This is a genomic window from Erwinia sp. SLM-02, from assembly GCF_037450285.1.
In the GTDB taxonomy this organism is placed as follows: domain Bacteria; phylum Pseudomonadota; class Gammaproteobacteria; order Enterobacterales; family Enterobacteriaceae; genus Erwinia.
Map to the genome: position 1 here is coordinate 57,672 of NZ_JAQISN010000004.1, position 230,686 is coordinate 288,357.

General features: G+C 56.7%; 195 protein-coding genes, 1 tRNA gene and 2 pseudogenes (2 of these 198 only partly in view). 108 read left to right on the forward strand and 90 right to left on the reverse strand.

Annotated elements, in window-relative coordinates; genetic code table 11:
• The 6 genes in view from PGH32_RS19570 to PGH32_RS19595 are tightly spaced (at most 46 nt apart) and all read left to right on the forward strand, a layout consistent with a single transcriptional unit that may run on beyond the window.
• Positions 1 to 392 carry the 3' end of an ABC transporter ATP-binding protein gene (locus tag PGH32_RS19570; RefSeq protein WP_337894891.1) on the forward strand. The gene continues 496 nt to the left of window position 1, outside the view, so the window shows 392 of its 888 coding nt (coding positions 497–888); its start codon lies off the left edge, out of view; it ends in the stop codon at positions 390 to 392.
• A complete protein-coding gene (locus PGH32_RS19575; protein ID WP_337894892.1) occupies positions 389 to 1,282 on the forward strand; it encodes a branched-chain amino acid ABC transporter permease in 894 nt (297 codons plus the stop codon). The genes PGH32_RS19570 and PGH32_RS19575 overlap by 4 nt, the downstream gene beginning before the upstream one ends.
• Positions 1,283 to 1,284: 2 nt before the next feature.
• Positions 1,285 to 2,322: a branched-chain amino acid ABC transporter permease gene (locus PGH32_RS19580; RefSeq protein ID WP_337894893.1), complete on the forward strand. Its 1,038-nt coding sequence runs from the start codon at positions 1,285 to 1,287 to the stop codon at positions 2,320 to 2,322.
• The gene (locus tag PGH32_RS19585) at positions 2,315 to 3,067 is read left to right on the forward strand and encodes an ABC transporter ATP-binding protein (protein ID WP_314423898.1); all 753 of its coding nucleotides are present in this window, start codon (positions 2,315 to 2,317) and stop codon (positions 3,065 to 3,067) included. Before PGH32_RS19580 ends, PGH32_RS19585 begins: the two co-directional genes overlap by 8 nt.
• Before the next feature lie 21 nt (positions 3,068 to 3,088).
• Positions 3,089 to 4,366, forward strand: coding sequence for an SfnB family sulfur acquisition oxidoreductase (locus PGH32_RS19590; protein WP_337894894.1), 1,278 nt, complete (start codon positions 3,089 to 3,091; stop codon positions 4,364 to 4,366).
• A 46-nt stretch (positions 4,367 to 4,412) separates the two neighbouring features.
• Positions 4,413 to 5,741, forward strand: coding sequence for an ABC transporter substrate-binding protein (locus PGH32_RS19595; RefSeq protein WP_314423902.1), 1,329 nt, complete (start codon positions 4,413 to 4,415; stop codon positions 5,739 to 5,741).
• A 76-nt stretch (positions 5,742 to 5,817) separates the two neighbouring features.
• Here the strand turns inward: PGH32_RS19595 and mnmE are convergent, their stop codons facing one another.
• From mnmE to rpmH, 5 genes and pseudogenes are all read right to left on the reverse strand, one after another.
• Positions 5,818 to 7,182: a tRNA uridine-5-carboxymethylaminomethyl(34) synthesis GTPase MnmE gene (mnmE, locus tag PGH32_RS19600; RefSeq protein ID WP_337894895.1), complete on the reverse strand. Its 1,365-nt coding sequence runs from the start codon at positions 7,180 to 7,182 to the stop codon at positions 5,818 to 5,820.
• Positions 7,183 to 7,298: 116 nt separating this feature from the next.
• The gene (gene yidC / locus PGH32_RS19605; protein ID WP_314423907.1) at positions 7,299 to 8,942 is read right to left on the reverse strand and encodes a membrane protein insertase YidC; all 1,644 of its coding nucleotides are present in this window, start codon (positions 8,940 to 8,942) and stop codon (positions 7,299 to 7,301) included.
• A gap of 2 nt (positions 8,943 to 8,944) precedes the next feature.
• Positions 8,945 to 9,203, reverse strand: a pseudogene (gene yidD, locus PGH32_RS19610) (membrane protein insertion efficiency factor YidD).
• The gene (rnpA, locus tag PGH32_RS19615) at positions 9,167 to 9,526 is read right to left on the reverse strand and encodes a ribonuclease P protein component (protein ID WP_105595320.1); all 360 of its coding nucleotides are present in this window, start codon (positions 9,524 to 9,526) and stop codon (positions 9,167 to 9,169) included. The pseudogene yidD and the gene rnpA overlap by 37 nt, the downstream one beginning before the upstream one ends.
• Before the next feature lie 17 nt (positions 9,527 to 9,543).
• On the reverse strand, positions 9,544 to 9,684 hold the full coding sequence (gene rpmH / locus PGH32_RS19620) for a 50S ribosomal protein L34 (protein WP_003023858.1): 141 nt from the start codon (positions 9,682 to 9,684) through the stop codon (positions 9,544 to 9,546).
• Between the two features lie 638 nt (positions 9,685 to 10,322).
• On the opposite strand from rpmH, the gene dnaA reads away from it, so the two are divergent.
• From dnaA to PGH32_RS19650, 6 genes are all read left to right on the forward strand, one after another.
• On the forward strand, positions 10,323 to 11,714 hold the full coding sequence (dnaA, locus tag PGH32_RS19625; RefSeq protein ID WP_314423933.1) for a chromosomal replication initiator protein DnaA: 1,392 nt from the start codon (positions 10,323 to 10,325) through the stop codon (positions 11,712 to 11,714).
• 2 nt (positions 11,715 to 11,716) lie between these two features.
• Positions 11,717 to 12,817 carry a DNA polymerase III subunit beta gene (dnaN, locus tag PGH32_RS19630; protein ID WP_105595322.1) on the forward strand — a complete coding sequence of 367 codons (1,101 nt, stop codon included), beginning with the start codon at positions 11,717 to 11,719 and terminating at the stop codon, positions 12,815 to 12,817.
• Positions 12,818 to 12,987: 170 nt separating this feature from the next.
• Positions 12,988 to 14,073 (forward strand): DNA replication/repair protein RecF, encoded by a 1,086-nt coding sequence (gene recF, locus PGH32_RS19635; RefSeq protein WP_314423936.1) that lies wholly within the window; start codon positions 12,988 to 12,990, stop codon positions 14,071 to 14,073.
• Between the two features lie 17 nt (positions 14,074 to 14,090).
• Positions 14,091 to 16,499: a DNA topoisomerase (ATP-hydrolyzing) subunit B gene (gyrB, locus tag PGH32_RS19640; protein ID WP_314423939.1), complete on the forward strand. Its 2,409-nt coding sequence runs from the start codon at positions 14,091 to 14,093 to the stop codon at positions 16,497 to 16,499.
• Between the two features lie 172 nt (positions 16,500 to 16,671).
• On the forward strand, positions 16,672 to 17,481 hold the full coding sequence (yidA, locus tag PGH32_RS19645) for a sugar-phosphatase (protein WP_314423942.1): 810 nt from the start codon (positions 16,672 to 16,674) through the stop codon (positions 17,479 to 17,481).
• 12 nt (positions 17,482 to 17,493) lie between these two features.
• Positions 17,494 to 18,759, forward strand: a complete 1,266-nt coding sequence (locus tag PGH32_RS19650; RefSeq protein ID WP_337894896.1) for a DUF3748 domain-containing protein — start codon at positions 17,494 to 17,496, stop codon at positions 18,757 to 18,759.
• Here the strand turns inward: PGH32_RS19650 and PGH32_RS19655 are convergent.
• The gene (locus PGH32_RS19655; RefSeq protein WP_337895026.1) at positions 18,740 to 19,099 is read right to left on the reverse strand and encodes a YceK/YidQ family lipoprotein; all 360 of its coding nucleotides are present in this window, start codon (positions 19,097 to 19,099) and stop codon (positions 18,740 to 18,742) included. The two genes, PGH32_RS19650 and PGH32_RS19655, sit on opposite strands and share 20 nt — an antisense overlap.
• Before the next feature lie 300 nt (positions 19,100 to 19,399).
• Between PGH32_RS19655 and ibpA the strand changes: the two genes are divergently transcribed.
• Positions 19,400 to 19,819 (forward strand): small heat shock chaperone IbpA, encoded by a 420-nt coding sequence (gene ibpA, locus PGH32_RS19660; protein WP_314423946.1) that lies wholly within the window; start codon positions 19,400 to 19,402, stop codon positions 19,817 to 19,819.
• Between the two features lie 38 nt (positions 19,820 to 19,857).
• Here ibpA and PGH32_RS19665 read toward each other — a convergent pair whose 3' ends face one another.
• Positions 19,858 to 21,108 (reverse strand): valine--pyruvate transaminase, encoded by a 1,251-nt coding sequence (locus PGH32_RS19665; protein WP_337894897.1) that lies wholly within the window; start codon positions 21,106 to 21,108, stop codon positions 19,858 to 19,860.
• Between the two features lie 364 nt (positions 21,109 to 21,472).
• Between PGH32_RS19665 and PGH32_RS19670 the strand changes: the two genes are divergently transcribed.
• Positions 21,473 to 22,681, forward strand: coding sequence for an aldose 1-epimerase family protein (locus PGH32_RS19670; protein ID WP_337894898.1), 1,209 nt, complete (start codon positions 21,473 to 21,475; stop codon positions 22,679 to 22,681).
• 649 nt (positions 22,682 to 23,330) lie between these two features.
• Here PGH32_RS19670 and mgtA read toward each other — a convergent pair.
• Positions 23,331 to 26,042, reverse strand: a complete 2,712-nt coding sequence (mgtA, locus tag PGH32_RS19675; RefSeq protein ID WP_337895027.1) for a magnesium-translocating P-type ATPase — start codon at positions 26,040 to 26,042, stop codon at positions 23,331 to 23,333.
• 572 nt (positions 26,043 to 26,614) lie between these two features.
• Positions 26,615 to 28,144, reverse strand: a complete 1,530-nt coding sequence (locus PGH32_RS19680; RefSeq protein ID WP_337894899.1) for a T6SS phospholipase effector Tle1-like catalytic domain-containing protein — start codon at positions 28,142 to 28,144, stop codon at positions 26,615 to 26,617.
• A 412-nt stretch (positions 28,145 to 28,556) separates the two neighbouring features.
• Here PGH32_RS19680 and PGH32_RS19685 point away from each other — a divergent pair, with 412 nt between their 5' ends.
• Complete coding sequence (locus PGH32_RS19685; protein WP_314423957.1) at positions 28,557 to 29,882, forward strand: MFS transporter; 1,326 nt, start codon at positions 28,557 to 28,559, stop codon at positions 29,880 to 29,882.
• Between the two features lie 140 nt (positions 29,883 to 30,022).
• Here PGH32_RS19685 and PGH32_RS19690 read toward each other — a convergent pair whose 3' ends face one another.
• Positions 30,023 to 32,080: an AsmA family protein gene (locus PGH32_RS19690; protein ID WP_337894900.1), complete on the reverse strand. Its 2,058-nt coding sequence runs from the start codon at positions 32,078 to 32,080 to the stop codon at positions 30,023 to 30,025.
• Positions 32,081 to 32,275: 195 nt separating this feature from the next.
• Between PGH32_RS19690 and PGH32_RS19695 the strand changes: the two genes are divergently transcribed.
• Entirely contained in the window at positions 32,276 to 33,208 is a 933-nt protein-coding gene (locus tag PGH32_RS19695; RefSeq protein WP_337894901.1) for a sugar kinase, read from the forward strand.
• Between the two features lie 125 nt (positions 33,209 to 33,333).
• Here the strand turns inward: PGH32_RS19695 and PGH32_RS19700 are convergent, their stop codons facing one another.
• The 17 genes from PGH32_RS19700 to eptB form a co-directional block, all read right to left on the reverse strand.
• The gene (locus PGH32_RS19700; protein ID WP_337894902.1) at positions 33,334 to 34,635 is read right to left on the reverse strand and encodes an alginate lyase family protein; all 1,302 of its coding nucleotides are present in this window, start codon (positions 34,633 to 34,635) and stop codon (positions 33,334 to 33,336) included.
• Positions 34,619 to 36,109, reverse strand: coding sequence for a M16 family metallopeptidase (locus tag PGH32_RS19705; RefSeq protein ID WP_314423967.1), 1,491 nt, complete (start codon positions 36,107 to 36,109; stop codon positions 34,619 to 34,621). The genes PGH32_RS19700 and PGH32_RS19705 overlap by 17 nt, the downstream gene beginning before the upstream one ends.
• A 256-nt stretch (positions 36,110 to 36,365) precedes the next feature.
• On the reverse strand, positions 36,366 to 37,652 hold the full coding sequence (locus tag PGH32_RS19710; protein ID WP_314423969.1) for a dicarboxylate/amino acid:cation symporter: 1,287 nt from the start codon (positions 37,650 to 37,652) through the stop codon (positions 36,366 to 36,368).
• Between the two features lie 169 nt (positions 37,653 to 37,821).
• A complete protein-coding gene (hmsP, locus tag PGH32_RS19715) occupies positions 37,822 to 39,825 on the reverse strand; it encodes a biofilm formation regulator HmsP (protein ID WP_314423972.1) in 2,004 nt (667 codons plus the stop codon).
• A 175-nt stretch (positions 39,826 to 40,000) separates the two neighbouring features.
• On the reverse strand, positions 40,001 to 41,008 hold the full coding sequence (locus PGH32_RS19720; RefSeq protein WP_314423975.1) for a glycosyl hydrolase family 8: 1,008 nt from the start codon (positions 41,006 to 41,008) through the stop codon (positions 40,001 to 40,003).
• Positions 41,009 to 41,016: 8 nt separating this feature from the next.
• Positions 41,017 to 41,481, reverse strand: a complete 465-nt coding sequence (bcsD, locus tag PGH32_RS19725) for a cellulose biosynthesis protein BcsD (RefSeq protein ID WP_314423977.1) — start codon at positions 41,479 to 41,481, stop codon at positions 41,017 to 41,019.
• A gap of 2 nt (positions 41,482 to 41,483) precedes the next feature.
• The gene (locus PGH32_RS19730; protein ID WP_337895028.1) at positions 41,484 to 45,527 is read right to left on the reverse strand and encodes a cellulose biosynthesis protein BcsC; all 4,044 of its coding nucleotides are present in this window, start codon (positions 45,525 to 45,527) and stop codon (positions 41,484 to 41,486) included.
• On the reverse strand, positions 45,527 to 48,022 hold the full coding sequence (gene bcsB / locus PGH32_RS19735) for a cellulose biosynthesis cyclic di-GMP-binding regulatory protein BcsB (RefSeq protein ID WP_314423981.1): 2,496 nt from the start codon (positions 48,020 to 48,022) through the stop codon (positions 45,527 to 45,529). Before bcsB ends, PGH32_RS19730 begins: the two co-directional genes overlap by 1 nt.
• Positions 48,019 to 50,118, reverse strand: coding sequence for a UDP-forming cellulose synthase catalytic subunit (bcsA, locus tag PGH32_RS19740; protein ID WP_314423986.1), 2,100 nt, complete (start codon positions 50,116 to 50,118; stop codon positions 48,019 to 48,021). The genes bcsB and bcsA overlap by 4 nt, the downstream gene beginning before the upstream one ends.
• A gap of 88 nt (positions 50,119 to 50,206) precedes the next feature.
• Positions 50,207 to 51,004: a cellulose biosynthesis protein BcsQ gene (gene bcsQ, locus PGH32_RS19745; RefSeq protein ID WP_314423989.1), complete on the reverse strand. Its 798-nt coding sequence runs from the start codon at positions 51,002 to 51,004 to the stop codon at positions 50,207 to 50,209.
• Positions 50,995 to 52,020, reverse strand: a complete 1,026-nt coding sequence (gene bcsO, locus PGH32_RS19750) for a cellulose biosynthesis protein BcsO (RefSeq protein ID WP_337894903.1) — start codon at positions 52,018 to 52,020, stop codon at positions 50,995 to 50,997. The genes bcsQ and bcsO overlap by 10 nt, the downstream gene beginning before the upstream one ends.
• Before the next feature lie 425 nt (positions 52,021 to 52,445).
• Positions 52,446 to 53,450 (reverse strand): dipeptide ABC transporter ATP-binding subunit DppF, encoded by a 1,005-nt coding sequence (gene dppF / locus PGH32_RS19755; protein WP_337894904.1) that lies wholly within the window; start codon positions 53,448 to 53,450, stop codon positions 52,446 to 52,448.
• Complete coding sequence (gene dppD / locus PGH32_RS19760; RefSeq protein ID WP_337894905.1) at positions 53,440 to 54,426, reverse strand: dipeptide ABC transporter ATP-binding protein; 987 nt, start codon at positions 54,424 to 54,426, stop codon at positions 53,440 to 53,442. Before dppD ends, dppF begins: the two co-directional genes overlap by 11 nt.
• 8 nt (positions 54,427 to 54,434) lie before the next feature.
• The gene (gene dppC / locus PGH32_RS19765; protein ID WP_314424000.1) at positions 54,435 to 55,337 is read right to left on the reverse strand and encodes a dipeptide ABC transporter permease DppC; all 903 of its coding nucleotides are present in this window, start codon (positions 55,335 to 55,337) and stop codon (positions 54,435 to 54,437) included.
• A 9-nt stretch (positions 55,338 to 55,346) separates the two neighbouring features.
• On the reverse strand, positions 55,347 to 56,366 hold the full coding sequence (dppB, locus tag PGH32_RS19770) for a dipeptide ABC transporter permease DppB (protein WP_314424002.1): 1,020 nt from the start codon (positions 56,364 to 56,366) through the stop codon (positions 55,347 to 55,349).
• Between the two features lie 195 nt (positions 56,367 to 56,561).
• The gene (dppA, locus tag PGH32_RS19775; RefSeq protein WP_337894906.1) at positions 56,562 to 58,172 is read right to left on the reverse strand and encodes a dipeptide ABC transporter periplasmic-binding protein DppA; all 1,611 of its coding nucleotides are present in this window, start codon (positions 58,170 to 58,172) and stop codon (positions 56,562 to 56,564) included.
• A 1,400-nt stretch (positions 58,173 to 59,572) separates the two neighbouring features.
• A complete protein-coding gene (gene eptB / locus PGH32_RS19780) occupies positions 59,573 to 61,273 on the reverse strand; it encodes a kdo(2)-lipid A phosphoethanolamine 7''-transferase (RefSeq protein ID WP_337894907.1) in 1,701 nt (566 codons plus the stop codon).
• A gap of 255 nt (positions 61,274 to 61,528) precedes the next feature.
• On the opposite strand from eptB, the gene PGH32_RS19785 reads away from it, so the two are divergent.
• Entirely contained in the window at positions 61,529 to 62,110 is a 582-nt protein-coding gene (locus PGH32_RS19785; protein ID WP_314424009.1) for an HD domain-containing protein, read from the forward strand.
• A gap of 134 nt (positions 62,111 to 62,244) precedes the next feature.
• Entirely contained in the window at positions 62,245 to 62,853 is a 609-nt protein-coding gene (locus PGH32_RS19790) for a hypothetical protein (RefSeq protein WP_314424011.1), read from the forward strand.
• A gap of 117 nt (positions 62,854 to 62,970) precedes the next feature.
• Here PGH32_RS19790 and PGH32_RS19795 read toward each other — a convergent pair whose 3' ends face one another.
• Complete coding sequence (locus PGH32_RS19795) at positions 62,971 to 63,405, reverse strand: CaiF/GrlA family transcriptional regulator (protein ID WP_337894908.1); 435 nt, start codon at positions 63,403 to 63,405, stop codon at positions 62,971 to 62,973.
• Between the two features lie 182 nt (positions 63,406 to 63,587).
• A complete protein-coding gene (locus tag PGH32_RS19800; protein ID WP_337894909.1) occupies positions 63,588 to 66,782 on the reverse strand; it encodes an autotransporter outer membrane beta-barrel domain-containing protein in 3,195 nt (1,064 codons plus the stop codon).
• An 898-nt stretch (positions 66,783 to 67,680) separates the two neighbouring features.
• Between PGH32_RS19800 and PGH32_RS19805 the strand changes: the two genes are divergently transcribed.
• Together PGH32_RS19805 and PGH32_RS19810 are read left to right on the forward strand one after the other, a co-directional pair.
• Positions 67,681 to 68,661, forward strand: coding sequence for a metallophosphoesterase (locus PGH32_RS19805; RefSeq protein WP_337894910.1), 981 nt, complete (start codon positions 67,681 to 67,683; stop codon positions 68,659 to 68,661).
• Between the two features lie 56 nt (positions 68,662 to 68,717).
• Complete coding sequence (locus PGH32_RS19810; protein ID WP_443112811.1) at positions 68,718 to 70,154, forward strand: DNA cytosine methyltransferase; 1,437 nt, start codon at positions 68,718 to 68,720, stop codon at positions 70,152 to 70,154.
• Positions 70,155 to 70,221: 67 nt separating this feature from the next.
• Here the strand turns inward: PGH32_RS19810 and PGH32_RS19815 are convergent, their stop codons facing one another.
• Entirely contained in the window at positions 70,222 to 71,496 is a 1,275-nt protein-coding gene (locus tag PGH32_RS19815) for a flavin-containing monooxygenase (RefSeq protein WP_337894911.1), read from the reverse strand.
• A 326-nt stretch (positions 71,497 to 71,822) separates the two neighbouring features.
• Between PGH32_RS19815 and PGH32_RS19820 the strand changes: the two genes are divergently transcribed.
• Genes PGH32_RS19820 through argE form a run of 4 tightly spaced genes read left to right on the forward strand, consistent with a single transcriptional unit; the run spans position 71,823 to position 75,530 of the window.
• Positions 71,823 to 73,232 carry a purine-cytosine permease family protein gene (locus PGH32_RS19820; RefSeq protein ID WP_337894912.1) on the forward strand — a complete coding sequence of 470 codons (1,410 nt, stop codon included), beginning with the start codon at positions 71,823 to 71,825 and terminating at the stop codon, positions 73,230 to 73,232.
• 57 nt (positions 73,233 to 73,289) lie between these two features.
• Positions 73,290 to 73,718, forward strand: a complete 429-nt coding sequence (locus PGH32_RS19825) for a RidA family protein (protein WP_314424025.1) — start codon at positions 73,290 to 73,292, stop codon at positions 73,716 to 73,718.
• Complete coding sequence (locus PGH32_RS19830; RefSeq protein WP_337894913.1) at positions 73,715 to 74,389, forward strand: DUF1028 domain-containing protein; 675 nt, start codon at positions 73,715 to 73,717, stop codon at positions 74,387 to 74,389. The genes PGH32_RS19825 and PGH32_RS19830 overlap by 4 nt, the downstream gene beginning before the upstream one ends.
• The gene (gene argE, locus PGH32_RS19835; RefSeq protein ID WP_314424031.1) at positions 74,382 to 75,530 is read left to right on the forward strand and encodes an acetylornithine deacetylase; all 1,149 of its coding nucleotides are present in this window, start codon (positions 74,382 to 74,384) and stop codon (positions 75,528 to 75,530) included. The genes PGH32_RS19830 and argE overlap by 8 nt, the downstream gene beginning before the upstream one ends.
• Before the next feature lie 18 nt (positions 75,531 to 75,548).
• Here the strand turns inward: argE and PGH32_RS19840 are convergent, their stop codons facing one another.
• Positions 75,549 to 76,457 carry a LysR family transcriptional regulator gene (locus PGH32_RS19840; RefSeq protein ID WP_337894914.1) on the reverse strand — a complete coding sequence of 303 codons (909 nt, stop codon included), beginning with the start codon at positions 76,455 to 76,457 and terminating at the stop codon, positions 75,549 to 75,551.
• Positions 76,458 to 76,682: 225 nt separating this feature from the next.
• On the opposite strand from PGH32_RS19840, the gene PGH32_RS19845 reads away from it, so the two are divergent.
• Complete coding sequence (locus PGH32_RS19845) at positions 76,683 to 77,873, forward strand: MFS transporter (RefSeq protein WP_337894915.1); 1,191 nt, start codon at positions 76,683 to 76,685, stop codon at positions 77,871 to 77,873.
• Positions 77,874 to 77,975: 102 nt separating this feature from the next.
• Here the strand turns inward: PGH32_RS19845 and PGH32_RS19850 are convergent, their stop codons facing one another.
• The 6 genes and pseudogenes from PGH32_RS19850 to PGH32_RS19875 form a co-directional block, all read right to left on the reverse strand.
• A complete protein-coding gene (locus PGH32_RS19850; RefSeq protein ID WP_443112812.1) occupies positions 77,976 to 79,427 on the reverse strand; it encodes a DASS family sodium-coupled anion symporter in 1,452 nt (483 codons plus the stop codon).
• Positions 79,428 to 79,581: 154 nt separating this feature from the next.
• Positions 79,582 to 80,922, reverse strand: coding sequence for an MFS transporter (locus PGH32_RS19855; protein ID WP_314424040.1), 1,341 nt, complete (start codon positions 80,920 to 80,922; stop codon positions 79,582 to 79,584).
• 564 nt (positions 80,923 to 81,486) lie between these two features.
• Positions 81,487 to 83,001, reverse strand: a complete 1,515-nt coding sequence (locus PGH32_RS19860) for an anti-phage dCTP deaminase (RefSeq protein ID WP_337894916.1) — start codon at positions 82,999 to 83,001, stop codon at positions 81,487 to 81,489.
• Positions 83,002 to 83,093: 92 nt separating this feature from the next.
• Positions 83,094 to 83,270: a hypothetical protein gene (locus PGH32_RS19865; RefSeq protein WP_337894917.1), complete on the reverse strand. Its 177-nt coding sequence runs from the start codon at positions 83,268 to 83,270 to the stop codon at positions 83,094 to 83,096.
• Positions 83,271 to 83,481: 211 nt separating this feature from the next.
• Positions 83,482 to 83,667, reverse strand: a pseudogene (locus tag PGH32_RS19870) (Arm DNA-binding domain-containing protein); the annotation flags it as partial.
• 204 nt (positions 83,668 to 83,871) lie between these two features.
• Positions 83,872 to 83,966: transfer RNA gene (locus PGH32_RS19875), tRNA-Sec, on the reverse strand.
• A gap of 178 nt (positions 83,967 to 84,144) precedes the next feature.
• Here PGH32_RS19875 and PGH32_RS19880 point away from each other — a divergent pair.
• Positions 84,145 to 84,687 carry an isochorismatase family protein gene (locus tag PGH32_RS19880; RefSeq protein ID WP_337894918.1) on the forward strand — a complete coding sequence of 181 codons (543 nt, stop codon included), beginning with the start codon at positions 84,145 to 84,147 and terminating at the stop codon, positions 84,685 to 84,687.
• 1 nt (position 84,688) lies between these two features.
• Complete coding sequence (locus PGH32_RS19885) at positions 84,689 to 85,612, forward strand: GlxA family transcriptional regulator (RefSeq protein WP_314424050.1); 924 nt, start codon at positions 84,689 to 84,691, stop codon at positions 85,610 to 85,612.
• Here the strand turns inward: PGH32_RS19885 and PGH32_RS19890 are convergent.
• The gene (locus PGH32_RS19890) at positions 85,609 to 86,604 is read right to left on the reverse strand and encodes an acyltransferase (RefSeq protein ID WP_337895031.1); all 996 of its coding nucleotides are present in this window, start codon (positions 86,602 to 86,604) and stop codon (positions 85,609 to 85,611) included. The two genes, PGH32_RS19885 and PGH32_RS19890, sit on opposite strands and share 4 nt — an antisense overlap.
• A 244-nt stretch (positions 86,605 to 86,848) precedes the next feature.
• On the opposite strand from PGH32_RS19890, the gene glyQ reads away from it, so the two are divergent.
• The 3 genes from glyQ (at position 86,849) to PGH32_RS19905 (ending at position 91,036) form a co-directional block, all read left to right on the forward strand.
• Positions 86,849 to 87,775, forward strand: coding sequence for a glycine--tRNA ligase subunit alpha (gene glyQ / locus PGH32_RS19895; RefSeq protein ID WP_314424053.1), 927 nt, complete (start codon positions 86,849 to 86,851; stop codon positions 87,773 to 87,775).
• A gap of 9 nt (positions 87,776 to 87,784) precedes the next feature.
• The gene (gene glyS, locus PGH32_RS19900; protein WP_337894919.1) at positions 87,785 to 89,854 is read left to right on the forward strand and encodes a glycine--tRNA ligase subunit beta; all 2,070 of its coding nucleotides are present in this window, start codon (positions 87,785 to 87,787) and stop codon (positions 89,852 to 89,854) included.
• 135 nt (positions 89,855 to 89,989) lie between these two features.
• Positions 89,990 to 91,036: an NAD(P)-dependent alcohol dehydrogenase gene (locus tag PGH32_RS19905; protein WP_337894920.1), complete on the forward strand. Its 1,047-nt coding sequence runs from the start codon at positions 89,990 to 89,992 to the stop codon at positions 91,034 to 91,036.
• Positions 91,037 to 91,085: 49 nt separating this feature from the next.
• Here the strand turns inward: PGH32_RS19905 and PGH32_RS19910 are convergent, their stop codons facing one another.
• Positions 91,086 to 91,382 carry an HTH-type transcriptional regulator gene (locus PGH32_RS19910; protein ID WP_314424061.1) on the reverse strand — a complete coding sequence of 99 codons (297 nt, stop codon included), beginning with the start codon at positions 91,380 to 91,382 and terminating at the stop codon, positions 91,086 to 91,088.
• Positions 91,383 to 91,819: 437 nt separating this feature from the next.
• Here PGH32_RS19910 and PGH32_RS19915 point away from each other — a divergent pair, with 437 nt between their 5' ends.
• The 15 genes from PGH32_RS19915 (at position 91,820) to PGH32_RS19985 (ending at position 108,317) form a co-directional block, all read left to right on the forward strand.
• On the forward strand, positions 91,820 to 92,536 hold the full coding sequence (locus PGH32_RS19915; RefSeq protein WP_314424064.1) for a DUF3053 domain-containing protein: 717 nt from the start codon (positions 91,820 to 91,822) through the stop codon (positions 92,534 to 92,536).
• Positions 92,537 to 93,098: 562 nt separating this feature from the next.
• Positions 93,099 to 95,027, forward strand: coding sequence for a PTS mannitol transporter subunit IICBA (locus PGH32_RS19920; protein WP_314424067.1), 1,929 nt, complete (start codon positions 93,099 to 93,101; stop codon positions 95,025 to 95,027).
• Between the two features lie 88 nt (positions 95,028 to 95,115).
• Complete coding sequence (mtlD, locus tag PGH32_RS19925; RefSeq protein ID WP_314424070.1) at positions 95,116 to 96,264, forward strand: mannitol-1-phosphate 5-dehydrogenase; 1,149 nt, start codon at positions 95,116 to 95,118, stop codon at positions 96,262 to 96,264.
• An 80-nt stretch (positions 96,265 to 96,344) separates the two neighbouring features.
• Entirely contained in the window at positions 96,345 to 96,893 is a 549-nt protein-coding gene (mtlR, locus tag PGH32_RS19930) for a mannitol operon repressor MtlR (RefSeq protein WP_314424236.1), read from the forward strand.
• Positions 96,894 to 96,965: 72 nt separating this feature from the next.
• Entirely contained in the window at positions 96,966 to 97,328 is a 363-nt protein-coding gene (locus tag PGH32_RS19935; protein WP_314424073.1) for a YibL family ribosome-associated protein, read from the forward strand.
• Between the two features lie 500 nt (positions 97,329 to 97,828).
• Complete coding sequence (locus tag PGH32_RS19940; protein ID WP_314424076.1) at positions 97,829 to 98,368, forward strand: fimbrial protein; 540 nt, start codon at positions 97,829 to 97,831, stop codon at positions 98,366 to 98,368.
• An 80-nt stretch (positions 98,369 to 98,448) separates the two neighbouring features.
• Positions 98,449 to 98,982: a fimbrial protein gene (locus PGH32_RS19945; RefSeq protein WP_337894921.1), complete on the forward strand. Its 534-nt coding sequence runs from the start codon at positions 98,449 to 98,451 to the stop codon at positions 98,980 to 98,982.
• A 170-nt stretch (positions 98,983 to 99,152) separates the two neighbouring features.
• Entirely contained in the window at positions 99,153 to 101,624 is a 2,472-nt protein-coding gene (locus tag PGH32_RS19950; RefSeq protein ID WP_443112816.1) for an outer membrane usher protein, read from the forward strand.
• 13 nt (positions 101,625 to 101,637) lie between these two features.
• Positions 101,638 to 102,372, forward strand: coding sequence for a fimbria/pilus periplasmic chaperone (locus PGH32_RS19955; protein ID WP_314424082.1), 735 nt, complete (start codon positions 101,638 to 101,640; stop codon positions 102,370 to 102,372).
• A 38-nt stretch (positions 102,373 to 102,410) separates the two neighbouring features.
• Positions 102,411 to 103,052, forward strand: coding sequence for a fimbrial protein (locus PGH32_RS19960; RefSeq protein ID WP_337894922.1), 642 nt, complete (start codon positions 102,411 to 102,413; stop codon positions 103,050 to 103,052).
• Positions 103,053 to 103,074: 22 nt separating this feature from the next.
• A complete protein-coding gene (locus PGH32_RS19965; RefSeq protein ID WP_314424090.1) occupies positions 103,075 to 103,593 on the forward strand; it encodes a fimbrial protein in 519 nt (172 codons plus the stop codon).
• Complete coding sequence (locus PGH32_RS19970; RefSeq protein WP_314424093.1) at positions 103,590 to 104,192, forward strand: fimbrial protein; 603 nt, start codon at positions 103,590 to 103,592, stop codon at positions 104,190 to 104,192. Before PGH32_RS19965 ends, PGH32_RS19970 begins: the two co-directional genes overlap by 4 nt.
• A gap of 404 nt (positions 104,193 to 104,596) precedes the next feature.
• Positions 104,597 to 105,226: a helix-turn-helix transcriptional regulator gene (locus PGH32_RS19975; RefSeq protein WP_337894923.1), complete on the forward strand. Its 630-nt coding sequence runs from the start codon at positions 104,597 to 104,599 to the stop codon at positions 105,224 to 105,226.
• 11 nt (positions 105,227 to 105,237) lie between these two features.
• Positions 105,238 to 105,750 carry a hypothetical protein gene (locus tag PGH32_RS19980; RefSeq protein WP_337894924.1) on the forward strand — a complete coding sequence of 171 codons (513 nt, stop codon included), beginning with the start codon at positions 105,238 to 105,240 and terminating at the stop codon, positions 105,748 to 105,750.
• On the forward strand, positions 105,747 to 108,317 hold the full coding sequence (locus tag PGH32_RS19985; protein ID WP_337894925.1) for an FKBP-type peptidyl-prolyl cis-trans isomerase N-terminal domain-containing protein: 2,571 nt from the start codon (positions 105,747 to 105,749) through the stop codon (positions 108,315 to 108,317). The genes PGH32_RS19980 and PGH32_RS19985 overlap by 4 nt, the downstream gene beginning before the upstream one ends.
• A gap of 72 nt (positions 108,318 to 108,389) precedes the next feature.
• Here PGH32_RS19985 and PGH32_RS19990 read toward each other — a convergent pair whose 3' ends face one another.
• Positions 108,390 to 108,650: a FaeA/PapI family transcriptional regulator gene (locus PGH32_RS19990; protein WP_314424105.1), complete on the reverse strand. Its 261-nt coding sequence runs from the start codon at positions 108,648 to 108,650 to the stop codon at positions 108,390 to 108,392.
• Positions 108,651 to 109,014: 364 nt separating this feature from the next.
• Between PGH32_RS19990 and PGH32_RS19995 the strand changes: the two genes are divergently transcribed.
• Together PGH32_RS19995 and PGH32_RS20000 are read left to right on the forward strand one after the other, a co-directional pair.
• Positions 109,015 to 109,845 carry a winged helix-turn-helix domain-containing protein gene (locus PGH32_RS19995; protein ID WP_337894926.1) on the forward strand — a complete coding sequence of 277 codons (831 nt, stop codon included), beginning with the start codon at positions 109,015 to 109,017 and terminating at the stop codon, positions 109,843 to 109,845.
• Entirely contained in the window at positions 109,842 to 110,372 is a 531-nt protein-coding gene (locus tag PGH32_RS20000) for a hypothetical protein (protein ID WP_337894927.1), read from the forward strand. Before PGH32_RS19995 ends, PGH32_RS20000 begins: the two co-directional genes overlap by 4 nt.
• Before the next feature lie 17 nt (positions 110,373 to 110,389).
• Here PGH32_RS20000 and PGH32_RS20005 read toward each other — a convergent pair whose 3' ends face one another.
• From PGH32_RS20005 to PGH32_RS20020, 4 genes are all read right to left on the reverse strand, one after another.
• The gene (locus PGH32_RS20005) at positions 110,390 to 111,391 is read right to left on the reverse strand and encodes an ABC transporter permease (RefSeq protein ID WP_337894928.1); all 1,002 of its coding nucleotides are present in this window, start codon (positions 111,389 to 111,391) and stop codon (positions 110,390 to 110,392) included.
• A complete protein-coding gene (locus tag PGH32_RS20010) occupies positions 111,388 to 112,893 on the reverse strand; it encodes a sugar ABC transporter ATP-binding protein (protein WP_337894929.1) in 1,506 nt (501 codons plus the stop codon). Before PGH32_RS20010 ends, PGH32_RS20005 begins: the two co-directional genes overlap by 4 nt.
• Before the next feature lie 353 nt (positions 112,894 to 113,246).
• Entirely contained in the window at positions 113,247 to 113,864 is a 618-nt protein-coding gene (gene sodA / locus PGH32_RS20015; protein ID WP_337894930.1) for a superoxide dismutase [Mn], read from the reverse strand.
• A 243-nt stretch (positions 113,865 to 114,107) separates the two neighbouring features.
• Complete coding sequence (locus tag PGH32_RS20020; protein WP_337894931.1) at positions 114,108 to 115,448, reverse strand: aspartate aminotransferase family protein; 1,341 nt, start codon at positions 115,446 to 115,448, stop codon at positions 114,108 to 114,110.
• Between the two features lie 182 nt (positions 115,449 to 115,630).
• Between PGH32_RS20020 and PGH32_RS20025 the strand changes: the two genes are divergently transcribed.
• Entirely contained in the window at positions 115,631 to 116,407 is a 777-nt protein-coding gene (locus tag PGH32_RS20025; RefSeq protein ID WP_314424124.1) for a DeoR/GlpR family DNA-binding transcription regulator, read from the forward strand.
• Here the strand turns inward: PGH32_RS20025 and fdhD are convergent.
• On the reverse strand, positions 116,404 to 117,183 hold the full coding sequence (gene fdhD, locus PGH32_RS20030) for a formate dehydrogenase accessory sulfurtransferase FdhD (RefSeq protein WP_337895032.1): 780 nt from the start codon (positions 117,181 to 117,183) through the stop codon (positions 116,404 to 116,406). The two genes, PGH32_RS20025 and fdhD, sit on opposite strands and share 4 nt — an antisense overlap.
• Before the next feature lie 186 nt (positions 117,184 to 117,369).
• Between fdhD and fdnG the strand changes: the two genes are divergently transcribed.
• The 16 genes from fdnG to ghrB all read left to right on the forward strand — a co-directional run bounded on the left by fdnG (position 117,370) and on the right by ghrB (position 137,843).
• Positions 117,370 to 120,417 (forward strand): formate dehydrogenase-N subunit alpha, encoded by a 3,048-nt coding sequence (gene fdnG / locus PGH32_RS20035; protein WP_314424127.1) that lies wholly within the window; start codon positions 117,370 to 117,372, stop codon positions 120,415 to 120,417.
• A gap of 3 nt (positions 120,418 to 120,420) precedes the next feature.
• A complete protein-coding gene (gene fdxH / locus PGH32_RS20040; protein WP_314424130.1) occupies positions 120,421 to 121,305 on the forward strand; it encodes a formate dehydrogenase subunit beta in 885 nt (294 codons plus the stop codon).
• Positions 121,302 to 121,952, forward strand: a complete 651-nt coding sequence (fdoI, locus tag PGH32_RS20045; RefSeq protein ID WP_314424133.1) for a formate dehydrogenase cytochrome b556 subunit — start codon at positions 121,302 to 121,304, stop codon at positions 121,950 to 121,952. Before fdxH ends, fdoI begins: the two co-directional genes overlap by 4 nt.
• Complete coding sequence (fdhE, locus tag PGH32_RS20050; protein WP_314424136.1) at positions 121,952 to 122,878, forward strand: formate dehydrogenase accessory protein FdhE; 927 nt, start codon at positions 121,952 to 121,954, stop codon at positions 122,876 to 122,878. The genes fdoI and fdhE overlap by 1 nt, the downstream gene beginning before the upstream one ends.
• 46 nt (positions 122,879 to 122,924) lie before the next feature.
• On the forward strand, positions 122,925 to 124,316 hold the full coding sequence (selA, locus tag PGH32_RS20055) for an L-seryl-tRNA(Sec) selenium transferase (protein ID WP_337894932.1): 1,392 nt from the start codon (positions 122,925 to 122,927) through the stop codon (positions 124,314 to 124,316).
• Entirely contained in the window at positions 124,313 to 126,151 is a 1,839-nt protein-coding gene (gene selB, locus PGH32_RS20060; RefSeq protein WP_337894933.1) for a selenocysteine-specific translation elongation factor, read from the forward strand. Before selA ends, selB begins: the two co-directional genes overlap by 4 nt.
• A gap of 152 nt (positions 126,152 to 126,303) precedes the next feature.
• Positions 126,304 to 127,479: a NapC/NirT family cytochrome c gene (locus PGH32_RS20065; protein WP_337894934.1), complete on the forward strand. Its 1,176-nt coding sequence runs from the start codon at positions 126,304 to 126,306 to the stop codon at positions 127,477 to 127,479.
• The gene (gene torA / locus PGH32_RS20070) at positions 127,469 to 129,943 is read left to right on the forward strand and encodes a trimethylamine-N-oxide reductase TorA (protein ID WP_337894935.1); all 2,475 of its coding nucleotides are present in this window, start codon (positions 127,469 to 127,471) and stop codon (positions 129,941 to 129,943) included. Before PGH32_RS20065 ends, torA begins: the two co-directional genes overlap by 11 nt.
• A gap of 44 nt (positions 129,944 to 129,987) precedes the next feature.
• Positions 129,988 to 130,551, forward strand: coding sequence for a DNA-3-methyladenine glycosylase I (locus PGH32_RS20075; protein ID WP_314424151.1), 564 nt, complete (start codon positions 129,988 to 129,990; stop codon positions 130,549 to 130,551).
• A gap of 110 nt (positions 130,552 to 130,661) precedes the next feature.
• Positions 130,662 to 131,324 carry an OmpA family lipoprotein gene (locus tag PGH32_RS20080; protein ID WP_314424154.1) on the forward strand — a complete coding sequence of 221 codons (663 nt, stop codon included), beginning with the start codon at positions 130,662 to 130,664 and terminating at the stop codon, positions 131,322 to 131,324.
• A 128-nt stretch (positions 131,325 to 131,452) separates the two neighbouring features.
• The gene (locus PGH32_RS20085; protein ID WP_337894936.1) at positions 131,453 to 132,439 is read left to right on the forward strand and encodes a LacI family DNA-binding transcriptional regulator; all 987 of its coding nucleotides are present in this window, start codon (positions 131,453 to 131,455) and stop codon (positions 132,437 to 132,439) included.
• A gap of 59 nt (positions 132,440 to 132,498) precedes the next feature.
• On the forward strand, positions 132,499 to 133,527 hold the full coding sequence (locus PGH32_RS20090) for a LacI family DNA-binding transcriptional regulator (RefSeq protein WP_314424159.1): 1,029 nt from the start codon (positions 132,499 to 132,501) through the stop codon (positions 133,525 to 133,527).
• Positions 133,528 to 133,726: 199 nt separating this feature from the next.
• Positions 133,727 to 134,476: a sugar phosphate isomerase/epimerase family protein gene (locus PGH32_RS20095; protein WP_337894937.1), complete on the forward strand. Its 750-nt coding sequence runs from the start codon at positions 133,727 to 133,729 to the stop codon at positions 134,474 to 134,476.
• A gap of 3 nt (positions 134,477 to 134,479) precedes the next feature.
• Complete coding sequence (locus tag PGH32_RS20100; protein ID WP_337894938.1) at positions 134,480 to 135,433, forward strand: sugar kinase; 954 nt, start codon at positions 134,480 to 134,482, stop codon at positions 135,431 to 135,433.
• Between the two features lie 83 nt (positions 135,434 to 135,516).
• On the forward strand, positions 135,517 to 136,809 hold the full coding sequence (locus PGH32_RS20105; protein ID WP_314424167.1) for an MFS transporter: 1,293 nt from the start codon (positions 135,517 to 135,519) through the stop codon (positions 136,807 to 136,809).
• A 53-nt stretch (positions 136,810 to 136,862) separates the two neighbouring features.
• A complete protein-coding gene (ghrB, locus tag PGH32_RS20110) occupies positions 136,863 to 137,843 on the forward strand; it encodes a glyoxylate/hydroxypyruvate reductase GhrB (protein WP_337894939.1) in 981 nt (326 codons plus the stop codon).
• A gap of 930 nt (positions 137,844 to 138,773) precedes the next feature.
• Here the strand turns inward: ghrB and PGH32_RS20115 are convergent.
• Together PGH32_RS20115 and PGH32_RS20120 are read right to left on the reverse strand one after the other, a co-directional pair.
• Positions 138,774 to 139,016, reverse strand: coding sequence for a DUF1158 family protein (locus PGH32_RS20115; RefSeq protein WP_314424171.1), 243 nt, complete (start codon positions 139,014 to 139,016; stop codon positions 138,774 to 138,776).
• 61 nt (positions 139,017 to 139,077) lie between these two features.
• Positions 139,078 to 139,965 (reverse strand): LysR family transcriptional regulator, encoded by an 888-nt coding sequence (locus PGH32_RS20120; RefSeq protein WP_314424174.1) that lies wholly within the window; start codon positions 139,963 to 139,965, stop codon positions 139,078 to 139,080.
• A gap of 100 nt (positions 139,966 to 140,065) precedes the next feature.
• On the opposite strand from PGH32_RS20120, the gene PGH32_RS20125 reads away from it, so the two are divergent.
• The 3 genes from PGH32_RS20125 (at position 140,066) to PGH32_RS20135 (ending at position 142,349) form a co-directional block, all read left to right on the forward strand.
• Positions 140,066 to 140,662 (forward strand): short chain dehydrogenase, encoded by a 597-nt coding sequence (locus tag PGH32_RS20125; protein ID WP_314424177.1) that lies wholly within the window; start codon positions 140,066 to 140,068, stop codon positions 140,660 to 140,662.
• Between the two features lie 314 nt (positions 140,663 to 140,976).
• Positions 140,977 to 141,543, forward strand: coding sequence for a manganese efflux pump MntP (mntP, locus tag PGH32_RS20130; RefSeq protein ID WP_314424180.1), 567 nt, complete (start codon positions 140,977 to 140,979; stop codon positions 141,541 to 141,543).
• Positions 141,544 to 141,578: 35 nt separating this feature from the next.
• The gene (locus PGH32_RS20135; RefSeq protein WP_314424182.1) at positions 141,579 to 142,349 is read left to right on the forward strand and encodes a helix-turn-helix transcriptional regulator; all 771 of its coding nucleotides are present in this window, start codon (positions 141,579 to 141,581) and stop codon (positions 142,347 to 142,349) included.
• Here the strand turns inward: PGH32_RS20135 and PGH32_RS20140 are convergent.
• On the reverse strand, positions 142,339 to 142,971 hold the full coding sequence (locus PGH32_RS20140; protein WP_314424185.1) for a LysE family translocator: 633 nt from the start codon (positions 142,969 to 142,971) through the stop codon (positions 142,339 to 142,341). The genes PGH32_RS20135 and PGH32_RS20140 overlap by 11 nt on opposite strands.
• A gap of 256 nt (positions 142,972 to 143,227) precedes the next feature.
• Between PGH32_RS20140 and azuC the strand changes: the two genes are divergently transcribed.
• Together azuC and PGH32_RS20145 are read left to right on the forward strand one after the other, a co-directional pair.
• A complete protein-coding gene (gene azuC, locus PGH32_RS24740) occupies positions 143,228 to 143,305 on the forward strand; it encodes a stress response protein AzuC (RefSeq protein WP_370347978.1) in 78 nt (25 codons plus the stop codon).
• Between the two features lie 302 nt (positions 143,306 to 143,607).
• Positions 143,608 to 144,135, forward strand: coding sequence for a cysteine hydrolase family protein (locus tag PGH32_RS20145; RefSeq protein ID WP_314424187.1), 528 nt, complete (start codon positions 143,608 to 143,610; stop codon positions 144,133 to 144,135).
• A 98-nt stretch (positions 144,136 to 144,233) separates the two neighbouring features.
• On the opposite strand, the gene PGH32_RS20150 is transcribed toward PGH32_RS20145, so the two are convergent.
• The 4 genes from PGH32_RS20150 to PGH32_RS20165 form a co-directional block, all read right to left on the reverse strand.
• Complete coding sequence (locus tag PGH32_RS20150) at positions 144,234 to 145,406, reverse strand: Gfo/Idh/MocA family protein (RefSeq protein WP_314424190.1); 1,173 nt, start codon at positions 145,404 to 145,406, stop codon at positions 144,234 to 144,236.
• Positions 145,407 to 145,420: 14 nt separating this feature from the next.
• Positions 145,421 to 146,341, reverse strand: a complete 921-nt coding sequence (locus tag PGH32_RS20155; RefSeq protein WP_314424193.1) for a TIM barrel protein — start codon at positions 146,339 to 146,341, stop codon at positions 145,421 to 145,423.
• Between the two features lie 16 nt (positions 146,342 to 146,357).
• Positions 146,358 to 147,788 (reverse strand): sugar porter family MFS transporter, encoded by a 1,431-nt coding sequence (locus PGH32_RS20160; RefSeq protein WP_314424196.1) that lies wholly within the window; start codon positions 147,786 to 147,788, stop codon positions 146,358 to 146,360.
• Between the two features lie 201 nt (positions 147,789 to 147,989).
• The gene (locus PGH32_RS20165) at positions 147,990 to 149,042 is read right to left on the reverse strand and encodes a LacI family DNA-binding transcriptional regulator (RefSeq protein WP_443112813.1); all 1,053 of its coding nucleotides are present in this window, start codon (positions 149,040 to 149,042) and stop codon (positions 147,990 to 147,992) included.
• Between the two features lie 265 nt (positions 149,043 to 149,307).
• Here PGH32_RS20165 and PGH32_RS20170 point away from each other — a divergent pair, with 265 nt between their 5' ends.
• Together PGH32_RS20170 and PGH32_RS20175 are read left to right on the forward strand one after the other, a co-directional pair.
• The gene (locus PGH32_RS20170; protein WP_314424201.1) at positions 149,308 to 149,922 is read left to right on the forward strand and encodes a TetR/AcrR family transcriptional regulator; all 615 of its coding nucleotides are present in this window, start codon (positions 149,308 to 149,310) and stop codon (positions 149,920 to 149,922) included.
• The gene (locus tag PGH32_RS20175) at positions 149,919 to 150,809 is read left to right on the forward strand and encodes a helix-turn-helix domain-containing protein (RefSeq protein WP_314424203.1); all 891 of its coding nucleotides are present in this window, start codon (positions 149,919 to 149,921) and stop codon (positions 150,807 to 150,809) included. Before PGH32_RS20170 ends, PGH32_RS20175 begins: the two co-directional genes overlap by 4 nt.
• Positions 150,810 to 150,848: 39 nt before the next feature.
• Here the strand turns inward: PGH32_RS20175 and PGH32_RS20180 are convergent, their stop codons facing one another.
• Together PGH32_RS20180 and PGH32_RS20185 are read right to left on the reverse strand one after the other, a co-directional pair.
• Positions 150,849 to 151,058 (reverse strand): YdgH/BhsA/McbA-like domain containing protein, encoded by a 210-nt coding sequence (locus PGH32_RS20180; protein ID WP_123334382.1) that lies wholly within the window; start codon positions 151,056 to 151,058, stop codon positions 150,849 to 150,851.
• 165 nt (positions 151,059 to 151,223) lie between these two features.
• The gene (locus PGH32_RS20185) at positions 151,224 to 151,499 is read right to left on the reverse strand and encodes a metal/formaldehyde-sensitive transcriptional repressor (RefSeq protein WP_337894940.1); all 276 of its coding nucleotides are present in this window, start codon (positions 151,497 to 151,499) and stop codon (positions 151,224 to 151,226) included.
• 89 nt (positions 151,500 to 151,588) lie between these two features.
• On the opposite strand from PGH32_RS20185, the gene PGH32_RS20190 reads away from it, so the two are divergent.
• Positions 151,589 to 152,677: a nickel/cobalt efflux transporter gene (locus PGH32_RS20190; protein ID WP_337894941.1), complete on the forward strand. Its 1,089-nt coding sequence runs from the start codon at positions 151,589 to 151,591 to the stop codon at positions 152,675 to 152,677.
• A gap of 62 nt (positions 152,678 to 152,739) precedes the next feature.
• Here the strand turns inward: PGH32_RS20190 and PGH32_RS20195 are convergent, their stop codons facing one another.
• The 3 genes from PGH32_RS20195 to PGH32_RS20205 all read right to left on the reverse strand — a co-directional run bounded on the left by PGH32_RS20195 (position 152,740) and on the right by PGH32_RS20205 (position 155,729).
• Positions 152,740 to 152,949: a YdgH/BhsA/McbA-like domain containing protein gene (locus PGH32_RS20195; RefSeq protein WP_123334382.1), complete on the reverse strand. Its 210-nt coding sequence runs from the start codon at positions 152,947 to 152,949 to the stop codon at positions 152,740 to 152,742.
• Positions 152,950 to 153,230: 281 nt separating this feature from the next.
• Entirely contained in the window at positions 153,231 to 154,454 is a 1,224-nt protein-coding gene (locus PGH32_RS20200) for an MFS transporter (RefSeq protein WP_370347975.1), read from the reverse strand.
• 369 nt (positions 154,455 to 154,823) lie between these two features.
• Entirely contained in the window at positions 154,824 to 155,729 is a 906-nt protein-coding gene (locus PGH32_RS20205) for a GntR family transcriptional regulator (protein ID WP_314426960.1), read from the reverse strand.
• Positions 155,730 to 155,864: 135 nt separating this feature from the next.
• Between PGH32_RS20205 and PGH32_RS20210 the strand changes: the two genes are divergently transcribed.
• Entirely contained in the window at positions 155,865 to 156,887 is a 1,023-nt protein-coding gene (locus PGH32_RS20210) for a zinc-binding alcohol dehydrogenase family protein (RefSeq protein WP_337894942.1), read from the forward strand.
• 11 nt (positions 156,888 to 156,898) lie between these two features.
• Here PGH32_RS20210 and PGH32_RS20215 read toward each other — a convergent pair whose 3' ends face one another.
• A complete protein-coding gene (locus PGH32_RS20215; protein WP_337894943.1) occupies positions 156,899 to 157,819 on the reverse strand; it encodes a nucleoside hydrolase in 921 nt (306 codons plus the stop codon).
• 55 nt (positions 157,820 to 157,874) lie between these two features.
• Positions 157,875 to 158,270: a polyketide cyclase gene (locus tag PGH32_RS20220; RefSeq protein WP_337894944.1), complete on the reverse strand. Its 396-nt coding sequence runs from the start codon at positions 158,268 to 158,270 to the stop codon at positions 157,875 to 157,877.
• Positions 158,271 to 158,524: 254 nt separating this feature from the next.
• Here PGH32_RS20220 and PGH32_RS20225 point away from each other — a divergent pair, with 254 nt between their 5' ends.
• The 6 genes from PGH32_RS20225 to kdpD all read left to right on the forward strand — a co-directional run bounded on the left by PGH32_RS20225 (position 158,525) and on the right by kdpD (position 166,676).
• Complete coding sequence (locus PGH32_RS20225) at positions 158,525 to 159,439, forward strand: DMT family transporter (protein ID WP_337894945.1); 915 nt, start codon at positions 158,525 to 158,527, stop codon at positions 159,437 to 159,439.
• A 112-nt stretch (positions 159,440 to 159,551) separates the two neighbouring features.
• Positions 159,552 to 159,641 (forward strand): K(+)-transporting ATPase subunit F, encoded by a 90-nt coding sequence (kdpF, locus tag PGH32_RS20230; RefSeq protein WP_314426975.1) that lies wholly within the window; start codon positions 159,552 to 159,554, stop codon positions 159,639 to 159,641.
• Positions 159,641 to 161,326, forward strand: a complete 1,686-nt coding sequence (gene kdpA / locus PGH32_RS20235) for a potassium-transporting ATPase subunit KdpA (RefSeq protein WP_337894946.1) — start codon at positions 159,641 to 159,643, stop codon at positions 161,324 to 161,326. The genes kdpF and kdpA overlap by 1 nt, the downstream gene beginning before the upstream one ends.
• Positions 161,327 to 161,344: 18 nt before the next feature.
• Positions 161,345 to 163,393 carry a potassium-transporting ATPase subunit KdpB gene (kdpB, locus tag PGH32_RS20240; RefSeq protein WP_337894947.1) on the forward strand — a complete coding sequence of 683 codons (2,049 nt, stop codon included), beginning with the start codon at positions 161,345 to 161,347 and terminating at the stop codon, positions 163,391 to 163,393.
• Between the two features lie 11 nt (positions 163,394 to 163,404).
• Entirely contained in the window at positions 163,405 to 163,971 is a 567-nt protein-coding gene (gene kdpC, locus PGH32_RS20245) for a potassium-transporting ATPase subunit KdpC (protein WP_337894948.1), read from the forward strand.
• A 14-nt stretch (positions 163,972 to 163,985) separates the two neighbouring features.
• Positions 163,986 to 166,676, forward strand: a complete 2,691-nt coding sequence (gene kdpD, locus PGH32_RS20250) for a two-component system sensor histidine kinase KdpD (protein WP_314426985.1) — start codon at positions 163,986 to 163,988, stop codon at positions 166,674 to 166,676.
• Positions 166,677 to 166,749: 73 nt separating this feature from the next.
• Here the strand turns inward: kdpD and PGH32_RS20255 are convergent, their stop codons facing one another.
• Complete coding sequence (locus PGH32_RS20255) at positions 166,750 to 166,965, reverse strand: YdgH/BhsA/McbA-like domain containing protein (protein ID WP_123334356.1); 216 nt, start codon at positions 166,963 to 166,965, stop codon at positions 166,750 to 166,752.
• A 334-nt stretch (positions 166,966 to 167,299) separates the two neighbouring features.
• Positions 167,300 to 167,695 carry a VOC family protein gene (locus PGH32_RS20260; RefSeq protein ID WP_314426989.1) on the reverse strand — a complete coding sequence of 132 codons (396 nt, stop codon included), beginning with the start codon at positions 167,693 to 167,695 and terminating at the stop codon, positions 167,300 to 167,302.
• Positions 167,696 to 168,107: 412 nt separating this feature from the next.
• Here PGH32_RS20260 and dinQ point away from each other — a divergent pair, with 412 nt between their 5' ends.
• A complete protein-coding gene (gene dinQ / locus PGH32_RS24745; RefSeq protein WP_425320524.1) occupies positions 168,108 to 168,191 on the forward strand; it encodes a damage-inducible type I toxin DinQ in 84 nt (27 codons plus the stop codon).
• A 62-nt stretch (positions 168,192 to 168,253) separates the two neighbouring features.
• Here dinQ and PGH32_RS20265 read toward each other — a convergent pair whose 3' ends face one another.
• The 4 genes from PGH32_RS20265 to PGH32_RS20280 form a co-directional block, all read right to left on the reverse strand.
• Entirely contained in the window at positions 168,254 to 168,859 is a 606-nt protein-coding gene (locus PGH32_RS20265) for an alpha/beta hydrolase (RefSeq protein ID WP_337894949.1), read from the reverse strand.
• A gap of 20 nt (positions 168,860 to 168,879) precedes the next feature.
• A complete protein-coding gene (locus tag PGH32_RS20270) occupies positions 168,880 to 169,839 on the reverse strand; it encodes a glutathione S-transferase family protein (protein WP_314426995.1) in 960 nt (319 codons plus the stop codon).
• Positions 169,840 to 169,849: 10 nt separating this feature from the next.
• A complete protein-coding gene (locus tag PGH32_RS20275; RefSeq protein ID WP_123334348.1) occupies positions 169,850 to 170,266 on the reverse strand; it encodes a DoxX family protein in 417 nt (138 codons plus the stop codon).
• 112 nt (positions 170,267 to 170,378) lie between these two features.
• Positions 170,379 to 171,287, reverse strand: coding sequence for a LysR family transcriptional regulator (locus PGH32_RS20280; RefSeq protein ID WP_314427000.1), 909 nt, complete (start codon positions 171,285 to 171,287; stop codon positions 170,379 to 170,381).
• 225 nt (positions 171,288 to 171,512) lie between these two features.
• Between PGH32_RS20280 and PGH32_RS20285 the strand changes: the two genes are divergently transcribed.
• Positions 171,513 to 173,345: an ABC transporter ATP-binding protein gene (locus PGH32_RS20285; RefSeq protein ID WP_314427003.1), complete on the forward strand. Its 1,833-nt coding sequence runs from the start codon at positions 171,513 to 171,515 to the stop codon at positions 173,343 to 173,345.
• Positions 173,346 to 173,347: 2 nt separating this feature from the next.
• Here the strand turns inward: PGH32_RS20285 and PGH32_RS20290 are convergent, their stop codons facing one another.
• Entirely contained in the window at positions 173,348 to 174,475 is a 1,128-nt protein-coding gene (locus tag PGH32_RS20290; protein WP_337894950.1) for a GNAT family N-acetyltransferase, read from the reverse strand.
• 203 nt (positions 174,476 to 174,678) lie between these two features.
• Here PGH32_RS20290 and PGH32_RS20295 point away from each other — a divergent pair, with 203 nt between their 5' ends.
• Positions 174,679 to 175,584, forward strand: a complete 906-nt coding sequence (locus PGH32_RS20295) for a siderophore-interacting protein (protein ID WP_337894951.1) — start codon at positions 174,679 to 174,681, stop codon at positions 175,582 to 175,584.
• A gap of 8 nt (positions 175,585 to 175,592) precedes the next feature.
• On the opposite strand, the gene PGH32_RS20300 is transcribed toward PGH32_RS20295, so the two are convergent.
• Positions 175,593 to 176,495: a LysR family transcriptional regulator gene (locus PGH32_RS20300; RefSeq protein WP_314427012.1), complete on the reverse strand. Its 903-nt coding sequence runs from the start codon at positions 176,493 to 176,495 to the stop codon at positions 175,593 to 175,595.
• Positions 176,496 to 176,711: 216 nt separating this feature from the next.
• On the opposite strand from PGH32_RS20300, the gene PGH32_RS20305 reads away from it, so the two are divergent.
• Positions 176,712 to 177,044, forward strand: a complete 333-nt coding sequence (locus tag PGH32_RS20305; protein WP_314427015.1) for a helix-turn-helix domain-containing protein — start codon at positions 176,712 to 176,714, stop codon at positions 177,042 to 177,044.
• Between the two features lie 158 nt (positions 177,045 to 177,202).
• Positions 177,203 to 177,712: a TIGR00645 family protein gene (locus PGH32_RS20310; RefSeq protein ID WP_105593574.1), complete on the forward strand. Its 510-nt coding sequence runs from the start codon at positions 177,203 to 177,205 to the stop codon at positions 177,710 to 177,712.
• A gap of 35 nt (positions 177,713 to 177,747) precedes the next feature.
• Here the strand turns inward: PGH32_RS20310 and PGH32_RS20315 are convergent, their stop codons facing one another.
• Entirely contained in the window at positions 177,748 to 179,736 is a 1,989-nt protein-coding gene (locus PGH32_RS20315; protein WP_337894952.1) for a sigma-54-dependent Fis family transcriptional regulator, read from the reverse strand.
• Between the two features lie 187 nt (positions 179,737 to 179,923).
• Here PGH32_RS20315 and PGH32_RS20320 point away from each other — a divergent pair, with 187 nt between their 5' ends.
• The 6 genes from PGH32_RS20320 (at position 179,924) to PGH32_RS20345 (ending at position 184,807) form a co-directional block, all read left to right on the forward strand.
• Positions 179,924 to 180,937 (forward strand): Gfo/Idh/MocA family oxidoreductase, encoded by a 1,014-nt coding sequence (locus PGH32_RS20320; protein ID WP_314427021.1) that lies wholly within the window; start codon positions 179,924 to 179,926, stop codon positions 180,935 to 180,937.
• A gap of 11 nt (positions 180,938 to 180,948) precedes the next feature.
• Complete coding sequence (locus tag PGH32_RS20325) at positions 180,949 to 181,725, forward strand: TIM barrel protein (RefSeq protein WP_337894953.1); 777 nt, start codon at positions 180,949 to 180,951, stop codon at positions 181,723 to 181,725.
• Between the two features lie 110 nt (positions 181,726 to 181,835).
• Entirely contained in the window at positions 181,836 to 182,759 is a 924-nt protein-coding gene (locus tag PGH32_RS20330; protein WP_314427025.1) for a substrate-binding domain-containing protein, read from the forward strand.
• Positions 182,760 to 183,094: 335 nt separating this feature from the next.
• The gene (locus PGH32_RS20335) at positions 183,095 to 183,991 is read left to right on the forward strand and encodes an alpha/beta hydrolase (protein WP_337894954.1); all 897 of its coding nucleotides are present in this window, start codon (positions 183,095 to 183,097) and stop codon (positions 183,989 to 183,991) included.
• A gap of 193 nt (positions 183,992 to 184,184) precedes the next feature.
• Positions 184,185 to 184,502 (forward strand): CopG family ribbon-helix-helix protein, encoded by a 318-nt coding sequence (locus tag PGH32_RS20340; protein WP_337894955.1) that lies wholly within the window; start codon positions 184,185 to 184,187, stop codon positions 184,500 to 184,502.
• Complete coding sequence (locus tag PGH32_RS20345) at positions 184,502 to 184,807, forward strand: type II toxin-antitoxin system RelE/ParE family toxin (RefSeq protein ID WP_337894956.1); 306 nt, start codon at positions 184,502 to 184,504, stop codon at positions 184,805 to 184,807. Before PGH32_RS20340 ends, PGH32_RS20345 begins: the two co-directional genes overlap by 1 nt.
• A gap of 115 nt (positions 184,808 to 184,922) precedes the next feature.
• On the opposite strand, the gene PGH32_RS20350 is transcribed toward PGH32_RS20345, so the two are convergent.
• A complete protein-coding gene (locus PGH32_RS20350) occupies positions 184,923 to 185,741 on the reverse strand; it encodes an alpha/beta fold hydrolase (protein ID WP_337894957.1) in 819 nt (272 codons plus the stop codon).
• A 304-nt stretch (positions 185,742 to 186,045) separates the two neighbouring features.
• Here PGH32_RS20350 and PGH32_RS20355 point away from each other — a divergent pair, with 304 nt between their 5' ends.
• Genes PGH32_RS20355 through PGH32_RS20365 form a run of 3 tightly spaced genes read left to right on the forward strand, consistent with a single transcriptional unit; the run spans position 186,046 to position 188,735 of the window.
• Positions 186,046 to 186,687, forward strand: coding sequence for a hydrolase (locus PGH32_RS20355; protein ID WP_105593567.1), 642 nt, complete (start codon positions 186,046 to 186,048; stop codon positions 186,685 to 186,687).
• A 54-nt stretch (positions 186,688 to 186,741) separates the two neighbouring features.
• A complete protein-coding gene (locus PGH32_RS20360; RefSeq protein ID WP_337894958.1) occupies positions 186,742 to 187,158 on the forward strand; it encodes a DoxX family protein in 417 nt (138 codons plus the stop codon).
• Positions 187,155 to 188,735, forward strand: a complete 1,581-nt coding sequence (locus PGH32_RS20365) for an MFS transporter (protein ID WP_337894959.1) — start codon at positions 187,155 to 187,157, stop codon at positions 188,733 to 188,735. The genes PGH32_RS20360 and PGH32_RS20365 overlap by 4 nt, the downstream gene beginning before the upstream one ends.
• On the opposite strand, the gene PGH32_RS20370 is transcribed toward PGH32_RS20365, so the two are convergent.
• On the reverse strand, positions 188,729 to 189,766 hold the full coding sequence (locus tag PGH32_RS20370; RefSeq protein WP_314427037.1) for a LacI family DNA-binding transcriptional regulator: 1,038 nt from the start codon (positions 189,764 to 189,766) through the stop codon (positions 188,729 to 188,731). The two genes, PGH32_RS20365 and PGH32_RS20370, sit on opposite strands and share 7 nt — an antisense overlap.
• Positions 189,767 to 190,213: 447 nt before the next feature.
• Here PGH32_RS20370 and PGH32_RS20375 point away from each other — a divergent pair, with 447 nt between their 5' ends.
• The 4 genes from PGH32_RS20375 to PGH32_RS20390 all read left to right on the forward strand — a co-directional run bounded on the left by PGH32_RS20375 (position 190,214) and on the right by PGH32_RS20390 (position 195,124).
• Entirely contained in the window at positions 190,214 to 192,586 is a 2,373-nt protein-coding gene (locus PGH32_RS20375; protein WP_337894960.1) for a membrane-bound PQQ-dependent dehydrogenase, glucose/quinate/shikimate family, read from the forward strand.
• A gap of 484 nt (positions 192,587 to 193,070) precedes the next feature.
• Positions 193,071 to 193,742, forward strand: coding sequence for a hypothetical protein (locus PGH32_RS20380; RefSeq protein ID WP_337894961.1), 672 nt, complete (start codon positions 193,071 to 193,073; stop codon positions 193,740 to 193,742).
• The gene (locus PGH32_RS20385) at positions 193,729 to 194,433 is read left to right on the forward strand and encodes a hypothetical protein (RefSeq protein ID WP_337894962.1); all 705 of its coding nucleotides are present in this window, start codon (positions 193,729 to 193,731) and stop codon (positions 194,431 to 194,433) included. The genes PGH32_RS20380 and PGH32_RS20385 overlap by 14 nt, the downstream gene beginning before the upstream one ends.
• On the forward strand, positions 194,426 to 195,124 hold the full coding sequence (locus PGH32_RS20390; protein ID WP_337894963.1) for a hypothetical protein: 699 nt from the start codon (positions 194,426 to 194,428) through the stop codon (positions 195,122 to 195,124). The genes PGH32_RS20385 and PGH32_RS20390 overlap by 8 nt, the downstream gene beginning before the upstream one ends.
• Here PGH32_RS20390 and PGH32_RS20395 read toward each other — a convergent pair.
• The 3 genes from PGH32_RS20395 to PGH32_RS20405 are packed head-to-tail and all read right to left on the reverse strand — an operon-like array spanning position 195,121 to position 198,253.
• Positions 195,121 to 196,989, reverse strand: a complete 1,869-nt coding sequence (locus tag PGH32_RS20395) for an amidohydrolase (RefSeq protein ID WP_314427051.1) — start codon at positions 196,987 to 196,989, stop codon at positions 195,121 to 195,123. The genes PGH32_RS20390 and PGH32_RS20395 overlap by 4 nt on opposite strands.
• Entirely contained in the window at positions 196,982 to 197,566 is a 585-nt protein-coding gene (locus PGH32_RS20400) for an antibiotic biosynthesis monooxygenase (RefSeq protein WP_314427053.1), read from the reverse strand. The genes PGH32_RS20395 and PGH32_RS20400 overlap by 8 nt, the downstream gene beginning before the upstream one ends.
• A gap of 45 nt (positions 197,567 to 197,611) precedes the next feature.
• Positions 197,612 to 198,253 (reverse strand): hydrolase, encoded by a 642-nt coding sequence (locus PGH32_RS20405; protein ID WP_105595705.1) that lies wholly within the window; start codon positions 198,251 to 198,253, stop codon positions 197,612 to 197,614.
• Between the two features lie 131 nt (positions 198,254 to 198,384).
• Between PGH32_RS20405 and PGH32_RS20410 the strand changes: the two genes are divergently transcribed.
• Positions 198,385 to 199,293 (forward strand): LysR family transcriptional regulator, encoded by a 909-nt coding sequence (locus PGH32_RS20410; protein ID WP_123334301.1) that lies wholly within the window; start codon positions 198,385 to 198,387, stop codon positions 199,291 to 199,293.
• Positions 199,294 to 199,377: 84 nt separating this feature from the next.
• Here the strand turns inward: PGH32_RS20410 and PGH32_RS20415 are convergent, their stop codons facing one another.
• From PGH32_RS20415 to PGH32_RS20450, 8 genes are all read right to left on the reverse strand, one after another.
• Positions 199,378 to 201,825 carry a hypothetical protein gene (locus PGH32_RS20415; RefSeq protein ID WP_337894964.1) on the reverse strand — a complete coding sequence of 816 codons (2,448 nt, stop codon included), beginning with the start codon at positions 201,823 to 201,825 and terminating at the stop codon, positions 199,378 to 199,380.
• 206 nt (positions 201,826 to 202,031) lie between these two features.
• Positions 202,032 to 203,519: an FGGY-family carbohydrate kinase gene (locus PGH32_RS20420; protein ID WP_337894965.1), complete on the reverse strand. Its 1,488-nt coding sequence runs from the start codon at positions 203,517 to 203,519 to the stop codon at positions 202,032 to 202,034.
• Positions 203,516 to 204,409 carry an L-ribulose-5-phosphate 3-epimerase gene (locus tag PGH32_RS20425; RefSeq protein WP_314427063.1) on the reverse strand — a complete coding sequence of 298 codons (894 nt, stop codon included), beginning with the start codon at positions 204,407 to 204,409 and terminating at the stop codon, positions 203,516 to 203,518. Before PGH32_RS20425 ends, PGH32_RS20420 begins: the two co-directional genes overlap by 4 nt.
• Positions 204,409 to 205,455, reverse strand: a complete 1,047-nt coding sequence (locus PGH32_RS20430; RefSeq protein WP_314427067.1) for an ABC transporter permease — start codon at positions 205,453 to 205,455, stop codon at positions 204,409 to 204,411. The genes PGH32_RS20425 and PGH32_RS20430 overlap by 1 nt, the downstream gene beginning before the upstream one ends.
• 13 nt (positions 205,456 to 205,468) lie before the next feature.
• Complete coding sequence (locus tag PGH32_RS20435; RefSeq protein WP_314427069.1) at positions 205,469 to 206,455, reverse strand: ABC transporter permease; 987 nt, start codon at positions 206,453 to 206,455, stop codon at positions 205,469 to 205,471.
• On the reverse strand, positions 206,448 to 207,962 hold the full coding sequence (locus PGH32_RS20440) for a sugar ABC transporter ATP-binding protein (RefSeq protein ID WP_314427071.1): 1,515 nt from the start codon (positions 207,960 to 207,962) through the stop codon (positions 206,448 to 206,450). The genes PGH32_RS20435 and PGH32_RS20440 overlap by 8 nt, the downstream gene beginning before the upstream one ends.
• A gap of 67 nt (positions 207,963 to 208,029) precedes the next feature.
• Positions 208,030 to 209,034: a substrate-binding domain-containing protein gene (locus PGH32_RS20445; RefSeq protein WP_123334289.1), complete on the reverse strand. Its 1,005-nt coding sequence runs from the start codon at positions 209,032 to 209,034 to the stop codon at positions 208,030 to 208,032.
• Positions 209,035 to 209,308: 274 nt separating this feature from the next.
• The gene (locus PGH32_RS20450) at positions 209,309 to 210,118 is read right to left on the reverse strand and encodes a DeoR/GlpR family DNA-binding transcription regulator (RefSeq protein ID WP_314427075.1); all 810 of its coding nucleotides are present in this window, start codon (positions 210,116 to 210,118) and stop codon (positions 209,309 to 209,311) included.
• A 438-nt stretch (positions 210,119 to 210,556) separates the two neighbouring features.
• Between PGH32_RS20450 and araD the strand changes: the two genes are divergently transcribed.
• Entirely contained in the window at positions 210,557 to 211,252 is a 696-nt protein-coding gene (gene araD, locus PGH32_RS20455) for an L-ribulose-5-phosphate 4-epimerase (RefSeq protein WP_314427079.1), read from the forward strand.
• Positions 211,253 to 211,687: 435 nt separating this feature from the next.
• Complete coding sequence (locus PGH32_RS20460) at positions 211,688 to 212,326, forward strand: acyl-homoserine-lactone synthase (protein ID WP_314427082.1); 639 nt, start codon at positions 211,688 to 211,690, stop codon at positions 212,324 to 212,326.
• A 3-nt stretch (positions 212,327 to 212,329) separates the two neighbouring features.
• Here the strand turns inward: PGH32_RS20460 and PGH32_RS20465 are convergent, their stop codons facing one another.
• Positions 212,330 to 213,052, reverse strand: a complete 723-nt coding sequence (locus PGH32_RS20465) for a helix-turn-helix transcriptional regulator (RefSeq protein ID WP_314427084.1) — start codon at positions 213,050 to 213,052, stop codon at positions 212,330 to 212,332.
• A 695-nt stretch (positions 213,053 to 213,747) separates the two neighbouring features.
• On the reverse strand, positions 213,748 to 215,100 hold the full coding sequence (gene gorA / locus PGH32_RS20470; RefSeq protein ID WP_314427087.1) for a glutathione-disulfide reductase: 1,353 nt from the start codon (positions 215,098 to 215,100) through the stop codon (positions 213,748 to 213,750).
• Between the two features lie 201 nt (positions 215,101 to 215,301).
• Here gorA and rnz point away from each other — a divergent pair, with 201 nt between their 5' ends.
• A complete protein-coding gene (gene rnz / locus PGH32_RS20475; protein ID WP_337894966.1) occupies positions 215,302 to 216,216 on the forward strand; it encodes a ribonuclease Z in 915 nt (304 codons plus the stop codon).
• 1,018 nt (positions 216,217 to 217,234) lie between these two features.
• Here rnz and PGH32_RS20480 read toward each other — a convergent pair.
• Positions 217,235 to 218,077 carry a 23S rRNA (adenine(2030)-N(6))-methyltransferase RlmJ gene (locus PGH32_RS20480; protein WP_123334277.1) on the reverse strand — a complete coding sequence of 281 codons (843 nt, stop codon included), beginning with the start codon at positions 218,075 to 218,077 and terminating at the stop codon, positions 217,235 to 217,237.
• Between the two features lie 218 nt (positions 218,078 to 218,295).
• Positions 218,296 to 219,120: a CPBP family intramembrane glutamic endopeptidase gene (locus PGH32_RS20485; protein WP_314427094.1), complete on the reverse strand. Its 825-nt coding sequence runs from the start codon at positions 219,118 to 219,120 to the stop codon at positions 218,296 to 218,298.
• Between the two features lie 226 nt (positions 219,121 to 219,346).
• Between PGH32_RS20485 and prlC the strand changes: the two genes are divergently transcribed.
• Positions 219,347 to 221,389 carry an oligopeptidase A gene (gene prlC, locus PGH32_RS20490; RefSeq protein WP_337894967.1) on the forward strand — a complete coding sequence of 681 codons (2,043 nt, stop codon included), beginning with the start codon at positions 219,347 to 219,349 and terminating at the stop codon, positions 221,387 to 221,389.
• A gap of 6 nt (positions 221,390 to 221,395) precedes the next feature.
• The gene (gene rsmJ / locus PGH32_RS20495) at positions 221,396 to 222,148 is read left to right on the forward strand and encodes a 16S rRNA (guanine(1516)-N(2))-methyltransferase RsmJ (protein WP_337894968.1); all 753 of its coding nucleotides are present in this window, start codon (positions 221,396 to 221,398) and stop codon (positions 222,146 to 222,148) included.
• 88 nt (positions 222,149 to 222,236) lie between these two features.
• On the opposite strand, the gene PGH32_RS20500 is transcribed toward rsmJ, so the two are convergent.
• On the reverse strand, positions 222,237 to 223,433 hold the full coding sequence (locus tag PGH32_RS20500) for an NAD(P)/FAD-dependent oxidoreductase (protein ID WP_337894969.1): 1,197 nt from the start codon (positions 223,431 to 223,433) through the stop codon (positions 222,237 to 222,239).
• Positions 223,434 to 223,566: 133 nt separating this feature from the next.
• On the opposite strand from PGH32_RS20500, the gene PGH32_RS20505 reads away from it, so the two are divergent.
• The gene (locus PGH32_RS20505) at positions 223,567 to 224,070 is read left to right on the forward strand and encodes an RrF2 family transcriptional regulator (protein ID WP_314427105.1); all 504 of its coding nucleotides are present in this window, start codon (positions 223,567 to 223,569) and stop codon (positions 224,068 to 224,070) included.
• Between the two features lie 34 nt (positions 224,071 to 224,104).
• Here the strand turns inward: PGH32_RS20505 and uspA are convergent, their stop codons facing one another.
• Positions 224,105 to 224,542 (reverse strand): universal stress protein UspA, encoded by a 438-nt coding sequence (uspA, locus tag PGH32_RS20510; RefSeq protein WP_314427107.1) that lies wholly within the window; start codon positions 224,540 to 224,542, stop codon positions 224,105 to 224,107.
• A 331-nt stretch (positions 224,543 to 224,873) separates the two neighbouring features.
• On the opposite strand from uspA, the gene uspB reads away from it, so the two are divergent.
• The gene (gene uspB / locus PGH32_RS20515; RefSeq protein ID WP_314427108.1) at positions 224,874 to 225,209 is read left to right on the forward strand and encodes a universal stress protein UspB; all 336 of its coding nucleotides are present in this window, start codon (positions 224,874 to 224,876) and stop codon (positions 225,207 to 225,209) included.
• Between the two features lie 75 nt (positions 225,210 to 225,284).
• Here the strand turns inward: uspB and pitA are convergent, their stop codons facing one another.
• Positions 225,285 to 226,784: an inorganic phosphate transporter PitA gene (gene pitA, locus PGH32_RS20520; protein ID WP_314427109.1), complete on the reverse strand. Its 1,500-nt coding sequence runs from the start codon at positions 226,782 to 226,784 to the stop codon at positions 225,285 to 225,287.
• 242 nt (positions 226,785 to 227,026) lie between these two features.
• Between pitA and PGH32_RS20525 the strand changes: the two genes are divergently transcribed.
• The gene (locus PGH32_RS20525; RefSeq protein WP_337894970.1) at positions 227,027 to 228,211 is read left to right on the forward strand and encodes an NAD(P)/FAD-dependent oxidoreductase; all 1,185 of its coding nucleotides are present in this window, start codon (positions 227,027 to 227,029) and stop codon (positions 228,209 to 228,211) included.
• Between the two features lie 64 nt (positions 228,212 to 228,275).
• Here PGH32_RS20525 and PGH32_RS20530 read toward each other — a convergent pair whose 3' ends face one another.
• Together PGH32_RS20530 and PGH32_RS20535 are read right to left on the reverse strand one after the other, a co-directional pair.
• Positions 228,276 to 228,851, reverse strand: coding sequence for a PIN domain-containing protein (locus PGH32_RS20530; protein ID WP_314427113.1), 576 nt, complete (start codon positions 228,849 to 228,851; stop codon positions 228,276 to 228,278).
• Complete coding sequence (locus PGH32_RS20535) at positions 228,851 to 229,312, reverse strand: helix-turn-helix domain-containing protein (RefSeq protein ID WP_314427116.1); 462 nt, start codon at positions 229,310 to 229,312, stop codon at positions 228,851 to 228,853. Before PGH32_RS20535 ends, PGH32_RS20530 begins: the two co-directional genes overlap by 1 nt.
• 328 nt (positions 229,313 to 229,640) lie before the next feature.
• Between PGH32_RS20535 and PGH32_RS20540 the strand changes: the two genes are divergently transcribed.
• Positions 229,641 to 230,276: a hypothetical protein gene (locus PGH32_RS20540; protein ID WP_337894971.1), complete on the forward strand. Its 636-nt coding sequence runs from the start codon at positions 229,641 to 229,643 to the stop codon at positions 230,274 to 230,276.
• Positions 230,277 to 230,472: 196 nt separating this feature from the next.
• Positions 230,473 to 230,686: the start of an ABC transporter ATP-binding protein gene (locus PGH32_RS20545; protein ID WP_337894972.1), read on the forward strand. The gene runs 1,505 nt beyond the window's last position; 214 of the gene's 1,719 nt are visible here — the first part of the coding sequence; it begins with the start codon at positions 230,473 to 230,475; the stop codon falls past the right edge of the window.

Consider the following 230,686-nt stretch of genomic DNA (forward strand, 5'->3'; position numbering starts at 1 on the left):
CGGTCATCAATTTCTTTGGTCTGGATGCGGTCGCGTCCAGTCTGACCTCCAGCCTGTCCTACGGTATGCAAAAGCGCGTTGAGCTGGCGAGAGCGCTGGTTGCCCGCCCCCGCCTGCTGCTGCTCGACGAACCCATGGCGGGGATGACGCGAGCGGATAAGCAGCAGCTTAGCGATCTTATCCACGAGATACGCCGCCATTTCGGCACCACCATTTTGCTGATCGAGCACGATATTGCGGTGGTGATGAGCCTGTCCGACCGCGTTGTGGTGCTGGAGTACGGGCGTAATATCGCCACGGGAACCCCGGATGAGATCCGGCAAAACCCGGCGGTGATTGCCGCCTATCTTGGTTCAGCGGCGGAAACCGCCGCGCCGGGGGCCAGAGGATGAATATTGACTGGCTGTTCCTGATTGAGGTCAGCGTTGGCGGTCTGCTGTCGGGCGTGATGTATTCGCTGGTCGCGCTGGGCTTTGTGCTGGTTTACAAAAGCTCCGGCGTCTTCAACTTTGCTCAGGGCGCGATGCTGCTGTTCTCCGCCCTCACCTTCGTTTGCCTGATCGAACGCGGCTGGTCGGTGTGGGCGGTGCTTCCCGTCACCCTGGCCGCCATCTCGCTGCTGGGCATGCTGATCGAGTTCTCCGTGCTGCGGCCGCTGGTGAATCAGCCGCCGATCGTGCTGTTTGTCGCCACGCTGGGCGTGTCTTACATCATCGAAGGCGCCGCACAGCTGCTGTGGGGAACGCAGGTTCACGCGCTGGATCTGGGTATCGACGATACGCCGTTTGAGGTCGGCGGCGTGCTGATCAGCCAGTTCGATCTGTTTGCCGCCGGGGTTGCCGGGCTGATGGTGCTGCTGCTGAGCCTGTTCTTTCGCTATACGCACACCGGTCTGGCATTTCGCGCGGTGGCGGACGACACCTTCGCCGGGCTGGCGGTGGGCCTGAATATCGGCCGCCTGTGGGCGGTGGTCTGGGCGGCCGCAGGGATGGTCGCGCTGGTCGCCGGGCTGCTCTGGGGCGCACGTCTGGGGGTGCAGTTCTCCCTGTCCCTGGTGGTGCTGAAGGCGCTGCCGGTACTGGTGCTCGGCGGGTTTGATTCGGTGGCCGGAGCGATCGTGGCCGGGCTGCTGGTCGGGCTGATCGAAAAGCTGGGATCGGTGTATCTCGGCCCGCTGCTGGGCGGCGGGATTGATAGCTGGATCGCCTACGCCGTGGCGCTGCTGTTCCTGCTGATTCGTCCTGCGGGCCTGTTTGGTTCCCACCGTTTATCGAGGCTGTAACCATGACGACGCTCTCACCGGCTACCCACCGTGTCCTGCCACGCCTGAACGCGGGAGGGATTATTCTGCCCGCCGTGGCGTTTATTCTGCTGCCGCTGGTCGGTAACGAATACCTGTTTGATGCGGTGCTGACGCCGTTTCTGACGCTGTCGCTGGCGGCGCTGGGGCTGAATGTCCTGGCGGGCTATACCGGACAGATCTCCCTCGGCAGCGCCGCGTTTATGGCAGTGGGTGCCTATGCCGCGCTGAACCTGATTGGTCGTCTGGATCTGCCGCTGCCGCTGGTTTTACTGCTGGCGGGGGGGATCAGTGCGCTGCTGGGGCTGCTTTTCGGCCTGCCGAGCCTGCGGCTCAGCAGCTTTTATCTGGCGATTTCTACGCTGGCGACGCAGTTTTTTGTTCAGTGGGCGATGAACAATTTCAGCTGGTTTTCCCTGAACAGCGCGTCCGGCGTGGTATCGGTGGCACCGCTGCATCTGGGGGCGTGGATCGTCGACAGCTCGGAACGCCGCTATCTGTTTACCCTGACGGTGGTCAGCCTGCTGACCTGGCTGGTCTGGCGGCTGGTTAACAGCTCGGCCGGCCGCAACTTTATCGCCGTGCGCGATAATCCGCTGGCGGCCCGCGTGACGGGCGTACCGGTATTACGTACCCGGATGATTGCCTTCGGCTTCTCTTCTTTCATTATCGGCATCGCCGGCGTGCTGTGGTCCTTCACCTATCTGCGCAACGTTGAACCGGCGGGTTTTAATCTGGATCGCTCATTCCAGCTGCTGTTCATCATCATCATCGGTGGATTAGGCACGGTTCGGGGCGCGTTTCTTGGTGCGGCGCTGCTGACGCTGTTCCCACTGCTGCTCTCGCGGCTCGGGGGATGGCTGTTTGGCCAGCAGGTGGATTCCGGCGTGCTGGAGCTGGTGCAGAACATCATCGTCGGCGTTTTGCTGATCGGGTTCCTGATTGCCGAGCCGAAAGGGCTGGCGGCGCTGACGCAGCGGATAGCGTCGTCCCTCACTTCGCGGAGAACACACCATGACTGACCGTAACGCGCTGCTGACGGTGTCGCACCTCAGTGCCCGCTATCAGCGCCATATCGTGGCGCTGGACGATATTTCTCTCACCGTCGGCGAAGGCGAAATTGTGGCGCTGCTCGGGCGCAACGGCGCGGGGAAATCTACCGCCCTGCAGGCGATCTCGCACCTGCTGCCCGCCCGCCGCGGTGAGGTCAGCGCGGGCCGCGTGCTGTGGCGCGGCGCGGATATTACCGCCGAAGCCCCGCACCGTCTGGTGAAGCGCGGCATTGTCCCGGTGCTGGAAGGGCGACACTGCTTCATTTCGCTCACCGTGGAAGAAAACCTGATCGCTGGCGCGCTGGCACGTTCGGCCTCCCGGGCGGAGATACGCCAGGGGCTGGAAGAGGTTTATCAGATTTTCCCGCGGCTGAGGGACAAACGCCAGCTGGCCGCCGGGCTGGCCTCCGGCGGCGAGCAGCAGATGGCGGCTATCGGTCGTGCACTGATGGCGAAGCCCCAGCTGCTGCTGCTGGACGAACCCTCAATGGGGCTGGCACCGCTGATTGTTGAAGAAATTTTCGCGGTGCTGACCCGCCTTAACCAGCAGCAAAAGCTATCGATTCTGGTCGCGGAACAGAATTCCACCGTGGCTTTGCGCCATGCCCATCGTGCCTACGTGCTGGATACGGGCAGCGTGGCGCTTTCCGGCGATGCGCAGGCGCTGAGCCAGCAGGAAGACGTACAGAGAATTTATCTGGGATTTGCAGCATAACCTTTATACAGGAGAAGACCGATGAGTACGCTTCAGACCGAAAACGCAGTAACCACATCTCAACAACACCGCCCCGATACGGCCCCGCAGGGCGTGCCCGGCTATCCGCGTCCGGCGCAGCCCGCGCATATTATCCAGAGCGATGAAGAGGCGATCCGCGTGGCTACCGAACTGGCCGCGCAGTTTGTTCTCACCGCCGCCGAGCGCGATCGCGACCGCATCCTGCCGATTACCGAGCTGGACGCGTTTTCCCAGAGCGGGCTGTGGTCGATCAACGTGCCGAAGCGCTTTGGCGGCCCGGAAGTTTCCTACGCTACGCTGGCGAAGGTGGTGCAGATCATTGCCGCCGCCGATCCGTCCATTTCGCAGATCTCCCAAAACCATCTGGGCGTGGTGGCGGCGATCCGCACGGTCAGCGATGAAGCACAGCAGCGCGAACTGTTTGCTCAGGTGCTCAGCGGCGTGCGCTTCGGCAATGCTTTCTCTGAGTTCGGCAGCAAGCGCGCGGCGGATTTCGAAACCCGCTTCGTTGATGACGGCGATCATGTGCGGGTGAGCGGCAAAAAATTCTACTCCAGCGGCGCGCTGCTGGCGCATCTGGTACCGATTGTGGCGCTGGATGACCAGGGACGGGCGTGGTACGCCATTGCCGACCGCGATGCCCCGGGTCTGACGGTGATCGACGACTGGTCCGCCTTCGGTCAGCGCACCACCGCCAGCGGCACCGTGCTGCTGGATAACGTGCGGGTGCCGAAAACCCATCTGGTTCCCGGCTATAAAGGTTATGAAGCCCCCAGCGCCGACGGCGCGATTTTCCAGATCGTGCAGGTGGCGATTGATTCCGGCATCGCCGAAGCGGCCATCAACGAAACCATCCGCTTCGTGCGCGAGAAATCGCGTCCGTGGGTGGACAGCGGGCTGGATCGCGCGTCCGACGATCCTTATACCATTCAGCGCGTGGGCGATCTGACCCTGCGGCTGCACGCCGCCGAGGCGCTGCAGGAAAAAGCGGGTCTGTGGATCGACCGCGCGGTAGCCGAGCCCACGGCGGAGAACGTGGCAAAAGCGCAGATTGCCGTGGCGGAAGCCAAGGTGCTGAGCACCGAGATCGCCATCGAGGCAACCAACCGCCTGTTCGAACTGGCGGGAACTCGTTCCACCCTCGCCGAGCACAACCTCGACCGCCACTGGCGTAACGCCCGTACCCACACGCTGCACGATCCGGTGCGCTGGAAGTACGCGATCCTCGGCAACTATGCGCTGAACGGGGTCAATCCCCCGCTGCACGCCTGGAGCTGATGGTTTCGCCGGACAAAAATAATTCGACTCATAACAGGGCATGAAAATGATAAAAATGAAGGTGATATCGCTTACCCGGCTTCTCGTCGGGGTTACGCTGCTGCTGGCGCAGCTCTCGCTCAGCGCCAGGGCGGATGAACAGTATTTCCCGCTACAGAGCTATCGCGTCGGCCCCTATGCCGCCGCCGGCAGCGGCTTCTTCGGCGGGTTTATTGACTACTTACAGCTGATCAATCAGCGTGACGGCGGAGTTAACGGCGTTAAGCTTACCTGGGACGAGTGTGAAACCCAGTACGAAGTGGAGCGCGGCGTGGAGTGCTATAAGCGGCAGAAAAGTCGCCCCGGTGTTGCCGCGTGGAACCCGCTTTCGGTGGGCATTGCCTATGCGATGATCGATGACGTCACCCGCGATAAAACGCCGCTGATTACCATCGATCATGGCCGCACCGACTCGACCGACGGCCGCGTCTTCCCGTATGTTTTCCCGCTGCTGCTTAACCCGTACAGCGAAACGTCGGGGATCATCAAATTTATCGGCACCCGTCTGGGCGGTCTGGACAAGCTGCAGGGTAAAAAAATTGTCGTGCTGTACCACGGTTCGCCGTATGGCAAGGAAACCATCCCGATCTTCGAGCTGCTGGCGAAAAAATACGGCTTTGAAGTACAGCAGATTGAAGTGCCGCACCCGGGCAATGAACAGCAGTCGCAGTGGCTGACCATTCGCCGGGCAAAACCGGATTATGTGGTGCTGCGCGGCTTTGGCGTGATGAACCCGGTGGCGCTGAAAACCGCGCAGAAGGTCGGTTATCCGGCGGACCATATTATCGGTAACGTCTGGTCTAACTCAGAAGAGGACGTGATCCCGGCGGGTAACGCAGCGAAGGGTTATATTGCGCTGACCACCCAGGCATCCGGCTCGGTGTATCCGGTGGTCAAAGAGATTATTGATAAGGTGTACGGTGCCGGTAAGGGCAATCTGCAGGATCGGAAACGCATCGGCAGCGTCTATCATAACCTCGGCATTGTTAACGGCATTCTGAACGTTGAGGCTATCCGCATCGCGCAGCAGAAGTTTGGCCACCGCACGCTGACCGGCGACGAAATCCGCTGGGGCTTCGAGCATCTGCAGCTTGACGCTGCCCGCGTGGAAGCGCTGGGCGCGAAAGGCCTGTTCCACTCGATTAACGTGACCTGTGAGGACCACGAAGGCCAGGGCCGCGTAACCTTCCAGCAGTGGGACGGCAGCCAGTGGAAAGTGATAAGCGACTGGATTTCACCGGACTGGGCGCTGCTGCGGCCAATCATTGAGAAATCCGCCAGCGCTTACGCGAAGGAAAATAATATTACGCCGCGTAACTGCCAGGCTGAACAGTAATTATTGAGGAAACCCTGCATTAACAGTCCGTTAATGCAGGTCAGTAAATGCTCACTTAATGGCTGGCTTGTGACCGTTACTTACCAATACAGAAGCTGGAGAAAATCCTTCCCAGCAGGTCGTCGGAGCTGAATTCTCCGGTGATTTCACTCAGACTTTGCTGCGCCAGGCGCAGCTCTTCCGCCAGCAGTTCACCGGCCCAGGCTCCCAGTAATTGATGTTTGCCCTGCTGCAAATGCTCTGCCGCCAGTTCCAGAGCCTGAAGATGTCGGCGACGGGCCAGGAATCCCCCTTCCATATTGCCCGAGAAGCCCATGCTGGCCTTCAGATGCTCGCGCAGCACGTCCACGCCTTCGCCGGTGCGGGCGGAAAGGCGAATAAGTGAGTGACCGTTTACTTCCGTAATGCCCAGCGTTTCACCGGTCATATCGGCTTTATTACGCACCACGGTGATCGGCAGCGCTTCAGGCAGGCGGGCAATAAAGTCCGGCCAGATCTCCGCAGGCCCGGTTGCGCCGGTGGTGGTGCCGTCGACCATAAACAGCACGCGGTCGGCCTGTTCGATCTCTTTCCAGGCACGTTCAATGCCGATGCGTTCCACTTCGTCGCTGGCTTCACGCAGGCCCGCGGTATCAATGATATGCAGCGGCATGCCGTCGATATGAATATGCTCGCGCAGTACGTCACGCGTGGTGCCGGCAATATCGGTGACGATGGCGGCATCGCGCCCGGCCAGCGCGTTGAGCAGGCTGGATTTACCGGCGTTGGGGCGCCCGGCGATCACCACCTTCATGCCTTCGCGCAGCAGGCTGCCCTGGCGCGCTTCGGCACGGACGCCGTCGAGATCGGCAATCACCCTGTGCAGCAGCGCTTCAATTTTGCCGTCGGAGAGGAAGTCGATCTCCTCATCCGGGAAGTCGATGGCCGCTTCCACGTAGATCCGCAGGTGAGTAAGTGCTTCCACAAGGTTGTTAACGCGGGTGGAGAAAACGCCCTGCAGCGAGTTAACGGCCGAGCGCGCCGCCTGCTCGGAGCTGGCGTCAATCAGATCGGCAATCGCTTCCGCCTGGGCCAGGTCCAGCTTGTCGTTGAGGAAGGCGCGCTCGGAGAACTCGCCCGGGTTGGCGATGCGCAGTCCGGGCAGCGCCACGATGCGCTTCAGCAGCAGATCGAGGATCACCGGACCCCCGTGGCCCTGCAGCTCCAGCACGTCTTCGCCGGTAAAAGAGTTAGGGCCGGGGAACCACAGCGCGATACCCTGATCGAGGGTGCTGCCGTCGGCGTCGCGGAACGGCAGATAGTCGGCGTAGCGCGGCTTGGGCAGCTTGCCCAGCAGCAGCTGTGCTACCTCCGCCGCTCTGCTACCGGAAACGCGCAGAATCCCTACGCCGCCGCGTCCTGGCGGCGTCGCCTGGGCAACAATCGTATCGCTATGGCTCATGGTTAACTCTCTTTTGATACAAAAAAATAAGGCGGTCTGAATGACCGCCTTAGTGTAAACAGTGCGCACGTTGTTAGCACGCGGCAGCCGTAAAAAGGTGCCGCGAGTTTTTACTCTTACGCTTTCTTCTTGTCGCGGCTGTGCAGGCCACGTTTTTCCAGGCCGCGATAAATCAGCTGCTGCTGGATAATGGTCACCAGGTTACTGACGATGTAGTACAGCACCAGACCGGAAGGGAACCACAGGAAGAAGACGGTGAAGATGACCGGCATAAAGGTCATGATCTTCTGCTGCATCGGGTCGGTCACGGTGGTCGGCGACATCTTCTGGATGAAGAACATCGTGATACCCATCAGGATCGGCAGGATGTAGTACGGGTCCTGCGCTGACAGATCGTGGATCCACAGGGCGAACGGCGCGTGGCGCAGTTCAACCGAGCCCATCAGCATGTAGTACAGCGCCAGGAAGATAGGCATCTGGATAACCAGAGGCAGACAGCCGCCCAGCGGGTTCACTTTCTCAGACTTATACAGCGCCATCATTTCCTGACTCATGCGCTGTTTGTCATCGCCTAAACGCTCACGCATCGCCTGAATCTTAGGCTGCAGCATGCGCATTTTCGCCATGGAGGTGTACTGCGCCTTGGTCAGCGGGTACATGATGCCACGAACGATAAAGGTGATAACGATAATCGAGAAGCCCCAGTTACCGATAAAGCTGTGCAGGAACTTCAGCAGCTTAAACAGCGGCTGAGAGATAAACCACAGCCAGCCATAGTCCACGGTCAGGTCAAGGTGTGGCGCAAGCGCCGCCATTTTGTCCTGAATTTCCGGGCCAACCCACAGGGTCGCTTTCAGATCCTGCTGAGAACCTGCGGCGATAGTCACCGGTGCAGATTTGAAGCCGACTGCCGCAATACCGTTACCCAGGTTGCTGGTGTAAAGGGTGTTGCTGCCCGCCGTTTGCGGTACCCATGCGGTGGCGAAATACTGCTGCAGCATCGCCACCCAACCATTGGTGGTGGTAGTGCTGAGGTTTTCGTTCTCGCTGATTTTGTCGAATTTATACTTCTCGTAGTTGGTCTCACTGCTGGAGTAAGCCGCACCACGGAAGGTGTGCAACGCAAAGTTATTGCTGCCGGTATCACGATGCTTAGGCAGATCGATGGTCTGCTTCAGCTGACCAAACATCGACACTTCCAGCGGCTGCTGGGTGGCGTTGTTGATCTGATAGTCCACGCCAACGGCGTATTCACCGCGCTTCAGCACAAAGGTCTTGGTGTAGACCGCGCCGTTTTCAGCGGTATAGGTCAGCGGGATACGCAGTTCGCCCTGGCCGTCGGCCAGCTCGAAGCTATCCTGAGTGGTGGTATAAAGAGGACGACCGCCGTTTGCCGGGTTGTCCGGGCCGTTACGACCGGTCAGGCCGCTCTGTGCCTGATAGAGGAATTCAGGGGTGTTTTCCAGCAACAGGAAAGGCTTATCGGAACCCAGTGAGTCCGGATAGGTCAGCAGCTGCGCCTGGTCAATATCACCACCGCGAGTATTAATGCTTAAAGACAGGACATCGGTCTTAACGGTGATCGTTTTGCCCTGGCCGCTGGCAGGGACACCCTGGTTAGCGACATCACCCGCTGCTGTCGTGGTCTGCGTGGTCTGAGTCTGCAATGGCTGAGGATTATTATCCGTCTGCCAGGCTTGCCAGATCATAAAAGACACGAACAGAAAAGCGATGAGAAAGAGATTGCGTTGCGAATCCATCGTTAATGTTCTCTGGTATCAATGGTTGTTTGGCGGTACCGGATCGTCGCCACCTGGGTTCAAAGGATGGCATTTTAATATGCGTCTCATCGTCAACCAACTCCCTTTTATCACGCCAAACCTGCGCAATGCCTCAATTCCGTATTGCGAGCAGGTAGGATGAAATCGGCAATGAGGTCCTAATAGCGGGCTGATTACGCGTTGATAGACGCGAATCAGCCCGATCAGGAACCGCGAGCCAGGCGACAATGGCGACGCCATAATTTCTCCAACGCTTCCGTCAAAGCCTTATTATCAAGGTCAGCAACCCCTTTCTTCGCCACAATAACAAAATCCATTGCGGGAAGTTCATGCTGACGCAGGCGAAAGCTTTCTCGGGTCAATCGCTTGATCCGATTGCGTTCATGCGCGCGTTTAACATGTTTTTTTGCGACGGTCAGACCGATGCGGGGATGCCCCAGCGTGTTCAGGCGGCCGAGAATGGTGATTTGCGGCGTGCCAGCCCGTTGTGGCTGCTGGAAGACGAAAGTGAAATGAGTGGGAGTTAACAAACGTAACTCCCTGGGAAATGCGAGCTTAACCACTCAGCGGTTAGCTTTTATTACTTAGAAACGGTCAGACGAGAACGGCCTTTAGCACGACGACGTGCCAGAACCTGACGACCATTTTTATTTGCCATACGAGCACGGAAACCGTGTGAACGGTTACGCTTCAGTACGGACGGTTGAAAAGTGCGTTTCATGGCGATTTCTACCTAAACTTGAATAATTTCACTTAGTGACGCGTTAACTGGCCCGAAAAACCGACCGACGCCTCAGTGTATCTTTAATAAAGAGGCGGGATTGTAATAATTGTACAGTCCAGAGTCAATTTACTTCGCGTGAAAACCGCGCCCTGATTGCCCGTTTTGACCCGCAAAAACAGCCATAAGGGCCACGGCGCAGCACGCCGGGGCAAGAATTATACGGCCTCTAATAAAAAGCGCAAGGATCGTGCAGGATCATCTCGCGATCCCGTTACATCAAATTTGCGGCAATAACGTGATGGCACCATTAAATTTCACTGAATGCAGACGATCCTGAATGTCTTTTGCGCAGGGTGGCGTAAACTAATCTGCGTTGTATGCGCCTGTGGATAAATTGGATCAAAACTGTGTAGAAAGTGAAGATCTCTGCGGCGGTTTACGCTATGATCCGCCGTTCCGCTAACGATCCTCCGGGTCGTCTTGCTAACCGCATGCTTCCAGGATGCCGGGCTAGAGTGGAGTAACCGTAGATAACGGTTCGCATGCGTCTCATCGGCATGCGTCAACAATGATGAAATTATCGCTTCAGCGCCCTTATTATTTCTTATCGAATTTTTTTTCGAGTGGAGTCCGCCGTGTCACTTACGCTTTGGCAACAGTGTCTTGCCCGTTTGCAGGATGAGCTACCTGCCACCGAATTCAGCATGTGGATACGCCCCTTGCAGGCCGAACTGAATGACAACACGCTGGCATTATACGCACCAAATCGGTTTGTACTCGACTGGGTTCGGGATAAATACCTGAATAATATCAATGCACTGCTGAATGACTTCTGCGGGCCAAACGTTCCGCTGCTGCGATTTGAAGTCGGCAGCAAACCGGTGGCGCAGCCCGTCAGCCAGCCGGTGATGGCCAGCGCACAGGCGAGTGCGCCGGGTTTCGGCAGCCGTGCGGCACCGGTTCGCCCAAGCTGGGACAGCCTGCCTGCGCCGGCGGAGCTGTCTTACCGCTCGAACGTGAATACCAAGCACAACTTTGACAACTTCGTTGAGGGTAAATCTAACCAGCTGGCGCGCGCGGCGGCGCGTCAGGTGGCCGATAACCCGGGCGGTGCCTACAATCCGTTGTTTCTGTATGGCGGTACGGGCCTCGGTAAAACGCACCTGCTGCATGCGGTAGGCAACGGCATAATGGCGCGCAAGCCCAATGCGAAAGTGGTATATATGCACTCCGAGCGTTTCGTACAGGACATGGTAAAAGCCTTACAAAATAACGCTATTGAAGAATTTAAACGCTATTACCGTTCCGTTGATGCGCTGCTGATCGATGATATTCAGTTCTTTGCCAATAAAGAGCGCTCGCAGGAAGAGTTCTTCCATACCTTTAATGCGCTGCTGGAAGGTAATCAGCAGATCATTTTGACCTCGGATCGCTATCCGAAAGAGATCAACGGGGTAGAAGATCGTCTTAAATCCCGCTTTGGCTGGGGCCTGACGGTGGCGATCGAGCCGCCTGAGCTGGAAACCCGCGTGGCGATCCTGATGAAAAAAGCGGATGAGAATGACATCCGCCTGCCGGGTGAAGTGGCGTTCTTTATTGCCAAGCGCCTGCGTTCTAACGTCCGCGAGCTGGAAGGGGCGCTGAACCGCGTCATTGCCAACGCCAACTTTACCGGCCGGGCGATTACCATCGATTTCGTTCGCGAAGCGCTGCGCGATCTGCTGGCACTGCAGGAAAAGCTGGTCACTATCGACAACATTCAAAAGACGGTTGCCGAATATTATAAAATTAAAGTGGCCGATCTGCTGTCGAAGCGGCGATCCCGCTCCGTAGCCCGTCCGCGCCAGATGGCGATGGCGATGGCGAAAGAGCTGACCAACCACAGTCTGCCGGAAATCGGCGACGCTTTCGGGGGTCGTGACCATACCACCGTGCTACATGCCTGCCGTAAAATCGAGCAGCTGCGTGAAGAGAGTCACGACATTAAAGAAGATTTCTCAAATCTAATCAGAACATTATCTTCCTGACTATGAAATTTATTGTAGAACGTGAGCGTTTGCTTAAGCCATTACAGCAGGTCAGCAGCCCGTTGGGCGGCCGCCCTACTCTGCCGATCCTGGGTAACCTGCTGCTGCAGGTAGATGAAGGCACCCTGCGGCTGACCGGTACCGATTTAGAGATGGAAATGGTCGCGCGCGTGGCGCTGACCCAGGACCATCAGCCGGGCGCCACCACGGTCCCGGCCCGTAAATTCTTTGATATCTGCCGTGGCCTGCCCGAAGGCGCGGAGATCACCGTGATTCTGGAAGGTGACAGAATGCTGGTGCGCTCCGGCCGCAGCCGGTTCTCGCTTTCCACCCTGCCCGCCAGCGACTTCCCGAACCTGGACGACTGGCAGATCGATGTGGAATTCACCCTGCCGCAGGCAACCATGAAGCGCCTGATCGAAGCCACGCAGTTTTCGATGGCGCATCAGGACGTCCGCTACTACCTGAACGGTATGCTGTTTGAAACCGAAGGCGAAGAGCTGCGCACCGTGGCCACCGACGGCCACCGTCTGGCGGTCTGCTCAATGCCGGTGGGGCAGTCTCTGCCTAACCATTCGGTGATAGTGCCGCGTAAAGGGGTGATTGAGCTGGTCCGCCTGCTCGACGGCGGCGATACGCCATTGCAGGTACAGATCGGCAGCAATAATATCCGCGCGCACGTTGGCGACTTCATCTTCACGTCGAAGCTGGTTGACGGTCGTTTCCCGGATTATCGCCGCGTATTGCCGAAAAACCCGGACAAAACCCTCGACGCCAGCTGCGATCTGCTTAAGCAGGCATTTTCCCGCGCGGCCATTCTTTCCAACGAGAAGTTCCGCGGCGTGCGGCTGTATATCAGCGAAAATCAGCTGAAAATCACCGCTAATAACCCGGAGCAGGAAGAAGCGGAAGAGATTCTGGATGTCAGCTATGGCGGCACCGATCTCGAAATCGGCTTCAACGTCAGCTACGTACTGGACGTGCTGAACGCGCTCAAGTGTGAAAACGTGCGTCTGCTGCTGACCGACTCGGTTTCCAGCGTGCAGATTGAAGATGCAGCGAGCCAGAGTGCGGCCTACGTTGTTATGCCGATGAGATTATAGACAATATCGGCCTGGCTTACTTGCCATTCTGGTCCCGGGCAGTGCTCGCACTTGGTCACATACTTCAGTATGCTCCCAAGTTCTGTGCGCTGGCCGTAACCAGACTGGCTGCGCCGCCGACGGCCTGGATCGCATATGTCAGGTAAAATCCCCTTCACGCTGGATTCATTATGGCTTTAACCCGCCTGCTTATTAAAGATTTTCGCAATATCGAAAATGCGGATCTGACGCTGGCCCCGGGGTTTAACTTCCTTGTTGGCCCCAACGGCAGCGGCAAAACCAGCGTGCTGGAAGCGATCTATACCCTTGGCCACGGGCGAGCGTTTCGCAGCCTGCAGGCCGGTCGGGTGATCCGCCATGACCAGGATGCTTTTGTGCTGCACGGCCGTATCGGCGGTGCTGAACGTGAGATCTCGGTCGGTCTGACTAAAAATCGTGCCGGTGACAGCAAAGTCCGTATTGACGGTAGCGACGGCCACAAAGTCGCCGAGCTGGCGCAGATGCTGCCGATGCAGCTGATCACGCCGGAGGGTTTTACCCTGCTGAACGGCGGACCGAAATTTCGCCGTGCGTACATTGACTGGGGCTGCTTCCACAACGAGCCGGGCTTTTTTAACGCCTGGAACAATCTGCGCAGGCTGTTAAAGCAGCGCAACGCCGCGCTGCGTCAGGTGACGCGCTACCAGCAGATCCAGGCATGGGATCGCGAACTGGCACCGCTGGCCGAACAGATAAGCGCCTGGCGTGCGGCCTACAGCGAAGCGATCGCCGCCGATATTAATACGACCTGCGCGCAGTTTTTACCCGAATTTGAGCTGAGTTTCTCTTTCCAGCGCGGCTGGGATAAAGAGAGCGACTACGCGGAACTGCTTGAACGTCAGTTTGAGCGGGATCGCGCACTGACCTATACCGCCAGCGGCCCGCACAAAGCGGATTTTCGCATTCGTGCCGAAGGGACGCCGGTGGAAGATTTACTGTCTCGCGGCCAGCTAAAGCTGCTGATGTGCGCCCTGAGGCTGGCGCAGGGTGAGTTTCTCACCCGACAGAGCGGGCGTCGTTGCCTGTATCTGATAGATGATTTTGCCTCTGAGCTGGATGAAACGCGTCGACAGCTGCTGGCGTCGCGTCTGAAAGCCACTCAGGCCCAGGTTTTCGTCAGTGCCATCGGCACTGAACATGTGTTCGATATGGCTGACGAAAAGGGCAAGATGTTCCACGTGGAACAGGGTAAAATAGCGGTTCAACCTGAAGATTAAATGAGCGAGAAACGTTGATGTCGAATTCTTATGACTCCTCAAGTATTAAGGTCCTGAAAGGACTTGATGCTGTACGCAAGCGCCCTGGTATGTATATCGGCGATACGGATGACGGTACCGGTCTGCATCACATGGTCTTCGAGGTCGTGGATAACGCCATTGACGAAGCACTCGCCGGCTACTGCTCTGATATTGTTGTTACCATTCATGCCGATAACTCTGTTTCCGTGCAGGATGATGGCCGTGGGATCCCGACCGGTATTCACCCGGAAGAAGGGGTTTCCGCTGCCGAAGTAATCATGACCGTGCTGCACGCAGGCGGTAAATTTGATGACAACTCTTATAAAGTTTCCGGCGGTCTTCATGGCGTGGGTGTCTCGGTTGTTAACGCCCTGTCTGAAAAGCTGGAGCTGACGATCCGTCGCGAAGGCAAAGTCCACCAGCAGATTTACGTGCACGGCGTGCCGCAGGCACCGCTGAGCGTGACCGGCGAAACCGAACTTACCGGTACCCGCGTGCGTTTCTGGCCAAGCCACCAGACCTTTACCAACGTCATCGATTTCGAATATGAAATCCTGGCTAAACGCCTGCGCGAGCTCTCCTTCCTGAACTCCGGTGTGTCGATCAGGCTGGAAGATAAGCGTGACGATAAGAAAGATCACTACCACTATGACGGCGGCATCAAGGCGTTTGTGGAGTATCTGAACAAGAACAAAACCCCTATTCACCCAAACGTGTTCTATTTCTCTACCGAGAAAGACGGCATTGGCGTGGAAGTGGCGCTGCAGTGGAACGACGGTTTCCAGGAAAATATTTACTGCTTTACCAACAACATCCCACAGCGGGATGGCGGTACGCACCTGGCCGGCTTCCGTGCGGCAATGACCCGTACGCTGAACGCCTACATGGACAAAGAAGGCTACAGCAAGAAGGCCAAGGTCAGCGCCACCGGTGACGATGCGCGTGAAGGCCTGATTGCCGTCGTGTCGGTGAAAGTCCCGGATCCTAAATTCTCCTCGCAGACCAAAGACAAGCTGGTTTCCTCTGAGGTGAAAACGGCGGTTGAGCAGCAGATGAACGAACTGCTGAGCGAGTACCTGCTGGAAAATCCGGGCGATGCGAAAATCGTGGTCGGTAAAATTATCGATGCGGCCCGTGCGCGTGAAGCCGCACGTCGCGCCCGTGAAATGACCCGTCGTAAGGGTGCACTGGACCTGGCGGGCCTGCCGGGCAAACTGGCCGACTGTCAGGAGCGCGACCCGGCGCTGTCTGAAATCTACCTGGTGGAGGGTGATTCTGCAGGCGGTTCAGCCAAGCAGGGTCGTAACCGTAAAAACCAGGCGATTCTGCCGCTGAAGGGTAAAATCCTCAACGTGGAGAAGGCGCGCTTCGACAAAATGCTCTCTTCGCAGGAAGTGGCGACGCTGATCACCGCGCTGGGCTGCGGTATTGGCCGCGACGAATATAACCCGGATAAACTGCGCTATCACAGCATCATCATCATGACCGATGCCGACGTCGATGGTTCGCATATCCGTACCCTGCTGCTGACCTTCTTCTACCGTCAGATGCCGGAAATCATCGAGCGTGGCCACGTGTATATCGCACAGCCGCCGCTGTATAAGGTGAAAAAAGGCAAGCAGGAACAGTACATCAAAGACGATGAAGCCATGGATCAGTACCAGATTGCTATCGCCCTTGATGGAGCCACGCTGCACACCAACGCCAGCGCGCCGGCGCTGGGCGGTGAGCCGCTGGAGTCGCTGGTGGCTGAATTCAACAGCACGCGTAAAATGATCAAACGTATGGAGCGCCGCTATCCGGTCGCGCTGCTGAATGCGCTGATCTACAACCCAACGCTGAGCGATCTCTCTGCTGAAGCATCGGTGCAAAGCTGGCTGGATAACCTGGTGAGCTGGCTGAACGAGAAAGAGCAGCACGGCAGCAGCTATTCCGGCGTAGTGCGTGAAAACCGCGAACTGCATATCTTTGAGCCGGTGCTGCGCATTCGTACCCACGGTGTGGATACCGACTATCCGCTGGATACGGAATTTATGCTGGGTGCCGAGTACCGCAAAATCTGTACGCTGGGTGAAAAACTTCGCGGCCTGATTGAAGAAGATGCCTACATTGAGCGCGGCGAGCGCCGTCAGCCGGTAGCCAGCTTCGAGCAGGCGATGGACTGGCTGGTGAAAGAGTCACGCCGTGGCCTGTCCGTACAGCGCTACAAAGGTCTGGGTGAAATGAACCCGGAACAGCTGTGGGAAACCACCATGGATCCAGGCAGCCGCCGCATGCTGCGCGTGACGGTGAAAGATGCCATCGCGGCCGATCAGCTGTTTACCACCCTGATGGGTGATGCGGTTGAACCACGCCGTGCCTTTATCGAAGAAAACGCCCTGCGGGCGGCAAACATCGATATCTAAAACCGAATGCAGGGGCGGCTTGCTTCAGGCCGCCCCTGAATTATCCTTTCTGCCTCTGCCTCTGCCTCTGCCTCTGCCTCTGCCTCTGCCTGAAAACTAACTGTGCAACCTGCTGGAGATCGCCCGCTGAATCGCGCTAGCATGGAACAAAACAGAAGCTAAGGAGTGTGGCATGGCGATTAAATTAATAGCGATTGATATCGATGGGACGCTGCTTAACCCGCAGCATGAAGTGACGCCGCGCGTAAAGGCGGCGATTGAAGCGGCACGCGATAAAGGCGTGGCGGTGGTGCTGGCAACCGGACGGCCGTTCCTCGGCGTGCAGCGCTACCTGCGCGAGCTGGGCCTGGAGAAAGAAGGCCAGTACTGCATCACCAACAATGGCGCACTGGTGCAAAAAGCGAATGATGCCAGCTGCGTGGCCGAAGTGCCGGTGACCTTCGACGACTACCTCTACTATGAGCAGATGTCCCGCGAGCTGGGCGTCAACTTCCAGGCGCTGACCCAGAGCCACCTCTACACCGCCAACAAAGATATCAGCCGCTATACCGTCCACGAAGCGGGCCTGACCGGAATGCCGTTGCGCTACCGCACCGTTGAGGAAATGGATCCAACGCTTATCTTCCCCAAAATTATGATGATCGATGACCCGGAGCGGCTGGACGCGGCGATTGCCCGTATTCCTGCTGAAGCTTACGAGCGTAATACCATCATGAAAAGCGCGCCGTTCTTCCTGGAAATCCTCAATAAAGAGGTGAACAAAGGCGCCGGCGTTAAGCTTCTTGCGGAACGTCTTGGCCTGCAGCGCGACGAGCTGATGGCACTGGGTGACCAGGAAAATGACCTGGCGATGCTGGAGTTCGTTGGTACGGGCGTGGCGATGGGCAATGCGATTCCGGTGGTGAAAGAAATCGCCCAGTTCGTCACGACATCTAATCGTGAAGATGGTGTGGCCGTGGCTATTGAGAAATTTGTTCTGTAAAAGGACTGCCCGATGAGTGAACAACAGATCACCTTCGCCCCCCGGCATCATCAGCTGACCAATATTAACGTCTGGACCGCCGACAGCCAGTGGCTGGTCTATGACGTGCGCCCCTCCGGGGCGTCTTTTACCGGTCTGACTATTGAGCGGGTCAACGTCAGCAGCGGCGCGGTGGAGGTGCTGTATCAGGCGCGTGACGGTGCCCACGTTGGCGTCGTGACCGCCAGCCCGGATCTTCCGCCGCGCTATGTGTGCATTCACGGCCCGGAGCATCCTGACAGCCTGTGGAAATACGATTTTCATCACCGGCGGGGGGTGATTATCCAGCACGGCGTGGCTGAGAATCTGGACGCCTGCGATATTACGCCACCCTTCACGCCCGGCGCGCTGCGCGGCGGTTCCCACGTCCACGTCTTCAGCCCGGACGGCAGCCGCTTAAGCTTTACCTATAACGATCATGTTGTGCATGAGTGGGATAAAACCCAGGATTTACGCAATGTTGGCGTTGCCGTGCCGCTGCACGCGGTCTGCCCGCCCAAAAATCACCCGCGTGAATACGACGGCAGCCATTTCTGTGTGCTCGTCAGCCAGACGACGGCAGCGCCGCGGCCGGGCAGCGATGAAATTAATCGTGCCTATGAAGAGGGCTGGATTGGCACCCGGGGTTACCTGCGAGGGGCGCAGCGTCAGCGCTGGGCGCTGGCCTTTATAGGCGATACGCTGGCGGTAAACGGTGAGAAGGTGGCCGAAGTCTTCGTGGTCGATCTGCCGGAAAATAATGCCGATTTTGCCGTGGCGGGACCGCAGCCGCTGGAAGGCACCGCGACGCGGCTGCCTGCGCCGCCGCGCGGCGTGCAGCAGCGGCGCTTAACCTTTACCCACCAGCGGCGCTATCCGGGTCTGAGCAGCACGCCGCGACACTGGCTGCGAAGCGCCCCGGACGGCAGTGCTATTGCCTTCCTGATGAAGGATGAAAGCGGAGTGGTCCAGCTGTGGACGATTTCCCCACTGGGTGGTGAGCCGCGACAGGTAACGCGGGCGGAGAGCGATATTCAGTCGGCCTTCAGCTGGCACCCTGACGGCACCAGCCTGGCATTTATCTGCGATAACAGCGTGACTCTCTGTACGCTGGCAACGGGAAAACTGCGCCGCATTACCCCACGCAGTGAAACCGCACCCTCAGCGGATGCGGTGGTCTTTTCCCCCGACGGGCAGCACGTTGCTTACCTGCGCAGCCGCGACGGGTATCAGCAAATTTTTATCGCATCGGTGAGTTAGAGGCCATCGGGGCCGCCTGCGACAGTCCTTCGGCGGTCCTGTTTTGCTGTTCGCTACGGCGCACGCGCTCGCGAGGCGAGTCCGTATCATCGGTGCGATAGTAATCCCACGGCAGCAGCAGCGTATCCATCACCGCGGAGAACGGTAAATCAATCGCCGCCAGCGGTTTCATCGCCCAGCTGCTGTTTTCATCGGTCAGCACGCTGGCGCTGGCGCGGGTGCCGGGGTAATAGCCCTGACTGGGGCCGGTATGTGTCATGACGCTTGAGCAGCCGCTGGTTGCGCCAAGTGAGGCGCAGGTAAGCAATCCTGCAGCGGTATACTTCTTTAATGCCTTCATCATTTACTATCCCTTCAGTCGTTGCAGCCTGCTGAGATCTGTCGTCAACGCGGGGGGATCCCGGTCCACTCTGCGGTGGCTGGCACAAAGGCCGACGAACTCATCCCTGAGTGTATGACATTCAGTGCGATCGGGTTAAAAAAATCGCAACTTCCCCTTGAAAGCGTCACCGATGTCACCATTTTACTACTACGGTCAGTGAGGTACCTGCGCCGACAGGGCAGCACCTACTGAGCCAGCGACTCGTCCATTGTGGAGAGCCGAAACCTTAATAACTCGCTGAAATTCAGGAGCTTAATCATGCGTAATTTTGACCTTGCCCCGCTGTATCGTTCATCCATTGGCTTCGACCGTCTGATCAACCTGCTGGAATCTAATCAGGGACAGGGAAACAATGGCGGCTACCCTCCCTACAACGTGGAGCTGGTGGCGGAAAACCACTATCGTATTACGATTGCCGTGGCCGGTTTTGCGGAAAGCGAGCTGGAAATCACCTCACACGACAATTTGCTGACCGTTCGCGGTTCGCACCCTGAAGAGCAGGAACAGCGCACCTATCTGTATCAGGGCATCGCGGAACGTAACTTTGAGCGTAAATTCCAGCTGGCGGAGCACGTCCACGTGCGGGATGCTCGCCTTGAAAATGGTCTGTTGTACATCGACCTGGAACGCGTGGTGCCGGAAGCCAATAAGCCACGCCGCATTGAAATCCTGAAATAATTCTTCTGCAGGGGCCGCCGTTAAGCGGCCCCTGTTGTTTAGCCTTCGCTTCGCGCCCGCTCTATCTCTTCTGCCAGAATCGCCACGCCCCGCTCAATCACTTCGCTATCCGGAACATAGTTCATGCGCATGCACTGATGCGTATGCGGCCACTCTGCCTCCAGCCCCGGGAAGAAGAAATGCCCCGGCACCATCAGCACGCCGCGCTGCTTCAGCCGCTGGTAAAGGATTTCAGTGGAAATCGGCAGATCTTTAAACCACAGCCAGAGGAAAATCGCCCCCTCAGGTTTATGGATCAGGCAGCGATCTTCCGGCAGATAGCGGCGTATCACCGCAATCGTCTGCTTAACGCGCTCCTGATAGAACGGTTTAATCACCTCTTCCGACAGCCGCAGCAGGTCGCCACGCTGAATCATCTCATGCGCGATGGCCGGGCCAATACTGCCGGGGGCGAGGCTGATAATACCGTTCATGTTGCTGATGGCCGAAATCACCTTCTCATCGGCGATGATGATGCCGCAGCGTGAGCCGGGCAGGCCCAGCTTGGACAGGCTCATGCACAGAATAATGTTCGGATTCCACAGCGGGCGCGCCTCGCTGAAAATAATGCCCGGGAAGGGAACGCCGTAAGCATTATCAATCAGTAGCGGAATATCATGCTGCTGCGCCAGCGCGTCCAGCTTCAGCAGTTCGTCATCGGTGATCACGTTGCCGGTAGGGTTGGTCGGGCGGGAAACGCAGATCAGGCCGGTATCTTCGCCAATGTGCAGATGCTCAAAGTCCACGTGATACTTGAACTGGCCTTCCGGCAGCATTTCGATATTCGGTCGGGTAGAAACAAACAGATCTTCATCCAGCCCGGCATCGGCATAGCCAAGATATTCTGGAGCCAGCGGGAAAAGTACGCGCTTTTTCTGGCCGTCAGCACGATGCCCGGCATACAGGTTAAACAGGTAGAAAAAGGCACTCTGGCTGCCGTTGGTCAGGGCAATATTTTTCGGCGAAATCTGCCAGCCCTGCTCTTTACTCAGCAGCTCCGCCAGAGAGTTCAGCAGGGTGCTTTTGCCCTGCGGGCCGTCGTAGTTGCACAGCGCATCCGTCAGCTTGCCTTCGTCGTGCATCTGCTGCAAAAGCTGATGGAAATAGTCATTCATGGCGGGGATCTGGGCAGGATTACCGCCGCCTAACATCACCGTACCCGGCGTGCGTAAGCCTTCACCCATATCTTCCATCAGGCGCGTAATGCCCGAATGGCGCGTAAATTTGTCACCGAAAGCCGAGAAGCTCATACCCTGTTAATCACTTGTTATTCACTGAGGGTGTCCACCTTAACGCTGGCACCGGTGCGATGCAATCTTCGAGCGGCAGGGATCGCACGCGGTCGGGGCAGCCCGGCGGGCGATAACAATTTATCACTGGCCCTGAAGAAAATGGCTGAATCGTTAAGTCTGAAACGATGAGTTGTTAGCCCGGAGTCGCATAAAAAATGAAATAAACGATCGAGTAATGCATTTTTTAGTGAGTAATAGCACGTTTATTCGACTAAAAATGGCCAAAAGTCCATCCGGTGATGACTGTCACATTTTTATTCCGTGCTGATTTGTAGTCTTGGTGACGTTAAAGCTAAATCAATTCAGCAAAAGGGATAGTGTGATGAAAAAAAGACTTCTGGCAGGGGTAATTACGGCATTAATTTGTGGTCAGGCATCGGCACAAAGCTGGCTGCTGACGGATGCTGAAACCAGTGTGGAAAAGGGAAACTGGCAGGTTAACAGCCAGAAGCTGAAGCTTTCCGGTGAGAACTTCAGCATTCAGCAAAAAGTTCTGCACGGCGGCAAGCAGGAAGGCTCGAAAGTGCTGACCATCACCAGTAAAAATGGCCTGACCATCGCCCTCAGCCCAACGCGAGGCATGGATCTGCTGCACGTTAACGGCCACGGCGTGCGCCTTGGCTGGGATTCCCCGGTCGATGAGGTCGTTAATCCGGCTTATATCAATCTGGAAAGCCGCAACGGCCTGGGCTGGCTGGAAGGATTTAACGAAATGATGGTGCGCTGCGGCTTTGAGTGGACCGGGCACCCGGTAACCAAAGATGGCGTGATCTACACGCTGCACGGTAAAGCGGGCAATACCCCGGCTTCAAAAGTGGAAGTGATCGTTGATGAAAAGGCGCCGCATGAAATCCGTATCCGCGGCCTGCTGAAAGAAACCACCTTCAAAAAAGCGAAGCTCGAAACCTGGACCGAGCTGCGCTACGTGCCGGGATCTGACTCCTTTACCGTTCATGATGTGCTGACCAACCACGCAGACTATCCGCATGATTATCAGATTATCTACCACAGTAACTTTGGTACGCCGATCCTTGAGAAAGACGCACGCTTCATTGCGCCGCTGAAGTCGGTTTCGCCGTTTAACGACTACGCGAAGAAAGGTCTGAACGACTGGAATGTGTACGGCGCGCCGACCAAAGATTTCGATGAGATGGTGTTTAACCTCACGCCAAAAGCCGACGAAAACGGTAAAACCGTGGCCGCGGTGATCAACAGCAAGGGCGATAAGGGCGCATCGATCGAGTTTGATATCAAACAGCTGCCGCTGCTGACCATGTGGAAAAACACCGATACGCAGAAGCAGGGTTACGTTACCGGGATTGAGCCGGGCACGAACTATGCCTACCCGGTGACCATTGAGAAAGAACAGGGGCGCGTTAAGCAGCTGCAGCCGGGGCAGAGCACCGAGTTTACGCTCACTTATTCCCTGCTGAAGGATGCCAGCGCGGTGCAGCAGGTTGAGCAGCGGGTGCAGAAAATCCAGGGTGATGAAACCGTGGCGGTTAGCGAGACGCCAATCGCGAAGGAGTAGTCCCGTCTAAATTACGGGGAGGGCCTCTCGCTGCACGATGGTGTATCGGTTAATGTGACGAGGGCCCTTATCACTTCTGGATTTGTGTATCGGTTAACGTGACGAGATGCTTTCATCGCTTCTGGATCTGAGCATCGGCGACCGTTACGGGGCAGAACGCCGGGACGTCGTGAACCCAATCCCTGGGGACTTGGATGCCGCGTCCCTGCGGCATACACCCGGCTTATCTGCCCCGTAACGGTTCTCCTTTCAATTCATTGCGTTGCTGCAAGAAGAAATCAGTCGTTCCAGCAGCAACACCAGAGCATGTAGGCAATCGGGGCTGGCCGGATAAGCGGACCGTCCGAGCACAGGGAGGTGCGAGGCCGAGCGCACAGGGATGTGACAGCGGGTCCGCGTTCCGGCCAGCCCCGATACGCCAGGCACTAAAACCTGGCGTGACCTGAACAGCAACACCTCAGTAAACAGGCGTTCCGGATAACCCCGATAAGCCATGCGCAGAACGTGCAGCAACCCGAACCCACCCGCAACCCGTGCCCCCACCCCCTATTCACTAAATATCATCAGTATCGCCCCGGAAAAAATCACCACCCCGACAAAAAACAACACAATCGCCACCGCTGAATTATCTTTTTTCATCTTATCCCCCTCAGAACCACTGGCCGAAACGGCGGATGTAAAGACGCTTCATGCCCTGTGCAACCAGGCAGTAGCCCAGCAGCGTCGCCAGCAGCCATGGGAAGTAGCTCCACGGCAGCGGCACCAGCCCGACGGCGTGGCCCAGCGGTGAGAACGGGATCAAAATCCCGGCAATCATCACCAGCCCGGTCGCCAGCATCACCGGCAGCGCGGCGCAGCTCTGAATAAACGGAATTTTGCGCGTGCGCAGCATATGTACCACCAGCGTCTGCGACAGCAGTCCTTCAACAAACCAGCCGGACTGGAACAGCGCCTGGCTTTCCACGCTGTTAGCGGCGAACACCGTCCACATCAGCCAGAAGGTGGTGATATCGAAAATGGACGACGTTGGCCCAATCCACAGCATAAAGCGGCCGATATTCTTCGCATCCCAGCGGCGCGGCTTGCGCAGAAATTCTTTGTCCATTTTGTCCCACGGCAGCGCCAGCTGGGACAGGTCATACATCAGGTTTTGCAGCAGCAGATGGATGGCCATCATCGGTAAAAACGGAATAAACGCGCTGGCTACCAGTACCGAAAAGACGTTGCCGAAGTTGGAGCTGGCGGTCATATTCAGGTATTTGATGATATTGCCGAAGGTTTCCCGCCCGGTCATCACACCCTGCTCCAGCACCAGCAGGCTTTTTTCCAGCAGGATGATGTCCGCGGATTCTTTGGCAATATCCGTGGCGGTATCAACGGAGATGCCGATATCCGCCGCGCGCAGCGCCGGCGCATCATTAATGCCGTCGCCGAGGAAACCGACCGTATGCCCGTTGTGCTGCAGCGCCTGCAGTACGCGGGTTTTTTGCTGCGGCGTCAGGCGGCAGAACAGCGTGCGCTGCTCAACCAGCAGGCAAAGTTCCTCATCGCTGAGCCGGGCGATTTCGCTGCCGCACAGCGGTTCACCCGGCTCCAGGCCCACATCACGGCACACTTTGGCGGTGATAATCGCGTTATCGCCGGTCAGCACTTTGACCGTCACGCCGTTTTCGTGCAGCGCCGAAATCGCCTCCGCCGCGCTCTCCTTCGGCGGATCGAGGAAGGTGAGGACGCCGCTGATAATCAGTTCGCGCTCGTCGTGGATGCTCAGCGGTAGCGAAAGCGGATGGTCACCCAGATCCCGCCAGCCCACCACCAGCACGCGGAACCCCTGTTGGTTATAGTTCTCGGCCTGATCGCGCAGGCGCTGGCGTGCGGCATCATCCAGCGGGCGGATCTCATTGCCGTCGCGCCAGTAGCGGGAAACCGCCAGCATTTCGTCCACCGCGCCTTTGCAGACCAGCATCTGCTGCTGGTTCTGGTCGGCCAAAAGAATCGACAGGCGGCGGCGTTCAAAATCAAAAGGCAGCTCGTCAATTTTGCGGTATCGCCACAGATTGCTGACCGCCATCTTGCCCTGGCTGAAGGCCAGTACGGCTTTATCCATCAGATTTTTCACCCCGGTCTGATGGCGGCTGTTCAGCCAGGCCAGCTGCAGCACGCGCTCGTCGGTGCGATCGTGCAAATCCAGATGGTGGGACAGAATGATGCGGTCCTGCGTCAGGGTGCCGGTTTTGTCGCTGCACAGGACATCCATCGCGCCGAAGTTCTGGATAGCATTGAGCTTTTTCACAACCACCTTGCGGCGGGAAAGGGCAATGGCGCCTTTGGCGAGGTTGGAGCTGACGATCATCGGCAGCATTTCCGGGGTTAACCCGACGGCAACAGCCAGCGCAAACAGCAGCGCATCGCTCCAGTCGCCTTTGCTGTAGCCGTTGAGCAGCAGAACGATCGGGACCATGACCAGCATAAAGCGGATCAGCAGCCAGCTGACGCTGTTCACGCCGCGATCGAACGCCGTTTGCGGACGTTTACCCAGCAGTGACGTTGCCAGCGAACCAAACCAGGTGTGTCCACCGGTTGCCACCACCACCGCCGTGGCGCTGCCGCTGGCCACGCTGGTGCCCATCAGGCAGATACCGGGCAGACTGAGCAGCTCCTGCTCGTTGAGCGGTCCGGTAATATTCGGGCTGCTCTGCGTGTCATATTTTTCTATCGGCAGCGCTTCACCGCTGAGCGCCGCCTGGCTGACAAACAGATCGCGCGAGGCCAGCAGGCGCACGTCGGCCGGGATCATATCTCCTGCCGAGAGCCGCACGATATCGCCCGGTACTACCTGCTGTAGCGGGATTTCCATCTCTACCGCTTCGCTGTGCGTATGGCTGCGCCGTATCACCGTGGCGGTGGTGCGCACCAGGGATTTCAGCGCATCCGCCGCTTTATTGGTGCGGTACTCCTGCCAGAAACGCAGCAAACCGCTGAGGCTGACCATGATCATCACGATAATCACGCCGGTCAGATCGGTCTCCTCACCGCGCTTCAGCGGCAGCAGATAGTCGGTGACAAAACTGATTGCCGCCAGTGCGGTCAGTACCCAGATAAACGGGTTATTAAACGCCTGAAGCAGCTGTACCGCGGCCGCCGGCGCTTTCTCGCTGGCGACCTGGTTGGTGCCGTAGTGTTCCAGGCGCTCAGCGGCATCTTCAAAAGTCAGCCCGTGGCGTTGAGTATTAAGCTGAGCGAGGGTGTGTTCCTGGCTCCGTGTGGCTGCGCTGGCGATCGCCAGTTCGCGCGCCTTTTTCAGGTCAGCGTGATGCATTTTCATCTGCCTGCTCCTTGAATGAAGTTTTTTTACGCGCAGGAGAACGACTCCTGCAAACGAGGTTTTTTCAGTAAATTCAGGGAAGGAGGCGTGGCAGGCAGACGGAAAGGACGCGAAACGTTAGTGCGTTATCCTCCCGGGTTCATCCTGCCATCGCCTCTCTCGTGACGGAGGTTCTTTCATCGTGTGCTCCTTGGTTATGCTGGCGCGCAGCAAAAATCGCCCGACAGCAGAGGGATGCCCTGATGCCCGGCCATGCAGCAGCGCCGCTGGCGAAGACCAGATCGAATGAAATTGATTTACGGGATGAAACAGCTCGGAAGAGAGTTGCAGCATGGCCCGCCGTTTTTTACGGCAGGCACACAATAAACGGAGTGGACCTGCCTTCAGTAATGTTCAGGTAAAGGGTGACTGTCCAATGAAATGCAGGCTCCGTTAGTAATTTGCCGAGATTCTAATCGCCGGGCTACGCAATGTAAACCCGGAGATTAATTACGGTGATTAACAGAAGTTATAAAAATAACTAACTGATTTAAATATAATAAATTCCACGCGGCGTGATGAAATTGCCGATTCTTTCCTAAACTGTTTATCAACAGAGATGCAAAACATCAGCTTACGGCATCGCCAGTGCGATAAATCGTCCGCATCCAGTTCTCCTCCGGGCGGTCCGGATAGCTGATTTTTGCCTCAGGTCTGACCGCCTTCGATACGGTCGTCAGCCAGCCGCCGTCCCGCCAGACAAACGACTCCTGTACTGCACACCAGTGTGCGGAAAAGTGAATATAGCGCCCGGCAATATGCAGCATTTCGGGGCTGAAGGGCTGTAGTGACTGACCGCCGCGAAGCCGTTTTCCCTGTTCACGGGCAAATTCGCACAGCGGCCTGAGTTCCGGCGGCAGGCTAAATTCAGGATCGTCTTCATTGATTCCCGACAGCGTTACGCCGGCCTCCTGCGCTGCATCGGTCATCACCCGTAACGCGATCTTCGCCCAGTCGTTGTGCAGGCGACGGCGAAATACCACGGCGGCCCCCACCCGCTTACGCGCCTGTTCGTGCTGGTCGGGCGGCAGGCGCTCGTCATGCCAGCTTTCAACCTTCAGCGCTCCGGCATTCAGCAGCGGTGCCAGTGCCGAAATCTTCAGCAGGCCACGCATCTGACGGCGTGCAGCGCTGACCGCATCGGTCAGATCGTCCGGAACCGCCATCGGGACGGTGGTGAACTGCGGCTGAGTGAGAAACAGATACTCTTCTTCCCGCGGGTTGTAACCGCCGCCGATATCCGAGTGCGCGCCGGGAAGGGTCAGTTCGGGGTAATCCGGTGCAACGCTTTGCAGGCTGTAGTTGTAACGATACTCGTGCCCGGCGGCAATCTGAAAGACCCGATGAGCGATACCCGGTGACAGCGCCAGCTGCAGGCTACCGTCGGGTGGGCTGTGGGGATCGAATCCGTTAGCCAGGTTGGCAATACCGGCAACGCCGTCGAACAGGCCGAGAAACCGGATACTGAGAACGGGGAGTTCGCCATCGCCCGTCTCCCGCAGTCCTTCAACAATCGCGGCAATCAGTGGCGGATCCCGCCTGATAATGCGATTCGCAAAGTGGCGGGCCGCCGCCGCACCCCGGCTGAAGCCGAACAGATCAAACATCAGATGCGACACCCGGCCTTTTTCTTTCCTTCGCCGGATAATCTGCCGTAATGCAGCAGGCAGTCCGGCAATCGCTTCATCCGTTTTGGCAATAATGCCACTTTTTCCTTCGCCAATAGCAAACCCGCTAATACCGTCCGGCTGACCGGAATGGGTGCCCGCTCCGCTGATATATATTCCCTGCTGCGAAGCATTCGCTTCATCCGTATTTGCCTGATACAGCGTGAAAAGACGATAAATATTGGTGAAATACTTATCGAAACTGCTGCGGGAAAGATCTCCGGGCCCCGGGGCCTCCGGGGCGCCTGTCAGATGCGATTCTGCCTCGTCAGCCTTCCTGTCCATTTCCAGCCGTTTCAGGGTGTTATCGGCATTATTACCGCTGCCGTCAAAAAAAATCCCAATCGACAGCACCCTTTCCGGAGGGATATTGACGCGGGCGAAATGATTTTCAGGTAAGACATTTTTTCCACTGCAGGTAATATTATCCATAATAACCTTTCCATGGTGATTGTTGATATTTACTACAGAATTTTTATGCCATCAGGACAGCTATTTTAATTAAAATTCGGCCTGTATTAATTGATTTAAATTATAAATAAACGGCCTGCGTAGAGAAAAAACGACAGGTTGAAGCTGAAAAGTAGTCAAAAACCCTGGTTGAAGCTCACTCTTTAACCAAAGATCGGCATTTATCACTGACTGCTAACTTTTATTTGTGATTTTTTAGTGATTAACTCTAAAAAACATTTCATTTTCCCTGCCATATTCCTGCAAATATCACATATTAAACATTATGTTCTTTTCATGCTGAATCCATAAAAACGGTGCGCACTTTCACCATTGAATGCGATTAAAGCTCTGCGTAAGATTCTTTTTCGTTTATTAGAATAAAGAAACAATTATGCAAGCCTCCATCGCTCCATCTATCGCCGCTGAAGACGCAGCACCCGTAAACTCCCGTAGTAAAGTGGTGGTTGCTTCTCTGGTCGGTACGGCTATCGAATTCTTCGATTTCTATATTTATGCCACTGCGGCAGTGATCGTTTTCCCGCATATTTTCTTCCCGCAGGGTGATGCCACCGTGGCTACGCTGCAGTCGCTGGCCACCTTTGCTATCGCCTTTATCGCCCGTCCGATTGGCTCGGCGCTGTTTGGTCACTTTGGCGACCGCGTTGGCCGTAAAGCCACGCTGGTGGCCTCGCTGCTGACCATGGGGATCTCCACCGTGATCATCGGCCTGCTGCCGAGCTATAGCAGCATTGGCGTGTTTGCTCCGATGCTGCTGGCACTGGCGCGTTTTGGTCAGGGTCTGGGACTGGGCGGCGAGTGGGGCGGTGCTGCCCTGCTGGCAACCGAAAATGCGCCAGCGAAAAAGCGCGCGCTTTACGGTTCGTTCCCGCAGCTCGGCGCACCGATCGGCTTCTTCTTTGCTAACGGCACCTTCCTGCTGCTCTCCTGGCTGCTGACCGATGAGCAGTTTATGAACTGGGGCTGGCGCGTTCCGTTCGTGCTTTCAGCGGTGCTGGTGTTGATTGGTCTGTATGTTCGCGTCTCGCTGCATGAGTCCCCGGTCTTTGCCAAAGTCCAGAAAGAGAAGAAGCAGGTTAAAGTGCCAATCGGTACGCTGCTGAGCAAGCATCTGGGTGCCACGGTTCTCGGCACCTTTATCATGCTGGCGACCTACACCCTGTTCTACATTATGACCGTCTATTCCATGACCTATGGCACTACCGCGGCACCGAACGGGCTGGGCATTCCACGCAATACGTTCCTGTGGATGCTGATGGTGGCGGTGATTGGTTTTGGCGTGATGGTGCCGATTGCCGGCATGCTGGCCGACCGCTTTGGCCGCCGCAAGACGATGATTGTCATCACCCTGATGATTATCGCCTTTGCGCTGATCTTCCCTTCCATGCTGGGTTCCGGTAATCAGGCGCTGGTGATGGCGTTCCTGCTGTGCGGACTGAGCATCATGGGCCTGACCTTTGGCCCGATGGGTGCGCTGCTGCCGGAGCTGTTCCCGACCGAAGTGCGTTATACCGGGGCGTCGTTCTCCTACAATCTGTCCTCGATTCTGGGCGCATCCGTAGCGCCGTATATCGCTACCTGGTTAGCGCACACTTACGGCCTGTTCTACGTCGGCGTTTATCTGGCTTCGATGGCGTTCCTGACGCTGCTCGCACTGATTAAGTGCCGGGAAACGCGTCACGAATCCCTGTTTGATTAATCCTTCTGGCGGCTATGCCGCCTGATGTGCGAACTTACCCTCTTCGCCGCCACATGACCGTGGCGGCGATTTTTTTGCTGATGTTCACTGCCGGGCGCGCCCCATGCGATCCGAACGCGTCACCTCCCTGACCTGATACGCTATTTCCCCTTCATCTGTCCCAGAACCTTCGTACACTGATTCTGGTCATTGTCGCTGGGTGAAATCAGCGCCAGCAGCGCCGCAGCCGGGGCCACAACGGCACCCAGCGCCACGGCCGCCGCGCCTCGGGCAATCAACGGTCCGGCTTTGACCCCGGCATCCGGATTTTTAAAGGTGCCGCGCACGTACAGCGGTGAGCGCAGCGTGATGATGCGAATACCTTTACTTTCCGGGTCGATCGACAGGTCCAGGCGTTCGTTGGCGAAGTTGGTGGTGCCGGTAATATTGATCACCGCATTTTCAGTATCGAAGACAAACAGCCGCGACGAAGCCAGCCCGTTTTTCACCTGCAGGTTCGCCGCCGCACAGTTGATTTTCACCTCATCGTCGCCGAACAGCTTGCCCACCACGTAGTTGCCGACGTTCAGCCCGACGATTTCCATCAGGCTACGGCTGATCAGGCCGTCGTTCATCAGCAGCTTCAGCTCGCCGTTGCTGGTGGCCAGCAGATCCGCCACCGAGTTTCCGCGTCCGCTGAGCGTGGCATCGCCGTTCAGCTGCCCCAGCGCACTCTGCATCGCCTGGACGTCCGGGAACAGCTGACGCAGTTTAAGACCCCGCGCATGCACATCGGCGCGGCCCTGCAGCGGCGTTTTATCCCCTTCCAGATGGATCGTCGAATTTATCGTGCCGCCCGCCATGCCGAAGCGCAGCGGGTCGAGGCGCAGGTCGCCGTTTTTCAGCTTCAGATGGGTGGAAAGGTCGCTCAGCGGCAGCGAACTGCCGTGTTCAATGCGTTTGCCGCTGAAGCGCACGTCCGCATCCATCACGCTCCAGCTTTTACTGTCGAACTTATCGTGCGGCAGAACGCGATCGGCCGGCTGCGTGGAGGCGTCTCCGCGCTTCTTCTTCGCCTGCTCGGTTTTCTCGCTGCCTTTACCGGAGTTCACGCCGATTAACGGACCCAGATCGGCCATCCGCAGCTGGCGGGATTCCAGCTCGCCCTCCAGTTTTGGCCGGGGTTTCGTCTGGCTGTAGGTCAGGGTTCCACGGATATCACTGTCGCCGATATGCCCGTTAAAGTTCTGATAGCGGAACACCGCGCCTCCGGCCTCACGGAAGCGGGCGCTGAGATGCCCGTCGGTTTCATACGGCGGGGTATCCGGCAGCAGCACGCCGGTCAGGCCGTAGAGGTTAGCCAGCGTGTCGCCGGAAAAGCGCAGCCGCAGGTCAACACCGCCGGGATCCATCGGATTCTGGATGGTCCCCGCCAGACGCACCCGCGTGGTTCCGCTGCGCACGTCGGCCTGCACCGGGAACGGCGTGGTCTGACTGCGCAGGGAGAGCATACCGCCGATTTTACCTTCGCCGGTCAGCTTCTCTTTGTTGTAGGTGCCGCTGGCCTGCCAGCCAAAGACAAAGTCAGCGGCGCCCTTCTGTTTGTCATCGCCTCCGGCGAGCTGGGCATAGGGGACCGGTTTACCCAGCGGGTCGACCGTGACCTTCACATCGGCTTTGTTGATCGCGTCGCGATAGCCGATGGTTCCCTGGTCAAAGACGATGTTATCCAGACGGAATGACCAGGCGGAAGGCGGCTGGTTCGGGCCTTTGTTTTCGCTACCGGCCAGGTTAAAGGTCCAGTTGTTCTTACCGTCAGCGGTCTGTACCAGCTTCGCCTGCGGCTGCTGCAGCTTAATCCACGGCAGCCACACCTCTTTGCCCAGCAGCGCCAGCGGAGAAATCGATGCGTCTACCCGTTCAAGGTGCGCCATGGTCAGATCGGGAATTTCCGGCGGGTTGCCCAGCATAATGTCCTGAGCATGAATGTGCGGCCACGGCACCCAGCTGCGCCACCCCGGCTCGCTGCGGTTACGCTCCCAGGCGACGCCCAGATCGCCCCGAATGGCAAACGGACGGTTAATTTCCTGCGAAACCTTGCGGTTGATCGTTGGCTTAACACGGTTCCAGTCGAACGTGGCAATCAGCACCACCAGAGCCACCAGCAGCAGCACCAACACACCGATGGTCCAGCTGATTATTTTCCCGGTACGCGACATTCGCTTCTCCTTACCCTTTTTACGCTTATGTAAAGATAGTCCAGGGGGGAGGATCTGGCATCCGTAAAGGCGACGGCATCCGCTTACGCAATAAGTAAACTGACATCACGATAAAAATAAAACATCGTTTTAAATATTGACTGAGCACCGCCGGGCGGCGAGACTGGTGAAAAAATTTCCCACGGGCAGAGAAAAATGACGCAACAGAAAATTGCCGTAATAGGCGAATGCATGATCGAACTTTCCCAGCGCGGCAGCGATATGAGCCGGGGTTTCGGTGGCGATACGCTGAACACGGCGGTTTATGTCGCCCGCCAGGTACAGCCGCAGGCGCTGCGCGTGGATTACGTTACCGCATTAGGTCATGACAGCTTCAGCAACGAAATGATTAGCGCCTGGCAGAGTGAAGGGCTGCACACCGATCTGATCCAGCGGCTGGAGAACAAGCTGCCGGGGCTGTACGTGATTGAAACCGATGCCAGAGGCGAGCGCACCTTCTGGTACTGGCGCAACGATGCCGCCGCCCGCTTCTGGCTGGATGGCGAGCAGGCTGAGGCGATCTGCCAGCAGCTGGCACACTACGACTATCTGTATCTGAGCGGCATCAGCCTGGCGATCCTCAGCCCGCAGAGCCGCGAAAAGCTGTATGCCCTGCTGGCCGCCTGCCGCGCCAACGGCGGGAAAATTATCTTTGATAACAACTATCGCCCGCGCCTGTGGTCGAGCCGTGAAGAGGCGCAGTCCGCCTATCAGGCAATGCTGGCCCATACCGATATCGCCTTCCTGACGCTGGATGACGAAACGCTGCTGTGGGGTGAGGCCGACTGTGCGGCGGTAATCGGCCGCACGCGGGCGGCGGGGGTGCAGGAGATTGTGATTAAGCGCGGCGCCGATGCCTGCCTGGTGGATACCGGCGCGGAGCCGCTGCTGGAGATACCGGCGGTGCGGCTGTCAGCCGACAGCGTGGTCGACACCACCGCCGCCGGGGACTCATTCAGCGCCGGCTACCTGGCGGTGCGCCTGACCGGCGGCAGCGCGGAAGAAGCGGCAAAGCGCGGGCATCTGACCGCCAGCACGGTGATCCAGCATCGCGGTGCGATTATTCCGCGTGAAGCGATGCCAGACTAGGAACGCAGGGTAATAAACCAAACCGGCAGCAATCCGCCGTTAAGTGAATGCACAGGCCGTAAACGATGAGGTTATCACCTGAACCGTCAGATGCCGGTAGCGATTGAAATCGAAGCAGCCACGCGTCAGCGGCCGTAGGCAGGCACCTGCAACAGCCAGCTGGCCCGGAGCGCATCAAGCGTTGCGCCGCGTGCGGCTCTGGCTTCAGGCAGCGCCCAGTCAACCTGTTCGATGCTCTGCCGGTAGCGCTGGCTCTTCAGCTGGTTGTCCGCCTGGACCATCAGCGGAATGAGCCTGACGCCAACATGGTCGAGGCTGGGCCAGGGCCAGCGTTTTGCGCCGTCGCTCCAGGGGGCCATAAAATCCAGCGCGGTTAACAGCCCGGCTCCCTGCGGCGTCCGGTAGTGCCATAAATCTCCTGCTCCGCTGTGACCGGCAACCGTCGCCAGCGCGGTCAGCGCCTGCAGGTTAAACCAGCTGTAGTGAAACGATCGGGTGCGCGCCAGCTCCAGCGGCTGGCGACCATCGGCGGTCAGCTGACCCGCCATCCGCCGCTGCGCCTGATGAATCATCTCGCGGATAACGTCGGGGCGCTCAACGTACCAGGCAATGCCCGCCACCTGCGCGCTGTACCAGCTGCCGTGGTTATTCTTCGCGGCGGCCTCACCCCGGCCTTCAGGACTGGTCAGCAGCCACGCCAGATAGTCCTTCATCCATCGCTGCATCTGCTGTTCATCCTCCGCCCGCCATCCCGGCGCCTGGCGCAGAGCGATCAGCGAATCGACAAGACGGGTGGCAAAGTAGCGGCCGTCCAGCACGCCGGTGTGTCGCCTGTCGGCTATACCCGGTACGCCCTGGGCATATTTCAGGTTGGGATTCATGCGCGTTGCCGGGTTGATAAACCAGTGGCGGATCAGCGCAATGGCTTTATCCGCATAGCGCCGATCGCCGGAGAAATACCAGGCGAGGGTCAACGTCTGCACGCTGGCGGTAAACGTGGCCAGGCGCACGCCGTCGCTTTGCTCATTTTTACTCGCCGGATTCACGTGACCATCGCGCTTCACCCACGGCAAGCCGTCCGGTTGACGGCTGTCCGGCCACCAGTAGGCGCTGAGGCTGAGGTAGTCATGTTTTGACCCGCCGGGCGGCGTCATCCCCTTATCGGTAACGCTGAGCAGCGGCTGCTTCAGTGCCTTATCCGCCGCACGATGCAGCGACTGCCAGGCGGCAAGCGTGAGTTCGGGCGTCTGCGGCTGCGACAGGCGCTGGCGGTTTAGTGCCAGGTCGCTGGCGTTGAGGAAAGCATAATCCTGCGCGTAAAGTGCGGGAGAGAAGGCAACGAGGATCAGCAGCAGGAAGGGGATCATCCTGCTGAAAGAAGAAGGGCGGCCCTGAAAGGCCGCCCTGCGTTTACTGTGCCGGTGCATCCGTCGCTACCGCCGGATCGGCCGGCGTGGCGGGAGCCTGAGGCGCGGCTTCAACCGGCTTCATAATTTTCTGCCAGCTTGCCTGCAGCTGTCCGGCGTTAATTTCCGGCTCACCCTGCGGCTGCATCAGCATCATGGTGATATCCTGGGTCAGCTGCTGGCGCAGCTCCTGGTTCAGCATGTCCAGCGTCAGGCCGGAGAGGAAGGCCTGGCGCAGTTTCTGATACTGTTCCGGTGCGATATCCACCACCGCATTCTGCTGTGAGCGCAGACGCTGGCTCATCAGCACGTCGGTATCGGTGCGGGCATAGGTGGCAAACAGCTTGTTCAGCTCGGTATTTTTCTGCGCCATCAGCGTGTCAAATTCCTGCTGCGTCAGGCCGTTGTCGCGGACGTTAGCCATTTCTTTGGCGATCAGGTCCAGGTTGGCACTGAGCGCAGCGTTGTCCGAATCGATATTGATGGCGCACTGGGCGCGCTGATACAGCACGCGACAGTCAAAACCGACCTGCACGCCCTGGGCCTTATTATCGCTCAGCACGCGCTGTACGTGCCAGAACAGGGCTTCACGCGCCAGGTCACCCTGCCAGTAGCGCTGGAGATTTTGTGATTCGCGGATCGGCATCCAGGGATTGTCCCAGACCAGCGACAGGCGGTCCTGTCCAAGCGCCGGGTTCACGAGGTTCACCGGCTGCGGCGGCAGAGGCGAAAGCGTCGGCATTGGTGCAGGCTGTTCGCGTTTGCCTTCCAGCGGCGAGAACACTTTGTTGATCTGCTCGGACAGGCTGCGGCTGTCGACGTTACCGACGACGAACAGCGTCATCGCATCCGGCGTATACCACTGTTTATAGAACGCGTTAAGCTGGGCCAGATCGACCGGTACTTTCACCGCGGAGGCCGGGTCATGGCCCAGCAGCGTGGAGCCTTTCAGCCGGTAGCGCCACCAGACATCCTGGGTGTTACCGGGCCAGGTACCGATGGGGTCGTCGGCATTAAGCGCCGTGTTGACCACCTCGGTGTTAATCGTCATTTTATCCACGGTTGCCGCCAGCCAGGTCAGGGCTTCTTTGACCATTTCCGGGCGGTTGTTGGGCAGGCTGAGGTTATAAACCGTGTAGTTATAAGAGGTAATCGCCGGAGGCAACGGGTGCTGCGGGTCGATGCTTTGCTGCCAGAGGGAGCGCTGCTGTGCAGGCTCAAGCGCGGCGTTATGGACCAACGCCAGACGCGGTAAAAGATGGCTGTAGCCAATTTGCTGGGCGCTTTCAACCAGCGATCCGGTATTCACCAGCAGGCGAATCTCAATGCGATCGCTCGGTCGCTGGGGCGTCGTTAACAGCTGCCAGCTGAAACCGTTATCCAGTTTTCCCTGCTGCCAGGCAGGATCGGGTTGGAGGGTTTCAGCCTGTACCGTGCAGCTGGCCGCTGCCAGTACTACCCCACCAATCAAAAGACGAATTCTGGTGCCCTGCATGTGAACCCCTACTCAATCACAAACCAAAAAGAATCACTGGTGATCTGTTACCTGCTGCCCGCGGCATTTCAGCCGGTCAAAAACCCCTGGGAAGCCGCTGTATTTTAAAGGAACAGCTTGTTAGACCACGCATCGGCGAGGATGTCACACAGCGGAGTAAAAAATCATAAAAAAGTGTTGGATGTTATTATGCAAATGCCCGCCGCGAGGGCAAGTCGCGACGGGCATTTCTGTGAAATTTTAATGAATTAAGGTCTTAATGCGCGCTATCAGAGAGCTTTTTTTGACTCTTGCCGGCATTAAGCGTCGATTTCAGCTGATTTTCATCCAGCTGGCCGACCCACTTCGCCACCACTACGGTAGCCACGCCGTTGCCCACCAGGTTGGTTAATGCGCGGGCTTCTGACATAAAGCGGTCAATGCCGAGGATCAGCGCCAGCCCGGCAACCGGCAGATGCCCCACGGCCGAGAGCGTTGCCGCCAGCACGATAAAGCCGCTGCCGGTCACACCCGCTGCCCCTTTAGATGAAAGCAGCAGCACCACCAGCAGGGTAATCTGGTGGAAGATATCCATGTGGCTGTTGGTGGCCTGGGCGATAAAGACCGCCGCCATCGTCAGATAGATCGACGTGCCGTCCAGATTGAACGAGTAGCCGGTGGGGATCACCAGCCCGACCACGGATTTCTTACAGCCGAGCTTCTCCATTTTATCCAGCATGCGCGGAAGCGCCGATTCCGAAGAGGAGGTCCCCAGTACGATCAGCAGTTCTTCTTTGATATAGGCAATAAACTTAAAGATATTGAAGCCGACCACGCGGGCAATTAAGCCCAGCACGATAACCACAAACAGAACGCAGGTGATATAGAAACAGACGATCAGCTGGCCGAGCTGTACCAGTGATCCCACGCCATATTTACCGATGGTGAAGGCCATTGCGCCAAATGCACCAATCGGCGCCAGGCGCATAATCATATTGATGATGCCGAAAATCACCCGGGAGAAGCTGTCAATAAAGTTGAAGATCAGCGTGCCTTTATCTCCGAGGCGATGCAGGGCAAAACCAAACATGACGGCGAACAGCAGTACCTGCAGAATATTCCCGCTGGCAAATGCACCGATAACGCTACCGGGGATCACATCCAGCAGGAAGGCAACAATCCCCTGCTGTTCGGCCTGCTGGGCATAAATGGCCACGGCCTTCGCATCCAGCGTCGCGGGGTCAACGTTCATGCCCGCTCCGGGCTGCAGTACGTTGACCACAATCAGGCCGATAATCAGGGCAATCGTGCTGACCACTTCGAAGTAGAGCAGCGCCACCGCACCGGTCCGTCCGACGGCCTTCATGCTCTCCATACCGGCAATACCGGTCACGACGGTACAGAAAATTACCGGAGCAATAATCATCTTAATCAGCTTCACGAAGCCATCGCCCAGCGGTTTCATCTGCGCGCCCAGTTCGGGATAGAAATGGCCCAGCAGTACGCCGATGGCGATGGCGGTCAGCACCTGAAAATACAGGCTCTTAAACAGGGAAAGTTTCATAAAATATCCGTTAACGGCGGGTGTTCGATAGCGCGAAAATAACACCCGGGTCATGGGATTGATATAACCAGAGGGAATACGGGGTCAGCCATAACGCAAATTTATGAACTGAATCACTTCAGCAGGAAATTCCTATAACCGCAGGTAAACCCCCCTTTCTGACGTTGATTTATCGCGTTTTCGAGGAAGAATAATAGCGGTCAAACTGACCTCGCGGTAACGGCTCCGAATAGAGGTAACCCTGGCCGACATAGATATCCCGCGCCAGTAACCAGTCGCGCTGCGCCTCGGTTTCTATCCCTTCCGCCACCACCTCCAGCTTGCTGATTGCGGCGATTGACGCCACGATCCTCACCATGGTGTCATCGTCCGGCAGCGCAGAGACGAAGCTGCGGTCGATTTTTATCTTGCTGATCGGCAGGGATTTAAACTGGTTAAGCCAGTTCAGATTGGCATAGCCCATCCCAAAGTCGTCCAGCGCCACGGAGATCCCCGCCTCGTGCAGCGCCTGCAGAAGCTGCAGCGCCCGATCGGACTCGCCCACCTGGGCCGTTTCGGTGATTTCCAGCACCAGACTGCCGGGCGTAATGTTATGCCGATCGATATGTTCACGCAGATGGGTGACCATATCGGCATCGCGCAGCTGAATCGGTGACAGATTGACGCTCAGCGTCAGTGTAATCCCCCGCTGCTGCCAGTCTGCCAGCAGGCGGCAGGACTCTTCGAAGACCCAGCGGCCGAGGGCGTTAATGACGCCAATCTCTTCCGCATTAACAATCAGGTCGCTCGGCAGGCACCAGCTTCCGTCCGGCTGCTGCATGCGCAGCAGGGCTTCGGCTCCGATGACCTCACCGCTGCGCATATCGATCTGCGGCTGAAGCCAGAGGGCAAATTTACCCTCTTCAATACCCTGCAGAATGTCGAACTCCTGGGTGAGCCGCTTCTCGGCTTTTTCTGCCAGCTCCGAGTCGAAGAACAGGATCTGATTTTTACCCTGATGGCGAGCGGACATCATCGCGGAAACGGCACGCCCCAGCAGTTCAGCGGCGCTCTGATGGCCTTCTGCACGCTGCGCCATACCGATGCTGACATTGGGCCTCAGCTGCATATGCTGCAGGCTGACCGGCTGATTAAGCGTCTGCAGGAGGGTGTTCGCCAGCCGCAGGGCGCGGAACGGGTTATCGGCCTGTTTGACCAGCAGGGCGAAGTCGCAGTTGGACTGCTGGGCCAGCACCGTATGTTCATCGATGCAGCTGCGAATTTTGTCTACCAGCGTTAACGTCAGGGCATCACGTTCGCCGTCGCTGACGATGCCGTTGGCATCGAGTAACGTCTCAATACGCACCACCAGCACCGTGAAGACGCTGCCGCCTTTTACCGTGCGTAAATGCTGCTCCAGCAGCGCCAGAAACAGGGTTTTATTCGGCAGATCGGTCAGCGAATAATGTGTGCTCAGGCGGCTGATATCCTCGTTCATCGCGCCCAGGGTCAGCTGGTTGCGGTTGTAATTGCGGATCAGCAGGCCAATTTCATCATTGCGGTGGTAGCGCGGCAGCACCAGCTGATGGTTCAGCAGCTCCTGCGGCGTGAGATCCTGCAAATCCTGGGCGATTTTACGCACCGGGCGAACGATCAGGCGGTTGATGCACCAGCTGATGGCAACCGAGAGGATCAGGGCCAGCAGCAGGAAGGTCGTGACCATGGTGGACACGGCGCTGAGGATAAACTGATAGACCCGCCAGGAGTCGGCCTGCAGGATCAGCAGCGCCAGCGGCTTAGGGTTTGCGGGTTCAACGGAGTAAAGCGGCACGGTAATCTGCACCGGCAGCTCAAAGAGGGTGGCGATAAACTGCGGCACCGGTTTTTCCGGCTCAAAATCGGTATGCAGCGCCTGCAGGCCGTTGGGCAGCACCACTTCGGCACGCGCCAGAATGCCGGCCGGGCGCAGGGAGTTAAGGATGAATTCGGCCTGCGGGATATCCGCCTTGAGCACCGCCTGGGACAGCGGCTGGCGCACCGTATGGGCAACGTTCTCCATCTGCTGGGCGTAGTCGATTCTGCGCTGCTGCACAAAGTGGAAAAGCTGTATAACGATAAAGATGCAGATGGTGACGACCGCAACGCCCGACACCGTCGCCATTTGCTTAATCGTTAGTGAACGACTGACGCGCAAGCCTGTTCTCCAAAGCCTGAATCCCCGGATTCGTGGCGCATAAGGCAAAAAACTGCCCTGAGTATATCCTATGGCAACCGCTTGTTAAGCTATCACGCTTCGCGACTATCGGTTTAAGCGTTTTCCGATCGTTTTCGCCTTCCCCGCACGGACAGGGAAGGCCTGAAATAACCCGCTACTGTTGCTGTTGCAGAAACGCCAGCCAGGTCAGCAGATGCAGGCTGGAGGAGTAGTAATCTTCGTTGCTGCCCAGCGCATCGTTGAGATAACCGGTTTCATTCAGCGTCAGATCGCGCACCGACAGCAGGCCACCGGCCATATTGTACGGGGCTTTCTCGCCGCTCAACACATCGATCCATGCCGGGGTTTGCAGACGCTGGAAGCCGCCCCAGAAGCGCTGGAACGGGACCAGCTGAGGGTTCTGAGCGTCGTACCAGTGCAGATATAGCGGGATGCGGATCGCATCATAGCTGAAGCGCGGCGGCCAGGCCGCCGCCGGGGCAAAGGTGCCGTCGGCGTTGAGCGCCACCCAGTCCAGCGGCAGGTTCGTATCGCCAAAGTGCATTTGCGCCAGCAGTTCCATCCCGTCACTAATCAGCTGATTCCACACCTGCAGATGGCTGCGCCGGGCAAAATCACGCCAGGCGGGGAAGACGAAATAGGAAGGATTCAGGATAACGTAGCTGTTTTTATTAAATCCCTGGGCACCCGGCAGCATCACCGTGTAGCCGCCAAACGGCACCACGTTCTGCGCCAGAATGGCCCGCTGGATGGCATCTGACGCCTTCAGGTAGGCCTGCACGTGCCATTTTTCCCCTGCCTGCTGCAGCGCCCAGGCGATCAGCACATCGCCATCGGAGGCGTTGTTTTTATCCGCCACCGGATCGGCCTGGGTCGGGATATAACGCCAGTAGAACAGGCCGTTATTCGGATTTTTCAGCGTGTTTTGCGTCCAGTTCCACAGCTTGTCAAAACCGGTGCGGTCGTTGTATTGCACCGCCATCAGCATGGCGTAGCCCTGCCCTTCCGTGTGGCTGACGTTTTTGTTACCGGTGTCCTGAATGCGGCCATCGCTGGTCATAAAGCGCGTTTTAAAACTGCCCCAGCCGTCAGCGGCCACGGCCTGGGTGCATCCCAGCGCCAGTGCCAGCATGAGTACGGTCGCCCTCAACATCGCAATCATCGTTTCACTCAAACCTTATAGCGGAAGCGGAGTGACGCATCGCCGGTCGCTTCCGCGCTGAGCGAAACGCGATCGTAACCACCCTGCTCGCGCAGCCAGCGGGCGTACAGTCCGGTCAAAACGGCACTCAGGGCAAGATGCCACTGGTGTAGCGGGAGTGCGCCATCCGCTGCCGGCAGCGCCAGATGGTCAATAATCATTGCGCTGTCGGAGGGCTGAATGTCGATAAAACCCCAGTTAAAGCGCGCCAGAACCTGGTTGATCTGCTTTTCTAAATCGCCAACGGTCGCCGCTTTGCCCAGCGGGTAACGGCCTGCGAGGCTGTCGCCCATCTGCTGCAGGAAAGCCTGGCTTTCACGCTCGCCGGCGTTGCCCATCATGCCGCCGATCATCACGCTCAGCAGGTCAAACCAGCCTGGCTGACACTGCTGCTGACGATAATATTGCAGGGTACGATCCTGTAACTGGCTCATGCTTATTGACTTCCTCCCAGCATGTAACGGAAATAAAGTTGCGCAGTGCTTTCGTTATATTCACCAAAGGTGTCATAACCCAGCTGACCACCCACGGTGATATTTTTATTAATTTTATAATCCGCACCCGCATGCAGATTATAGCCAATTCCGCTCTTACTGCCGCCGGAATAGTAGGCTTCTTTCGCAAAACCAGCAGTAACTGCCGTTTCCAGCGCGGATTGCCATTCCGGATTGTTCGGATAATAGGCGCTGCGATCCTGCGTGTAGGCCTGATAACCCGCCGATCCGCCGATGCGAACGCTCAGGTCGTCATAGCTCTGCGAGTAGTCGATCGGGAACGCCACGCTGACGAAGTTTTGTGGGCTGAAGTAGCCGCCCTGGCCGTAGCTGTAGTAGCTGAGGTTCTTTTTGAAGTCCATCCAGCTCAGGCTGATACCGGTTTTCAGTTCGCGATCGTCGTAGTGGTACGGGCGCACGTAGGCACCCGCGTTAGCGACCAGGCTCTGGTTGCTTGCCACGTTCTCACCCAGATAGCTGTACGCACCCGCCCCGACGTAGAATCCGGCATCGCCGTCGTCATAGCTCAACAGGGCGTTACCGCCGTTCTTGGTCACCCGGCCCCAGTTGCTGCCGGAGAGTTTATCCTGCACGCCAACGTAGGAGAGCAGGCTGTCGGTGACGGCTCGGCGTTCACCGGTCAGGATCAGCGTCAGATAATCCGTCAGCTTCGGTGCCCACTTCACGCCACCCACCATGGTGCTGAGATCCTGGCCCAGCGGCGTGCTGCCGAGGTCGATCTTGTAGCTGGTGCCGGTCAGCGCCAGGTTCAGCTCAACGCCGCTGGCGTTCTGCGAGTCGCTGGTGCCGGCACTGGCACTGTCAACGCTCGGTTTACGCGTGGACGCGACCAGATAGTTTTTCAGCGCCGTGTTGTTGTTCAGGCTGGTGAGATTGTTCAATCCGGTTGCGGTCAGCGGGTTCAGCTGTTCAAAGGTAATGCCGTCCAGCGCGGTCAGCGCGGTCGCCACCCCCGGATTGGCGGCGTTGAAGGTCGCCAGATCGGTCGCGTTAAGCGTGCCGATGTAGGTCTGTTCACTCTTGATGGTTTCCACCAGGTTACCGATCGCCTGCTCGGTTGCACCCGAGCCGAGTCGGCGATAGGCATCGCCGCTGGCGCTGCCCGCGCTGAGGTTAATTGGCGTCACGGTAAAGTCAAAGTGCGCGTCGCCCAGCGGGGAGCTGGTCCAGGTCAGCGGCGCTTTGGCTTCGGTCAGCTTGCTCAGGCCATTTTCACCGTCGCGGCTGCGGATCTGCACTCCGGCCTGCATCCAGGTTCCGGTGTCTTTTTCCAGATCGGCCATCATGGTATCAATCTGAGCCAGCGTCTGATTCTCTCTCAGCAGCGGCGCGTTGCCCATGGTGAAGGTGGCACCCGGAATATCGCGGTAATCACGATAGGTCGGCGACAGCTGCCACGGCATGGTTTTACCGTAGGTTGACGGTGACGGACGCGGCGACAGCGTGGTGCGGTTGATGAACGGGTTGTCTGACATCGCCAGCCCGCCGATCCCCGCCGTGCTGCCGGTATCGGCGCCCGAAAGACCAATTACCTTGCCACGCGCGGTGCGCAGGTAGCTCAGCGCTTCATTATGATCGCCGTCGGCATTCGCCACGCGCGCCAGCAATAACAGACGCTCAGGAGACTGCTGCCCGCGCAGTCCGGTACTCAGCGATCGCGCGCGGGGAACATCGTTTAATGCCAGCGCCACGTTGATGGCACCTTCACGTGCGTCCTGATTAGGCGTATCGCGCGTCATCAGGTAGTCATAGACCACGCCCGCTTCTTTGTTCATTTTGCCTGACTGGTAAAGCCGCGCCATGGCAAACATCAGATCGGTATTTTGCGGATCTTTCTGCAGGGCGGTAATCAGCTTGTCGTAGGCGGCGGCGTACTGCTTCTGCTCGCGCAGGCGGTCGACTTCGTTGATCACCCCGCCGTTACGAATACCGGCCAGCTGCGTAGGTGTACTGCGCGACTGAATTTCCGGGCTGCTGAGGAAGCTTTGCGCTTCGGCGCCGAGTCCTGCCTGCTCAAGCACCGCGGCCTGGGCCGCGTAGTCGCCGGCATTACCCTGCACGCCACGGCGCATGTTGCCACGCACAACCGACACGGCGGTGCTCATATCACCCGCCTGGGCCAGCGCTTTAGCCAGATTACCGGCGTCGGACGGGCTGGACGGCGGATTAGCGGCCAGCACTTTCAACGTATTGGCCGCGGCCGCGCTGTTGCCCTGCGCGAGGTACTGCTTCGCCACATCCATCTGCTGATTAAAGCTGGCCCGCTGGGCCAGCGTGCGCATATCGGCATTCTGGCTGCGTGCCGGAATACGCGACAGCAGGCTGTTGGCCTGCGCCCACGATCCCGTTTCGCTGGCAAACAGCGCGGCGGCGTAAACTTCATTGCTGGAGGCGCCGTTGCGATAGGCCGGCTGTATCACGCCTGCGGCCTGAGCCGCATTGCCCTGCTGCTGATAGATACGTGCCAGATCGAGGCGCAGCCACGGATCCGACGGGAAGCGCTGCATCCCCTGCTGCAGGATCGACACCGCGCGCTGCGGGTTACCCGCTGCCAGCGCCTGTTTTGCTTCGTTACGAACCGGATCGCTGGTGGCAACCGGGCGCGGTGTGACGGCGGCGCGAACGCTGGCAGGCAGCGAGGCCAGCAGCGTGTTGGCTTCCGCCGTGCGATTTTGCTGGCGCAGCACGTAGAACAGCCCCTCTTTGGCGGGGCGGTTGTCGGCATCGGTAGCCAGTACGCTGCGGAAGGTCTGCTCTGCCTGATCGAGCTGATTGCTGCGGCGCAGCACGTCGCCACGGAACAGTTTGGCGGAGACGCCTTTTTCGCCTGCGGCCTGGGTCAGTGGCTCACTGAGCGCCAACGCCTGGGCGGTATTGCCGGACTTCAGCGCCTGCTGCGCGGTGGCGAGCTGGCCGTAGAAACGGGCATCTTCCGCCTGCTGCTGACGCTGCTGGCTGTTGTTACCGCCCAGTTTGGCCGCACGCTCAAGGTAGTCGGCGGCCTGCGTATAGTTGCCGTTGCGCTGGGCAACGTAGCCCAGGCCGGCCAGCGCATCCGCATCTTCCGGGTTAACCTGAAGCACCTGGTCGAATGCGTTCTGCGCGCCGGAGACATCGCCGCTGTTCAGGGCGGTAAAGCCCTGACCTTTGGTTTCGCCGCCGACGTTTTTACGGTAATACGCCATCACCGCCGTATCCTGCGGATGGCGCTGCTGGTAGTTCTGATACAGCGCATCGTCCGTCGGTTTCGGGCCAAGCCACAGCAGCGCCTGGCGCAGCGAGCGGTCGGCGTCCGGGTTCGCCGGAGCCATACCTTCCAGCGACTGCAGGCCCTCACGACGGGTGGATTCCTGGTAGGTCAGAGCCTTGGCCAGCGCCAGTTTTGCGGCGTTGTCCTGGGGGTTCTGGGCGCTGAACTGGCGCAGGTTATCGATCGCCTGCGGCAGCATGTTACGGTCACCGGCCATCGTCAGATAGTATTCCGCCGCCACGCTGGCAGGCGGCTGGTTACCGCTGAAGGTGTTGCGCCAGGTTTGCAGCGCGGCGGCGGTGTTGCCGGTGCGCGCCTGCTGGCGGGCCAGCGACAGCTGTGCTGCCGGAATCGACTGCATCTGGCGGGCGTTGTCCAGCTCGACCAGGCGCGGATCCTGCGGCGACACTTCGCTCAGCCGGGTGCGCCATTTGGTCATGCCTGCGGTGTCGCCGTTCTGCTGCGACCACAGGGCCATCAGGTACATCGCCTGAGTGTTATTGCCGTCCACCATCAGCACTTTCTGCAGCGCTTCACGCGCCAGATTGTCGTGCGATTTCTGATGCCAGTAGTTTGCCTGGTCAAAAAGCGCCTGAACGGCCGGGTTATTATCAGCGGCCAGCAGCGGGAAAGAGATCGCCGACAGCACAAGGCTGCCGCCGATCATCCAGCGGTGGCGAATTCTGGCGCTTAACTGTGTGAGTTGTGTTTTCATCATTCTTTTTTCTCGCCAGAGGAACGGGACGATTTCGGTGGGTTTAGACGACGCCATGAATGGCGCTTCAGCAGCACGTAGGTGCTTAATCCCACTAAGGTCGAACACAGCAGTGCCACAAGAGCCATCAGCACGGAGTGCTGGTTGGCATACCAGACCACCATCATGTACCACGGCATTTGCCCGCTGGGGAACTGGGCGCCGACGCGGAAGCTGCGCACGCCGGTTTCATCGGTAATGATAGCCGTATCGCCGCGAATACCGGCGTTAATGCGCTGCAGGGTTAAATCATTGCTCAGGCGGGCCAGCTGATCGTCGTCGGTGGCGATAGTCATCACCACCAGGCGGCTGCTGTTCCACGGCGAGCGATAGCTGACGAAGCCGCGCCAGTCTTCGTTGGAAGACAGATAGCGGTCGGCATCCAGCGACTGACGCGACCAGTCACCGGTCAGCCAGCTGCGGAGTTTTTCCAGCGTGCCCTGTACCTTCACGCCCAGCGTATGGCCGTGGACTTCATATGGCGAAGCGGCCAGCACCGACTCGTTAAAGGCGGTTTGCGTCAGCGTGGAAACGGCCAGCACATCGCTGTTTTCCAGGCGTTCGCGCATGGCGCCGCCGCCCGGTACGCCGAACACCACGTTGTTGTAGGCCAGCGCCACGCCGGTCGCATTTCCGGAACGTCCGGCCATGTTCAGCAGCGTGCTGATTTCGGCATTGGCCGGCTTCTCAGGCAGCATCAGGACGGTCTGAGAGTAGTCGGCCAGACGCGAGAACGGGAACGAAGCACCGACGAAGTAGGACAGATTCGGCAGCATCGAGAAGTGACGCGTGTGGCTCAGGTCGATAGAGGAGTCTTCTTCGATCCGGCTTTTGATATTGTTGTTGGTCAGAACGCTGCAGGGCGCGCTGGCCTTGGGTTTGATGTTGAAATAGAGCTGCAGCTGGTTATCACCGTAAATCAGATACGGATCCAGCTTCAGCGTGTATTTCTCCTGGCGTGCATCGCCGCCCAGGCGGTGCCAGATATTCTCCAGCAGCCCGAGCTTATTCACCGTCAGGTTGCGCAGGAACGTACCGTTCAGGGTGACGTTGAGCACGGAGTTATCTTCATCGATCCAGTTTTCAGACGGGAAGCGATAGTTCAGCTGCAGCGGCAGCGTATCGCCGTCCCACAGGAACAGATCCGGTGCCGCACGGAAGTTCACCCGAAGGGCATCATGCCAGATGCCGTTGGCGGTCAGATTCTGATCCTGGCGCAGCAGTTCGCTGAGGCGAACCGGGCGCTCGGTATTAATCCAGCGCGGTGCGTCATAAGGTTTGCGCAGCGGCAGCGTCTGCTGCCCGACTTCCAGCTGGGCATTATCGTCCTTCATCGGCTGTAACAGGCGGGTTGCCGCCTGGCGCAGCTGCAGATCGTCTTTACCCACCACCAGCAGCAGCTTGTAGACCGGGTTATCCGGGTTGTCGACGATTTTCACCAGCGGTACGCTGGTTTCCGGCAGCGTCAGGCTGGAGATCACTTCGCCCGGGTGGCCGAACACCACGCCGTTTTTCTCCGGCAGCTGACCGCGCAGCACCGGGAAGTTAATGCCACGATAGTCCGCCTGAATCCCCAGCCATGAGGCCAGAATAGCCGCCGCACTGACCTCGCCCGGCTGAATATTTTCGCCAAACGCCATGGTTACGCTGGAGGCATTCATCCGCAGCGGGTCGAGGAACGGCCGTGGGAAATTGCTCAGGTTGGTACCAATGTTCAGCTGCTGACCTTCCAGTGACAGCGTGGTCGTGGGCAGAATAGTGACCTGATACTGATCTTCGCTGTCGCGCTCGCACAGGAGCTGGTCGGCATCGTTGATTTTAAAGCTCAGGTTATTACTGGATACCACCATCGCAGCCGGAATATCCAGCTGATAATCTTCACTTTCTTTATCCGACGCGCTCAGCGGCAGCGTACCCAGCGGCTGACCGTTCATCATCAGCTGCAGCGACGTATTGCGCGCGGCCAGGGCGGAAGAAACCTTCAGCGACAGATTCAGACGCGCATTGGTGACCACTTCATCGCTCGGCAGCGTAAACGTGATGCCTGACTGCAGCTGACCACCGGTCAGCAGCACGCCCTGCGGTTGACCCATCTGCGCCACCGTCACCGTACTGGACAGCGGCTGGTTCAGAGACACCATCGCGGGCGAAGCGTCAGCAGGCGGGGCAGGCAGCGGAGGCAGGCCCGGAAGCTCGGTGACGGAACCCGGCGGCAGCGCCGGTTCGTTGCCCGCAGGCAGGCCGTTTTCCGATCCCGCAGCAGGGGCATCATTTTCCGATGCCGCCGCGGGCTGGTCGTTCTCTTCCGCTTCTGTGCCGTTGCCCTGGTTGGCCGGGATAAAGTTGTTGAGTAAGTTGCCAAACTGCGAATTGTTACTGGCCGTATCGGCAGCGTTGAGGTTGCTCAGCGTCAGCGCCGTACTCAGGCACAGTGCGCGAAGTATTAGTTGCTTCATGCCACTCCATCCTTCTCAGCACGCATACGGCGTTTTTTATTCGCGCGACGATCTTTCCAGGTCAGCCAGAACAGTTCAAATACCGTACGAATGATGTTAACCAGCGAGCGCAGCGGGTTGTCTTTTGGCCCTTCCGGCTTCAGCCACGCATCCGCACGGGACAGCACCACGCGTACCAGCTCACGGCGGCGCGACAGGGGGATGTCCTTAAACTGGAAGCGCAGAACGCCGGAGTCGGCACTGATGAGCTGTACCGGAATCGAAATGGCACCGGAGTGCAGCATCAGTTCGATCTCTTCAATTTCATCGTTCTCGAAGCGCTGATCCGGCGCGGTCAGCTGCGCACCGCCCATCGACAGGTTAATGGTATGGCAGCGTGAGGAGATCCCGCTGGCATAATGCACAATCGCCGGGATATTCACGTCGATACGAATGGTTTTACGGACCTGTTTGGTTTCACGCGCCACGGCAATCGCCGCCATCAGAATAATCAGGCTGAAGGTGGCCCAGCCGACGTTCAGCGCAATAACGTACGGGTCCACGCCGAAGTAGTCGTGAGCGGTGGCGCGCACGATGCCGCTGATCACCCCGGCGGCCAGCAGCAGAGCGCAGATCACGTGCGGACGCACGATGTTGAAGTCGAAGAAGCCCACGTCCAGCAGACCGCCTTTATCCGTCACGTTGAACTTGCCGTGCTTAGGCGAAATCATGGTCAGCAGCGTGGGAATAACCAGGTGGAATGCCATCACCGTTTCATAAATTTCACCCCAGAAGGTGGCGCGGAAACGGCCATTCATCCGGGAGTTCACGTACAGCGACAGCACCAGGTGCGGCAGCACGTAGGCGAAGATCAGGCTGGCCGAGGAGTGAATAATGTTCAGGTTAAACAGCAGGTAGGCCAGCGGCGCCGTCAGGAACACCACGCGCGGCAGACCGAACTGGAAGTGGAGCATGGCGTTGAGGTAGCACAGGCGCTGCTGCCATTTCAGGCCACGGCCCAGCAGCGGGTTGTCGACGCGGAAAATCTGCGTCATGCCGCGCGCCCAGCGGGTACGCTGAACGATATGCAGACCCAGACGCTCGGTGGCCAGACCGGCCGCCAGCGGGATCGCCAGAAACGCTGAACCCCAGCCCAGACGCTGCATTTTTAATGCGGTATGCGCATCTTCGGTAACGGTTTCCACCGCAAAACCGTTGATCTCTTCCAGCGCGGAGCGGCGAATAACTGCACAGGAGCCGCAGAAGAAGGTCGCGTTCCAGTTATCGTTACCCTGCTGTACCGGGCCGTAGAACAGAGCGCCTTCGTTAGGGATTTCGCGGGCAGCTTTCAGGTTACGTTCAAACGGGTCAGGCGAGTAGAAATAGTGCGGCGTTTGCAGCAGCGCCAGCTTCTCGTCTTTCAGGAAGGCACCGACGGTAGCCTGCAGGAAGGTACGGGTGGCAACGTGGTCACAGTCAAAAACGGTGATCAGTTCGCCCTTGGTGATTTTCATCGCGTGGTTGAGGTTACCGGCTTTGGCGTGGCGGTTGTCGTCGCGGGTGATATAGCCCACGCCCACATCCGCGGCGAAGCGGGCAAACTCGCTGCGCTTGCCGTCATCCAGCAGGTAAATCTTTAATTTGTCGCGCGGATAGTCGATGCACTGCGCGGCCAGGACGGTATCACGTACCACGTCCAGGCTTTCGTTGTAGCTCGGAACGTAGACGTCCACCGTCGGCCAGAGTGAAATATCATCGGGCAGCGGTTCGATGGTCCGTTTCAGCGGCCAGGACGTCTGCAGATAGCCGAGAATTAAAATCAGCCAGACGTACAGCTCCGCGATAAACAGGCCGATACCCAGAATCGCCTCCACTTCGGAATTGAAGTGCAGGGTTTCGGTGGCGCGCCAGTATATATAGCGGGTCGACATGATCGCGGAAAGAAATACCATGATCAGCGAGACCGGTTTGCTTTTAATAAAGCCCAGCAGGAACACAATACCGATGGAAATCAGACCAAAGGTATATTGTTTCTGGCTGTCCATCGGAGTGATAACGATAACTGCCGCAACGGGCAGTAAGATGAGCAAGAGCAGATAAAACAGGACTTTATTCATAAGTCATCCTGAACACGTGTGGGTATCATTCTTCGTGGTGCACTTCACCACGCGTCTTCAGGCATCCGTGCCAGGTTCCTGTAGCCCTTTAGCGCGACTGTAGAGGTGCATGCATCTCGCCGTCGCCCACTTTAATATCCAGCAGCGCGGAAAGACGTTTACCGATCAGCTCAATATCGAACGCGGCAGCGGAGACAGGACTGAAATCAAAAATAGACTGCTGAGAGGCATTGGCTTCGGCCACGCTTTCATCGCGGTTTACTACGCCAATTAACCGATCGCCCAGGCGCTGCTGCATAAACAGCGTGACGTCGCGGCTGATATTACGGCGGCTGTCGCTCTGGTTAAGCACAAAATAGTGACCGTTGCGGTGGTTAAGCGCGCTGCCGATCAGTTTTTCATTTTCCACCTGCGGCAGCAGCGACAGCGAAGCCGTATCGGCCAGCATCACCACCAGGTGCATATCGGCCAGGGCCGCCATCGCCTTCAGCGCCGGGCCGGGGCCAGGAGGGAAATCGGCGATGATCACCAGGCCTGGATAATTCAGCACGGTGTTCAGACCCCGGATAATAAAGTTCGGATCGTGGGTCAGATTATCTTCGAACTGCATCCGCTGCTGTTCCGTCACATCACCGTAGGGCAGAACGAAAATATTCCCGCCGGTGGTGAGAATGGACTGGCTCCAGTCGGAAGATTCGGCAGATTTGGCGACAAAACCGCGCCCGTCCGACAGCGGCACGCCAAAGTGCAGGCGCAGCGCATTCTGCACGTCGAAATCAATCGCCAGCACTTTGCTACCGTTGCGGGCAAGCGCGTGTGCAAGGTTGGCTGCCATGGTGGTTTTACCCACACCGCCTTTAGGGGAACAGACGCAAACTAACGGCATGAGGCAATTTTCTCCAGCAGGGATTGTAATGGCATCTCTTTAGAAACGATCTGTTCAGCCGAGCCGTGGGCCGGGCTGAATAACTGTTTATAGCTGATATTTGATGATGTTGCCGCAGACGATGTCTGTGGCTGTACCGCCTGGCTGCCCGCAAAAAGCGGCGATGCTGCCGACGGCTGTGACTGATACAACGGCTGTGCGGTCTGCGGCTGCGGATATCCGGGCTGCGACTGATACAGCGGAGCTGCCGGCTGGGGCTGATACAGCGGCTGTGACTGCGGTGCAACCGGCTGCGGCTGATACGGTGTCGGTGCCTGCTGCAGCGGCGGCTGATACTGTGGCTGAACCGGCGGTGACTGCAGCAGTGCGCTCAGCTGCGGTTGCGCAGGCTGTGGCGGCAGCGGGAAGCCCGACTGCAGTGTCGGCTGAGCGTTCGGTACTGGCTCAGGCTGCTGAAGCAGTGCGTTGAACTGCGGTGCCGCGGGCTGCTGAGCCGGCGCACTTTGCTGGGCCTGAGGAGCAGCCGGCTGGGACTTCGCCAGCTGATCGAACAGCGAGCCTGACGCCTGCGCGACAGACTCCGGACGCAGATCGGCCACTTTGGTCAGCTGTACCGTCGGCTTCGCCGGGGCAACTGGCGTAGCGTCCGACTGCGGCGTCACCGGTGCGGGAGCTTCGTGCTGCACGCCGGGCTTCAGCGATGAAGAAATACTGTCGAATAATGACGCCCCCACCGACGGAGTATGATCCAGGGTGGTGATTGACGGCACGGGCTGGGCTGGCGCAGTCGCGTCGGGTGGCGTCAGCAGCACCGACGGATCGATAGGCTGAGGGGCAACGACATCAATCCTCTGACTCTTATCCAGCACCGGGTCGGTACCATCACTGAGCAACTGCTTGATAATGGCCCAGTTTGAGCTGTCAGAATGGAGTGACTGCTCGGACATATCTTTGAATTCGATGTGGTTTGTTTGCGTCTTTTCTTTAAAACGCTGCAAGTCATCATAACTTTTCATAGAAGCGATCGCGCAGAAGGAGGATTTCCCGGCAATATAACACACTCTTTTTGAAATCGTCAGATTAATCTCAGAGCGCAGTTTACTGATTTTCAATCAGTAAATTAACGGCTTACTAGCAAATTTATTTATTACCGACGTCATTTATCATATTAGTGACTATGTTAATAAATTGGATAATTTTATCGGATTAGACGCGATGATTTCATTAACGTGAAATAGCTTAAAAATAGTTATTAGCTTTTTTTCCTTAATTTCCCATTAAATGATTACGGTTATCCGTTAACTCGTTATCCCTGTTGGGAAAATTCCTTTTTTCCGCGAAAGAGACTCTTTTGCTTCTCTTAAGTGTTTAAGGTGGTTAAGGTTTCGCAACTGTTGAAATTAAAGCGGAGCTAATCTCCGCTTTTGCACATTGGCCGTGTTCAGACCGCCGTTTCGTTTTCATCCTGCTCAACGGCGAAGCAGGCAACCTGCTGCCCGCCCCAGGATTTCAGCTGCGGCTGCAGCTGGGTGCAGGTGCCGAGCCGACGACGACAGCGGGCGTTGAATGCACATCCCGGCGGCGGATTCAGCGGGCTGGGCAGCTCGCCGGTCAGCTTGATACGTTCACGTCGGTCGTCCGGGTTAAGGCGCGGCGTGGCGGAAAGCAGCGCCTGGGTGTAAGGATGCCGGGGATTAGCGAAAATCTCTTCTTTAGTCCCCTTCTCCACGCAGCGCCCCAGATACATCACCATCACTTCATCGGCGATGTGCTCCACTACCGACAGATCGTGCGAGATAAAGATGTAGGAAAGCCCCAGCTCCTGCTGCAGATCCATCATCAGATTCAGCACCTGCGCCCTGACCGACACATCGAGCGCTGAAACGGGTTCATCGGCAATCAGTACGTCCGGGTCAAGCATCAGCCCGCGGGCAATGGCGATACGCTGGCGCTGGCCGCCGGAGAACATATGCGGGTAGCGATCGTAGTGCTCCGTTTTCAAACCCACCTTCGCCATCATGGCCAGGGTTTTCTCCCGGCGTTCCGCTTTCGTCAGGCTGGTATTGATCACCAGCGGCTCTTCCAGGATCTGGCTGACTTTTTTACGTGGGTTCAGCGAGCCATACGGATTCTGGAAGACGATCTGTATCTTCTGACGCCGCATCTGCTGCGCCTGCGGGTCATGCTTCAGCAGGTCCTGTCCCTGATAGAACAGCTGGCCTTCGGTCGGCGTTTCAATCATCGTCAGCAGGCGGCCGAGGGTCGATTTACCGCAGCCGGACTCCCCCACCACCGCCAGCGTTTTGCCGCGTTCGAGGTTAAACGATACGCCGTCCAGCGCTTTGACCAGTCGCTCCTGGCCAAACAGGCCTTTTTTAACCGGGTAATGCTTCTTCAGATCGATCGCCTGCATCAGCAGGGTCGGATTAGTTTCTTCAGGCTTCATAAGTCGGTCTCCCGGCATCATCCAGTGGGAAATGGCATTTGGACTGACGCCCTGCAAGATCGCGCAGCGGCGGTTCTTCCGTCCGACAGCGGTTAGTCGCATACGGGCAGCGCGGATTCAGCAGGCAGCCGTTGGGTCGGTCATATTTACCCGGCACCACGCCAGGCAGCGAGGCCAGCCTCGCCTTATCGGAGGAAAACTCCGGCAGCGCGCGCAGCAGGGCCTGGGTGTAGGGATGGCGCGGCGCCTTAAAGATATCGACCGCTTTACCGGTTTCCACCACCTGCCCGGCATACATCACAATGATGTGCTGCGCGGCTTCGGCGACCAGTGCCAGATCGTGGGTGATCAGGATCAGCGCCATATTTTCCTGGCGCTGCAGATCCAGCAGCAGCTCAATAATCTGCGCCTGGATGGTCACGTCCAGTGCGGTGGTCGGTTCATCGGCAATCAGCAGCTTGGGCCGGCAGGCAATCGCCATCGCGATCATCACGCGCTGGCTCATACCGCCAGAGAGCTGATGCGGATAGACATCCAGCCTTGAGGCCGGGTCAGGGATCCCCACCTGGTTCAGCAGGTCGATGGCGCGCTGGCGGCGGGTACGGCGATTGCCGCCCTGATGCACCTTAATGGCTTCCATAATCTGGTAGCCCACGGTATAGCAGGGGTTCAGGCTGGTCATCGGGTCCTGGAAGATCATCGCGACTTCAGAACCGACCAGCTGGCGGCGTTCTTTCTCGGAAATTTTCTGCAGGTTGCGCTGATCGAAAATCAGCTGCTCTGCCATCACCTTACCGGGGTAATCAATCAGCCCCATGATCGCCAGCGAACTGACGGATTTGCCGGAGCCGGATTCGCCGACGATGCCGACCACCTGGCCCTGTTCCACCTGGTAGCTGATGCGGTCCACGGCGCGGAACGGTGCTTTTTCGTCACCGAAATGCACCGAGAGTTTATCTACAGTTAATAGTGCCATCTCGCTGCCTACTGTTTGAGTTTCGGGTCAAGAGCGTCGCGTAAACCGTCGCCCATCAGGTTAAAAGCCAGTACCGTCAGCAGAATGGCAACACCCGGGAAGGTGACCACCCACCAGGCACTCTGCGCATACTGCAGCACGTCGGAGAGCATGGTGCCCCACTCCGGCGTAGGCGGCTGCGCCCCCATACCCAGGAAACCCAGCGCGGCCATATCGAGGATCGCGTTGGAAAAGCCAAGAGACGCCTGCACGATCAGCGGTGCCAGGCAGTTTGGTAAAATATTGATAAACATCTGACGCATCGCGCCGGCCCCCGCCACGCGGGAGGCGGTGACGTAGTCGCGGGTCACTTCCACCAGCACCGCCGCGCGGGTCAGACGAATGTAGTGCGGCAGGGCGACGAAGGTCAGCGCCAGCGAGGCGTTAACAATCGACGGGCCAAAGATCGCCACCAGCACCAGCGCCAGCAGCAGGCTCGGCAGCGCCAGCATGATATCGACCAGACGCATAATCGCGGCATCGACCGCGCCGCCGACATAGCCGGCAATCAGGCCGAAGACCACGCCCATAATCAGCGACAGAACCACCACCAGACAGCCGACCAGCAGCGAAAGGCGTGCACCGTACATCAGGCGGGAGAGGACATCGCGGCCCACATCATCCGTACCGAGAAGGTACTGCCAGCTGCCGCCCTCATGCCAGACCGGCGGTCGCAGCAGCGCGTCGCGGAACTGTTCGGCCGGAGCATGCGGTGCCAGGAAGTTGGCAAAAATAGCGATTAAAATCATTGCGACAACGTAAACCAGGCCGATTACCGCGCCTTTGTTACGCTTAAAGTAGTGCCAGAATTCCTGTAACGGGGTCATCGGCTTGGGTGCAGCAGGGACGCTGCCCGGATCTACAACAGACATAGTGGCCCCTTATTTCTTGTGGCGTATGCGTGGGTTGACCACGCCGTAAAGCACGTCGACCAGCAGGTTAACGAGGATAATCAGCGTGGCAACCATCAGCACGCCGCCCTGAACGACCGGGTAATCACGGCGCTGCAGTGCATCGATCAACCAGCGCCCCAGGCCCGGCCAGGAGAAGATGGTTTCGGTCAGGATGGCACCGGCTAACAGCGTACCGACCTGCAGGCCAATCACCGTGACTACCGGCAGCATCGCATTGCGCAGCGCATGAACCACAATCACCCGCATCGGGGTCAGCCCTTTGGCGCGTGCGGTGCGGATATAATCCTCGCCCAGCACTTCGAGCATCGCCGAACGCGTCATACGCACGATGACCGCCAGCGGAATGGTGCCCAGCACCACGGCAGGCAGGATCATATGCATCACGGCATCAATAAAGTCGCCCGGCTCACCCCAGATCAGCGTGTCGATCAGCATAAAGCCGGTCAGCGGGAGCGTGTCATCGAGGAAGACCGTATCGCTGATGCGCCCGGACACCGGGGTCAGGTTGAGCTGCACGGAAACCAGCATGATCAGCATCATGCCCCACCAGAAAATCGGCATGGAGTAGCCGGTCAGGGAGATGCCGACCGCGGTGTGATCGAAGACAGAACCGCGTTTGACCGCGGCCAGCACACCAACGGGGATGCCGACGATCACCGCAAACAGCATGGCGCAGATGCCCAGTTCCATTGTTGCTTTGAAGCGCGGAACAAATTCGTCCCAGACCGGAATGCGGCTTTTCAGCGACATACCTAAATCGCCGTGCAGTACGTTCCAGACGTAGGTGAAATACTGCTGCCAGAGCGGTTTGTCCAGACCAAGCTGGGCCAGCAGCTGAGCGTGACGTTCAGCGGAGATGCCGCGTTCACCCGCCATAATCAGCACCGGGTCGCCGGGGATCATGTGGACAAACGCGAAAGTTAACAGGGTGATACCAATAAACGTTGGGATAACAAGTCCCAGCCGTCGGAGTATGAACTGCAGCATATTCCGTACTCTCTTCTGTTTCCCGCCGGTCTTAGCCTGCGGGATTATTATTGCTCACATCTTGCAGCCGGGTAGACCCGGCCACGACGCAGCGAACTGCGCCTTGACCTGAATAAACAAGGATTTAGCGGGCTTCGAAACAACGAAAGGGGTTGAGCCGCCACCGATACGGTGCGTCAACCCCCGTCGGGTTCGTTACTCGGCGATATCAACCTGGGCAAAGTAGTGTCCACCCAGTGGATCAACCACGTAGTTGGAGACTTTTTTGCTTACTGGCTCATACACGGTCGAGTGGGCAATGATCAGCGCCGGAGCCTGGTCATGCATCACCACCTGAGCCTGTTTGTACAGCTCGATACGCTTGTTGTGATCTTCAGTCGCACGGGCAGGCTGGATCAGATCCTCAAACGACTTGTCACACCAGCGTGAGTAGTTAGAACCATCTTTGGCTGCCGCACAGCTGAACAGGGTGGCGAAGAAGTTGTCCGGATCCCCATTATCACCGGTCCAGCCCATCATTACGGTCTGGTGTTCACCGGCTTTAGCACGCTTCAGATACTCGCCCCACTCATAGGTGACGATCTTGGCCTTCACGCCAATCTTCGCCCAGTCGCTCTGGATCATTTCCGCCATGCGGCGGGCGTTCGGGTTGTAAGGACGCTGCACCGGCATCGCCCACAGGTCAATCGCGAAACCATCGGCCATACCGGCTTCTTTCAGCAGCGCTTTGGCTTTTTCCGGGTCGTAGGCGTAGTCCTTCACCGCGTCGTTATAGCCCCACATGGTTGGTGGGATCAGGTTTTTGGCCGCCTGGCCTGCACCCTGGTAAACCGCGTCGATGATTGCCTGCTTGTTCACTGCCATGGTCAGCGCCTGGCGAACTTTCAGGTTATCCAGCGGCTTTTTCTCAACGTTAAACGACAGATAGCCGACGTTCAGACCCGGCTGCTCCATCAGATTGATTTTTGTGTCCTTCTTCATGCTGGCGATATCAGCCGGATTCGGATACGGCATGACCTGGCACTCGCCTTTCTGCAGCTTGGCGTAGCGCACGGAGGCATCAGGCGTGATGGAGAACACCAGGCGGTCAATCTTCGGCTTGTCACCCCAGTAGTCCGCGTTGGCTTTGTAGAGGATGCGTGAATCTTTCTGGTACTGCTGCAGCTGGAATGGACCGGTACCGACCGGATTCAGGTCGACTTTTTCCGGCGTGCCCGCTTTCAGCATGTTGTCGGCATATTCCGCAGACAGAATGGAGGCAAAGTCCATTCCCAGGTCGGCGAGGAACGGTGATTCAGGGCGGGTCAGGACGAAGCGTACGGTGTTGTCGTCAACCTTCTCAATTTTGCTAATCAGGTTAGGCATGTCCATGCCTTCAAAGTATTCGTAGCTGCCGCCGGAAACCCCGTGATACTTGTTGTTTTTATCCAGCTGGCGCTCAAAGGTGAAAACCACATCGTCGGCGTTAAAGTCACGTGTTGGCTTAAAGTCTTTGGTGGTCTGCCACTTCACGCCCTTACGCAGGTGGAAGGTGTAGGTTTTACCGTCTTCGCTGACGTCCCATTTTTCCGCCAGTGCCGGATGCAGTTCCGTGGTACCGATGGTGAACTCCACCAGACGGTTATAGATCTGACGCGAGCTGGCATCGTAGGTGGTGCCTGAAGTAAACAGCTGTGGGTTAAACCCTTCCGGCGAGCCTTCTGAACAATACACCAGGGTTTTCGCCTGTACGCTGGCGGCCATCATTAGTGCGATCGCGCTGAAACCGACCTTCAGCATCCCGGATTTTGTCAGGGAAATACTCATGCTTAGCTCCAATAGTGATGTGATGTTGTGTGTTGCGTGCCGACCGATAATTTTTTTGTGTGGTCTGGCGTAATGCCTTGCGGCGTCAGTCGTGGGAAGGGAGTTTGCGGTACTTTGCCTGGTGAGAAACGCTCAGACAAATCTCCTTACCTTTTGTACTGGGGTTTCAATTTGTCAACAGTTTCAGGGAACGTCAATACAATCGTAGTGTATTTACGCAGAGTGTGAGAAACCGCAAGCAAATATTAAAAAAACAATTAACCCATTTTTATGGATTAAAAAATTATTACTACATCACAAAACCAGATTAATCGCTGAAAATCACGCAATCACCCAGCGGATCGCATTGAGAAAAAACCTTTAAAATAAACCAAACTACCCCTCCTGCTACGCGATAAAATTATCCATACGGCTAACTTATAGATAAAAATGCTGCAACAGGCCGGTGGAAAATAGACATTTTACGTTAATCGGCCATCGTCAGAATTCGTTGCGAATTAAGATTGTATTTGTATAGATAACATGATTTTAGGTTATGTTTTTGTCGTTTTAAACAGGTTTGGGTACGGCGGATAATTTTGCAACAGCAGAGTTTTATTTTGAGTGTAGAGGGATTGTCGGAGGGGTATAAGGTTGCTGATTCTTGTGAAGTAGTTGACTGAGATATCTGTGTTGCCTGTTATACCCGTGGTTTTCGCGGGCGGGTTCCTGCTCTTACCGGCTGGTCCTCGCGCCACGCGCTGCGTGGTGCCCTCACTGCGTTCGTCAGCCTGTCGGACCGCCTCAGACGGGCCGTCCTGGCCCGGCAGCGGCTTTCGGCCGCGTCCATGCGGCCAAATCCTGGCTTTCTCTCTCCGTTCAGCGCTGCGGATTGCCCGTTCAGAGCAGGAACCCGCCCGCTCTGCTGGCCATATGTCGTCTGTTTTAAAGGCAGGCCGGGTATTTAGCCGGGCTGGAATGCGGATGGATAAGCAAAACCCGGGCTTCCTCTCTCGGTTCACCGCTGCGGATTGCCCGTTCAGGGCAGGAACCCGCCCGCTCTGCTGATTAGGTATTGTCTGTTTTAAAGGCAGGCCGGGTATTTAGCCGGGCTGGAATGCGGATGGATAAGCAAAACCCTGGCTTCCTCTCTCCGTTCAGCGCTGCGGATTATCCGTTTAGAGCCGGAACTCGCCCGTTATGCTGATTAGGTGTCGTCTTTTTTAAAAGTCGGTCTGATATTTAACTGGGTTGGTGTACCGGGGGAAAGGCCGGGCGAGTGAATTTGTGGCTGGGTGTTCAGGTGGGAAATGGGGACGGGCAGGATGATTGCCCCTGCCCGGTGGATCGGTAAATCAATGAAAGTCAGCTCCACGCCGATCCATCAGCGTGGGCGATTGTCGAATACCTTCGCGGAAGGCTTATTTCGCCGCGCCGCTCTCTGCTACTGCTTTCGGGTCGGCGCACCAGTTATTCGACTGCTTGATACCGCCGTTGGGTGAGGTATAGCCCAGGCAACCCATGATGGTGTCAAACAGCTCGACGTGGCGATGCGTTTTGCCCGCACGCTGCTGTTCCTGCAGGCGCTCAAAGGCACTTTTATTGTTGGCATCAGCCAGATACTTATCCGATGCCCAGACGATCATCGGCACCCGGAACTGTTCCGGCGGGGCCATATTGCGCGGCGTGCCGTGCAGGTGCATGTTGTCGCTGATGGATTCACCGTGATCCGAGGCGTAAAACACGATGGCTTTCTTATCGCGCAGCTGATCGAATACGCTGTCCAGTACCGTGTCGGTATACAGCACCGAGTTATCGAAGGCGTTAATCAGCATGGCTTTACTGCAGGTGTCATCCACCCCCATGCATTCCGGCTGATAGCGCGCGTATTCACGCGGGTAGCGCTGCGAATAAAGATAATGCGACCCTTTGGTGTGCAGCACGACCAGATGCTTACCCTCGGGGTGACGATCGATCGACGCTTTCAGCTCCGGGATCAGCAGCATGTCGTCCACCGATTTGCCCTGATTACGCTGTTCCGAGCCAATCTGCTCGCGGAAGACGTAGTTGTCGGCGTCGGTATTGTTGTAGAACCAGACTTCGCTCTGCATGGCGAACAGCTCAGAGCTGAAACCTAACTCTTTCAGTACGGCGAAGACGTTTTGCTCTTTCAGCGTACGTCCCGGGTTGTCCATGGTGCCGCCCTCGCGCACGAACATGCAGCGCAGAGAGAGTTTGGTGGCGGTATCACAGGATTCGCCACGGAAGGCGACCAGATTTTTTTCATGGGAGAGTTTCGGGGTGGTATCGCGCTCGTAGCCGAGCAGACCCATATGGTCCCAGCGCGTGGTTTCACCAATCACAAACACGACATAGGTGTCGTCCAGACCCGCAGGCGGCGCAACGTAGGTGAACTTCTTAGCCGGGTCGAGCAGGTCATCATGCTCCATCTTTTCATCGTAGCTGGTGTAGGCAAACAGCCCCAGCGCGGAAAGCCAGTTTGACGGCAGATAAGAGTGGGCAACGACTCCACCATAGCTTGGCAGGTCAATATTGGTCAGCTTCTCATTGGCGCTTTGCAGTTTGTCGAAGTAGCGAATCGGCAGCCAGACCAGCGCGACGGCCAGTAGCAGCGTCAGCAGGGGTTTGATGCGCTGGCCCGGGGTTTTCAGCTGTTCCAGCAGCGTCATGCGCTGTTTATTGGTCCAGATCAGCACCAGCGGCACGATGCTGACCAGCACCATCCACAGAATAAAGTGATAGCCCACCACTTCCTTCGACAAATCGACATCGGTGGTCATCACCGAAGCCACGATGCCGTAGCCAATCACCACGTTGAAGAAGGTCATGTAATAGCTGGCCGAAACGGAAATCAGCACCAGCAGGGTCGCGGTAACGCGATAAAACCATTTGCCACCGAGTGATAGCAAACGCATCAGGAAGAAAGTCAGCAGGATCGCTGCCATTACCTCGGCCAGGGCGGAGAGCCAGGGCATGAGTTTAAAGCTGGAGAAAACCGGTTCAAAACGTCGGTAAAATACTGAGAGGTTTAGGAAAATACCGATATAAACGGCCAGCATCAGAGATAACTTTTGCTGGGTAAGCATTTTAATATAATTCATTGGGCCCTTTAGTCCTGGCGTAACCTAAACAATATCTATACACATTCCGAACATTTATCAGACCCTGGGGGCGGCATAGAGTTCGGAAAAAACCTATAAACCTAAATTCCCTTTAGTAAACAAACTATTATTACATCATAAATGTGGAAGAATGCTTCTGATTCCACTTTCTTACCACGTAAACCACGGGTCATTGTCGGCGCGCTGTTGCATCGACATTATTTTCACCGTTGGTGAACAGCCGGGAAAAACGTAATGCACAACTTCGAAGAACGTGCCCGACGCTATGCCACTAAAGCCCATGCCGCAGCGGGACAGCGACGCAAGTATACCGATGAACCTTACATCGTCCACCCCGCTGCGGTGGTGGAACTGGTTCGAAGCGTCAGCGATGACGAGGAAATGCTGGCCGCCGCCTGGCTGCATGACACCGTGGAAGATACGCCCGGCACACTGGGTGATATTGAACAGCGCTTTGGCCCACGCGTCGCTTCTCTGGTCTCGATGTTAACCAACAGTGGGGATCTGCCCGGGCAGAATCGCGCCGCGCGCAAAGTCGCGCACTTCCGCCATACGGCCGCGGCTTCGGCCGACGCCCAGACGATTAAGCTGGCCGATATTATCGATAACACCCGGTCAATTATTCACTTCGACCCGCATTTTGCCCGTATTTATCTGGTAGAAAAGCGCGTGCAGATTTCCCTGCTCACCGCCGGGAACCCGACGTTGTGGCAGCTTGCTAATCGTATTATTGAGCAGGGTATCCATCAGCTTGGTCAGCCACCCTACAATGTGCCCAGCGGCTGGTTTACCCGGGAGGAAGAAAAGTATCGATGAGCACTCGGGGTTACCCTCGTATCAGGCGGTAACCCTGGCATTATGTGCCATGGTCCGCTCCACGGCATAGAATGCCAGGAATTATGATTTCACATCCCTATAATTGCCCGCAGATTAGCTTACTGGGGGTAATAATGTCCAAGGATTTACTTACAATTAGAAATAAAGTTGGTGTTTTTGTCATATTTGCAGCATTTCTTAGCGCCATGATGGGACTGGTATTCGTTGATGTTGTGTGGATGAGTGATGAGGTACATGAAGCCTCATTTACGGAAATAACGCAGGAAATACTCCTCGCGGTAATCACTTTCCTGTTTCTTTATCATGCCAGAGGACCGATAGAACAGCGTCCGGTTCGGATTCTGGTGGCGGGTTTTTTTGCCTGTATGCTTATTCGCGAACTGGATTTCCTGTTCGATAAAATCAGTCATGGCTGCTGGTTCTGGTTTGCCCTGGCGGTGACGGCGGCTTCGGTTATCGCCGCACTGCGTCATCCACGTTTTCTGATTTCGGGTCTGGCCGACTTTATGCGTCATCCCGCATGGGGAATGATGATGGCTGGAATGCTGACCATTCTGGTTTTTTCCCGGCTGTTCGGTATGCATGAACTGTGGCAGCATCTGATGCCGGGCGATTATAACCGCATAGTGAAAAACATGGCGGAGGAAGGCAGCGAACTGTTAGGTTATACCCTGTGCCTGTTTGCCACACTGGGTTATTTATTTTCGGACAGAGTGAAGTAAAAGATATATTGATCGCGCCGTCAGGTTATTTTAAAAAATCTGACAGATGTGCGATCAATCCTTCATGTACGTAGTTGATTGGTGGTTTATTCATCAATAAATAATCTTAATTACTTATTACGTCGATATTTGCAGGGTCTTTGCACAAAGTTCATCTTTAACCTTGCGATAGACTTCCGTATGTATCTTTCCCTTCGATACCTTCTCCACCATACCGGAAAGCAAAACTTCTTCTATTTTTATCTGATGGCACAACCGCCGAGTGCCCGGAACTTTGACCTTTCTTGTCTGGCAATGAATGACCTCCGTTTTGCGTAGAATATAAGATAGCTGAAAAGATGCCCGACGTTCCGTTATCGCAAAAACGTTAGACACTTGCTTATGACCAATCCACGTTTTCTGCATCATTCCCCATAATGCGATCAGAACATATAAAGGCTGGTCAGCATATTCACTCAGCTCAGCAGGCACGCGCCCGCCGTCATGATTACTCTGTTTCACAACCTTGGCTGTTCCATTACGGAAAGAAGTTACGTTTTCGACTTTACTCATAATCATGCCGTCCCTGTTTGATAAGAAATGCACACTTCCGATGAGATTCAAGGCTCTTTTTTTCGTATCTATATGGGAAAAATGGGCAAAGAGTATTTGCCCAACCCGCAGTGACACAGAAAAATAGCTATACGCAGCTAAAAAATATTCCCCATTGCTTAATACCGCAATGGGGTGGGGTTTTACCAGGAGTAATTAACGCCTACGTTTGCCTGCCACGGACGCTCAAGGTTATCGCCGGTGGTGTAGTTAAAGCTGGCATAACCACCAACGTTTTTCATCAGCTTCACTTCTGCACCGCCACCAATCTGGAATGCGGCACCGTCGATGCTGTTATTCATTTTAACGTTGTTAAGTTTCATTTCATTGCTGTCAACAAATTCGTTGAGGCCGGCAAAATGCAGGTACGGTTTAATATATCCCTGGTTCAGTTCGAAGGTATAACCGACATCTGTACCAATTTCACCCACCATAGATTTATAGTCGTCACCGTTAACCAGCATGCCGTTATTCATGGTGTAGTGCATACTGTCAAATGTACGGCCGGTAGCTTTAACATAAGGTTCAGCAAAGTAACCGCTGTCTTCCCATGTATAGCCCAGTTTCATGCCCAGCCCGTAGCCATTTGTAGAGAAGTCGGAGCTTGAACGCTGGCCGTCCATGGAACGCACGTCGCCATTATTGCTGAAATGATTGAACTGCGCACTGGTATCAACAAAGATGCCATTTTCGAAGCGGCGGGACAGATAGAACTGCGCGCCATAGCTGTCGAGATCCCCACTGCTGTTCATAACGTGCAAATCAGAACGTGCGCTTGAGAATGCCAGACCGGCAAGCCAGCTACCGCCATTTTTCGCATCAAACAGGTTATCAACACCCAGCATCACACCATTGGTATCTAAGCTATAGCCCGCACCTGCCGCTGTCGTGTTGTGGTTTTTACCCCCGTAGTAAGAGATCCACACACCACCATCATCATGAGCATGACGGGAAGCATTCATATGCTGGTTAAGCGAGTCAGACTCCATTGCTGCAAGATTCACCTGAGACGCCGCCAGGCTTAATGCCGTTGCTGCGCTGTTTGACAGGTAACCATTGTTTTTGAAGTAAACGTTATGTTCGTCATGAACCTTGTCGTTCTGAACATCCTGGACATCGTACTGATAGACACCCAGTTCGGTACGGCCGGTGAAGGTGGCATCGCTGCCTTTATCCAGGTAATTCACAAAGCTGTGCGCATTCACACCGGAAACACGATCGCGGTCGGCGATATACCCCTCTTTCACATACGGTTCAACGCCCGAGTTAGCGATGTGCAGTTCGTACTGGCCCTTAGCTGACCCTTTCACCTGCACGGAGCCGTAGGTGTAATCACCACCCAGGTCTAGCAAAGGTTCAGGAATGGCTTTACCCACGGTGATAACCGAGGTCTGATACTGGCCCTTGCTGTCTTTATCCTGAGTCAGCGCGCCGTGAACCACCACGCGTGCTGCGCTCAGATCTTCATAACGACCGCGGTCGCCCAGGGTTGCGGAATCGGTATTCAGATTGATCAGGTTCAGGCTGGAGTTCGACAGGTTCATATCATGAACATCGCTGATGGCCAGATATCCGTCAGCGGTTGCAGCCGCATTCCACACGGCACCGTTCTTCACGGCCATATCCGGGTTCCAGGAGGAAACGCGGCTGCCATCAGGGCGTACGACGTTAGTAATACCGCCCACTTTACCGTTCAGGGTGCTGCGATCGAGACTCACACGGACTGGCGTCCACGCATTGCCTGCGTTGGCCAGAATCGTGCTGCTCACGCTGTTAACCGCATTATTGTAGATAGCCGCGGCAGAGACCGTGCTGTCAATCGCGCCCTGCGTCAGCACGACCGGCGCATCGGCATTCGTCACGTCGGTCAGCTGTACGGTATAGCCCGTTGTACCACCCGCGGTTATATCGCCATTGATGACCGAGTTATTGGTCAAATTGAGCGTGGTGCCATTGTGTTCACGATCCATAACCTGCGGGTTAGTCACGCTTGCACCATTTGCAACGTAGTCGCCGGTTTTCGCATCGCGAACGACGGTGACGTTAATGGTTGGGATATAACCATCGTGGCTCAGATTAACATTGCCGTTCAGCGTGGAATGATTCACGTCAACACGGTTAGCGTGGCCAGACATTTTCAATGCTGAACCCGCGTTGTTTACGCCGGCCGACAGCGTGGAGCTATTGGTGACGGAAACAAACAGACCCGAACCGCTGATAGCCACGGCGGTAGAACCTTTATCCGCCAGACGATCATAGCTGCCGTTGTTCTTATGGCTACCGTCATAGTTATCATCTGCACGGACCGCTGCGATGTTTTTTGCCGTAATCTGGGCATTATCCAGAACGACATTGGCCGTTTTAGCCACCTGATGAGTCAGTGTTTCATCGGCAACAATATGATTCCCTTTGCTGTCAACGCCGTAGTTAACGCTGCTGCTGTTAATGCTCAGCGCGGTAGCAGTGGGGCGTTTAGTATAAATATGTTCTTCGCCCTGCGGGTTCCCAGAGGCATTAACCGCAACGGAGTCCACGTCAAGCGTATTATCAATGGTGGTGTTTTTCACCATCAGAAGGTCACGTGCGCGATCGTGTGTTGCTGTTTCCTGAAGGTTTCCATCAACGGCAACCGCAGCCACACGGTTATTCAGGCTCTGAACCTGAGAATAGATTGCCGAATTTTGCAGGCCAAATACGCCACCCGTGCGTTCAACCGGTTTGATATAAACATCCGAGTTCTGATTCAGCGTAACGACTTTCGTCACGGTCAGCGGGATCTTCTTACCGGCGTTATCAAGGGCAAAGGTGCCGTCGGCTTTTTTCTGATACTGAATAGCACCGCTGGCATCACGTTGATACAGCGTGACGGATTGGGTCTTTTGATAGCGATTATTTTCAGTGCCCATTTTCAGACCATCAACAACGCCGACCGGAACAGAATAACCGCCGGCAGTCACTGATTTAGCCTGACGCTCACCGTGTACAGCACGCTGGTAGTCTTCAAAAAGAATATAATTAGCATCACCAGGCAGGCTGGGAACAGCGGCATTCAGATAGTCTTTATAACCGCTGCTGTTCACCAGCGCATTAAAACCTTCTGTATCGGTATTAATCGCTTCCCATTCAGTACCGGTGACAACGTTATTAGTGATGGGAAGGTCGCTGCCGCCAATAAATACCGCGCCACCGCCAATATATTGGCCCTGAGCATCCTGGCTTAATGCCGGCTTATCTTTTACGGCGACAGAAGGGGGTGTGCCGGCCGCAAAAGCTGCACCGCTGAGGCTGACGATGACAGAAACGGCCAACGTGCTCAGCTTGAAACTGGTTTTTTTCATCACTGCAATTCCTTTTATAATAAACAATTAAACAGTTCGCCTCACTGGCTCCTGTTTTATATCATTAATTTCTAAACATAAAATCTCACGCCAGAAATAAGATAATTATCTCAGCGAAAAACTAAATCCAGAATTGTCTTAGAAGAAATAGAATTCCTGCAAATTATCCTCCTTGAAAATTAACTGAATATTATGAATCCTGTTGATTGCAGATAATGACTGTAAAGCAAAAAAAACTCATCAGCATGATAAATTAATCTTATTGATTTAATCAAAAAAATAAATGACAAAATTATGGTGATTTAACATATAGGATAAAAAAGGAAGATTGTCAGAGTTTGATACTAAAAAAACGAATGCCGCGACATTTAATCTTCATACCTAAATTGGCTGTGCCGGGATTTCGTTTTCTTATGAGATTCCATCATTATGGGTGAGAGATCATTGAAATTTGGTAACGGCAGGGAAATTAAGCGGTTTTAATTACCATTGGAGTATTGTCCTGTTTGGGCATGAAATTAAAAATACCAGAAATTATTCGCTCTCTGTTTTGAGGTTATTACATTTTTAATTTAGCCGTGACCTACTGCCCGTTTGTACAGGTTGATTGGGGTATTTCAGTCTTTCGAACTGATACTCAAGCACGATCGTTATCAAATAAATTCTGTGCATATTATCTCCATTATCGATAATCGCTACGCCTGATGGCAGTGTATATGCCGGCTGAATTTTTTTTTAATCATTATTGAACGCGCCACGGGTGAGATCTATTTTCCGGATTAATCAGGTGGTGGGTAAACGGTTCTCTGTCGTATAAGCGTCACCTTCCGGCAATAAAAACGTCATTTCTGCCCGCCAGGATATGACTTTAGTTTCTGTTGCCAGGATTTGCTGTCCGATGACCTGTAAAGCGTTACCTCACCCCCTTACTCAGCCGCAGCGGCTGGCGCTGGGCGAAGCCGGTATCCTGTACCAGCCCCCGGTTTTACGCTCTCCCGCCCCGACCGACACTATTCTGCGCTTTGGTCTGATTGCCGATCCGCAGTATGCGGATGCCGATCCCGACCTGGAAAATAACCTCTATTACCGACACGGCCTGCGTAAGCTCTCCTCGGCAATCGACGCCTTGAATGAATTGCCGCTCGACTTTGTTGCCACATTGGGCGATCTGGTCGATCGCCACTGGTCCGGCTACAGCGAGCTGCTGCCGCGCTATGACGCGCTGCGCCACCCGCATGCGGCGATCGTCGGCAATCACGATGCCCAGGTGATTTCCGATCGGCTTGCGGCGCAGACGCCGCCGCTGGGCCTGCCAAAAAGCTATTATCACTTCCGTCTCAGCGGCTATCGTTTCCTGGTGATCGACGGTAATGACATCAGCCTCTACTGCAACGAAGGCAACGGCGACGACCTGGAGCAGGCACGCGCGCAGCTGGATGAACTGCTGGTGCAGCAGCAGCCGCAGGCACAGCGCTGGAACGGCGCGGTGGGCGATAAACAGCTGGCCTGGATTGAGCAGAATCTGCAGCAGGCGCAGGCGCTGGGGGAAACGGTGATCGTCTTTGGCCACTATCCGCTGGCACCGCTGAAAAAACACATTCTGTGGAACGGGGAAGCGGTGGCGGACCTGCTGTGCCGTTACCAGGTGCGCGCCTACTTTGCCGGCCATGACCACCGCGGCGGCTACTACCGGCGCGGAAATACGGATTTTATCACCCTCAAGGGGATGCTCGACGGACCGGATGACGTCCCTTTTGCGGTCGCCGAACTGAGCGGAACGCGATTAACCATCACCGGTTTTGGCGGCGAAATCAGCCGGATCCTGCCAATAAACCACCGCGAGCCGTCACCGGAAGTGGATAGCGAGCGCAGCCTGTAAAACCCGGGTCAATTATGTGATAGCCTGTCACGAAATTAATCCGGAATAATATCGTCATGAAAGAATTACCGCCCGCCGTGCAGCCGCTGATGGCCGGTTCCCGTGAAGGATTACAGGCCCGCCTCGCGGAGGATCTCGCACTGCTGCTGCGGGTGTTGGAAATTTACGATCGACGGACCGTTGCCGAGCGCCTGCAGTCGGTCGGTGGCGACGGCTGGACGCGCGAGTCGGTGATCCGCCGGGCGAGCGGTAAATCCGTGCTGGCCCCTCTGACTCCGGCTGAGACCCAGGCGCTGGAAGCGATGCTCCCGTTGCCCCCGGCGCATCATCCCCACTATCCGTTCCGTTTTATCGATCTTTTCGCGGGGATTGGCGGCATTCGCAGCGGCTTTGAAGCGATTGGCGGCCAGTGCGTGTTTACCAGCGAATGGAATCCTCATGCGGTCAGAACCTACCGGGCTAACTGGTATAACGATGAAACCGCTCATACCTTTAATACCGATATCCGCAGGGTAACGCTCAGCGATAAATCCGAGGTGGCCGAAGCGGATGCCTATGCCCATATCGATCGGCAGATCCCCCAGCACGACGTGCTGTTAGCGGGCTTCCCCTGCCAGCCCTTCAGCCTGGCGGGCGTCAGCAAGAAGAACTCTCTCGGTCGGGCGCACGGCTTTGAATGTGATACCCAGGGCACGCTGTTCTTTGACGTAGCGCGGATTATCACCGTCAAAAAGCCGGCTATCTTCGTGCTGGAGAACGTAAAAAACCTGAAAAGCCACGATAAAGGCAAAACGTTCCGGATAATTATGCAAACGCTGGATGAGCTGGGCTACGACGTGGCCGATGCGGATATCAACGGCGCGGGCGATCCCAAAATTATCGACGGCAAACATTTTCTGCCGCAGCACCGCGAGCGTATCGTGCTGGTGGGTTTTCGTCGCGATCTTGAACTGGCGAAGAATTTTACCTTGCGTGATATTGCGAAGTTCTATCCGCCGCAGCGCCCGGCCTTTGCCGATCTGCTGGATAAACAGGTTGAGAGCAAATATATCCTGACGGTAAAGCTGTGGGAGTACCTCTACAACTACGCCAGGAAGCACCAGGCAAAAGGTAACGGATTTGGCTACGGGCTGGTGTCACCGGCCGATCGCCAGGTGGTGTCGCGCACCCTTTCCGCACGCTATCACAAGGACGGTTCCGAGATCCTTGTCGACCGGGGATGGGACAAGGCGCTGGGGGAGAAAACCTTCCACGATGAGGCCAATCTTGAGCATCGCCCGCGCAGGCTGACGCCGCGTGAATGCGCCCGCCTGATGGGCTTTGAAAAACCGGGCGAGAAGGCGTTCCGTATCCCGGTGTCGGATACCCAGTCCTACCGTCAGTTTGGTAATTCGGTGGTGGTGCCCGCTTTTGCTGCCGTCGCCCGGCTGCTGGAGCCGGTGATTTTACAAGCGGTGAAGAAAACCCGGAAAGCGGCGAAAACGGCAGGCTGACAGGGCCGTAAAGCGGAGCGTCGTCCCCTTTCCGACAGGGACGACCCCCTCAACCGTTACGTTAACGCTATTCCTTCCGCTGAGACGGTGCCTGCCGCCAGTCGAGATAATGACGCTGGATAGCGATCTGATCGGCGATGTATTTCGCATCGTGCCAGACGCCCCAGATAAATGATGAACCACGGCGTGACTGCCACGGTAAACCCAGAAAATAGACCCCTGGCTCCGATGATACGCCGCGCTGGTGCTGGGGTTTACCCTGCGCATCGAAAGCGCTGACGTTCAGCCAGCGATAGTCGGCGGTAAAGCCGGTCGCCCAGATAATCGTGGTGATGTTCTTCCCGGCGAGATCGAGCTGCAGCTCCGGTCGGGTCATACAGGCAGGTGCGGGGCGAATATTCCGGGCCTGCGGCTCCTCCGGCAGATCCTCACCGTTGCGGGCAACCCATTCATCGGCGGCATCCAGCAGCGACAGATAGTTTTCATCCCCGCGGATAATGTTCTGCGCCAGATCGTTTTCAAACTCCGCGATGCCGTTAGCAAAACGCTTAGTACGACCAACCAGCCTGACGCCCTCTTCCGCCAGCTTGCGAAAATCGACCGTATGGCCGCCGTTGGCACCGCTGACGGCGATCGTCACGTGCTCTTTCCCCGGTTCCGTCGCCGCTTTGTCCCACAGACCCAGCACGCCTAACCACCAGCAGAAATCGCGTCCGCGGTAGCTGCGGGGTGGACGGTCATGGGGACCAACGGAGAGATACACCTCTTTACCGGCGCGATTCAGCTCTTCCGCAATCTGCACGCCGGAGGAACCTGCGCCGACGATCATCACGGCGCCGGCGGGGAGCTGGGCGGGATTGCGGTAATGTGCCGAATGCATCTGCGTCAGTTCCGGGGACTGCGGGGCGATAGCGGGGATCGCCGGGCACTGAAAAGGGCCGGTCGCCACGACCAGATGGCGGGCTTCAAAAACGCCTGCGGATGTCTCTACCCTAAAGCCGGGTCTGCCGCTGTTACGATCGACCCGCCTGACCTCAACGCCGGTGCGAATCGGGGCATTAAAGCGGCTGGCGTAGGCCACCATATAGTCGGCAACGCGTTCTTTCGGTACAAAGCTCTCAGGATCGGCTTCCGGGAATGCCATGCCGGGAAAGCGGTCGTGCCAGGCGGGGCCGTTTGCTACCAGTGAATCCCACCGCCCGGTACGCCAGGCTTCCGCAATACGATTTTTTTCTAACACGATGTGGGGGATATCCAGCCGCGTCAGGTGTTCGCTCATCGCCACGCCTGCCTGACCGGCACCGACAATCAGCGTATCGATTTGGGTGATTTCTGGTGACATATCTGTTTCCTCAGGGCTCATAGAATCGTCAGAGTCAGCCTAGGGAGCGAATCAGATACGGTAAAATATTATTAAGTTCGTTATTGACGATAAATTAACGATGCAGACGGTCTGGGGGGCCTTTCTGTTTCCCGATGTTATGTGGCCCTCATTTGTTGCATTTTCGTTAAATCCCTACTGGCTTGTCCTGCCAAGTTTTTTCATTCTCTCTGAGCATAAACATACTAATTTACCCGTCGGAAAAAGAGTGCGCATTATCGCCTCATTAAAAAAACGATGCGTCGACGCCTCGAAACCCCCTGCAATTTCTGACTTTGGAGCCTGCCATGTCGCCAACAGAAACATCGCCCCCGCTGATTGAGAAACACACCATAGGCTATATTCCCCCGGCCGATCGTCACGGTAAAACCCGCGATCTGTTTACGTTGTGGTTCGGCGGGAATATTGCCCCTTTGCCTATCGTGACCGGTGCGTTAGGCGTTCAGCTTTTTCATCTGAATTTACTGTGGGGAGTCATTGCCATCCTGGTCGGGCACCTGGCCGGTGGCGCGCTGATGGCGCTGCACTCTGCGCAGGGGCCGCAGATGGGGATCCCGCAAATGATTCAGAGCCGTGCCCAGTTTGGCTCACTGGGTTCGCTGCTGGTGGTGGCCATTGCCGGGGTGATGTACGTGGGTTTTTTTACCTCGAACATCGTGCTGGCGGGTGAATCACTGCACGGTATTGTGCCCGGCATCCCGCTGCCGGTGGGCATTGTTATCGGTGCCGTGGGGTCCGGGATTATCGGGATTATCGGCTACCGGTTTATTCACGTGCTGAACCGTATCGGAACCTGGGTGCTGGGCATCGGCATCGTGCTGGGTTTTGGCTATATCTTTACGCACATTCACACGGCGGATTTCCTGACCCGCGGTGGGTTCTCCCTTTACGGCTGGCTGGCAACGGTATCGCTGGCGGCGCTGTGGCAGATCGCTTTTGCCCCTTATGTTTCTGATTATTCGCGCTATCTGCCGGAAAATGTTTCCGTCGCCGGTACCTTCTGGACCACCTATCTGGGGTCCACGCTGGGTTCCAGCCTGTCGTTTATTTTTGGTGCCGTAGCGGTGCTGGCCACCCCGTCCGGGCTGCAAACCATGGAGGCCGTCAGGATTGCCACCGGGGCCATCGGTCCGCTGATGCTGGTACTGTTTATGCTGAGCGTGATCAGCCACAACGCGCTTAACCTGTATGGGGCCGTGATGTCGTTAATCACCCTGGTACAGACCTTTTTCTGGCGCTGGATCCCCGGCAGCAAAAGCCGGTCGGTGCTGTCGGTCATCGCACTAATCCTTTGCAGCGTGGCGGCCATCTTCGCCTCGGCGGATTTTATCAGCCACTTTATCGATCTGGTGCTGGCGCTGCTGGTGGTGCTGGTTCCCTGGACGGCGATTAATCTGATCGACTTTTACGCTATCCACAGAGGTCATTACGATATCAGTTCAATCTTTAAGGTGGATGGCGGGATCTATGGCCGCTATAACCCACAGGCGCTGCTGGCCTACGGCATTGGCATTGTGGTGCAGATCCCCTTTATGAACACCCCGCTCTACGTCGGCCCCGTTTCCGCCTGGATTAACGGTGCCGACCTCTCCTGGCTGGTTGGCCTGGCCGTCACTTCGCCGCTGTATTACTGGCTGGCCAGCCGCGACAGCGCCTACCGCCGCAGGCAGCAGAACTACGCTCACCCTGCTGGTTAACCTATTCCACCGGCCGTCCTGCACGGCCTTCTTAACCCGTTTTACAGGAGTCGTTTGATGAACAAACCTACGCATACCCGCATCCGCATGTTTAATACCAAAGCCACCTACCCAAACCAGAGCCTGGATAACGATCTGTGCCAGGCGGTACGGGCGGGCAATACCGTTTACGTTCGTGGCCAGGTGGGTACCGACTTTACCGGTAAACTGGTGGGGCTGGGCGATCCGCGTGCGCAGGCGGAACAGGCAATGAAAAATGTGCAGCAGCTGCTGGAAGAAGCGGGCAGCCATCTTTCGCATATCGTTAAAACCACCACCTATCTTACCGATCCCCGCTATCGCGAGCCGGTCTACCAGGAGGTGGGAAAGTGGCTCAAGGGGGTGTTCCCTATTTCGACCGGGCTGGTGGTATCGGCACTGGCGCAGCCGCAGTGGCTGATGGAAATCGACGTGATTGCCGTTATTCCGGATGAGGAGGCGCTGTGACCTTTTCAATTGCCGCCCGCTGTGAAGAAACCGGGCAGTTTGGCGTTGCCGTCAGCTCCTCCAGTATGGCCGTGGGCGCGCGCTGCCCGTGGGTGCTGAGCGGCGTAGGCGCGGTATCCAGCCAGAACATCACCCTGCCGGCGCTCGGACCGGAAATTCTCGCCGCATTACACCAGGGTGCCAGCGTACAGGGCGCGTTAGACGCCGCCCTTGCCCGCGATGAACATGCCCAGTATCGCCAGGTCACGGTGATTGGCGCTGAAGGGCGAACCGCCGTTTTCAGCGGCAGCCGGACGCTGGGGTTACATCATGCCGTTCAGGGTGAGCAGTGTGTGGCGGCCGGGAATATGCTGGCCGGAAAGAAGGTGATTGTCGCCATGGTCAGCGCCTTTGAGCAGGAACGGGGTGCGCTGGCGCAGCGTTTGATTGCCGCTATGGAAGCAGGGCTTGCCGAGGGGGGCGAAGCCGGGCCGGTTCACTCTGCCGCGCTGAAAGTGGTGGGCAATCACAGCTGGCCGCTGGTCGACCTGCGGGTTGACTGGGCGGACGAGGCACCTGTCGCCCGGCTGGCCGCACTCTGGCAGGCCTGGGAACCGCAGGCGCAGGACTATCTGACGCGGGCGCTGGACCCACGACGTGCGCCCGGCTATGGAGTACCCGGCGATGAGTAGCCCGGTGCGCGATCTGTTGGCGAAGCTGCTGGCGTTTGATACCACCAGCCGCGAATCGAATCTTGCCCTGATCCACTTTATTCAGGGCTGGCTGGCTGAACACGGCGTAACGGCGAGGCTGCTGCATAACGACAGCGGTAGTAAGGCGAATCTGTACGCGCGTATCGGGCCTGAGGGGGCGGGGGGTGTGATGCTCTCGGGTCATACTGACGTTGTGCCCGTCGATGGCCAGGCGTGGAGCGTACCGCCGTTTGCACTCACGGAACGGCACGGCCGCTACTACGGACGCGGCAGCACGGATATGAAAGGCTTTCTGGCCTGCGTGCTGGCCGCCGTGCCGGAATTCGTGGCCAGGCCGCTGCGCCAGCCCCTGCATCTGGCGTTCTCCTACGATGAGGAGGTCGGCTGCCTGGGCGTGCGCAGCCTGACGGACCTGCTGGCCGATGCGGTGGATAAACCGGCGCTGTGCATTATCGGCGAACCCACGGAAATGCGGCCGGTTTACGGGCATAAGGGCAAAGTGGCGATGCGCTGTGACGTGCGCGGCCACGCCTGCCACTCCGCCTATGCGCCGCAGGGGGTAAACGCAATTGAGTACGCCAGCAGGTTGATTGCCCGGCTGATGGATGAAGGTGAACGGCTGGCCGAGGTGCAGGACAGCCGCTTCGATCCGGCGTTCAGTACGCTGCAGGTTGGGACCATCTCCGGCGGAGCCGCGTTGAATATCGTGCCGCAGTCCTGCCAGTTTGACTTTGAGATCCGCCACCTGCCCGATGCGCCGGCCGACGCGGTGATTGACCGCATCAGGCAGTATGCCCTGCAGGCGTTATTACCCACCATGAGGCAAAAATCCGACGACTGCAGCGTGACGTTTCAGCCGCTCAGCCGGTATCCCGGTCTGTTGACCGACCCGCATTCGGCCCCCGCCCGCCTGCTGGCCGAGTGGAGTGGCAGCGATTGCTTTACCACCGTTGCCTTTGGCACCGAGGGGGGCTTATTTCACGAGGCGGGGATCACCACGCTGGTCTGCGGCCCCGGCAGTATGGAACAGGGGCATAAAGCGGATGAGTACGTCAGCGTGGCCCAGCTTGAGTCCTGCATGAATATGCTGGGGAATCTAACCCGGTGGCTGCGCGCCTGAGCGGCGCGCCGGGCCGTTTTACAGCATGCCGGGCAGCTCGGCTTTGCAATACTCCACAAACAGCTCGGCCGGTTTGGTCAGTCGATCCCCGGCCAGCCAGGCGGCGGCCAGCCCGGAACCCTCGACCTCATCCTTCAGCTCCACCATCTTCAGCGGCTGACCATCGTAGCTGCATTCTCCACTCGGGCGGGTCACCAGCACGGCAAAACCAAAGCCGTAGCCGACCATACCGCGCACCATCTCAATAGAGGGCGAACTGAACACGATATCCGGGGTGATACCCGCGCGGGTAAACAGACTGATAAAGTAGTTACGGCTGGGCTGGACATCCAGCAGGATCATCGGTTCATCGGCGAGATCCGACAGGGAAACCGCGCTGAGCTGGGCCAGATGATGGGCGGCAGGCAGAAGAATATAGGGCTTTCTTGGGGCGACCAGCGGCTCAACGGTAAGAGAATTGTCGAGATCGTGCTGATAAAGCAGCGCCACATCGAAACGCCCCGCCGCCAGTCCCTGCATAAGTTCATGCTGCTCGCCGTCGCGGATCATAATTTCCACACCCGGGTAAAGCGCCTTAAAACCGTGGATCAGCCTGGGCAGGATCAGCGGTGCCACCGTTTCAAAACAGCCGACATCGATTTTTCCCGCCACAATATCCGTATCCGCCAGCGCATTTTGCTCAAATTCATGAGCCATTCGCAGCAGCTTAACCGCCTTACGGTGAAATCGAGTGCCGGAAGGGGTCAGCGATACGCCCTGTGCGTGGTGGCGGATAAATAGCTGCACGCCGAAGCTTTCTTCCAGGATTTTTATCGCCGTGGAAATTGAAGGCTGAGCGATGAATAACTTGCGGGAAGCTTCCGCCACGCTGCCGCATTCAACCGTCGTGACGAAATACTTCAGCTGACGCAATGTGTAGTTTGCCATAGTCCATCCTTATTCGTTCTCAGGATCATATCCGGCAAAATGGCGGCGATAAAGCGTTTATCTGTGTTGAACTTCACGAATTTTGCAGTCAGTTTAAGCGGGTTATCTTTACGCTAAGGCTGTCAAGGACAGCTCCTGACATTGTGGTCACGGCGGTAATGCTGTTATCTGAGAGTTAGAGAATGGTGCCCGGGATCGGGCATTTAACCCGTTTAAAGAGATCGCATGAACGCTGAGATAACCCTGCCCCTGCAGCAACAGAAAAGCAATATTTTCCGCCTGGCGACCGCTCAGGCGCTGGCGGGTGCCAATGCCGTGGTGTTTTATACCACTGGCGCGATTGTTGGTAATAGCCTTGCGTCGGACAGCACGCTGGCCACCCTGCCGCTGACCATTTTCGTGCTGGGGATGGCCGCCTGTATTTTACCGCTCGGCGCATTCGCCAGAAAGCGGGGGCGCAGAGCCGCCTTTATGCTCGGCACCGGCACCGGGGTGATCACCGGCCTGGCCGCCGCGCTGGCGGTGGTTATCGGTTCTTTCTTCCTGTTCTGCCTGGCCGCGTTTATGGGCGGAGCCTATGCGGCGGTGGGGCTGTCGTTTCGTTTTGCGGCCACCGATGGCGTGGCAAAAGAGCGCCGGGCGCGCGCACTGTCTCTGGTGATGGGCGGCGGAGTGGCGGCGGGCGTTATCGGCCCGATGTTGGTGACCGGCACCATGGATCTCTGGCCGCCGCACACCTTTGCGATGACCTTTATTGCCCAGGCGTTGGTGGCCGCGATTTCAGCGCTGGTGCTTTCTGGCGTGAAGTCGGCCGAGCCGGTGGCGCAAAGTAAGGCCGGTGCCGCTGGCCGGCCGCTGGCTGAAATTGTTCGCCAACCGGGTTTTGCCCGCGTGGTATTTACCGGCGCGGTGGCCTATATGGTGATGAATTTTCTGATGACCGCCGCGCCGCTGGCGATGCATATGCACGGCATCTCGCAGGAGGCATCCAACCTGGGCATTCAGTGGCACGTGATTGCCATGTATGCGCCGGGCTTCTTTACCGGCGGGCTGATTAGCCGCTTCGGCGCCTCACGCGTTGCCGCCGCGGGGCTGGCGATCACCGGTCTGTCGGTGCTGGCCGGGCTGGCCGGAACCGAAATCGTGCACTACTGGGTATCGCTGATCCTGCTGGGCGTTGGCTGGAACTTTGGCTTTACCGGCGCATCCGCTCAGATCGTTGATTTCCACCGCCCCGAAGAGAAAACCCAGGTGCAGTCGTTGAATGATTTCATCGTGTTTGGCGTGATGATTATCGGTTCGTTTTCTTCCGGCGCGCTGCTGCATCTGTTCGGCTGGAATGCCGTACTGTGGGGATCGCTGGTGCCGGTGATGGTGGCGATGTTGACGCTGATATCGATAAAAAAGCGCGGATAACCCGGTAAAAACGGCTAACCATTCAGGTGCAGACAGACAGACAGACAGACAGCGGCTCAGCAGCGGGCAGGTTGAGCGCCTGCCCGCTGGCGAACGTGAGCCTTACCAGATGCCCACAACTTTCATCCACGCGCCGCCGGCCAGCAGCCAGATGGCGATGGAAACGAGCGACACGAGGAAGCTGACGCCCCACCACTGGCCGGTGGTGTTATAGCCGGAACCAAACAGCGCCGGGCCGGGGCCGCCGGAATACTGGGTCAGACCCATCGACAGATTGGAGGTGTAGCCCAGCGTCAGTGCCGCCAGCAGCGGCGGCACGCCGACCGACACGGCCACCGCCAGGAAGGCCAGATACATTGCGGAGATATGCGCCATCGCTGAGGCAAAGAAATAGCGGGTATAGAAGTAAACCAGGATCAGCACCAGGAACACCAGCAGCCAGTCGAAGTGGCCGATATAGCCGACGATGCCCTTGGAGATCCAGGCAATCATGCCGTATTTATTCAGGGCGTTGGCCATCATCACCAGCACCGCGAACCAGAACATCGTATCCCACGCCGTTTTCTCTTCAATAATGTTCTTCCACGACATAATGTTGGAGAGCAGCAGGATAACCAGACCAATAAAGGCCGACAGCGTGGCGGGGATCTGGAAGAAGATATCGCCCGCGGTCCACAATACAATCAGCAGCACGAAGTCGAACGCCAGAATTTTCTCAGCAAGGGACATCGGCCCCATTTTGCGCAGCTCTTCCCGCGCAATGCCCGGTATTTCCGGCGTCTTTTTCAGTTCAGGCGGGTAAATATAATAAAGACACAGGGGAATAATCAGTAGCGTCAGCAGGCCGGGCACGATGGCACCCAGGAACCAGATACCCCAGTTAATTTGTATCCCCTGGCTGGCCGCCAGTTCGGCAATCAGCGGATTCCCGGCCATCGCCGTCAGGAACATGGTACAGATAATCGCATCAATCTGTGAAACGCAGATCATCAGGAACGCCCCGGCCTTGCGCGCCGTGGGGCCGGGCTCAGACCTGTACGCCGAAGCAATTGACTGGGTGATAGGGAACATAATGCCGCCGCCGCGCGCCGAGGCGGAAGGAATGCCCGGGCCGAGCACCATATCGGACAGCGCCAGACCGTAGGCGACGCCGAGCATGCTGTGCCCGCACTTCGAGATAAACCACAGCGCGATGCGCCTGCCCAGCCCGGTTTTAATCACCGCGCGGGAGATAAACATCGCGATACCGATCAGCCAGATGGTGCCGTTAGCAAAGCCGGACAGCGCGGCAACCTTGCCGCCGCCGCCGCCGGAGATCGGCGTCAGCCCGGTCATTGCCGAAACGACCAGCGCCACCATGGTCACCGCACCCATCGGCATCACTTTCAAAATAATCGCCAGAATGGTGACGGCGAAGACCGCAAACATCTGCCAGGCAAAAATATCCAGCCCGGCGGGCGGCGGCGTAAACCAGATCAGCAGGCCCACAAAGAGCGTGAAAACGCCCTTCCACAGCGGAAATGCCAGTTTTACCTGCACTTGCTCAGTCATCATTATTTTCCTTTATTTTCCCCTACGTCCTTTTTGAACAAAAACAGGCATCCACACCTTGATGGATATCAAGGATGGTAATTAATCCATCTTAATTTACTTATTACGGGGGGCGGTGAAGCTTATCCTGCCCCCGGCGGGAGCAGGATAATGGGGTTTATGCTGCGCTCAGATTTTGCGGTTTATAGCGCTGCAGCTTATACAGCGTGGCGGCGGCGGCGACCAGCGCGGGCACGCTGAGGAACATCAGAATGCTGTCGGCCTGCCACTGCAGAGCCAGTAAATGCGCGCTCATCATGGTTCCGGCCACGCCGCCAAAGCGCCCGACGCCCTGCATCCACGCAATGCCCGTAGCGCGGCAGTGGGTCGGGTAAAAGGTGGCTGCCAGCGTTTGCAGGCCAGACTGCGCACCGTTCATGGTGATGCCCATCAGGAAGATCAGCCCGCCGAACAGTACGATATGGTTGTTCTCAAAGCCGAGCGCCAGCGCAAACAGCATCGTCAGGGCAAAACCGGTCATCACCACTTTGTGCGCCTCCCAGCGGTCCATCATCCAGCCCGCCAGCAGGATCCCCGCCGTGCCGCCGAAGGTAAACAGCGAGGTCAGCCAGGCGGATTCCGCCAGCGGATAGCCCATCCCCAGCATCAGCGTCGGCATCCAGCTCAACAGCACGTAATAGATCACCAGCCCCATAAAGTAGGTCATCCACAGCATCAGCGTACCGGCCAGCCAGGGCTGGCTGAATAGCTGCGCCACGCTGCCTTTTTTATCCCTGGTTTTTTCCTCGTCCAGATAAAAATGCGTCACCTGCGCCAGATCCCCGGCGATAAACCGCTGGGCAATGCGCCGGATTTGCACAATATCTTTACCGCGGTGGACCAGGAATTTGACCGACTCCGGCAGGAACAGAATCAGCAACACGGTGAGCGCCAGCGGGGCAATCGCCCCGGCCAGTAGCACGCTGTGCCAGCCGTAATTGGGGATCAGCCAGGATGAGATCGCCCCGCCACCCGCCGCGCCGAGGGGAAAACCGCAGTACATGGTATTAATGGCCATTGAGCGGCAGCGCTTAGGGGCAAACTCAGAGACAAGCGTAATCGCATTCGGCATCGCCGCGCCCAGCCCGAGGCCGGTCAGAAACCGCCACAGCGTCAGCGTATTCAGCGTCTGCGCATACGCGGTTCCCAGGCTGGCAAGCCCGAAGAACAGGCAGGAAAACACCAGAATACGCTTACGGCCAAGACGGTCCGAGGCCGGGCCGGCAATCAGCGCGCCGATGGAAAGCCCGAGCAGCGCGGCGCTCAGCACCGGCCCAAGATCCTGCCTCTTAATGCCCCAGTCGCCCGACAGCGTGGGGGCGATATAGCCCATCGCCGCGGTGTCGAACCCGTCTATCGCGAGGATCAGAAAACCCAGGATGATAATCACCCAGTGAAAGCGCGAAACCGGTGCTTCATCGATTGCCTGCTGGATATTCACTTTACCCGAATAAACCATGTCACCCCCGCCCGTTGTGATGTGTATTAGTGCATATCATCTGATCATGTACTTTCCTGTATATACATTTGCAATCGACACAAAAAATTGTCAAATCGACTTAGCGTAAGTGTTAAGTAGTCGTTGTTTTTGGATGAAAAATGGACGGTTGATGAGGTTGGTTGGCGGGAGGATTGCGGGGGATTTTGTCTGGAGTTTGGGGGGCGAGTTTTTTCGGCATTGAACTTGTTAGTAAGACTTACAGGTTGACATTTAGTCAGGCTCAGCTTCTCCAGTCATCTTTGGTACAGCAGTGAACGGGGAGATTCGTTATTCCCAAAAGATGTCTGGAAGAGTTGGCTGGAGAGAATTAAGATACATTGATTGGCAAAGGATCACAGGATGCCTAATGGGTATTTATATCTATGAATGTTAATTTTTTTTATTTATAGAGTCTTATTGATACCCCCAATTGCACCATATTAATTATGCAAGTGAGGGTATGAAGTCTCATGAGTTATTTTTCAAATTTAATTACTACTTATACTCATTTTAGAAAATTTTTTTTGAATGCTTATGATTAAATCAACCTTGTAATTGGAACTTTCCTTTAACATTTTTTACTACTTTAGATTCATAATCTGAGTAGCTATCAAGATATTGCGTATCAACATGATAAGACTCTTCAACACTGTAAGTAATTGGTTTACCTTTGGAATCTTTTCTTTTTCTATGATACCCAAAGAATTTAGCATATCTTTTTGGCGCAACTCCCTCGAAATTCTCAAACAAAACCTTATCAGGTGCAGGGCTTTGATCGGTTTGGCAAATAGTGTCGTCATGTAATTGTAATGCAAGACTTTTTTCGTAAGGCTCGATGTAAACTACTCGTTTTAAGCCAGCCGCAACTATATGACGAGCGCAAACATGGCAAGGATAGGTTGTACAATATAAAGTATTACCAGTTGTGCCCATGTTTGTGTTTCTGGCTAATGAAACTATAGCATCCATCTCAGCGTGTACTGCACGGGAATATTCGATTAGATATTTTGCTTTAGTTTCTTTCATTATTTTTTCTGCAATTATTTCTGAATCGGACAGCTTAAGTTTTTGTAAAATTCCCGTTATTTCTTTTTTTAAAAGAGCTTTATGCTTGTCGTTATGGCATCCATTTTTATTAAAACATCTTCTATCTTTGTTGCTTTCGGAAGTGTAAAGTCCGCCACCGTATTGTGGAACATCATTTCTGCCAGTAGCAATAATATTGCCAGCAACATCCATTATAGATGCTCCTACCTGACGAGAAAGGCAAGCTGATCCTAAAGAGGCTGAGTATGCCGCATACATACCTGATTCATCTTTTGATGGGGTAATATTATTAGCTCCATGAATAAGGTCAATGAATCTAAGAACTGACTCTTTCATCACCTCAGTATCAAGATTTTTTATAAAATAATCCGATAGCTGTAAGGTTTCTTCAACTTGCTGGCCAAAATTATTTAATGATTTCCTATCCCGTTCAATTATTTTTAGGACATCTTCTTCTTTGATGCCTTCATCCCGCAAGTTTTGTATACGTTCGGCTACTGTTCGTAACAACCCGACTAAATAAAAGTTATTCTTATAAACCTGATTCAAAAGCTCTACTTCTGCTGGATGCTTTATTTGATCAATTATATAAGCGGTCTTTTTAGTGTTTCTAGTGATCTCTGGATTATCTGTTCCATAAATTTTTTCTCTTAAGACTTGGATCTCCAATATTGCCAGTTCAGCACAAATGAAATTCTTATGATTCTCTCTTAAGTTGTCTCCCAGATCTTGTAATTTATTGTATCTATCAAAGCTGTTAAGAGTTGTTGTGCTGACCTTGGTAACTTTTGAAATAAGATCACTCACTCTGACGTGTTCTACATGGTAACCATTTTGTTTTAAACAGTGTATGGTTTGTTCTTTGAGAGTTTTAATACCCGAACCAATAGCACCACACAAACCAATTATTAGTTCTTGAGAACGCCTACCTTTAATGTCATTTATGCTATCTGATTTATTATGCGCTTCCCATTGATGGACGGGAATGATGTTTTCAGCTGACTCTGCCATGTGATTGCTCCAGAAAACTCAAATAAAGTCTTTATCTGGTGTAAAAAATAATATAACCCGCTTTGATGTGGGCTATTCTTTGTAATTATATATTACCAATTTATTTTGGACGATGCTGATAAAACTTTTTTTAATGCTTTATTCATTTCTAATGATTTTTTTCGATCTGCTAAGTTTTCTACTTTATTAAAAGATGCAGAAGGTTTTGTAGACTCAATTCGTTCTACTAATTTTTCTTCTTTTTCTGCAGTCTTCAATAAGTAAATCATAATATTTTCCTTAACATTGCCCCACGCAAAGGACGCAAGATTATACTTACATCACATTTTTTTTCAATCAACTACCTAAATCTTTACTCTAAAAATTATTTTTAAGCAAGGTGATGATGAGAAATTATCAAACTTTTCTATATTTAGTTATGCATCTCACGTCGAAACACTACATGCAGTATCCGTGAACAACTTCGAATAACAATGGCTAACGTCTGGCTTGATCTCTTTTCTGCCGTGCCATAGCAAGCGGCACATCAGGATATACCTCGATAGATAGTAACTTCTCATGTCCCGCGACGCGGTACTTCACTCTTCAGTAACGTGAACTATTGGGATTTACTGGCAAGTACAGACCGATGCCGTCAGCGAGCTTGTAAGGTTTATTGAGGGGCTGAGTGCACCTAGACGTCGGTTAAGAGCATTCCGTTTCCTCTTGGGGGTTTCAATTTTGTGGGGTAATTTTTAACCCCCCTTAAATATCCCGTTATCATGGTAGATGTGAGTAAGCGTAGAGTGACATCAGAAGAGTGAGGATTTAACCTAACTTTAAGATTTTGATGGTTTTTAGTAACGAGTGTTGATGTCAGAAGAATGAGATTGGCGGAAGATCACAGGAGTCGAACCTGCCCGGGACCGCTGGCGGCCCCAACTGGATTTGAAGTCCAGCCGCCTCACCGGAGACGACGATCTTCCCTCTTAAACACAGAAGCGCGGCGAGTATACCATCGGTGATACCCTTATAAAAAGAAGGGCTTCATTAAATAAGGTAACGGATGTCCCACAGGGGCAGCATCGTGTCCGTTTCTGACCTTCTTTCCCCCGCTTATCCTTGCCATCATAGGGTTAACCCTCTCAGGCAAGGAGTCCGAAAATGACCGATACCGTTTTACTGGTAATTGATGCGCAACAGTCGTTCTATCATCGTGGCTATCAGCAAACCCCGGAAACGCCCGCGTTTGAACAGGCGCTGAGCCGGCTTATCGCCGGCTGCCAGCAGAAAGATATTCCGGTGGTGGATGTGCTGCATGTGGAAACCGAAGGCCCGTTTTCACCGGCGTCCGGCCTGGTGGTGCGCCTGCCGTTTCTGACCCATCAGGCGGCGCACAGCGTGAAAAAAACGGTACATAATGCGCTGACGGAATCCGGTCTGCTACAGTGGCTGGAGCAGCGGCAGGTGAAGCATGTAATCGTGAGCGGTATCCGTACCGAGCAGTGCTGTGAAACCACCGCGCGCGTGGCGTCGGACCTCGGCTACCGCGTGACGTTTGTGACGGAAGCGACGCTGACGTCCCCCCTTACCCACAACGGCATTACGCTCAGCGTGGCGGATTTGCGCCACCGTACCGAAAGCGTGCTGATCGATCGCTTCGCCGCGATCCGCACGGTGGAGGAGTGCCTGCAGGAGCTTGCATAACATGACGATTCCGGTGTGGTTTTTGACCCTGCCCGGGGTGATGACCCTCGACCTGACCGGCCCGGCAGAGACGCTGAAGCTGGCCGACGGGGCGTTCAGCCTGCACTATATCGGCCCCGATGAAACCGTGCTGAGCTCAACGGATATGGCCATCAGCCGTATCCAGCCGCTGCCGGAAGCGTTACCCCCCGGCAGCCTGTTAGTGGTGCCGGGCGTGCAGGACTCCTCGGTGTGGTTTGACACCCCGCAGGCGGTTGCCGCGCGTAACTGGCTGATGCGCATTCAGCCCGCGATCCATGCCCGCCATATCAGCCTGATCTGCGTCTGCTCCGGCTCACTGCTGGCCGCCCGCGCCGGGCTGATGCACGGCGTGGAGTGCACCACCCATCATGAAGTGATCGCACGGCTGAAAGCCGCCGAACCTGCCGCTATCGTGCGGGAAAATCGCATCTTTATCGAAGATCGCGGCATCTGGACCAGCGCGGGGATTACCGCCGGCATCGATCTGTCGCTGCATCTCATTAACCGGCTGTGCGGCTCGCAGATGGCGCTGAACGTGGCGCGGGAAATGGTGGTCTATTTCCGCCGCTCGGGGGATGACCCGCAGCTATCGCCGTGGCTGCGCTACCGCAACCATATGCATCCGGCCATTCACCGTACCCAGGATCTGCTGATCCAGCAGCCGGAGCAGGAGTGGTCGCTGGATGATATCGCCGATCGGGTCCACGTCAGCGCGCGCCATCTGACGCGGCTGTTCCGCCAGCATCTGGGGATCAGCGTGCGTGAGTATCACGAGCAGCTGCGGCTGGCGATTGTTCAGCAGCGTCGCCAGCAGGGGGAAGGTAATGAGCAGGCGGCGCTGGCGGCAGGGTTCTCCTCCTCCCGCCAGCTGCGCCGCGCACAGCAGCGCTGGCAGGCAGACTAGCTGACCAGGTGATGTTTATCGATGCGCTGCAGGCCGATGGCCAGCAGCAGGCTGCCGCCGAGGGTAATGGCAAACACCAGCGGGATGTCGATCAGCGGACGGTCGGTATTATCCAGCCCGTGGGTGCGCATATAGTGGATAAACAGCGCGTGGAAGCCATAGATCGGCAGCGAATAACGCGAAATGGTGGCTAAAACCGGTAAAGGGCGGTTGTTCAGCGTGTTTTTAAACAGCACCAGCAGGCTGACGGCGGCAATAAACACCGCCGGACCGCAGTAGAGATACCAGGTATCGGCAAAGGCCCCGTTAATCGCGAACTGGCGTTTGGTGCCGAAGGCGATCACCAGCACGCAGACGATAAAGGTTATCGCCGCCAGCCAGCTAACGCCCCGCCTGTCGGTCTTCATCATGCCGATGGCCCGGCCGGTCAGCGCGTACAGCAGATAGTAGATGGAATCCCCGTTGATATAGAGGTTCACCGGCAGCCAGTGAAAACGGGCAATCGAGCCGTCAACGGTATTCGGGTTCGCCAGTACCGCCAGCACCAGGATCACAATCGCCATATAACCCGCGCTGACCGGCTTAACCTGAATCAGCGGTGAAAACATATAGATGGCGATAATCGCGAAGAAAAACCACAGGTGATAAAAGATCGGCTTTTGCAGCAGGTTTTTCACCGAGGTGACTTCATTAATTGGCGTCAGCAGGGTGATGTAGGCCAGCGCCACCGCGCTGTAAAACAGCAGGCACAGCACCACCCGCAGGAAGTGGCGCTTCTGCGCGCTGCGCTCGCCGAAAAACAGGTAGCCGGAGATCATAAAGAAGATCGGCACGCACACCCGGGACGCCGAATTCAGCAGGTTTGACAGGTCCCAGCTGTGCTCGCCGACCGACATGCCGGTGGTCACGTACCAGGTGGTGGTGTGGATCATAATTACCATCAAACACGCCACGGCGCGTAAATTATCTATCCAGCCAATTTTCTGCATTATTTCAATCCTGTTTGCCGGGAAAAAATCCGTATCGGTGCCCGACAAGTCTGGCCAGGAGAGTGCACTTCAACAACCCGGCGAGCAAAAACTCGGAACAGGACGAACAAAATGTGTGGCATCGCCGACAAAAGCAGCGTATTCGATTAAATCACCGCCGTTATCATTACCATTTTGGTAATCAACCCGGTCAAAGGGTATACTGACGCCCACTTTTTTAACCACTCGTATCGCGTGCGAAATCAACATGCAAAAGTTTGATACCAAGACTTTCCAGGGCCTGATCCTGACCTTACAGGATTACTGGGCGCGCCAGGGCTGCACCATTATCCAACCGCTGGATATGGAAGTGGGCGCTGGTACTTCTCACCCGATGACCTGCCTGCGGGCGCTGGGGCCAGAGCCAACGGCGGTGGCCTACGTGCAGCCGTCACGCCGCCCTACCGACGGCCGCTACGGTGAAAACCCGAACCGCTTACAGCACTATTACCAGTTCCAGGTGATCATCAAGCCATCGCCGGACAACATTCAGGAGCTGTACCTCGGCTCGCTGAAAGAGCTGGGCATGGACCCGACCATCCACGATATCCGCTTCGTGGAAGACAACTGGGAAAACCCAACGCTGGGTGCCTGGGGTCTGGGCTGGGAAGTGTGGCTGAACGGCATGGAAGTGACGCAGTTCACCTACTTCCAGCAGGTTGGCGGCCTGGAGTGCAAGCCGGTTACCGGTGAAATCACCTACGGTCTGGAGCGCCTGGCGATGTACATCCAGGGCGTGGACAGCGTTTACGATCTGGTGTGGAGCGACGGTCCGCTGGGTAAAACCACCTACGGCGACGTGTTCCATCAGAACGAAGTGGAGCAGTCCACCTATAACTTCGAATACGCCGACGTCGATTTCCTGTTCGCCTGCTTCGAGCAGTACGAGAAAGAGGCGCAGAGCCTGCTGGCGCTGGAAAAACCGCTGCCGCTGCCTGCCTACGAGCGTATTCTGAAAGCCGCACACAGCTTTAACCTGCTGGATGCCCGCAAAGCCATCTCCGTCACCGAGCGTCAGCGTTATATTCTGCGTATCCGCACCCTGACGAAAGCCGTGGCCGAAGCCTATTACGCCTCCCGCGAGGCGCTGGGCTTCCCGATGTGCAAAAAGTCTGAACAACTGGAAAACGATTAAGAGGCAGCCATGACTGATAAAACCTTCCTGGTGGAGATCGGCACCGAAGAGCTGCCTCCGAAAGCCCTGCGCAGCCTGGCCGAGTCCTTCGCGGCAAACTTTACCGCTGAACTGGATGCGGCGGGCCTGGCCCACGGCGACGTGAAGTGGTTCGCCGCGCCGCGCCGCCTGGCGCTGAAAGTCGCCAACCTGAGCGCCGCACAGCCGGATCGCGAAGTGGAAAAACGCGGCCCGGCAATTGCCGCCGCGTTTGACGCCAGCGGCGTGGCCACCAAGGCCGCCGAAGGCTGGGCACGCGGCTGCGGCATCACCGTCGATCAGGCTGAACGCCTGAGCACCGACAAAGGTGAATGGCTGGTGTACCGTGCGAAAGTGACCGGAGAGCGCGCTCAGGCACTGCTGCCGGCGATGATCGCCACTTCCCTGGCGAAGCTGCCGATCCCGAAACTGATGCGCTGGGGCGCGTCTGACGTGCAGTTCGTGCGTCCGGTGCATACCGTGACCATCCTGCTCGGCGACGAGCTGATTCCGGCCACCATTCTGGGTATCGATTCGGCGCGCACCATCCGCGGCCACCGCTTTATGGGCGAGCCGGAGTTCACCATCGACAACGCCGACCAGTATCCCGCGATCCTGCTGGAGCGCGGTAAAGTGCAGGCGGATTTTGAAGCCCGTAAAGCCACGATCAAAGCCGATGCCGAAGAAGCTGCCCGTAAAATCGGCGGCGTTGCCGATCTGAGCGAAAGCCTGCTGGAAGAAGTCACCTCCCTGGTGGAGTGGCCGGTGGTGCTGACGGCGAAGTTTGAAGAGAAGTTCCTCGCGGTTCCGGCTGAAGCGCTGGTGTACACCATGAAGGGCGATCAGAAGTATTTCCCGGTGTACGACACCGCGGGCAAGCTGCTGCCAAACTTCATCTTCGTGACCAACATTATCTCGAAAGATCAGCAGCAGATTATCTCCGGTAACGAGAAGGTGGTGCGTCCACGCCTCGCCGACGCCGAGTTCTTCTTCAACAGCGACCGTAAACGTCGTCTGGAAGATAACCTGCCGCGTCTGGAAACCGTGCTGTTCCAGAAAGAGCTGGGCACCCTGCGCGACAAAACTGACCGCATTCAGGCGCTGGCGGGCTGGATTGCCGCACAGATTGGCGCGGATGTGAATCATGCCACTCGTGCTGGTTTATTGTCCAAGTGCGATCTGATGACCAACATGGTGTTCGAATTTACCGACACCCAGGGCGTGATGGGCATGCACTATGCGCGTCACGACGGCGAAGCCGAAGACGTTGCGGTCGCGCTGAACGAGCAGTATCAGCCGCGCTTTGCCGGTGACGAGCTGCCGTCGAACCCGATTGCCTGCGCGCTGGCGATTGCCGATAAGATGGACACCCTGGCCGGCATTTTCGGCATCGGTCAGCATCCGAAAGGCGATAAAGACCCGTTTGCTCTGCGTCGTGCCGCCCTGGGCGTGCTGCGTATCATCGTTGAGAAAAACCTGCCGCTGGATCTGCAAACCCTGACGGAAGAGGCGGTGCGCCTGTACGGCAGCAAGCTGTCTAACGCTAAGGTTGTGGATGAGGTGATCGACTTTATGCTGGGTCGTTTCCGTACCTGGTATCAGGAAGAAGGCCACAGCGTGGATACCATCCAGGCCGTGCTGGCGCGTCGCCCGACCCGCCCGGCGGACTTCGATGCCCGCATGAAGGCGGTCTCCCACTTCCGTACCCTGGAAGCGGCTGCCACGCTGGCCGCCGCCAACAAGCGCGTCTCTAACATTCTTGCCAAGTCCAGCGAACCGCTGAACGACAGCGTGCAGGCCGTGCTGCTGAAAGAGAATGAAGAGATCAAACTGGCGACCTACGTGTCTGCCCTGAGTAGCAAGCTGCAGCCTTACTTTGCAGAAGGCCGCTACCAGGAAGCGCTGATCGAGCTGGCTGAGCTGCGCGAAACGGTGGATAACTTCTTCGACAAGGTGATGGTGAATGCCGATGACCAGGCGGTGCGTATTAACCGCCTGACGCTGCTGGCTAAGCTGCGCGAGCTGTTCCTGCAGGTCGCGGATATCTCCCTGCTGCAGTAACCTGCGGCCATCAGGGGCGGGCCATGTGCCCGCCCTTTTTTTATCCCGCGGACACCCCGACTTACAATTCCGCCTTGCCCCTCGCGCACCATTTCCTTACCCTGTGCGGCTTTTGCCATTCAGGTTAAGACATTTATGCAATCCTTTGGATACGCTGCAAAGGCAGCCAACACCGCTCTCGAACCCGTCGAATTCAAACGCCGCGACCTGCAGGCCGGTGATGTCCATATCGACATCCACTACTGCGGCGTATGCCACTCTGACCTGCACATGGCGCGTAACGAATGGGGCGTCAGCCAGTTCCCGCTGGTGCCGGGCCACGAGATCGTTGGGCGCGTTGTCGCCACCGGCAGCGACGTCACCGCGTTTAAAGCGGGCGACCTGGTCGGCGTGGGCGTGATGGTCGACTCCTGCGGCCACTGTGCTCAGTGCCACGGCGGCGAAGAGCAGTATTGTGAAGAAGGTTTTACCGCAACCTATAACAGCGAAGAGAAAACCATCGGCGGCATGACCTTCGGCGGCTATTCCGACAGCATCGTGGTCGACAGCAAATTTGTGGTCTCCGTGCCGGATAATCTGGCGCTGAGCGCGGTAGCACCGCTGCTGTGTGCGGGCGTGACCACATGGTCACCGCTGAAGCACTGGAACGTACAGCCGGGCCAGCGCGTGGGGATTATCGGGCTGGGCGGTCTGGGTCATATGGCGGTGAAGCTGGCGAGCGCGCTGGGTGCCGAAGTGGTGCTGTTTACCACGTCCCCGGCGAAAGGTGCCGACGCCCTGCGTCTGGGCGCCAGCCAGGTCGTGGTATCGAAAGATGCGGCGCAGATGGAAAGCGTTAAGAACAGTCTGGATATGATCCTCGACTGCGTTGCCGCGCCGCACGATCTGGACCCGTATCTCAACGCGCTGAAGACCAACGGTCATCTGGTGCTGGTGGGGATCCCTGACTCCCCGCATACGTCGCCGAACGTTACGCCAATTGTGTTTAAACGCCTGAGTATTTCCGGCACCTCGATCGGCAGCATCAAAGAAACCCAGCAGATGCTCGATTTCTGCGGCCAGCACAATATCGTGTCGGATGTTGAGGTGATTAGCCTGGATCAGGTGGAAGAGGCGTTTGAACGGATGCTGAAGGGTGACGTGAAGTATCGTTTTGTCATTGATATGAAAGCGGGACGCTAAGAGCTGCAACATAAAACCCGCCTCGTGGCGGGTTTATTTTTTCGTTCTTTTATCTTTCCAGTAACTGTCGTCCCAGATACGGATTCGAATGAATTAACTGCATCAGTTTCTGCGCGCTGCCTGAAGGCCGGGTTCGCTGTGCTTCCCAGCTTTTCACCGACGCAACGCTTACTCCCATTGCCAGGGCAAACTCATCAATCTGCATGCCGCTAATTTCCCTGATCCGTTTCGGTTCGGGCAGGGCTGCTTCACCCTCGATTATTGCGCCAGCCTGCAACACATCACGCGTCAACACGATCTGCTCCAGGTTGGAGAGTAATTCAAACATTGGGTCTTTTGTTTCCATAAGCACACACCTCATTAAAATCACTTAATGTGAACGACCAGAGGAGTTGAGCCTCAAGCACAGGCTCAGAATACTGGCGAACATCAACCACTGGAAAACTGCGAGGCAGCACAGGGAAACGCCAGGATCCTAAGTATTAGACGAATACTGGTGATACAGGTCATATTTTTTAATTATTTTTTTGTTTTGCTTTGCAAAAAATGAAAGACACCCTCACCGTCTCCTTTAATGTCATTGGCTTAGGTCTTATAAGCCTCGCTAATCTGTTTAAGGGGTTATCAGCCGATAAACCGGCTTGTTTGCCGGACGGGCGTCACGAACGTTCCCCTATGGTCACATTGTCGATCGCGCTATCCTTCGAAAACGAGTTCGACTATCCTTCATTCAGGAATTATCTTCTTCACAACCCGCAAGATATTTAACAGGAGTTTTTGCTCATGACCACAGGACCTGCGCGCATCTGGATGCGTTTGCTGGTGCCGTTTATGGCGCTGTTTCTGGTGCTGCAGCTGACCGGCTGCGGTGATAAAGAAGCCGACCAACGTAAGGCGTTTATCGATTTTCTGCAAAATACGGTGATGCGCAGCGGTGAACATCTGCCTTCGCTGAGCGAAGATCAGAAGCAGAAGTTCGGCAATTACGTCAGCGATTACGCCATCATTTACGGTTTTTCTCAGCAGGTAAACAAGGCTGTCGATACCGGCTTAAAACCGGTAGTGGATGAACTTTCCGCGATCCGCACACCGCAGGACTATCTGACTCGCCGCGATTCGCTGCGCCAGGCCAGCGGTTCTCTGGGCGTGCTGAATCAGCAGATTCAGGCCGCGAAAACCCAGGCCGACAGCAGCAAAGCGACGCTGAAGCAGCCCGAAGACCTTAAAACCGTCTACGATAACGTCTTTAATAAAGTGGTGACTCAGCCTGCGGATGCATTAATGCCTCTGCTGCCAACGCTACAAACGCTGAGCCAGGATGTGATCCAGGTTGGTGATTTCCTGCAGCAGCAGGGTACGCGCGTCACCTTTAATGGCCCGGCGGTGCAGTTCCCCACTCAGGATCAGGCATCCGCTTACAATACGCTGATGAGCAACCTGAGCATGAACGCCCAGTCACTGACTCAGGCACAAAACGTTCTGCAGAACAGCATTCAGTAATATTGCAGTGGGGCTTACCTCCCACCGTGATAATAAGGCCACCCGTCGGTGGCCTTATTTATTCCCTGCGTGAACCTGAATATCCGCTCGCCTGGGTGGCATATTCTTCCCCGCCCGTGACAGAATAAAAGTGGAATAAACGGGCAGCCTGATATGTAGCTTAGTTACAGAGCGTGGGCAGAACAGATCGCGTTCGAATGGCGGCACATAAGCCGGCATGTTAAGAAAAGTTTCTTGTGATCTACATCACATATTACGAACAAAAAACCCATCTAATTACGTGATTTATATCACATAATAGCGGCGTGTCTGTTCGTATTTCGACCTTTGTGGTTTTTTTACACAACTTTATTGTGACGAAGATCACAATAAAACCCTCCTCCCCCCCTGTTGCATAGTGATCCAGATCACACATAATTCGTCAGCTACGCAGCGTCATATTCGCGTGATAGAGTCCGCTTGCATACAGTGATACTGACGGCTTTTTCGCCGTAACCGTCTTCAAACAACATCAGCGCGCTCTCTTACATGGTCAGCGCGTACCAATAAGAGGTGTGCTTTTATGTCCTCATCAGATATCAAGATCAAGGTTCAGAACTTTGGTCGCTTTCTGAGTAATATGGTAATGCCAAATATCGGGGCGTTTATTGCCTGGGGTATTATTACCGCGCTGTTTATTCCAACCGGATGGCTGCCAAACGAAACGCTGGCGAAGCTGGTTGGCCCGATGATTACCTATCTGCTGCCCTTGCTGATCGGTTATACCGGCGGACGCCTGGTCGGTGGCGATCGCGGTGGTGTAGTCGGTGCGATTACCACCATGGGTGTGATCGTGGGTGCCGATATGCCGATGTTCCTCGGCTCAATGATTGCCGGTCCGCTGGGCGGCTGGGCGATTAAAACCTTCGACCGCCAGGTTGATGGTAAAATCAAAAGCGGCTTTGAAATGCTGGTTAACAACTTCTCTGCCGGCATTATCGGCATGCTGTTGGCTATCCTCGCATTCCTGGCTATCGGTCCGCTGGTTGAAGGCCTGTCCCATATTCTTGCCGCCGGCGTGAATCTGATGGTGCAGAACAACCTGCTGCCGCTGACCTCAATCTTCGTTGAACCGGCAAAAATCCTGTTCCTGAACAATGCGATTAACCACGGTATCTTCTCGCCGTTGGGTATTCAGCAGGCCAGCGAAGCCGGTAAATCTATCTTCTTCCTGATTGAAGCGAACCCGGGCCCGGGTATGGGCGTGCTGATGGCCTATATGTTCTTCGGCCGTGGCAATGCTAAACAGTCTGCCGGCGGTGCGGCGATCATCCACTTCCTTGGCGGTATTCACGAGATTTACTTCCCGTATGTGCTGATGAACCCGCGTCTGATTCTGGCGGTGATTCTGGGCGGTATGACCGGCGTCTTCACCCTGACGCTGCTGAACGGTGGTCTGGTATCACCGGCCTCTCCGGGTTCCATCCTCGCCGTACTGGCAATGACGCCTAAAGGCGCCTACTTCGCGAACATCGCGGCCATTGTTGCTGCCTTCGCCGTATCCTTTGTGGTGTCAGCCGTTCTGCTGAAAACCAGCAAGGTGAAAGAAGAAGACGACATCGAAGCTGCAACCCGTCGTATGCAGGAAATGAAAGCGCAGTCAAAAGGCCAGTCTGCAAATGTCGCCGGTGCCGATGCGCTGCACTCTGATTTATCCCACGTGCGCAAAATCATTGTGGCCTGTGATGCCGGTATGGGATCGAGCGCGATGGGTGCGGGCGTACTGCGCAAGAAAGTGAACGATGCGGGGCTGACCACGATTTCCGTGACCAATACGGCCATCAACAGCCTGCCGGGCGATGTGGATCTGGTGATTACCCATCGCGATCTGACCGAGCGTGCGATGCGCCAGGCGCCTCACGCACAGCATATTTCCCTGACCAACTTCCTCGACAGCGGCCTGTATAACGATCTGACCGCGCGTCTGGTTGAAGCCAACCGCAGCGCTGAACATCGCGAGAAAGTGAGCACCACGCTCAGCGACAGCTTTGATGAAGGCCAGGAGCATCTGTTCCAGCTGACGGCCAGCAACGTATTCCTGGGCAATCATGCCACGGATAAAGAGCAGGCGATTCGCTTTGCCGGTGAACAGCTGGTCAAAGGCGGCTACGTTGAGCCGGAATATGTTGATGCCATGCTGGAACGTGAAAAGCTGACGCCAACCTATCTGGGTGAGTCGATCGCTGTGCCGCACGGCACCATTGCCGCTAAAGACCGCGTGCTGAAAACCGGCGTGGTGTTTTGCCAGTATCCGGAAGGCGTGCGCTTCGGTGAAGAAGAAGACGATATTGCTCGCCTGGTCATTGGTATTGCCGCGCGAAACAACGAGCATATCCAGGTGATTACCAGCCTGACCAACGCCCTTGACGACGACAGCGTGATTGCCCGACTGGCAACCACCACCAGCGTTCAGGAAGTGTTGGATCTGCTGTCCGGTAAAACCAGCGCCTGATTCAGGTAGTGGCGAGATATTTCCGTAAGGGCCGGGCATGCCCGGCCTTTTTTGGATCGAATCCTGAACTCTTTAAGTAGGTATGATGATGAAAGCTTTACATTTCGGTGCGGGAAACATAGGCCGGGGATTTATCGGCAAACTGCTGGCCGATGCCGGTATTCAACTGACGTTCGCGGACGTTAACCAGGTCGTGCTGGATGCGATTAACGCACGCCATGAGTACCCGGTTCACGTGGTCGGCGAACAGGCGCAGGTTGAGATCGTAAAAGGTGTGAATGCGGTTAACAGCACCAGCGACGATATTGTCGATCTGGTGGCTGAGGTTGATATCGTTACCACGGCGGTTGGTCCACAGATCCTTGAGCGTATTGCCGGTGGCATTGCGAAAGGGCTGGCCAAACGCAGTGATAACGCTAATACCCGTCCCCTGAATATTATCGCCTGTGAAAACATGGTGCGCGGTACCACACAGTTAAAGGGCCACGTGCTGAAAGCGCTGCCCGAGCAGTACCACGCGTGGGTTGAAGAGCACGTTGGCTTTGTGGATTCCGCCGTTGACCGCATCGTTCCCCCTTCCGAGGCGGGCAGCAGCGATCCGCTGGAAGTGACGGTTGAAACCTTCAGCGAATGGATTGTGGATGAAACCCAGTTTAAGGGTGCGCTGCCTGCCATTCCGGGTATGGAACTGACCGACAATCTGATGGCCTTCGTGGAGCGTAAACTGTTTACCCTGAATACCGGGCATGCGATTACGGCTTACCTGGGACAGCTGGCGGGGCATAACACCATCCGCGAGGCGATTCTCGATCCGCAGGTGCGCGCCGTGGTCAAAGGTGCGATGGAAGAAAGCGGTGCCGTGCTGATTAAGCGTTACGGTTTTGAGGCGGATAAGCACGCGGCCTATATCCAGAAAATTCTTGGACGTTTTGAAAATCCGTATCTGAAAGATGATGTCGAGCGCGTCGGCCGCCAGCCGCTGCGCAAGCTCAGCGCCGGGGATCGTCTGATTAAGCCCACGCTGGGGACGCTGGAGTATCAGCTGCCTCACGAAAACCTGGTGACCGGCATCGCCGCCGCGCTGCGCTACCACAGCGAACAGGATCCGCAGGCACAGGAGCTGGCTGAGCTGCTGGCGAAGCAGGATGTTGCGACCACGCTGGCAGAGGTCTCCGGCCTTGATGCCAACAGCGATGTGGTTAAGGCCGTAGTGAAAGCCTGGAACGCTATGGCATAATGCCTGCGAACGCGCTCCTCAGGGACGAACAATCCGGGTACAGCCTCACCGCTGTGCCCGCGCTGGTATCACTCCGCCATATGATGAACGATATGCAGGCACTTATGGAACAACCTCAGGCTTTTGAAAACAGGGTGCTGGAGCGCCTGAATGCCGGACGTTCGGTAAGAAGCTTTTTAATCGCGGCCGTCGAACTGCTGGCAGAAGCGATTAACATTCTGGTTATCCAGGTATTCCGTAAGGATGATTACGCCGTGAAGTATGCGGTGGAGCCGCTTCTGCACGGCGATGGCCCGTTGGGCGAGCTGTCCGTTCGCCTCAAGCTGATCTATGGCTTAGGGATGATCCACCGAAGCGAGTACGAAGACTGTGAGCTGCTGATGGCGCTGCGTGAAGAGCTGAACCATGATGGCCACGAATATCGTTTTACCGACGATGAGATCCTCGGCCCCTTTGGTGAACTGCACTGTGTGGCCTCCCTCCCCGTTCGTCCGGATTTTGCCGTTGAAGATGCCGAGTTACGCAATATGCAGCAGCTGCGCTATCAGCAGGTGGTGCGTTCTACCATGGTACTGTCGCTTACCTCATTGATTTCGCTTATAAGCCAGAAACAGGCCTTCAAAAAATAGCCTCTCCTTACCCGCTTTACACCGGTTTGGTGTATCCTTTGCAGCAATGAATCATTGTTACGGTTAATCGTTATGAAAGAACAAGTACAGTCAGAAATTAAAATCCTTAGTGACAAGCTGGATGCCCTTAATCACAAAGAGCCAGGCCTGCTAGCCTCGGGCGACAGCGAAAAGCTGGGCGAACTGCTGAATGAAAAAGACAAGCTGATCGCTGAGATCGAACGTCTGCGCAATGTGCGGGCAGAGAAGCTGAGTAAAGAAGCCCAGCAGCTTAAAAAGCTGCCCTTCAGCCGCGCTATCACCAAAAAAGAGCAGGCGAATATGGGCGCGCTTAAAAAGAGCGTGCGGGGGCTGATCGTCGTTCACCCGACCACCGCTCTGGGTCGTGAACTGGGCCTTAAAGAGATGACCGGATTCGCTAAGTCGGAATTCTAAGGTCTGCTTAAAACGGGGCTGCGGCCCCTTTTTTTTCCCCTCTCCACGTACTCCTGCGAAAGAAAGCCAGTCCTCCTCGTCACTCCCCTTTGCCTTGTATATCCGGGGGTTTCGCGCTGCCCCTGATCCTGGTGTTATCGAATATTTGCCACTATTTTTTCAGCATTAAAATCTGATAAATTATATTTAATTAGATAAAAAAACTAAAAAAATAATGCACTTCAGATGCTCAGCGTGTAGTTATTATTTCTTTTATAAAGTTCCAGACTATTATCTCGAACTTTATGTAATCTTTTTTTTTCCTTCAAATGACATCATGGATTTGCAATAATTATGCCCAACGAGCAACCATTTGTATTATTCTCCGTGGTTAAAACATCATGTAATAATTGACATGATAACGTTCGTTAAAATTAATATCTGGTTGAATTCGGAAGGTTAATTTCTGCATTCTTCAAAACGGACAAAAGATATTTCGATATCGATAAAGGAATAGTTTAATGAAACTGAATAAAATTGTACTGGGTGTTGCTTTCGCAATGGGTATGGCATCGTTCGCTCAGGCAGAAGAAACTGTAGTTGCACCAACCGATCAGGGTAGCGGTAGCGTGAAATTTATGGGCTCAATTGTCGATGCGCCTTGCTCGATCGTTAGTGAAAAAGATCAGACCATTGATATGGGTCAGATCGCTAACACAACGCTGGCTAACGGTGGTAGCTCTGCCCCGCAACCATTCAAAATTGAACTGGCAAAATGTAACCTGGCAGACAAATATAAAACTGTTAGCGTGACCTTTACCGGTTCTGAAGGTGGTATTCCTGGTGCTTTAGGTGCAGGCAACGCTTCGGGTGCAAGCATCATTATGACCGACGGCAGCAGCAATCAGATTAAACTGGGTACCGCAACCGCTCTGCAGGCGCTGGCGAATGGTACTAATACCCTGAGCTTCTCCGCTTTTGTAAAAGGCAATCCTGATAATGCACCGATTCAGCTGGGCAATTTCGAGAATACTGCCAACTTTACCCTTGCTTATCAGTAATATTCATTTCTGATGAAGAGTACATGTGGATAAATCACTCCACATGTACTTATTTCGGTTGTACTTTTTAGGTTTCCTCTATGTTCAAGAAAATAAGTATTCTGATTTTATTGTTGAACATGGGTGCGGTTAGTCAGGCAGGGCCAACTGAAAATCAAGGTTGGGGCCGGGTGCGTATGACGGGCAGCATTATTGACGCGGCATGTGCGATAGACATCAACAGTACCGACCAGACGATTGATATGGGTCCGGTGCCAGTTAGCCGGGTCATTAAAGGTAGCTATGGCATTAGAAAGAAGCTTTCTATAAACCTGGTAAACTGCATCCTCAGTAAGGATAAAACTGAACCCGGAAAGTGGAGATATTTTACAATTACCTTTGATGGTGTGAATGATGATGGATTATTTTCCGTCGAGGGTGATGCAAAAGGTATTGCGATAAAAATTATTGATGATAATGGAAATATTGCCAGGCCGGGAGAATCATTACCTTCTGAAAACATTGAATCAGGGAGTATGGCACTCAACTTCTCACTTCAGCTGGTTAGCAATAACCAAGAACTCCATGCTGGTGAGTTCAATTCCATTATCAAATTCAAAATGGATTATTACTAAGCTTGCGCTGTCCTGTTGATTAACAAATCCTTTGCTGAAATAGATATTTGGCATAGCGCAGGACCATTGATATGAATGACTCTATGGCGCTCGAAAGGAAAAAAGGTCAGGGAATGATGACGCCATATAATCTTAGGGGTTTGTCTGCACGCCCACATATTCTGGGACTAATGATCGGTTGCATACTTAGCGCCGCTGCCTTAACTGCCCAATCCCAGGACTTCAAGTTTAACATTGATGTTCTCGATGTTAACGATCGTAAAAATATCGATCTCGATCAGTTTTCCCGTGCCGGATTCATTATGCCGGGCAATTACACGATGTCCGTTAATATTAACCAGCAGCAGCTGCGCGAGCAGCCCGTCAGCTTTTATGCGCCAGATAACGATCCTAAGGGAAGTGAAGCCTGTATCACACCCGAGCTTGTTGAGCAGATTGGGTTGAGGGACAAAATGAAGGCGCAGCTGACCTGGTGGCATCAGGGCCAATGTCTGACAGTAGACAGCCTGAAAGGTATGGTGGTTAAAAGCGATCTGCCCACGACGACCGTCTATCTGAATATTCCACAGGCCTACCTTGAGTACAGTTCAGATGACTGGGATCCCCCTTCACGCTGGGACAACGGTATTCCAGGGCTGCTGTTTGACTATAACGTTAATGGCCAGGGACAGCGCCAGAGTAAGAGTGGTGAGAAAAGCTATGACGTTAGCGGTAATGGTACCTTAGGTGCCAACCTCGGCGTATGGCGTTTCCGCGCCGACTGGCAAAGCCGTTACAATCATCAATCAGGTAACAACTCAGCCAATCAATTCAACTGGGACTGGAGCCGTTATTACGCCTACAGGGCAATAACGCGTCTTGGGGCCAAACTCACGCTGGGCGAGAATTATCTGAACTCCGACATTTTTGACAGCTTCCGCTTTTCTGGTGTTACGCTGGCAACCGATGATGCCATGCTGCCGCCCAATCTGCGCGGCTACGCACCGGAAGTCACCGGTGTGGCAAAAACCAACGCCAAAGTTGTCATCAGCCAGCAGGGGCGAATTCTACAGCAAACTCAGGTCGCTTCTGGCGCATTCCGCATACAGGATATTAATGACGCGGTTACCGGGAAATTAGATGTACGTGTAGAGGAACAGGATGGTTCAGTACAGGAATTTTCAATCAACACGGCGAATATTCCCTACCTGACACGCCCGGGAACCATACGTTACAAAATTTCGTCTGGGCGGCCTACTGACTGGCGGCATCATGTTAACGGACCGATGTTTGGATCAGGGGAATTCTCCTGGGGTATTAACAACGGGTGGTCGCTCTACGGTGGCGGTGTCTCTGATGGCAGATACAATGCTCTTGCATTAGGTATCGGGCGTGACCTGTTATTCCTGGGCGCACTCTCCTTTGACGCAACGCAATCCCGGGCAAAATTACCTCATAGTGATGATTTATACTCGGGTGGTTCGTATCGTTTGAGCTATTCAAAGCGCTTTGACGATTATGATAGTCAGGTCACTTTTGCGGGATATCGATTCTCGCAAAAAAACTACATGAGCATGAGTGAGTATCTTGATGCGCGTGTAACGGGTGTGCGTTCACAGAACAGTAAAGAGATGTATACCATCACGTTTAACCAGCAGTTTCGTGATGCTGGCCTTAGCGCATACCTTAATTTTAATCATCAGACATACTGGGACCGGCCGGACAATGACCGCTATGACGTCACGTTGTCGAGCTATTTTGATATTGGTCGCTTAAAAAACTTAAGCCTTTCATTAACTGCTTTCCGTAATAAATATGACGGTCATACTGATGACGGGATGTATTTATCGCTGTCGTTACCCATCGGGAACGATGCAAGCCTGAGCTACAACGGAAGCTGGGGCGGTTCGGACAACACTAACAGAGCCAGTTATTACAAAAGGGTTGATGAGCACAATAACTACCAGGTTAGTAGCGGGTTCTCACATAGCAAGTCGATGGCCAGTGGGTATTACTCTCATGAGGGCGATATCGCGACCGTGGATGCGAATGCTACCTATCAGGAAGGTGATTACAGCTCTGTTGGATTAAGTATTCAGGGGGGCGCAACGGCGACTCTGAAAGGTGCTGCGCTGCATAGAACCAGCATCGTTGGCGGCACGCGTATTTTACTGGATACCGACGGTGTCGCCGGGGTACCGATTAGTGGTTATGGCTCATCTAGCACCTCCAACCGCTTTGGCAAAGTCGTATTAGCGGATGTGAGTAATTATTATCGAAATCAACTCAGTATTGACCTGAATAAGATGCCGGATAACGCCGAAGTTATTCGCTCAGTGGCTCAGGCGACCCTGACGGAAGGCGCTATCGGCTATCGTACGTTTGAAGTTATTTCTGGAGAAAAAGCGATGGCGGTACTGCGCCTGGCTGATGGATCCACACCTCCTTTTGGTGCCACTGTTAAAAACAGTAAAAATCAAAGCGTAGGCATTGTTAATGATGGCGGAAGTGTTTATCTGTCCGGGATTAAATCCGGCGAAGTTATGAAAGTTTTCTGGGATGGTCAGGAAAAATGTGAACTTCCACTTCCTGAAAAGATTTCTATTAATGAAGAGACAAACTTACTGCTGCCGTGTCACACGTTGGCGAGTAATAAACGTTAAACGAGACGAAAACATGAAACATAAAATTATCATAGGGCTGGTTATGGCCCCTCTCATGATCCCATCGGCATTTGCGGCTATTGCATTGGATCGCACCCGAGTTGTTTTTGACGGTGGCCAAAAATCGATTAGCCTGAGCGTTAGCAACGAAAATAAACAGTTGCCTTATCTCGCCCAGGCGTGGATTGACGATGAAAAAGGCAACAAAATTAACTCACCGTTAACGGTTTTACCACCGGTGCAGCGCATCGAACCTGGTGCTCAAAGCCAGATTAAAGTGCAATCAATCGGCGCAGATAAGAACCTGCCTCAGGATCGAGAATCACTCTATTATTTCAACCTGCGAGAAATTCCGCCGCGCAGTGATAAGCCTAATACGCTGCAAATCGCGCTGCAGACCCGGGTGAAGTTATTTTATCGCCCGGCTGCACTGTTGGTTAGCAGCAACAGCTTGCCGTGGCAGGAAAAAATCACCCTGACCCGTAACGGGGATCGCTATGTCGTAAACAACCCAACGCCCTATTATGTCACCCTGGTTGATGCCCGAAGTGGCCTGAACGGGACGACTGTAAAAGACTTCGACGCGGTGATGATCGCGCCTAAAAGCCAGGCTCCTCTCGGTGGTTCCGCCAGCGCTTTGGGCAATGCCCCTGTCGTTACCTACATCAATGATTATGGCGGTCGGCCACAGTTGAAATTTAACTGCAGCGGTTCAACCTGTCAGGCGACCGCGGTTAAAGAGAAGTAACCGTAAGGTCATCCAAAGCGCGGGAAAGGAGATTCTATATGCAGAGAAATAAGGGAACACAATGCAACCCGCTGGCAGATAAACGGCTTTCCCGCTCAATCAGGATTGCCGTTGCAGCAGCGATTCTCACGCTGTTAACCCCGATCAGTTCTCCAGTGCTGGCAGCAGACAACTGGAAGACGGAGGGAATGAACGGTGTCATACACGTTCATGGGTCGTTAATGGAAAGTTCCTGCCGTCTGGCAACCAGCTCTGCCTGGCAGGATATCGAAATAGGCAACGTCAGCACAGCGCGATTGCAGCACATCGGCGATCGCGGAACCCCTGTGAAGATTGAGCTGAAACTGGAGGACTGCGCGTCCTCCGCCTCGCGAATGAGCGATAGCGATACGGGCAATGTGACATGGAGTCGCAGCCAGCCTTCGGTTTCAGTAAGTTTTCAGGCTCCCATGGACGCAGATAATCCACAGCTGATTAAAGTCAGTGGAGCCGGGGGATTGGGACTACGCCTCAAGGACATGCTCGGAAGGGACGTTCGTGTTGGCGGCCATGGCACACCTCTGCAACTTACACCAGGGAAGAATCAGCTTATCTATACCATCGTTCCTGAGCGAACGCGCGCAACGTTAGCGGCGGGAAACTGGTGGTCACTGATCAATATTGGGCTGAATTACGAATAAATTTTTACCAAGGAAGATTGTAATGAAACTACTGAAGAATGGTACTGCACTGGCTTTGTCACTGTTAATTTGTCAGCAGGCAGCTGCGATAGATAATTTGAAATTCTCTGGAACGCTAATCATTCCACCACCCTGTACGGTCGGCAGTGATTCGAAGGGATCGCTGATCGATGTCGTCTTTCCTGGCCGTATGCCGGTAGATAAAATTGATGGCAATAACTTTATGCTCCCGGTGGCATACAAGATTAACTGCGATGGAGCGGGCACTCCCGGATTGGATTTGAAATTATCAATAATCGGAATGGATGCAAAATTTGCGGGATCGGAAGGTGTGTTGCAGGCAAAAGGGCAGACCGATCTCGGAGTCCAAATTCTTTATGGGGACAATACTACCAAAAAGGGATTTAAGCTGAATGAGCCAATGGGCATCTTCTATTCTGCTCCCCCCACGCTATGGGCCGTACCGGTTAAAAGACCGGGCGGTACGCTGAAGGATGGTAGTTTTGAAGCGACCGCAACCTTAAAAGCTGAATACCAATGATCGGAGCAGGCTGGATGACAATATTTCACCGAGGTAGTCGATCGTTCTTATATACCAGCCTGCTGATATCAACTTTGTCGGCTGGTCCATTAGTTCATGCAACTGATGATTTTACCCGATCCAATGATTTTACTGGAAGCGATAATATGCGTTTTTCGGGGCAGCTGGTCGAGCAACCCTGCATTATAGAGCCGGATAATGAAACGATTAAGCTTGAGTTTGACTCCATCGTCGAACAGTCTCTGTATATTTACGGCCGCTCAAGTGCGCGTCCGTTCATTTTGCGGCTGTCTGAGTGTGATTTAAGCGTGGGCAATAAAGTGCGGGTGGCATTCAATGGACAAAAAAGCCTTGCTTTGCCCAATCTTCTGGCGGTGAACAGCGGTAGTGCGACATCAGGTATTGCCATTGCGCTGGAAACTATGGATGGAAATCCTCTTCCGCTGGGTAAGGACACGACGGACTACCTGCTTCTGGCAGGAAGAAACGAAATCACCTTTAAAGCTTATGTTCAGGCCGAACCCGAAGCGATAGCGAAGAAAAATATTGTCCTCGGTCCGTTCACTGCGACTGCCACTTTTTATATTGAATATGAATGAGTTAAAGGTTGTGTTGCAGCAAAAATCGGTTGCTGAAAATCCACGTTAGCGGAGAATCTGGAGTGTAATCATTAAAGCCCCCCTGCAGCGTAGCTCTGCTTAATATCCACTTTCGACATTAAATTAATTCTTATCTTACCTCTAAGTGAATTTTATTACTTAAAGATACTCAATTAAATTAGATGTTAAAGATAGTTTTTAAGTGTGGTAAAAATTCCGTTCGGTGAACTTAATCAGAAGAAATAGTGCGCGATATAAAATGTCGCAGTTTATGTATTAATGATGGCTTGCTTTTTTTATTAAACCCCCTGGGATACAATCTCAACAAATGCCATCAGGAGATGGTGAGGTGGTTGTTGGGTTAAAACAACTTCTCGGGTTACGGATAACATCAGGGTCCACTTATGAAAAGAAACCATTTAACAGCTGTCATTAATGATCCTAATCGCTACTTTGCAGAAGGCCTCATGAATTGCATCAGCGATAACTCATCATCGGTGGGCATGAACGTAGAATTTACGGATTGCGTTTTTAACAGCCGGGCAAAATTAGTCTTCCTGTCTGCGGATACGGTATCAGTGGCGAATCTTCATTATTTGAATCGCCGGCTGGCTTCTCGTGCATTAAGCGTATTCATCATACATGAATCCGAAACCGCTAATTTGGCGAATGCATTAAAAATCAGTAAATTGAATCACTACACGTCCTTATTCCGAAATCAGTCCGTGAGTGATATCTCTGCGGCTATTCGCAGCCATATCGAACCGCAGTCTGATTTGCGTGACATTTTGATACCGCCTTGCTCAGTCCGTTCCAAAAACAACTTCACCAAACGAGAGACTGAAATACTGCGCTATCTTGCCCGAGGTATCAGTAATGGTGCAGTGGCACGCTTTCTTCACATTAGTGAAAAAACCGTCAGTGCCCATAAAAGAAATATTATGTCAAAGCTGAACATGATTCGTCCTGCCGAACTCAATTACTGGCTTCTCCAGGAAGGGTGGTGTGAATCATGGCGCGTCCGTGAAAAATAACTGAGATACCCATGATTACAACGCCTTATAAAACTTTTTGGTATGCAAAAAATAAATCGATCTTATTTTTTGCATTTTTTTTATTCGGTTGCCAGACAGCACCGCACCCGAACAGTTCGGCGATCAAGCCACCGCCGAATACCATACAACAGCAATCTACCACGATGAATCCTGCGGCCGTGCCTTCGCTCGCAGATAGTGGACTGACTGCGTCTGCACTGCGGAGTGGCAATGACGAGTCGCATAGCGAAAAATATAAAACGGAAAGTGAAAAGCTACAGCAGTGCCAGTCTCAACTGGACGCACTGAAAGTCATGAGCCCGGCCCAATATACGCGTATGCGTAACTCCTTTGATTATTTGATGAATGGAGCCGCGCAGTACGCTAATCTCCGCCAAAAAATTAATGCGGATACCCAGGATACGGTAGATGCACTGTATCGTTACCGTGCTAATCTGCTCTGTGCGCAGATTGCTCAAACACTTCTGGATGGATTGACTCGTCGAGGTGAGGCGCGTCCATGAACCGTAAGCCTGGTCCATTCCCCTTCGTTCATTCGCAGATTGCTCTGCTTATTTTTAGCATGATGGTGGTGAGTCGTCCGATACATGCCGAGCCTAATGAAGCGCCGGCGGTACTGCAATTTGCTCGCAAATATCAGCAGAAGCGGATCGACGTTCCTCAATACAAACCTGTTAAAAAAGCACCTCAATCGGAACATTTGAGACTGCCTGCGCATAAAAAAACCGTATCGGCCCCTGCGCCAACCTCATCGCTGGTTGCAGAATCCGATCGGCGTCAGCTGCAACAGCTGGAAGGTAACATTGCGCAAAAAGACCAGGCAATTGCGGCACAGAGTGCGGCTATTCAAAAGCTTGAAAAGCAGCTTTCTGCTTTCCAGCGCGCTGCACAGAATGCTCCCCCAGTTCCCTCGACAGCGTCACCACATGATGTTCAGATGGTTCAAAAAATGGCCGAGAGTCTTTATCGGACATTGACCTTAAATCCTGCTCCCGACACCATGGCCGCAAAGCTCAGGCAGGCTAATCAGCAGGCTTCCCGGGCACAACAGTCCGAAGCCGCCATGCTGGAAAAGCAAAAAAACCTGAAATCGCAGCTAAGCGAACTACAGAATCAGCTTACGGCTCTCAAAAATAACCGTAGTCAGATAACAAGTGATCGCGAAGCCTCGTTAAACGCGCAGCTGGCAAAACTGAACACGTTGAACCATCAGCTGGAATCGGATCTTGCTGCAGGCCGTCAAAAGATGTCACAAACCGCACAGCAGATTCAGCGGCTTGAATCGTCAATGCAAAAGTTAGAGAGCGAGAAAAAACGGTACGCTGACGATAACAAACAGCTTATGTTGCAGATTTCCGGCCACAGCAGTACGAGTGAAACGCTTGAGTTGGCTAAAAAACAGCATAATAAACTGCAGGATGAACTGGCAACCCGTCAGCAGCAGCTCACGCAGTTAGAAAAGGAAAAACAGCAGCTGAAGCAAATGCTGGCGGCGGGACCAACGCCTGCGCAGTTTGCAGACAGCCAGAAACAGATAAAATCACTGCAGATACAGCTGGATGCCAATGTTCAGCTACTGCAGAACCAGGAACGTAGCGCCAGTGAACAGGCAAAATCGAGTAGTGATGCGCTTATCGCTGAGAGAAAATCAGCGGTAGATAAGATTAAATCGCTTCAGGAAAAACTGGACGCCTCGCAAACTCAGCAGGCGGCGATGCAGTCCGATCAGCAACAGCTTCAGCAGAAGTTGCAAAAAAATCTTCTCAGCAAAGCTGAGAATAGCGCTGCTCTTGCCACACAGCTCAAAGCGCTACAGGATAATTTGACCAACGCCCAGCATCAACAATCGGCGATTAAAGCTGAGAACGATAAGCTACAGCAGCAGCTTGAGCATGCACCAACGGCTGCACAGCTGGCCGATAGCCAGCAGAAAGTAAAAACATTGCAAACACAGCTTGACGCTAATGCCCTGCTACTGCAGAAAAAAGAAATCAACGCGAGCGAACAGGTCAAGGCCAGCAACGCAGCGCTACTGGCAGAGAAACAAACTGCGAATGATAAGCTTGTAGCGGTACAGGCAAAACTTGACGCTCTTCAAAAGCAGCAGACGGTTTTGCTGTCTGAAAAACAGCAGTTCCAGAAGAAACTGGATGCCGCACCGGATGCTGCGCTGCTAGCTGAGAGCCAGTTGAAAATCAAAGCGCTCCAGGGCCAGCTGGACACGGCGCTGCTGCTGCAGAAAAAAGATGCGGCAACCAGCAAAGACATTAAAGCAGATGATTCAGCTGTTATTGCAGAGAACAAAGCTGCAGCGGAGAAGATTAAGGATCTACAGCAGAAACTGGATGCGGTTCAGGCTCAGCTGACCGAGGCGACAAAGCTGAGTGCTGTGCCTCTGGCCAAAGGATTGCCGGTAATGACGCCGGAAACGCTGAAGAAAAAATCAACCCGGGAAGCCTATGCTATCGGCATTTCTCTTGGGGCTGAGATCCTCCAGCTACAGGCTGAAAATCGTAACTGGGCGTCGACGGATAGCGACAAACCCAGCGTTCTTGCTGGCATCATTGATTCATTCCAGGGAAAAGAAAAGCTTCCTCCTGATGAACTCCACAAGTCATTGATGAATATTAGCGAACGGGTGAAGTCTGGTCGTGAGAAATATATCGGGGACTTAGATAAGTCGACGAAAAAGTACATTGCCAATTTCACTAAACAAAAGAATGCTAAAAAAAGCGATTCTGGTTTTTGGTATCGAGTCGGGTATGTCGGCGATACCCCTATTCCTGAAGGAGCGGTAATTGATGTTGTTGTAAAAGAGAGTCTGACAAATGGTATAATTATTGAGGACATGGATGCTAAAGGAGTTGTCTTGACCCAGCCAATTTCGGCTTTCCCGCCGGTATTCCGTGAAGCGCTTTCTAAATTGAAAAATCATGGATCGATGACTATTGTAGTTCCACCCGCGCTGGCTTATGGCGAAAAAGGGTACCCACCTAAGGTACCACCGAATGCTACGATGGTTTATGATCTCCGCGTGTCAGATATCTATCCAGAACAAGTTAAAAAATAATGAAATTTCGGATGGAAATTGAGTAAAATAACGCATCCAGCATTAGCTGAATGCGTTATTTTATCTTGCAGGTTAAACTTTGATCGGTTTTGGTTTATTCCAGTACAAACTTTTTCGCTGCTTAACTGAAGTGATAACACCTTCTTTTTCCAGCTTGATCAGAATATGCCGTGCATTGTAAATGCTAAGTTCGGATCTGTCGGCGATATCGCGGGTACTGGCATACTGCGTGTTTTCATCATTAGACTCACTTTCTTTAAAAAAATCATGAAGTGCATTGATGACACGCTCTACGGACGTTGCTCTTTGAAAACCCCTGGTGGATTCAATCATTCTATCACTCCTTCTTAGTAAATCCGGCTCCTGCCGATTAATAAAAAACAAACCCCCTGATAATCAAGTTGGACAATGATAACTTCTGCAGTTTAAAATCAAAACTTAATATCAATTAGTTGAAAATTAAAAAATAAAAAAACATGAAGTGGTATTTTATTAGCATAAAATTCTAAAAATCATATCAAAAATGCAATCATTAAGAACATTAAATCGCAATATTAAGAAATGGTAAGACTTAAAATGGTATGGTGAAAAGCTAGGCTTATAAATAAAAACCACAGAGTGCACGATATGAATTTTTTTACTATAAAAATAGTAGATTTATTGAATATAAAAACGAATTATCACATACAGACATCCTATGAAATACTCAATTAATCGTTTCGTTGACTTCGATAACTGCAGGGGGATTTTGAGTCTGATAAATGACAATCATACGTCCGTACAACTCTCCAGGCCGGGGGGCAGACTATTAAACGAATTAATTACTCATTCTGGTATGACCCTGACGCGTGAAGCGTTGCTGAAAAGTGTTTGGGAAGATCATGGTTTGATCCCCTCGAACAACAATCTTAGCAACCATATTAGCTTTCTGAGAAAAATATTCGCTCAGCTGGGAGTGGAGGAAAACATCATTGTCACCTCACCCAGAGAGGGTTTTCGGCTCCAGGCTGAGATAGAAATCGTCAGTGATGAAGACTGCGCCCAACAAGATAATGTGGGAGAGGAGGAAATGTCTCCACAACATCCGGCCATGAGCAGAGAAACAGAAATAAAACAGCGGCAGCGTAAGATTCGTCGCCTCTTCAGGAGAAAAATCATTAATATGAATTTTCTTGTTATTCCTATCATAATCTTCTCCCTGATAATGACCTACGCCCATTTTTCAGGTTTTATCTTTCAGCATGAAAAAAATTCCACAGCTTTTGTTGGATACTGTGAAGTTATCGATTTAGAGTCAGGAAAAGATATCGATGATAGAGAAAAAATGAGTATCGTAAAAAAGATCATCGAAGAAAAAAATATTAACTGTATTAATAAAAGAAGCCATCTTTATCTGAAGGCGACCCAATTGACAATGGATAATGAACATAAACAGCAGGCAATTTTTCTTGCCCAATGTTTTTTAATCGACGCTGAAATGCGGCCTGAGTGTGGAAGTTATCTAACGTTAACCCAAAAAAAACCATGAAGAAAATAATTTTTTTCTCCAGCGTCATTCTGTTGTTGATTGCCGGAATCATGTTCATCCTGAACAACAAAAATGCACCTACCGCCGGCAGAGAACTGGTGCTTTCGTGCAGTGCAAAGGTAGATATTGAGGCAAGGCAGCCCAATGGGTCGGTCCATATGGAGGGCCGACTGAGCCTGACGACTCTGGGTAACAAACGGCTGGCGCTACTGTATACCGGTCGGCTAATCACCCCTCAGGGGCGCTTTATTCTGAGCAGAACGCTGCTGATGGACTACCAGTATCACCCTGAAAACCATGTGCTGGAACTCACCTATAATCGCAGCACGGTGAGTGATGCAGATACGGTTCCTGACGATATTTTTTATCGTAGCCTGATGAAGAGCCGCTCATTTATCCTCTATCTGACGAGGCTTAACGACAGCATATGGCTGGTTTCAGGGCTGACCACCCCGCTTTATGTCTGCAACGACATTGAAAAAAACGGCTTACTGTCCAATTCAAGTAAGCCGATTCATCCGAGCTGATATGAGATATTCAGTGATTACTGGCGGCGCTGAACGTAGGTGATCGCCAGCGCGATGGCCAGTACCAACCCTTTGATGATGTCCATGGCGTAATAGGGAACGGACAGCATCACCAGGCCATTTTGCAGTACGCCGAGGATCACCGCGCCCAGCAACGTTCCCAGCGCGTTTGGCTTGCCTGCACCGGCCAGAGAAAGCCCAATCCACGCGGCGGCAACCGCATCCATCAGGTATCCGCTGCCCGCGTTAACCTGCGACGAACCAATACGGGAAGCCAGCAGAATGCCGCCAAGTCCGGCCAGCAGTGAAGCGATCACGTACGCCACCACGCGATAGCGGTTGGTGCGGATACCGGACAGGCGCGCGGCCTCCGGATTACCACCAATAGCGTACATGCGGCGTCCGTGTTTGGTAAGCGAGAGCAGCAGCTGGGCCAGCACCGTCACCACCAGCATTACGATAACAATAATCGGCACCTGGCCCAGCAGTGAGAAGATCGGCGGGATAGTACCTTCGGCCATATCTCCGCTTGGCAACACCATATTTTCGGTAATGGATCCACCAAAGCTGTAGGTCATCGCCACGCCCTGCACGACAAAAAGGCTGGCGAGCGTGGCCAGCATGTCAGGGATTTTTAGCACCACGATCATAAAGGCGTTAAACAGTCCGACCAGCGTACAGAGCAGCAGCGTCAGTGCAATTGCCGCCGTGGGGCCAAATCCGTACCAGACGAAGAAGGATATCACCAGCGAGTTGGCCAGCGAGGCGGTCGAGCCGACAGAGAGATCGAAACCGCCGATCGTCAGGGATATTGATACGCCGATCGCAATCACCGTGACGATGGCGATGGAACGTAAAATATTGATGATGTTACTCGGTTCCAGGAAGCTGTCTGACGCCAGGCCAAAACCGATAATCAGCGCCGCTACCGTCAGCAACATTCCCCACTTATAGAGAAAATCAAACAGCTGGTGCCGGACAGAGACTGTCGGCTTGAGGGAAATTTCTTTGCTGCTCACGCAGGTGTTCCTCCGGTGGAATAAAGTAAAAGTGTTTCTTCGTCTGTCTCACTGGCTGCCATTTCGGCCACGATACGCCCGTCCCACAGAACGCAGATGCGGTCGCACAGCCCGACCAGCTCGGCAAATTCGCCGGAGGCATAAATCACCCCCTTTCCCTGACGGGCCAGTTCGTCAATCAGTTCAAAAAGATCCGTTTTTGCTTTGATATCAACGCCCTTTGTCGGTTCGTCGAAAATCAGTACGTCGGCGTCATTCCGCAGCCATTTCCCAATCGCCACTTTTTGCTGGTTGCCGCCGGAAAGGCGTCGCAGCGTCTGCCGCGGTCCGGTGGTGCGGATACCCAGTTTTGCGATGACCTCTTCCGCCCAGCGCCACGCCTGGCGGTGGCCGAACAGGCTCCATCGCGAAAAGTTGTTATCGGCGCTGACGCTGAGATTCATCACCACCGATTCATCAATAAAGATGCCTTCCTTCCTTCGCTCTTCGGGGATCAGCGCCATACCTTTTTCAACGGCGGCATGGGGTGAAGAAGGCCTCCACGGCCTGCCGTGCAGCGCTCCCTGCGTCATCCGGCTGCTACTGGCCCCAAACAGTGCCTTGCACAGTTCCGTTTTCCCTGCGCCCGCCAGCCCGGCAATCCCCAGGATCTCGCCCTTACGCAGCGTCAGCGTAATATCCTTCAGCAGCTGTTCGTCGTGCAGGCCGTCAATATGAAGCAGGACTTCTTCGCTGAACGGTGGGCGGCGCGGTGGATAGATATCGTCCAGCTGGTGACCCAGCATCTTTTCCACAATCTGCTCGCCGCTCAGATCCTGCATTGGCCCGCTTTCAATCAGCTCGCCGTCGCGCAGTACCGTCAGACGATCGCAGATCGCCTTCAGTTCGTGAATGCGGTGGGAGATAAAGACCACCCCGATTCCGCTGTTTTGCAGGCGGCGAACCACCGCAAACAGGCGCTCGCTTTCATGCTGATCCAGCGGTGCCGTGGGTTCGTCCAGAATCAGGAACCGGCAGTGATGGGATAACGCACGGGCCAGTAAAATCTGCTGTTTTTCCGCCAGCGTGCAGTGCTCAACCTTACGGCGGACGTCAATCTGCACATCCAGCTGTTCCAGCAGGGCGCGGGCCTGGCGGCGCATTGCGCCCCAGCGATACAGCTGGCCGCCTTCGGCCAGCCGGTCCAGCATAATGTTCTCCGCCACGCTGAGCCCGGGCACCAGGGCCACATCTACTTCCTGCTGCACCAGATGGATGCCCAGCTGTTTGGCATCACGCGGGGATCGAATGGTTACCGGCTGACCGTCGAGCAGAATTTCACCGGTAAAGTGATCGTATGCGCCTGACAGGACGGCCATCAGCGTTGATTTACCGGCCCCGTTAGCGCCGGTCAGTGCATGAACGGAGTGTCCCTCAAGCGTGAGGTCTACCGATTTGAGTGCCATAAAGCCGCCAAAAGCGATGGAGATATGGCGCATTTCAAGGCGATTTTGCGCGGTCACAGGCGTGTATTCTCTGGCTAATCAATGAGGATGCGCTGCATTTTTTAATGAATTATCACGGCAGGCAACAAACGAAAGAGCATAAGCTAACACAAAATCCTATTAGCCATCCAGATGTCTATATATAACGGAATTAAGCGCTGGTCGATGGATGATTATCAGGATGTAAAAGCAATTAAATGCAATTAATTAGCATTTTTATATGTTCGTATTCGGTGGAATGAAAGGTTACGTGTGGGAAGCAGGAAGCAGGAAGCAGGAAGCAGGAAGCAGGAAGCAGCGTCAGGCTGAGCATCGGCAAAAAAAAACCGGTAACGCTGCGCGTCACCGGCTTTTATCACGCCTGCGGCAAATTACTTCGCAGCAGCGAACAGGGCAGCAGCCCGATCCCAGTTAACCACATCCCAGAAGGCTTTGATGTAGTCAGGGCGTTTGTTCTGATATTTCAGGTAGTAAGCGTGTTCCCACACGTCCAGACCGATGATTGGCGTACCGGATGCACCGGAGATCGCTTCACCCATCAGCGGGCTGTCCTGGTTAGCCGTAGAAACGACCGCCAGCTTGTCACCTTTCTTAACCAGCCACGCCCAGCCTGAACCGAAACGGGTGGTTGCTGCTTTTTCGAATTCCGCTTTGAACGCGTCAACGCTGCCGAAATCTTTTTCGATAGCCGCTTTCAGATCGCCGCCCAGCGTGGTGCCGGTTTTCAGACCTTTCCAGAAGAAGCTGTGGTTAGAGTGGCCACCGGCGTTGTTACGCAGTGGGCCTTTCTTATCCGCTGGCAGCTGGTCCAGTTTAGCGATCAGTTCATCAACAGGCAGGTTGGCGAATTCAGTCCCTTCCAGCGCGGCGTTAGCGTTGTTAACGTAGGCCTGGTGGTGTTTAGTGTGATGGATTTCCATCGTCTGCTTGTCGAAATGGGGTTCCAGCGCATCGTATGCGTAAGGCAGGGATGGTAGTGAATAACTCATGTTCATCATCTCCATTAATCTTAGGGGGTGCCAGTACGGCACCGGTAAGCAGTCGGATCATTATAGTTAAATAAATGATCGGGAAAAGGGTTATCAATGCCCCGATTACAGTAGGGGTATCTGAGAGAGCAGGCGGAACGCACTGGATATAGCATTTCCCCACCGCGTTATAATGAAATGATCTAAGAGAATATTTTCGAGTGGAAGCCTGTTTTGGCCGGGTAAACCCCGGCCGCGAGGAGGTTAACGGGCCAGTGCCGCGAGGGATTTATCCAGCGCCCCGACCAGCCAGTCGATATCGCTTTCCTGGAACGCCAGCGGCGGGCGCAGCTTCAGCACGTTGCCGTAAGGCCCGGCCACCGAGGTCAGCACATGGTTGTCTCGCAGCATTTCGGTAACATCCAGCGCCAGCTGTTTATTCGGCGTTTTACTGGCTTTATCCGTCACCAGTTCAAAACCGATAAACAGCCCGGCACCGCGCACGTCGCCCACGCACTCGTACTTCTCTTTCAGGGTTAACAGTTCGGCCAGCAGCTTCGCGCCTACGACGCGGCTGTGCTCCTGCAGCTTCTCCTCTTCAATCACCTTCAGCACCGCCTGCGCCGCGGCCATCGCCACCGGGTTGCCGCCAAAGGTATTGAAGTAGGGGATATCGTCGCTGAACGCCGCCAGCACATCGCTTTTTGCCAGCAGGCCGGAAACCGGAATGCCGTTACCCATCGGTTTACCGGTGGTGATCACATCCGGCACCACGTCATGACGGGCAAAGCCCCAGAAGGTGTCACCGGTACGGGCGAAGCCGGGCTGAACCTCGTCGGCAATGAAGATACCGCCGTTTTTATGCACCACGTCAACGGCCTGCCTGAGGAAGCCTCGTGGGCCGGGCAGCACGCCGTCAGAGGAGAAAATGGAGTCCGCAAGGAAGCCGGCAAACTTGATGCCGTGGGCTGCCATATCGTCGATCTGCTTCTGAATTTCTGCGGCAAACCAGGCGCCGAGATCGGGCGTGTTAACCCGATAATGGTCCGGCGGCGGCACCAGGCGGGTCGTTGCCGCCAGCGGCTGCCCCGTACCCAGCGCGGGAGAGGCACCGGAGGTGAGATCGCTGGTGCCATGATAGGCTTCCTGGCTGACGATAATCCCGGTTCCGCCGCTCCAGGAACGCGCAATGCGGATCGCCAGATCGTTCGCCTCCGAGCCGGTACACATATACATGGCGCGGTCGATGGCGGCCGGTGCCGTGGCTAACAGCTGTTCAGAGTAATCAAGGATCGATTCGTGCAGATAACGGGTGTGGGTGTTCAACTGCTGCATCTGCTGATGCACCGCATCAATCACCGCCGGGTGGCAGTGGCCAATGCTGGCGACGTTATTATAAACGTCGAGGTATTTGTTTCCTGCCGCATCCCACAGATACTGCCCCTTACCTTTCACCAGATGCACCGGCTTACGGTAGAACAGGCGGTAGGACTCCCCCAGCACTTTGCTGCGCTTATCGGTCAGTTTACGCACGTCGGCATCCAGCCCGTCAGCGTGCTCGGCTCGAAAACTGTTGGTATCCATGATGGTTGAACGTGTAGCCATTGATCGCTCCCGTTACAAAAATGAGGTTTGCCCGGCGGCAGGCATTCAGTGATGTCTGAGGATTATCATGGCAACTTTTTCGCTAAATGCAACAAAATACACAAACGCAATAAAATACACATGCACAGTTCCTCATTGTCAGTTAGGCTATGACGGTGAGTCAGGGTCAGGAAATCAGAATTATGCTGCAGGAAACACGCTTACATCGCATCCGCGCGCTGCTCAGCACGCTGAATCAGGTGAGTACCGAGCGGATTATTAAAGAGCTGGGTATCTCGCGGGAAACCGCCCGCCGCGACATTATCGAACTGGAAGCGCAGGGGATGGCGCGCCGGGTACACGGCGGCCTGGTGGCGCTGGACGCCACACCGGAACCACCGCTGACCGTCCGCAGCGGTTCAATGGCAAAAGAGAAGCGGGCGATTGCCCGTGCGGCGGTGCAGCTTTTACAGCCCGGCCAGACCCTGTTTATCGATGCGGGCAGCACCACGACGATGCTCGCCGAGGAGCTGCGCTCGATGTCCGGCCTGACGATCATCACCAACAGCCTGAACGCCGCGCTGAAGCTCAGTGCTGCAGAAGAATACGAGACGCTGGGCAATGAGGTGATCCTGCTGGGGGGCAGCATGCGGGCGGGCGCACAGGAAACGCGGGGGGAGCTGACGGTCAGCGAGATTTATCGCTATCGCGCCGACCTGGCGCTGCTTTCGCCGGTCGGCGTGGAGGCCCGGCAGGGTGCCAGCAGCTTCCATCCGCATGAGGCAGCCATCGCCAGAGCGATGACCGAACAGGCTGCCCGCCTGATCCTGCTGGCTGACCACACCAAAATCGGCATCAGCAGCCGCATAAACTATGCCAGCGCCCAGCAGATCGGCACGCTGATCAGCGATCGGGGGGCCGCCACGCTGCCCGCAATGGCGGCCTTACAGCAGAAACTTCCGCAGGTTCTGCTGGCTTAAATCAGCCGCTGCGGATGGGTATATACCGTCGCGCGGCCCGGTTTGCAGAAGCCGACCAGCGTCAGGTTGCTGCGCTGGGCTACCTCCACCGCCAGCCGGGTGGCGGCAGAAACGGCAAACAGGATCTCCACGCCGCACATCGCGGCCTTCTGCACCATCTCATAGCTGGCGCGGCTGGACACCAGCACCGCCCCTGGCCCCCAGTCGGCGCGACTGCGCAGACCCAGCAGCTTATCCAGCGCCACGTGACGGCCAACGTCTTCGCAGCCGGCGGTTAAATTACCGTCAGGCTGGATCCAGGCGGCGGCATGCGTGCAGCCGGTCAGCTGGCCCACCGGCTGGAAGCCGTTAAGCTGGCTTAAAGCGCGGTCAAGATTGCTGAAATCAAACGTCTGGCTGAACGGCAGGGCGTCGATGGGCTTGCCGATCTCTTCCAGCTGTTCGACGCCGCAGACGCCGCACCCGGTTCGCCCCGCCATCGCGCGTCGGCGTTCTTTCAGGCCCATAAAGCGACGGCTGGACAGCTCCACGTGAACTTCAATCCCGTCGCAGGCAGGCTGAATATCAATGCCGTAAATCTCCGCCGGGCTGCTGATAATCCCTTCCGATAACGAGAAGCCAATGGCAAATGCTTCCAGATCTTTCGGCGTGGCCATCATCACCACGTGGGAAATGCCGTTATACACCAGCGCCACCGGAACCTCCTCAGCCAGCCAGTCCGGCCGGGAGAGCTGCAGGCTGTCCCGCGGCCACACGTCCCCTAAACCGGCCCCGATCGTCCCGGCCGTTTTTTTGTCGATAATGTGCTGTTTTCCGCTCAATCTGTCTTATCCTTCACCAACAACCCTGCGGTTTATGTGGTAATATGCCGACCGCATGCGTTTCAATATTGTCTGCAATTGTGAACCTCTGAAGGAAACGCCGCAAAAATAATTGAGCAACATCGATACAGGAAGAATGCGATGAATGTCAGCAGAAGACGTTTTTTTAAAATCTGCGCAGGTGGGATGGCAGGCACCACGGCTGCCGCGCTGGGATTTGTTCCCGCCGCCGCGCTGGCGGAGAGCCGCCAGTACAAGCTGTTACGCGCTCGTGAAACCCGAAATACCTGCACCTACTGTTCCGTTGGCTGTGGCCTGCTGATTTACAGCATGGGCGATGGCGCAAAAAATGCCAGACAGTCGATATTCCACATTGAAGGCGACGCGGACCATCCGGTCAACCGCGGTGCGCTTTGCCCGAAAGGCGCGGGACTGCTGGATTACATTCACAGCGACAGCCGCCTCAAATACCCCGAATATCGCGCTCCCGGCTCCGACAGCTGGCAGCGTATCAGCTGGGATGAAGCCTACGACCGCATTGCCCGGCTGATGAAGGACGATCGCGATGCCAACTTTATTGCCCGCAATGAAGAAGGCGTAACGGTGAACCGCTGGCTGAGTACCGGCATGCTGTGCGCTTCCGCCTCCAGCAATGAAACCGGCTATCTGACGCAGAAAATCACCCGTTCGCTCGGCATGCTCGCCGTCGACAACCAGGCGCGCGTCTGACACGGACCTACGGTAGCAAGTCTTGCTCCTACGTTCGGTCGCGGTGCGATGACCAATCACTGGGTCGACATCCGCAATGCGAATCTGATTATTGTTATGGGTGGCAACGCCGCTGAGGCGCATCCGGTGGGATTCCGCTGGGTCATGGAAGCCAAAATCCATAACAACGCCAAACTTATCGTCATCGATCCGCGCTTCACGCGAACCGCGTCGGTCGCCGATTTCTATACGCCCATTCGTTCCGGCAGCGATATCACCTTCCTGTCGGGGGTTCTGCGTTACCTGATCGAGCATGATACCGTTCAGCACGAATACGTCGCGTCCTACACCAATGCCAGCCTGCTGGTGCGGGAAGATTTCAGCTTTGATGACGGCCTGTTCAGCGGTTATGACCCGGAGACGCGCAGCTACGACAAGAGCAGCTGGCACTATCAGCTGGATGAACAGGGCCACGCCCTGCGCGATCCCACGCTGCAGCATCCCCGATGCGTCTGGAATCTGCTGAAAACGCACGTCAGCCGCTACACGCCGGAAATTGTGGAGCGGATCTGCGGCACGCCGAAGGCCGATTTCCTCAAGGTCTGCGCAATGCTGGCCGAAACCAGCGTGCGAGATCGCACCGCAACCTTCCTCTATGCCCTTGGCTGGACGCAGCACTCGGTAGGCGCGCAAAACATCCGCACCATGGCGATGATCCAGCTGCTGCTGGGGAATATGGGGATGGCCGGCGGTGGCATTAACGCCCTGCGCGGCCACTCCAATATCCAGGGGCTGACCGATCTGGGCCTGCTGTCGCAGAGCCTGACCGGCTATATGACCCTGCCTTCCGATAAACAGGCTACGCTGCCCGCCTACCTTGACGCCAACACGCCAAAAGCGCTGCTGCCAGGCCAGGTAAACTACTGGGGCAACTATCCCAAATTCTTTATCAGCCTGATGAAATCCTGGTGGGGCGACAACGCCCGGGCGGAAAACAACTGGGGCTTTGACTGGCTGCCGAAGTGGGATAAAGGCTACGACGTGCTGCGCTACTTCGACATGATGCACCGTGGCGAAGTGAACGGCTATCTGTGCCAGGGCTTTAACCCGCTGGCCTCCTTCCCGCATAAGAAGAAAGTCAGCGAGTCGCTGTCGAAGCTGAAATTCCTCGTGGTGATCGACCCGCTGAACACCGAAACCTCAACGTTCTGGCAGCGCCACGGCGAGTTTAACGATGTGCATCCGGCGGATATTCAGACGGAAGTGTTCCGCCTGCCGTCCACCTGCTTTGCGGAAGAAGACGGCTCGATCGTTAACTCGGCGCGCTGGCTACAGTGGCACTGGAAAGCGGCGGACGGTCCCGGCGAGGCGCATAACGATGGCGAAATTCTGGCCGGTATTTACTCACGCCTGCGTAAGCTCTACGCCAGCGAAGGCGGCGCGGCACCGGAACCGGTGGTGAATATGACCTGGGACTACCTGACGCCGGATTCTCCGGCCTCCGAAGAGGTGGCGCAGGAAAGCAATGGCCGGGCGCTGGTGGATCTGCTGGACGAAAAAGGCGCGGTGCTGGTGAAAAAAGGCCAGCAGCTCAGCAGTTTTGCGCAGCTGCGCGATGACGGTAGCACGGCCAGCGGCTGTTGGATCTTCGCCGGTAGCTGGACCCCGGAAGGCAACCAGATGGCGCGACGCGACAACAGCGATCCGTCCGGCCTGGGCAATACGCCGAACTGGAGCTGGGCATGGCCGCTGAACCGCCGCATCCTTTACAACCGTGCCTCCGCCGACCCGCAGGGGAAAGCGTGGGATCCCAAACGCCAGCTGCTGCACTGGGACGGCGCAAAATGGAGCGGCCAGGACGTGGCCGACTACGGCACGGCTCCCCCGGGCAGCGAAGCCGGGCCGTTTATCATGCAGGCGGAAGGGCTGGGACGCCTGTTCGCCCTCGATAAGATGGCGGAAGGGCCGTTCCCGGAACACTACGAGCCGTTTGAAACGCCCATCGGCACCAATCCGTTGCACCCTTCGGTGATCTCCAACCCGGCGGCGCGCGTTTTTGCCGACGACCTCAAGGCGATGGGCTCGGCGGCGGAGTTCCCGTATGTCGGCACCACCTATCGCCTCACCGAGCATTTCCACTACTGGACCAAGCATGCGCGGCTCAACGCTATTGCACAGCCGGAGCAGTTTATCGAAATCGGTGAAGTGCTGGCGGAGAAGCTGGGCATTGCCAAAGGGGACCGGGTGAAGGTCAGTTCTAACCGTGGCTACATCAAAGCGGTAGCGGTAGTGACCAAACGCCTGCGGCCGCTAACGGTGGACGGTAAAACGGTCGATACCATCGGCATCCCGCTGCACTGGGGCTTTACCGGCGTGGCGAAGCAGGGATTCCTGGCGAATACCCTGACGCCGTTCGTCGGCGATGCCAACACACAAACGCCGGAGTTCAAGGCGTTCCTGGTCAACGTGGAGAAGGTGTAAACGATGGCTTATCAATCTCAGGACATTGTCCGCCGCTCGGCCACTAACGCCCTCACCCCCGCGCCCCGCGCGCGGGACCATCAGCAGGAAGTGGCCAAGCTGATCGACGTCACCACCTGCATCGGCTGCAAGGCCTGCCAGGTGGCGTGCTCCGAGTGGAACGACCTGCGTGATGAGGTGGGCAGCAACGTCGGGGTGTACGACAACCCCGCCGATCTGTCCGCGCAGTCATGGACGGTGATGCGCTTCTCGGAAGTGGAAGAGAACAACCGGCTGGAATGGCTTATCCGTAAGGACGGCTGCATGCACTGTGCCGATCCCGGCTGCCTGAAGGCCTGCCCGTCCGAGGGGGCGATAATTCAGTACGCTAACGGCATTGTTGACTTCCAGTCTGAGCAGTGCATTGGCTGTGGCTACTGCATCGCCGGCTGCCCGTTTAACGTGCCGCGCATCAACCCGAAGGACAACCGCGCCTACAAATGCACCCTGTGCGTCGATCGCGTTAACGTCGGGCAGGAACCCGCCTGCGTGAAAACCTGCCCAACCGGTGCAATCCACTTTGGCAGCAAAGAGGACATGACAACGCTGGCGGCGGAGCGCGTTGATGAACTACAGGGGCGAGGCTATCAGAATGCGGGGCTTTACGATCCTCAGGGCGTTGGCGGCACGCACGTGATGTACGTTCTGCACCATGCCGACAGGCCGGAGCTTTACCACGGACTGCCGCAGGACCCGGCCATCAGCCCGGCGGTCACCTTCTGGAAAGGGGTTTGGAAACCGCTGGCGGCGATCGGCTTTGCCGCCACCTTTGCCGCCTCGATATTTCACTATGTCGGTATCGGGCCTAACCGGGTTGACGATGACGATGATGAGGAGGAACAGCCATGAAGAAGCCGCAGCGTATTCAGCGCTACAGCGCCCCGGAGCGTATTAATCACTGGCTGGTGGCCATCTGCTTTATCCTGGCGGCGGTCAGTGGTCTGGGATTCTTCTTCCCGTCGTTTAACGGGTTGATGCAGATCATGGGCACGCCGCAGCTGGCGCGTATCCTTCATCCCTTCACCGGCGTGGTGATGTTTGTCGCTTTCCTGCTGATGTTTTTACGCTACTGGCGGCACAATTTGCTGGAGCGAAACGACATACTCTGGGCAAAAAACATCCATAAAATTGCCCAAAACGAAGAGGTGGGCGATACCGGGCGCTATAATTTTGGTCAGAAGTGCGTATTCTGGGCATCTATCCTGAGTCTGGTGCTGCTGCTGGTGAGCGGCGTGGCGATCTGGCGTCCCTGGTTCGCCGGTTACTTCAGCATTCCGTTTATCCGCCTTGCACTGGTCGTGCATTCGGTCTCAGCGGTTGTTCTTATCATCGTGATAATGGTGCACATTTATGCGGCACTGTGGGTGAAAGGGACGATCACCGCCATGGTGGAAGGCTGGGTCAGCGTCAACTGGGCTAAACGGCATCATCCTCGCTGGTATCGTTCACTGCGCGAGCAGCAAAACCCACCGCGACAACACGAAAAAGGTCCCTGATGACGATTAGAATTATTCCGCAGGACCGGCTGGAGAAGGATAAAAGCAACGCGGCGGAGGGCATCCCGCCGCTACTTTTCCCTCAGCTGAAGCATCTCTACAGCCGTCGGGCTGCCCGACTGAGGCAGCTGGCAGAGAAGAATCCGCTGGGCGACTACCTGCGCTTTGCGGCGGTCATCGCCGCCGCGCAGGAAATCGTGCTGTACGATCATCCGCTGCAGCGGGATCTGCAGGCAAGGCTGGAAGAGAGCGCCCGCCTCGGCAAGCCGCCGCTGGATATTGCCACGCTGCCGCGCGATGCGCACTGGCAGCAGATGCTGCATTCGCTGATCGCCGAGCTGAAGCCGGAGATGAGCGGCCAGGCATTGTCGGTACTGGAAAATCTGGAAAAAGCCTCCGCCAGCGAGCTGGAGCTGATGGCATCGGCGCTGCTGGCCCACGACTTTGCCCAGGTCAGCAGCGATAAAGCGCCGTTTATCTGGGCGGCGCTGTCTATCTACTGGGCGCAGATGGCGGCGCTGATCCCCGGCAAAGCCAGAGCCGAAGCCGGTGAGCAGCGCCAGTTTTGCCCGGTGTGCGCCAGCGTGCCGGTTGCCAGCGTGATCCACATGGGCAGTCACAAGGACGGTCTGCGTTACCTTCACTGCAACCTGTGTGAAAGCGAATGGCACGTGGTGCGGGCAAAGTGCAGCAACTGCGAGCAAACGCGGGATCTGCACTACTGGTCGCTGGATAGCGAAACCGCCGCGATCAAAACCGAAAGCTGCGGCGATTGCGGCACCTACCTGAAAATGCTCTACCAGGAAAAAGATCCGGCCGTTGAACCGGTTGCCGACGATCTCGCCTCGCTGATCCTCGACGCGCGGATGGAGCAGGAGGGCTTTGCCCGCAGCAGTCTGAACCCGTTCCTGTTTCCCGGAGAATAAGCCATGAAGACGCCTTGCCCGGGTCTGACGCTGCGGCAGTACAAGGATGGAGTGGAAAGTGAATAATCTGTTCTGCCAGCTGCCCTCCATTGACAGCCTGCTTCGCCAGCCCGCGCTGCAGGCACTTGCTGGCGAATGGGGGCACGTCAGGCTGGTGGCCACCCTTCGCGATATGCAGCAGAGCGCGCGTGAGCATATCCGTCAGCACCGGCAGCTCCCCGCCTGGGCCGACGACTGGGCGGGCTGTGCCAGCGCTCAGCTTCAGCAGCAGGGACGCAGCGGGCTGCGCCCGGTGCTCAACCTCAGCGGTACGGTTTTGCACACCAACCTTGGCCGCGCACAGCTGGCCGAAAGCGCCGTTGCCGCCGCCGCCCTGGCGATGCGCTCCCCCGTCACCCTGGAATATTCGCTGGACGAAGCCGGGCGGGGCCACCGTGACCGGGCGCTAGCCGATCGCCTGTGCCAGCTTACCGGGGCAGAGGATGCCTGCATCGTTAATAACAACGCCGCGGCGGTGCTGCTGATGCTGGCTGCGCTGGCGCCGGGTAAACGGGTGATTGTCTCACGCGGTGAGCTGGTAGAGATTGGCGGCGCGTTCCGCATTCCGGACGTCATGACCCAGGCCGGCTGCACCCTGCATGAGGTGGGCACCACCAACCGCACGCATCTGAAAGATTACCGACAGGCGATTGATGCCGACACCGCGCTGCTGATGAAGGTGCATACCAGCAACTATCAGATTCAGGGCTTTACCAAAGCGGTCAGCGAAGCGGAGCTGGTTGCGCTGGGAGAGGAGGCGGGCCTGCCGGTGGTGGTTGATTTGGGCAGTGGTTCGCTCATCGATCTCAGCCAGTACGGATTACCTCAGGAACCGATGCCGCAGCGGCTGATTGCGGCGGGTGTCAGCCTGGTCAGCTTCTCCGGCGATAAGCTGCTGGGTGGACCGCAGGCGGGGATTATCATCGGCAAAAAAGCGCTCATCGAACGGCTACAGCAGCATCCGCTCAAGCGTGCGCTGCGGGTTGATAAAATCACCCTTGCGGCGCTGGACGCCACGCTCCAGCTCTATCGGCAGCCGGATAAACTGGCGCAACAGCTGCCCACGCTCCGGTTCCTGACCCGTCCCCAGGCGGAAATTCATGCCCAGGGGCTGCGGCTGCTGCCCCAGGTAGAAGCCGCCTGCGGTCAACAGTTCTGCGTGGCGCTGGCTCCCTGCTCTTCGCAGATCGGCAGCGGTTCGCTGCCGGTCGATCGCCTGCCGGGCACGGCACTCACTCTGACCCCCCGCGACGGCAGCGGCAGCACCCTGATGGCGTTCACCGGCAAGCTGCGTGAGGGGGATGTGCCGGTGATCGGGCGTATTCATGATGGTTCCCTTTGGTTCGATCTGCGCACGCTGGAAGATGAAGAGCTGTTTATCAGGATGCTCGGCGCATGATTATTGCCACCGCCGGCCACGTCGACCACGGCAAAACCTCGCTGTTACAGGCGCTGACCGGCGTGAATGCCGACCGGCTGCCGGAAGAAAAATCGCGCGGCATGACCATTGACCTCGGCTACGTTTACTGGCCGCAGCCGGATGGAACGGTCGTGGGCTTTATTGACGTTCCCGGCCACGAGAAATTCCTCAGCAATATGCTCAGCGGCATTGGCGGCATCGATCACGCTCTGCTGGTGGTCGCGGCCGATGACGGCGTGATGCCGCAAACGCGGGAACATCTGGCGATCCTTCAGCTAAGCGGGCGGCCAGCGCTGACCGTGGCGATCGCTAAAAGCGACAGCGTGGATGCCGGCAGGCTGGCTGACGTGGCGCAGCAGATTGCGGCCCTGACCCGGCAGATGGGGTGGCCACAGATCGCGCAGTTTCCTACCAGCGTCGTGAGCGGAGAGGGGATCGCGGCGCTGGCGGATCATCTGCGCCAGCTACCGGGCCAAACGTCCCGCTGCGACGGCCCGTTTCGCCTCGCCATCGATCGCGCGTTCAATGTTAAAGGCGCCGGGCTGGTGGTGACCGGTACCGCGCTGTCCGGCTGCATCAACGTGGGCGAGACGCTGTGGCTGAGCGGCGTTAACCAGGCCGTCCGCGTGCGCGGATTACACGTGCAGAATCAGCCGAGCCAGACCGCACGCGGCGGTCAGCGGGTGGCGCTGAACATTACCGGCAACGTTGAAAAATCGGCGGTCGGGCGCGGCGACTGGCTGCTGTCCTCGCTGCCGGATGCGCCCTGCCAGCGGGTTATTGTCGCACTGGAACAGCACCAGCCGCTGCGGCAGGGTCAGCCGCTGCATCTCCATCACGGTGCCCGGCATATCACCGGGCGCCTGTCCCTGCTCGAGGATAACCTGGCCGAGCTGCTGCTTGATTCACCGCTGTGGCTGGCCGATAACGATCGTCTGATCCTGCGCGACATCAGCGCGAAGCAGACGCTGGGCGCGGCCCGGGTGCTGCTGCTGGCTCCGCCGAAGCGCGGTAAGCGCCAGCCTGGTTTTCTCGCCTGGCTGCACCAGCTGGGCCAGGTGCAGAGCGATGCCGATATCGTCGCGCTGTATCTGCAGCAGCGCCCGTGGCCGCTGTCGGAGCTGAGCTGGGCGCGCCAGCTCAGTCACGATGCGCTGATAGGCCTGGCGGCTAAACCCCGGGCCGAAATTGTCGCTGACCATATGATTTTGCCGCAGACGATCCAGGACTGGCAGCAGCGATTACTCACCGAGATGGCGCAGTATCATCACAGCCACAGCGATCGCCCCGGCCTTGGCCGCGATCGCCTGCGGCGCATGGCGCTACCCGATCGGCCGGTCGGGCTGGCGGTCAGCGTGATTAATGAACTGGTGAACGCCGGCAGGCTGGTTAACAGCCGGGGATGGCTGCATTTACCCGATTTTGCCATTCGCTTTGAGCCGCAGGAAGCGGCGCTCTGGCAGCGGGCCGAGCCGCTGTTTGCGGCTGAAGCCTGGTGGGTGCGGGATCTGGCTCTCAGGCTGAACTGCCCGGAAGAGCTGATGCGGCAGGCGTTGCGAAAAGCGGCACAAAGCGGCTTCATCACCGCAGTCGTGAAGGACCGCTACTACAGTCACGGCCAGATAGCCCGCTTTGCCGAAATCATTCGCCAGCGCGACGCTGAGGGGCTGAGCAGCAGCGCCAGCGATTTCCGCGATCGGCTGGGCGTGGGGCGCAAGCTGGCCATTCAAATCCTGGAGTTTTTTGACCGCAGTGGTTTCACCCGCCGCAGAGGCAATGCGCATCTTTTACGCGACCGCGAGATGTTTTTGTAACTCGCACTTTATCGATTTTTTTTCCATCAGCAGCCACGTTTCCCCTGAGTTGATTGACCACAAAAAAGCCGCCTGAATAGTGTGGGATAAGAGTGAGTAGGCTTATTTTTCAGTGCCCTGCATTGAATCAATCAGCATGAACAGGGGAAGTGATGAATTATCTCAGGAAAGAGAAGAGGTTGAAGTGGCTGCGCGCCCTGCTGCTTCTACTGTCGGGCCTCGTCATCGGTCTGCTGCTGGTAGCCGGCGGCGTGACCGTGATGCATAAAACCAGCGATACGGCCTTTTGCGTCTCCTGCCACAGTATGGAAAGACCGCTGGCAGAGTATCAGGGCAGCGTTCATTTCGAAAACCACGCCGGTATTCGCGCCGGGTGCGCCGACTGCCACGTTCCCGGCGAACCCGTTTCCTACCTGCTGACCAAGATCGCCGCCGTGAAGGACGTTTACGGCGAAGTCACCGGCAGCATAGACACCGAGGATAAATACAACGGCCACAAGCTGGCGATGGCGGAGTCCGTGTGGAAGACCATGAAGGCGAACGACTCCGCGACCTGCCGCAGCTGTCACCGCTATGATGCGATGGACATCCTCGCCCAGCGGCCGGATGCCCGCAGGGCGCATCCCGTGGCGATCGACAAGAATCAAACCTGCATCGACTGCCATCGCGGCGTGGCGCATATTCTGCCGGATATGACCTCAAGCAACGCCGCCGGGGCCAGCCAGCTTGCCGCCCTGACTGCTGAAGTTCAACCGTCCGACGGCACGCTGTACAGCATCAAAACGCACTCTTTTGTGCTGCAGCCCGGTGCCATCAACCCCGCGGGCACGCTGTTCCCGTCTGCGCCGCTGATCCCACTACGTCGTGAAGGTTCGCTGACTCAGGCGCGCCTGGAAGGCTGGCAGCAGGAGGGCGTCACCGGCGTGATTTATGGCGCACCCGGCAGGCGGATTATTCGCGCGGTGCTGGATGAATCCAGCCAGCGGCAGTTGAAAACCCTCGGTTCGCAAACCGACAGCCAGACCGATACGCAGTGGCATCATGTGGCTCTGACCGCCTGGTTCCCTTCCGAAGTGCTGATCGCCAGCCAGCAAAAAATCTGGCAGTACGCTGCCGATCTGATGTCCACCAACTGCACCGGCTGCCACGGCCTCACCGCGCTGGATCACTTCACCGCCAATCAGTGGATTGGCGTTATGAAAGGTATGGCTCCACGCACCGCACTGAACGAGGAGCAGCTGCGCATCCTGACGCTGTATGCGCAAAACCATGCCAGCGATATGCCGGCCGCACAGCCCTCTTCACAAGGACGTTCTCATGAAAAATAACCTCCTCTCCGGCCTGTCGCGCCGCCGCTTTCTGCAAATGGGCAGTACGCTGCTGGCCGCCGGTTCAGTCGATATGCTGTTCCCCCGCTCCGCCGTTGCCCGGGCGGTAAGCCAGGCGATGCCGCTGTTTGCCGCGCTGCGCCCGGCGAAAAAGGGCATCCTGACGTCCGCCCACTGGGGCGCTTTTGAAGCCATTGTGGAGAAGGGCAAAATGGTGGGCGTGCAGCCGGTTCAGGACGATCCGGCCCCCAACGAACTGATTGAGATGGCACCGTGGCAGGTTCACGCCGCCAACCGCATCACGTCGCCGGTAGTGCGTAAAAGCTGGCTGGAACATGGCCCGGGTAGCCGTACCGATCTCCGTGGCCGTGATGAATGGGTGAAAGTCAGCTGGGATAAAGCCATTCAGCTGGTCAGCGATGAGATCCGTCGTCTGCAGTCAGAGTATGGGCCATCGTCGATTTATGCCGGTTCGTGCGGCTGGAAAAGCACCGGCATGCTGCATAACTGCCGGGCGCTGCTGCATCGTCTGATGAACCTGAGCGGCGGCTTTCTCAGCTACGGCGGTGACTACTCCACCGGCGCTGCGCAGGTCATTATGTCGCACGTTGTGGGGTCGACCGAGGTATACGATCAGCAAACCACCTGGCCCAACGTGATTGAGCACAGCGAGCTGGTGGTGCTCTGGGGTTGCAATCCTTACACCACGCTGAAAAACAGCTGGAACGTGCCGGATCACGTCGGGCTGGAAGGCTTTGCCGCGCTGGCGAAAAAAGGCACGCGCGTGATCGCCATCGATCCCGTCAACAATTCGGGATCAAAGCGGCTGAATGCGGAGTGGATTGCGCCCCATGCCTATACCGACGCGGCGATGCTGCTGGGCATTGCTCACACCCTGCTGAGCGAAAAACTGCACGACGAGGCGTTCCTGCAGCGCTATACCACCGGCTTTGAAGCATTTCGCGCAAGCCTGCTCGGCGCGCACGATGGCGTGGCCAAAACGGCGGAATGGGCCAGTCAAATCTGCGGGGTCGCAGCGGAAACGCTGCGCCAGCTGGCGCGCGACATGGCGGAAAAGCGCACGATGATTATGGCGGGCTGGGGCATTCAGCGTCAGCATCACGGGGAACAGCCGCACTGGCTGCTGGTCACCGTGGCCGCCATGCTTGGGCAGATTGGCCTGCCCGGCGGGGGCTTCGGCTTCAGTTACCACTACTCCTCGGGGGGCAGCCCGACGGCAAAAGGCGGTATTCTTTCAGGCATCAGCGCCGGGCAGGCACCGCAGAACTCACCGGCCCCGGTCCCGGTGGCCAGAATGGCCGACTGCCTGGCGAATCCGGGGAAAACGATTGACTACAATGGCCGCCAGGTCACCTATCCCGACGTGAAAATGGTCTACGTCGCCGGCAGTAACCCACTGGTTCACCAGCAGGACACGAACAATCTGCGCCGGGCGATGCAGCACCCGGAAACCATCATTGTGCATGAGCCGTGGTGGACGCCCACGGCAAAATTTGCCGATATTGTCCTGCCCTGCACCACCAGCTACGAACGCAATGATATGGATATGGGCGGCGACTACTCCCAGCGCTATGTTTTTCCGATGCATCAGTGCGTACCGCCGCAGCACGAGTCGCGTAACGACTTCGACATCTTCCGCGATATTGCCGCCCGGCTCGGGGTTGAGCAGGCCTTTACCGAGGGGCGGGATGAGATGCTGTGGCTGAAATTCATGTACGACAACATGAAGACCCAGGCCCGCAATGCCGGGGTGCCGCTGCCGCCGTTCGATCGGTTCTGGCCGTCGAATAACTACATTCGCTTCCCGGTACCGCAGGAGAACAAAAACTGGGTCCGCTACGCCGACTTCCGCGCCGATCCGCTGCTTAACCCGCTGGGTACGCCGAGTGGACGCATCGAAATTTTCTCCCGCACCGTGGCGAAAATGAATTATGAAGACTGCCCGGGGCTGCCGGGCTGGTTCCCGCCGGAAGAGTGGCACGGCTGCCCCGGTGCGGCACGCTATCCGCTGTCGCTGAACACCTCTCACCCGGCGCACCGCCTGCACTCGCAGCTGGATAACACGCCGCTGAGAGATAAATATGCCGTCAGCGACCGGGAGGCAATTCTGATGAACACTCAGGATGCCGCTGCCCGCCAGATCCAGTCCGGCGACCTGGTTCGCGCGTTTAACGATCGCGGGCAGATTCTGGTCGGTGCTGAGGTCAGTGACGATATCCGCCCGGGTGTGGTTCGCGTCTGCGAGGGGGCCTGGTATGACCCTGCCGATCCGGCCGAATCGAAAACCCTGTGTAAAAACGGCAGCGTAAACTGCCTGACTTTTGATATCGGTTCCTCCCGGTTAGCGCAGGCTAACTGCGGGCATATGACCCAGCTGGAGGTGGAAAAATATTGCGGCGAGGAGCAAAAAAACACCGCACATTCGGTGCCTTTTGGTACATAAACGGTTAAATTCAGTACCCAACCCGTTAATAAGGAATGTTATTTATGCAACGCTGTGGCTGGGTATCTGAAGATCCGCTTTATATCGCCTATCACGATCGCGAGTGGGGCGTTCCCCACCATGACGCACGCTCGCTGTTTGAGATGATCTGCCTGGAAGGCCAGGTTGCCGGACTGTCGTGGCTGACCGTACTGAAAAAACGTGAAAACTATCGTCAGCATTTTCATCATTTCGATGTTCAGGCGGTGGCCCGAATGGATGAAGGCGATATTGAACGGCTGATGCAGGAAAGCGGCATCATCCGCCACCGGGGAAAAATTGCGGCGATTATCGCCAACGCCCGCGCGCTGCTGGCGATGGAAGCCGCCGGTGAATCATTCCGGGACTTCGTCTGGGGCTTTGTGAACGGCGAGCAGCAGGTCACCCGCTTCAGCCACTACCGTGAGGCACCGACCACCAACGCGGCCTCAGATGCACTTTCCAAAGCGCTGAAAAAACGCGGATTTAAGTTTGTGGGATCCACCACCTGTTACTCCTTTATGCAGGCCTGCGGATTGATCAGTGAACACACCACGGACTGTTTTTGCCACCCGGATAACATTAAATAGCTTTCGCTTACACTTTGAGAATTCGCCTGAGTATTTTCCTCACCGTTGCGCGCCATAATTAACGCATACGGGCGACGTTGCCCGCGGTGAATGAAATGAAAGGATCACTCATGAAAAAAAGCGTCATCACTCTTTCCCTGATATTGAGCGGCACGCTTGCGCTGGCCGGTTGTACCACTAACCCTTACACCGGCGAGCGTGAGGCAGGGAAGTCCGGTATCGGCGCGGGTCTCGGTGCCGCGGTAGGCGCAGGCGTAGGCATGCTCTCCTCCTCGAAAAAGGATCGGGGTAAAGGCGCGCTGATTGGTGCCGCCGCGGGAGCCGCTCTCGGCGGCGGCGCAGGTTACTACATGGACGTGCAGGAAGCGAAGCTGCGCGACAAAATGAAAGGAACCGGCGTGAGCGTGACCCGCAACGGCGACAATATCGTGCTGAATATGCCGAGTAACGTCACCTTTGACAGCAGCAGCAGTACGCTGAAACCGGCCGGGGCCAATACGCTGACCGGCGTGGCTATGGTCCTGAAGGAGTACCCGAAAACGGCCGTGAACATTATCGGTTACACCGACAGCACCGGCAGCCGCCAGCTGAATATGTCGCTCTCGCAGCAGCGTGCGGACAGCGTCGGCAGCTCGCTGATTACGCAGGGCGTTGCCGCTAACCGCATTCGCACCAGCGGTATGGGGCCGGACAACCCCGTGGCGTCGAACACCACCGCCGAAGGGAAAGCCCAGAACCGTCGTGTAGAAATTACCCTCAGCCCGCTGCAGTAATTCCTCTGGCCCCGGTCCACATTGTGCCGGGGCCGTTATTCTCTTTTTCAGGAATAATCACTCAGGGCGATAGTGACCATTTACATTTTGTGCTACGCTGCGCAAAAACTGATCAGTATTCTTACAACATGTCACTTAAAGATATCGCCGCCGCCCTGGGGCTGTCCGTTACGACCATCAGCCGCGCGCTTAACGGCTATGATGATGTGGCGGAAGAAACGCGCCTGCGTATTCAACAGGAAGCCCGACGGCGAGGATATCGCCCTAATACGGTCGCGCGCAGCCTGAAAACCGGCAAACCCAACGCGCTTGGACTGTTGTTTCCCTCCTCGCCTCTTCCCTTTAACGGTACCAGTTTTGTCGATGTCATTGGCGCTATTGCCCAGGCGCTGGCCGAGCGGGAAGTGGATCTACTGATCGTCGCCGACACGCCTGATAACGACCATCGCTCCCTGCAGCGAATGCTGCGATCGCGCTATGTCAGCGGCCTGATCGTGGCGCACACCGCGCGGCATGACGGCCGGCTGGTTAAACTCCAGCAGTTGGATTTTCCGTTCCTGGCGATGGGCCGCAGCGAACTGACCGCCCCTTACGCCTGGTTCGATTTCGATCATGACACCGGTCCGCGCCTGGCGGTGGATCACTACGTTGCCCGGGGCTTACCGCGTATCGCGTGGCTCGGCAGCCACCTCGATCTGACCTTCGTCGGCCAGCGGCGCGAAGGCTATCTGAACGCGATGCGGCGGCACGGTTTAGCCAGCGATCTTTGCTGGCGGACAGAACCGAGTCGTCTGGAAGGTTATCGCCTGACGCGTCACTTATTATCCCTGCCGCACCCCCCGCAGGCGCTGATCGCCGACTCCAGTTCGCTCGGCGAAGGCGCGGCGATCGCCCTGCGCGAGACGGGCCGCCTGACCGGTCCTGAACGTATTGAACTGATGGTCTACAACGGGTTGCCTGCCGACTCGGTGATCGACGTGCCCGTCGCCAGTATCGCTCAGGCGACCTGGCCTGCGATTGGGCAACAGGCGGCAGAAATGGCGCTACGGCTGATGGCCGGCGATCCCATCACCACCCTGCAGGTGCTGTGGCAGCCGGAGCTGAAAATACCCTGATGCTGCTGCCAGCGGGCAGTTATGGTAGTCTCACGCCATTCACATCATCAGGGATAGCCATGAATAACAAGGCCGCCAAAGCTACTATCAGCGACGTCGCAAGAGAAGCCCGCACCGGTAAAACCAGCGTATCTCGCTATCTGAACGGTGAATTCAGCGCGCTTTCTGACGATCTGAAACAGCGCATCGAAGCCGCTATCAGCGCGCTAAACTATCGCCCCAGCCAGATGGCGCGTGGCCTGAAGCGTGGGCGGACCCGGCTCATCGGCCTGATTATCGCGGATATCACCAACCCTTATTCCGTGGACGTGCTGAGCGGTATTGAGTCCGCCTGCCGCAGCCACGGCTTCACGCTGCTGATGTGTAATACCAATAATGAAGTCGACCTTGAGCAGTATTACCTCAATCTGCTGAACAGCTACCAGGTCGAAGGCATTGTGGTCAACGCGGTGGGCATGCGCGAAGAAGCGCTGAATCAGCTGCAGAAATCGCTGCTGCCGATGGTGCTTATTGACCGAAAAATACCGGATTTTGTCTGCGATGTGGTCGGTCTGGATAACCGCGCGGCCGCGCTGCAGGCTACCGAGCATCTGCTGTCCCAGGGCTATCGCGCGCTGCTGTTTATCAGCGAACCGCTTGGCCTGGTCAACACCCGGCTGGAGCGTATTCACGCTTTTCATGAGCGCATGGCACAGCAGCCCGGGATGGTTGCCGAACACGCCGAAGTGACGCTGGACGATGAAACCCGCATGCAGCAGGTGCTGAGCGATTTCTATCAGCGTCACCAGGGCGCACCCTGCGCGGTGATGGCCGTCAACGGGGCACTGACGCTACAGGTTGCCCGCGCGCTGCGGCGGCTGAACCTGAGCTGGGGCGAGCAGCTCGGCCTGTTGGGCTTTGACGAGCTGGAGTGGGCCGAGCTGGCGGGCGTAGGCATTACCACCCTCAGGCAGCCCACCTGGCAGATTGGCTATGCCGCACTGGAGCAGGTTATCAGCCGCATAGAGGGCGGAGAGCAGCCGCTGCACGAACAGGTTTTTGCCGGTGAACTGGTGGTGCGCGGCTCAACCCAGCCGATCTCCCGTTAGCCGCACGCTCTTTTCATCCCCCGGGGGCCGGACGCGCCCCTGAAGAACCCCTAATCTTCCCCCCTCCACTCAGTGAATTATCCACAGAATTGCGTTCACTCCGTGAGCACCGTCATAAATTTCGGCTTTGGTACTTTTCTTTGGAACCGGTTCCATTTAACGTTTTTTCATCAAATCGGGTGAATTAGCCGGAGAAATCATGAAAAGAGAAGTTATCGTTGTCACCGCCGCCTACGGCAATCAACGGGTCCGTGAGCTGGGCGGCCAGCAGGCACTGCTGCCGATCGTTGCTGCCGCAGGCGCAGACGGCGTGGAAATTCGCCGCGAGCTGCTGGATGAGCACGAACTGAGCCAGCTTTCCGCGCTGGGCGCAGACATTGCCGCAAAAAAACTGATCGCCTTCTACTCCGTGCCGGAAGCGCTGTTTACCGAAGAGGGCGCGCTGAACCCGCATCTGGACACGCATTTCTTGGAAGCCGGGCAACTGAATGCCCAGCTGATTAAATATTCGCTGGGAAACTATCGTCATGATTTCGACAGCGCCGAACTACGCAGCAAGCTCGCCGGTAAGAAAGTGCACCTGGTGGTGGAAAACGACCAGACCGAATACGGCAAATTCGCCGCCCTTGATGCCTTTTTCCATACCTGCGGCGAAAGCCGTATCTGCAACGGCATGACCTTTGATACCGGCAACTGGCTGTGGGTTGGCGACAGGCCGCTTCCGGCGGCGGAAAGCCTGAGCCGCTACGTCAGCTACATCCACGTCAAAGCGGCGGTGCCCCACGGCGACAGCTGGCGTGCCATTCCGCTTGATGAGGCCGATAACCTGTGGCGCGAGACGCTCGCCCTGCTGCCGGCGGACGTGCCGCGCGCCATTGAATTCCCCCTGGAAGGCCCGGACCTGGTGGCGGTAACCCGTCACTATGTTGACCTGCTGCGCGAGGCATAAATCATGACGACCCATACTAACGGCACGCTGGATGTTGTCACGATCGGTGAAGCCATGGCGATGTTTGTCGCGGCGGAGAGCGGCGATCTGGCATCGGTTGAAAAATTTACCAAACGCATTGCCGGTGCCGAACTGAACGTGGCGATCGGCCTGGCGCGCCTCGGCCTGAAAGTGGGCTGGGTCAGCCGTGTCGGCGATGACTCGTTTGGCCGCTTTACCTGCCAGCAGCTGGATCGGGAAGGCGTCGATCGCCAGCAGGTAACGCTGGATGCACGTTTCCCCACCGGCTTTCAGCTGAAGTCGAAAGTGGACGATGGCTCCGATCCGCTGGTGGAATATTTCCGTAAAGGTTCCGCCGCCAGCCATCTCTCCTGCGACGACTTTAACCGCGACTACTTCGGTGCCGCGCGCCATCTGCACCTCAGCGGCGTAGCTGCGGCGCTCTCCGGCAGCTCGCTGGCCCTGGCGAAACATGCCGCGAAGGAGATGAAGGCGATGGGCAAAACGATCTCCTTTGACCCCAATCTGCGTCCGGTACTCTGGTCCAGCGAACGGGAAATGGTAACGCAGCTGAACGCGCTGGCTTCCCATGCCGACTGGGTTCTGCCGGGCATCAAAGAGGGAACAATCCTGACCGGCTATGACCAGCCGGAAGCCATCGCCGACTTCTATCTGGCGATGGGTGTAAAAGCGGTGATTATCAAAACCGGCTGCGAAGGCGCGTGGTTTAAAACCGCTGACGGCATGAAAGATCGGGTAGCGGCGATCGCCACCACCAACGTGGTGGATACCGTCGGTGCAGGCGATGGCTTTGCGGTAGGGACGATCAGCGCCCTGCTGGAAGGAAAATCGCTGCCTGCGGCTATCCGCCGCGGCAATAAAATCGGTTCCCTGGCTATCCAGGCGATCGGTGACAGCGAAGGACTGCCAACCCGGGCGGCACTGGGCGATTTTTAACCCTGACGGCTGGCCGGAAACATAACATCACCACATCGTTCCCCTACAGAACAGAATGTGGCCCCCTCAACAGAGGAAACACCATGAACGAGCAGACTAAGCAGACAATCGCGCCAAAACGCTGGTGGTACATCATGCCCATCGTGTTTATCACCTACAGCCTGGCGTATCTGGACAGGGCGAACTTCAGCTTCGCCTCCGCCGCAGGGATTAATGAGGATCTCGGCATCACCAAGGGCATTTCTTCCCTGCTGGGTGCGCTGTTCTTCCTCGGCTACTTCTTTTTCCAGATCCCCGGCGCGATCTATGCGGAACGCCGCAGCGTGAAAAAACTGGTGTTCTGGTGCCTCGTCCTGTGGGGCGGCTGCGCCTCGCTGACCGGGATGGTGAGCAATATTCCGATGCTGGCGATGATTCGCTTTACGCTCGGCGTGGTGGAGGCGGCGGTGATGCCGGCGATGCTGATTTATATCAGCAACTGGTTTACCAAATCCGAACGCTCGCGCGCCAATACCTTCCTGATCCTCGGCAACCCGGTGACCGTACTGTGGATGTCGGTGGTTTCCGGCTATCTGATTAACGCCTTCGGCTGGCGTGAAATGTTTATTATTGAGGGCTTCCCGGCGGTGATCTGGGCCGTGGCCTGGTGGTTCCTGGTGCAGGATAAACCGTCGCAGGCGAAGTGGCTGAGCGATGCGGAAAAAGCCGCGCTGCAGGCACAGCTGCAAAAAGAGCAGGAAAACCTGAAAGCGGTACGCAACTACTCAGAAGCGTTTAAGTCGCGCAACGTTATCCTGCTGTGCGCGCAGTATTTTGCCTGGAGCATCGGCGTGTACGGTTTTGTGCTGTGGCTGCCTTCCATTCTGCGTAACGGCACGCAGATGGGCATCATTGAAGCCGGATGGCTGTCGGCGGTGCCGTATCTGGCGGCGACCATTGCGATGATCGTGGTTTCCTGGGCCTCCGATAAGTTACAAAACCGCAAATTGTTTGTCTGGCCGTTACTGTTGATTGGTGCATTAGCCTTTTTAGGCTCATATTTGGTGGGTTCCGATAATTTCTGGCTGTCCTATGCGCTGCTGGTCATCGCCGGGGCGTCAATGTATGCACCTTATGGTCCCTTCTTTGCCATCATTCCGGAAATGCTGCCGCGCAACGTTGCCGGGGGCGCAATGGCATTGATCAACTCGATGGGGGCGCTGGGTTCATTCCTCGGCTCCTGGGTGGTGGGATATCTCAACGGTGCCACCGGAAGTCCATCTGCCTCCTATATCTTTATGGGAAGCGCATTACTGGTCGCCGTGTGGCTGACGCTGATCGTCAAGCCGTCGCAGGAACAGCAGACGCCGCTGCCTGATAATGCAAAACATGCTTAACTTAGAACGGGTCAATGCTGGCCCGTATCACCGTAATGAACAGGGAGAACCGTATGAAACCGTCTGTGGTGCTGTATAAGTCGTTACCTGAAGATCTGCGTGCGCGGCTGGATGCGCATTTCAACGTGACCGAAATTAACGGCTTAACCCCAGAAAATATCGCCGCTCACGCCGAGGCTTTCCGTCAGGCGGAAGGTATCCTCGGCTCCGGCGGTAAGGTTGATGCTGAGTTTCTGCAGCAGGCACCAAAGCTGCGCGCGGCCTCCACTGTTTCCGTGGGCTATGACAATTTCGATGTGGCGGCGTTAAACGATAAGGGCGTGGTACTGATGCACACGCCGACCGTTCTGACGGAAACCGTCGCGGATACCATGATGGCGCTGGTGCTGAGCAGCGCCCGCCGGGTGGTGGAACTGGCGGAACGGGTGAAGGCCGGAGAGTGGCAGAAAAACATCGGCCCCGACTGGTTCGGCGTTGACGTGCACCATAAAAAGCTGGGTATCCTCGGCATGGGCCGTATTGGCCTGGCGCTGGCGCAGCGTGCCCATCTCGGTTTCAGCATGCCGATCCTCTATAACGCGCGTAAGCATCATCAGGAAGCGGAAGATCGTTTTGATGCGCAGTACTGCGATCTGGATACGCTGCTGGCAGAGTCAGATTTTCTCTGCATCAGCCTGCCGCTGACTGCGGAAACCCACCATCTGATTGGCCGCGAGCAGCTGGCAAAAATGAAGCCGAGCGCGATTCTGATTAATGCGGGCCGTGGGCCGGTGGTGGATGAGCAGGCGCTGATTGACGCGCTGAAGGACGGCACTATTTTCGCTGCCGGTCTGGATGTGTTTGAGCAGGAGCCGCTGCCGGTTGATTCCGAGCTGCTGACGCTGCGCAACGTGGTGCCGCTGCCGCATATTGGTTCAGCGACGCATGAGACCCGTTACGGGATGGCGCGGGATGCGGTAGATAATTTGATTACCGCGCTGACTGGCAAGGTGGAGAAGAACTGCGTGAATCCGCAGGTATTGAACAAAGGCTGATTCTCGTTGCTTCACGTTTGGCTGCTGTGCTGCTGTTGAGTACAGGTTGCTGCACGTTCTGCGCCCGGCTTATCGGGGCTGGTCGGAACGCGGACCCGCTGTCACGTCCCTGTCCGCTCGGCCTCGCACATCCTTGTGCTCGGACGGTCCGCTAACCCGTCCATCCCCGATTGCCCGCATGTTGTGGTGTTGCTGCTGCTGAAATTCATAAAAACGAGTTTCACACTAGCTCAGGGGATAATTTTGTTGTGGTAGGTTCTGCGCCCGGCGTATCGGGGCTGGTCGGAACGCGGACCCGCTGTCACGTCCATGTCCGCTCGGCCTCGCACATCCCTGTGCTCGGACGGTCCGCTAACCCGTCCATCCCCGATTGCCCGCATGCTCCTTAGTAGCTGCCTGAAAGCCACTTTCCTCAGGTAGCCCGCCGCGAATAATCTTTGAGCGATCAGACTAACGATCGTTATCTGGCAGCAACGCAATGATTCGAAGGGGAACCGTTATGGGACAGGTTAGCCGGGTGTCTGCCGCAGGGATGCGGCAGCCAAGCCCCCAGGGAAGGGTTCACGGCGACCCGGCGATCTGCCCGTAACGGTAGCCCCATTTCGCAAATCTCTCCGCGACCTGCCCCGTAACGATCACCCTGTTTATACCCCCTGCCGCGAAAAATTGCTGAACGTCCAGATTAACGATTGTTATCTGGCAGCAACGCAATGATTCGAAGGGGAACCGTTATGGGACAGGTTAGCCGGGTGTCTGCCGCAGGGATGCGGCAGTCAAGCCCCCAGGGACGGGTTCACGGCGACCCGGCGATCTGCCCGTAACGGTAGCCCCATTTCGCAAATCTCTCCGCGACCTGCCCCGTAACGGTAGCCCCATTCTCAGATCCCACCGCGACCTGCCCCGCGCCGATCATTATCTGCGTCCGCCAGGCTACGGCCGAATAAACCGCACATAAATAAACCGCACGATATAAAACTCCACTGCGCCCAGCAGCAAAAACCACAAACAAAACACCAGCGTATAAAGCTGACCAATATCTTCCAGATGGAACATATCCACCAGCCTGCGCGTCAGCGCCAGGCCAAACCACGGGGCGGGCAGCAGCAGCGCAGACAGAAAACCGAACATCAGCGTGCTCAGCGGCATCAAAAAGGTTTCAAACGGACTTTTCATCATTATTCCGGCGTGTAAACAGTTGCGCCATTTTCAGCGATCCCTCCCGCAGGTTCAATCCTTAAACCGCCAGCGCCAACGGCAGCTGTTCGTGCAGCCAGGCAATAAAGCTGCTGCGCTTTTCCGACGGACTGAGATCCTGGCGCCACAGCAGGTGGATCGGGCGGCTGGCCTGCTGCCACTGTTGCAGCACCGGGACCAGCCTGCCGGCGGCGATATCCTCCGCCAGCAGAATTTCCGGCTGCAGCACCAGCCCGGCACCGGCCAGCGCGGCCTGGCGCAGCGCCTGGCCATCATTGCAGATAAAGCTGCTGTCCGCAGGCCAGAGCACATCGCCGAGCTGCCAGGCATTGCTTTTATTCCATGCCATATTGGCCAGGCAGCGATGCTGGTACAGCCCCTCCGGCGTCTGCGGCGTGCCGTGCTGCGCCAGATACGCCGGCGCGGCACAGACCACCATACGATAGTCGCCGATTTTTTTTGCCACCAGCGGCTCGGCCGGATTAAGGCTGCCGATGCGAATGGCAAAATCAAAACCCTGGCCGATCAGATCGACAAAGCCGTCGCTGAGATCCAGCTCGATCCGCACCTGCGGATAGTCCAATTGATAGCGGGCAACCAGCGTGGCGATCGCCGCCGATCCCAGATTCAGCGGAGCGCTGATCCGCAGCAGCCCCGACGGCGTGCGTTTCATATTCTCCACCGTGTCTTCCGCCAGCCGCAGCTGCGCCAGTGCGGCTTTGCACTGCCGATAGTAGCTTTCGCCCGCCTCAGTCAGATGCTGCCGGCGGGTATTGCGATGCAGCAGACGGCTGTCCAGCGACTTTTCCAGCTGGCGCACGTGTTTGCCGACCATCACCGCGCTGATATCCAGTCGGTGAGCGGCTTCGCTGAAATTGCCGCTTTCCACCGCGCAGATAAACGCTTCGATGCTGCGTAATTTATCCATGATTACAAACCTGTGGTTCGGAGTTCCCGAAAGTATGGTCCGTTTATCTGCCGCTGACACTGCTTCATGATGGGTTACCGTCATTTCTGGAGGAAATTCGATGAAAATTTTAGTGATTGGGGCGTCAGGCACCGTCGGTCAGGGTATCGTTAATGAGCTGAGCCGCGATAATCAGGTGATTCGCGTGGGGAAAACCCGCGGTGACTATCAGGTCGATCTGACCTGCGAAGAGAGCGTCCGCGCGCTGTTCGCTCAAACCGGTAACGTAGATGCGGTGATCTCCGCCACCGGCGGCGTGCACTTCGGCCCGCTGTCCGGGATGACCAGCGAGCAGTTTAACAGTGGGCTGCAGGACAAGCTGATGGGCCAGGTCCGGCTGGTGCTGATCGGCAAAGAGTTTGTCAATCCGGGCGGCTCGTTCACCCTGACGACCGGTATTCTGGCGCAGCAGCCGATCCGTACCGGGGTTAATGCCACGGCGGTCAACGCCGCACTGGAAGGCTTCGTGCTTGCCGCTGCGAATGAACTGCCGGGCCTGCGCATTAACGCCGTCAGCCCGACGGTACTGACCGAAGCGCTGGAAAGCTACGGCCCGTTCTTCCCCGGCTTTGAAAGCGCGCCCGCCAGCCGCGTGGCCCTGGCCTATCGCCGCAGCGTGGATGGTGTGGAAACCGGTAAGGTTTATCGCGTCTGGTAGCCAATTATTTTTGGGGAAATGATTCGATAATGTGCTGAAAATTTCCCCAACCCCTTCACGGTTATATATCCCTACTCTCTGTGTAACACGGTAATTCTTTTAGAGTTTCACGCCGTGTTTTACCCGCCAAAATAGCATCCGTTAAAAAGTATAGCCGATGCTATACTCAAATCCATGATTTTGTTGTCTTTTTTTCTTGCGGTTCGCGTGTTAGGATGCGCTTCACTTGAACGGACCAGCGGTTATTTTTCCTACATAACCTGGGGTTTTAACGATTTGGAAGGCACCCGTCGCTTCAAACCGGGATAAATACAATGAACCTATACGCAACTCTGATTCTGGCTTTTGCCATGTCGATGGACGCCTTCGCCGCCGCCATTGGGAAAGGTGCAAGCCTGCATCGCCCGAGCCTGAAAGAAGCCCTGCGCACCGGTCTGATCTTCGGCGTGATCGAAGCCCTGACGCCGCTGGTCGGCTGGGCTATTGGCCTTGCCGCCAGTAAGTACGTGATGGCGTGGGACCACTGGGTCGCGTTTGGTTTGCTGCTGATCCTCGGCGGACGTATGGTCGTTGAGGGAATACGTAAAAAAGAGTGCCGTCCGGAAGAAGCGCCGCAGAGCCACGGTTTCTGGCTGCTGGTCTGTACCGCCGTTGCCACCAGTCTGGATGCGATGGCCGTTGGCGTCGGGCTGGCATTCCTGCAGGTCAATATCGTCACCACCGCGCTGGCAATCGGCGCATCGACGATGATTATGGCCACCCTCGGCATCCTGCTTGGCCGCTTCCTTGGCCCGGTGATGGGAAAATGGGCGGAAATTTTTGGTGGCGTAGTGCTGATCGGCATCGGCTGTAGTATTTTGTTCGAACATCTGGGCAAATAAGCAGGGGCACGCCCGGTCACTTGCACGGGGCGGCTATGGCATTATCGGTAGTAGACTGGAACACCCGGAATAATATTGAGTGCTCGCACCTCACCGCCAGCAACGCGGCTTTTCCGCTGCACACCCATGAAGAATATGTTATCAGCGCCAATCTCAGCGGCGTTGAACAGCTCACGCTGAATGGCCGCACCCTGCCGGTCCTCGCTGGTGATATCACCATTTATAACCCTGAAACGCTGCAGGCTTCGCGATTTGGCGACACGCCGGTAGAGTTTTTCAGCGTTCATCTCCCTGCCGGTGTTTTTGCGGATCTTGCGGATCGCCCACTGCCGATCCTGCGCGAAGGCGTGCTGCGCGATCCGCAGCTGTTTGCGGCGATCTGCGACTACGTTCGTTCTCCCACCGACGATCGGATCCAGCAGCAAAACCTGCTGTGGCTGACCCACTGCCTGTTACAGCACGGCAGCGACGAAGAGATGGCGGCGGCACCGGAAGCGATTGGCAGGGCGCTGGACTGCATGCGGGATAATCTGACGGAAAAACTGACCCTGGACGGCCTGGCGGCGGCGAGCGGGCTGAGCAAATATCACTTTGTCCGCCAGTTTCGTCAGGAGATGGGCGTGGCGCCGCTGCAGTATCATATGCAATTACGCCTCGCGGCGGCGCGCAACCTGCTGCGCCACCGGCACAGCACGCTGGACGTGGCGCACCGGCTTGGTTTCTACGATCAGAGCCACTTTATCAACAGCTTCCGCAAGATGATGGGCATCACGCCGCATCACTATCTGCGTATTATCAGCCGATAAATTCACGATAGCCGGAGATAATCACGTAGCCGGCGAAGTAGCAGAAAATCACCGCCGAGGCGATATAGGACCAGCGCAGCATTTTATTGCCCAGCATACGGCCGCCGAGGCTGCCAATCGTACAGAGGACCACCGTCCACACCACGCCCGCGAGGAAAAATCCCGACAGGAACCAGGCCGAAGCGGCCGGGCTGCCGGTGCCCATGCGTGAAATCAGCGCGCCGCCTACGGCGGCAAACCACAGGATTGCGGTGGGCGAGGAGACGGCGAGGAAGATACCGCGCAGGAAGTTCTGCCGGATGCTCAGCGCCTGCCCGACATCGCCCGCGCTGAGTTCCGGCACCGGACGCAGCGCGCTCAGCACCATTTTCCAGGCAAACCACAGCAGGATCAGCGAGCCGCCGATCCACAATACCCAGCGCACGGTGGTGAACTGGAGCAGCACCGCCATGCCGGCCATGGCGAGGATCGCATAGATCAGATCGCCCACACAGGTGCCGATCCCCAGCCACAGGCCGTGAAAATAACCGCGCTGCATCGCCAGGGTTATGATGGCGATATTGGCGATGCCGATATCCAGGCACAGGGAAAGACTCAGTAAAAAACCATTATAAAAGGGCATGGCAGGGCATCCGTTAAGCACAATATCGGCATTATCGGTCCGCATAGGGTTAAAATATTGGAAAAAATTGCGCAGCGTTCTGGCTCAAGGGGGAATAAAAGTCACCGGACGGCAGAATGATGTTTTGCAGCACTCCTCACTGTTTTTGGCGATAAATGGTCTGTTTTTGTGATCTGGTTCAAAAAATCTTGCCTGGAAAAACACCGTTCGTTATAATTTGCGGTGTATTTTTCAACAATATTTGTCACAGGCAATCATGAAAAAATTCTTCCGCAACGTGTTTCGCTCTTATGTGAATACCTTCAAACACGTTCCGCCGGGCGCGGTTCGCTAAACCCGCCAAGTTTACACCCTCGATAACCGCGGTCAGGGACTGGACCGATGGTTATCACTTATTCCCGCTTTCCTGACTGTTGCAAAAAAAACGTGCCAGCGGCACGGTGATATGCAATTCTGTGGGTTATGAAAATGACCCGGCTGTTCCTCACCGCGACCACCACAACCACGACCGCTTCTGGCGGGTCGGGGTCGGTTTGCGTGCCTGAGAAATAGCACATCCGCTTCGTCCCGCCGGTTTCCGACGGGGCTGAGTGTTTCTCCGTCGTGGCCGGTTAACGGTAATCAAGGAGAAATATCATGTCCGATGCATCCGCGCTGTTAGTGATCGATATGCAGGCAGGTCTGCTGCATGCCCCACAGCCCCCTCACCAGAAAGATGAGCTGATTGCCAACACCATTCGGCTGATCCATGCTGCCCGCGCGGCACAGAAACCGATATTTTTTGCCCGGCATACCGGGCCGGAAGGTTCGCCGATTGCGGTCGGCAGCCGGTTCTGGCAGCTGGCGGATGAGCTGCCGCTGGAGGCTGGCGACAGGTATTTCAATAAAACCCGCCCGAATTGTTTCTTGAATACGCCGCTGCTGGCTGAACTGCAGCAGGCGCAGGTGAAGCGGCTGGTGATTGCGGGCATGAAAACCGACTACTGCGTGGATACCACCTGCCGGGCGGCGGCGGATCTGGGATTTGAGGTGGTGCTGGTCAGCGATGCGCACAGCACCACAGATAATGCGGTACTCGGTGCGGCGCAGATCGTTGCCCATCACAACGCCACGCTGGCGGGGCCGTTTGTCACCTTGTTGGCAACGGACCAGGTGAGCTTTTAACGCAAAGCAAAAGGGGCAGCCATCAACGATGGCTGCCCCTTCAGGCAACAAAGCTGGAAACTCGCTCCGCTTAGATCGGGTTTCCAGTCCGTTAGCGATTACTCGAAATCAACCCAGGTCGCGCCCGCGTCGGCGGACTCAACGCAGCGCTCCACCCACTGCACGCCCGTCACGCCGGCGTGAACGTCCGGATACCAGAAGTTCTCCAGCAGCGCTTTATCGCCGCGATCGCTGGCATCCATCGCCACCGCGAAGCGGCGGTAGAGGTTAGACCAGGCTTCGAACAGCCCTTCCGGGTGGCCGCCGCCGATGCGGTCCTCTTCCAGCGCGCGCGGCGCGAGGTAGCCCATACCGCGTTCCAGAATCTGCACCGGCTCACCCTGCACTTCGTAGCGCAGCTGGTTTGGCTGCTCGTCCCACCACTCCAGGCTGGCTTTCGATCCGATCACGCGGATCTTCTGCCCGTGCATCGATCCGCAGTTGACCGCAGAACACCACAGCGATCCGACCGCGCCGTTATCGTATTCCATCAGCACAAAGGCGTTATCTTCCAGCGGCGCGCGAGTCTTCACAAAGCTCTGACGCGAACACATCAGGCGCTTGATTTTCAGCTCCGGCAGCATGGTTTCCGCCAGGAACAGCGGGTGGGTGGCGAGGTCGCCCAGCACGTAGCTTGGCCCGACAAATTTCGGGTCCACGCGCCAGCGGGTGCTTGGGTTCGCCAGCTCAACGGCCTCGTTGTGGAAGCCGTGGGAGAACGACATATTCACGATGCGGATCTCACCCAGCAGGCCTTCGGCGATCATGCTGCGCGCCTGCTGAATCAGCTGGTGACCGGAGTAGCCGTAGGTGACGCCGATAATTTTGTTCTTCGCTTCGCTCAGCGCGGCCAGCTCTTTCGCTTCTGCCGTGGTAAAGCACAGCGGCTTTTCACACACCACGTGCAGGCCCGCTTCCAGCGCCGCCTTACAGATGGCGAAGTGGGTGTTGTTCGGCGTGGCGATCGATACCGCTTCAATGCCGTCAGCGCGTTCGGCTTCCTGCTGGAACAGGGTCTGGTAGTCCGGATAGCAGCGGTCGCCCGCCACGCCCAGGCTGGCACCGAAGGCGCGGCCGCGTTCTGCATCAATATCGAACGCCCCGGCCAGCAGGGTGAAGGTATTATCGCGCAGCGCCGCTGAACGATGGATATAGCCAATCTGGCTGGTGCCGCCGCCGCCAACCATGCCCCAGCGCAGGGAGCGATCGAGAGGTTTAATGCCGTTAATCATCGGGTGTTCCTCAATTAAAATCCAACGGAGTTCAGGTAGCGCAGGCTTTCAGTCACATCGTGCAGGCTGCCGTCGGCATTGCGCGGGTCGCGCTCCTGTTCAATGGTGATCCAGCCCTGGTAGTTGCGCTCGGCCAGGAAGGCACGCACGGCCGGATAGTCGATAGCGCCTTTACCAATCGGGCACATCACGCCTTCCGCGCAGGCGGTGAAGAAGTCCACTTCGCGGGCGATAACGTCGCGGAATACGGCGTCGTTCACGTCTTTAAAGTGCAGATAGTCGATGCGGTCGAAGTAACGCCCCAGCCAGGTAATCGGGTCCATATCGGAGTAGTAGAGGTGGCCGGTATCCAGGCACAGGCCGGCCACGCTGTGCGGAATATCCTGCACCAGTTGTTCGATCTCATCGGCGAACTCGATGCAGCCACCGGCATGCGGATGGATCACCGGGCGCACGCCGTACTCCTGCGCAATGCGGCTGATTTCGGTGATGTGCGACATCATGCGCTGCCAGTCGCTGTCGGACAGGCGCGGCGCTTTGTCATACTGACCGGCCAGGCGTGCGCGCTCGGCGTTACCGAAATCAATGATCACCAGATACGGCGACGGGAAGTTATCACCGTGGGTTTTGGTCGCGGTCGGCACTTTTGACAGGTTGCGGCAGAGGTTGTGCGTCAGCTCAATCATCGCCGGGAAGTTCTCTTCGCTGACCAGGTCGTCAAAAATGGTACCGGCAACCAGCGACAGGCCGTACTGATTCAGTTTCTCGGTCAGGACCTGCGGGTCGGTCGGCAGGTAGGTCCACGGCCCCAGTTCGATGCTCTTATAACCGGCCTGGGCGGCTTCTTTCAGCACCTTCTCATACGGCGGCAGGTGCGGGTTTTTCGGGTCGTCCACGCCCCAGCTGCAGGGTGCGTTAGCAATATGAATGGTCATTTCGGTGTCCTTAAAATCAATGAGTGGCTGTTTTGCTTTCGCGTTGGGTGGTTTCGAAGCGTTCCAGAATCAGGGCTTCCATTTTTTCCAGTGAAACGCCTTTGGTCTCCGGCAGCAGCGCCTTAACGAACCACCAGGAGGCCAGCGAGCACACCGCGAACAGCAGCAGCGGGAAACCGCCGTGGAAGTTATCGTTGAGGTAAGTGCTCTGGTTCATCATCGGGAAGGACTGGCTGACAAAGAAGTTACCGGCCCACATCGCGCAGATAGAGAAGCCCATGCCGGCACCGCGCAGGCGGGTCGGGAAGATTTCGCCGATCACCGTCCACACCACCTGGCCCCAGGTGCCGCCGAACAGGAACATAAAGCCGAACAGGCCGAGCACGGAGATCACGCCGGTCATGCCGCTGTAGAAGGTCCAGAAGGTGAACAGCAGGCAAATGGCGGAGCCGAGGGAACCGATCAGCAGCAGCGAGCGGCGGCCCATTTTATCAATCAGCATCATGCCCACGATCACGCCGGCGAACTGCAGTACCGCCAGCCAGATGGTGAGATACATCGCTTCCTGCATGTTGTGGGTCACGTTCATCAGCAGCGTTGGGCCAAAGTACTGAATGACGTTGATGCCGGTCAGCTGGTTAAAGATGGCCAGACCGACGCCAATCACCAGGAAAATCGCCGTTTTGCGGTTAAAGCTGGCGCGTTCGCGGTTCACTTCGCTGCTGGCGGAAAGCTGAAGTGAGGTCTGAATTTCACCCATCAGGCGCCTCGCGTGCTCTTCTGAAGAGATGCGGGTCAGGGTTTTCATTGCGGCCTCGTTGCGGCCAACCATGATATTCCAGCGCGGAGATTCCGGGATAAAGCCGACGAACAGGAAGAACAGCACGCAGGGAACGAAGGCCGCACCCAGCATCCAGCGCCAGCCGTAGGCGTTCAGCCACTCCGGATCGGCGTTTTTGGCGATCAGATAGTTAGTCAGTAGCACCAGCACCTGGCCGCCCACGCAGCAGATCATGTGCATGGTCATGGCGCGGCCGCGGTAATCCTTGGGGGCCACTTCTGCGATATAGATTGGCGAGATAACCGAGGCCAGGCCGATACCCAGCCCGCCGATAATGCGGAACACCACAAAGGTGGTGAAGTCCGGTGCCAGCGCGGTACCGGCAACCGACAGTACAAACAGAATGGCGGTCACGATCAGCATCGATTTGCGGCCGTAGCGATCTGCCAGTTTCCCGGCAACCAGGCAGCCGATGACGCAGCCGATAATCACGTTGGAGACGGCCCAGCCGGTTTCCGCCGGGGAAAGCTGATAGTGATGGGTGATAGGTTCGATAGCGCCGGAGATGACCGAAGAGTCATAGCCGAACAGCAGCCCGCCGAGCGCGGCAACCGCGCAGATGGCCATCACGTAGGCCATATTGTGTTTTGGTGTTTGCAGAGGCATGGAACAATCCTTCCTGTTTTAATTTGCAGGAAGTATCAAACGAATGTTCCATTATCAGCAATGATAGAATGTTTGTTTTTTGATGGTGATCGCACTATTTATGATAGGTTTTTTTGATAAAAAACTATCATTAATGCGTTATCAGCGGGTTAAACGGCGAATGTTAGCGACGGTTCAAATCTGCCAACGCCGCTGCGCCGTTTACACATTTTCTTTAGTAATCAGCTCGAAACTGCTGTGAAGTGAAATAAAACTTCCATGCGCCTCGGAATTTGCCTGCAGCATGGCTTCCACGACGGATGCGGCAAGCTCCTCAAGGCGGTGTGACACCATGATATCAAGCGTACCGTCGATCAGCGCCAGCTGCGCATCCTGCAGCGGGCCGTGGCAGATCAGCGTGATCTGATCCTTCTTGCCGCTGTCGCGCAGGGCATTGACCACGCCCTCAACGCCGCCGCAGGGCGCATAAATCACCGACAGGTCGGGGTGGTTCTGGATCAGCTGCGTGGTGACGTGATAGCCCTGCTCAACGTTTTCGAAGCTGGTAACCGGCTCCAGCACGGTGTGCCCGGTGGCGTGTTCACGCAGGTAAGATCGGAAGCTGATTTCGCAGGTTTCCTGGCACAGAAAACGATTATCGCCGATGATCACGCCCACTTTCCCCGGCGGCCCGCTCAGGCGCTGCACGATCCAGGCGGCGGTGCGGCCCGCCTTGCGGTTATCCAGCCCGATGTAGCCGGTGTGATCGCAGGGGGAGAGATCGGAAAGCAGAGTAAAGACCTTCACCCCTTTCTTTGCGGCCTTCTGCACCGCCCGCCGCACCAGCGCATTGTCTAGCGCAATTAGTACCAGCGTATTCACGCGATTGCTCATCTCATCAATACTGGCGGCGGCCGCTTCCACGGCATGGATATCGTGGAAAACAAACTCCACCCGCGTACCCGGCTGGCAGTGCGGCGAGGCCAGTTTTTCCAGCGATTTGGCAAAGGTATCGTAGAAGGAGTAGTCGCGCGACAGCAGGATCACGCCGATGCGCAGCGCGCCGCCGTTGCCCGTTAATCCCTCTGCGCTGGCATCCGCCAGAAACTCCGGCGCAAAGCGGTAGCCGAGGCGCGTTGCGGCCTGAACCACGCGGTTTTCCGTTTCGGCGCGCACGGGAGCACGTCGGTTCAGCACCCGATCGACGGTGGCGACCCCCACTCCGGCCTCACGGGCGATATCGGTGAGCGTGGTTTTTTTCATCGAAGCTTCCAACTGTGTCTGAATGAGGAAAAACTATCATAAATTCCCCTGAGGCAGGGCGATAAGATGCTAAAGATATGACCGCGCTCAGATTATATTTTTTAACATTACGCCATTAAAGCATAAATATTTCATTTTACGCTCTCAGCACAGGGCCGCGCCTGATGCTTCGCGGCTGCCGTCAGCAAGATAAGTTTTATCTTAGCGTCATCATTTTATGATATTTTACAGGCAACATACCGCACGGTATCTTTCATGTATTAATCTGTAAATTTAAATGAAACAGCTAATTGAATCAGATATACCTCAGAACACGGGGCCGGATAAAACGGCCTATAAGCGAAAAAAACAGCCCGAGCAGGTGCGAAACGCCCTGATTGAATCCGCCGCGGCGCTGGCCGTCAGCCGGGGGGTAAATGGCATTACCGTACAGGCGGTCGCCCAGGCCGCCGGTGTGACCAAAGGCGGCTTCTTTCACCATTTTCCCCATAAGCAGGCACTGCTGGACGCCATGTTTGATGCCTTCCTGGCGGACAGCGAGCGGGAGATCGACCGGCTGATTGCGGAAGAGGGGCAGAAATCGGGCTGCTTTACCCGCGCCTACGTTATCGTGGCATTTAATGAGATGCAGCAGGGTGACAACAGTCTGCGGGTACCGCTGTCGCTGTCGATGATGGCATCGCCGGCGCTGTGCCAGCGTTGGGCCGCGTGGCTGAACGGACGGCTTGAGCGCCACCGGCGAACGGACAGCCTGCCGCTGCACCAGATGGTGCGGCTGGCCGCGGACGGTGCCTGGCTTGCGCAGTCGCTGGTGAACGGCGACACCATCCGCGACATGCAGGCGCTGCGCGACGATCTGCTGAAACTTATCAGGGAGAATGATGAATTGTGAAAACCACATTTAAGCAGGAAGTTGTGCATCAGCTGCTGCGCTGGCTGGAGGGCAACATCCATACGCCGCTGACGATTAACGACTTCGTGGAGAAGTCGGGCTACTCCAAATGGCATCTGCAGCGCATTTTCAAAGAGGTCACCGGGCAAAAGCTGGCCTCCTACTGCCGCCAGCGTCGGCTGACCTCCAGTGCGGTAATGCTGCGGCTGTTTGACAAGCAGATCGATTCGGTGGGGAGCGAACACGGCTTTTCCAGCCATAACGTCTATCACAAAACCTTTAAGCGCCATTTTAACGTCACGCCGGCCCAGTACCGCGATGCGCCACACTGGTCATGCAAGGGGCTGTGCCCGCCGATTAATCTGACCGCGATGAACGTGCCGGAAGGCAAACTGGTTGAGCTGGACGGGCTGCATCTGCGTGGCTGCGTGAATAACTATGCCTTTACCCTGGACACCATCGATGATTTTTCCTGGCGCGAGCGCGACAGCTTCTGGCAGCAGCGGCTTAATGCGCTGACGGAACGGCCTGACAGGCTTTACGGACTGATCAATGTCATCCGGGGCGGGCCGCGCGCGGGGGATCGCGCGACGCTGCAGTATCTGACGTGCCTGGAGCAGCACGCCTGCGCGAACGATGCGGCGCAGATGCAGCTCAGCATTGAAAAACAGGCCTATTTGAAATTCAGCTATCGGGGCGATGAGCGTCTGTACAGCACGTTTATTGATCTGATTTACCAGCATGCGCTGCCCGGTGCTGGCGCCGTTCGCCGGGACGGTTATGACGTTGAGCGTATCGATCGTCGGGAGCCGCAGGAAGGCAGAACGGTGGTGGTGGATTACTTTGTGCCGGTGCTGGCGGAGAAATACAGCATGCCCGTCCCCTGAGGCTCAGGGTTCGGGCACTGCCGGTAATGCGGTGTGAACTTATTTAATCAGCTGGGCAGTCATATGAACGCCGTTGTTGCTGTTGGCTTCAATGATGCGGTAAGAGGTACCGGCCTGCTGAGCCTGGGCGGCAATTTTCGCTTCGGCGCTGTCGATGGTTGAACCGGTTGCGGTCACGGTCTGGGCGAAGCTACCGAAAGAAACTACGGACAGGGCGATAACTGCAGCAAAAGTTTTGATAGATTTCATGATGTCATTCCTTCAGATTATTTGTTTATGTAAGGCGGTGTGCCTTCGTTGAAAACAATAATAGGCCGATTGAAGAGATTCGGATAGCGGAGTGATTTGCTGAAGTTTGTCAAAAAAATTGATGCATCAATCCGGGCCACATACGGCAGGGCAGCCCCGATGGTATTACTTCATATAGGAGCGAATGACCGCCACGATCTGCTCTAAATCCTGCTCGCGCTGAGCGGGTTCACTCTGCTCATCAAGCAGATGTTCACGAATATGTCCCTCCAGCACTTCCGCCATTAATCCATTCACCGCGCCGCGAACGGCGGCGATCTGCTGCAAAATATCGATGCAGGGCGTTTCTGCCTGCAGGGCTTTTTCCAGCGCGTCCGCCTGGCCGCGGATGCGGCGTACGCGGGTCAGAAGTTTCTTTTGTCCGGCAATTGTGTGTGACATCGCTGCTTCCATCTTGTGAGTTAGTATACTGGGGTATAGTATATTTACGGTGCTCTTCTCCCTATGATAGCTTCTCCGAGGCAAAAACAATGATGGATTTTACTGCGCTGTTGCAGCAGGGGGCCGGCAACGTCTGGCTGTTTATTCCCGGTGCTATCCTGTTAGGGGCACTGCACGGGCTGGAACCCGGGCACTCTAAAACGATGATGGCCGCGTTTATCATCGCGGTGCGTGGGACGGTAAAGCAGGCGGTGCTGCTGGGCCTGGCGGCGACGATTTCACATACGCTGGTGGTGTGGGCGATTGCGCTGGGCGGCATGATGCTCAGCCGCCGTTTCGATGCGGCCACCACCGAGCCCTGGTTCCAGCTGGCATCCGGGGTGATTATTCTTGCCACGGCGGGGTGGATGTTCTGGCGCATCCGCCGTGAAAGCCAGCATGCGCACGAGCATCACCATGGGCACAGTCATGACCATGACCACGCTCACGATCATCATCACGGGCATAGCCATTCCCATGACCAGGCCCACGATCATCATCATGGATACTCTCATGGCCATGCCCACAGCCATGAGCAGGGTCATCAGCAATCTTATGACCATCATCATCCCGATTCCGCTCGTCAAAGCCTGCTGCATGTATATCGGCCCGCTCAGGTGCAGGGTCAGATTATCAGTGCCCGTTACACTCCCCATCATCACGACCTTCACGCCCCCGTGCATCATCACGGCGAGGCTGCTCGCTCCACGCAGGGGGCGCTGGCTCTGCCGCGTATCGATCTGCGCAGCGATGACTATCAGGATGCCCATGCGCGCGCCCATGCCAGCGATATCCAGCGCCGTTTCGCCAATCGTAATGTGACCACCGGGCAGATCGTCCTGTTTGGCTTAACCGGCGGGCTGATCCCCTGTCCGGCGGCGATCACCCTCCTGCTGCTGTGCATTCAGATGAAGGCGCTGTCGCTGGGGGCGCTGCTGGTATTGTGCTTCAGTATCGGTCTGGCATTAACGCTGGTGACGGTCGGCGTGGTGGCGGCGATGAGTATGCGGCAGGCGGCGAAGCGCTGGAGCGGATTAAGTACGCTGGCGCAGCGAGCACCCTGGTTCAGCAGCGCGCTGATTGCGCTGGTGGGGATTTATATGGGGATCCACGGCTGGATGGGTATAGCGGGCGGCTGAAATACAGCATGCCCGTCCCCTGATGGTCAGGGTTCGGGCACTGCCGGTAATGCGGTTCGCGCTTATTTGATCAGCTGGGCAGTCATATGAACGCCGTTATTGCTGTTGGCTTCAATGATGCGGTAAGAGGTACCGGCCTGCTGAGCCTGAGCGGCAATTTTCGCTTCGGCGCTGTCGATGGTTGAACCGGTTGCGGTTACGGTCTGGGCGAAGCTGCCGAAAGAAACTACGGACAGAGCGATAACTGCAGCAAAAGTTTTGATAGATTTCATGGTGTCATTCCTTCAGATTGTTTGTTTGTGTAAGGCGGTGTGCCTTCGTTGAAAACAATGATAGGCCGATGGGAGACATTGCGATAGCGGAGTGATTTGCTGATGTTTGTCAAAAAAATTGATTCTTTGGTGCGGGTGGGAGAGTGGGGATAGATTGGCTGGATTGTCGCGGAAACACTCTCTGGAACTGGAACTGGAACTGGAACTGGAACTGGAACTGGAACTGGAACTGGAACGGCAGTTGTGCTGCCGCACCGAAAGGCGCGGCAGCAGCGGGTTTATCAGGCATCCACAATCGGGTCGCGGACGATAAACAGATAGGAGAGCGCACCGACCACCGTCACACAGGCGCAGACGGTCAGCGCCATGCTGAATGAACCGGTGGTGTCGAGGATCCAGCCTGTCAGGACCGGAGCAAATGAGGCAAACACAAAGCTGGCAAAGTTCTGGATGCTGCCTACCGACGCGGTCATACGTGCGGTGACCGAGCAGTGGATCAGGCCCCAGCACGATGTGCCGGCGAAGTGGATGCAGAACAGCGCCATGCCGATCAGCAGCACCGCACTCCAGGTGGTGGTGGCATACGGCACCACGGCGGTAAAGGCGGCAGAGAGCAGCATACCGGCAATAATGCACACCTTACGGGTTTTCAGCGGATGCGCGCCGCGGTTCACCACCGCATCAACCACGTAGCCGTTCAGCAGCATGCCCGCTGCGCCAAACAGGAACGGGATCGCCGTCATCCAGCCGGTGCTTTTCAGGTCCAGATTGTAGGTGGCCTGCAGGTAGCCCGGCAGCCAGGCCAGATACAGCCATGCGGTGTAGTTGATGCCGCTGAAGCCGATCATCATGCCCCACATGGTGCGGTTCCTGAACAGGCCGCGCCACTCTTTCATGGTCATCGGCTCTTTCTTCGCCACCACGCTGCCCGCATCCAGATAGTTGATCTCTTCCTGAGTCAGGGTGTTGTTATTGCGGTTGCGGTAGATGGTGTACCAGCCGATGGAGAGGAAAATCCCCAGCACGCCGATAGTAATAAACATCGCACGCCAGCCCATGGTCAGCATCATCGCTGCCAGGATCGGCGGGCTGATGGCCAGGCCAATCGTCGAGGCGGCGTTGAAAATACCCATCGGCATTCCGCGATGGCGGATGTTGAACCAGTCGTTGATCACCTTAACGCCGCACGGGTTCATCGGCGCTTCACCGATCCCTAAGCCGATACGCACCAGCACAAACTGGGTAAAGTTCTGCACCATACCCGCCATGGCCTGGAAGCAGGACCAGACGAACATGCCCACGCCGAGCATAATACGCGGGCCTTTACGGTCCAGCAGCAGGCCGCACGGCAGCTGAGCGATACCGTAAGCCAGCGAGAAGGCGGAAAGCAGAATACCGATTTCGGTGCCGCTCAGTCCCAGGTCACCACGGATGGTCTGGTTAGCCACGGAGAGCGAGCTGCGGTCGAGGTAGTTAATAATCGCCGCCAGGAACAGCAGGATCATCGCGGTGGTTTGTACGCGCTTAATGCGCGCCGAGCGCTGCAGCGGACCGCGCTCTGGCACCACGGTGGCCTTTGGCTCCTCGTGGCTGGCAGGGCGGTTTTGGCCGCGAACGGTCTGGCTATTTTCCATACGGTACTCCCCGGGTATAAAAAGTCTTGTTATTAGAATCGGGCCGGGGCATTGCTTTAAAAAACCACGGCCAGAACAGGGTTGAAGTAAGGCTGAATAGCAGACTAGTGGTGGGCGAAGTCGGTGTTGCCAACTTGTTATCTTTTTCGTGCGGCAGGCGGCGATTTACGGTTTTTAATCGGCTTTTAATTACTGTGGTTGATGGCTTTTATCGATAAAAACCCGAAATTGGTTAAAAATTCACCCGCGATACTGGCGGATTGAACGCTGCATTGACTCCTTGGCGGTGATCAGATGGCGGTGAAATTCGATGATGGCCTCAACGTCATTACGGCTGACCAGCGCGGTGAGGATCGCCAGATGCTCCTCCAGCGCCACGATATTCCGCTGCTTAAGGTCGCTTTCATCCCACAGATAGTGGAAGTGGAAAATGACCGAAATCACTTCAAGCGACTGATCGAAAAAGGGATTATTGGCCGCAGAGAGGATAAGCTTGTGCATCTCGCGGTCCAGCTGGGAAAAGTTGCGATAGCTGGTGGCGATGGTGTCGCGCATCTGGCGGTGACGGCTGAGCAGGTCGCGGGCGGCAATCCAGCGCGGGTCGTCGGCGGGCAAATTGATAAAGCGCTTAAGGGCGTGGATCTCCAGCATCTCGCGCAGCTCGAACAGTTTTTCCGCGTACTCCTGGTCGAATTTTTTCATCAGCCAGTGGCCGCGCCGCACGTTTTCAATCAGCCCGTAGCGGCAGAAGCGCAGCAGAAACTCCCGCGCCGCCAGCGGGCTGACGCCAACCGCCTGCGCCAGCTGCAGCTCGGAAAAGCTGTCGCCGGCCATCAGCTCGCGCTGGTTAATCATCTGAAAAAACGCCTGTTCTACCAGATTTGCCTGCGCCTCCGTTCCCGGCAGCGTGGCGGCGAAGCCGTCCGCCTCGTCGGGCTGACGGGCGATCACCCAGCTGCCGTTGACCTTTTCCAGCACGCCGCACTGCTGTAAATGGTCCAGCGAATGGCGCACGGTGGTACGGCTGATATTAAACATCTCCGCCAGTGCGGCCTGGGGCGGCAGCGGTGACGGAATGTGCTGCTGAGCGATGGCTTCCAGCATCTGATTCACGACGTTATGACGAAGATTCTGCGTTCGGCTCATGGCTTCTCCCGGTTTTTTATCTATTAAAAACCAATTCAGAACAGCGAAAGGCGCGCTGGCTCACAGATCCAATTCTTTAACAAACTGCGCCGCTTGATTTGCGCCATAACCCTGTGCAGACAACGGAGAAAAACCATGACAACGATGAATACGCTGGTGTGTCTGGAGCCAAAACAGATGGCTTACCAGACGCGTAACAAACCGCAGCCCGCTGCGGGTGAAGCGCTGCTGAAAATTATCAGCGCCGGAATTTGCGGCACCGATATTCACGCGTGGGGCGGCAATCAGCCGTTTTTCAGCTATCCACGCGTGCTGGGACATGAACTCTGCGGCGAAGTGGTCGAGCTGGGCGAAGGCGTCAGCGGCTGGAAAGTCGGCCAGCGTGCGGCGGTGATCCCGTACCTCTCCTGCGAACAGTGTTCAGCCTGTCTGAGCGGCAAAACCAACTGCTGTGAAAATATCTCGGTGATCGGCGTGCACCAGGACGGCGGCTTCTGCGACTACCTCAGCGTACCGGTGAAAAACCTGCTGTCGGCAGAGGGCATTGACCCTGATGCGGCCGCGCTGGTTGAACCTTTTGCCATCAGCGCACATGCGGTCCGCCGTGCGGCCGCTGAGCCGGGCAGTAATCTGCTGGTGGTGGGTGCCGGCCCGATCGGGCTGGGCGTTGCCGCCATTGCTCACGCCTCGGGCGCTAACGTGGTGGTGGCGGATACCAGCGAGTTCCGCCGGCAGCACGTGGAGCAGAACCTCAAGCTGGTGGCGCTGGATGCGGCGGCGGACGATTTCCCGCAGCAGCTGCGTAATCAGTTCAACGGCCAGCTGCCGTCAACGGTGATTGATGCCACCGGTAACGCGGCGGCGATGAACGGCGCGGTGCGTCTGATGGCCCACGGCGGCACGCTGGTGTTCGTCGGCCTGCACAAGGGTGATATTCAGATCCCTGATCCGGAATTCCACAAAAAAGAAACCACGCTGATGGGCAGCCGCAACGCCACTCGTCAGGACTTCGAGCGGGTTGCCAGCCTGATGGCCGACGGAAAAATTACCGCAGAGATGATGCTCAACCAGCGCTTTGAGTTTGCCGCGCTGGCGGAGATTTTCGAACAGCAGGTGATCAACAACCGTGGGCTGATCAAAGGCGTTATCCGCTTCTGATCCCGGCAGGTTCAGTCGCGTAGCGCCGCCAGGAAATGCGCTTTGACCCGTTCGCTGTCCACCGCCAGGCACAGTTTCTGGATGCCGGCAGCGGCAAACGGGTCATCGCGTGACGCCAGCGGATGCAGCCGGCGCAGCGTCTGGCCGCGCGAAATCCCTTCCGTTACCACCCTCACCGGTGATTCGGTCACGCCAAACAGCTCGGGATGATTCAGCCAGGCAATAGTCAGCGTATCGTGCAGCGCCATCCCTTCGAACCCTTCTTTCTCCAGACTGTACTGCAGGTAGCTGCGGGAAATCGCCTCCAGCTCCGGCCGGTTCAGGCTGCGAATGTCTTCACCGCTAATCTGCACCTGATGGGTCACATCCAGCGGCAGCACCACGATGTTCAGCGGTGAGCTGAGTACCTGATCCGCCGCGTGCGGATCTTTCCAGATATTGAATTCGGCAAACGGCGTAACGTTGCCGCCGTGGCCCAGGGTGCCGAAAGCGCCGCCCATAATCACCAGCTGCGCCACCTTCTCCACAATATCCGGCGCCTGATTAATGGCAGTGGCGATATTGGTCAGCGGCCCGATAGCGACCAGCGTGATTAGCCCGGGATGCTGGCGAACGCTGTTGATAATAAAGTTAATGGCGTTATCCGCTTCACCGCTGCACGGGTTATCAAAAACGCCGCCGAGGCCGTCCTGACCGTGCACCTGAAGCGCGGGTGGGGTAGCTGCACAGGCCAGCGGGCGCGAGCTGCCGCGATAAATCGGCACATCGAGGCCGATTTTCTGGCTGAACAGGCGGGCGTTTTTGACCGCCTGCTCCACCGGCACGTTGCCGAATACGGTGGTAATGCCGAGGATGTCGGTGCTTTTCGCCGCATAGGCCAGCGCGAAGGCGTCATCCACGCCGATATCGGTATCAAAAATAATTTTCTGCATCAGATTCTCCTTTCTGTGAGGCAGGTGGCTGCCCCTGTCATCCCTGTGCGAGCGATCAGGTGGTCAGCAGGGTATGCAGCGTCTGCAGGTCCTGTTTTACCATCTCCAGCTCCTGAGCAAAACGTTCATCAGAGAGCAGCGGCTGGCGGAACACCGTAATCAGCACCTGTGAACCGGCACCGTTAGCGACAATGCGCATCGGTACGAAGATCTCTTTGCTGAGGCCGGTATCCACGTAGTGATCCATAATGCAGAACGGATTGTGTTCGGTAAAACGCACTTTCACCGCGCCCAGCGGGCCTTTTCCGCGCCAGACGTTACCATCCTGCTCCAGCGGTGTCTGGCTCAGGCCGGATGCCCATTTAGGAAAGAATTCCGGTTTCCAGATAGTTTCATATAAATCGACCCAGTTACGGGGAATAGCGATGCTAAGGGTATGTGAGGACAGCATAAAACCTCCGATCGAAGATGAATCAACCCTTCATCGTGTAAAAGAGAGTGCAGATAGCGGATTTAAGCACCCCGGCAGACTAATGAGAAGTCTTTCACATTTTCACCTTTCCAGATCACGACACAGCTCCCACTTTCCGTTAACACTTCCCCATGGCCGATAACGGCTTGTTTTGCCAGACGACGAAGCTTATAACTACTCTTCCGCTGACGGGATAACCCTGCGGCAGTAAATGTTAGCAACTGGAGGAGTGAGTGAGACAAGGGGATATGGGTCGTTTACTGCTGCTTGCCGCCATCTGGGGCGCCAGCTTCCTGTTTATGCGCGTTGCCACGCCGGTTTTTGGTTCCCTGAATACCGCTTTTCTGCGCGTTTTCTTTGGTTTCCTTGGCCTGCTCGCGCTGCTGCTGATCCTGCGGGTGAAGTTTACCTTCAACGGCAAAGCGCTGCCGGCGATGCTGCTGGGGATCATTAACTCCGCCGTGCCGTTTGTGATGTACTGCCTGGCGGCGAAGTGGCTGCCTGCCGGCTATTCCGCCATCCTCAACGCCACCACACCGCTGATGGGCGTGCTGATCGGCGGCCTGCTGTTCAGCGAACAGTTTACGCTGCGTAAGCTGGGCGGTGTGGTGCTGGGGTTATCGGGGATTGTGCTGCTGACCACCACCGGCAGCCTCGCGCTGACCCACGATGTGCTGTTGGGCATCGCCGCCTGCCTGGTGGCCACCGCCTGCTACGCGATAGCCGGGTTCCTCACCAAAAAATGGATTGGCGATCGCGGCGGGCTGGATGCCAAACTGGTGGCGCTCGGCAGCCAGCTGGGAGCCACCCTCTTTATGCTGCCGATCTTTATCACCTCCGTTGCCGTCCAGCCCGCGGTGGACTGGCAGCATCCCGGGGTCTGGCTGTGCGTGCTGGCGCTGGGGCTGGTATGCACCGCCTGGGCCTATATCCTGTTCTTCCGCCTGATTGCCGATATCGGCCCGCTGAAAACCCTCACCGTCACCTTCCTGATCCCGCCTTTTGGCGTGCTGTGGGGCTATCTGTTCCTCGGCGAGACCATTTCCAGCGGCTTTATCGGCGGCGGGCTGGTGATTATCGTGGCGGTGTGGCTGGTGACCGGCAGCGTAAAGCCGAAAGCGCAGATTAAGGATGTCTCGCTGAAGTGAAAAGTTAGTCCATTTTTATACTTTTTTTACACCCTGGCCCCGCATTTTTACACCAACTTTGCACGCCGCTCGCAACAATAACAGCCATCTGAAACGCCTCTGGAGGTGTGCTGTGAGCGCTGCTGTTATAGCCGGCATTGTGCTGGTGTTTGCCCTGTTGGGTTATCTGATTTATGCCCTGCTTAACGCGGAGGAGTTCTGATGGCTGCCTCCGCCTTTTTACTGATCGGCTGTTACATGGTGCTGCTGCTGGTGCTTGCCCGTCCGCTGGGTCGCGGGCTGGCGTGGCTGATTGCAGACCGCCCCGTGCCGGGCTTTTCCACTGCCGAGCGCCTGCTGTGGCGGGTAAGCGGCGTTGCGCCGGGCGGAATGAACTGGCAGCGCTATCTGCTGGCGATCCTGCTGTTTAACGCCCTTGGGCTGGTGCTGCTGTTTGTGATGCTGCTTAACCAGGGCCACCTGCCGCTCAATCCGCAGGGGTTACCGGGGCTGAGCTGGCATCTGGCGCTGAACACCGCGGTCAGCTTCGTCACCAACACCAACTGGCAGTCCTACGCCGGGGAAAGCACCCTCAGCTATTTCAGCCAGATGGTCGGCTTAACCGTGCAGAACTTCCTCTCTGCCGCCACCGGTATCGCCGTGGCCTTCGCGCTGATCCGGGGCTTTGCCCACCGCGCGCTGGACGAGCTGGGCAACGCCTGGCGCGATATCACCCGCATCACCCTCTTCGTGCTGCTGCCGCTTTCCCTGCTGATGGCGCTGTTCCTGGTCAGCCAGGGCGTGCTGCAAAACCTGAACGGCTACGTGGAACTGACCACGCTGGAGGGCGCAAAACAGGTGCTGCCGATGGGGCCGGTGGCCTCGCAGGAGGCGATCAAAATGCTGGGCACTAACGGCGGCGGCTTCTTTAACGCCAACTCCGCGCATCCGTTTGAAAACCCCACCGCGCTGAGTAATTTCGTGCAGATGCTGGCGATCTTCCTGATCCCGGCAGCGCTGTGCTTTGCCTTTGGCGACGTGCTCCGCGACCGGCGTCAGGGCCATACGCTGCTGTGGGCGATGTCGCTGATGTTTATCGCCGCCGTGGCGGTGGTGATGTGGGCGGAGCTACAGGGTAACCCGCATTTCCTGACGCTGGGGGCCGATAGCGCCGCCAATATGGAAGGGAAAGAGACGCGGTTTGGCATCCTCAACTCCAGCCTGTTTGCGGTAATCACCACCGCCGCCTCCTGCGGTGCGGTGAACGCGATGCACGACTCCTTTACCGCGCTGGGCGGCATGGTGCCGATGTGGCTGATGCAGATCGGTGAGGTGGTGTTTGGCGGCGTGGGCGCGGGGCTGTACGGCATGCTGCTGTTCGTGCTGCTGGCGGTGTTTATCGCCGGGCTGATGATCGGTCGCTCTCCGGAGTACCTCGGCAAAAAAATCGACGTATGGGAAATGAAAATGACCGCGCTGGCGATCCTGGTGACGCCGACGCTGGTGCTGCTGGGCAGCGCGCTGGCGATGATGACCGATGCCGGCCGCAGCGCGATGCTGAACCCCGGCACCCACGGCTTCTCCGAAGTGCTGTACGCGGTGTCATCCGCGGCCAACAACAACGGCAGCGCCTTCGGTGGCCTCAGTGCCAACACGCCGTTCTGGAACCTGCTGCTGGCGTTCTGCATGCTGGTCGGCCGCTTCGGCATCATCATCCCGGTGCTGGCCATTGCCGGTTCCCTGGCGCGGAAGAAAATCCAGCCGCAGGGCAATGGCACCCTGCCGACCCACGGCGCGCTGTTTATTGCCCTGCTGATTGGCACCGTGCTGCTGGTGGGCGCGCTGACCTTTATCCCGGCACTGGCCCTGGGTCCGGTGGCGGAACATCTGCACATGCTCAGTCGTTAACGAGCGGAGAATCACAAGATGAGTCGGAATCAACAGGCGCTGTTTGACGGCGCACTGATCGGCGTGGCGCTGCTTGATGCGCTGAAGAAGCTGGACCCGCGCGTACAGGTGCGTAACCCGGTGATGTTTGTGGTGTGGCTGGGCAGCGTCGTCACTACGCTGCTGGCGATAGCCATGGCGGCAGGGCAAACCCCGGGGGAGGTGAGCTTCACCGCCGCCATCTCCCTGTGGCTGTGGTTCACCGTGCTGTTTGCCAACTTTGCCGAAGCGCTGGCGGAAGGGCGCAGCAAGGCGCAGGCCAACAGCCTGAAAGGCGTGACCAAAACCAGCTTTGCCAAAAAGCTCAGCGAGGCGCGCTACGGGGCCAGCCATCAACCGGTGGCGGCGGACAGCCTGCGCAAAGGCGACTGGGTGCTGGTGGAAGCCGGGGACATTATCCCCTGCGACGGCGAAGTGCTGTCCGGCGGCGCGTCGGTGGATGAAAGCGCGATCACCGGGGAGTCTGCACCGGTGATCCGCGAATCCGGCGGGGATTTTTCCTCGGTGACCGGCGGGACGCGCATCCTCTCCGACTGGCTGGTGGTCCAGTGCAGCGTGAATCCGGGGGAAACCTTCCTCGATCGGATGATCGCCATGGTGGAAGGTGCAACGCGCCGTAAAACGCCGAACGAGATTGCCCTGACCATTCTGCTGGTGGCGCTGACTATCGTCTTCCTGCTGGCCACCGCAACGCTGTATCCGTTCTCCGCCTGGGGCGGCAGCACGGTCAGCATTACCGTGCTGGTGGCGCTGCTGGTCTGCCTGATCCCTACCACCATCGGCGGCCTGCTGTCGGCGATCGGCGTGGCGGGCATGAGCCGCATGCTGGCGGCCAACGTTATTGCCACCAGCGGCCGTGCGGTCGAGGCGGCGGGTGACGTTGACGTGCTGATGCTGGATAAAACCGGCACCATCACCCTCGGCAACCGTCAGGCCACGCAGTTCCTGCCCGCACCGGGCGTCACGGCGGAACAGCTGGCCGATGCGGCGCAGCTGGCCTCGCTGGCCGATGAAACCCCGGAAGGGCGCAGTATCGTGGTGCTGGCGAAGCAGAAATTTAACCTGCGCGAACGCGATCTGAGCAGCATGGACGCCACCTTTATTCCGTTCTCGGCGCAGACGCGCATGAGCGGGGTGAACGTGCAGCAGCGTGCGGTGCGCAAAGGCGCGGTGGATGCGGTACGCCGCCATATCGACAGCAACGGCGGCCACTTCCCGGCGGAAGTCAACGGCCTGGTGGAGCAGGTGGCGCGGGCGGGCGGTACGCCGCTGGTAGTGTGCGACGGCGCAAAAGTGATGGGCGTGGTGGAGCTGAAGGACATCGTCAAAGGCGGCATCAAAGAACGCTTCGCCGAAATGCGCAAAATGGGCATTAAAACCATCATGATCACCGGCGATAACCCGCTGACCGCCGCCGCCATCGCCGCCGAAGCCGGGGTGGATGACTTCCTCTCGGAAGCCACGCCGGAAGCCAAGCTGGCGCTGATCCGCCAGTACCAGGCGGAAGGCCGGCTGGTGGCGATGACCGGCGACGGCACCAACGATGCCCCGGCGCTGGCGCAGGCCGACGTTGCCGTGGCGATGAACTCCGGTACCCAGGCGGCGAAAGAGGCGGGGAACATGGTCGATCTGGACTCCAACCCGACCAAGCTGCTGGAAGTGGTGCATATCGGCAAGCAGATGCTGATGACCCGCGGTTCGCTGACCACCTTCAGCATCGCCAACGACGTGGCGAAGTATTTTGCCATCATCCCGGCGGCCTTTGCGGTGACTTATCCGCAGCTGAATATGCTCAACGTGATGCACCTGCATTCCCCCGCCTCGGCGATGCTGTCGGCGGTGATCTTTAATGCGCTGATTATCGTGTTTCTGATCCCGCTGGCGCTGAAGGGCGTGAGCTATCGTCCGCTGAGCGCGGCGGCGCTGCTGCGCCGTAACCTGTGGCTGTACGGCGTGGGCGGGCTGCTGGTGCCGTTCGCCGGTATTAAGCTTATCGATATGCTGCTGACCGTGACCGGTCTGGCGTAAGGAGAACCATCATGAGTCAATGTCGCCCTGCACTGTTTTTACTGTTAATACTGACGCTGATTGTCGGCGTGTTTTATCCTTTACTGACCACCGGGCTGGCACAGTGGTGGTTCCCGCATCAGGCCATCGGTTCGCCGATCGAGCAGGGGGGTGAAATCCGCGGCTCCGCGCTGATTGGGCAGAACTTCAGCCAGCCGGGCTACTTCCAGGGGCGTCCTTCGGCCGCCGGCGATGCACCCTATAATCCGCTGGCCTCTTCCGGCAGCAACCTGGCGGCAAGCAACCCGGCGCTTGACCAGGCGCTGGAACAGCGTGTTGCGGCGCTGCGTGCGGCCAACCCGCAGGCCGTCGGACCGATACCGGTGGATCTGCTGACCGCGTCCGGCAGCGGGCTTGACCCGGCGATTTCACCGCAGGCGGCGCGCTGGCAGGCTCCCCGCATTGCCGCCACGAGGCAGCTGCCGCTGGGCGTGGTGCAGAAGCTGATTGAGCAGCAGATCCACACGCCGGTGCCGGCGTTTATCGGCGATCCAACGGTCAACGTGCTGGCGCTGAATCTGGCGCTGGATGCGATGTAACGATAAGGAACACTATGAACGATGAACTCCAGCGTCCGGACCCGGACGCGCTGCTGCGCCAGGCGGCGGATGAAGGCCGTGGGAAGCTGAAAATCTACTTCGGTGCCTGTGCCGGGGTAGGGAAAACCTGGTCGATGCTGCAGGAAGCACAGCGCCTGCGCGGCCAGGGGCTGGACGTGCTGGTCGGCGTCGTTGAAACCCACGATCGTCCGGAAACCGCCGCGCTGCTGGCCGGGCTGACCGTGCTGCCTAAGCGCGCCACCGGCCAGCAGCGCTACCCGGAGTTCGATCTCGATGCCGCGCTGGCCCGCCATCCGGCGGTGATCCTGATGGACGAGCTGGCGCACAGCAACGCCCGCGGCTCGCGCCACCCCAAGCGCTGGCAGGATATCGAAGAGCTGCTGGACGCGGGCATTGACGTAATGACCACCGTCAACGTGCAGCACCTCGAAAGCCTGAACGATGTGGTGGGCGGCGTCACCGGTATTCGCGTGCGGGAAACGGTGCCGGACCCGTTCTTCGACGCCGCCGATGAGGTGGTGCTGGTGGATCTGCCGCCGGACGATCTGCGCCAGCGGCTGAAGGAGGGCAAGGTCTACATCGGTGCGGGGGCGGAGCGCGCCATCGAAAACTTCTTCCGCAAGGGCAATCTTATCGCCCTGCGCGAGCTGGCCCTGCGCCGCACCGCCGATCGCGTTGACGATCAGATGCGCGCCTGGCGCGACACCCAGGGCCGTGAAAAAGTCTGGCACACCCGCGATGCCATCCTGCTGTGCATCGGCGACAACGGCGGCAGCGAAAAGCTGGTGCGCAGCGCCGCCCGGCTGGCAGGCCGGCTCGACTGCGTCTGGCACGCGGTGTACGTGGAGACCCCGCGCCTTTACCGCCTGCCGGAAGCCCGGCGGCGCGGCATTCTGCGCACGCTGCAGCTGGCACGCGATCTGGGTGCGGAAACCGCCACTCTCTCCGATACCCGCGAAGCCCGCGCGGTGCTGCGCTACGCCCGCGATCACAACCTCGGTAAGATTATCCTTGGCCGCCGCCCGACCAAACGCTGGTGGCGCGAACGCTTTGCCGATCGCCTCGGCGAGCTGGGGCCGGACCTCGATATTCTGATCGTCGCCCTTGACGATCCGCCCGCGGATATTGGGCCGCCGCTGGCGCGACAGAACGCGGCGAACGACAACCGTTGGCGCACGCAGCTGCACGGCTGCGTGGCGGCGCTGCTGCTGTGCGTGCTGGTAACGCTGGCCGGGCGCTGGCTGCTGCCGCGCGTTGATTCCGTCAATCTGGTGATGGTTTACCTGCTGGCGGTGGTGGTGGTGGCGCTGCGCTATGGCCGCTGGCCGTCGGTGGTGGCCACGCTGCTGAATATCATCGCTTTCGACCTCGTGTTTGTTGCCCCCACCGGGACCATGGCGGTGTCGGATGTGCAGTATCTGGTGACTTTCGGCGTGATGCTGGCGGTCGGGGTGATCGTCGGGAATCTGACGGCGGGGGTGCGATATCAGGCAAGGGTGGCGCGCTATCGGGAACAGCGGGCGCAGCATCTTTACGGCATGGCAAAAGCGCTCAGCCGGGCGCTCAGCCAGCAGGATATCGCCGCCATCCTGCAGCGCAGTCTGGAAAGTACGTTACAGGCCCGCAGCGAGCTGCACCTGCCGGATGAACAGGGTGAGCTGAAGGTCGTGGGGGAATCCCATCTCAGCACCCAGCCGGATCGCGCCATCGCCCACTGGAGCTTTACCAAAGGCCAGCCCGCCGGCGCCGGGACCGACACGCTGCCCGGCGTACCCTGGCAGATGCTGCCGTTAAAAAGCGGCAGCGATACCCTCGGCCTGCTGATCCTTGAACCGCTGAATCTGCGCCAGCTGATGATCCCGGAACAGCAGCGACTGGTGGAAACCTTTACCGTGCTGATCGCGAACGCCCTGGAGCGGATGGCGCTCAGCCAGCGCGAGGCGGCCTCCCGGCTGGCGGCCGAGCGCGAACAGCTGCGCAACGCGCTATTGTCCGCGCTTTCCCACGACCTGCGAACGCCGCTGACGGTGCTGTTTGGCCAGGCGGAAATCCTGACGCTGGATCTCGCCAGCGAAAACTCGCCGTATGCGCCGCAGGCCAGCGCGATGCGCGAACAGACGCTGAACACCATCCGGCTGGTCAATAACCTGCTCGATATGGCGCGGCTGCAGTCCGGCGGCTTCCACCTCAAGCGCGAGTGGCTGGCGCTGGATGAGCTGATTGGCAGTACGCTGCGCACGATGAACGCCTCGCTGGCCGACCGCAGCGTGCAGCTGGATCTGCCGCCTGAGCTGCTGCTGATTGACGTGGATGCGCCGCTGATGGAGCGGGTGCTGGCGAATTTGCTGGAGAACGCATTGAAATATGCCGGAGCGGATGCCGAGCTGGGGATCCGAGCCAGAAGAATTGAAGCGCAGTCTGATGCTCCGGCGCGGCTGGAACTGAGCGTGTGGGACAGCGGTCCCGGGATACCTGCGGGCCAGGAGCGGCAGATTTTTGAGAAATTCTCTCGCGGCAATAAAGAATCGTCGGTGCCGGGCGTCGGGCTGGGGTTAGCAATCTGTCAGGCGATTGTGGCGATGCATAACGGGGACATTTATGCGGAGAACCGTCCGCAGGGTGGGGCAAGCTTTGTTATTTCGCTGCCGATGGCGACACCGCCGGAGCTTGAGGATTATGAGTGAGCTGGGAACGCAGAAAACCAGAAGAGGCCGCCCATCGGGCGGCCTCTTCTGGCATATCCTTATGCGACCATTTTTATTTGATCAGTTCCGCAGAAACGTATGCGCCGTTTTCAACGCGTGCGCTGGTAATTTTATAGCCTGCACCCGCCTGCTGAGCCTGAGCGGCGATTTTCGCTTCGGCGCCGTCAAGGGTAGAGGAGGTAGCGGTCACGCTCTGGGCAAAGCTACCGAATGACATCAGTGACAGAGCAGCAACGGCAGCAACAGACAGGGTTTTAATGGTTTTCATGGTCATATTCCTTAATTTGTATGGTGAGGAGGTTGTTTGCCTCCGATGCGTAAATAGTAACTCTAGTTACTATGAGTTGATTAACAATAAGTGCGGTTATCATGATCGTGCTAACTTTTCGATAAATGCATGATATGGGTCAGCCCGGGTTCATTCAGTGAACAAGGAGGGTTGGCGCTCGTCAGGAAAGGTTCAGGCGATGGACATGTCAGAAGGTCAGCGTGATAACGGGCGGCATGAAGCAGGCAGCAGGAAGCAGGAAGCAGGTGACAGGCAGCAGCGCTAAGGGGTAATCACGCCGGGCAGGGGGATTTCAGCCCGGCGAAAAGGTCTGTTACAGGTTTTGGTACAGATCCCAGCGATTGCCGTAGAGATCCTCAAACACCACCACGGTGCCGTACTCTTCCTGCCGGGGTTCTTCACAGAAGTGGACACCGGCCGCCTGCATTGCGTGGTAGTCGCGCCAGAAATCGTCCGTCTGCAGGAACAGGAATACCCGCCCGCCGCACTGGTTGCCGATGAAGGTTTCCTGCCGGTCGTTAGAGGCGCGCGCCAGCAACAGGTTACAGTCGCTCTCCGGGTTTGGCGTTACCACTACCCAGCGCTTGCCCGGCTGCGGCGTGTCTTCAACCAGCGTGAATCCGAGCTTGTTGGTGTAGTAATCAATTGCCCGATCGTAGTCGTCCACCACAATCGCGACGTATCCCATGCATCTTTTTTGCGTTCTCAAAATCTTATCCTTTGTGTCCGATGAGTTATAGCGGAATAACAACAGGTAGATAAGTAGCAATGCTTAAGACGAAAAAAAACCGACGGGTGAAGTCGGCTTTTTCATTCCAGGTTAGAGATGGTGACTCTGACTGGAGAGGGACTATCCTCTGTTGACAGAGGAATAATACGTCTGGACAGACTTAAATGCAAACGGCCACAGGATGCGATATGCTCACCGCGTCAACAAATTGGGTAGCCTGTTGCGGCTCTTCGCTGGACGGAAAAATTTAAGTCCTGGCCGGATACAGGTGGTGCTGATTCGGTGCTCTGGCCGGAGTGGGACTATCCTCTGTTGACGCTCTGGATAGCTGTTGTGACAGGCAATGTAAGGGTGAACAACAGCGTTCACACTCCATAAAATGGAGTAACGGGTGAAGCTTGTCATTGATAAAGCTATCGCTGTTCTTAAGGCGCTTATTGCGCTGCTGGAACTGATCCGTAAGTTTATCGACTGATAGACACGGAAACGTAAATAAGGCCCGGTGGCGACCACTTCCGGGCCTTTAATTTTTGATATTCAGCGCAAATTCAAACGCCCGGCAATAAACTCCGCCGCCAGCTGCGCCCCGCGCGCCGAGATGGTATGCCCGGTACCCGGCTCGAAGTCGCTGCGGGCGCTGACGCCCAGATCGCGCAGCGTTTCCGCCGCCACTTCGCTCTCCGCCACCGGGATCACGCCGTCGGCCATACCGTGGATCAGCAGCACCGGGGTATTCAGCGCCGGAGTCAGCGGCTGCGGCGAGGCCAGACGGCCGGAGAAGGCTACGATCCCGGCGACCGGCCAGCGGCCGGACACCAGCGCATCCAGCGCCATAATCGACCCCTGCGAGAAGCCGACGAGCACCACCTGGTCGAGCTTATCGGTCATCTGATGCTGCTCAAGAATTGCCGTCAGCTCGCGGTCAAATGCCTCCCGCGCTGCGGCCACGCGCGCCGGGCGGTTAGCCGGCGTGATGCCGGCCAGGCTGAACCACTGATAGCCCGCGCCGTGCTCAAAATGGAACGGCGCGTCAGGGCTGGCGAAACTCACGCCCGGCAGGATCGGCACCCAGTGGCGGCCCAGCCCGGCGAGATCGTTGCCGTTGCTGCCCACGCCGTGCAGTAAAATAACCAGACCTGTCATAACATTTCTCCTGATGCAGATTACACACCGTACGCGGTCATATCGGGACCGGCAGGCACAATTCCATTCGGGTTCAGGCTCTTTATCGAGTAATAGCCCTGTTTAATATGGTCGATGCTCACCGTTTCGCGAACGCCCGGTAGCGCCAGCATACGCAGCAGATAGCCGTTAAGCGACGGGTAATCACGCAGCTGGCGCTGATTACACTTGAAGATACCGTGATAGGCCACGTCAAAGCGGATCAGGGTCACGAACAGCCGGATATCGGCCTCGGTCAGCGACTCACCAAACAGCCACGGGCCGCGCTGGCTCAGGCGCATCTCCAGCGTATCGAGCATGCCGAACACGTCGCGATAGGCCTCGCGGTAGCTGATTTCGGTGGTGGCAAACCCGGCACGATACACGCCGTTGTTCAGGCGCGGATAGATTTCGCCGTTCAGGGCGTCGATCTCGTCCCGCAGCGCCTGCGGGCAGAGGTCAAGGTCGTTGCTCGCCAGGCTGCCGAAACCGCTGTTGAACATGCGCAGAATGTCGGCGGACTCGTTGCTGACGATGGTAGCGGTTTTCTTGTCCCACAGCACCGGTACGGTGGCGCGGCCGGTGAAGCTGTCGTCGGCGCGGGTATACAGCTGATGCAGATACGTCGCGTGATTCAGCGTGTCCCGATTAGCGCCGGGGTAGTCGCCGAAGCGCCAGCCTTCATCGGTCAGCTTCGGCTCCACCACCGAGACGCTGACCATGTCCTGCAGGCCTTTTAAGCTGCGGGCGATCAGCGTGCGCGATGCCCACGGGCAGATCAGCGCCACGTACAGGTGGTAGCGATCCGCCTCGGCGGCAAACCCGCCGTCGCCGGTGGGGCCGGGTGCGCCATCGGGCGTCACCCAGTGGCGGAAGCTGGAGGTCTGGCGCACAAAGCCGCCTTTCTCATCGGTGGCCTGTACCGGGTGCCAGTCCGCCGTCCATTTACCGTTTACCAGCATAGCGGTTTCCTTAGCGCAGACGTGAAGAAGGCAGGGAGGCTTTCAGCGCGTATTTACCGTCGCCGATCAGCGCCAGTACCACCAGGCTGATGGCCCAGAATACCGGGTATTCCCAGCCGCCGTTCGGGTTAGTGAACCAGAATCCTGCCGGGCCGTGTACGGTGAAAATTGCCCCCAGCAGGACCGGGATCAGCACAATCGCGGCAATGCGCGGACGATAGCCAACGATCAGCGCCACCGCGCCGAGAATTTCCCAGACGATAGTCACGTATGCCAGGCCACCGGGCAGGCCCAGCGAGGCGAAGAATTTCGCGGTGCCGGCGGGCGTAAAGACAAACAGTTTCAGACCGGCGTGGGCCAGGAACAGGATGCCGAGAGAAAGACGCAGAATGAGCGCGGCCCAGGGAGCGGTGCGGGTATCAGTCATATTATTTACCTTCAGTGTGTCACAGGGGAGTTGATGAAAAGCACTCTACACTGATTCCCTGACGCTGATTATCCCGCCACAAACGCAAACATTACTTCCATTTTGGAAGTAATCACCAGCCGCGATCCCACTCAGGCTGCCCGGCGTAGTGGCTGACCAGGAAGTCGATCAGCGCCCGGACTTTATGGGCCAGATGGCGCGCCGGGGGATATACGGCATACAGCCCGAGCGGGGGGATTTCGCTGTGGCGCAGCAGGGGGCGGATGGTGCCCGCCCGCAGCGCCGGGCCGGCAATAAACGTCGGCAGGCGGGCAATGCCCAGCCCGCTCAGCGCCGCCGTCAGGCTGGCTTCGGCGTTGGAAAAATGCAGCCGGCCGCGCACCGGCAGGGTAACCGCTTCGCCGTCAACGCTGAACGGCCAGTTGAACGGATCGCGGAAGTTGGTATCGATAATGCAGCTATGATCGGCTAACTGCTGATAGTGGGTCGGCGTGCCGCGTTCGTTCAGGTATTCATCGCTGGCGGCAATCACCACCCGCATATCGCTGAGGTGGCGGGCGATCAGGCGGCTGTCGCTCAGCCTGCCGATGCGGATCGCCACGTCAAAGCCTTCATCCACGATGTTGACCACCCGGTCGGAGAAGTTAACGTCCAGCTCGATTTCCGGGTAGTCGCGGGCAAACGCAATCAGTGCCGGGGCCAGCTGGCTGGCACCGAAGGTGATCGGCGCGCTGAGTTTGATGCGCCCGGTCGGTTTCCCCGCCGCGTGGCGCACCGAGGCGTCCAGCGCGTCCCACTCTTCCAGCAGGTTTTTAATGCGGTCGAAGTAGGCCAGTCCGACTTCGGTCGGCGACAGGGCGCGGGTGCTGCGCTTGAGCAGCTGCACGCCCAGCTCGCTTTCCAGCCGGGCGACCAGCTTCGACGCCTGCCCGCTGCTGGTGCCCAGCCGCGCCGCCGCCGCCGCAAAGCTGCCCAGCTCCATTACCGCTACAAACATCCGATCGCAGTCCAGACGTTCCACATGCTTTTCCTGAGTCCGAGAGGCAGAAATCCCTGCGGGCACGTTTTTCCGTGGCCGCAGGCGCTGGCGTTATTAAAGCAGCCTTTGCGGCCGTTGTGCAGCCAGCAAACGGTCTTTCACCGCCCGGACTGTGGATTATTTACGGCATAAAGGCACTGACTGACGCCTGATGGGTGGCAGGATGCACTAAGCTTCAGGGTTCTGTTGGTCAACTGAGCCTGTCTTATGTTTTATCACCGTGTTGAAAGGATGATCGATACCTTCAGGGAAGCCCGGGGCACCACGCCGCCCGACAGCGTGTGGCCCTTCTATCTGTTCTATCTGCGCCAGGTGTGGCCGGTCTTTGCGCTGCTGCTGGTGATTGGCCTGGTGGCCTCGCTGATTGAGGTTTCGCTGTTTCGCTACCTCAGCCGGATTATCGACCTGGTCAACAGTACGCCGGCCGCCAGCTTCTTTCAGGACCACTACGGCGAGCTGCTGTGGATGGCGGCGGTGGCGCTGCTGTTCCGCCCGCTGTTTATCGGCCTGCACGATCTGCTGGTGCATCAGACCATTAACCCCGGCATGACCAATATGATCCGCTGGCAGCACCATAACTACGTGCTGCGTCAGAGCCTGAACTTCTTCCAGAACGACTTTGCCGGGCGCATCGCCCAGCGAATCATGCAGACCGGCAGCGCGCTGCGCGATTCCGCGGTGCAGATGGTCGATGCGCTGTGGCACGTGGTGATCTACGCGGTGACCACGCTGGTGCTGTTCGCCGAAGCCGACTGGCGGCTGACCATTCCGCTGATTATCTGGATTATCGGCTACGTACTGTGCCTGAAGTATTTCGTGCCGAAAATTAAAGCGCGTTCGGTGGCCTCCTCGGATTCGCGCTCGCGGCTGATGGGCTTTATCGTGGATGGCTATACCAATATTGCCACCCTCAAGCTGTTTGCCCACGGCGATCTTGAACGACGCTACGCGCGTGAAGCGCTGGAAGATCAGACGCAGAAAACCCGCAGCCAGGGGCGGATGGTCACCGGGATGGACGTGGTCGTCACCACGCTGAACGGCCTGCTGATCGTCAGCACCACCGGGCTGTCGCTGTGGCTGTGGGGCCAGTCGCTGATCAGCGTCGGCGCGATTGCGCTGGCCACCGGGCTGGTTATTCGCATCGTCAATATGTCCGGCTGGATCATGTGGGTGGTGAACGGCATTTTTGAAAACATCGGCATGGTGCAGGACGGCCTGAAAACCATCTCACAGCCGCTGAGCGTCAGTGACAAACCCGATGCGACGGCGCTGGATGTCAGCCGTGGCGAAATCCGCTTTGACGGCATTACCTTTAACTACGGCGGCGAACGGCGGGTGATCGATGACCTGCAGCTGACCATTCGCCCCGGCGAGAAAATTGGTCTGATTGGCCCGTCGGGTGCCGGGAAATCGACGCTGGTTAACCTGCTGCTGCGCCTCTATGACCTTAACGGCGGGCGCATACTGATCGACGGGCAGAACATTGCCGACGTCAGCCAGGAAAGCCTGCGCGCGCAGATTGGGATGATTACTCAGGATACCTCGCTGCTGCACCGCTCCATCCGCGAAAACCTGCTGTATGGCCGCCCCGGCGCCACGGAAGAAGAGATGCTGCAGGCGATCCACCGGGCGAAGGCCGATGAGTTTATTCCGCTACTTTCCGATCTGCAGGGGCGCACCGGGCTGGATGCGCACGTTGGCGAACGCGGCGTGAAGCTCTCCGGCGGCCAGCGGCAGCGTATCGCCATCGCCCGCGTGCTGCTGAAAGATGCGCCGATTTTGATTATGGATGAGGCCACCTCGGCGCTGGATTCCGAAGTGGAAGCGGCGATTCAGGAGAGTCTGGAAGGGCTGATGGGCGGTAAAACGGTCATTGCCATCGCCCACCGCCTGTCGACCATTGCCCGCATGGACCGGCTGGTGGTGCTGGAGCAGGGGCGGATTGTTGAGATCGGCAGCCACGCCGAGCTGCTGGCGCAGGACGGCCTGTATGCGCGGCTGTGGCGGCATCAGACCGGCGGCTTCGTCGGTGAGCAGTAGCGCTATCCGGCGTTAAGCCTGTACGGCAGCGCGTCGCGGGCTTCCTCTGCCCAGGCGCGCACGCCGTCGCGCTCCTGCTGCAGAAAATCCGCCACGGCGTCGTGCAGCCCGCCGTGGCGCAGCAGGTGCCAGGATTCCGTCAGCACCGGTTCAAAACCGCGTATCAGCTTGTGTTCCCCCTGTGCCCCGGCGTCAAAGCGCTGCAGTCCGTTGTCGATCGCGTATTCCATCCCCTGATAGAAACAGGTTTCAAAGTGCAGGTGGTTGAACTCCGCCAGGCAGCCCCAGTAGCGGCCATAGAAGGTGCTGCCATCGACCAGGCTCAGCGCCATCGCCACCGGCTGGCTATGCTGGCTGGCAATGGTGATGCGCAGCGATCCCGGCATACGCTCCGCCAGCAGGCTGAAGAACGTGCGGGTGAGGTAGGGCTGTCGACCGCGGACAAAGTAGGTGTTGGCGTAGCAGGTGTGGACAAAATCCCACTGCGCTTCGCTCAGCTCGTCCCCCTGATACCAGCAAAACTCAATACCCTGCTGGCGTACGCCCTCCCGTTCCTTGCGCAGCTGCTTGCGTTTACGCGAGGTCAGCGCGTCGAGAAAATCCTGAAAATCGCGGTAGCCGCGATTGTGCCAGTGATACTGGCAGCCGAGGCGCGGCAGCCAGCGGCCATCCTCCGCCAGACCGGCACTCAGCGCGGCGTCGTTAAAGTTGATATGGCCGCTGTAAAACCCGTTCGCGGCCAGAAATTCCGGCAGCGCCTGCAGCAGCCGGCCGGCGGCCGACGCTTCGCCAAGCAGCCGCGCGCCGCCCACCGGGCTGAACGGCACCGCCGACAGCCACTTGGGATAGTAGGGAATGCCCGCCCGCTGGCTGGCATCCGCCCAGGCGTGATCGAAGACGTATTCGCCCATGGAGTGCCGCTTGCCGTAGCCCGGCATCGCCGCCAGCACGCTCTCGCCCTCGCGCCACAGTAAATGCTGCGGCTGCCAGCCGCTGCGCCCGCCAACCGAGCCGCTCTCTTCCAGCGCGCTGAGAAAAGCGTGGCGCATAAAGGGCTGGTCGTTGGGGGCCAGGGCATCCCACTGACCGGCCGGGATATCGGCCAGCTGTGTCAGAAGGCTTAACGACATCGATAGACTCCGCGATAAAGAAAAACCTTACGTTGAACGCTTTCGCGACGGAGATCAACGCCTTCCGCCCGGGTGGCACGTGCGGATAAATCGCGCACCGCGCATATTGGGTAATACGCATTCTCATTATCATTTGCCTTTGCTATTCTTGCAGCCCTCATGCGCGGCACGCGCGCACGGCTTTCGGCTAACAAGGTGGATCTATGGCTGCTCAGAGTTATCGCTTATTCAATGTCGTACTGGCGCGCAAGCAGGTACTGTCTCCTTCGATGCTGTGCTGCGTGTTTAGCGGTGAGGAAGTGCGCCAGATGAAGATGGATGCGCCGGACCAGCGCATCAAGCTGCTGCTGCCCGCACCCAGCGGCAAACACTTTGAGCCGGTCGATAACGGGCTGACGTGGTGGGAGAACATGAGCAAGCTGGCGGTGGAAGATCGCCCGATTATGCGCACTTACACCCTTCGCCACGTTAACGCCGATGCCGATGTGCCGGAGATGGAAGTCGAGTTCGTGATGCACGGCACCGAAGGCCCGGCCTCGGCCTGGGCGCTGGACGCGCAGCCAGGCGATGCGATGCAGATCGCCGCACCGAACCGGGAATACGGCGAGGACAGCGGCGGCTACGAATGGAACCCGCACGCGCAGGTGAAGCAGGGGCTGGTGGTGGCGGATGAAACCGCGCTGCCGGCGGCGAAGGCGATCCTCGAACAGCTCGCCGCCTGGCCGCATCCGCCGCAGCTGCAGGTGTTTCTGGAAGTGCCCGAGGGCGACGACTGCGTCGATCTCAGCCAGTACACCTTTGCGGACATTCACTGGTTGCCGCGTGACGCCAGCGGGGCCAGCTACGGTGAAGCGCTGCTGAGCGCGGTGCGTGAGCACGTGCGCCTGCCGGACAGTGCGCTGTCGCGCGAAGATCTGCGCGAAGAGGCCGAAGGGCAGCTGGTGTGGGACCGCGCCGACCACGACGACGTGCGCTTCCACGGCTGGGTGGCGGCAGAGTCCAGCGCGGTGAAGCACCTGCGCCGCTACCTGATCGGCGAGCGCGGCCTGGCTCAGGACTGCATCAGCTTTATGGCCTACTGGAGCCGTGGCCCGCGCCGCAAAGGCTGAGTGCCGCGTCAGTTCTCCATCAGTACCGGGCACGCCTCTTTCAGCGTGTTATAGAACCAGGTCTTGGCGGTGATGTCGCCGATCTCGGTATGGCCGTAGAGATAGACTTCCAGATTCGGCAGCTGGAACGGCAGTTCGACGATCCGCCCGTTGCCGCGCGCGGCATAGATTTTCGCCGCGCTGAGCGGAATGGTGACCAGCAGTTCGCTGCTGGCGATAATCTCGCCCAGCGCGGTAAAGTGCGGCACCTCCAGCGCGATGCGCCGCTCAAAGCCATACTCCTTGATCTGCGCCTCCACCATATGATGCCCGCTGATGGTCGACACAATAATGTGCTGCTCGGCCAGATAACTCGCTAACGTCAGCGCGCCGCTAATGCGCGGATGCTGGTTATTCACCAGGCAGACGTAGCGCTCGTCCATAATTCTGTCGCGCTGGGCAATGGGGGAGATACTTTCGTTGCGGCTGCACAGCGTGGCATCCACCTTTCCGGTCAGCAGCCATTCATCAATACGCATCATCTCGAATGGCAGCACTTCCAGCTGGACGTTCGGCGCCACTTCACGCAGATGTTTAACCAGCCTCGGCAGCAGCAGCTGCTCGCCGAGATCGGAGAGCGCGAGGCTAAATTTGTGAAAAGATGTTTCCGGGGTGAAGCAGCGGGTATCCGCCACGGCTTTTTCTATCCCGCTCAGCGACTGCTTAAAAACCGTATACAGATGGCTGGCGACCGGCGTCGGCTGCATCCCTTTTCGGCTGCGCTTAAACAGCTCGTTATCCGTCGCAGACCGCAGCCGGGCTAGCGCATAGCTGGCCGAGGGCTGGGTGATGAACAGACGATCGGCCGCTCCGCTGACGCTGCGGGTTTCATAAATGGCAATGAAAACCCGGACCAGATTAAGATCCATCATGTTGTTAAATAGTTCCTGTCTATATCAGCAGATTCAAATTATCTATTTGAGCTATTTTAAACTTGCTAATAACATCCTTTCTACTTTTTATTGATATGTTCCGTTAATTTTTGCATATCATCTGTTTCTATATGTAAATCAAAAAGATAAATCCATCGTTAATTGTGAATGGCAGAAGCAGTTGCGGGTAATTCGCTGCCGTTGTGGAGTGTGGAAATGAAGAATGAAATCGTAGACGTCATCGTAGACTGGATTGATGAACATCTGGAAGAAGGGCTGAATATCGAGGCCGTGGCTGCGAAATCGGGCTACTCCAAGTGGCACCTGCAGCGCGCGTTTAAAGAGAAAAAGGGCATTACGCTGGCGAGTTTTATCCGCAGCCGCCGCCTGGATCAGGCCGCACAGTGCCTGATCACGTCCACTAAAAGCATTATGACCATCTCGATGGATCTGGGTTTCTCCTCCCAGCAGTGTTTCCAGCGGGTGTTTAAAAAGCACTTCAACGTGACCCCGCGCGACTATCGCGTGCAGTATCGCCAGTATCACTAACGCCGTCGGCCATCCGCTGGCCGGTCTCCTTCGCTGCGGGATTGCCTTCCCGCAACGTAAAGTCGTTTAAATTCTTCCAATTCCGGCCCTCCGCGCCTGCTAAAGTTCATCGACCATCAGTTATACTGTGCGCCGTGTTGAACTCTGAACTGGATGCTATGGAACGTTTCGTTGAAAATCTGATTTACACCTCACGTTGGCTGTTGGCTCCAATCTACCTTGGGTTGTCGCTGGGTTTGCTGGCGCTGGGCATTAAGTTTTTCCAGGAAGTCTTCCACCTGCTGCCGCACGTGATCGAGATGACCGAAAACGACATGGTGCTGATGCTGCTGTCGATGATCGACATGACCCTCGTCGGCGGACTGTTGGTGATGGTGATGCTCTCCGGCTATGAAAACTTCGTTTCCAAGCTGGATCTGGACGAGCACCGCGAAAAGCTCAGCTGGCTCGGTAAAATGGACTCCGGCTCGTTGAAGAACAAGGTCGCGGCGTCGATCGTGGCGATCTCTTCGATCCACCTGCTGCGGATCTTTATGGACGCGCGCAACGTGCCCGACAACAAGCTGCTGTGGTACGTGATTATTCACCTGACCTTCGTGCTGTCTGCCTTTGTGATGGGCTATCTCGACAGCATGTCGCGCAAAGATAAAGACAAAACCCTCATCTGACCCGTTCGGGCAGATCCTCTGCCGGTAGCGCAGCGCTACCGGCGGAACTCATCCACGCTTATCGCGTACTTCTTCAGCTTGTTATACAGCCCGGCGCGCGACAGCCCCATCTGCTGCGCGGCCTGCCGCAGATTGCCGTTGAGCGAATTCAGCGTGGCGATGATATGTACCCGCTCGTTTTCATCCAGCCGGACGGCATGGGCGGCGGTGCCCCGCGAAGTCGCCTGCTCCGTGGGCGTGCGGCCCGTCAGGATCACCTCTTCCGGCAGATCGCCGGCGTCAATAAGCAGCCCGTCATGGGTATTGATCACCCGCTCAATAATATTTTCCAGCTCGCGCACGTTTCCCGGCCACGGATAGCGGCACAGCGCCTCCATCGCTCCGGAAGTAAACTGCACGTTCACCTTTTTCAGCTGGGTGCAGACCTTTTCCCGGAACCACTCTGACAGCGCCGGAATATCGCTGCTGCGCTCGCGCAGTGCCGGAATAGGAATCGAGATGACGTTCAGCCGGTAGTACAGATCGCGGCGGAAAGCGCCGGTTTCCACCGCCTTCAGCAGATTGCAGTTGGTGGCGGCGATAATCCGCACGTTCACCTTCACCGCCTGCGACGCGCCGATGCGCACTACTTCACTCTCCTGCAGCACCCGCAGCAGGCTGGTTTGCGCCTCCAGCGGCATATCGCCAATTTCATCGAGGAATAAGGTGCCGCCGTCGGCCAGCTCAAATTTCCCCGCCGCCCCGCCGCGCCGCGAGCCGGTAAACGCGCCGTCGGCGTAGCCAAACAGCTCGCTCTGCACCAGATCGCGCGGAAGCGCGCCGCAGTTTACGGCGATAAACGCCTCGCCGCTGCGCGGGCTTTCATTATGAATCGCCTGGGCAAACAGCTCTTTGCCGGTGCCGCTTTCGCCGGTCAGCAGTACCGTACTGTCGCTGCGGCAGCTGCTGCGCGCTTTCTCCATCGCCACCATCAGCGTCGGTGCGCTGCCGCACAGCATATCGAAGGTATAGCTGGCGTTAACGCCCATCACCCGACGGGTAATGGCGCGGATACGCTGGTTTTCCCGCAGGGCGATAATCTTGCCGCCGGTCGGCGCGGGCATCACCGACACCAGGCAGGAAACGTGCTGGTTTTCTGACGGCACAAACACCACTTCGCGGTCGTTGCAGAAGGTCATGGTCGCCAGCCGCGCGTTTTGCGGATTCAGCACCGCGTCCACCTGATGACCGGTGCGGGCAAAGCCGTGGAAGATCTGCCGCGCGTAGCGGTTGATGGTTTTGATCGTGCCGCTGCGATCCAGCACGATCACCCCTTCATTCAATGTTTCGAGGATCGACTTCTGTTCCGCCAGCAGGGCGCGCAGGATCAGCTGCTGGCCCACCGCTTCCGCCGCCGCCTGCACGGTGCCGAGGGTGTGATAGTGGAAGTTGTCCTGGGTGGCGGTCAGCGTCAGTACGGCAATCATCCGCCCTTCGGCATCGCGGATCGGCGCGGCCGCACAGGGATAGTGGCGGCTGCGCAGGGCAAGCTTCCAGTTTTCCCCGCTGAGCAGATAGACCAGCCGCTGCTGCTTGAGGCAGCGTGCGGTGCAGTTGGTCCCCATCTCGGATTCACGCAGGATGCTGCCCACCGGGGTGATATCCAGCCCGCAGTAGGAGAGGGTGATGCCGTTGGCGTCGGTGAGATTGATATGGCCGTCGGGATTATAGGCCAGCAGGTTTTCCATAATGCTTCTGGCGACTTCAATCAGCACGGCGTTATCCGTCAGTATCTGCTTCACCTCGTCCTGCGGCGGGAAGGTATAGGCAAAAAAATCCGGGTCGATACCGGCATCGCGGCTGTATTGCCACGAATGCAGAATGTCGGGGCGCACAAACTCCGGCTCTTTGCCGGCATCAAAGTCATGGCGGGCCTGCTCAAGCAGCGCATCCCAGCGCCGGGCTTCCTGGCTGTTCTCCGGCAGGCTCAGTTTACCGTCGCCCGCTTCGCCTATGGCGGCGGTGACGATGGGTGGATGACTCATGCTCTTCCCTCCGCTAAATGGAATGTCCATTTTATCGACATGTTAAGTTGACATGTTTTTTTTATATCCATTTTGTGATCGCAGCGGGCAGAGAAAAGCGCGCCGTCAGGGGATTGTCAGGCTGGCATAGGCTTTGCTTATAACAAAGACACAACGAATGTCTGCCGGTAACCTGAAGGGGAACAAGATGTCTGTAACAAAAAAAATCGTGCGCGTAGGTCTGATTGGCGCGGGTCGGATGGGAAGCTTCCACGCGACCTCTCTGGCTCAGCGCGTGCCGGGTGCGGTGCTGGCCGCGGTGGCCGATCCGGTACCGGGAGCCGCGCAGCGCCTGGCGGAAAAACTCGGCGTGGAGCACTTCTACAGCGAGCCGCAGGCGATGCTCGACAGCCCGGATATTGACGCGGTGGTGATCGTTTCCCCGGCACGGACTCACGCCGAACTGGTCGTCGCCGCCGCGCGCGCCGGTAAGCACGTCTTCTGTGAAAAACCGATGGCCGTGACCCTCGAAGAGGCCGATCGCGCCATTGCCGCCGCCCGCGAGGCCGGCGTGGTGCTGCAGGTGGGCTTCAACCGCCGCTTCGCCAGCGGATTCGCCGCCGCGCTGGCGGAGATCAAGGCCGGTAAAATCGGTACGCCACAGCTGCTGCGCTCGCTGACCCGCGACCCGGCCCCGCTGCGCGATCCTACGCCAATCCCGCCGTGGACCATCTATCTGGAAACGCTGATCCACGACTTCGACACCCTGCTGCACTGCAACCCGGGCGCGAAGCCGGTGGAAGTCTATGCGATGGCCGACGCGCTGGTGCGCCCGGACTTCAAGGACAAAGGGCTGCTGGATACTTCCGTGGTCACCATCCGCTTTGATAACGGTGCGATCGCCATTGCCGAAGCCAACTTCCAGGCGGTGTACGGCTACGACGTGCGCGGCGAAGTGTTCGGCAGCAACGGCATGCTGCAGATCGGCAATATTAACCTCAATAACGCGGTGCGCTACACGGCGGAAGGCATCTCGATTGATACCTCGCGCCAGGATACCGACCTGCTGGCCGATGCCTATGTCGCTGAGCTTAATGAGTTTGTGCGCTGCGCCGCCACCGGCGAAACCCCGCGCGCTACCGGTGAAGATGCGCGTAACGCGCTGGCGATTGCGCTGGCCTGTATCGCCTCCGTGCAGCAGAACCTGCCCGTTAAATTATAAGGATCGCCACCATGTCCGATTACAGCCTGTCCGTCAGTGCCGAAATGGTTTTCCTCGATCTGCCGTTTATTGAATGCGTGCAGCGTATTCATCAGCTGGGCTTCGGCGTGGAGATCTGGCACTGGGAAAACAAAGATATTGCTGCGCTGGCGGCGACCGGTGCGCGCTTCACCTCGATGACCGGCTATCTGACCGGCAACCTGACCGACGATGCGGAAATTGAAAACCTGCTGAGCAGCGCCGAAGAGTCGCTGGCGGTGGCCGCGCGGCTGAACTGCCCGTCGCTGAACCTGCACGGCACCGGGCTGGATAATAAGGGCCTGCCGGTGAAGCCGGTGGACATCGTCACCGGCGAGATGTGGGTGAAAGCGGTGAGAACGCTGGAGAAGCTGGCGGCGCTGGGTGAGAAAGCCGGACGGGTGTTTACCCTGGAAAACCTCAATACCGCCGTCGATCACCCGGGTACGCCGTTTGCCAAAGCGGCGGATACTCTGGCGCTGGTGGAAGCGGTCAACAGCCCGTATCTGAAGATGAATCTGGACCTCTACCACGCGCAGATCGGCGAGGGCAACCTGATTGAGCTGGTGCAGCGCAGCGGCGGTGCCATTGGTGAAATTCAGGTGGCGGACGTGCCGGGCCGCTGTGAGCCGGGCACCGGAGAGATCAACTATCGCGCGGTGGCCAAAGCGCTGCGTGCCATGAATTACCGGGGGGTAATTGCGCTGGAAGGCTGGGCGTCAGGGGACACTGAAACCGCTCTGGCAAGCTTTAAAGCGCACTTTGAGTAATGCAGTACCGATGCGGCCAGCCCTGGCCGCAATTTTTTAAGCAATCAGTCGTTCATCAGTAGTTTGCAGTTAAAAAATAATAACTTACCTACACCTACAGGAATCACGCTATGAACACGAAAAAAATCGCACTGCTCGTTTGCGCTATGGCGCTGGCACCGGCATCCCAGGCGAAAGACCTGCGCATTGGCGTTGCGCTGGCCAACTTCGATCTTAACTTTGTTTCTATTCTGCGCACCCAGATGGCGAATGAGATGAAGAAGGAGAATATTCAGGGACAGTTTGAAGATGCCAAGGGCGATGTGGCGGTGCAGGTTCAGCAGGTTGAGAACTTCATTAATCAGGGCGTTGACGCGATTATCCTCAACCCGGTGGATACTCAGGGCGTGAAAAGAATGATGGATGCGGCCACCAAAGCCAATATCCCGCTGATCTTCGTGAACCGTAAGCCGGAAGTTGAGCTGTCCGGTAAGATGGCCTACGTCGGCTCCGACTCGATGCTGGGCGGCCAGATGGAGATGGAAGCGCTGGCGAAAAAAATGAATTACAAAGGCAACGTGGCCATTCTGATGGGCGCGCTGTCGGCGGAAGAGGCGCGTCAGCGTACCAAAGCCACGGAAGAGGTGATCGCCAAATACAAAGATATGAAAGTGGTCGAGAAGCAGTCCGCCCAGTGGATGCGTAACGAAGCGGTGGATGTGACCTCCGGCTGGCTGCTCTCCGGCGATAAGATCGATGCGATTGCCGCCAACAACGATGAGATGGCGATCGGCGCGATTATGGCCCTCGGCCAGAGCGGAAATAAAGATATCCTGGTCGCCGGTATCGACGGCACCCCGGATGCCCTGCAGTTTATTAAAAACGGCAAGCTGGCGTTAACCGTGTTCCAGGATGCGGCGGGCCAGGGCGTGGGCGCGGTGACCATGGCGAAGCAGGTGATTGACGGCACCAATAAAGACAAATTTATGTGGATACCGTATCAGGTGATCACCAAAGAAAACTATGCGGACTTTGCCAGGAAGAACGTGAAGTAATGTTTGCCGGGCCTTGATTCCGGGGCCCGTTTTTTCCATCTGCAGCCACGCAATCCTTCTGTGTCATTGCCCGCGATGGCTTCTCCGTACTCCGCTCTTCGCGATCCCTCTGCCTGCTGCTGCCGTTTTCGGTGTGCTGCCTCCCTGTGCGTCCGGCAGAACCCTCCCCCGGACCACCGTTCTGTTGGCGCCCCGGCGCGGGCGGATGATGAAAAAAGTGTGACCCCTGTAGCATTTTACCGCCGTTGTGAATATTATTTCGCCACTGAGAACCGCCGTCCTGGCACTCAACACTAAATTCCCTGTCCCCCTGCTGAGAATGTTGGATATGTACGATGATTAGTCGCCGCCGCCTGCTGCTTGGCTCCGGCGCGTTTATCCTTGCCATGAGCACCGATAACCTGTTCGCACGTCAGGACTTTTTCCCCCTTTGGCCGGAAGAACCGCCGGGCGGCGGCGGGCCGAAAGGGGCGCTGCGCATCTCGCCTAACGGTTCGTGGTCGAATATCGTCAGCCCCGGCATTCAGCGTTTTCAGCCGGAAGAACCGAACGGTAAAGCCGTACTGATTGCCGCCGGTGGGGGATACCGCTGGATCGGCATGGGGCGCGAAGGCTGGCCGGTAGCGCGATGGCTGGCCTCGAAGGGCTACACCGCCTACGTACTCAGCTATCGTCTGCCCGGCGAACACTGGCAGGACGGTAACCTGGTGGCGCTGCAGGATGCCCAGCGGGCGATCCGCCTGGTGCGTTCAATGGAACGCAGCGTGCATCTGCTCGGCTTCTCCGCCGGGGGACATCTGTTCGGCATGGCCGCCGCCCGACCCGACTATAACGCCTATCAGCCGCAGGATGCGCTGGACCAGCTGTCACTGAAGGTTGAGAGCGTGGGGCTGATTTATCCGGTGATCACCCTCGAACCACCTTACACCCATACTAATACCCATCTGTCGCTGGTTGGTAACCATCCTTCTCCCGCCGAAGAGGCCAGCTGGTCGGTGCAGAACTATGTCACCCGCGCCTATCCGCCGCTGTTTATGGCGCAGGCGGAAGACGACACCACCTCCAACCCGGAAAACAGCGTGATCATGCACGATACCTGCCGCCGGATGGGCGTTTCGGTCCAGATGATCCGCATTTCCAAGGGCGGCCACGGTTTTGGGCTGGGTAAAGTGGGCACGCCGGCCGCAATTTGGGATGAAGCCTACGCGGTGTGGCTGGCGGCACGCGGGTGATTTTTCCTTTTCCGTAGCCGTTGGATTTTCAGCTGCGAATTTGCGAGCGGCCTCGGTTAATCGGTCAAAATACCAGCGCTAACGGACAAGCTGTGGCATAAATAGTGGTGCTTATTCACATGGAATCGCGCAGATTTTTCAGGCGTGTTGCACAGAACCCGGCTGCTGGCGGGTGAGATCAGGATGATTTAGTATGATTAGAATTGAATCACATTATGAGAGCTCCATTATGGGACAGACAAAAACACGTGCGATTACCGCCTGTGTTACCCTGGAAATGGCAGAGAAACTCGATCGGATAGCGGCGGACTACAGTTGCTCACAGGAGTGGCTGATAAAGCAGGCCTTACAGGATTTAATTGACCAGGAAGAGCAGCGTCATCAGATGACGCTGGAAGCACTGGCCGCTGTGGATGAGGGCCGCGTTGTTGCCCATGATGATGTGATGAAATGGGCGACAAGTTTAGGCACAGAGAAGCCCTTATCGGTACCCAAATCCGGTAAACAGTAATGGTGTTGCTCTGGACGCAGCCGGCAATTGACGATCTCGAGCGTATCTATCGCTTTCTGGTATCGGTTAATCCATTAGCTGCTGCTGGCGCTGTACAGTCGCTGGTCGCGGCAGCAAAAAATCTTACCGTTCATCCGCGCAGTGGAACCGCTTTGGGAGCTTATCATCCGCGAGACGTTCGGCGACTTATCCTCGGGCATTATGAAATGCGCTATGAGTTTCAAGAAGAGACTGTCTCCATTCTTCGCATATGGCATACCCGGGAGCATCGTTTGATCAATCGCACTGAACCTGACAAGCGATAGCTTTGATTATCGGCTAACCATTCAGTGCAGCGATCGATGATACCTGCGTGCCGAGAAAAATGAGCAATAAAAAAGGGGGCGATTGCAATAATCGCCCCCTTTAATGAGAAGTAAATTAGCGCTGCAGGAAGGCCAGCAGATCCTGGTTCAGCTGGTCCTGATGCGTTACCGCGAAGCCGTGTGGGGCATTGTCATACACTTTCAGCGTGGAGCCTGCGATCATCTCCGCCGCCAGCTTTCCGGTGGCTTCAAACGGCACGATCTGGTCGTTGCTGCCGTGGATAACCAGCGTCGGCACGTCAATCTTCGCCATATCGCCGCGGAAATCGGTTTCCGAGAAGGCGGTCACACAGTCAATGGTGCCTTTCAGCGACGCCAGCAGGGCAATATTCAGCGTCTGGGTCAGTACGCCTTCAGAGACGGTCTGGCCTGCATTGGTGCCGTAGAACGGCGTGCTGAAGTCGCTGATAAACTGGGCGCGGTCTTTACGCAGGCCGTCACGGATTCCGGCGAATACCGACTGCTCAACTCCTTGCGGGTGGTCTTCAGTCTGGCCGAAGATTGGCGTGACGGCGCCCAGCAGAACCAGCGCGTTGATGCGCTCGCTGCCGTAGCGGCCAATGTAGCGGGACACGTCGCCGCCGCCCATTGAGAAGCCCACCAGGGTCACGTCGGTCAGGTCAAGGTGCTGGATCAGGTCGTTGATGTCGGAAGCGAACGTATCGTAGTTGTATCCTTCCCACGGCTGCTCTGAGCGGCCAAAACCACGGCGGTCAAAGGCAATGACGCGGTAGCCGCGCTCGGCGAGGAAATTCATCTGGCTGTCCCACATGTCGGCATCCAGCGGCCAGCCGTGGCTGAACAGAACCGGCTTACCTGTACCCCAGTCTTTGTAATAGATTTGCGTGCCGTCTTGCGTATTGAATGTGCTCATGGTTATTTCCTCTAATCGTTAATGATTCAGTTATTTTCGTCTTGTTGGAATTAATCTTAGATGCTCTGACGACGGATAGATAACGCAGAGATTTTGATAACTTGTTAGAAAATTCTTATCAACTTATCTTGCTGATATGGATGGATAAATTCTTCTATATAATGGCTAAAAACCTGTCAAAAAAATCTTAACGAGTTGCTAAATTCTTTCCGCTATCCGCTTTTCATCTCCTGCCGTAATCTTATTTCCAGCAGCACAACATCACTCACAAAATTGAAAAACGACACGTTAAGAGGAATTGAAAATGTCTAAATTTGACCTGCTGGACCCACAGAACTCTACCCTGATTTTCATCGACCATCAGCCGCAGATGTCCTTCGGTGTTGCCAACATCGATCGCCAGCAGCTTAAAAATAACACCGTCGCTTTAGCCAAGGCGGGCAAGATTTTTAACGTGCCGACCATCTACACCTCGGTTGAAACCGAAAGCTTCAGCGGCTACATCTGGCCTGAACTGTTAGCGGTTCACCCGGAATCAACCCCGATTGAGCGTACCTCAATGAACTCCTGGGAAGATGAAGCTTTCGTGAAGGCGGTGAAAGCCACCGGCCGCAAAAAGCTGATCATCTCCGCCCTGTGGACCGAAGTGTGCCTGACCTTCCCGGCGCTGATGGCGCTGAAAGAGGGCTTCGAAGTCTACGTAGTGACCGACACCTCCGGCGGCACCAGCGTGGATGCCCACGAGCGCTCGATTGACCGTATGGTGCAGGCCGGCGCAGTACCGGTGACCTGGCAGCAGGTGCTGCTGGAGTACCAGCGCGACTGGTCACGCAAAGAGACCTACGACGCGGTGATGGACCTGGTGCGCGAGCACAGCGGTGCCTACGGCATGGGCGTGGATTACGCCTACACCCTGGTTCACAAAGCCCCGGCCCGTAAGGCCTGATCCATTAACCCGATGCCGGAACCGACCAACAGGCGGTTCCGGCAGGAGAGAATCATGCGTAATGCCCTTATTCCTGCTTTAACGTCTCGCGTGCCGTTCCCGGCCGTTCGCTGGCTGGCGCTGTTAGCCCTCTGTTCTGCCTATATCCAGGGCGGCCTGGTCAAGCTGCTGGATTTCCCCGGCGCGATAGCCGAGATGCAGCATTTTGGTCTGTCGCCTGCGGCTCCGATGGCCGCCGCGGTGATTGCGCTGGAACTGGGGGCATCACTGATGATCCTTAGCGGCCGCCTGCGCTGGCTGGGCGCGCTGGCCCTGGCGCTGTTTACCTTCTCCGCCACCTTTATGGCTAACGCGTTCTGGCAGGTGCCGGTAGCGGATCGCGGCATGGTGATGAACGGATTTTTTGAACACCTCGGGCTGGCGGGTGCGCTGGTGTATGTCGCCTGCAATGATTTGAGGAACAGCAAATGACCACCCCTACGCAATCAGGTGCCTTCGCTCCGCTGAAACAGGGGCTGTTTGCCGCCATCTGGGCGGCGACCATCCTCGGCAACACCGGGAGCTTTATGCGCGACGTCGCCAGCTCCTGGCTGGTGACCGGCCTGTCTTCCAACCCGGCCGCCGTCGCGCTGATGCAGACCGCCGCAACCTTACCGATTTTCCTGCTGGCGATCCCTGCCGGGGTGCTGTCGGATATTCTTGACCGCCGCCGCCTGCTGATTTTCGTGCAGCTGCTGCTGGCCAGCGTCAGCGGAACGCTGCTGATTTTGTCGCATAACAATATGCTGACCGTAGAGTATCTGGTGGCGTTAACCTTCGTCGGCGGGATTGGTGCCGCGCTGATGGGGCCAGCCTGGCAGGCGATTGTGCCGGAGCTGGTGCCGCGTCCGCAGCTGAAAAACGCCGTCGCGCTCAACTCGCTGGGGATCAATATTGCCCGTGCGGTGGGGCCGGCTGCCGGTGGTCTGCTGCTGGCGGCACTGGGTGCCTGGGCTGCTTACGGTGCCGATGTACTGAGCTACGTATTTGTTATCGCCGCGCTGATCTGGTGGAAACGCCCGCACAAGGCGCAGAACGAACTGTCCGAGCATTTCCTCGGCGCGTTCCGGGCGGGGATCCGCTATGTGAAGGCCAGCCGCGAACTGCACCGCGTGCTGCTGCGTGCGGCCATCTACTTCTTCTTTGCCAGTGCCATCTGGGCGATGCTGCCGCTGGTGGCGCGTAACCTGCTGCAGGGCAGTGCCGGATTCTACGGCATTATGCTGGGTGCGGTAGGAACCGGCGCCATCGTCGGCGCACTGATTATGCCGGCGCTGCGCCAGCGGATGAACGTTGACGGACTGATGCTGTTTTCTGCCGTGCTCTCTGCGCTGGTGATGGTGGTGATTGCCCTGCTGCCGGTGAAAGCGCTGGCGCTGCCGCTGATGATCCTGCTGGGCGTCAGCTGGATCACCGCGCTGACCTCGCTGAACGGCGTGGCGCAGGCGGTACTGCCGGACTGGGTACGTGGTCGTGGGCTGGCGGTCTACCTGATGATTTTCAACGGAGCGATGGCGGCAGGGAGCCTGGTCTGGGGCCTGGTGGGCCAGCAGATTGGCCTGGTGCCAACGCTTATCGTCGCGGCAATACTGCTGCTGGTTTCCGCGCTGCTGTGTCTGCGTCTGAAACTGCCGGCCGGTGAAGCGGATCTTCAGCCTTCCGGCCACTGGGATGCACCGGAGCTGAGCGGTGACGTGACGACCGATCGCGGCCCGGTGATGATTCAGATTGAGTATCAGGTGGCGGTGGAAGATCGCCCGGCGTTCCTGGCAGAGATTAAGAAGCTGTCGCTGACGCGCCGCCGTGACGGAGCCTACGCCTGGGGAATTGCGGAACACAGCCACGATAGCGGCACGCTGATGGAGTGGTTCCTGGTGGAATCCTGGCACGAGCATCTGCGCCAGCACCAGCGGGTATCAAATGCCGATGCCGATTTACAGAGCAGCGTAACCCGCTTCCATCAGGGGGAAGAGAAACCGAAGGTGCATCACTTTATTTCGCTTCACTGATGGGGGTCGGCGGCAGGGTTAAGATGGGACTGGCGGATACGCAGTTCGCCGTACCGCCACGGACCCTGTTCGTCAGCCTCGGCACCCAACAGACGGTTCAGCGCTTCGGCAATTTGCAGGTCGGAGCGCTGCGCCCAGGTGGTCAGATTCCAGGTGGTAGTTCGCGCCTCTTCCACGTCATCAAAGCCGGCGACGCCAATATGCAGTTCGGCATCGTAATCGCGAATCGCCTGCATTGCCCCGAAAGCCAGCACGTCGTTCTCGCAAAACAGCGCATCAATCCGCGATTCAGCGGGCGTGACCCGTAAATAGTCACTCATGGCGCGATACGCGATTTCGCGATCGTAGTGGTTACATTTCAGCAGGATATCCAGCTTTTTCCCCGCCGCCTGCAGCACCGACTGATAGCCTTCCATCCGCAGTAAATGCGTGGTTTCCGTGTTGCGGCCTTCCATATAGCCATAGCGCTGATAGCCCTGATCCAGCAGCAGCTGCCCGATTTCCCCACCGGCGGCAAAGCCGTCAATATTGACCACTTCGACATCCGCCGTGTCGGTGTTGCGGCAGACGTGAACCGAAGGCACCTGATGTATGCTTTCTGCGGTGAGGATCAGTTCATCGCTGAGGATGGTGGCGAGAAATAGCAGGCCATCGACCTGCAGCTGCCCGGCCATTTCCAGCACCGAACGATAGTTCTCCTGCGAGTCGGTGTTCAGGAGCAGCATCATATAGCCGCGCTCGTTCAGCTGATGGCTGACTTCGCTGAGCATTTTCAGAGTGTGCGGGTTATTAAACTCATCGGTGACCACGCCGATAATGTTGGTTTTACGCTGTTTCAGGCCTCTGGCCAGCAGGTTAGGGCGGAATCCCAGCCGGTTAGCGGCTTCCAGTACCTGTTCCCGCACTTTCGGTGAGATTGATGCGCCGTTTTTAAAGGCGCGCAGGACCGTCCATTTTGATACGCCAACCAGTTCGGCAACGTCGCTGGCGGTCGCTTTCTGCTGCTGCTTCTCTCTCACTTTGTTTTTCATCGTTTTATCTTCGTATCCCTCAGATTACGAGCCACAGAATAAACAAATCCTCACCGGGGAGACAGCACGCGCTGGCGATTGTGTTAGCTGCGTCGTTTCTTCACTGTACGAATTGAGAACAGTTATCGTTGCTACCGTTGGCAAAGTTTTGCCAACGGTAGCAAACTCCGGTAACATTTGATCTAAGTCACAAACAACAAACATTACTGCATCATATTTTTAAATAAATTAACCAAGCAGGCTCAAACCCACAACAAATGTAATGGGTTAAGGATGAGTGTTGCCTGCGTTCAGAGAATATGCCGCAGAACGGGTGCAGAGGGGGGAAGAAATCCGGGGATTACGTTTTTAAAATCAGATAATTAGACAGAAATCGACATTGTGCTGGGCAAAAGTCGTTTTACCTATCTTCCTGAATGACTTTTTCTAAATGGAAAATATCTCATCATGAATAACAGTAGAAATATTGTGGTTACACTCATCGGGGCGGCACTGCTGCTGCTGGGCTTAGGCCTGGCCGCGGGCGGCGCGTACCTGATCTCCCTGGGCGGTTCCTGGTTCTATCTGCCTGCCGGTCTGGCGATGGCCGCCAGCGGTCTGGGCCTGATCCGTCAGAAAGGCTGGGCGCTGTATGTCGCCTGGGCACTGCTGATCGTCAGCCTGATCTGGGCATTCAGCGAAGTCGGTACCGACTTCTGGCAGCTGGTGCCGCGTACGGTCACCTTCCTGGTGGTGGCGCTGCTGGTGACGCTGAGTGCGCCAACCCTGCGTAAAGCCGATCTGGGCCGCGTGATTTCCTGCAAGCTGGCCGCCGGCGTTTCTGCGGTGCTGGCGATCGGTATCATCGCTATCTTTGCCGGTATGTTCCGTCCGCATCCTGAAGTGGAAGCCACCGCCGATAAAGTGCCGGTGCTGGATGAGAAAGCGGCGGATGACAGCGGCAACGACTGGACCGCCTACGGCCGTAATACCGGCGGGCAGCGCTTCGCGCAGTTCGACCAGATCAACACCGCTAACGTGAAAGATCTGAAAGTAGCATGGACCTATCACACCGGCGATCTGGCGATTAACGGTGCTGAATACCAGACCACTCCACTGAAAGTCGGCAACACTATGTACGTCTGTACGCCGCTGAATAAGGTGATTGCGCTGGATCCGGTGACGGGCAAAGAGAAGTGGCGCTTCGATCCGAAAATCGAAGAAACCGCCGGTAACAAAGCCTGGAAACGCTGCCGTGGCGTGGCGTATACCGAGCTGAGCGACGCGCCGCAGGACGGCACCCAGCCGGCGATTGCTGGCAACAAGCGTATTATCAGCACCACCAACGATGGCCGCATCTTCTCGCTGGATGCCGAAACCGGCAAGCTGGATGAGAGCTTCGGCGATAACGGTTTTGTTAACCTGCTGAACGGCCTGGGCCCGACCGCGCACGGCTCTTACTACCTGACCTCAGCCCCGCTGGCTGCCGATGGCGTGGTGATGGTGGGCGGTAAGCTGAACGACAACCTGACCACCGGTGAGGCGTCCGGCGTGGTGCGTGGCTATGATTCACGCAGCGGTAAACTGCTGTGGGCATGGGATGCGTCACGCGGTGCAAAAGACAGCACGCCGCTGCCGGAAGGCGAAACCTATCCGATTGAAACCCCGAACTTCTGGGGCACGGCGGCCTATGATGCGAAGCTGGGCATTGCCTACTTCCCAACCGGCAACCAGACCCCGGACTTCTGGACCGGCAACCGCCATCCTTACTCTGACGAGTACAACGACTCCGTGGTGGCCGTTGAGCTGAAAACCGGTAAAGAAGTGTGGCACTTCCGCACCGCAAACCAGGATCAGTTCGACTACGACGTTTCTTCCCAGCCGATTCTGTACGATATGCCGGGCAAAGACGGCACCGTTACGCCGGTGCTGATCCAGCTGACCAAGCGTGGCCAGGTATTTGTTCTGGACCGCCGTACCGGTAAGCCGGTGGTGGAAGTGGAGCAGCGCAAAGTGTCCACTGACGCAATGCCGGGCATGAAAGTGGCCGAAACCCAGCCGTATTCGGCGATTTCAGTGGGCACCAAGGCGCTGAAAGAGTCCGATATGTGGGGCGCATCAATCTTCGACCAGCTCTACTGCCGCGTGCAGTTTAAAGAGATGCGTTGGGAAGGCGAGTTCACCCCGCTGTCTGATAAAAAACGTACGCTGATCTACCCGGGCTACTACGGTGGCTTTAACTGGGGCGGCGGCGCGATTGACGTTTCTACCGGTACGCTGATCGTTAACGATATCCGCATGGCGCAGTGGGGCCAGTTTATCAAGCGTGAAGATGCCGATGCCCGCGGCCTGCAGGCGACGACCGAAGGGGAATACTCCGAGCAGCTGGGCACCCCGTGGGGCGTTGAGCGCGGCATGTTTATCTCTCCGCTGGGCGTGCCGTGCTTCAAGCCGCCGTTTGGTTCGATGACCGCTATCGATCTGGCGACCGGTAAAACCCGCTGGCAGGTGCCGATGGGCACCATCAAGGATGCGCCAATCCACGGCGTCGCGCCGGGTCTGGATATCCCTCTGGGTATGCCAACCATGGGCGGCCCGCTGGTGACCAAAGGCGGCCTGACCTTCTTCCACGGTTCTCTGGACTACTACGTGCGCGCGCTGGATAACAATACCGGTAAAGAGCTGTGGCGTGGTCGTCTGCCGGTAGGTGGACAGGGTGCGCCGATGACCTACATCGGTGAAGACGGCAAGCAGTACATCGTGGTGGTTGCGGGCGGCGCAACCCGTACCGGGACCAACGACAATCGTGGCGATGACGTAATCGCTTACGCGCTGCCGTAACTTTCCGTAAAACGATCGAGCCGGGTTAAGCAGACGCTTAGCCCGGCTTTTTTTATGCCTGAAGGATTACAGCGAAGGGGCGTGCAGCAGCTCGTTGAGCTGTCTGGTGATATTGCGCAGCCTGTCGGCAGTAGCGTTGTCAGGACGAGCGTTTATTGATGACCTTTTTTGCGAAGATAATGGCTCAATTAGCTCATTATTTGATCGTTAAAGGACGTGGGTGTCAATATTGAGCTTTTATGGGTTAAATGAATGTAAATGGTTTAAATATGACTTTTTTAGAGATTTTTTAATCAAATATGACCATTTTATTGAAATTTGAATCAGGTAAGGTCCAGATATGACAAAACGCCTGAGGCTATTCCCCCAGGCATTTTTGCCAGGTTCCGGCATACGATTATAAAAATTTATTGACATTTATAATGTGCAATGAAAGTCTTTGTCCATAAATCAAAGCTCATGGACAAGGATCATTTTTATTTTTATGAAAAGTCAAGATATTTTAGTGTTGTTTAAAATATTGTGCATAACCCGCGCTGCGGCTGGCGAATTGCTGCTCCACTCGGCTGTATCACAACACGATGCTGGCTGGTCTGATGATACATGGGGGAATGGGGATAGCTGGGAAGCGGATCAGCTACGCCAGATCGATAGTCTAAACGAGGCTGAAAAGCAGCGAGAGTATCTTTTTAGCGTCAGAGGGCTGTCAGAATCACTGGGCATCAGTAAAAGTGAAATTAATAACTGCATAACGCGCTGTCTGAATGTGAATCTTGCAAAAATAAGCCGAATCAATCAGCGAATTGAAGTGAATAAAAAAACGCTGTTTAATTTTATTCGCTATGGTCTAAGACTGGTTTTTCCGGTCAAACCTGCGGAACTGACGCGGGGTATCCCCACTACGTTCTCCGCGCCCGTCTTACAGGGAAGCCTCTATTCGGCTGGCGACTTTATGCTGGTGTGGCCCGATCCCCTGGGCAAAGAAATGGGGCTTTCAATAGCACCTTTATACAAATCGGTCCCGTTTGCGGTCCGTCAGGATCCTGAGCTGTATGCCTGTCTGGCCCTGCTTGATGCCGTACGAATAGGAAATCCGCGGGAGATGAAGCTGGCGCTGGAGAAACTGGAGGACAAACTCTTCAATGAAAACGTCTAATTTTGACGCCTTACGAGAAATGATTGTTCATGTTGCCGAAGCGTTGGGTAATGACCTGCTAGAGCAAACGGCTTTTGTTGGTGGGGTGACAACGGGACTGCTAATTACCGATGATTATACGCGTCAGTCAGTGAGAACAACGGATGATGTCGATCTGATAACCAGCGCGTTGGGCTATGTGCAGCATGCCAGCTTTGAAGAGGAACTTAGGCGGAGAGGATTCAGGGATGATGCTGAATCCTCTGTTATCTGCAGGAAACGCCTGGGTGAAATCCAGGTGGATTTTATGCCCACGGATAACACCTTAGGTTTTACTAACAGATGGTACGCTGATGCATTGAAGTCGGCAGAAAATTATGAGCTACGCCCGGGCCTTATCATCAGATTACTGAGCCCGGTGTATTTTATTGCGACAAAACTTGAAGCGTGGAATGGACGGGGTGAAGGCGATCTTTTAACGAGCCGCGATTTGGAAGATATTATGAATCTCATCAATGGTCGCGATACGCTTATCGAAGAAATCAGCCCGAGCGAGCCAGACATGTTGAGCTATATCTCGCAGGAGTTTATAAAACTGACTGCTGAGGATGACTTCGAGTATTTGCTTCAAACCAGCACCAACGGTGATCGGGCCAGGATGACGTACCTCGAAGGTCGAATTCAGCAAATTATCGGATTGAGTAATGATTGAAGGAATCATCACTTCGCTAAAAGGAAGCCTCCGCGATAGCTATCAGGACTATGCAAATTTTCACATAGGCGAAAATGCAGAGATCTGGATCGTTGCCGATGGAGCAACGAATGCAAAGGACAGTGGTGAGTTTATCTCGTTGTTTTGCGCGAGCTTGTTGGGCAGTTTGCTTTCATGGGGCGATCGGTTGGCGGTCAAGCATGTGCCTGACGCTATCAACATGACTCACGAGAAAATTAAGCGAAGATTCATTTGTGCGAAAGGCAGCTTCCTTCTGCTTTTCATCGATAAAAAAACGGATGTTCAACATTGTTTTTATCTCGGCGACTGCCGTGTTGGTCAGGTTATGGATGGCGCTATCACCTGGCATACTCAGCCCCACAGCCTACCTCTTGCTCTCGGTGCCCTTGATGAGCAACAGCTCTGCCTTCATTCTCAGCGCCATGTTGTGTTTCGGCAGTTAACCGCGCGTCGGCTTGAGAAGCCTGATTATCTACAACTTAGCCTGAATTTATCTCTGCCGGTGGTGCTGGCAACGGATGGATTCTGGTGCAATCATCCCGCAGCGTTGCCTGACGAGCTGTCGTCTGAAGCGCTCATTACCCACCTTAATGGGCAAAAAAACACATCAGACGACATGACGATCGTTATACGCCGTCACCCAAACGATAACGGCGCAACCCTCAGTTAAAACGCAAAGCAGGAGCAGCCCAGCGCGCCCCAGAAGGCATTGTCATCCGATACCGGCACCGTTGAGCGGCGCGCCACGTCGTGCGAGTGGCTGTGCACACCGCAGGGGCCGCTGCACTGGTGCGGCTGCGAGGCGAAGGCGGCACGACCGTTGGCCTGCGGCGGCGCGCTGCGGTAGTGGCCGGGTACGGTAACCACGGGTGACCACTCCGGCAGCACCGGCACCGGCGGCGGCGACAGCGGGGTGAAGCCGCCAGCGGCGTAAACGATTTCGCCATCGACCACGGTCAGCACCGACTCAATGCCTTTAATCGCCTCTTCCGTGACGCTGAAGTAGTCCTGCGACAGAATGGCGAGGTCCGCCAGCTGGCCGACTTTAATCTGGCCCTTTTTACCCTGCTCGCTGGAGAACCAGGAGCTGCCCTGGGTCCACAGCATCAGCGCGGTTTCACGATCCAGACGAGCACTGTCGTCGTACATCGCCATGCCGCCCACGGTGCGGCCGGAAACCAGCCAGTAAAGCGCGGTCCACGGGTTGTAGCTGGCCACGCGGGTGGCGTCGGTGCCCAGACCTACCGGCACGCCGGCGTTGAGCATTTTGGCGACCGGCGGCGTGTGCTTCACCGCTTCTTTACCGTAGCGGTCGGCGAAGTATTCCCCCTGGAAGGCCATGCGGTGCTGCACCGCGATACCGCCGCCCAGCGCCTTAACGCGATCGATATTGGCTTCGGTAATGGTTTCCGCATGGTCAAAGAACCAGTGCAGGCCGTTAAACGGAATATCGCGGTTCACCTTCTCGAACACGTCCAGCATCCGGCTGATGGATTCGTTGTAGGTGGCGTGCAGGCGGAACGGCCAGCGGTGCTCAACCAGGTGGCGCACCACGCGCTCCAGCTCATCTTCCATGCCCGGCGCCAGGTCCGGGCGCGGCTCCAGGAAATCCTCGAAGTCGGCGGCGGAGAACACCAGCATTTCACCGGCACCGTTGTGGCGATAGAAGTCGGTTCCCTGGCCGGGTTTCAGCATATCGGTCCACTTCTCGAAATCTTCCAGCTCGTGGCCGGGGCGCTGGGTAAACAGGTTGTAGGCGATGCGCACCGTCAGCTGCTTTTTCGCGTGCAGCTCGGCGATCACTTCGTAATCGTCCGGGTAGTTCTGGAAACCGCCGCCCGCATCGATGGCGCTGGTCAGGCCCAGACGGTTCAGCTCGCGCATAAACTGGCGGGTGGAGTTCACCTGCTGGTCCAGCGGCAGCTTCGGCCCTTTTGCCAGGGTTGAATACAGCAGCATCGCATTCGGACGGGCAATCAGCATGCCGGTCGGATTGCCGTTACCGTCGCGCTGGATCTCGCCGCCCGGCGGGTTCGGCGTATCGCGGGTGTAGCCCACCACGCGCAGGGCGGCGCGGTTCAGCAGCGCCCGGTCGTACAGGTGCAGGATAAAGACCGGGGTGTCCGGCGCGGCTTCATTGATCTCATCCAGCGTTGGCATGCGGCGCTCGGCAAACTGGAATTCGTTCCAGCCGCCGACTACGCGCACCCACTGCGGGTTTGGGGTACGCAGCGCCTGCTCTTTCAGCATCCGCAGCGCATCGGCCAGCGACGGCACGCCTTCCCAGCGCAGTTCGAGGTTGTAGTTCAGGCCGCCGCGGATCAGGTGCAGGTGCGAATCGTTCAGTCCCGGAATACCGGTGTGGCCTTTCAGATCGACGACTTTGGTGTCGTTACCGGCGAACTGCATCACTTCCGCTTCGCTGCCGACGGCGAGAAACTTGCCGTCTTTGATGGCCACGGCGGTCGCCAGCGGTTTTTCACGATCGACGGTGTGGAAGTTACCGTTGGTCAGGATCAATGAAGCACTATTCATTATTACTCTCCAGGTTCGACTTCCCACGCGGGGCGAGCCAGTTAGCGAATAAACGTGTTACCACCGGCATCCACAGAAACACCACCAGGGCGACAACGGATGCGTCGTTAAGTAAATGTCCCCACGGCGTGCCTTTAGCCGCGGGCAGAACCGCCCCCCAGAACCACGGCACCAGATTGGTGGAGGGATAGATAACCCCGAGGGTGATCAGAAACTGCTTCCACTTTTTCGGTGCCTTACGCTCCGGGGTGGGTGGGGTAAACCAGAATGCCGCGCCCGGCCGCAGTTCAATATGCTCCGGGCCGCACAGCATGGCCGGCAGTTCGGCGATCAGCGCGTGGCGCTGGGTTGAGTTGATCCAGCGATAAAGATTATCCAGCGTGTCGAACCTGATCAGAACCGTGTAGGTCTGTTCGCCGTGAACCGGCCTTAAAATATTAACGCCGAGGTGGCCGTCGAATAATGCCGCCTGCGGCATCACTTTTTCCAGCCACTGTTCATACTCCGGCTGCTTACCCGCCAGCAGACGGTGGGTGATGACCAGGGTCACGTGCTCAGGCTGATGTGGATAATCCATGTTACTCTCCTAAACGCCCCCGGATGCGAGCCGGGGGCCGGGGGATCAGGCTTTACGGGCCGGGGCTTTGTGGACCATGGTGTAGGCGTAATCCACGCCCATGCCGTAGGCACCGCTGTGCTCACGCACCAGGTCCATCACCGCGTCGTAGGTCTCTTTGCGTGACCAGTCGCGCTGGTACTCCAGCAGCACCTGCTGCCAGGTCACCGGTACCGCACCGGCCTGCACCATACGGTCAATCGAGCGCTCGTGGGCATCGACGCTGGTGCCGCCGGAGGTGTCGGTCACCACGTAGACTTCGAAGCCTTCTTTCAGCGCCATCAGCGCCGGGAAGGTCAGGCACACTTCGGTCCACAGGGCGGAGATAATCAGCTTTTTGCGGCCGGTGGCTTTTACCGCCTTCACAAAGGCTTCATCTTCCCAGGAGTTCATTGAGGTGCGTTCAATCGGGGTTGATTCCGGGTGAACCGCCAGCAGCTCCGGCCAGATGTAGCCGCTGAAGCTTTCGGTTTCGACCGAGGTATAAATAGTCGGCACGTTAAAAATTTTGCCTGCTTTGGCTAAAGCAACGGTGTTATTTTTAAGCTGCTGGCGATCGATGTTAGCGACGCCGAAAGACATTTGTGGCTGGTGGTCGATGAAAATCAGGGTGGAGTTCTGTGGGTCCAGCAGGTCAAGTTTAGACATTTTTTAATCCTCGTTAAGTTTGTTGGTTTGCAGTTCGTCTTGCGTGTTTACACAATACGAGAGGCGCGCTTTGGTTGATAACGGAAAGAATTTAGGTTGTTGTTAAACAATTTTTGGGTTTGGGGAACACCATGCGATTAAACCTTGAAGCGCTGCTGATTCTGGATGCGCTGGACCGGCACGGCACCTTTGCCGCGGCGGCGGCCAGGCTGTTTAAAACGGCCTCCGCGCTGAGCTATACCGTGCAAAAAATGGAAAGTGACCTGAATATCACCCTGCTGGATCGCTCCGGCCATCGCGCGACATTCACGCCAACCGGCAGGCTGATGCTGGAGAAAGGACGCGTCTTATTACGGGCAGTGGGCGAGCTTGAGCAGCAGGCGCAGTACGTGGAAAGCGGCTGGGAGAGCAAGCTCACCATCAGTCTGGATGCCTCGGTGCCGTTTTCACTGCTCTCCGGGTTGATCGACGAGTTTTACCAGCAGCACCAGCACACGCGGCTGATGTTCCGCCACGACGTGCTGGCCGGATGCTGGGAAGCGCTGAGCTACGGCGATGCCGATATTGTGTTTGGTGCCGTGCAGCAGCCCGCGCGCCACGCGGGCGTTGAGTGCGTGCCCATCGGCTGGCTGGAATATGTCTTTGCGATTGCGCCGGAGCATCCGCTGGCCGCGCTTCCCGCGCCGCTGCTGCGCGATCAGATCCGCCAGTATCGTGCGGTAGTGGTGCGCGACAGTTCGCGACATGCGGAGGGGATGGATCTGAGGATCCTCGACGATCAGCCGATCCTCAGCGTGCACAGCTTCAGCGATAAGGTGCAGGCGCAGGTGGCGGGGCTCGGCTGCGGCTATCTGCCGCGCTATCTGGCCGCACCGCATCTGGAAAGCGGCGCGCTGGTTGAGCGCCAGCTGGATAGCGAAACCCGCCGCGACCAGGCGTTCCTGGCGTGGAAGTCCAGCGCCACCGGTAATGCGGCGATGTGGTGGCGTGAGCGGCTACAGAACTTCAACGGCATTCACGAAGTGTACGTTCCGGCCTGACGGGGCGGTTTGCGCGGCTGCGTCCGCCATGCAGACTGACGGCTCCGGTTCCCGGTTCGGGTAACGATCCCGGCCGGGAGCGGGTTATTCACCGGCCTCTCTCCGCACCGCATTCACCCAGCCGGGTGCCTTATCCAGAATCTCCTCGCTGAGCCATTCCCCCATCTTCCAGCCGAGTGTGTGGCAGGCCTCCCACTGGTTTTCATCGAAAAACTGATCGCTGGTGGGCTGCTGTGGAAAAGCGGGTTGCCGGGCCGCATAGCGTTCGGTATCCAGCCCGAGGTCAGCGATCAAATGCGGTTTCACCACGATCAGCGCGGCGTAGTCTTCCCGGTCGGGGTAGCCGATTCGCGCCAGCATAAACGGGGCCGGGTTTTCTCTTTGGGTCAGTAAATCTGGGGTGGTAAAACGCCCTGCCAGCGCGGGTTCCACGACGCTGTTATCAAGGAACTCTATGCGGGTGGCGTAATCGATACGCGCCTTTCGGACCAGATTTTCAACATCTTCATAGTGGTAGTCCGGGTCTGCGCCGCAGTCGGCCAGCACGATCAGCGGCACCCGGCGTTTCAACAGCGCATACACCCCGGTATTGTCAAAATGACCGCCGTCCGAAACGTACCACAGGCTGCTGTTCATGCCGGGGAAGAAAGCCAGCATTTCACCGATCAACGCCCTGAGGTGTGGAAACGTCTCCGGCTTTATTTTCCGGTCATGCCTGTCCAGCTTCTCCGCCGTTGTGGCGATGTACTTACGCTTTCTGATGAGCAGGTTTTCATTCCAGTATCCCAGACGGATCGCCGAGGTGAACAGCAGGGCGGCGGTGCCAGTGCGGGTGTTCGATCCCATGCCCGTACCCAGCGCGGCACCGGAGATCGCCAGCCATTTGGACAGGTGCTCTTCCTCCCAGTCGATGCCCTGCGGCAGCTGCGTGCCGGTTTCAATACCCAGCGGGCCGAGCGTCAGCGCCATGCCTTTGCGGTCGGCGTTAAAGTTACCGGTGCGATCGTCTACCGTCTGGTTAATGCAGCAGTTAATCAGGTGCAGCGGGCCGCCAAAGCGATGAGGATGATAGTCGCGCAGCAGTACGTCATCGCCGGGCTGTACGTCGGTAATGCGCCACTTCTGATTTTCACCTATCCGATCGCGTTGGTAATCGGAGAGCAGACTGAGCGGAAACCGCGCGCCGTTCGTTTCCGGCCGGCCGGGGCGAAAATAGTTTCCCACCGAGATCCAGGCGCGCTCCAGCCTGGCGCGATACAGATTGTGCAGGGATGACAGATTCAGGACATCGACCCGCCTGCGGGTCAGCCAGAAATAGACCGCCATCAGCGCCAGGAAAACGATATCCATCAGCAGCGCTGGCCAGCCGGACGATTTTTCCGGGATGTAGAGATCGGTAAACAGAATCAGCAGTATCGTCGACCAGCTGAGGAACAGAGCCAGTAAAAGAAGATAACCAATCTGGTTGATGATATTTGCTACCGGCTTTTTCTTGGCCGGGTTTTTCGTCGGGGGCTTTATCCAGTGCCTTAACAGCGAAATAGCGGGCGGCAGCAGGGCCAGCACGGTCAGGAAGGTGAGAAAGTTCGCCCGGACTTTTATCCAGTAGCAGAATTCGGTCGCGCCATAGCAAAACAGGCAGGCCAGCGCCGCGAGCAGCGCCACGGCCAGTTTCCTGGTGCGGATAAGCCGCTGCCGGGCAACGGAAAGAGTGGTGATTTTTAATGCGCAGCAATCCTGCACCAGCTTAGCGGCCAGCGGCAGGCAGGAGAACAGCAACACCCCCATACCCAGCCCTATCGGCTTATCACGGTAAACCATGTGTGGGCTGAAACCGTAGGCCAGCAGCAGCGCCAGCGTCACGAGGGGCACGGAAAGAGTGGTGTAGTAATCCTGATAGCGGCCTTTTGTTGTGCCATCGTCCCCTCCACCGGCGGGCCGGATGATCCACCAGGCACTCATCTGCCAGAGGGCGCAGGCCAGCGGGATCAGCATCAGACCGATCCAGACCGGAGCCGGCTTGCTGGCCGGGCTGAAGCCGGTGAGCAGCAGGCCGGGAAAGAACATCAGCGCCGCCAGAAACAGCATCACGGTAGCGGCCTCAAAGTGCGAGGCCAGCAGGCCGCGCAGGGTGTAGGCCATTGCCCGTGAGGTATCGCGAAACCCCGCCGGCGCCAGGTAGCGGCCATTATTCCGCAGCCACCAGAGTAAGAATGAGCGTTTCTCTGCCAGACCCGCCTCCACCGCTTCGGCCTTCTGGTCTTCGTTATAGAGCCGCCCCAGCGTACCGCCAAAATAGCCGCCGCCGGATACCGTGGAAAGATAATCAAATCGGCGCAGGACTTTATTTGCCGCTAACGCCCTGACCAGGCCGAGGCAGAAGGTGGCGCTGCGGATGCCGCCGCCGGAGAGCGCCAGCGCGCTGACGGGCCGGTCGGCGCTGACATTCGCCTGCTGCCGCCTGTGCTGAATTAACGCGTCTTCGTCGCGCTGAGTATCCTGGCCATTATTATTTATCAGAGGCTCGCTCATGATTTTCTGGTCCTGAAGGCTTCGCCGTTATGGATGGGGCTTTGCATTACACAATAGGAATCGGGATTAAAAAATGACAGCGGATTGTGTGAGGACTGTGCGCATTTAACAGAAAAATGGACACTTCACCCATGCGGCCGCAGGCTCAGGGTGGGAGCAGGAGAGTGGGGGGATCCTCCGGCTGCAGCCGCAGCCGGAGAGGGCAGTCAGACGATGGCCTTTACTTCACTTAATGCTTCGGCAATCCGCTTAAAGCGATCGAAGCGTTTTCTCAGCATCGCGTGTTTGGCCGGGTTCGGCTCCAGGCGAAGGGTGGGCGGCTGGCAGTGCGTCATCGCCGTCTGGAAATCTGCATATTCGCCCGCGCCGACCGCCGCGCAGATCGCCGCCGCGCGGCAGCCGGACTGCTTCACGTCGACGATTTCCAGCGGCAGGTTGCTGGCGTCACAGAACATCTGCATCCAGATATCCGAATGCGTGGGGCCGCCCGTAAAACGGATGGTGCCGCTGCCCGCGCCCAGATCCTGTACGCGGTCCTGATGCAGCAGATGGGAGAAAACGATGCCCTGATAAATGGCATAGATCATATCTTCCCGGCTGTGGTGGCCGCTCAGCCCCAGGAAACCGCCGTGCAGGCTGTCGTGGAAGTTGGAGCCGTACAGCCACGGATAAAACAGAATATCGCTGTCCTTTTCATAGCCCTCCTTCGCCCACTGATTAAACTGCCGGTAGCTGTCCGGCAGATCCGGGAAGAACTGCTTCACAAACCAGGCGAGGTTGCTGGCGGAGGTCGGGCTGCCTTCGTGAACGAAGAAGGTGCCGGGGATGCAGTATTTCCCCCATACGTAAGGGTAATCGGACGGCTCAATGCGGTCGAAAACGCGGGTGGCGATGCTCCAGGTGCCCGCCACCGCGCTCAGGCAGTGACTGTCGTGAACGCCCGACGCCAGCGCTGCGCCGACGACGTCAAACAGCCCGCCGAAGACCGGCGTTCCGGCTTTCAGTCCGCACTGCGCGGCGGCCTGCTCGGTAACGTATCCGGCGCAGTCGGCGGAACCGATTACCGGCGGGGCTTTCTCAGCCATCTCTGCAATGTCGAAGATGTTAAACAGCGTGGGATCGAACGCGCCCTGCTGCTGGTTAAACAGGTTGCTGCCGGAGATATTGGTCTCTTCGCAGGCAAACTCGCCGGTCAGGCAGTAGCGGATATAGTCGTGGACCATCAGAATATAGCCCGCACGCTGATAGTTTTCCGGCTCATGCTCCTTCAGCCAGCCGAGCAGCGCCGCCGGATGCGACGGCCACAGCTGTTGCAGGCTGCGCCCGTAAGCTTCGGCATCGCGGCCTTCACTTTTCCAGCGGCTGACCAGCGGCTGCGCGCGCGAGTCGGAAGAGACGATACCGTTACGCACCGGCTGGCCCTGCTTATCCACCAGGTACAGCCCCTTACCGTGGGCGGAGAAGCTCACGCCGTGAATCGCCTCCGGCGCGATGCCGCTTTCCGCCAGCGCCTGGCGGATCACCCGGCCGGTGGCGGACCACAGCTCGGTCATATCGCGCTCGCAGAAGCCCATCTGTTCGCTGAGCAGCGGAACCGCCAGCTCAACAACTTTAACCTCCCGGCCGTCGGCGGTATAAATCCCGGCTTTGGTCACCGTCCCGCCTAAATCAACGCCCATATAGTAGTGGTTCATACTGCCTCCGGGCTGGGCAGCGCGGAGCGGGTTTCACCCCAGCCGGCTGCGGCCATTTTGTCTTCAATCCACTGACGGGCGCGGATGATTTCCAGCAGCGGCTCGTCCGCTTTCTCCGTCCACATCTCAATCAGGAAGGTGCCGCGATAGTTCAGGCGGCGCAGGGTTTTAAAGAACTGCACGAAATCCACGCAGCCCTCGCCAAACGGCACATCGCGGAACTGGCCCGGTGAATCCGGCGTGACCGGCAGCGTATCTTTCAGGTGGATAGCCGCAATCCGATCGATGCCGCCGGTCAGCTCGCTGTCCACCTCATTGCCCCAGGCGGTGAGGTTGCCGATATCCGGATAGACGGTGAACCACGGCGAGTTAATTTTCGCATTCAGCGCCTGCCACTTGCTGATGGAGTTCATAAACGGCGTATCCATAATTTCCACCGCGCACATCACCTGCGCCCCGGCGGCCAGCTCAACGGCCCAGGCCACGGAGTCCTCGAAGCGGGCGATGGTGTCGTCGTCCTGCGGTTCGTAATAGACGTCGTAGCCGGCCAGCTGGATGGTGCGGATGCCCAGATCCTGCGCCAGACGCACGGCTTTCTCCATAATGGCATAGGCCTGCCGGCGGGTTTCTGCATCGCGGCTGCCGAACGGGAAGCGGCGGTGCGCCGACAGGCACAGGGTGGGAATGCGCACGCCGGTCTGCTGAATCGCCCGGATAATCTCCATGCGCTCCGCCTGCGTCCAGTCCAGCCGCGCCAGGCGTTCATCGCTTTCATCTACCGACATCTCGACGAAATCAAACCCGCAGGATTTCGCGACGGCCAGCTTCTCAACCCAGCTTGTCCCTTTCGGCAGCGCCTTTTCGTAAATCCCTAATGGATGCTTACGCATTATCTTTCCCCACGTGTTGCCAGCAGCTGCTGGTGCTTTTTCCGGTTAAGCTTCATCGCGCGCTGCGCCTGCCATTTGTTTTTAAAGAATTTGAACGCCAGGGCGAAAATCAGCGTGATGCCCCACACCGCCAGGTTGAAGTGCAGGCTCACCCCCGCCAGGCTCAGGCCGGTGGCGATCACCTGCAGCACCAGCAGCGCGCAGAAAACGTGGACAACTTTGCCCACGCCGCCGAACGGGTCGGTTCCACCCAGCACAATCGCCAGCACCGTCAGCAGCAGGTAGGAGTCGCCATAGCCCATACGCGCCGAGTTGAAGCGGGCCATCATGATCAGCCCCGCCAGCACGCACAGCAGGCTGGAGATGGAATAAATCGCCATCATGATGCGGTCGGTACGGATGCCGCTGAACCAGGTGGCGTTAATGTTGCTGCCGCACATGTAGATGTTTTTACCCAGGCGGGTTTTGCCCAGCAGCAGGGCGAGAAATACGGTGGCGACAAGAAAGATAATCAGCGGAACCGGGATCCCCCCGATCACCTCCGATCCCATGCTGCGCACGATCGGCGGCATGCCGCTCAGCGCCGCGCCTTTGGTCAGATACACCCCAACACCGCTGATAATCGTCATGCTGCCGAGCGTCACCAGAATCGGGTGCGCGCCGATGCGGGAAATCATCAGCCCGGTCAGTACGCCGATCAGCACCGCAATCACCGCCGCGCCCAGCAGCGCCAGCACCAGCCACATCAGCTGCACGCCGATACTGGCATCAACCGGCACGTAGTGGATCAGCAGCCAGGCCATAAACAGGCTGGTGAGGTTGGCCGTGCCGATAATCGACAGATTCAGGCCGCCGCTCAGCATCGGTACAAACATCGCAAAGGTCAGCAGGCCCAGCTCCGGCAGCTGAAACGCAATGCTCAGAAAGGTATTTTCGGTCAGAAAGCGTCCCGGCATCGCCAGTGAAAAGGCTACCGTGGCAATCAGACAGATACCGAGCAGCCCGGTGCTGGTCCCGTCCAGAGGTAAAAACGATTTATTTTTCATTCAACAGTCTCCGTCAGACGAAGCCGACATCGGTTTCTTTGCGCTTCTTGTAGTGGGTGACGCAGATAGCCGCGACAATAACGACGCCAATCACGATGTTGACGAAATAGCTGGAAACGCCAATCAGGTTCAGGCCGTTTTTCAAAATGCCGATCAGGAATACGCCCATCAGCGTGCCGACCACCGAGCCTCTGCCGCCGGAGAGGCTGGCGCCGCCCAGCACCGCCGCCGCCAGCACATCCAGTTCGCCGCCGACCATCGCGTTAGGCACCACTTCGCTCATGCGGTACGCCTGCAGCATGCCGCCAATGGCTGCCGCCGCGCCTAAATAGCCGTAGGCAAACAGATAAATCACCGAAACGCGGATGCCGATGCGGCGTGCGGATTCGTTGCTGCCGCCGACGGCGTAGAGCTGCCGACCGATATGGGTTTTATTCAGCAGCAGCCAGGTCAGCAGCGCCATGGCCAGCATCACCACCACCGGCAGGCCCACCTGATAGCTTTCGCCGCCGTATTCGAAGGGCAGGACGGTGCGCTGATTGATCCACCAGTCCGGCAGGTCGTAGATACTGTGGCCGTTGGTTATCCACATCAGCATGCCGAACAGCAGCGACTGCATGCTGATGGTGATAATGATCGAGACGATATTGAGGTAGTAGATAAGAACGGCGTTGATCAGGCCGAAGACGATGCCGCAGGCAATCGCCAGCACGATGCACAGCAGCGGGCTGGCGATGACATCGTTCAGCAGCAGCGAGGCAATGACATACTGTGCGACGGACGCCACGGCGGCGAAGGAAATATCAATGCCGCCGGTCACCAACACCACAAACAGGCCCAGCGCAAAAATGCCGGTCACGGCATAGCTTTCGGTTAAATCCAGCAGGTTCTGAATCGACAAAAACTCACTGCTTAACGTCGAAAACAGCACCAGCATTAAGACGATAACCCAGCCCAGCCAGCCTTCGACCGAACGTGGCAGTTTAAAAATGTTAGCCATTGATGGCCTCCGCGAGTTGATGTTCGCTCAGCGTTGAAGGAATTAACTCGTTGACGATCTTTCCCTGTTTCATATGCAGCACGCGATCGCAGTTGTAGTAGGCTTCCGGGGCTTCATCGGTGATCAGCAGCACGGAAATACCGACGCCGGAGAGGCGGTGGATCAGCTTGTAAATACTGTCTTTCGCGCCGATATCCACGCCGACGGTGGGGGCATCGAGAATTAATACTTTTGGCCGGGTGAGGATCCACTTGGCCAGCACCACCTTCTGCTGATTGCCGCCGGAAAGGGTCGAAAGCGGGTTATCCGGGTTGGTCACCTTGATATCCAGGTCCTTAATCCACTCCTGCACCAGCGCATCTTTGCGCTGCTCGTCAATCAGGTGCCACGGCGTTTTGATCTCATCGAGAATCGAAATCACCATATTATCGGCCACCGACTGCGGCAGAATGGCCCCCAGCGTCAGCCGGTCTTCCGAGACATAGGCAATACCCATCTCCCGCGCCTGGGTGTTGTCTTTGAGCCGCACCTTTTTACCGTCGAGCAGGATCTCGCCACGGTCAGGGTGGGTGATACCAAACAGGCTCAGCGCCAGCTCGGTGCGGCCGGACCCCAGCAGGCCGCACAGGCCAAGCACCTCACCCCGGTGCAGCCGCAGGGAGATATCGTCATACTGGCCTTTGCGGCTGAGGTTATTCAGCTCCAGCACCACCTTGCCGAGTTCGGCGTTCGGCAGCTTCTGCTGGTGCTCAATGACCAGTCCGGTCATCAGCTCGGTAATTTTTCCAGTGGAGAGGGCGGCGGCGTCCCAGGTGCCGATCTTCTCGCCGTCGCGAATGACGGTAATGCGGTCGGAAATCTCTTTCACTTCATCCAGACGGTGGCTGACGAAGACCACGGTGATATTTTTATCCCGCAGATAGTTCACCGTGCGCAGCAGCTGGTTCACCTCCGTGCGCGTCAGCGAGGCGGTGGGCTCATCCATAATTACCAGCCGGGCGTCGGCAACCAGCGCGCGGCAGATGGCAATCTGCTGGCGCTGCGCAATCGGCAGATGCTGCACCAGCGCGTCCGGATCGATATTGAACGCCAGCTCGCTGAGGATCTGCTGCGCTTTTTCCCGGAGTTTTTTTTGCTTAAACCAGCCGAAATAGCCCTTCAGGTTATATTCGAAGGCGATGTTTTCGGCGACGGTCAGGTTTGGAAACAGCGACAGATCCTGATAAATGACCTGAATGCCTAACGCCCTCGCGCGGTCCGGCGTCAGGCGGGAATGGGTTTTGTCATCAATGATGATTTCGCTACCGGCATCGGGCGCGTAGACGCCGCTGATGGTTTTAATCAGCGTGCTTTTACCGCAGCCGTTGGCCCCGGCCAGGCAGTGGACTTCGCCTTTATTTAAGGTCAGCGTGATGTTTTTTAATGCCTGATGGCCGCCAAAGCTTTTTGACAGCGCGTTCAGCGTAATCAGCGGGGCGGCATTATCGGCATGGTTATTATTCAGCATGGTTCTTGCCCTGGTGTCAGACGTGAATAAAGCCGGAGCGCAACGGCTCCGGCGATACGGCTCAGGGTCAGAGGCCCAGTTTCACCAGACGTTTGGTGTTTTCCACATCCAGTTTTTCCGGATTATCGCTGAGGATGGTGTTGCCTTTAATTTTGATTTCGCCCATGTCGCCCAGCTTAACGCCGTCTTTGATCGGTTCACCGTTCATCATCGCGGTTGCCACCTGTACAAAGACCTTGCCGGCGGTCATCGGGTTAGAGATATAGCCGCCGTCGATCGCGCCTTTCTCCAGCAGTTTGATGCCCTGGCCCGGGGTGAAGGTGCCGAAGACGCAGATGTCTTTGTTTTTCTTGCGCTTGTCGATAGCGCGGCCTGCGCCGATCGGGCCCTGAGAGCCGAAGGACATAATGCCTTTCAGATCTTTGTGTTTGGACATCAGGTCGTTGGCGGTACGCATGGAGTCATCCACCGATTCGGCGACGCCAAAACGGTCCTCAACCAGCTGCATTTTCGGATAGTGCTCTTTCTGGTAGGCGATGGCGGCGTTGGCCCAGTCGTTCACCAGCGGCACGGTCAGGCTGCCAACGAACATGGCATATTTACCCTCTTCGCCCATGCAGGCGGCCATATCTTTCATATGGTTAGCGCCCATGGTTTGGGTGTCGAGCAGTTCGAAATCCCAGTCCGCATTGGCCTGCGCCGGGGATTCGTGGGTAATGACCTTGATGCCCGCTTCCTGTGCGCGTTTCAGCACCGGCTCCAGCACTTTGGCGTCGTTTGGCACCACGCCGATCACGTCCACTTTCTTGGCGATCAAATCTTCGATGGCGCGGACCTGCTCGGCCGGGTCGGCGGTGGTTGGCCCCACCTGCCAGGCATTCACGCCCAGGGCTTTACCTTCTTCTTTAATCCCCTGTTCCATCACGTTAAACCAGGGAATTCCCCCCACTTTGACCACCACGCCCATGGTGAAAGGCTTGTTGGCTTTTTGAGGGACCGCTGCGTCATCAGCCTGGGTGGAAAAAGAAGCGATCAGTGAGGCGATTACACAGGGTAAGAGTAATTTTTTCATTATAAGATCCTCAGAAGGTTATTTTAATTATCATCGTTGCCGAATAGTGCATTATTCGGTTTATTTCCCTCGCCCTTATACCGCTCGTTGCTTAATAAAACGATCGGCAGTGGATAACGCATTATGCATCGATCCGCCGTGGTCATTTAATAAAGCAATGATGATGAGGTATTAAGGTTCAGGTTTTATCGTGCAATTTCACTGGTATTGACGGTAATAAATTCGTTCTGACTGAATGCGTCAGAACGGGCAGCGTTTATTTTCGCGAAGGATCTCATTTATCGACTTCAATCACGTTAAATTCCGGACTGTCTCCCCAGTTTCTTTCTTCAGCCACTTTATTGGTGATTAAAATATCAATGTCGTCGAGCATGCAGATCTTACAAAATGCGAACTGATCGAACTTGCTGGAGTCGGCCAGCAGAATTTTTTTGCCGGAAACCTGCAGCATCACCTGCTTTAAGCGGGCGTTTATTTCGCTGCCGTCGCGGATGCCATTTTCCAGGTTCAGCCCCTGGCAGGAGAAAAAGAAGGTATTGATCTGAAAGTTACGAATCGCGCTTTCGGCCACCGGGCCGTGGAAATCGTCATGACGCTCCGAGTATTCACCGCCGCAGCCGATGATACGCACCTTATCGCGGCAGGCCAGCGCCTGAATGATTTTGACCGAATTGGTCACTACGGTGATATCAATATCCGGGATCTGCCGTGCCAGGAACCAGCAGGTGCTGCTGTTATCCAGCAGAATGCAGTCACCCGGGTGAATAAACTGCAGGGCGGCTTTAGCCAGCTTCATCTTAATGTCGGGATGTTCTTCCGTTCTTTTCCGTAAAGACTCTGCCCGATCGATGGTGTCAGCCTTATAGAATGCGTCCTGCACGGGCCGGGTGCGGTCGTCATAGTCATCCAGCGAAACGGCACCGCCAAAGCTGCGGATCAGTTTTTTATTCCGCTCCAGCAGATTTAAATCGCGGCGGATAGTCTCCTGCGAAACGCTACACATGGTCGACAGTTCGGCAACCAGCGCGGAGCCATTCTGTTGCACATAGCTACAAATCATCTTGTAACGTTCAGCCTGTAACATAAATAGCCCGATTCCATCGTTTATCACATGTTCTAATACTCTTACTTTTCAGGTTTTTTTAAAGTGACTGATTTCAAGAAACCCGTTAGCAGGTTTTTCCATACGCCTTAATGTGATTAATATCACTCTATGATGTTCTCTCTATGCCGTTATAATCATTTTAATGTGATTTTTATCACGTAAAATCGGGCGTTATCGCAGATAAAAAATCATCGGCAGTTGTAAATCAACATAAACGGTCATCACCATAATGACCGTTTATGCCCAAATAGTACCGTTTGTATTTGTTTGGCCCGTTTCAGTTCCGCCCGAGGCTTTTCGCAGCAGAGTATTAGACGTAACGTAATAACCCATCACTCCCTTATTTATAAAAAAAGGGATATTTGCAGCGCGGCAATCGTCATCTGCAAATAAACGCTTTATTACGTGAGGTTAACAATGCTGCAAAAATTAAAACAACAGGTGTTTGAAGCGAATTTATTATTACCCGCCCACAGGCTGGTGACCTTTACCTGGGGAAACGTCAGCGGAATCGATCGGGAACGTGGCCTGGTGGTGATTAAACCTTCCGGCGTGGAGTATAAAGACATGCGGCCGGAGGATATGGTGGTGGTCGATCTGCACAGCGGAAACGTGGTGGAAGGTGATAAAAAACCGTCTTCTGATACCGCAACGCATCTGGTGCTGTACCGTGCCTTTGAACATATCGGCGGCGTGGTGCACACCCATTCCCGGCACGCCACGATTTGGGCGCAGGCCGGTCAGCCGCTGAAAGCGCTGGGCACCACCCACGCCGATTACTTCTATGGCACCATTCCCTGCACCCGCCTGATGCGCGAAGAGGAGATCAACGGCCAGTATGAGCATGAAACCGGGAGGGTGATTGTGGAAACGCTGAATCAGCAGGGGATCGACGCAAAGGATATCCCTGCGGTGCTGGTCAACGGCCACGGCCCGTTCGCCTGGGGTAGCGATGCGGATAATGCCGTGCACAATGCCGTGGTGCTGGAAGAGATCGCCTATATGAATCTGTTTACCCGCCAGCTGCAGCCCGGCGTGGACAGTATGCAGCAGACGCTGCTGGATAAACACTTCCTGCGTAAGCACGGAGCGAATGCCTATTACGGTCAGTAACCGCTTCTCCCCGGGGGAGCGCGTGTCCCCACTCTGGCATGGTCGCTCGGCCATGCCGGATTAACCCATTGTCAAAATAACGACTGTTGTTAATAGCCCCCGGTTTATTCAGAGGATGGCTCTTCCCCAAATGGCAACGCTGTTATTGACTGATAAGTTTTTTATTTCTAAAACCACCCGTAAAATAGAGTTAATACATATTGAATGATGATTAATTAAGATCAATTTCATAGTTTAACTCCCCCATCTCGACGCCTTATCCTGCGAAATTATTTCTGACTCACTTTCTGCACCGCCATGACCCTCAAAATGTCGCGGTTTATTCTCATGGCGAAATGCAACAGAAAAGAATTACTATCCCTGTGTCCCGGCATGCTATGAATGAAGCTTCGCTGATGTTACCGGATTTTTAATTAAATTCTAATAGGTAACATTATGTTTAATATTTATGCTGTAAACTATTCATTACTGGGTCACGATAAAGCGGAAGATCTTTTTATGTTGAGAAAGAATACCTTTAAAGATCGTCTGCAATGGGCCGTCACCTGCTCGGACGGCATGGAACACGATCAATTCGATAATGAAAAAACTGACTATATATTTGGCGTCGAAAAAGGAGTGATATTATGCGGTACAAGGATGATTGATATGAAGGAGAGTAATATGTTGAATGATACCTTTGCAGGCTTTTTTAATAAGGTTAATATCCCTGAGGGAAATTTCGTGGAGTCAACGCGTTTCTTCGTCGATAAGGAGAGAACCCACTCGCTGTTGGGCGGGAAATATCCGGTGACCATGAGCCTGTTCCTGTCGCTGATCAACTACGCCATAGAGCGTCATTATGACGGTATTCTGGCGGTGGCCAGTCACTCGATGATGTCGATCATCAGGCGCTCGGGCTGGAACGTGACGGTGCTGGAGATCGGTATGTCGGAGAAAGATGAGCCGGTCTATCTCCTGCTCGGGCATATTGATACGCAAAGTCAGGAAAAGCTGAAGGCGAAAATCAGGCGCCATGAGCAGCAGAATGAGCGGGAGCTTAACGCCTGGCCACTGCCGTTTAACGCACAGTAACCCTTAACTCACCGGTTTAATCAGCTGAAGTTCCACGCCTAAACGCACAGCATGCCGGGCATTGGCAACTCCCAGCTTTTTAACGATATTCGACATATGGAATTTAACCGTACGCACGGTTATTCCCAGAATCATCCCGGTTTCCTGATAGGTTTTTCCTACGCTTGCCCAGTAAAGAATTTCATTTTCACGCTCGGTGAATCCAGCCGCTTTTTCTTTACCTGATGAATTTTTCACGGAGAGCGCATTTAAGGCCAGGTAGGTTTCATGTACCGATGCCAGTAAAATAGAGAGGTCGCCTTTATTCTGAATCAGGGTTTGCATCACCTCGGCGCTATTCTCAGGGGGAAGGATAAACGACAGCGTGACCAGGTTATTATTGTAATCATGCAAAACAAAGGTATAGCCGTTGACCAGGCCGAATGCTTTCGCCTGCGTAAAGGGATCGGTGAGGTTAAACCCTGAGCTGACCATCAGGTTTTCATCCCAGGCAAACGGCGTTAAGCGGTTGAGTGCGGTGATGACCACCGGATCGGTGTACTGCAGGGAGTTTTCGCGATAGCGCTGTACCCACTCATCGGGATAATTGGTTACGCCAAAAATGCACGACATATCCTTCTTTGACAGGACCACATAAGCCCAGGTCAGCTGTCCAAACTCATTTAACGTGTTCTCAAGAAAACGTCGGATAACCTCTTCAACATTTTCTTCACTTCTCATTAACATTACCGTCTCCTTGACAGTGATTGCTTGATGAACAGCCATGTCGGGAAAAGAATACGTGACCTGCTGGCGCAGACGATGTCGTGCTTATCACATCTTCCACCAGTTAAACCATCAACACAAGGTACAGTCATGACCTGTACCTTTAGCCAGATTAATTATCAGACTATTTGTATTATTATCATCGGTAGAATTAAAGCGTGGTACGCATTGTAGTATAAAAATCCCCAACGCGTTTTATATTTGTTGAGGATTAAATGCCAACCACCAGGGAAATCGATTACTAAAATTATAATGAATGATAAAAAGCGCAATCATCAAAGGTTGTGCTTTTTTTTATGCCATTTTCCCGTGTTGCCAGTACAACCTTCTGTTTTCCGCACAGTTGATCTGGAAATAGCGCGGGCGTGGCTTTTATTTCAAAAGGTAAATATTGTTTCGCTGAGGAACTAAATACCTTTCTGACTTTTCATGCTGGTTTTATTCACTCTTCGAAATAATGACGATAGCGTTCAAACTCTCCGACAAAAACGGAGGATATTTCGGCAAAAAAGCCGTTTTCGTTAGGATATCGTCAAGCCGACTATACCGGGGGGAAGGATGACTTGCGGGTGGCGTGTTATTCGCGAGATGATTTTCTCATGGTCGGCAGGAACGGCATACCCGCGGGATAACCTGCGGGTATGCCGGTAAAGCGATTAACGCATGGTGACGAATTCTTCCGCACCGGTCGGGTGGATCGCCACGGTGTTATCGAAGTCTTTCTTGGTTGCGCCCATTTTCAGCGCCACCGCGAAGCCCTGCAGCATTTCATCCATGCCGTAGCCGATGCCGTGAATACCAACAATTTTCTCGTCGGCACCCACACAGACCAGCTTCATACGGCAAGGCTGGCGGTGCTGCGTGACGGCGGTGTACATCGCGGTAAAGGCGGATTTGTACACTTTCACCTGGTCATCACCAAACTTCTCGCGCGCTTCCGGCTCGGTCAGGCCCACGGTGCCGATCGGCGGGTGGCTGAACACCACGGTTGGTACGTTGCTGTAGTCCAGATGCTCGTCCGGCTTGTTGTTGAACAGGCGCTCAGACAGGCGACGCCCGGCGGCAACCGCCACCGGCGTCAGCTCCACCGCGCCGGTGTTATCACCCACCGCGTAGATGCCTTTCACGTTGGTATTCTGGAACTTATCAACGTTGATGTAGCCTTTGTCGTTCAGCGCAACGCCGGTGACGTCCAGGTTCAGGTTGTCGGTCATCGGCTCGCGGCCAATCGCCCAGATCAGGCAGTCCACGGTCTGCTCTTTGCCGTTTTCCAGCTGCAGTGTCAGGCTGCCGTCGGCATTCTTCACCACCGCCTTCGGAATGGATTCGGTGTGCAGCGTCGGGCCTTCGGTGTTAATCACTTCCAGCAGCGTATCGACGATCAGCGGATCGAAGGTGCGCAGCGGTGCGTGCTTACGAACGAACAGGTGGGTTTCAGAACCCAGCGCGTTCAGCACGCCGGCAATTTCTACCGCGATATAGCCAGCGCCCACCACGGCGGTGCGTTTTGGCAGCGCCTGCAGCTCAAAGAAGCCGTCGGAGTTGATGCCGTACTCGGCGCCCGGAATGTTCGGCTGAACCGGGCGACCGCCGGTGGCGATCAGAATATGATCGGCGGTAATTTTTTCACCGTTCACTTCCACGGTGTGCGCATCAACAAAACGCGCGAAGCCTTTGATCACGTCGACGTTGTTTTTACCCAGTACGTTATCGTATGAGGTATGGATGCGATCGATGTAGGCGCTGCGGTTCTTCAGCAGCACGTCCCAGTTATGCTGGTTAACGGTGGTGTCGAAGCCGTAATCCGGGCCGTACTGATGAATCGCTTCGGCGATCTGCGCGGCGTGCCACATAACTTTTTTCGGTACGCAGCCCACGTTAACGCAGGTGCCACCCAGATCTTTCGCTTCGATCAGCGCACATTTCTGTCCGTACATGGCCGCGCGGTTGATGGAGGCGATACCGCCGCTGCCGCCGCCGATGGCGAGATAGTCATAATGTTTGGTCATCGAATCTTCCAGTTCAGTAAGTGAGTTATTTTTCTGACCGTAAGTGTAACGCCACTCGACCAAATGCCGCAAAGATTGCGTCTATGATTGCGATAGGGCGGAGGGCTAAACTCCCGTCATTAGCGGAATCACTAATGTTAGACTCGCACGATATGATCCTGCCCGGTGCAGGAAATAATCGCGTTACGGAGTGGAAAGCGTATGGAACTGCAGTTTTTAGGTACGGGGGCCGGTACGCCGAGCCGCGAGCGAAATGTCACCAGCATTTCGCTGAACCTGAGTGAATACAACCGTGGCAGCTGGCTGTTTGACTGTGGGGAAGGGACCCAGCATCAGATTCTGCGCACGCCGATTAAGCCCGGAAAAATTGAGAAAATTTTTATCACCCATCTGCACGGCGACCATATTTTCGGCCTGCCGGGGTTGCTGACCAGCCGGTCGATGAACGGTGCCACCGAGGCGATGACGCTTTACGGTCCGGTGGGGATTAAGACCTTTGTGGAAACCTCGCTGCGGCTGAGCGGTTCGTGGCTGACCTTCCCGCTGGAGATTGTGGAAATTACTGCCGGGGAAGTGTGTAACGACGAGCAGTTTCGCGTGACGGCGTTTCCGCTGACGCATCCGGTGGAGTGCTACGGCTACCGGATTGACGAGCATGACAAACCCGGCGCGCTGGATGCGGATCGGCTGAAAGCGGACGGTTATCTGCCCGGCCCTTACTATTACGATTTAAAGCAGGGGCGCAGCGTGACGCTCGACGACGGTCGGGTGGTGAACGGCTGGGACTATGTGGGCAGTGCAGTCAAAGGGCGCAGTCTGGCAATTTTTGGCGATACTGCGCCAACGGCAGCGGCAAACGATCTGGCGGCGGGTGTGGATGTGATGGTGCATGAGGCGACGCTTGAGGTGGCGATGGAAGAAAAGGCCAACGGGCGCGGTCATTCCTCGACGGTGCAGGCGGCCACGGTGGCGAAGGAGAGCGGGGCAAAGCGGCTGATTATCACCCATTTGAGTTCACGCTATCTGCGGCATGACTGTGAGCGTTTGCTGGAGGAGTGCCGGGCGGTGTTTCCGGCGACGGAGATGGCGCATGATTTTGCGGTGTTTGTTGTCTGACGGATCGTTCCTGTGCTGTCTGATGCCATGGTGCTCGCGCTGACGGGGCGTTGCCCCGTCTGGCGGGTCCTCGCGCCCCGCGCTGCGTGGTGCCTTCGCTTCGTTCGTCAGCCGGTCGGACCGGCTCGGACGTCACGTCCCTGTGCCGACCGAGCCTTGCGCCCGCGTCCTGCGGGCGCATCCTGGCTTCCTCTCTCCGCTCAGCGCTGCGGATTGCCAGCCGGGGCAACGCCCCGTCAGCGCTTTGGCCCCGGAGTGGTCTTCAGATCCAAAGGCATTGGTGTGATGCATCAGCACGATGCGAGCGAAATGGGCGATGTCGATGCTGTGCAGGTAATCCTGGCTTCCTCTTTCCGCTCAGCGCTGCGGATTGCCAGACGGGGCAACGCCCCGTCAGCGCTTTGGCCCCGGAGTGGTCTTCAGATCGAAAGGCATTGGTGTGATGCATCAGCACGATGCGAGCGAAATGGACGATGTCGATGCTGTGCCGGTAATCCCGGCTTCCTCTCTCCGCTCAGCGCTGCGGATAGTCTGACGTAACCCAGGTTATTATGAATAAAATTAGTGTGTTATGTGCATGTGGATGAAGGGCGGGAGTGATACTTTTACCTGCGTACCGTTGAGAAAGCAAAGCAAATTTATCGAGTGAAAACTGAACGCCGGCTTAACGAAAAGCGATCGCGAAAACTGAAGGAGTACGGCCTCTGCTGCGGCAGAGCGGCAATCCGCAGCGCTGAGGTGGAGGCAGCTGGGCAGGAGACGACAGCAGGGACGCTGGCGTCAGTTTGAGCGCGGGCAGGAAGCCCGCTCTCAAACGGTCCGTCGGCCAGATGCCGGAGCCGAGGGCACCGCGCAAAGCGCGGCGCGAGGACCGCCCGACGCCGCAGCAGAGGCCGTGCTCCCGCACAACTCACGCCGCAAATCCGTAGTAAATATCAGGCTCCCCGCACAACTCACGCCGCAAATCCGTAGTAAATATCAGGCTCCCCGCAGAACTCATGCAGCGAACCCGCAGCAGTTACTCCGGAACGATCCACTCAACCTTAGAATGCCCGGTCCCCGACGGCACCAGCACCTTTTCCAGCCACGGCAGCACATTCTTCATCTGCTGCTCCAGCTTCCACGGCGGGTTAACCACAATCATCCCCGATGCGGTCATACCGAAGCGGTCGCTGTCCGGGCGCACGCCCAGCTCAATTTGCAGAATACGGCGAATGCCGGTGGCTTCCAGATCTTTGCACATGCGCTTAATCTGCTGGCGCAGCACCACCGGATACCACAGCGCGTAAACGCCGGTACCGAAGCGCTTATAGCCTTCCTCAATGCCCTTCACCACCGCCTGATAATCGCTTTTCAGCTCGTAAGGTGGGTCGATCAGCACAAAACCACGGCGGGACAGCGGCGGCAGTTTGGCCTTCAGCTGCTGATAGCCATCGGCACGATCGGTGCGCGCGCGGCTGTCCTTCAGGAACTCGCCGCGCAGCAGCGGAAAATCACTGGAGTGCAGCTCAGTCAGCTGAAGCTTGTCATATTCACGCAGCAGATAGCGGGCAATCAGCGGCGAACCCGGGTAGTAACGCAGCTTGCCGTTGGGGTTCAGATCCTTGACCGCTTTAATATACGGCTCAAGTTCGGCAGGTAAATCGTCCTGCTGCCAGATACGTGCAATGCCTTCCAGATATTCACCGGTCCGTTCGGCGTGCTCGCCGCTTAACAGGTAACGCCCGGCACCGGCGTGAGTGTCGAGGTAAAGATAGGGTTTATCCTTCTCGTTAAGCGAACTGATAATCAGGCTTTGAACGGTGTGTTTCAGTACGTCGGCATGGTTACCGGCGTGAAAACTGTGGCGATAGCTGAGCATTATTTATCCTGTTGATTTTATGCGGCTTTAATTGATGATAAATCAATTTTTTACAATTATTACCCCACGGATTACCCCACAGAACGACGCACAGCAACGGATGTAGGAAAAAGCATGAGAACCAGGGGGCCGATTATATCAGGGTTGGTTGGCAGATGGGCTGAGTCAAAAAAACAAATCGGCGCTTTTGTTCCCTGAACCCGGGGCAGGGAAATGCCTCAGGTTGGTATACGTTGCCAAACCGGGTAGGTGAAAAACAGCAGGTGTATCATATTAAAGGAAAAATGCATCAGCGTGGCCACCCACAGGCGGCCGCTCCACAGCCAGGCCAGGCCGTAAATGACCCCCGCCAGCGTGGCGAAAAGCACCAGCATCAAACCGCCGGAGAAGTGCGCCAGGCCAAATAATCCCGAGGCAATCACCAGAGCGCGTTTATTACCCAGAAACTGACTCAGGCGCTGCTGGATGTAGCCGCGGAACAACGCTTCTTCCGCCAGGCAGACAAAAAACAGGTTGGCCAGAATAAATGAGCCTGTCCACGCGGGGATATGCGGTTCCACCCGCAGCGCGCCGAATACGGTCGCCGCCAGCAGCAGCAGAGGCATCGACAGGATCAGCACCAGCCACCACAGCGGGTTTTGCGGCTGCTGGGAAGGTCGGGCCAACAGCGTTGGCATGCAGCCCAGCAGCAGAAATGGGATTAACGCCTTATCAAGATTAAAGTAAAACGTGAACGGCAGGCTCTGTGGCCCGGCCTGAACGCCGGAGGCGGCGATTTGATTATTAAATCCTGGGATCATGTGCAGCCCCAGCGCGATAGCCCCTGCCACCAACAGGATCTCGCCCGGCAGTGCGAACGGAGTTTGCCGCTGACGGTATCCCCAACACAGGGCGACACAGAACATAATACCGAGGGCGATGATGCCCGGCGGCAGCAGCTTCTGCTCAACGATCGCCATCGCCAGCGTAATGCACAACATCACCAGAGCGCAGCGCAGATTAATTGACAAGAACAGCAGAGACAGCGCCAGTAAAAACCACATCAGTACACTCCCTGTTTAAATGAGTAAAACGGCGTAACAAAGCGAAAGAGTATGCAATGCTCAACCGGCACCATCAAAGCCGAACGTGCGGTGAGAACCGGCTCCGATGGCCGATGAAGGGCAGATGTTACGCTGTCCACCATTGATTTTCGCTACACTTAGCCTCATGTTAAATAAATCGTGCGTAAATACGCGCTCCTGACATCGATTAAAGGACTACTGCGCTATGACCAACCCGTTACTCTCCTCTTTTACTCTTCCTCCGTTTTCCGCCATCAAACCTGAGCATGTGGTTCCTGCCGTAACCCAGGCGTTGAGTGATTGCCGTGCGGCGGTTGAGAAAGTCGTGGCCCAGGGCGCGCCCTACAGCTGGGATAACCTGGTGCAGCCGCTGGCGGAAGTGGACGATCGTTTAAGCCGCCTGTTCTCCCCGGTCAGCCACCTGAATTCGGTCAAAAACAGCCCGGAGCTGCGCCAGGCCTACGAACAAACCCTGCCGCTGCTGTCGGAATACAGCACCTGGGCGGGCCAGCATGAAGGGCTATATCAGGCATATCGTGACCTGAAAGAGGGCAGCCATTACGCCGCGCTCGATCTGGCACAGAAAAAAGCGGTCGATAACGCCCTGCGTGATTTCGAGCTGTCGGGTATCGGCCTGTCGAAAGAGAAGCAGCAGCGCTACGGTGAAATCGCCGCACGTCTCTCCGAGCTGGGGTCGACCTACAGCAACAACGTGCTGGATGCGACGATGGGCTGGAGCAAGCTGATTAGCGATGAAAGCGAACTGGTCGGGATGCCGGAAAGCGCGCTGGCCGCCGCGAAAGCGCAGGCGGAAGCGAAAGAACAGCAGGGCTGGCTGCTGACCCTGGATATCCCAAGCTATCTGCCGGTGATGACCTACTGTGACAATCAGGCGCTGCGTGAAGAACTGTACCGCGCCTATTCCACCCGTGCCTCTGACCAGGGGCCGAACGCCGGCAAGTGGGACAACAGTGAAGTGATGGCCGAAGAGCTGGCCCTGCGCCACGAACTGGCTCAGCTGCTGGGCTTTGACTCCTTCGCGGATAAATCACTGGCGACCAAAATGGCGGAAAGCCCGGCGCAGGTGATCGACTTCCTGACCGATCTGGCAAAACGTGCCCGTCCGCAGGCGGAGCAGGAGCTGGCCGAGCTGCGCGCCTTTGCGAAAAAAGAGTTCGGCGTGGACGAACTGCAGCCGTGGGATCTGACTTACTACGGTGAAAAACAGAAACAGCACCTGTACTCCATCAGCGACGAGCAGCTGCGCCCGTACTTCCCGGAGCAGCGCGCGCTGAGCGGCCTGTTTGAAGTGGTAAAACGCATTTACGGCATCACCGCCAGCGAACGCAAAGATGTGGATGTCTATCATCCCGACGTGCGTTTCTTCGACCTGTTTGACGAAAGCGGCGAGCTGCGCGGCAGCTTCTACCTGGACCTCTATGCTCGCGAACACAAGCGCGGCGGAGCCTGGATGGATGACTGCGTTGGACAGATGCGCAAAGCCGACGGCAGCCTGCAAAAGCCGGTGGCCTATCTGACCTGTAACTTCAACCGCCCACTCGGCGGCAAGCCCGCGCTGTTCACCCACAATGAAGTGACCACCCTGTTCCACGAGTTTGGCCACGGTCTGCACCATATGCTGACCCGCATTGAAACCCCGGGCGTATCCGGCATCAGCGGTGTGCCGTGGGATGCGGTCGAGCTGCCGAGCCAGTTTATGGAAAACTGGTGCTGGGAGCCGGAAGCGCTGGCGTTTATCTCCGGCCATTACGAGACCGGTGAACCGCTGCCGCAGGCGCTGCTGGAAAAAATGCTGGCAGCGAAGAACTACCAGGCCGCGCTGTTCATCCTGCGCCAGCTGGAGTTCGGCCTGTTTGACTTCCGCCTGCATACCGAGTTCGACCCGGCCAAAGGCGCGCAGATCCTTGAAACGCTGAAAGAGGTAAAATCGCTGGTGGCGGTGGTGCCTGGCCCGTCGTGGGGCCGCTTCCCGCATGCTTTCAGCCACGTCTTTGCCGGTGGCTATGCCGCAGGCTACTACAGCTATCTGTGGGCGGACGTGCTGGCGGCAGATGCGTACTCACGCTTTGAAGAAGAAGGGATCTTCAACCGCGAAACCGGGCAGTCGTTCCTCGATAACATCCTGACGCGCGGCGGTTCCGAGGAGCCGATGGAGCTGTTCAAACGCTTCCGTGGCCGCGAGCCGCAGCTGGATGCGATGCTGAAACACTACGGCATCAAGGGATAAGCGGTTTTGAACATCTGTTTACTGGATGAAACGGGCACCGGAAACGGTGCCTTATCTATTCTGGCCGAGCGCTGGCAGCTGACGCATGACGACGCTGCACCGATGGCGCTGGTGATGACCGCCACGCACCTTGAACTGCGCAAGCGCGACGAGCCGAAGCTCGGCGGCATTTTCGTTGATTTCGTCGGCGGCGCGATGGCGCATCGCCGAAAATTCGGCGGAGGGCGCGGTGAGGCGGTGGCAAAAGCCGTCGGCATTAAAAGCGGCTATCTGCCGGACGTGGTCGATGCCACGGCGGGCCTGGGGCGCGATGCGTTTGTGCTGGCGTCCGTGGGCTGCCGCGTCAGGATGCTGGAGCGTAACCCGGTGGTGGCGGCACTGCTGGATGACGGCCTGGCGCGGGGCTATGCCGATGCGGAGATTGGCCCGTGGCTGCGCGAGCGGCTGACGCTGCTGCATGCCTCAAGCCTGACGGCGCTGACGGATATCATGCCGCGGCCGCAGGTGGTGTACCTCGATCCGATGTTTCCACATAAGCAGAAAAGCGCGCTGGTGAAGAAAGAGATGCGGGTGTTTCAGTCGCTGGTGGGGCCGGACCTGGATGCCGACGGACTGCTGCAGCCGGCCCGCCAGCTGGCGACCAAAAGGGTGGTGGTCAAGCGCCCGGACTACGCGCCGCCGCTGGCCGATGTGGGCACGCCGAACGCGGTGACAACCAAAGGCCATCGGTTTGATATTTATGCGCCGTTGACCCCGTAACCGGGCGTCCGGAACAGAGGGCACAGCCTGCGGTTGGCACATCAGGCTGTGCTTTTTTTTTTGCGTCCGGCACAGGGTCAGAGTGCGATCACACAAACGGCGCGAGCGGGTCGGCAATTCTGAACGCGGTGGCTTTATCGGCGGCCGGTGGGTAGATCAGTTCACTGACGATCGACAATTTCAGCTTTTTCGCTTCCGCCCGCGTCAGTTTCACCTGCTGATCCCAGCCTTCCGTATAGACCGCCCCCCATGCGCCAAGATCGAGGCAGGTGACGTAATTTTCCTGACGATAAGGCAGCGGTGCGATATCCAGCAGGCTGGCTGCCGCGTTATTGCCGGCAAACTTACCCAGCTGGATGGCGTGCTGGCAGGTCATCAGCGCGTGGTTGCCCCTGTCGTCGGTGGCGGCATACGCCACGTCGCCGGTGGCATAAATGTCCTCATGGCCAACGACCTGCAGCTGGGCATTAACGTGCAGGCGGCCCTGACGATCGCGCGGTGCGTCAATCTGCGCCGTCAGGTCGTCGGCCTGTACGCCAACGGTCCAGATAACGGTCTGCGCGGCAAGGGTCTGTCCATCTTTCAGCGTCACGCCCTCCGCAGTCACCTGCTCCACTTCCGCATTAACCCGCCACTCCACGCCCAGCTCGGCGGAAGCTTCGGTAATCACATTGCGCAGTGCCTCGCTGAATCGCCCCGCTGGCTGCGAGCCGCGCTCAATCACCACTACGCGGGTTTTGGCCTGCGCGCCGAGGATCTCGCGCAGTCGCGCCGGCAGTTCTGTGGCCATTTCAATTCCGGTAAAACCGCCGCCGCAGACCACCACGGTGTTGCGCGATTCACTCTCCGGGCGCTGCGCCAGACTATTGAGGTGCTGCTCCAGTACCTCAGCGCTCTCCAGCTGGTCAAGGTCGAACGCGTGCTCTGCCACCCCCGCCACCTGTGAACGATTAACGTGGCTGCCGCTGGCCAGAATCAGGCGGTCATAGCGCTGCTGCTGCTTCATGCCGGATTCGTCACGCCAGCTTACCCGGCGAGCCGCCGCATCGATCCGGCTGACCGTGCCGCGCAGGAAATTCACCCCGGTGACGTCGAACAGCGGCTGCAAAGGAGCAACCAGCGAACGCACGGCGCTTTCATAAAAACGCGGGCGCACGCGCAGCTCGGGCTGCGGGGCGATCACGGTGATCTCGACATCCGTATTGCCATTCACCAGCCGTGCGGCGCTCAGCGCTGACCACATTCCCGAGAAACCGGCACCGATTATCAGAATTTGTTTACGCATTTTACTGTCACTCTTGTTACGGTTATTAACTCGGATTATATTGGTCGTAGTTTAAAAAGGCAAAGGTGATTTGTGCGCAGGGTGGGGCTGAAAACGCTACACTAGCGGCAGTTGAGATGGTTGAGAGAAGGGCATGGCATTTTACAGTTCTGGCGTTGAGTACGGCATTCACAGCCTGATGTTTATGGTTGACGGCAACGGGGACGCGCGTGAGATGAGCGTGCGCGAGATTGCTGACCTGCAAAATGTGCCCTACGACTACCTGGCCAAAATCTTTACCCGCCTGTCAAAAGCGGGGCTGGTACGCAGCAGCGAAGGCAAGGGCGGCGGTTTTCAACTGGCGCATCCTGCCGCAAACATCACGCTGCTCGACGTGGTGAATGCAATCGACGGCGAGAAACAGGTTTTTGCCTGTCGCGAGATCCGCCAGCGGACCGTTATTTTTGACGAAACGCCGCCGGAGTGGGCCTGTTCGGGAATTTGCGGGGTGCGTTCCGTAATGGAGTTGGCCCAGCAGCGGATGGAAGAATCGCTGGCGCAGCACTCTATCCTGGAGCTGGCGCTGAAGATGTACCGTAAGGCACCGCCGACGTTTGTGGTGGAAGTGCAGGACTGGATTGAAACACGCAGGGAATAAAGGCCGGGTTTAAACGGCCTTTTTAAGAACGGGATTAATCTTCGTCTTCATCGTTCAGCGGCACAATCAGCATATCAATGTGCACGGTGTTGATCAGCTGGCGGGCCGAGGACATCAGCTTGCTCCAGAAATCCTGATGGTGGCCACAGACCACTAAATCCACCTGATACTGCTTGATAGCATCAACCAGCACCTGGCCGAGGTCGCCGCTGCCGCTGAGGGTTTCAGCAATCGGATAACCGGCGCTGGTCGACAGCTCGGTCAGCGCGGTGTGGGTTTCTTCCGAAATCCGTTTCTGCATATCACCCAGGTTAACGTCAATCAGGCCGGTATAGAGATCGGAATAATTCACATCAACGTGGATCAACGAGACTTTTGCATCATAAGGACGGGCCATCGATACTGCTTTATCAACCAGCAGTTTGCTTTCAGGCGACAGGTCAACAGCAATCAGAATGTGTTTGTAAGCCATGATGAATACTCCTTTTCGCGTAAGTTCTGATACATGCGGGATACGGTTCAGTATAGCGAAAATTGTTAAAGGATGTTGTGGCAGCCTGCGGTCTTTGCGAAGAGGATCAACATGAATTTTCCTCCATTTACTGGCTGATGCATGACGCAGTGCTGGAAAAAATTTGTGCAGATCTCCTACACTGATAAGAAGCGCCACCGAGCGCGTTATTATCGCCTCGTCCGGCTTGCGCCGTATCTGGCCGATATCGATAACAGGGGCAGTTCAACCATTGCAGGGCACAGCGGCTTGCCCGTTTACGTTTTCTGCAATGAATGGCCGGGAGGGGATCATGATCAGCACCATCGCGCTTTTCTGGGCTCTTTGTGTTGTTTGTGTAGTGAATATGGCGCGCTATTTCTCTTCGCTGCGCGCTTTGCTTGTGGTGTTACGCGGCTGCGATCCTTTGCTGTATCAGTACGTCGATGGGGCGGGATTCTTTACCTCGCACGGGCAGCCGGGCAAGCAGGTTCGGCTGGTGTATTACATCTGGGCACAGCGCTACCTGGACCATCATGACGATGAGTTTATCCGCCGCTGTCAGCGCGTGCGCGGCCAGTTTATTTTGACCAGTTCCCTCTGCGGTCTGGTGGTTATCAGCCTGATTGGCCTGGCTATCTGGCACTGAGCGCGGGCATAAAAAAAAGCGGACCGGAGTCCGCTTTTAACTTTTTAGCGTGGCGGGCAACGCCGCCACGCTGGCTTAAATCAGCTTCAATGCAATCCAGTACAGCACACCGGAAAGAACAATCGATACCGGCAGGGTAAAGACCCACGCCAGCAGGATGTTCTTAATGGTTCTGCCCTGCACGCCGCCGCCGTCAACCAGCATCGTACCCGCCACCGAGGAGGAGAGAACGTGTGTGGTTGAAACCGGCATGCCGGTATAACTTGCCACGCCAATCGATACCGCCGCCGTCATCTGCGCCGACATGCCCTGAGCGTAAGTCATACCTTTCTTACCGATTTTTTCACCGATAGTGGTGGCAACACGACGCCAGCCAACCATGGTGCCTAACGACAGCGCCAGCGCCACCGCCACGATAATCCATACCGGAGCGTACTCGATGGTATTGAGCAAATCGCCTTTCAGCTTGGTCAGGAAGCGTTTATCTTCCGCGCTGGTTTCCGGCAGCTTCGCCGCTTTTTCCGCCGTATCAGAAATACACATCAGCATACGACGCAGGTGGCTGCGTTGTTCAACGGTCAGTGCATCGTAGCTGGAGAGATTATTCAGCAGCCCCTGAGCACGCTGGATGACGGGCAGTGCGCGCGCGGCATCGCAGTGGAACTCCTGAGGACCTGAAGGGATCTCTTCCGGCGACGGGATCGCAGGAGGTGACATCTGAATAATATGCGTCAGCGAGGCTGCATGCTGCTGGTAATACTGCTCCAGATGGTTAACGGCATCACGCGTACGGGTGATGTCATAACCGGTGGAGTTCATATTGACCACAAAGCCTGCCGGGGCCACGCCAATCAGCACCAGCATAATCAGACCAATGCCTTTCTGGCCGTCATTTGCACCGTGTGAATAGCTGACGCCAATCGCCGAGACGATCAGGGCGATACGGGTCCAGAACGGGGGCTTTTTCTTGCCATCGATCTTTTCACGTTCCGCTGGAGTCATGTGGACACGCATACGCTTCTTGTTACCACTCCAGTAACGGCGCAGCAGGAACACCAGTCCGCCAGCAACAACCAGGCCAACAATCGGCGAGATAATCAATGACATAAAGATGCCAATCATTTTCGGCACGTTCAGCGCATCAACAACCGAGGTTCCGGTCAGCAACGCGTTAGTCAGGCCGATACCGATAATGGCACCAATCAGGGTGTGGGAGCTGGAAGCCGGTAACCCAAAATACCAGGTTCCGAGGTTCCATATAATGGCGGCAAGCAGCATGGAAAAGACCATCGCCAGCCCGTGAGCCGATCCAACGTTCAATAACAGATCGGTGGGTAACAGATGGACAATGGCATAAGCTACGCTCAGGCCGCCCAACAGTACACCAAAGAAGTTGAACACCCCCGCCATGACGACCGCTAACTGCGAGCGCATTGCACGGGTGTAGATCACGGTTGCGACCGCGTTGGCTGTATCGTGGAAGCCGTTAATCGCTTCATAAATCAATACAAACAACAAAGCCAGAACCAGTAACAGGCCGGTGTGAAAATCAAGACCAGCAAATAGATGTAGCATAAGCGTTACGCCATTTAGGAGGACATGAACGCGGCGCATTATCAGCGACAAACCGCACCGGGGGAAAGTGAAATATAGACTTTTTTTGACATTAATGTGTCAGTGTAGTGACAATACCCTAGGAAAACTATGGTAAATCATTAAGTTACAAATTGTTTCCGCTGAGGTTTCGCCTGATGCTGGCATCCCTCCCGCCAACTCTCTACAATCAGCGTTTTTGTCGGGCAGTGCCGGAGTGAGCAGTGGAAAAATATGACGTTATCGTAATTGGCGCGGGTGCTGCGGGCCTGTTCTGCGCGGCGCAGGCGGGCCAGAAAGGGCTTCGCGTGCTGTTAATTGATAATGGCAAAAAGGCCGGGCGTAAAATCCTGATGTCCGGCGGCGGCCGCTGCAATTTCACCAATCTGTATACCGAACCGGCGGCTTACCTGTCGCACAATCCTCACTTTTGTAAATCCGCCCTGGCGCGTTATACGCAGTGGGATTTTATCGATGTGGTGAATCGCCACGGCATCGCCTGGCACGAGAAAACCCTCGGCCAGCTGTTCTGCGATGACTCCGCCCAGCAGATCGTCGATCTGCTGCTGAAAGAGTGCGAGGCGGGTAACGTCACGCTGCGGCTGCGTAGCGAAGTGATGTCGGTGGCGCGCGATGATGCCGGCTATACGCTGCAGCTCAACGGCGCAGAGGTACAGGCGAAAAAGCTGGTGATTGCCAGCGGTGGTCTGTCGATGCCGGGGCTGGGCGCTTCGCCGTTTGGCTATAAGATTGCCGAACAGTTCGGTCTGAAGGTATTCCCGACCCGCGCCGGACTGGTGCCGTTTACCCTGCACAAGCCGCTGCTGGAGCAGCTACAGACGCTCTCCGGCGTGTCGGTGCCGTCGGTGATGACGGCGGAAGACGGCACGGTGTTTAAAGAAGCGCTGCTGTTCACCCATCGCGGCCTCTCCGGCCCGGCGGTGCTGCAGCTTTCCAGCTACTGGCAGCCGGGCGAGTTTGTCACCATTAATCTGTCTCCGCAGCAGGACATCGATGCGTTTATTAATGAAGAACGCACCCAGCACCCGAACCAGAGCCTGAAAAACACCCTGGCGAAACTGCTGCCTAAGCGACTGGTTGAGTGCCTGCAGCTGCTGGGCCATGTGCCGGAATGCACCCTGAAGCAGCTGAACAGCCGCCAGCAGAACGATCTGGCAACCACGCTGCACCAGTGGCGCGTGCAGCCGAACGGCACCGAAGGCTATCGTACCGCCGAAGTGACCCTGGGCGGCGTCGATACCACGCAGCTGTCTTCTAAAACCATGGAAGCCCGCGACGTGCCGGGGCTGTACTTTATTGGGGAAGTGGTGGACGTCACCGGCTGGCTGGGGGGGTATAACTTCCAGTGGGCGTGGAGTTCTGCCTGGGCCTGCGCGCAGGCGCTGTGATCTGTTGATTCAGACCGTAAACTTCAGTCGATAGCCGTTTATTTTAGACTTATCGAGCCGCTCATCACAGCATCGACTGATAGTTTTCCATTGCCTTGATAGTCATAGGTAATCCCTGACGCAGTAGCGCCGCCAGATACTCATCGACACTTCTGGCCGGTTTTCTCATACTGTTACGTTGTTCGGCTACCGCCTGCAGTGCCAGCGCGTGGTTCAAGTCGAAAAGATCTGAAATAAATTCGTCCGGATGGAGGGATTCAATGTCGAAATCAACCATCCGTGAAGCCGGGAAGTCCTTCAGATTGAGCGTAACAATCACCTCTGCGTTGCACCGTACCGCGGCAGCCACAACGTGGCGGTCGTCAGGGTCGGGCAGATTGATGCCTTCAATCAGGTTTTCATAGCCTGTAACCATTGCATCGGGTATCGCCTGATTCATCAGAGCATCCGTCCGTGTTATCTGCTCGGCTGTGATATCAGGCCTGTTCTGCAATAAGTGGCGCTGCCATTCTTCCTGAATAGTTTGGGTCCATTTCGGTTGATACAGTCCCTTGATTCCCAGACGCATCAACAGGTCCCGCAGCAGAGATGGATACAATACACATGCATCTAACACGACGGGATAGGGTGAATGATTCATCAGTAAAGTCCAATTTCCTGACTGAGGTCGGACAGCTCCTGCATAGCCTTTTGGCTAGTGCTATCGCGTTGCTCTTTAAATTTCATCAGATCCGCAAACAGCACACGGCGATGTCGACCTGTTTTGTGGAAAGGTAACGCGCCATCTTCCAGCAGCTTCACCATATGCGGGCGTGAAACGTTCAGAATATTGGCTGCTTCCTGCGTCGTTAACTCAGCATGAACTGGCACGATCTGCACGGCATTGCCTGCTGCCAGCTCGCCAAGAATCGTCATCAGCAGCGTCAGTGCAGAAGTGGGTAGCTCAATCTGGTGCGTATTATTATCTGCATCCTGAATGGCAATTTTTTGCGTTTCCAGCCTGGTCGACAGATAGCTTGCAAGCGCTCTCTGTCCACGGACTGCCACCTCAATTTCCTTAGGCGCTGGGAGGTTCAAGCTTTTAAGAATTGAGTTTGTCATGGTTATCTCATTGAATAGTGGCGTTGTTATATCTGGTTTTATGTTAGATACCCGCTGGGGATATTCACTGAATCAGATTATACGAAATAAACGAAAACAACAACAAACGAAATATTCGAAAATCGACGACCCTGCCCTGCTACGGCCTGGGTGTTCACGGGTACGTTCAGAATGGCAATGTAGATTGACTTACGCTGGCCGGTTTATTCAGCATCTCGATTGTTCTACGCAGAACGCTTTGTCTGAAAAGCCATGGAACGGCTGATTTCACCCCTCGTAAATGCTAATGTGCTCGGCTGTTAAGGGCGATTTTGAGATGAAGGGCTGAATGATGGAAGTGCTAAGCTCCAGCGATCCACTTTACACCTTGTTCATGCACCCAAAATCAAAGCTGATCGTCAGCCGGTTCCGCAGCCTGGCCGGTGAAAAGAAGATGAGCGAGTGGCAGGTTTTTTGCGTGCTGCTGGCGGGCTTTCTGAACTGCTGGGCCGTTAAATCTGAGAATTTCAGGATCCACATCGAATTTGCCAAATCGAGCAACTTCGATTTCCTGTTTGATAAGATCAATGTGACGGTGACGATTGAAGGCATGTCGGGGGAAAGCAATCTTCTGGGGCCGGATTTCTCGCTGCCGCAGTACGATTCCCCCTATGAATTTTGCCGCCTGGTGAATAAAAAAGAGTACGACTCGCGCACCACCTACCTCGGCATGCACGGTAAGGCTTACCATAAAGCCAACTTCCTCAGCCTGCCGCAGCCGGACGGGCAGCCCGTTCTGACCTGGGAAGGCACCGTGATGGTGTACGACAAAGCCTTCTTCCATCCGAAAAACTACGCCACGACATTGGGCTTTTTACAGGATGACCTTCACCGCACCGTGACCGAGGCGCTAGTCAAAAGGTTCACCCAGTTCTCGGCGCTGTATGATTATCTCTTCCGGCCTTTGCGGGTAAGAGAGGCGTAATTCCGTTCGGCCCCCGGCATTACTAGCTCTGAGGTTATTCCCGGTTAATTCACCGGGAATATTGGCTAATTAATCCCTACGTTTTTTATGGCGTAATTAAAACGACTTGATATTCCCGCACAATGTTATAATCCCGCCGAAAATTACCGCATTCGCCGTCCGGCACAAAAAAATTATACTGAATATTGAGGGAGTTATGCTCAGGCGTTTTTTTAGTTATTACGTACCTTACAAAAAGCTTTTTCTGCTCGATTTTGGCTGCGCCATTCTTGCCGGGCTGCTGGAGCTTTCCTTCCCGATGGCGGTTCGCGCCTTTATCGATAAGCTGCTGCCCGCCCAGGACTGGGTGATGATTATTGTCGCCTCGGCGGCTCTGCTGGCGATCTACCTGATTAACACCGGGCTGATGG

Excerpts from the sequence above, each read along its gene's own strand:
- PGH32_RS20315 (WP_337894952.1), bottom strand. The coding sequence starts at position 179,736 with ATGAGTCATCCACCCATCGTCACCGCCGCCATAGGCGAAGCGGGCGAC.
- PGH32_RS20465 (WP_314427084.1), bottom strand. The coding sequence starts at position 213,052 with ATGTTAATGAGAAGTGAAGAAAATGTTGAAGAGGTTATCCGACGTTTT.
- dppA (WP_337894906.1), bottom strand. The coding sequence starts at position 58,172 with ATGAGTATTTCCCTGACAAAATCCGGGATGCTGAAGGTCGGTTTCAGC.
- PGH32_RS20000 (WP_337894927.1), top strand. The coding sequence starts at position 109,842 with ATGAAGAAAATAATTTTTTTCTCCAGCGTCATTCTGTTGTTGATTGCC.
- PGH32_RS20145 (WP_314424187.1), top strand. The coding sequence starts at position 143,608 with ATGTCCGATGCATCCGCGCTGTTAGTGATCGATATGCAGGCAGGTCTG.
- PGH32_RS20150 (WP_314424190.1), bottom strand. The coding sequence starts at position 145,406 with ATGATTAACGGCATTAAACCTCTCGATCGCTCCCTGCGCTGGGGCATG.
- PGH32_RS20540 (WP_337894971.1), top strand. The coding sequence starts at position 229,641 with ATGATGGAAGTGCTAAGCTCCAGCGATCCACTTTACACCTTGTTCATG.
- dppD (WP_337894905.1), bottom strand. The coding sequence starts at position 54,426 with ATGGCACTATTAACTGTAGATAAACTCTCGGTGCATTTCGGTGACGAA.
- PGH32_RS20360 (WP_337894958.1), top strand. The coding sequence starts at position 186,742 with ATGCGTAATGCCCTTATTCCTGCTTTAACGTCTCGCGTGCCGTTCCCG.
- PGH32_RS19945 (WP_337894921.1), top strand. The coding sequence starts at position 98,449 with ATGTTCAAGAAAATAAGTATTCTGATTTTATTGTTGAACATGGGTGCG.
- PGH32_RS19655 (WP_337895026.1), bottom strand. The coding sequence starts at position 19,099 with ATGAAGGCATTAAAGAAGTATACCGCTGCAGGATTGCTTACCTGCGCC.
- PGH32_RS19815 (WP_337894911.1), bottom strand. The coding sequence starts at position 71,496 with ATGTCACCAGAAATCACCCAAATCGATACGCTGATTGTCGGTGCCGGT.
- PGH32_RS19680 (WP_337894899.1), bottom strand. The coding sequence starts at position 28,144 with ATGGATAATATTACCTGCAGTGGAAAAAATGTCTTACCTGAAAATCAT.
- PGH32_RS19805 (WP_337894910.1), top strand. The coding sequence starts at position 67,681 with ATGACCTGTAAAGCGTTACCTCACCCCCTTACTCAGCCGCAGCGGCTG.
- PGH32_RS19665 (WP_337894897.1), bottom strand. The coding sequence starts at position 21,108 with ATGAGCTTCTCGGCTTTCGGTGACAAATTTACGCGCCATTCGGGCATT.
- PGH32_RS20350 (WP_337894957.1), bottom strand. The coding sequence starts at position 185,741 with ATGAGCACATTCAATACGCAAGACGGCACGCAAATCTATTACAAAGAC.
- PGH32_RS19825 (WP_314424025.1), top strand. The coding sequence starts at position 73,290 with ATGAACAAACCTACGCATACCCGCATCCGCATGTTTAATACCAAAGCC.
- PGH32_RS20355 (WP_105593567.1), top strand. The coding sequence starts at position 186,046 with ATGTCTAAATTTGACCTGCTGGACCCACAGAACTCTACCCTGATTTTC.
- PGH32_RS19915 (WP_314424064.1), top strand. The coding sequence starts at position 91,820 with ATGACCACAGGACCTGCGCGCATCTGGATGCGTTTGCTGGTGCCGTTT.
- PGH32_RS20025 (WP_314424124.1), top strand. The coding sequence starts at position 115,631 with ATGCTGCAGGAAACACGCTTACATCGCATCCGCGCGCTGCTCAGCACG.
- glyS (WP_337894919.1), top strand. The coding sequence starts at position 87,785 with ATGACTGATAAAACCTTCCTGGTGGAGATCGGCACCGAAGAGCTGCCT.
- PGH32_RS19920 (WP_314424067.1), top strand. The coding sequence starts at position 93,099 with ATGTCCTCATCAGATATCAAGATCAAGGTTCAGAACTTTGGTCGCTTT.
- PGH32_RS20270 (WP_314426995.1), bottom strand. The coding sequence starts at position 169,839 with ATGCTGGTAAACGGTAAATGGACGGCGGACTGGCACCCGGTACAGGCC.
- PGH32_RS19820 (WP_337894912.1), top strand. The coding sequence starts at position 71,823 with ATGTCGCCAACAGAAACATCGCCCCCGCTGATTGAGAAACACACCATA.
- PGH32_RS20105 (WP_314424167.1), top strand. The coding sequence starts at position 135,517 with ATGAACGAGCAGACTAAGCAGACAATCGCGCCAAAACGCTGGTGGTAC.
- PGH32_RS20120 (WP_314424174.1), bottom strand. The coding sequence starts at position 139,965 with ATGGATAAATTACGCAGCATCGAAGCGTTTATCTGCGCGGTGGAAAGC.
- PGH32_RS19585 (WP_314423898.1), top strand. The coding sequence starts at position 2,315 with ATGACTGACCGTAACGCGCTGCTGACGGTGTCGCACCTCAGTGCCCGC.
- PGH32_RS20080 (WP_314424154.1), top strand. The coding sequence starts at position 130,662 with ATGAAAAAAAGCGTCATCACTCTTTCCCTGATATTGAGCGGCACGCTT.
- PGH32_RS19595 (WP_314423902.1), top strand. The coding sequence starts at position 4,413 with ATGATAAAAATGAAGGTGATATCGCTTACCCGGCTTCTCGTCGGGGTT.
- PGH32_RS20405 (WP_105595705.1), bottom strand. The coding sequence starts at position 198,253 with ATGTCTAAACTTGACCTGCTGGACCCACAGAACTCCACCCTGATTTTC.
- PGH32_RS20125 (WP_314424177.1), top strand. The coding sequence starts at position 140,066 with ATGAAAATTTTAGTGATTGGGGCGTCAGGCACCGTCGGTCAGGGTATC.
- PGH32_RS20340 (WP_337894955.1), top strand. The coding sequence starts at position 184,185 with ATGATTAGAATTGAATCACATTATGAGAGCTCCATTATGGGACAGACA.
- PGH32_RS19700 (WP_337894902.1), bottom strand. The coding sequence starts at position 34,635 with ATGCACCGGCACAGTAAACGCAGGGCGGCCTTTCAGGGCCGCCCTTCT.
- bcsO (WP_337894903.1), bottom strand. The coding sequence starts at position 52,020 with ATGAAAAGTTATGATGACTTGCAGCGTTTTAAAGAAAAGACGCAAACA.
- PGH32_RS19785 (WP_314424009.1), top strand. The coding sequence starts at position 61,529 with ATGCACAACTTCGAAGAACGTGCCCGACGCTATGCCACTAAAGCCCAT.
- PGH32_RS20400 (WP_314427053.1), bottom strand. The coding sequence starts at position 197,566 with ATGGATTATCCACATCAGCCTGAGCACGTGACCCTGGTCATCACCCAC.
- PGH32_RS19865 (WP_337894917.1), bottom strand. The coding sequence starts at position 83,270 with ATGATTTACTTATTGAAGACTGCAGAAAAAGAAGAAAAATTAGTAGAA.
- PGH32_RS20425 (WP_314427063.1), bottom strand. The coding sequence starts at position 204,409 with ATGCGTAAGCATCCATTAGGGATTTACGAAAAGGCGCTGCCGAAAGGG.
- mtlD (WP_314424070.1), top strand. The coding sequence starts at position 95,116 with ATGAAAGCTTTACATTTCGGTGCGGGAAACATAGGCCGGGGATTTATC.
- PGH32_RS19790 (WP_314424011.1), top strand. The coding sequence starts at position 62,245 with ATGTCCAAGGATTTACTTACAATTAGAAATAAAGTTGGTGTTTTTGTC.
- PGH32_RS20205 (WP_314426960.1), bottom strand. The coding sequence starts at position 155,729 with ATGAGCCGAACGCAGAATCTTCGTCATAACGTCGTGAATCAGATGCTG.
- PGH32_RS20020 (WP_337894931.1), bottom strand. The coding sequence starts at position 115,448 with ATGGCTACACGTTCAACCATCATGGATACCAACAGTTTTCGAGCCGAG.
- PGH32_RS20085 (WP_337894936.1), top strand. The coding sequence starts at position 131,453 with ATGTCACTTAAAGATATCGCCGCCGCCCTGGGGCTGTCCGTTACGACC.
- PGH32_RS20210 (WP_337894942.1), top strand. The coding sequence starts at position 155,865 with ATGACAACGATGAATACGCTGGTGTGTCTGGAGCCAAAACAGATGGCT.
- PGH32_RS20215 (WP_337894943.1), bottom strand. The coding sequence starts at position 157,819 with ATGCAGAAAATTATTTTTGATACCGATATCGGCGTGGATGACGCCTTC.
- PGH32_RS19995 (WP_337894926.1), top strand. The coding sequence starts at position 109,015 with ATGAAATACTCAATTAATCGTTTCGTTGACTTCGATAACTGCAGGGGG.
- yidC (WP_314423907.1), bottom strand. The coding sequence starts at position 8,942 with ATGGATTCGCAACGCAATCTCTTTCTCATCGCTTTTCTGTTCGTGTCT.
- uspA (WP_314427107.1), bottom strand. The coding sequence starts at position 224,542 with ATGGCTTACAAACACATTCTGATTGCTGTTGACCTGTCGCCTGAAAGC.
- PGH32_RS20285 (WP_314427003.1), top strand. The coding sequence starts at position 171,513 with ATGTTTTATCACCGTGTTGAAAGGATGATCGATACCTTCAGGGAAGCC.
- PGH32_RS20100 (WP_337894938.1), top strand. The coding sequence starts at position 134,480 with ATGACGACCCATACTAACGGCACGCTGGATGTTGTCACGATCGGTGAA.
- PGH32_RS20485 (WP_314427094.1), bottom strand. The coding sequence starts at position 219,120 with ATGTGGTTTTTACTGGCGCTGTCTCTGCTGTTCTTGTCAATTAATCTG.
- PGH32_RS20530 (WP_314427113.1), bottom strand. The coding sequence starts at position 228,851 with ATGAATCATTCACCCTATCCCGTCGTGTTAGATGCATGTGTATTGTAT.
- PGH32_RS20255 (WP_123334356.1), bottom strand. The coding sequence starts at position 166,965 with ATGAAAACCATTAAAACCCTGTCTGTTGCTGCCGTTGCTGCTCTGTCA.
- PGH32_RS19845 (WP_337894915.1), top strand. The coding sequence starts at position 76,683 with ATGAACGCTGAGATAACCCTGCCCCTGCAGCAACAGAAAAGCAATATT.
- selA (WP_337894932.1), top strand. The coding sequence starts at position 122,925 with ATGGAGTGGAAAGTGAATAATCTGTTCTGCCAGCTGCCCTCCATTGAC.
- PGH32_RS19670 (WP_337894898.1), top strand. The coding sequence starts at position 21,473 with ATGAAAAAAAGACTTCTGGCAGGGGTAATTACGGCATTAATTTGTGGT.
- PGH32_RS20310 (WP_105593574.1), top strand. The coding sequence starts at position 177,203 with ATGGAACGTTTCGTTGAAAATCTGATTTACACCTCACGTTGGCTGTTG.
- PGH32_RS20370 (WP_314427037.1), bottom strand. The coding sequence starts at position 189,766 with ATGAAAAACAAAGTGAGAGAGAAGCAGCAGCAGAAAGCGACCGCCAGC.
- torA (WP_337894935.1), top strand. The coding sequence starts at position 127,469 with ATGAAAAATAACCTCCTCTCCGGCCTGTCGCGCCGCCGCTTTCTGCAA.
- PGH32_RS20390 (WP_337894963.1), top strand. The coding sequence starts at position 194,426 with ATGATTGAAGGAATCATCACTTCGCTAAAAGGAAGCCTCCGCGATAGC.
- PGH32_RS19575 (WP_337894892.1), top strand. The coding sequence starts at position 389 with ATGAATATTGACTGGCTGTTCCTGATTGAGGTCAGCGTTGGCGGTCTG.
- PGH32_RS19850 (WP_443112812.1), bottom strand. The coding sequence starts at position 79,427 with ATGATGACTGAGCAAGTGCAGGTAAAACTGGCATTTCCGCTGTGGAAG.
- PGH32_RS20220 (WP_337894944.1), bottom strand. The coding sequence starts at position 158,270 with ATGCTGTCCTCACATACCCTTAGCATCGCTATTCCCCGTAACTGGGTC.
- ghrB (WP_337894939.1), top strand. The coding sequence starts at position 136,863 with ATGAAACCGTCTGTGGTGCTGTATAAGTCGTTACCTGAAGATCTGCGT.
- PGH32_RS19685 (WP_314423957.1), top strand. The coding sequence starts at position 28,557 with ATGCAAGCCTCCATCGCTCCATCTATCGCCGCTGAAGACGCAGCACCC.
- PGH32_RS19590 (WP_337894894.1), top strand. The coding sequence starts at position 3,089 with ATGAGTACGCTTCAGACCGAAAACGCAGTAACCACATCTCAACAACAC.
- mntP (WP_314424180.1), top strand. The coding sequence starts at position 140,977 with ATGAACCTATACGCAACTCTGATTCTGGCTTTTGCCATGTCGATGGAC.
- PGH32_RS19905 (WP_337894920.1), top strand. The coding sequence starts at position 89,990 with ATGCAATCCTTTGGATACGCTGCAAAGGCAGCCAACACCGCTCTCGAA.
- dppB (WP_314424002.1), bottom strand. The coding sequence starts at position 56,366 with ATGCTGCAGTTCATACTCCGACGGCTGGGACTTGTTATCCCAACGTTT.
- kdpC (WP_337894948.1), top strand. The coding sequence starts at position 163,405 with ATGAGTCAATGTCGCCCTGCACTGTTTTTACTGTTAATACTGACGCTG.
- PGH32_RS19960 (WP_337894922.1), top strand. The coding sequence starts at position 102,411 with ATGCAGAGAAATAAGGGAACACAATGCAACCCGCTGGCAGATAAACGG.
- rnz (WP_337894966.1), top strand. The coding sequence starts at position 215,302 with ATGGAACTGCAGTTTTTAGGTACGGGGGCCGGTACGCCGAGCCGCGAG.
- recF (WP_314423936.1), top strand. The coding sequence starts at position 12,988 with ATGGCTTTAACCCGCCTGCTTATTAAAGATTTTCGCAATATCGAAAAT.
- PGH32_RS20155 (WP_314424193.1), bottom strand. The coding sequence starts at position 146,341 with ATGACCATTCATATTGCTAACGCACCCTGCAGCTGGGGCGTGGACGAC.
- PGH32_RS20200 (WP_370347975.1), bottom strand. The coding sequence starts at position 154,454 with ATGATCCTGCTGTTCCTGGCGGCGATTATTAACTACCTCGACCGCAGC.
- PGH32_RS20430 (WP_314427067.1), bottom strand. The coding sequence starts at position 205,455 with ATGAAAAATAAATCGTTTTTACCTCTGGACGGGACCAGCACCGGGCTG.
- PGH32_RS20330 (WP_314427025.1), top strand. The coding sequence starts at position 181,836 with ATGAACACGAAAAAAATCGCACTGCTCGTTTGCGCTATGGCGCTGGCA.
- PGH32_RS20375 (WP_337894960.1), top strand. The coding sequence starts at position 190,214 with ATGAATAACAGTAGAAATATTGTGGTTACACTCATCGGGGCGGCACTG.
- PGH32_RS20275 (WP_123334348.1), bottom strand. The coding sequence starts at position 170,266 with ATGACTGATACCCGCACCGCTCCCTGGGCCGCGCTCATTCTGCGTCTT.
- PGH32_RS19955 (WP_314424082.1), top strand. The coding sequence starts at position 101,638 with ATGAAACATAAAATTATCATAGGGCTGGTTATGGCCCCTCTCATGATC.
- PGH32_RS20440 (WP_314427071.1), bottom strand. The coding sequence starts at position 207,962 with ATGCTGAATAATAACCATGCCGATAATGCCGCCCCGCTGATTACGCTG.
- PGH32_RS20415 (WP_337894964.1), bottom strand. The coding sequence starts at position 201,825 with ATGAGCGAGCCTCTGATAAATAATAATGGCCAGGATACTCAGCGCGAC.
- PGH32_RS19695 (WP_337894901.1), top strand. The coding sequence starts at position 32,276 with ATGACGCAACAGAAAATTGCCGTAATAGGCGAATGCATGATCGAACTT.
- glyQ (WP_314424053.1), top strand. The coding sequence starts at position 86,849 with ATGCAAAAGTTTGATACCAAGACTTTCCAGGGCCTGATCCTGACCTTA.
- kdpD (WP_314426985.1), top strand. The coding sequence starts at position 163,986 with ATGAACGATGAACTCCAGCGTCCGGACCCGGACGCGCTGCTGCGCCAG.
- bcsD (WP_314423977.1), bottom strand. The coding sequence starts at position 41,481 with ATGAGCCAGTTACAGGATCGTACCCTGCAATATTATCGTCAGCAGCAG.
- PGH32_RS19860 (WP_337894916.1), bottom strand. The coding sequence starts at position 83,001 with ATGGCAGAGTCAGCTGAAAACATCATTCCCGTCCATCAATGGGAAGCG.
- bcsA (WP_314423986.1), bottom strand. The coding sequence starts at position 50,118 with ATGAATAAAGTCCTGTTTTATCTGCTCTTGCTCATCTTACTGCCCGTT.
- prlC (WP_337894967.1), top strand. The coding sequence starts at position 219,347 with ATGACCAACCCGTTACTCTCCTCTTTTACTCTTCCTCCGTTTTCCGCC.
- PGH32_RS19980 (WP_337894924.1), top strand. The coding sequence starts at position 105,238 with ATGATTACAACGCCTTATAAAACTTTTTGGTATGCAAAAAATAAATCG.
- gorA (WP_314427087.1), bottom strand. The coding sequence starts at position 215,100 with ATGACCAAACATTATGACTATCTCGCCATCGGCGGCGGCAGCGGCGGT.
- PGH32_RS19690 (WP_337894900.1), bottom strand. The coding sequence starts at position 32,080 with ATGTCGCGTACCGGGAAAATAATCAGCTGGACCATCGGTGTGTTGGTG.
- PGH32_RS20160 (WP_314424196.1), bottom strand. The coding sequence starts at position 147,788 with ATGCCTCTGCAAACACCAAAACACAATATGGCCTACGTGATGGCCATC.
- PGH32_RS20295 (WP_337894951.1), top strand. The coding sequence starts at position 174,679 with ATGGCTGCTCAGAGTTATCGCTTATTCAATGTCGTACTGGCGCGCAAG.
- PGH32_RS19705 (WP_314423967.1), bottom strand. The coding sequence starts at position 36,109 with ATGCAGGGCACCAGAATTCGTCTTTTGATTGGTGGGGTAGTACTGGCA.
- PGH32_RS20460 (WP_314427082.1), top strand. The coding sequence starts at position 211,688 with ATGTTTAATATTTATGCTGTAAACTATTCATTACTGGGTCACGATAAA.
- PGH32_RS20065 (WP_337894934.1), top strand. The coding sequence starts at position 126,304 with ATGAATTATCTCAGGAAAGAGAAGAGGTTGAAGTGGCTGCGCGCCCTG.
- fdxH (WP_314424130.1), top strand. The coding sequence starts at position 120,421 with ATGGCTTATCAATCTCAGGACATTGTCCGCCGCTCGGCCACTAACGCC.
- PGH32_RS20170 (WP_314424201.1), top strand. The coding sequence starts at position 149,308 with ATGAAACAGCTAATTGAATCAGATATACCTCAGAACACGGGGCCGGAT.
- yidA (WP_314423942.1), top strand. The coding sequence starts at position 16,672 with ATGGCGATTAAATTAATAGCGATTGATATCGATGGGACGCTGCTTAAC.
- PGH32_RS19855 (WP_314424040.1), bottom strand. The coding sequence starts at position 80,922 with ATGGTTTATTCGGGTAAAGTGAATATCCAGCAGGCAATCGATGAAGCA.
- PGH32_RS19985 (WP_337894925.1), top strand. The coding sequence starts at position 105,747 with ATGAACCGTAAGCCTGGTCCATTCCCCTTCGTTCATTCGCAGATTGCT.
- PGH32_RS20115 (WP_314424171.1), bottom strand. The coding sequence starts at position 139,016 with ATGAAAAGTCCGTTTGAAACCTTTTTGATGCCGCTGAGCACGCTGATG.
- PGH32_RS20535 (WP_314427116.1), bottom strand. The coding sequence starts at position 229,312 with ATGACAAACTCAATTCTTAAAAGCTTGAACCTCCCAGCGCCTAAGGAA.
- dppF (WP_337894904.1), bottom strand. The coding sequence starts at position 53,450 with ATGAAGCCTGAAGAAACTAATCCGACCCTGCTGATGCAGGCGATCGAT.
- PGH32_RS20320 (WP_314427021.1), top strand. The coding sequence starts at position 179,924 with ATGTCTGTAACAAAAAAAATCGTGCGCGTAGGTCTGATTGGCGCGGGT.
- PGH32_RS20500 (WP_337894969.1), bottom strand. The coding sequence starts at position 223,433 with ATGCGTAAACAAATTCTGATAATCGGTGCCGGTTTCTCGGGAATGTGG.
- PGH32_RS20335 (WP_337894954.1), top strand. The coding sequence starts at position 183,095 with ATGATTAGTCGCCGCCGCCTGCTGCTTGGCTCCGGCGCGTTTATCCTT.
- PGH32_RS20480 (WP_123334277.1), bottom strand. The coding sequence starts at position 218,077 with ATGCTCAGCTATCGCCACAGTTTTCACGCCGGTAACCATGCCGACGTA.
- kdpA (WP_337894946.1), top strand. The coding sequence starts at position 159,641 with ATGGCTGCCTCCGCCTTTTTACTGATCGGCTGTTACATGGTGCTGCTG.
- PGH32_RS19730 (WP_337895028.1), bottom strand. The coding sequence starts at position 45,527 with ATGAAAACACAACTCACACAGTTAAGCGCCAGAATTCGCCACCGCTGG.
- PGH32_RS20445 (WP_123334289.1), bottom strand. The coding sequence starts at position 209,034 with ATGAAAAAATTACTCTTACCCTGTGTAATCGCCTCACTGATCGCTTCT.
- PGH32_RS19810 (WP_443112811.1), top strand. The coding sequence starts at position 68,718 with ATGAAAGAATTACCGCCCGCCGTGCAGCCGCTGATGGCCGGTTCCCGT.
- dnaN (WP_105595322.1), top strand. The coding sequence starts at position 11,717 with ATGAAATTTATTGTAGAACGTGAGCGTTTGCTTAAGCCATTACAGCAG.
- PGH32_RS20090 (WP_314424159.1), top strand. The coding sequence starts at position 132,499 with ATGAATAACAAGGCCGCCAAAGCTACTATCAGCGACGTCGCAAGAGAA.
- fdhE (WP_314424136.1), top strand. The coding sequence starts at position 121,952 with ATGACGATTAGAATTATTCCGCAGGACCGGCTGGAGAAGGATAAAAGC.
- PGH32_RS19935 (WP_314424073.1), top strand. The coding sequence starts at position 96,966 with ATGAAAGAACAAGTACAGTCAGAAATTAAAATCCTTAGTGACAAGCTG.
- PGH32_RS19975 (WP_337894923.1), top strand. The coding sequence starts at position 104,597 with ATGAAAAGAAACCATTTAACAGCTGTCATTAATGATCCTAATCGCTAC.
- PGH32_RS20325 (WP_337894953.1), top strand. The coding sequence starts at position 180,949 with ATGTCCGATTACAGCCTGTCCGTCAGTGCCGAAATGGTTTTCCTCGAT.
- PGH32_RS19710 (WP_314423969.1), bottom strand. The coding sequence starts at position 37,652 with ATGAAACTTTCCCTGTTTAAGAGCCTGTATTTTCAGGTGCTGACCGCC.
- PGH32_RS19940 (WP_314424076.1), top strand. The coding sequence starts at position 97,829 with ATGAAACTGAATAAAATTGTACTGGGTGTTGCTTTCGCAATGGGTATG.
- mtlR (WP_314424236.1), top strand. The coding sequence starts at position 96,345 with ATGATGAACGATATGCAGGCACTTATGGAACAACCTCAGGCTTTTGAA.
- PGH32_RS20410 (WP_123334301.1), top strand. The coding sequence starts at position 198,385 with ATGCGATTAAACCTTGAAGCGCTGCTGATTCTGGATGCGCTGGACCGG.
- sodA (WP_337894930.1), bottom strand. The coding sequence starts at position 113,864 with ATGAGTTATTCACTACCATCCCTGCCTTACGCATACGATGCGCTGGAA.
- PGH32_RS20420 (WP_337894965.1), bottom strand. The coding sequence starts at position 203,519 with ATGAACCACTACTATATGGGCGTTGATTTAGGCGGGACGGTGACCAAA.
- PGH32_RS19650 (WP_337894896.1), top strand. The coding sequence starts at position 17,494 with ATGAGTGAACAACAGATCACCTTCGCCCCCCGGCATCATCAGCTGACC.
- PGH32_RS20450 (WP_314427075.1), bottom strand. The coding sequence starts at position 210,118 with ATGTTACAGGCTGAACGTTACAAGATGATTTGTAGCTATGTGCAACAG.
- PGH32_RS19800 (WP_337894909.1), bottom strand. The coding sequence starts at position 66,782 with ATGAAAAAAACCAGTTTCAAGCTGAGCACGTTGGCCGTTTCTGTCATC.
- gyrB (WP_314423939.1), top strand. The coding sequence starts at position 14,091 with ATGTCGAATTCTTATGACTCCTCAAGTATTAAGGTCCTGAAAGGACTT.
- PGH32_RS20505 (WP_314427105.1), top strand. The coding sequence starts at position 223,567 with ATGGCATTTTACAGTTCTGGCGTTGAGTACGGCATTCACAGCCTGATG.
- PGH32_RS19880 (WP_337894918.1), top strand. The coding sequence starts at position 84,145 with ATGACCGATACCGTTTTACTGGTAATTGATGCGCAACAGTCGTTCTAT.
- PGH32_RS20140 (WP_314424185.1), bottom strand. The coding sequence starts at position 142,971 with ATGCCCTTTTATAATGGTTTTTTACTGAGTCTTTCCCTGTGCCTGGAT.
- bcsQ (WP_314423989.1), bottom strand. The coding sequence starts at position 51,004 with ATGCCGTTAGTTTGCGTCTGTTCCCCTAAAGGCGGTGTGGGTAAAACC.
- PGH32_RS20075 (WP_314424151.1), top strand. The coding sequence starts at position 129,988 with ATGCAACGCTGTGGCTGGGTATCTGAAGATCCGCTTTATATCGCCTAT.
- araD (WP_314427079.1), top strand. The coding sequence starts at position 210,557 with ATGCTGCAAAAATTAAAACAACAGGTGTTTGAAGCGAATTTATTATTA.
- dppC (WP_314424000.1), bottom strand. The coding sequence starts at position 55,337 with ATGTCTGTTGTAGATCCGGGCAGCGTCCCTGCTGCACCCAAGCCGATG.
- eptB (WP_337894907.1), bottom strand. The coding sequence starts at position 61,273 with ATGAATTATATTAAAATGCTTACCCAGCAAAAGTTATCTCTGATGCTG.
- argE (WP_314424031.1), top strand. The coding sequence starts at position 74,382 with ATGAGTAGCCCGGTGCGCGATCTGTTGGCGAAGCTGCTGGCGTTTGAT.
- PGH32_RS20365 (WP_337894959.1), top strand. The coding sequence starts at position 187,155 with ATGACCACCCCTACGCAATCAGGTGCCTTCGCTCCGCTGAAACAGGGG.
- PGH32_RS20290 (WP_337894950.1), bottom strand. The coding sequence starts at position 174,475 with ATGTCGTTAAGCCTTCTGACACAGCTGGCCGATATCCCGGCCGGTCAG.
- PGH32_RS20435 (WP_314427069.1), bottom strand. The coding sequence starts at position 206,455 with ATGGCTAACATTTTTAAACTGCCACGTTCGGTCGAAGGCTGGCTGGGC.
- PGH32_RS19720 (WP_314423975.1), bottom strand. The coding sequence starts at position 41,008 with ATGATTGCGATGTTGAGGGCGACCGTACTCATGCTGGCACTGGCGCTG.
- pitA (WP_314427109.1), bottom strand. The coding sequence starts at position 226,784 with ATGCTACATCTATTTGCTGGTCTTGATTTTCACACCGGCCTGTTACTG.
- PGH32_RS20395 (WP_314427051.1), bottom strand. The coding sequence starts at position 196,989 with ATGAATAGTGCTTCATTGATCCTGACCAACGGTAACTTCCACACCGTC.
- azuC (WP_370347978.1), top strand. The coding sequence starts at position 143,228 with ATGAAAAAATTCTTCCGCAACGTGTTTCGCTCTTATGTGAATACCTTC.
- PGH32_RS20135 (WP_314424182.1), top strand. The coding sequence starts at position 141,579 with ATGGCATTATCGGTAGTAGACTGGAACACCCGGAATAATATTGAGTGC.
- PGH32_RS20385 (WP_337894962.1), top strand. The coding sequence starts at position 193,729 with ATGAAAACGTCTAATTTTGACGCCTTACGAGAAATGATTGTTCATGTT.
- PGH32_RS19885 (WP_314424050.1), top strand. The coding sequence starts at position 84,689 with ATGACGATTCCGGTGTGGTTTTTGACCCTGCCCGGGGTGATGACCCTC.
- PGH32_RS19795 (WP_337894908.1), bottom strand. The coding sequence starts at position 63,405 with ATGAGTAAAGTCGAAAACGTAACTTCTTTCCGTAATGGAACAGCCAAG.
- PGH32_RS20180 (WP_123334382.1), bottom strand. The coding sequence starts at position 151,058 with ATGAAATCTATCAAAACTTTTGCTGCAGTTATCGCCCTGTCCGTAGTT.
- PGH32_RS20195 (WP_123334382.1), bottom strand. The coding sequence starts at position 152,949 with ATGAAATCTATCAAAACTTTTGCTGCAGTTATCGCTCTGTCCGTAGTT.
- PGH32_RS20095 (WP_337894937.1), top strand. The coding sequence starts at position 133,727 with ATGAAAAGAGAAGTTATCGTTGTCACCGCCGCCTACGGCAATCAACGG.
- fdoI (WP_314424133.1), top strand. The coding sequence starts at position 121,302 with ATGAAGAAGCCGCAGCGTATTCAGCGCTACAGCGCCCCGGAGCGTATT.
- PGH32_RS20300 (WP_314427012.1), bottom strand. The coding sequence starts at position 176,495 with ATGATGGATCTTAATCTGGTCCGGGTTTTCATTGCCATTTATGAAACC.
- kdpB (WP_337894947.1), top strand. The coding sequence starts at position 161,345 with ATGAGTCGGAATCAACAGGCGCTGTTTGACGGCGCACTGATCGGCGTG.
- PGH32_RS19965 (WP_314424090.1), top strand. The coding sequence starts at position 103,075 with ATGAAACTACTGAAGAATGGTACTGCACTGGCTTTGTCACTGTTAATT.
- PGH32_RS20380 (WP_337894961.1), top strand. The coding sequence starts at position 193,071 with ATGAAAAGTCAAGATATTTTAGTGTTGTTTAAAATATTGTGCATAACC.
- PGH32_RS20265 (WP_337894949.1), bottom strand. The coding sequence starts at position 168,859 with ATGACAGGTCTGGTTATTTTACTGCACGGCGTGGGCAGCAACGGCAAC.
- PGH32_RS19950 (WP_443112816.1), top strand. The coding sequence starts at position 99,153 with ATGATCGGTTGCATACTTAGCGCCGCTGCCTTAACTGCCCAATCCCAG.
- PGH32_RS20190 (WP_337894941.1), top strand. The coding sequence starts at position 151,589 with ATGATGGATTTTACTGCGCTGTTGCAGCAGGGGGCCGGCAACGTCTGG.
- PGH32_RS19910 (WP_314424061.1), bottom strand. The coding sequence starts at position 91,382 with ATGGAAACAAAAGACCCAATGTTTGAATTACTCTCCAACCTGGAGCAG.
- bcsB (WP_314423981.1), bottom strand. The coding sequence starts at position 48,022 with ATGAAGCAACTAATACTTCGCGCACTGTGCCTGAGTACGGCGCTGACG.
- PGH32_RS20345 (WP_337894956.1), top strand. The coding sequence starts at position 184,502 with ATGGTGTTGCTCTGGACGCAGCCGGCAATTGACGATCTCGAGCGTATC.
- PGH32_RS19580 (WP_337894893.1), top strand. The coding sequence starts at position 1,285 with ATGACGACGCTCTCACCGGCTACCCACCGTGTCCTGCCACGCCTGAAC.
- PGH32_RS19840 (WP_337894914.1), bottom strand. The coding sequence starts at position 76,457 with ATGGCAAACTACACATTGCGTCAGCTGAAGTATTTCGTCACGACGGTT.
- uspB (WP_314427108.1), top strand. The coding sequence starts at position 224,874 with ATGATCAGCACCATCGCGCTTTTCTGGGCTCTTTGTGTTGTTTGTGTA.
- mnmE (WP_337894895.1), bottom strand. The coding sequence starts at position 7,182 with ATGAGCCATAGCGATACGATTGTTGCCCAGGCGACGCCGCCAGGACGC.
- PGH32_RS19990 (WP_314424105.1), bottom strand. The coding sequence starts at position 108,650 with ATGATTGAATCCACCAGGGGTTTTCAAAGAGCAACGTCCGTAGAGCGT.
- PGH32_RS19970 (WP_314424093.1), top strand. The coding sequence starts at position 103,590 with ATGATCGGAGCAGGCTGGATGACAATATTTCACCGAGGTAGTCGATCG.
- PGH32_RS20185 (WP_337894940.1), bottom strand. The coding sequence starts at position 151,499 with ATGTCACACACAATTGCCGGACAAAAGAAACTTCTGACCCGCGTACGC.
- ibpA (WP_314423946.1), top strand. The coding sequence starts at position 19,400 with ATGCGTAATTTTGACCTTGCCCCGCTGTATCGTTCATCCATTGGCTTC.
- selB (WP_337894933.1), top strand. The coding sequence starts at position 124,313 with ATGATTATTGCCACCGCCGGCCACGTCGACCACGGCAAAACCTCGCTG.
- PGH32_RS20305 (WP_314427015.1), top strand. The coding sequence starts at position 176,712 with ATGAAGAATGAAATCGTAGACGTCATCGTAGACTGGATTGATGAACAT.
- rpmH (WP_003023858.1), bottom strand. The coding sequence starts at position 9,684 with ATGAAACGCACTTTTCAACCGTCCGTACTGAAGCGTAACCGTTCACAC.